At 62.3% G+C, this 230,686-nt stretch carries 205 protein-coding genes and 6 pseudogenes (1 of these 211 only partly in view); 127 read left to right on the forward strand and 84 right to left on the reverse strand.

Features of this window, described 5'->3' with window-relative positions:
• From V1293_RS33680 to V1293_RS33765, 18 genes are all read left to right on the forward strand, one after another.
• On the forward strand, window positions 1–40 hold the 3' end of the coding sequence (locus V1293_RS33680; protein ID WP_334515839.1) for an ABC transporter substrate-binding protein. The gene continues 1,523 nt to the left of window position 1, outside the view; the window shows 40 of its 1,563 coding nt (coding positions 1,524–1,563); its start codon lies off the left edge, out of view; its stop codon occupies window positions 38–40.
• 4 nt (window positions 41–44) lie between these two features.
• A complete protein-coding gene (locus V1293_RS33685; RefSeq protein ID WP_334515840.1) occupies window positions 45–1,628 on the forward strand; it encodes a GMC family oxidoreductase in 1,584 nt (527 codons plus the stop codon).
• A 174-nt stretch (window positions 1,629–1,802) separates the two neighbouring features.
• The gene (locus V1293_RS33690; RefSeq protein WP_334515841.1) at window positions 1,803–3,887 is read left to right on the forward strand and encodes a hydantoinase/oxoprolinase family protein; all 2,085 of its coding nucleotides are present in this window, start codon (window positions 1,803–1,805) and stop codon (window positions 3,885–3,887) included.
• A 2-nt stretch (window positions 3,888–3,889) separates the two neighbouring features.
• Window positions 3,890–5,548, forward strand: a complete 1,659-nt coding sequence (locus V1293_RS33695; protein WP_334517025.1) for a hydantoinase B/oxoprolinase family protein — start codon at window positions 3,890–3,892, stop codon at window positions 5,546–5,548.
• 49 nt (window positions 5,549–5,597) lie between these two features.
• A complete protein-coding gene (locus tag V1293_RS33700) occupies window positions 5,598–6,596 on the forward strand; it encodes a TRAP transporter substrate-binding protein (RefSeq protein WP_334515843.1) in 999 nt (332 codons plus the stop codon).
• A gap of 10 nt (window positions 6,597–6,606) precedes the next feature.
• A complete protein-coding gene (locus tag V1293_RS33705; protein ID WP_334515845.1) occupies window positions 6,607–7,200 on the forward strand; it encodes a TRAP transporter small permease subunit in 594 nt (197 codons plus the stop codon).
• A 55-nt stretch (window positions 7,201–7,255) separates the two neighbouring features.
• Complete coding sequence (locus V1293_RS33710; protein ID WP_334515847.1) at window positions 7,256–8,560, forward strand: TRAP transporter large permease; 1,305 nt, start codon at window positions 7,256–7,258, stop codon at window positions 8,558–8,560.
• Window positions 8,561–9,365: 805 nt separating this feature from the next.
• A complete protein-coding gene (locus V1293_RS33715) occupies window positions 9,366–11,678 on the forward strand; it encodes a TonB-dependent receptor (protein WP_334515848.1) in 2,313 nt (770 codons plus the stop codon).
• Window positions 11,679–11,932: 254 nt separating this feature from the next.
• Complete coding sequence (locus V1293_RS33720; protein ID WP_334515850.1) at window positions 11,933–12,364, forward strand: ParB N-terminal domain-containing protein; 432 nt, start codon at window positions 11,933–11,935, stop codon at window positions 12,362–12,364.
• The gene (locus tag V1293_RS33725; protein ID WP_334515852.1) at window positions 12,361–13,725 is read left to right on the forward strand and encodes a Y4yA family PLP-dependent enzyme; all 1,365 of its coding nucleotides are present in this window, start codon (window positions 12,361–12,363) and stop codon (window positions 13,723–13,725) included. Before V1293_RS33720 ends, V1293_RS33725 begins: the two co-directional genes overlap by 4 nt.
• Before the next feature lie 10 nt (window positions 13,726–13,735).
• Window positions 13,736–14,746: a PLP-dependent cysteine synthase family protein gene (locus V1293_RS33730; RefSeq protein ID WP_334517026.1), complete on the forward strand. Its 1,011-nt coding sequence runs from the start codon at window positions 13,736–13,738 to the stop codon at window positions 14,744–14,746.
• Window positions 14,743–15,882, forward strand: a complete 1,140-nt coding sequence (locus V1293_RS33735) for an NAD/NADP octopine/nopaline dehydrogenase family protein (RefSeq protein ID WP_334515854.1) — start codon at window positions 14,743–14,745, stop codon at window positions 15,880–15,882. Before V1293_RS33730 ends, V1293_RS33735 begins: the two co-directional genes overlap by 4 nt.
• Window positions 15,882–17,771, forward strand: coding sequence for an IucA/IucC family protein (locus V1293_RS33740; RefSeq protein WP_334515856.1), 1,890 nt, complete (start codon window positions 15,882–15,884; stop codon window positions 17,769–17,771). The genes V1293_RS33735 and V1293_RS33740 overlap by 1 nt, the downstream gene beginning before the upstream one ends.
• Entirely contained in the window at window positions 17,768–18,994 is a 1,227-nt protein-coding gene (locus tag V1293_RS33745; RefSeq protein WP_334515858.1) for an MFS transporter, read from the forward strand. The genes V1293_RS33740 and V1293_RS33745 overlap by 4 nt, the downstream gene beginning before the upstream one ends.
• Window positions 18,991–20,163: an ABC transporter substrate-binding protein gene (locus V1293_RS33750; protein ID WP_334515860.1), complete on the forward strand. Its 1,173-nt coding sequence runs from the start codon at window positions 18,991–18,993 to the stop codon at window positions 20,161–20,163. Before V1293_RS33745 ends, V1293_RS33750 begins: the two co-directional genes overlap by 4 nt.
• On the forward strand, window positions 20,160–21,227 hold the full coding sequence (locus tag V1293_RS33755) for a FecCD family ABC transporter permease (RefSeq protein ID WP_334515862.1): 1,068 nt from the start codon (window positions 20,160–20,162) through the stop codon (window positions 21,225–21,227). Before V1293_RS33750 ends, V1293_RS33755 begins: the two co-directional genes overlap by 4 nt.
• Window positions 21,221–21,973, forward strand: coding sequence for an ABC transporter ATP-binding protein (locus V1293_RS33760; RefSeq protein WP_334515864.1), 753 nt, complete (start codon window positions 21,221–21,223; stop codon window positions 21,971–21,973). Before V1293_RS33755 ends, V1293_RS33760 begins: the two co-directional genes overlap by 7 nt.
• 41 nt (window positions 21,974–22,014) lie before the next feature.
• Complete coding sequence (locus V1293_RS33765) at window positions 22,015–22,185, forward strand: hypothetical protein (protein ID WP_334515866.1); 171 nt, start codon at window positions 22,015–22,017, stop codon at window positions 22,183–22,185.
• A gap of 53 nt (window positions 22,186–22,238) precedes the next feature.
• Here the strand turns inward: V1293_RS33765 and V1293_RS33770 are convergent, their stop codons facing one another.
• The 10 genes and pseudogenes from V1293_RS33770 to V1293_RS33825 all read right to left on the reverse strand — a co-directional run bounded on the left by V1293_RS33770 (window position 22,239) and on the right by V1293_RS33825 (window position 31,960).
• The gene (locus tag V1293_RS33770) at window positions 22,239–23,210 is read right to left on the reverse strand and encodes a tripartite tricarboxylate transporter substrate-binding protein (RefSeq protein ID WP_334515868.1); all 972 of its coding nucleotides are present in this window, start codon (window positions 23,208–23,210) and stop codon (window positions 22,239–22,241) included.
• 58 nt (window positions 23,211–23,268) lie between these two features.
• Window positions 23,269–23,985 carry a GntR family transcriptional regulator gene (locus tag V1293_RS33775; protein ID WP_334515870.1) on the reverse strand — a complete coding sequence of 239 codons (717 nt, stop codon included), beginning with the start codon at window positions 23,983–23,985 and terminating at the stop codon, window positions 23,269–23,271.
• Between the two features lie 28 nt (window positions 23,986–24,013).
• A pseudogene (locus V1293_RS36295) lies at window positions 24,014–24,752 on the reverse strand (SDR family oxidoreductase).
• Window positions 24,753–24,785: 33 nt separating this feature from the next.
• Complete coding sequence (locus V1293_RS33790; protein WP_334515871.1) at window positions 24,786–25,559, reverse strand: 3-hydroxybutyrate dehydrogenase; 774 nt, start codon at window positions 25,557–25,559, stop codon at window positions 24,786–24,788.
• A 20-nt stretch (window positions 25,560–25,579) separates the two neighbouring features.
• The gene (locus V1293_RS33795) at window positions 25,580–25,960 is read right to left on the reverse strand and encodes a carboxymuconolactone decarboxylase family protein (protein ID WP_212441740.1); all 381 of its coding nucleotides are present in this window, start codon (window positions 25,958–25,960) and stop codon (window positions 25,580–25,582) included.
• Between the two features lie 19 nt (window positions 25,961–25,979).
• Entirely contained in the window at window positions 25,980–27,215 is a 1,236-nt protein-coding gene (locus V1293_RS33800; RefSeq protein ID WP_334515877.1) for an ABC transporter substrate-binding protein, read from the reverse strand.
• A gap of 37 nt (window positions 27,216–27,252) precedes the next feature.
• Window positions 27,253–28,509, reverse strand: coding sequence for an ABC transporter substrate-binding protein (locus V1293_RS33805; RefSeq protein WP_334515879.1), 1,257 nt, complete (start codon window positions 28,507–28,509; stop codon window positions 27,253–27,255).
• Window positions 28,510–28,540: 31 nt separating this feature from the next.
• Entirely contained in the window at window positions 28,541–29,248 is a 708-nt protein-coding gene (locus V1293_RS33810) for an ABC transporter ATP-binding protein (protein WP_334515881.1), read from the reverse strand.
• Window positions 29,235–31,025 (reverse strand): branched-chain amino acid ABC transporter ATP-binding protein/permease, encoded by a 1,791-nt coding sequence (locus V1293_RS33820; protein WP_442894317.1) that lies wholly within the window; start codon window positions 31,023–31,025, stop codon window positions 29,235–29,237. The genes V1293_RS33810 and V1293_RS33820 overlap by 14 nt, the downstream gene beginning before the upstream one ends.
• Window positions 31,022–31,960, reverse strand: a complete 939-nt coding sequence (locus V1293_RS33825; RefSeq protein ID WP_442894390.1) for a branched-chain amino acid ABC transporter permease — start codon at window positions 31,958–31,960, stop codon at window positions 31,022–31,024. Before V1293_RS33825 ends, V1293_RS33820 begins: the two co-directional genes overlap by 4 nt.
• Here V1293_RS33825 and V1293_RS36300 point away from each other — a divergent pair.
• Window positions 31,930–32,145: pseudogene (locus V1293_RS36300) on the forward strand (hypothetical protein); the annotation flags it as partial. The gene V1293_RS33825 and the pseudogene V1293_RS36300 sit on opposite strands and share 31 nt — an antisense overlap.
• Here V1293_RS36300 and V1293_RS33830 read toward each other — a convergent pair.
• On the reverse strand, window positions 32,087–33,385 hold the full coding sequence (locus V1293_RS33830) for an MmgE/PrpD family protein (RefSeq protein WP_334517029.1): 1,299 nt from the start codon (window positions 33,383–33,385) through the stop codon (window positions 32,087–32,089). The pseudogene V1293_RS36300 and the gene V1293_RS33830 sit on opposite strands and share 59 nt — an antisense overlap.
• A 133-nt stretch (window positions 33,386–33,518) precedes the next feature.
• Window positions 33,519–34,412 carry an NAD(P)-dependent oxidoreductase gene (locus V1293_RS33835; protein WP_334515884.1) on the reverse strand — a complete coding sequence of 298 codons (894 nt, stop codon included), beginning with the start codon at window positions 34,410–34,412 and terminating at the stop codon, window positions 33,519–33,521.
• A 184-nt stretch (window positions 34,413–34,596) separates the two neighbouring features.
• Here V1293_RS33835 and V1293_RS33840 point away from each other — a divergent pair, with 184 nt between their 5' ends.
• From V1293_RS33840 to V1293_RS33850, 3 genes are read left to right on the forward strand one after another with little or no spacing between them, the layout of a single operon-like run.
• Window positions 34,597–35,940 (forward strand): MmgE/PrpD family protein, encoded by a 1,344-nt coding sequence (locus V1293_RS33840; protein ID WP_334515886.1) that lies wholly within the window; start codon window positions 34,597–34,599, stop codon window positions 35,938–35,940.
• 48 nt (window positions 35,941–35,988) lie between these two features.
• Entirely contained in the window at window positions 35,989–36,366 is a 378-nt protein-coding gene (locus tag V1293_RS33845) for a carboxymuconolactone decarboxylase family protein (RefSeq protein WP_334515888.1), read from the forward strand.
• A gap of 27 nt (window positions 36,367–36,393) precedes the next feature.
• A complete protein-coding gene (locus V1293_RS33850; protein ID WP_334515890.1) occupies window positions 36,394–37,227 on the forward strand; it encodes an N-acyl homoserine lactonase family protein in 834 nt (277 codons plus the stop codon).
• Window positions 37,228–37,840: 613 nt separating this feature from the next.
• Here the strand turns inward: V1293_RS33850 and V1293_RS33855 are convergent.
• The 4 genes and pseudogenes from V1293_RS33855 to V1293_RS33870 all read right to left on the reverse strand — a co-directional run bounded on the left by V1293_RS33855 (window position 37,841) and on the right by V1293_RS33870 (window position 40,783).
• Window positions 37,841–38,593 carry a cupin domain-containing protein gene (locus tag V1293_RS33855; protein WP_334515892.1) on the reverse strand — a complete coding sequence of 251 codons (753 nt, stop codon included), beginning with the start codon at window positions 38,591–38,593 and terminating at the stop codon, window positions 37,841–37,843.
• An 82-nt stretch (window positions 38,594–38,675) separates the two neighbouring features.
• Window positions 38,676–39,044: a VOC family protein gene (locus V1293_RS33860; RefSeq protein WP_334515893.1), complete on the reverse strand. Its 369-nt coding sequence runs from the start codon at window positions 39,042–39,044 to the stop codon at window positions 38,676–38,678.
• Between the two features lie 839 nt (window positions 39,045–39,883).
• The gene (locus tag V1293_RS33865; RefSeq protein WP_334515895.1) at window positions 39,884–40,111 is read right to left on the reverse strand and encodes a hypothetical protein; all 228 of its coding nucleotides are present in this window, start codon (window positions 40,109–40,111) and stop codon (window positions 39,884–39,886) included.
• A 185-nt stretch (window positions 40,112–40,296) separates the two neighbouring features.
• Window positions 40,297–40,783, reverse strand: a pseudogene (locus tag V1293_RS33870) (adenosine-specific kinase).
• 228 nt (window positions 40,784–41,011) lie between these two features.
• Here V1293_RS33870 and V1293_RS33875 point away from each other — a divergent pair.
• The 14 genes from V1293_RS33875 to V1293_RS33940 all read left to right on the forward strand — a co-directional run bounded on the left by V1293_RS33875 (window position 41,012) and on the right by V1293_RS33940 (window position 57,374).
• Window positions 41,012–41,344 carry a hypothetical protein gene (locus V1293_RS33875; protein WP_334515898.1) on the forward strand — a complete coding sequence of 111 codons (333 nt, stop codon included), beginning with the start codon at window positions 41,012–41,014 and terminating at the stop codon, window positions 41,342–41,344.
• Between the two features lie 80 nt (window positions 41,345–41,424).
• Window positions 41,425–42,153 carry an SAM hydrolase/SAM-dependent halogenase family protein gene (locus tag V1293_RS33880; protein ID WP_334515900.1) on the forward strand — a complete coding sequence of 243 codons (729 nt, stop codon included), beginning with the start codon at window positions 41,425–41,427 and terminating at the stop codon, window positions 42,151–42,153.
• Between the two features lie 670 nt (window positions 42,154–42,823).
• The gene (locus tag V1293_RS33885; protein ID WP_334515902.1) at window positions 42,824–44,479 is read left to right on the forward strand and encodes an amidase; all 1,656 of its coding nucleotides are present in this window, start codon (window positions 42,824–42,826) and stop codon (window positions 44,477–44,479) included.
• Window positions 44,480–44,643: 164 nt separating this feature from the next.
• Window positions 44,644–45,000 (forward strand): Mth938-like domain-containing protein, encoded by a 357-nt coding sequence (locus tag V1293_RS33890; RefSeq protein ID WP_334515904.1) that lies wholly within the window; start codon window positions 44,644–44,646, stop codon window positions 44,998–45,000.
• 319 nt (window positions 45,001–45,319) lie between these two features.
• Window positions 45,320–47,290, forward strand: coding sequence for an AMP-binding protein (locus V1293_RS33895; RefSeq protein ID WP_334517030.1), 1,971 nt, complete (start codon window positions 45,320–45,322; stop codon window positions 47,288–47,290).
• The gene (locus V1293_RS33900; RefSeq protein ID WP_334515906.1) at window positions 47,287–48,072 is read left to right on the forward strand and encodes an ABC transporter ATP-binding protein; all 786 of its coding nucleotides are present in this window, start codon (window positions 47,287–47,289) and stop codon (window positions 48,070–48,072) included. Before V1293_RS33895 ends, V1293_RS33900 begins: the two co-directional genes overlap by 4 nt.
• A 10-nt stretch (window positions 48,073–48,082) precedes the next feature.
• Window positions 48,083–49,012, forward strand: coding sequence for a branched-chain amino acid ABC transporter permease (locus V1293_RS33905; RefSeq protein ID WP_334515907.1), 930 nt, complete (start codon window positions 48,083–48,085; stop codon window positions 49,010–49,012).
• Window positions 49,013–49,027: 15 nt separating this feature from the next.
• The gene (locus tag V1293_RS33910; RefSeq protein ID WP_334515909.1) at window positions 49,028–50,155 is read left to right on the forward strand and encodes a branched-chain amino acid ABC transporter permease; all 1,128 of its coding nucleotides are present in this window, start codon (window positions 49,028–49,030) and stop codon (window positions 50,153–50,155) included.
• Between the two features lie 131 nt (window positions 50,156–50,286).
• On the forward strand, window positions 50,287–51,606 hold the full coding sequence (locus V1293_RS33915) for an ABC transporter substrate-binding protein (RefSeq protein WP_334515911.1): 1,320 nt from the start codon (window positions 50,287–50,289) through the stop codon (window positions 51,604–51,606).
• A 78-nt stretch (window positions 51,607–51,684) separates the two neighbouring features.
• On the forward strand, window positions 51,685–52,524 hold the full coding sequence (locus tag V1293_RS33920) for an ABC transporter ATP-binding protein (RefSeq protein ID WP_334515913.1): 840 nt from the start codon (window positions 51,685–51,687) through the stop codon (window positions 52,522–52,524).
• Window positions 52,525–53,505: 981 nt separating this feature from the next.
• Window positions 53,506–54,663 carry an epoxide hydrolase family protein gene (locus tag V1293_RS33925; RefSeq protein WP_334515915.1) on the forward strand — a complete coding sequence of 386 codons (1,158 nt, stop codon included), beginning with the start codon at window positions 53,506–53,508 and terminating at the stop codon, window positions 54,661–54,663.
• A 125-nt stretch (window positions 54,664–54,788) separates the two neighbouring features.
• A complete protein-coding gene (locus V1293_RS33930) occupies window positions 54,789–55,748 on the forward strand; it encodes an ABC transporter substrate-binding protein (RefSeq protein ID WP_334515916.1) in 960 nt (319 codons plus the stop codon).
• Window positions 55,749–55,810: 62 nt separating this feature from the next.
• Window positions 55,811–56,602 (forward strand): ABC transporter permease, encoded by a 792-nt coding sequence (locus V1293_RS33935; RefSeq protein WP_334517032.1) that lies wholly within the window; start codon window positions 55,811–55,813, stop codon window positions 56,600–56,602.
• Complete coding sequence (locus V1293_RS33940) at window positions 56,595–57,374, forward strand: ABC transporter ATP-binding protein (protein WP_334515919.1); 780 nt, start codon at window positions 56,595–56,597, stop codon at window positions 57,372–57,374. Before V1293_RS33935 ends, V1293_RS33940 begins: the two co-directional genes overlap by 8 nt.
• Before the next feature lie 17 nt (window positions 57,375–57,391).
• Here V1293_RS33940 and V1293_RS33945 read toward each other — a convergent pair whose 3' ends face one another.
• A complete protein-coding gene (locus tag V1293_RS33945) occupies window positions 57,392–58,333 on the reverse strand; it encodes a GAF domain-containing protein (RefSeq protein WP_334515921.1) in 942 nt (313 codons plus the stop codon).
• 121 nt (window positions 58,334–58,454) lie between these two features.
• On the reverse strand, window positions 58,455–59,249 hold the full coding sequence (locus V1293_RS33950; RefSeq protein WP_334515923.1) for a class II aldolase/adducin family protein: 795 nt from the start codon (window positions 59,247–59,249) through the stop codon (window positions 58,455–58,457).
• Window positions 59,250–59,460: 211 nt separating this feature from the next.
• Here V1293_RS33950 and V1293_RS33955 point away from each other — a divergent pair, with 211 nt between their 5' ends.
• Together V1293_RS33955 and V1293_RS33960 are read left to right on the forward strand one after the other, a co-directional pair.
• Window positions 59,461–60,777, forward strand: coding sequence for an ISNCY family transposase (locus tag V1293_RS33955; RefSeq protein ID WP_334506553.1), 1,317 nt, complete (start codon window positions 59,461–59,463; stop codon window positions 60,775–60,777).
• 183 nt (window positions 60,778–60,960) lie between these two features.
• The gene (locus tag V1293_RS33960; protein ID WP_334515924.1) at window positions 60,961–61,971 is read left to right on the forward strand and encodes a glutathione S-transferase N-terminal domain-containing protein; all 1,011 of its coding nucleotides are present in this window, start codon (window positions 60,961–60,963) and stop codon (window positions 61,969–61,971) included.
• A 19-nt stretch (window positions 61,972–61,990) separates the two neighbouring features.
• Here V1293_RS33960 and V1293_RS33965 read toward each other — a convergent pair whose 3' ends face one another.
• The 6 genes and pseudogenes from V1293_RS33965 to V1293_RS33990 form a co-directional block, all read right to left on the reverse strand.
• Window positions 61,991–62,620, reverse strand: coding sequence for a 2-hydroxychromene-2-carboxylate isomerase (locus tag V1293_RS33965; protein WP_334515925.1), 630 nt, complete (start codon window positions 62,618–62,620; stop codon window positions 61,991–61,993).
• A gap of 518 nt (window positions 62,621–63,138) precedes the next feature.
• A complete protein-coding gene (locus V1293_RS33970; RefSeq protein ID WP_334515927.1) occupies window positions 63,139–65,049 on the reverse strand; it encodes a flavin-containing monooxygenase in 1,911 nt (636 codons plus the stop codon).
• A 14-nt stretch (window positions 65,050–65,063) separates the two neighbouring features.
• Window positions 65,064–65,411 (reverse strand): SDR family oxidoreductase, encoded by a 348-nt coding sequence (locus V1293_RS33975; protein ID WP_334517033.1) that lies wholly within the window; start codon window positions 65,409–65,411, stop codon window positions 65,064–65,066.
• Window positions 65,412–65,481: 70 nt separating this feature from the next.
• Window positions 65,482–65,937, reverse strand: a pseudogene (locus V1293_RS36305) (SDR family NAD(P)-dependent oxidoreductase); the annotation flags it as partial.
• A complete protein-coding gene (locus V1293_RS33985; RefSeq protein WP_334515930.1) occupies window positions 65,828–66,484 on the reverse strand; it encodes a TetR/AcrR family transcriptional regulator in 657 nt (218 codons plus the stop codon). The pseudogene V1293_RS36305 and the gene V1293_RS33985, both read right to left, overlap by 110 nt.
• On the reverse strand, window positions 66,481–67,977 hold the full coding sequence (locus tag V1293_RS33990) for an AMP-binding protein (protein WP_334515932.1): 1,497 nt from the start codon (window positions 67,975–67,977) through the stop codon (window positions 66,481–66,483). Before V1293_RS33990 ends, V1293_RS33985 begins: the two co-directional genes overlap by 4 nt.
• A gap of 169 nt (window positions 67,978–68,146) precedes the next feature.
• Here V1293_RS33990 and V1293_RS33995 point away from each other — a divergent pair, with 169 nt between their 5' ends.
• The 11 genes from V1293_RS33995 (at window position 68,147) to V1293_RS34045 (ending at window position 76,753) form a co-directional block, all read left to right on the forward strand.
• The gene (locus V1293_RS33995) at window positions 68,147–69,406 is read left to right on the forward strand and encodes an ABC transporter substrate-binding protein (protein WP_334515934.1); all 1,260 of its coding nucleotides are present in this window, start codon (window positions 68,147–68,149) and stop codon (window positions 69,404–69,406) included.
• Window positions 69,407–69,502: 96 nt separating this feature from the next.
• Window positions 69,503–70,405 (forward strand): branched-chain amino acid ABC transporter permease, encoded by a 903-nt coding sequence (locus V1293_RS34000; protein WP_334515936.1) that lies wholly within the window; start codon window positions 69,503–69,505, stop codon window positions 70,403–70,405.
• Window positions 70,402–71,427 carry a branched-chain amino acid ABC transporter permease gene (locus V1293_RS34005; RefSeq protein ID WP_334515937.1) on the forward strand — a complete coding sequence of 342 codons (1,026 nt, stop codon included), beginning with the start codon at window positions 70,402–70,404 and terminating at the stop codon, window positions 71,425–71,427. Before V1293_RS34000 ends, V1293_RS34005 begins: the two co-directional genes overlap by 4 nt.
• 2 nt (window positions 71,428–71,429) lie before the next feature.
• Complete coding sequence (locus tag V1293_RS34010; RefSeq protein ID WP_334515939.1) at window positions 71,430–72,188, forward strand: ABC transporter ATP-binding protein; 759 nt, start codon at window positions 71,430–71,432, stop codon at window positions 72,186–72,188.
• Complete coding sequence (locus V1293_RS34015; protein WP_334515941.1) at window positions 72,185–72,901, forward strand: ABC transporter ATP-binding protein; 717 nt, start codon at window positions 72,185–72,187, stop codon at window positions 72,899–72,901. The genes V1293_RS34010 and V1293_RS34015 overlap by 4 nt, the downstream gene beginning before the upstream one ends.
• Before the next feature lie 24 nt (window positions 72,902–72,925).
• The gene (locus tag V1293_RS34020; RefSeq protein WP_334515943.1) at window positions 72,926–73,234 is read left to right on the forward strand and encodes a CoA transferase; all 309 of its coding nucleotides are present in this window, start codon (window positions 72,926–72,928) and stop codon (window positions 73,232–73,234) included.
• Window positions 73,213–73,341, forward strand: a complete 129-nt coding sequence (locus V1293_RS34025) for a hypothetical protein (protein ID WP_334515945.1) — start codon at window positions 73,213–73,215, stop codon at window positions 73,339–73,341. The genes V1293_RS34020 and V1293_RS34025 overlap by 22 nt, the downstream gene beginning before the upstream one ends.
• Window positions 73,338–74,114, forward strand: a complete 777-nt coding sequence (locus V1293_RS34030) for an enoyl-CoA hydratase/isomerase family protein (protein ID WP_334515947.1) — start codon at window positions 73,338–73,340, stop codon at window positions 74,112–74,114. The genes V1293_RS34025 and V1293_RS34030 overlap by 4 nt, the downstream gene beginning before the upstream one ends.
• Window positions 74,114–74,569, forward strand: coding sequence for a MaoC family dehydratase (locus V1293_RS34035; RefSeq protein WP_247838158.1), 456 nt, complete (start codon window positions 74,114–74,116; stop codon window positions 74,567–74,569). Before V1293_RS34030 ends, V1293_RS34035 begins: the two co-directional genes overlap by 1 nt.
• Window positions 74,570–74,573: 4 nt before the next feature.
• Window positions 74,574–75,431, forward strand: a complete 858-nt coding sequence (locus tag V1293_RS34040) for an HpcH/HpaI aldolase/citrate lyase family protein (RefSeq protein WP_334515949.1) — start codon at window positions 74,574–74,576, stop codon at window positions 75,429–75,431.
• A gap of 89 nt (window positions 75,432–75,520) precedes the next feature.
• Window positions 75,521–76,753 carry an acetyl-CoA C-acetyltransferase gene (locus V1293_RS34045; protein ID WP_334515951.1) on the forward strand — a complete coding sequence of 411 codons (1,233 nt, stop codon included), beginning with the start codon at window positions 75,521–75,523 and terminating at the stop codon, window positions 76,751–76,753.
• 11 nt (window positions 76,754–76,764) lie between these two features.
• Here V1293_RS34045 and V1293_RS34050 read toward each other — a convergent pair whose 3' ends face one another.
• The 3 genes from V1293_RS34050 to V1293_RS34060 are packed head-to-tail and all read right to left on the reverse strand — an operon-like array spanning window position 76,765 to window position 80,570.
• Window positions 76,765–78,357, reverse strand: a complete 1,593-nt coding sequence (locus V1293_RS34050) for an ATP-binding protein (RefSeq protein ID WP_334515952.1) — start codon at window positions 78,355–78,357, stop codon at window positions 76,765–76,767.
• The gene (locus tag V1293_RS34055; protein ID WP_334515953.1) at window positions 78,354–79,058 is read right to left on the reverse strand and encodes a response regulator transcription factor; all 705 of its coding nucleotides are present in this window, start codon (window positions 79,056–79,058) and stop codon (window positions 78,354–78,356) included. Before V1293_RS34055 ends, V1293_RS34050 begins: the two co-directional genes overlap by 4 nt.
• 21 nt (window positions 79,059–79,079) lie before the next feature.
• Complete coding sequence (locus V1293_RS34060) at window positions 79,080–80,570, reverse strand: DUF4153 domain-containing protein (RefSeq protein ID WP_334515955.1); 1,491 nt, start codon at window positions 80,568–80,570, stop codon at window positions 79,080–79,082.
• Between the two features lie 289 nt (window positions 80,571–80,859).
• On the opposite strand from V1293_RS34060, the gene V1293_RS34065 reads away from it, so the two are divergent.
• A complete protein-coding gene (locus V1293_RS34065; RefSeq protein ID WP_334515957.1) occupies window positions 80,860–82,161 on the forward strand; it encodes a glycoside hydrolase family 3 N-terminal domain-containing protein in 1,302 nt (433 codons plus the stop codon).
• Between the two features lie 37 nt (window positions 82,162–82,198).
• On the opposite strand, the gene V1293_RS34070 is transcribed toward V1293_RS34065, so the two are convergent.
• From V1293_RS34070 to V1293_RS34080, 3 genes are all read right to left on the reverse strand, one after another.
• Window positions 82,199–83,389 (reverse strand): OpgC domain-containing protein, encoded by a 1,191-nt coding sequence (locus V1293_RS34070; RefSeq protein WP_334515959.1) that lies wholly within the window; start codon window positions 83,387–83,389, stop codon window positions 82,199–82,201.
• 171 nt (window positions 83,390–83,560) lie between these two features.
• Window positions 83,561–83,833 carry a hypothetical protein gene (locus V1293_RS34075; RefSeq protein WP_334515961.1) on the reverse strand — a complete coding sequence of 91 codons (273 nt, stop codon included), beginning with the start codon at window positions 83,831–83,833 and terminating at the stop codon, window positions 83,561–83,563.
• Between the two features lie 168 nt (window positions 83,834–84,001).
• On the reverse strand, window positions 84,002–84,640 hold the full coding sequence (locus V1293_RS34080; RefSeq protein ID WP_334515963.1) for a S24 family peptidase: 639 nt from the start codon (window positions 84,638–84,640) through the stop codon (window positions 84,002–84,004).
• 130 nt (window positions 84,641–84,770) lie between these two features.
• On the opposite strand from V1293_RS34080, the gene V1293_RS34085 reads away from it, so the two are divergent.
• Genes V1293_RS34085 through V1293_RS34095 form a run of 3 tightly spaced genes read left to right on the forward strand, consistent with a single transcriptional unit; the run spans window position 84,771 to window position 86,098 of the window.
• Window positions 84,771–85,307: a GcrA family cell cycle regulator gene (locus V1293_RS34085; protein WP_334515965.1), complete on the forward strand. Its 537-nt coding sequence runs from the start codon at window positions 84,771–84,773 to the stop codon at window positions 85,305–85,307.
• Complete coding sequence (locus V1293_RS34090; RefSeq protein WP_334515967.1) at window positions 85,304–85,474, forward strand: hypothetical protein; 171 nt, start codon at window positions 85,304–85,306, stop codon at window positions 85,472–85,474. The genes V1293_RS34085 and V1293_RS34090 overlap by 4 nt, the downstream gene beginning before the upstream one ends.
• A gap of 48 nt (window positions 85,475–85,522) precedes the next feature.
• Window positions 85,523–86,098 (forward strand): DUF6456 domain-containing protein, encoded by a 576-nt coding sequence (locus V1293_RS34095; RefSeq protein ID WP_334515969.1) that lies wholly within the window; start codon window positions 85,523–85,525, stop codon window positions 86,096–86,098.
• Here the strand turns inward: V1293_RS34095 and bamA are convergent.
• Window positions 86,079–88,343, reverse strand: a complete 2,265-nt coding sequence (gene bamA / locus V1293_RS34100; protein ID WP_334515970.1) for an outer membrane protein assembly factor BamA — start codon at window positions 88,341–88,343, stop codon at window positions 86,079–86,081. The genes V1293_RS34095 and bamA overlap by 20 nt on opposite strands.
• 273 nt (window positions 88,344–88,616) lie before the next feature.
• Between bamA and V1293_RS34105 the strand changes: the two genes are divergently transcribed.
• Together V1293_RS34105 and V1293_RS34110 are read left to right on the forward strand one after the other, a co-directional pair.
• Window positions 88,617–89,009 (forward strand): hypothetical protein, encoded by a 393-nt coding sequence (locus V1293_RS34105; protein ID WP_334515972.1) that lies wholly within the window; start codon window positions 88,617–88,619, stop codon window positions 89,007–89,009.
• Window positions 88,972–89,718, forward strand: a complete 747-nt coding sequence (locus tag V1293_RS34110; RefSeq protein ID WP_334515974.1) for a hypothetical protein — start codon at window positions 88,972–88,974, stop codon at window positions 89,716–89,718. Before V1293_RS34105 ends, V1293_RS34110 begins: the two co-directional genes overlap by 38 nt.
• Window positions 89,719–89,739: 21 nt before the next feature.
• Here V1293_RS34110 and V1293_RS34115 read toward each other — a convergent pair whose 3' ends face one another.
• On the reverse strand, window positions 89,740–91,293 hold the full coding sequence (locus tag V1293_RS34115) for a winged helix-turn-helix domain-containing tetratricopeptide repeat protein (RefSeq protein ID WP_334517034.1): 1,554 nt from the start codon (window positions 91,291–91,293) through the stop codon (window positions 89,740–89,742).
• A 143-nt stretch (window positions 91,294–91,436) separates the two neighbouring features.
• Here V1293_RS34115 and mddA point away from each other — a divergent pair, with 143 nt between their 5' ends.
• From mddA to V1293_RS34145, 6 genes are all read left to right on the forward strand, one after another.
• The gene (gene mddA, locus V1293_RS34120) at window positions 91,437–92,222 is read left to right on the forward strand and encodes a methanethiol S-methyltransferase (RefSeq protein ID WP_334517035.1); all 786 of its coding nucleotides are present in this window, start codon (window positions 91,437–91,439) and stop codon (window positions 92,220–92,222) included.
• Between the two features lie 37 nt (window positions 92,223–92,259).
• Window positions 92,260–92,682, forward strand: a complete 423-nt coding sequence (locus V1293_RS34125) for a GFA family protein (RefSeq protein WP_334515976.1) — start codon at window positions 92,260–92,262, stop codon at window positions 92,680–92,682.
• A gap of 320 nt (window positions 92,683–93,002) precedes the next feature.
• Window positions 93,003–94,286, forward strand: a complete 1,284-nt coding sequence (locus V1293_RS34130) for a CaiB/BaiF CoA transferase family protein (RefSeq protein WP_334515978.1) — start codon at window positions 93,003–93,005, stop codon at window positions 94,284–94,286.
• A gap of 115 nt (window positions 94,287–94,401) precedes the next feature.
• Entirely contained in the window at window positions 94,402–95,535 is a 1,134-nt protein-coding gene (locus V1293_RS34135) for an alpha-hydroxy acid oxidase (protein WP_334515979.1), read from the forward strand.
• 161 nt (window positions 95,536–95,696) lie between these two features.
• Window positions 95,697–95,903 (forward strand): hypothetical protein, encoded by a 207-nt coding sequence (locus V1293_RS34140; RefSeq protein ID WP_334515981.1) that lies wholly within the window; start codon window positions 95,697–95,699, stop codon window positions 95,901–95,903.
• A 463-nt stretch (window positions 95,904–96,366) separates the two neighbouring features.
• Window positions 96,367–96,720: a phasin gene (locus tag V1293_RS34145; protein ID WP_334515982.1), complete on the forward strand. Its 354-nt coding sequence runs from the start codon at window positions 96,367–96,369 to the stop codon at window positions 96,718–96,720.
• A 10-nt stretch (window positions 96,721–96,730) separates the two neighbouring features.
• Here V1293_RS34145 and V1293_RS34150 read toward each other — a convergent pair whose 3' ends face one another.
• Complete coding sequence (locus V1293_RS34150) at window positions 96,731–96,952, reverse strand: hypothetical protein (protein WP_334515984.1); 222 nt, start codon at window positions 96,950–96,952, stop codon at window positions 96,731–96,733.
• A gap of 253 nt (window positions 96,953–97,205) precedes the next feature.
• On the opposite strand from V1293_RS34150, the gene V1293_RS34155 reads away from it, so the two are divergent.
• From V1293_RS34155 to V1293_RS34180, 6 genes are all read left to right on the forward strand, one after another.
• Window positions 97,206–97,439: a hypothetical protein gene (locus tag V1293_RS34155; RefSeq protein WP_334515986.1), complete on the forward strand. Its 234-nt coding sequence runs from the start codon at window positions 97,206–97,208 to the stop codon at window positions 97,437–97,439.
• 410 nt (window positions 97,440–97,849) lie between these two features.
• The gene (locus V1293_RS34160; RefSeq protein ID WP_334515988.1) at window positions 97,850–98,506 is read left to right on the forward strand and encodes a hypothetical protein; all 657 of its coding nucleotides are present in this window, start codon (window positions 97,850–97,852) and stop codon (window positions 98,504–98,506) included.
• Between the two features lie 68 nt (window positions 98,507–98,574).
• Window positions 98,575–98,820: a hypothetical protein gene (locus tag V1293_RS34165; protein WP_442894318.1), complete on the forward strand. Its 246-nt coding sequence runs from the start codon at window positions 98,575–98,577 to the stop codon at window positions 98,818–98,820.
• Window positions 98,821–98,971: 151 nt separating this feature from the next.
• Window positions 98,972–99,373 (forward strand): hypothetical protein, encoded by a 402-nt coding sequence (locus tag V1293_RS34170; protein ID WP_334515989.1) that lies wholly within the window; start codon window positions 98,972–98,974, stop codon window positions 99,371–99,373.
• A gap of 323 nt (window positions 99,374–99,696) precedes the next feature.
• Window positions 99,697–100,797, forward strand: a complete 1,101-nt coding sequence (locus V1293_RS34175; RefSeq protein ID WP_334515991.1) for a hypothetical protein — start codon at window positions 99,697–99,699, stop codon at window positions 100,795–100,797.
• An 80-nt stretch (window positions 100,798–100,877) separates the two neighbouring features.
• Complete coding sequence (locus V1293_RS34180; protein ID WP_442894319.1) at window positions 100,878–101,255, forward strand: phage terminase large subunit; 378 nt, start codon at window positions 100,878–100,880, stop codon at window positions 101,253–101,255.
• Here V1293_RS34180 and V1293_RS34185 read toward each other — a convergent pair.
• Window positions 101,186–101,956 (reverse strand): hypothetical protein, encoded by a 771-nt coding sequence (locus V1293_RS34185; RefSeq protein WP_334515993.1) that lies wholly within the window; start codon window positions 101,954–101,956, stop codon window positions 101,186–101,188. The genes V1293_RS34180 and V1293_RS34185 overlap by 70 nt on opposite strands.
• Before the next feature lie 49 nt (window positions 101,957–102,005).
• On the opposite strand from V1293_RS34185, the gene V1293_RS34190 reads away from it, so the two are divergent.
• The 8 genes from V1293_RS34190 (at window position 102,006) to V1293_RS34225 (ending at window position 106,243) form a co-directional block, all read left to right on the forward strand.
• The gene (locus V1293_RS34190; RefSeq protein ID WP_334515995.1) at window positions 102,006–102,710 is read left to right on the forward strand and encodes a hypothetical protein; all 705 of its coding nucleotides are present in this window, start codon (window positions 102,006–102,008) and stop codon (window positions 102,708–102,710) included.
• Entirely contained in the window at window positions 102,707–102,937 is a 231-nt protein-coding gene (locus V1293_RS34195) for a hypothetical protein (protein ID WP_214489978.1), read from the forward strand. Before V1293_RS34190 ends, V1293_RS34195 begins: the two co-directional genes overlap by 4 nt.
• Before the next feature lies 1 nt (window position 102,938).
• Window positions 102,939–103,106: a hypothetical protein gene (locus V1293_RS34200; RefSeq protein ID WP_334515998.1), complete on the forward strand. Its 168-nt coding sequence runs from the start codon at window positions 102,939–102,941 to the stop codon at window positions 103,104–103,106.
• The gene (locus V1293_RS34205) at window positions 103,097–103,480 is read left to right on the forward strand and encodes a hypothetical protein (protein WP_334516000.1); all 384 of its coding nucleotides are present in this window, start codon (window positions 103,097–103,099) and stop codon (window positions 103,478–103,480) included. Before V1293_RS34200 ends, V1293_RS34205 begins: the two co-directional genes overlap by 10 nt.
• Window positions 103,477–103,779, forward strand: coding sequence for a hypothetical protein (locus tag V1293_RS34210; protein WP_442894320.1), 303 nt, complete (start codon window positions 103,477–103,479; stop codon window positions 103,777–103,779). The genes V1293_RS34205 and V1293_RS34210 overlap by 4 nt, the downstream gene beginning before the upstream one ends.
• A gap of 51 nt (window positions 103,780–103,830) precedes the next feature.
• Window positions 103,831–104,259: a GNAT family N-acetyltransferase gene (locus V1293_RS34215; protein WP_334516001.1), complete on the forward strand. Its 429-nt coding sequence runs from the start codon at window positions 103,831–103,833 to the stop codon at window positions 104,257–104,259.
• Window positions 104,260–104,452: 193 nt separating this feature from the next.
• Entirely contained in the window at window positions 104,453–105,679 is a 1,227-nt protein-coding gene (locus V1293_RS34220; RefSeq protein WP_334516003.1) for an acyl-CoA dehydrogenase family protein, read from the forward strand.
• 9 nt (window positions 105,680–105,688) lie between these two features.
• Window positions 105,689–106,243 carry a flavin reductase family protein gene (locus V1293_RS34225; protein ID WP_334516005.1) on the forward strand — a complete coding sequence of 185 codons (555 nt, stop codon included), beginning with the start codon at window positions 105,689–105,691 and terminating at the stop codon, window positions 106,241–106,243.
• A 54-nt stretch (window positions 106,244–106,297) separates the two neighbouring features.
• On the opposite strand, the gene V1293_RS34230 is transcribed toward V1293_RS34225, so the two are convergent.
• Window positions 106,298–107,173: a polysaccharide deacetylase family protein gene (locus tag V1293_RS34230; protein ID WP_334516007.1), complete on the reverse strand. Its 876-nt coding sequence runs from the start codon at window positions 107,171–107,173 to the stop codon at window positions 106,298–106,300.
• Window positions 107,174–107,198: 25 nt separating this feature from the next.
• Entirely contained in the window at window positions 107,199–108,305 is a 1,107-nt protein-coding gene (locus V1293_RS34235; protein ID WP_334516009.1) for an LLM class flavin-dependent oxidoreductase, read from the reverse strand.
• A gap of 176 nt (window positions 108,306–108,481) precedes the next feature.
• Here V1293_RS34235 and V1293_RS34240 point away from each other — a divergent pair, with 176 nt between their 5' ends.
• The 3 genes from V1293_RS34240 to V1293_RS34250 are packed head-to-tail and all read left to right on the forward strand — an operon-like array spanning window position 108,482 to window position 112,253.
• Entirely contained in the window at window positions 108,482–109,363 is an 882-nt protein-coding gene (locus V1293_RS34240) for an FAD binding domain-containing protein (protein ID WP_334516010.1), read from the forward strand.
• Window positions 109,360–109,845, forward strand: a complete 486-nt coding sequence (locus V1293_RS34245; RefSeq protein WP_334516012.1) for a (2Fe-2S)-binding protein — start codon at window positions 109,360–109,362, stop codon at window positions 109,843–109,845. The genes V1293_RS34240 and V1293_RS34245 overlap by 4 nt, the downstream gene beginning before the upstream one ends.
• Window positions 109,842–112,253, forward strand: a complete 2,412-nt coding sequence (locus V1293_RS34250) for a xanthine dehydrogenase family protein molybdopterin-binding subunit (RefSeq protein WP_334516014.1) — start codon at window positions 109,842–109,844, stop codon at window positions 112,251–112,253. The genes V1293_RS34245 and V1293_RS34250 overlap by 4 nt, the downstream gene beginning before the upstream one ends.
• An 11-nt stretch (window positions 112,254–112,264) precedes the next feature.
• Here the strand turns inward: V1293_RS34250 and V1293_RS34255 are convergent, their stop codons facing one another.
• Entirely contained in the window at window positions 112,265–113,419 is a 1,155-nt protein-coding gene (locus V1293_RS34255; RefSeq protein WP_334516016.1) for a zinc-dependent alcohol dehydrogenase, read from the reverse strand.
• Between the two features lie 186 nt (window positions 113,420–113,605).
• Between V1293_RS34255 and V1293_RS34260 the strand changes: the two genes are divergently transcribed.
• From V1293_RS34260 to V1293_RS34285, 6 genes are all read left to right on the forward strand, one after another.
• The gene (locus V1293_RS34260) at window positions 113,606–114,613 is read left to right on the forward strand and encodes an ABC transporter substrate-binding protein (protein WP_334516017.1); all 1,008 of its coding nucleotides are present in this window, start codon (window positions 113,606–113,608) and stop codon (window positions 114,611–114,613) included.
• A gap of 37 nt (window positions 114,614–114,650) precedes the next feature.
• Window positions 114,651–115,466, forward strand: a complete 816-nt coding sequence (locus V1293_RS34265) for an ABC transporter permease (RefSeq protein ID WP_334516018.1) — start codon at window positions 114,651–114,653, stop codon at window positions 115,464–115,466.
• 4 nt (window positions 115,467–115,470) lie between these two features.
• The gene (locus V1293_RS34270) at window positions 115,471–116,256 is read left to right on the forward strand and encodes an ABC transporter permease (RefSeq protein ID WP_334516019.1); all 786 of its coding nucleotides are present in this window, start codon (window positions 115,471–115,473) and stop codon (window positions 116,254–116,256) included.
• The gene (locus V1293_RS34275) at window positions 116,253–117,314 is read left to right on the forward strand and encodes an ABC transporter ATP-binding protein (protein ID WP_334516020.1); all 1,062 of its coding nucleotides are present in this window, start codon (window positions 116,253–116,255) and stop codon (window positions 117,312–117,314) included. Before V1293_RS34270 ends, V1293_RS34275 begins: the two co-directional genes overlap by 4 nt.
• Window positions 117,315–117,322: 8 nt before the next feature.
• Entirely contained in the window at window positions 117,323–118,162 is an 840-nt protein-coding gene (locus V1293_RS34280) for a phosphodiesterase (protein WP_334516021.1), read from the forward strand.
• Between the two features lie 143 nt (window positions 118,163–118,305).
• On the forward strand, window positions 118,306–119,274 hold the full coding sequence (locus V1293_RS34285; RefSeq protein ID WP_334516023.1) for a Bug family tripartite tricarboxylate transporter substrate binding protein: 969 nt from the start codon (window positions 118,306–118,308) through the stop codon (window positions 119,272–119,274).
• 546 nt (window positions 119,275–119,820) lie between these two features.
• Here V1293_RS34285 and V1293_RS34290 read toward each other — a convergent pair.
• Complete coding sequence (locus V1293_RS34290; protein ID WP_334516025.1) at window positions 119,821–121,215, reverse strand: nucleobase:cation symporter-2 family protein; 1,395 nt, start codon at window positions 121,213–121,215, stop codon at window positions 119,821–119,823.
• A 168-nt stretch (window positions 121,216–121,383) separates the two neighbouring features.
• Here V1293_RS34290 and pucL point away from each other — a divergent pair, with 168 nt between their 5' ends.
• The 4 genes from pucL to V1293_RS34310 all read left to right on the forward strand — a co-directional run bounded on the left by pucL (window position 121,384) and on the right by V1293_RS34310 (window position 126,100).
• Window positions 121,384–122,226 (forward strand): factor-independent urate hydroxylase, encoded by an 843-nt coding sequence (pucL, locus tag V1293_RS34295; protein WP_334516027.1) that lies wholly within the window; start codon window positions 121,384–121,386, stop codon window positions 122,224–122,226.
• Window positions 122,227–122,281: 55 nt separating this feature from the next.
• Entirely contained in the window at window positions 122,282–123,559 is a 1,278-nt protein-coding gene (locus V1293_RS34300; RefSeq protein ID WP_334516029.1) for an allantoate amidohydrolase, read from the forward strand.
• Between the two features lie 175 nt (window positions 123,560–123,734).
• Window positions 123,735–124,439 carry a cysteine hydrolase family protein gene (locus V1293_RS34305; protein WP_334516031.1) on the forward strand — a complete coding sequence of 235 codons (705 nt, stop codon included), beginning with the start codon at window positions 123,735–123,737 and terminating at the stop codon, window positions 124,437–124,439.
• Between the two features lie 2 nt (window positions 124,440–124,441).
• Window positions 124,442–126,100 carry a regulator gene (locus V1293_RS34310; protein WP_334516032.1) on the forward strand — a complete coding sequence of 553 codons (1,659 nt, stop codon included), beginning with the start codon at window positions 124,442–124,444 and terminating at the stop codon, window positions 126,098–126,100.
• Between the two features lie 5 nt (window positions 126,101–126,105).
• Here V1293_RS34310 and V1293_RS34315 read toward each other — a convergent pair whose 3' ends face one another.
• Genes V1293_RS34315 through V1293_RS34325 form a run of 3 tightly spaced genes read right to left on the reverse strand, consistent with a single transcriptional unit; the run spans window position 126,106 to window position 129,181 of the window.
• Window positions 126,106–126,930 (reverse strand): carbohydrate ABC transporter permease, encoded by an 825-nt coding sequence (locus tag V1293_RS34315; RefSeq protein WP_334516033.1) that lies wholly within the window; start codon window positions 126,928–126,930, stop codon window positions 126,106–126,108.
• Complete coding sequence (locus V1293_RS34320; RefSeq protein WP_334516034.1) at window positions 126,927–127,859, reverse strand: carbohydrate ABC transporter permease; 933 nt, start codon at window positions 127,857–127,859, stop codon at window positions 126,927–126,929. Before V1293_RS34320 ends, V1293_RS34315 begins: the two co-directional genes overlap by 4 nt.
• Window positions 127,856–129,181, reverse strand: coding sequence for an ABC transporter substrate-binding protein (locus V1293_RS34325; RefSeq protein ID WP_334516035.1), 1,326 nt, complete (start codon window positions 129,179–129,181; stop codon window positions 127,856–127,858). The genes V1293_RS34320 and V1293_RS34325 overlap by 4 nt, the downstream gene beginning before the upstream one ends.
• A gap of 240 nt (window positions 129,182–129,421) precedes the next feature.
• Here V1293_RS34325 and V1293_RS34330 point away from each other — a divergent pair, with 240 nt between their 5' ends.
• A complete protein-coding gene (locus V1293_RS34330) occupies window positions 129,422–130,744 on the forward strand; it encodes an LVIVD repeat-containing protein (RefSeq protein ID WP_334516037.1) in 1,323 nt (440 codons plus the stop codon).
• Between the two features lie 27 nt (window positions 130,745–130,771).
• Here V1293_RS34330 and V1293_RS34335 read toward each other — a convergent pair whose 3' ends face one another.
• Entirely contained in the window at window positions 130,772–131,626 is an 855-nt protein-coding gene (locus V1293_RS34335) for a VOC family protein (RefSeq protein WP_334516039.1), read from the reverse strand.
• 74 nt (window positions 131,627–131,700) lie between these two features.
• On the opposite strand from V1293_RS34335, the gene V1293_RS34340 reads away from it, so the two are divergent.
• A complete protein-coding gene (locus V1293_RS34340) occupies window positions 131,701–133,005 on the forward strand; it encodes an NAD(P)/FAD-dependent oxidoreductase (RefSeq protein WP_334516040.1) in 1,305 nt (434 codons plus the stop codon).
• A 140-nt stretch (window positions 133,006–133,145) separates the two neighbouring features.
• On the opposite strand, the gene V1293_RS34345 is transcribed toward V1293_RS34340, so the two are convergent.
• Genes V1293_RS34345 through V1293_RS34360 form a run of 4 tightly spaced genes read right to left on the reverse strand, consistent with a single transcriptional unit; the run spans window position 133,146 to window position 138,224 of the window.
• Entirely contained in the window at window positions 133,146–134,777 is a 1,632-nt protein-coding gene (locus V1293_RS34345) for an ABC transporter ATP-binding protein (RefSeq protein ID WP_334516042.1), read from the reverse strand.
• Complete coding sequence (locus tag V1293_RS34350; RefSeq protein ID WP_334516044.1) at window positions 134,774–135,604, reverse strand: ABC transporter permease; 831 nt, start codon at window positions 135,602–135,604, stop codon at window positions 134,774–134,776. Before V1293_RS34350 ends, V1293_RS34345 begins: the two co-directional genes overlap by 4 nt.
• A 4-nt stretch (window positions 135,605–135,608) precedes the next feature.
• Window positions 135,609–136,583 (reverse strand): ABC transporter permease, encoded by a 975-nt coding sequence (locus V1293_RS34355; protein WP_334516045.1) that lies wholly within the window; start codon window positions 136,581–136,583, stop codon window positions 135,609–135,611.
• Window positions 136,584–136,607: 24 nt separating this feature from the next.
• A complete protein-coding gene (locus V1293_RS34360) occupies window positions 136,608–138,224 on the reverse strand; it encodes an ABC transporter substrate-binding protein (RefSeq protein ID WP_334516047.1) in 1,617 nt (538 codons plus the stop codon).
• Between the two features lie 427 nt (window positions 138,225–138,651).
• Here V1293_RS34360 and V1293_RS34365 point away from each other — a divergent pair, with 427 nt between their 5' ends.
• Window positions 138,652–138,951, forward strand: coding sequence for an HU family DNA-binding protein (locus tag V1293_RS34365; protein WP_057851696.1), 300 nt, complete (start codon window positions 138,652–138,654; stop codon window positions 138,949–138,951).
• Window positions 138,952–139,140: 189 nt separating this feature from the next.
• Here V1293_RS34365 and V1293_RS34370 read toward each other — a convergent pair whose 3' ends face one another.
• Complete coding sequence (locus tag V1293_RS34370; protein ID WP_334516049.1) at window positions 139,141–139,920, reverse strand: SDR family oxidoreductase; 780 nt, start codon at window positions 139,918–139,920, stop codon at window positions 139,141–139,143.
• 315 nt (window positions 139,921–140,235) lie between these two features.
• Here V1293_RS34370 and V1293_RS34375 point away from each other — a divergent pair, with 315 nt between their 5' ends.
• From V1293_RS34375 to V1293_RS34400, 6 genes are all read left to right on the forward strand, one after another.
• A complete protein-coding gene (locus V1293_RS34375) occupies window positions 140,236–141,081 on the forward strand; it encodes a CmcJ/NvfI family oxidoreductase (RefSeq protein ID WP_334516050.1) in 846 nt (281 codons plus the stop codon).
• Between the two features lie 78 nt (window positions 141,082–141,159).
• A complete protein-coding gene (locus V1293_RS34380; RefSeq protein ID WP_334516052.1) occupies window positions 141,160–142,392 on the forward strand; it encodes an MFS transporter in 1,233 nt (410 codons plus the stop codon).
• A 45-nt stretch (window positions 142,393–142,437) separates the two neighbouring features.
• Complete coding sequence (locus V1293_RS34385) at window positions 142,438–144,105, forward strand: hydantoinase B/oxoprolinase family protein (RefSeq protein ID WP_334516054.1); 1,668 nt, start codon at window positions 142,438–142,440, stop codon at window positions 144,103–144,105.
• Window positions 144,102–146,147 carry a hydantoinase/oxoprolinase family protein gene (locus V1293_RS34390; RefSeq protein WP_334516056.1) on the forward strand — a complete coding sequence of 682 codons (2,046 nt, stop codon included), beginning with the start codon at window positions 144,102–144,104 and terminating at the stop codon, window positions 146,145–146,147. Before V1293_RS34385 ends, V1293_RS34390 begins: the two co-directional genes overlap by 4 nt.
• Window positions 146,148–146,254: 107 nt before the next feature.
• On the forward strand, window positions 146,255–147,475 hold the full coding sequence (locus tag V1293_RS34395) for an ABC transporter substrate-binding protein (protein WP_334516058.1): 1,221 nt from the start codon (window positions 146,255–146,257) through the stop codon (window positions 147,473–147,475).
• 253 nt (window positions 147,476–147,728) lie between these two features.
• On the forward strand, window positions 147,729–148,892 hold the full coding sequence (locus V1293_RS34400; protein ID WP_334516820.1) for an IS4 family transposase: 1,164 nt from the start codon (window positions 147,729–147,731) through the stop codon (window positions 148,890–148,892).
• A 42-nt stretch (window positions 148,893–148,934) separates the two neighbouring features.
• Here the strand turns inward: V1293_RS34400 and V1293_RS34405 are convergent, their stop codons facing one another.
• Window positions 148,935–150,152, reverse strand: a complete 1,218-nt coding sequence (locus V1293_RS34405) for a mandelate racemase/muconate lactonizing enzyme family protein (RefSeq protein WP_334516059.1) — start codon at window positions 150,150–150,152, stop codon at window positions 148,935–148,937.
• A 218-nt stretch (window positions 150,153–150,370) separates the two neighbouring features.
• Between V1293_RS34405 and V1293_RS34410 the strand changes: the two genes are divergently transcribed.
• On the forward strand, window positions 150,371–153,691 hold the full coding sequence (locus V1293_RS34410; protein ID WP_334516061.1) for a carboxyl transferase domain-containing protein: 3,321 nt from the start codon (window positions 150,371–150,373) through the stop codon (window positions 153,689–153,691).
• 713 nt (window positions 153,692–154,404) lie between these two features.
• On the opposite strand, the gene V1293_RS34415 is transcribed toward V1293_RS34410, so the two are convergent.
• Window positions 154,405–156,021, reverse strand: a complete 1,617-nt coding sequence (locus V1293_RS34415; protein WP_334516063.1) for a flavin-containing monooxygenase — start codon at window positions 156,019–156,021, stop codon at window positions 154,405–154,407.
• A gap of 182 nt (window positions 156,022–156,203) precedes the next feature.
• On the opposite strand from V1293_RS34415, the gene V1293_RS34420 reads away from it, so the two are divergent.
• Entirely contained in the window at window positions 156,204–158,255 is a 2,052-nt protein-coding gene (locus tag V1293_RS34420) for a GMC family oxidoreductase (RefSeq protein WP_442894321.1), read from the forward strand.
• An 81-nt stretch (window positions 158,256–158,336) separates the two neighbouring features.
• A complete protein-coding gene (locus V1293_RS34430) occupies window positions 158,337–159,362 on the forward strand; it encodes a S1C family serine protease (RefSeq protein WP_334516067.1) in 1,026 nt (341 codons plus the stop codon).
• 179 nt (window positions 159,363–159,541) lie between these two features.
• Here V1293_RS34430 and V1293_RS34435 read toward each other — a convergent pair whose 3' ends face one another.
• From V1293_RS34435 to V1293_RS34455, 5 genes and pseudogenes are all read right to left on the reverse strand, one after another.
• The gene (locus V1293_RS34435; protein ID WP_334516069.1) at window positions 159,542–160,321 is read right to left on the reverse strand and encodes an alpha/beta fold hydrolase; all 780 of its coding nucleotides are present in this window, start codon (window positions 160,319–160,321) and stop codon (window positions 159,542–159,544) included.
• Between the two features lie 3 nt (window positions 160,322–160,324).
• Window positions 160,325–161,620: an O-acetylhomoserine aminocarboxypropyltransferase gene (locus V1293_RS34440; RefSeq protein WP_334516070.1), complete on the reverse strand. Its 1,296-nt coding sequence runs from the start codon at window positions 161,618–161,620 to the stop codon at window positions 160,325–160,327.
• A 45-nt stretch (window positions 161,621–161,665) separates the two neighbouring features.
• Entirely contained in the window at window positions 161,666–162,970 is a 1,305-nt protein-coding gene (gene pncB / locus V1293_RS34445) for a nicotinate phosphoribosyltransferase (protein ID WP_334516072.1), read from the reverse strand.
• A gap of 69 nt (window positions 162,971–163,039) precedes the next feature.
• Window positions 163,040–166,595 (reverse strand): annotated as a pseudogene (locus tag V1293_RS34450) (molybdopterin cofactor-binding domain-containing protein).
• Window positions 166,595–167,077 (reverse strand): (2Fe-2S)-binding protein, encoded by a 483-nt coding sequence (locus tag V1293_RS34455; RefSeq protein ID WP_334516074.1) that lies wholly within the window; start codon window positions 167,075–167,077, stop codon window positions 166,595–166,597. The pseudogene V1293_RS34450 and the gene V1293_RS34455 overlap by 1 nt, the downstream one beginning before the upstream one ends.
• Window positions 167,078–167,331: 254 nt before the next feature.
• On the opposite strand from V1293_RS34455, the gene V1293_RS34460 reads away from it, so the two are divergent.
• The 8 genes from V1293_RS34460 (at window position 167,332) to V1293_RS34495 (ending at window position 175,626) form a co-directional block, all read left to right on the forward strand.
• On the forward strand, window positions 167,332–168,810 hold the full coding sequence (locus V1293_RS34460; protein WP_334516076.1) for a 6-hydroxynicotinate reductase: 1,479 nt from the start codon (window positions 167,332–167,334) through the stop codon (window positions 168,808–168,810).
• A complete protein-coding gene (locus V1293_RS34465) occupies window positions 168,807–169,715 on the forward strand; it encodes a UPF0280 family protein (protein ID WP_334516078.1) in 909 nt (302 codons plus the stop codon). The genes V1293_RS34460 and V1293_RS34465 overlap by 4 nt, the downstream gene beginning before the upstream one ends.
• A gap of 18 nt (window positions 169,716–169,733) precedes the next feature.
• Complete coding sequence (locus tag V1293_RS34470; protein ID WP_334516080.1) at window positions 169,734–170,318, forward strand: amino acid synthesis family protein; 585 nt, start codon at window positions 169,734–169,736, stop codon at window positions 170,316–170,318.
• A 24-nt stretch (window positions 170,319–170,342) separates the two neighbouring features.
• The gene (locus tag V1293_RS34475; protein ID WP_334516081.1) at window positions 170,343–171,545 is read left to right on the forward strand and encodes an ABC transporter substrate-binding protein; all 1,203 of its coding nucleotides are present in this window, start codon (window positions 170,343–170,345) and stop codon (window positions 171,543–171,545) included.
• 223 nt (window positions 171,546–171,768) lie between these two features.
• Window positions 171,769–173,655, forward strand: a complete 1,887-nt coding sequence (locus tag V1293_RS34480; protein ID WP_334516083.1) for an ABC transporter permease — start codon at window positions 171,769–171,771, stop codon at window positions 173,653–173,655.
• Window positions 173,652–174,443 carry an ABC transporter ATP-binding protein gene (locus V1293_RS34485; RefSeq protein ID WP_334516084.1) on the forward strand — a complete coding sequence of 264 codons (792 nt, stop codon included), beginning with the start codon at window positions 173,652–173,654 and terminating at the stop codon, window positions 174,441–174,443. Before V1293_RS34480 ends, V1293_RS34485 begins: the two co-directional genes overlap by 4 nt.
• On the forward strand, window positions 174,440–175,144 hold the full coding sequence (locus V1293_RS34490; protein WP_334516085.1) for an ABC transporter ATP-binding protein: 705 nt from the start codon (window positions 174,440–174,442) through the stop codon (window positions 175,142–175,144). Before V1293_RS34485 ends, V1293_RS34490 begins: the two co-directional genes overlap by 4 nt.
• Window positions 175,145–175,170: 26 nt before the next feature.
• Entirely contained in the window at window positions 175,171–175,626 is a 456-nt protein-coding gene (locus tag V1293_RS34495) for a MarR family winged helix-turn-helix transcriptional regulator (protein WP_334516087.1), read from the forward strand.
• Between the two features lie 20 nt (window positions 175,627–175,646).
• Here V1293_RS34495 and V1293_RS34500 read toward each other — a convergent pair whose 3' ends face one another.
• The 5 genes from V1293_RS34500 to V1293_RS34520 form a co-directional block, all read right to left on the reverse strand.
• On the reverse strand, window positions 175,647–176,312 hold the full coding sequence (locus V1293_RS34500) for a hypothetical protein (protein ID WP_334516089.1): 666 nt from the start codon (window positions 176,310–176,312) through the stop codon (window positions 175,647–175,649).
• Between the two features lie 2 nt (window positions 176,313–176,314).
• A complete protein-coding gene (locus V1293_RS34505) occupies window positions 176,315–177,715 on the reverse strand; it encodes a selenium-binding protein SBP56-related protein (protein WP_334516090.1) in 1,401 nt (466 codons plus the stop codon).
• A gap of 245 nt (window positions 177,716–177,960) precedes the next feature.
• The gene (locus V1293_RS34510) at window positions 177,961–178,386 is read right to left on the reverse strand and encodes a DUF4399 domain-containing protein (RefSeq protein WP_334516092.1); all 426 of its coding nucleotides are present in this window, start codon (window positions 178,384–178,386) and stop codon (window positions 177,961–177,963) included.
• A 21-nt stretch (window positions 178,387–178,407) separates the two neighbouring features.
• Window positions 178,408–179,973: an SUMF1/EgtB/PvdO family nonheme iron enzyme gene (locus tag V1293_RS34515; protein ID WP_334517040.1), complete on the reverse strand. Its 1,566-nt coding sequence runs from the start codon at window positions 179,971–179,973 to the stop codon at window positions 178,408–178,410.
• A 229-nt stretch (window positions 179,974–180,202) separates the two neighbouring features.
• Complete coding sequence (locus tag V1293_RS34520) at window positions 180,203–181,402, reverse strand: amidohydrolase family protein (protein ID WP_334516093.1); 1,200 nt, start codon at window positions 181,400–181,402, stop codon at window positions 180,203–180,205.
• Window positions 181,403–181,547: 145 nt separating this feature from the next.
• Between V1293_RS34520 and V1293_RS34525 the strand changes: the two genes are divergently transcribed.
• The gene (locus V1293_RS34525; protein WP_334516095.1) at window positions 181,548–182,321 is read left to right on the forward strand and encodes a ferredoxin--NADP reductase; all 774 of its coding nucleotides are present in this window, start codon (window positions 181,548–181,550) and stop codon (window positions 182,319–182,321) included.
• 11 nt (window positions 182,322–182,332) lie between these two features.
• On the opposite strand, the gene soxA is transcribed toward V1293_RS34525, so the two are convergent.
• The 8 genes from soxA to V1293_RS34565 form a co-directional block, all read right to left on the reverse strand.
• Window positions 182,333–183,106 (reverse strand): sulfur oxidation c-type cytochrome SoxA, encoded by a 774-nt coding sequence (soxA, locus tag V1293_RS34530; protein ID WP_334516097.1) that lies wholly within the window; start codon window positions 183,104–183,106, stop codon window positions 182,333–182,335.
• Window positions 183,103–183,423: a thiosulfate oxidation carrier complex protein SoxZ gene (gene soxZ / locus V1293_RS34535; protein WP_334516099.1), complete on the reverse strand. Its 321-nt coding sequence runs from the start codon at window positions 183,421–183,423 to the stop codon at window positions 183,103–183,105. The genes soxA and soxZ overlap by 4 nt, the downstream gene beginning before the upstream one ends.
• Window positions 183,423–183,902, reverse strand: a complete 480-nt coding sequence (locus V1293_RS34540; RefSeq protein ID WP_334516101.1) for a SoxY-related AACIE arm protein — start codon at window positions 183,900–183,902, stop codon at window positions 183,423–183,425. Before V1293_RS34540 ends, soxZ begins: the two co-directional genes overlap by 1 nt.
• Before the next feature lie 9 nt (window positions 183,903–183,911).
• On the reverse strand, window positions 183,912–184,340 hold the full coding sequence (gene soxX, locus V1293_RS34545; RefSeq protein ID WP_334516103.1) for a sulfur oxidation c-type cytochrome SoxX: 429 nt from the start codon (window positions 184,338–184,340) through the stop codon (window positions 183,912–183,914).
• 19 nt (window positions 184,341–184,359) lie between these two features.
• Window positions 184,360–185,634 carry an NAD(P)/FAD-dependent oxidoreductase gene (locus V1293_RS34550; RefSeq protein WP_334516105.1) on the reverse strand — a complete coding sequence of 425 codons (1,275 nt, stop codon included), beginning with the start codon at window positions 185,632–185,634 and terminating at the stop codon, window positions 184,360–184,362.
• Between the two features lie 54 nt (window positions 185,635–185,688).
• Window positions 185,689–187,875 carry a xanthine dehydrogenase family protein molybdopterin-binding subunit gene (locus V1293_RS34555; RefSeq protein ID WP_334516107.1) on the reverse strand — a complete coding sequence of 729 codons (2,187 nt, stop codon included), beginning with the start codon at window positions 187,873–187,875 and terminating at the stop codon, window positions 185,689–185,691.
• Window positions 187,876–187,885: 10 nt separating this feature from the next.
• On the reverse strand, window positions 187,886–188,335 hold the full coding sequence (locus V1293_RS34560) for a (2Fe-2S)-binding protein (RefSeq protein ID WP_334516109.1): 450 nt from the start codon (window positions 188,333–188,335) through the stop codon (window positions 187,886–187,888).
• 155 nt (window positions 188,336–188,490) lie between these two features.
• Window positions 188,491–189,885, reverse strand: a complete 1,395-nt coding sequence (locus V1293_RS34565) for an MFS transporter (protein WP_334516110.1) — start codon at window positions 189,883–189,885, stop codon at window positions 188,491–188,493.
• Between the two features lie 317 nt (window positions 189,886–190,202).
• On the opposite strand from V1293_RS34565, the gene V1293_RS34570 reads away from it, so the two are divergent.
• The 3 genes from V1293_RS34570 to V1293_RS34580 are packed head-to-tail and all read left to right on the forward strand — an operon-like array spanning window position 190,203 to window position 194,096.
• Complete coding sequence (locus tag V1293_RS34570) at window positions 190,203–191,906, forward strand: ABC transporter permease (protein WP_334516112.1); 1,704 nt, start codon at window positions 190,203–190,205, stop codon at window positions 191,904–191,906.
• 23 nt (window positions 191,907–191,929) lie between these two features.
• Window positions 191,930–192,964 (forward strand): ABC transporter substrate-binding protein, encoded by a 1,035-nt coding sequence (locus V1293_RS34575; protein ID WP_334516114.1) that lies wholly within the window; start codon window positions 191,930–191,932, stop codon window positions 192,962–192,964.
• Between the two features lie 28 nt (window positions 192,965–192,992).
• Window positions 192,993–194,096, forward strand: coding sequence for an ABC transporter ATP-binding protein (locus V1293_RS34580; RefSeq protein ID WP_334516115.1), 1,104 nt, complete (start codon window positions 192,993–192,995; stop codon window positions 194,094–194,096).
• Window positions 194,097–194,162: 66 nt separating this feature from the next.
• Here the strand turns inward: V1293_RS34580 and V1293_RS34585 are convergent, their stop codons facing one another.
• Entirely contained in the window at window positions 194,163–194,585 is a 423-nt protein-coding gene (locus V1293_RS34585) for a MarR family winged helix-turn-helix transcriptional regulator (protein ID WP_442894322.1), read from the reverse strand.
• A 106-nt stretch (window positions 194,586–194,691) separates the two neighbouring features.
• On the opposite strand from V1293_RS34585, the gene V1293_RS34590 reads away from it, so the two are divergent.
• Complete coding sequence (locus V1293_RS34590) at window positions 194,692–195,120, forward strand: DUF1772 domain-containing protein (protein WP_334516118.1); 429 nt, start codon at window positions 194,692–194,694, stop codon at window positions 195,118–195,120.
• Here the strand turns inward: V1293_RS34590 and V1293_RS34595 are convergent.
• From V1293_RS34595 to V1293_RS34620, 6 genes are all read right to left on the reverse strand, one after another.
• Window positions 195,117–195,902 (reverse strand): ABC transporter ATP-binding protein, encoded by a 786-nt coding sequence (locus V1293_RS34595; protein ID WP_334516120.1) that lies wholly within the window; start codon window positions 195,900–195,902, stop codon window positions 195,117–195,119. The genes V1293_RS34590 and V1293_RS34595 overlap by 4 nt on opposite strands.
• Complete coding sequence (locus tag V1293_RS34600; RefSeq protein WP_334516121.1) at window positions 195,890–196,945, reverse strand: dihydrodipicolinate synthase family protein; 1,056 nt, start codon at window positions 196,943–196,945, stop codon at window positions 195,890–195,892. The genes V1293_RS34595 and V1293_RS34600 overlap by 13 nt, the downstream gene beginning before the upstream one ends.
• An 11-nt stretch (window positions 196,946–196,956) precedes the next feature.
• The gene (locus V1293_RS34605; protein WP_334516123.1) at window positions 196,957–197,781 is read right to left on the reverse strand and encodes a GNAT family N-acetyltransferase; all 825 of its coding nucleotides are present in this window, start codon (window positions 197,779–197,781) and stop codon (window positions 196,957–196,959) included.
• Window positions 197,768–198,805 carry an NAD-dependent epimerase/dehydratase family protein gene (locus tag V1293_RS34610; protein WP_334516124.1) on the reverse strand — a complete coding sequence of 346 codons (1,038 nt, stop codon included), beginning with the start codon at window positions 198,803–198,805 and terminating at the stop codon, window positions 197,768–197,770. The genes V1293_RS34605 and V1293_RS34610 overlap by 14 nt, the downstream gene beginning before the upstream one ends.
• Before the next feature lie 13 nt (window positions 198,806–198,818).
• Entirely contained in the window at window positions 198,819–199,589 is a 771-nt protein-coding gene (locus V1293_RS34615) for an ABC transporter permease (protein WP_334516126.1), read from the reverse strand.
• Window positions 199,590–199,676: 87 nt separating this feature from the next.
• A complete protein-coding gene (locus V1293_RS34620) occupies window positions 199,677–200,324 on the reverse strand; it encodes a TetR/AcrR family transcriptional regulator (protein ID WP_334516128.1) in 648 nt (215 codons plus the stop codon).
• A 99-nt stretch (window positions 200,325–200,423) separates the two neighbouring features.
• Here V1293_RS34620 and V1293_RS34625 point away from each other — a divergent pair, with 99 nt between their 5' ends.
• Window positions 200,424–201,428, forward strand: a complete 1,005-nt coding sequence (locus V1293_RS34625; RefSeq protein ID WP_334516129.1) for an ABC transporter substrate-binding protein — start codon at window positions 200,424–200,426, stop codon at window positions 201,426–201,428.
• 111 nt (window positions 201,429–201,539) lie between these two features.
• Here the strand turns inward: V1293_RS34625 and V1293_RS34630 are convergent, their stop codons facing one another.
• Together V1293_RS34630 and V1293_RS34635 are read right to left on the reverse strand one after the other, a co-directional pair.
• Complete coding sequence (locus V1293_RS34630) at window positions 201,540–202,520, reverse strand: Bug family tripartite tricarboxylate transporter substrate binding protein (protein ID WP_334516131.1); 981 nt, start codon at window positions 202,518–202,520, stop codon at window positions 201,540–201,542.
• A gap of 64 nt (window positions 202,521–202,584) precedes the next feature.
• The gene (locus V1293_RS34635; RefSeq protein WP_334516133.1) at window positions 202,585–203,397 is read right to left on the reverse strand and encodes an IclR family transcriptional regulator; all 813 of its coding nucleotides are present in this window, start codon (window positions 203,395–203,397) and stop codon (window positions 202,585–202,587) included.
• A 103-nt stretch (window positions 203,398–203,500) separates the two neighbouring features.
• Here V1293_RS34635 and V1293_RS34640 point away from each other — a divergent pair, with 103 nt between their 5' ends.
• Both V1293_RS34640 and V1293_RS34645 read left to right on the forward strand, forming a co-directional pair.
• Window positions 203,501–204,742 carry an acyl-CoA dehydrogenase family protein gene (locus V1293_RS34640; RefSeq protein ID WP_334516135.1) on the forward strand — a complete coding sequence of 414 codons (1,242 nt, stop codon included), beginning with the start codon at window positions 203,501–203,503 and terminating at the stop codon, window positions 204,740–204,742.
• 181 nt (window positions 204,743–204,923) lie between these two features.
• The gene (locus tag V1293_RS34645; protein ID WP_334516136.1) at window positions 204,924–206,870 is read left to right on the forward strand and encodes an alkyl/aryl-sulfatase; all 1,947 of its coding nucleotides are present in this window, start codon (window positions 204,924–204,926) and stop codon (window positions 206,868–206,870) included.
• 114 nt (window positions 206,871–206,984) lie between these two features.
• Here V1293_RS34645 and V1293_RS34650 read toward each other — a convergent pair whose 3' ends face one another.
• On the reverse strand, window positions 206,985–208,055 hold the full coding sequence (locus V1293_RS34650) for a glycosyltransferase family 4 protein (RefSeq protein WP_334517042.1): 1,071 nt from the start codon (window positions 208,053–208,055) through the stop codon (window positions 206,985–206,987).
• Between the two features lie 303 nt (window positions 208,056–208,358).
• On the opposite strand from V1293_RS34650, the gene V1293_RS34655 reads away from it, so the two are divergent.
• The 4 genes from V1293_RS34655 (at window position 208,359) to V1293_RS34670 (ending at window position 214,312) form a co-directional block, all read left to right on the forward strand.
• Complete coding sequence (locus V1293_RS34655; protein ID WP_334516138.1) at window positions 208,359–210,122, forward strand: ABC transporter ATP-binding protein; 1,764 nt, start codon at window positions 208,359–208,361, stop codon at window positions 210,120–210,122.
• A 66-nt stretch (window positions 210,123–210,188) separates the two neighbouring features.
• Complete coding sequence (locus V1293_RS34660) at window positions 210,189–212,387, forward strand: amylo-alpha-1,6-glucosidase (RefSeq protein ID WP_334516139.1); 2,199 nt, start codon at window positions 210,189–210,191, stop codon at window positions 212,385–212,387.
• Window positions 212,388–212,429: 42 nt separating this feature from the next.
• Window positions 212,430–212,915: a PRC-barrel domain-containing protein gene (locus V1293_RS34665; protein ID WP_334516141.1), complete on the forward strand. Its 486-nt coding sequence runs from the start codon at window positions 212,430–212,432 to the stop codon at window positions 212,913–212,915.
• Window positions 212,916–213,085: 170 nt separating this feature from the next.
• Window positions 213,086–214,312, forward strand: a complete 1,227-nt coding sequence (locus V1293_RS34670) for an MFS transporter (protein ID WP_334516143.1) — start codon at window positions 213,086–213,088, stop codon at window positions 214,310–214,312.
• Here V1293_RS34670 and V1293_RS34675 read toward each other — a convergent pair.
• The 4 genes from V1293_RS34675 to V1293_RS34690 all read right to left on the reverse strand — a co-directional run bounded on the left by V1293_RS34675 (window position 214,284) and on the right by V1293_RS34690 (window position 218,214).
• Window positions 214,284–215,510, reverse strand: coding sequence for an MFS transporter (locus tag V1293_RS34675; protein WP_334516145.1), 1,227 nt, complete (start codon window positions 215,508–215,510; stop codon window positions 214,284–214,286). The genes V1293_RS34670 and V1293_RS34675 overlap by 29 nt on opposite strands.
• A gap of 123 nt (window positions 215,511–215,633) precedes the next feature.
• Window positions 215,634–216,125 (reverse strand): cupin domain-containing protein, encoded by a 492-nt coding sequence (locus V1293_RS34680; protein ID WP_334516146.1) that lies wholly within the window; start codon window positions 216,123–216,125, stop codon window positions 215,634–215,636.
• Between the two features lie 144 nt (window positions 216,126–216,269).
• Window positions 216,270–217,631, reverse strand: a complete 1,362-nt coding sequence (locus V1293_RS34685) for a dihydrolipoyl dehydrogenase family protein (protein WP_334516147.1) — start codon at window positions 217,629–217,631, stop codon at window positions 216,270–216,272.
• A gap of 91 nt (window positions 217,632–217,722) precedes the next feature.
• Window positions 217,723–218,214, reverse strand: a complete 492-nt coding sequence (locus V1293_RS34690) for a DUF302 domain-containing protein (RefSeq protein WP_334516149.1) — start codon at window positions 218,212–218,214, stop codon at window positions 217,723–217,725.
• 239 nt (window positions 218,215–218,453) lie between these two features.
• Between V1293_RS34690 and V1293_RS34695 the strand changes: the two genes are divergently transcribed.
• Window positions 218,454–218,738 (forward strand): hypothetical protein, encoded by a 285-nt coding sequence (locus V1293_RS34695; RefSeq protein WP_334516151.1) that lies wholly within the window; start codon window positions 218,454–218,456, stop codon window positions 218,736–218,738.
• Between the two features lie 81 nt (window positions 218,739–218,819).
• On the forward strand, window positions 218,820–219,539 hold the full coding sequence (locus tag V1293_RS34700) for a peroxiredoxin-like family protein (protein ID WP_334516152.1): 720 nt from the start codon (window positions 218,820–218,822) through the stop codon (window positions 219,537–219,539).
• 39 nt (window positions 219,540–219,578) lie between these two features.
• Here V1293_RS34700 and V1293_RS34705 read toward each other — a convergent pair.
• Window positions 219,579–220,369: pseudogene (locus V1293_RS34705) on the reverse strand (DUF899 family protein).
• A gap of 143 nt (window positions 220,370–220,512) precedes the next feature.
• Between V1293_RS34705 and V1293_RS34710 the strand changes: the two are divergent.
• The 3 genes from V1293_RS34710 (at window position 220,513) to V1293_RS34720 (ending at window position 225,819) form a co-directional block, all read left to right on the forward strand.
• Window positions 220,513–221,049: a hypothetical protein gene (locus V1293_RS34710; protein ID WP_334516154.1), complete on the forward strand. Its 537-nt coding sequence runs from the start codon at window positions 220,513–220,515 to the stop codon at window positions 221,047–221,049.
• A 110-nt stretch (window positions 221,050–221,159) separates the two neighbouring features.
• The gene (locus tag V1293_RS34715) at window positions 221,160–222,062 is read left to right on the forward strand and encodes a hypothetical protein (protein ID WP_334516156.1); all 903 of its coding nucleotides are present in this window, start codon (window positions 221,160–221,162) and stop codon (window positions 222,060–222,062) included.
• 376 nt (window positions 222,063–222,438) lie between these two features.
• Window positions 222,439–225,819 carry an adenylate/guanylate cyclase domain-containing protein gene (locus V1293_RS34720; protein WP_334516158.1) on the forward strand — a complete coding sequence of 1,127 codons (3,381 nt, stop codon included), beginning with the start codon at window positions 222,439–222,441 and terminating at the stop codon, window positions 225,817–225,819.
• Window positions 225,820–225,974: 155 nt separating this feature from the next.
• On the opposite strand, the gene V1293_RS34725 is transcribed toward V1293_RS34720, so the two are convergent.
• Window positions 225,975–226,877: a LysR family transcriptional regulator gene (locus V1293_RS34725; protein ID WP_334517043.1), complete on the reverse strand. Its 903-nt coding sequence runs from the start codon at window positions 226,875–226,877 to the stop codon at window positions 225,975–225,977.
• A 186-nt stretch (window positions 226,878–227,063) separates the two neighbouring features.
• On the opposite strand from V1293_RS34725, the gene V1293_RS34730 reads away from it, so the two are divergent.
• Both V1293_RS34730 and V1293_RS34735 read left to right on the forward strand, forming a co-directional pair.
• The gene (locus V1293_RS34730; protein ID WP_334516160.1) at window positions 227,064–227,888 is read left to right on the forward strand and encodes a 3-hydroxybutyrate dehydrogenase; all 825 of its coding nucleotides are present in this window, start codon (window positions 227,064–227,066) and stop codon (window positions 227,886–227,888) included.
• A 27-nt stretch (window positions 227,889–227,915) separates the two neighbouring features.
• Window positions 227,916–229,079, forward strand: a complete 1,164-nt coding sequence (locus tag V1293_RS34735; RefSeq protein WP_334516162.1) for a patatin-like phospholipase family protein — start codon at window positions 227,916–227,918, stop codon at window positions 229,077–229,079.
• Between the two features lie 7 nt (window positions 229,080–229,086).
• Here the strand turns inward: V1293_RS34735 and glgA are convergent, their stop codons facing one another.
• Window positions 229,087–230,514, reverse strand: a complete 1,428-nt coding sequence (gene glgA, locus V1293_RS34740; RefSeq protein ID WP_334516164.1) for a glycogen synthase GlgA — start codon at window positions 230,512–230,514, stop codon at window positions 229,087–229,089.
• Window positions 230,515–230,686: the final 172 nt, after the last annotated feature.

Below are 230,686 nucleotides of genomic sequence, written 5' to 3' on the forward strand. Positions count from 1 at the left end.
ACCGTCTGCGATTCCGATTTTCTGGAACATCGAGAAGTAACGCCATGTATGACGTCATTGTAGTCGGCGGCGGCTCGGCCGGCGCCGCCGTTGCGGCCCGGCTCTCCGAGGACCCCGCCAGACGCGTGCTGCTGCTGGAAGCGGGCCTCGACTGGCGCGCCGATGAGGCGCCCTGGGAAGTCCGGACGCCGAACCCGATTCCGATCATTCACAAGCGCGAATATCAGGAGAAATGGCAGTGGCCGAATCTGCTGACCCGCCGGGTGGCAGGGCAGGAGGCGCGCTTCTACTGGCGCGGCAAGGGCCTCGGCGGCAGTTCGATGATGAACGGGCAGATCGCCATCCGCGGTGTTGCGGATGCGTTCGACGAATGGGCGGCCGGTGGTTGCACCGGATGGTCGGCAAAAGAGGTAATGCCGCTGTTCTCGGTCATCGAGGATGATTTCGAGTTCGGCGACAGCGCAGGCCACGGCCGTGACGGGCCGCTGCCGGTTTATCGCGCGCCGCCGGACAAGTGGGGCCCGATCGATCGTGGGCTCCGCGACGCCGCGCTGGCATCGGGGTATCCGTGGTGTGCCGACCTCAACGGACCGGATGGCGAGGGCGTCGCCTGCTATCCGATCAACAGCCGCGACAGCCGCCGCATCACCACCAATGAAGCCTATCTGGAGCCGGCGCGAGGCCGCGCAAACCTGGAAATCCGGGGGCACGCGCTGGTCGATCGCGTCGTGATGAAGGACGGCCGGGCCACTGGCGTACTGGTTCACATCGAAGGACAGGGCAGTTTGGAAATCAGCGCGCGCGAAATCGTGCTGTGCGCTGGCGCCATCCACAGCCCGGCGATATTGCTGCGTTCGGGCATCGGCCCCGCCGACGAGCTGAAGGCGATGGGCATCGCGGTCGAACGCGACCTGCCGGTCGGCAAGCACTTCTTCGACCATCCGCTGTTCCGCGCCACGATCCAGCTGCGCGAGGAATTTCGGCCGACCGACCCCGATACACGTCATACCAACTGCTGCGTGACGTATTCGTCCGGGCTTGCGAATGGCGGCAAGCGCGACATGATCCTGATTGCCTTCAATCACCGCGGCATCGGCGCCCCCGGCGCCATCGGCGCAGGTCTGTTCAACGCCTACTCGCGCGGTCATTTGAGGCTGGCTTCGACCGACGCTTCGATCGACCCGATCGTCGAAGAAAATATGCTCGCCGATGATCGCGACCTCTTGCGCATGGTCGATGCGGTGAAGCGGCTGGCCGTGCTCACCACCCAGCCGGCACTGGCTGAAATAGCCGAGTGGATTCGCTTGATTGACACCGACCTGACGCTGCCGCAGGCCGCTTCATTGCCGAATGGGGAGCTCGGAGCGCTGCTCCGCCGCGACACCGGCGACATTCAGCATGCCGCCGGTTCTTGCCGCATGGCGGGCTTCAACGACGCCAATGGTGTGGTGAATCCGGATGGCACCGTGAAGGGTATCGCCGCGCTGCGCGTGGCGGACGCTTCGATCATGCCGTTCGATTGCCGCGCCAACACTCATCTTACCACGGTGGTTATTGGCGAGGCGATTGCGCGGATGATGATGCAGAAGATGGACGTGTCGAACAACGCTGCCGCCATGGCACTGTAAGAAAACCCGGAGGTGAGCGTCGTAGTTGCTGGACTAGCGAGCGCGAGTTCGTCAAAGTTGCGCGGCATAGGTGCCCGGCAAATGGCTGGGCACGTGTCCGCGGGCGCAGTCAGTGGCATGGAAATTGCTGAACATCTGGTTACGGTTCGTCGGTCAGCACGCGGAGGTTTTGGAATGCTTGAGGGAGCCGAAGTGCGGCTTGCCGTCGATATCGGAGGCACGTTCACGGATATCGTTCTGGATGTGGGGCAGGATCGCAGAACGCGCAAGGTGCTGACGACGCCCGCGCGACCGGAGCAAGCGGTGCTGGACGGGATGCGCCTCATTCTGGCCGACGCGCGCGCCCACATATGCGATATCGACGTCTTCATTCATGGCACGACACTTGCGACCAACGCCATCATCGAACGCCGCGGCGCGAAGACGGCGCTTGTTGCGACGCAAGGTTTCCGCGACGTACTCGATATCGGTACCGAGAGCCGCTACGATCAATACGACCTTGCAATCGACAAGCCGAAACCGCTGACGCCGCGCGCCCTGCGTTTCACGGTTCCCGAGCGCATCGACGCGCAGGGCGCCGTGCGGTTGCCGCTCGACGAAGCCGCCGTGCGTGCACTCGTGCCCGAGCTGCGTGCGCAGAATGTGGAAAGCGTCGCCTTCGCCTTCCTCCACTCCTATGCCAATCCCGAGCATGAACGGCGCGCCGGCGCGATCCTGAAAGAGGAAATGCCGGGCATCTGGGTAACGCTGTCGTCGGCGGTGTGCCCTGAAATCCGCGAATACGAGCGGACCTCGACTGCGGTGGCCAATGCCTATGTGCAGCCGTTGATCGACGGCTATCTTGCGCGCATGGCCGAGGGGCTGCAGGCCGAGCAGTTTCGCGGCGCCATCTACCTCGTGACCTCGGGCGGCGGCGTCACCTCGATCGAGACGGCGCGGCGCTTTCCGGTGCGCCTGGTCGAATCGGGGCCGGCAGGCGGCGCGATTTTTGCGGCGCAGATCGCGGCGCGTCTCGGTGAGAGCAGAGTTCTGTCCTTCGACATGGGTGGCACCACCGCGAAGATCTGCCTGATCGAAAAGTATCAGCCCGAAACCTCGCGCGTGTTCGAGGTCGATCGCGCCGCTCGCTTTCTGAAAGGGTCGGGCCTGCCGGTGCGCATTCCCGTGATCGAGATGGTTGAGATCGGCGCCGGCGGCGGCTCGATCGCGCGGGTCGATGCCCTGAAGCGCGTCACGGTCGGCCCGGAGAGTGCGTCATCCGAGCCGGGGCCGGCCTGCTACGGCCGCGGCGGTCAACGGCCCGCCGTGACGGATGCGGATGTCGCGCTCGGCAAGATCGATCCCGACGCATTTGCAGGCGGGACCATCAAGCTTAGTTCCGAGCTGTCCAGGCAGGCCTTGTTGCGCGACATTGGCGAACCGCTGGGACTGTCGGCGGAAACTTCGGCCTACGCCGTGCATGAGGTCGTGTGCGAGAACATGGCGAGCGCCGCCCGCGTGCATGCGGTCGAACGCGGCGCCGTCGTCGGCCAGCACACCCTGATCGCCTTCGGCGGCGCCGCGCCGCTGCATGCGGCCCGCGTCGCCGAGAAGATCGGCGTTTCGCGCGTGATCGTACCGTCCAATGCCGGCGTCGGCTCGGCCGTCGGATTTCTTGCGGCGCCCATTGCCTATGAGCTGGTACGCAGCCGTCATGCCAGGCTCGATGCGTTCGATGTCACCGCTGTGTCCGACCTGCTGGATGAGATGGCGACCGAGGCGCGCGCCCTGGTCGAACCCGGCGCCGCTGGTGCGCCGGTGCATGAACGCCGCGCCGCTTTCATGCGGTATGTCGGACAAGGACACGAGATCACGGTCGAACTGCCGAACCGGCGGTTGGCAGCCGCGGATCTCGAAGGCCTGCGCCAGGCATTCGAGACGGATTATGCGGGCTTATTCGAGCGGTCGATTCCGGGTGCTGCGATCGAGGTGCTGAGCTGGTCGGTGCTCGCGACCACCAAGCCGCGCAATCCGTCGCGCGTTGCCGACGTGACGCGCAAGCCGGCCGGAAAAGCCGCGGGCAGCCGCAAGTTTTTCGACGGCCGCGCGGGGAAGGTCGTCGAGATTCCGCTGTATCACCGCGACCAGATGGCGCCGGGGGCGACCATCGCGGGACCCGCTGTGATCGCGGAAGATGAGACATCGACATTCGTCTCGACGAACTTCGACGCCCATATCGACGGTGCCGGCAGCATCGTCATGGAACGGAAGGCGGCATGACCATGATTGAGTCAAGCGGCGCGAGCCTGATCGATCTGCAGATCATGTGGCACCGGCTGATCGCCGTGGTCGAAGAGCAGGCGCAGGTGCTGCTGCGCACGGCCTTCAGCCCGATCGTGCGCGAATGTGGCGACCTCTCGGCCGGTGTGTTCGACCTCAAGGGACGCATGTTGGCGCAGGCGGTGACGGGTACGCCGGGCCACGTCAATTCCATGGCCGAGTCGGTCAAGCATTTCATCGCGCATTTTCCGATCGAGACGATGAAACCAGGCGACGCCTACATCACCAACGATCCCTGGATGGGGACCGGCCATCTCAACGATTTCGTCGTCACCACGCCCTGCTTCAAGGACGGCAAGGCGGTTGCGCTGTTTTCCTGCACCAGCCATTTGATGGATATCGGCGGTATCGGTTTCGGGCCTGATGCCACCGACGTCTTCATGGAGGGGATTTACATCCCGATGCTGAAGCTGATCGATCAGGGCGTCGTCAATGAGACGCTGATGGCGATGATCCGCAGCAACACGCGTCTGCCGATCGACACCGAAGGCGACACCTATTCGCTGGCCGGCTGCAACGATGTCGGCTGCCAGCGACTTGTCGAGATGATGCGCGAATTCGAGATCTCTTCGCTCGATACGCTTGGCGATTTCATCTGTGATCGCTCGCGGGCGGCGGTGCTCGCCGAGATCGCCAGACTGCCGAAAGGCGTCTGGCGCAACAGCATGATCGTCGACGGCTATGATGCACCGGTCACACTCGCGGCGACGCTGACGATTTCGGAAGAGGGCATTCATGTCGACTTCGGCGGTACCTCGAACGCCTCGAAGTTCGGCATCAATGTGCCGCTCTCCTACACCACTGCTTATACCGTGTTCGGCCTCGGCTGCGTGGTCGCCTCGCAGATCCCGAACAATGCGGGGTCGCTCTCGCTGCTGACTGTCGCGGCACCCGCGGGCTCGATCCTTAATGCGCCGAAGCCGGCGCCGGTCGCGTCGCGCCATGTCATCGGCCAGATGCTGCCCGATGTGGTGTTCGGCTGCCTGCGTCAGATCATTCCCGAGCGGGTGCCGGCCGAAGGCACGTCTTGCCTGTGGAATCTCAATGTACGCGGACAGACGCGCAGCGGCGCCGGCGGCAATTACGGGTTCTCGATGGCGGTGACGAGCAACGGCGGCACTGGCGCGCGTTTTGCCAAGGATGGATTGTCGGCCACGGCCTATCCCAGCGGCGTACGCGGCACGCCGGTCGAGATCGCGGAGACGCAGACGCCGTTGATCTTCTGGCGCAAGGAGTTGCGTCCGGATTCGGGCGGCGCCGGCCGCACGCGCGGTGGTCTCGGCCAGATCATCGAGGTCGGCAGTGGCGTCGATGCTCCGTTCGACATTCTGGCGGCCTTCGACCGCATCGATCATCCGCCCCGCGGCCGTGATGGCGGATATGACGGTGAAGCCGGCTATGTCGGACTGAAGTCGGGACAGAGGCTGCGCGGCAAGGGCTTTCAAACCGTGCCGCCAAACGACCGGCTGGTGGTGATGACGCCCGGCGGCGCGGGGATCGGCGATCCCGGGGAGCGCGCGCCGGAAAGCGTGCGCGATGACATCGAAAGCGGCCTGGTGTCGAACGAGAATGCAGTTGCCGTTTACGGTTTCGCGGGCTGACGCGTCCGGCGTTGGCATGCGTTTCGATTTCAACAAAAGGAGAGGGCGTATGATTACGCGACGGACTTTCACAGCGGGAGCGGCGACGATGCTCGCCGCCGGCCATCTCTCGACGCGCGCCATGGCGGCAACGGCGAGCTGGGACTTGTCGACGGTGTGGCCCGACGGTAATTTCCACACCCATAACGCCATGGCTTTCGCCGATGCGGTCAAGAAGCAGACCGAGGGTGCCGTCAACATTACGGTGAAGGCCGGCGGCCAGCTCGGCTTCAAGGGGCCTGAACATCTGCGCGCCGTGCGTGATGGCCTGGTTCCGCTCGCCGACGTGCTCAATATCCAGCAGGTTGGCGACGAGCCCTTCATGGGCGTCGAAAGCATTCCGTTTCTCGCTGTCTCCATGGACGAGCTGAAGATACTGCACAAATATGTGCGGCCCGAATACGACAAGATCGCCGAGCGCAACAACCAGAAGATCCTCTATATCGTGCCCTGGCCGACGCAATATCTTCACCTCAAGGTGAAGGTGGCGGGCGTCGAGGGGCTGAAGAACATCAAGATCCGCGTGCCCGACAAGAACGCCGTCGACATGCTGAACGCGGTCGGCATGGCGCCGGTCATGATTCCCTGGGGCGAGACGATACCGGCACTGGCGTCGGGCGCGGTCGCCGGGGTTTCGACCTCGGCGGTATCAGGCGTCGACGGCAAGTTCTGGGAGTTCATGAAGTACATCTACCCGACCAACCATGTGTGGTCGTCGCAGATGTTGACCGTCAATCTCGATTCCTGGAAGGCTCTGAGCGCGGATCAGCAGAAGCTGGTCGCGGACACCGCCGCGAAGATGGAGCCGGATTTCTGGGCGAATTCGCTCAAGGCCGACGTCGATAGCCTCAACCGCCTCAAGGAGGGAGGCATGGAGGTGGTGCCGGTGACGGATGTGATGATGACGGACATCCGCGCCAAGACTGCGCCGCTGCTTGAGGCCTTCCTCAAGCGCGTCCCGGCGGCGGACAAGCCAGTGCGGGCCTATCTCGCCGAAATCAAGCGCTAGGAGCGTGGCCGTGGCGAGCGTCCTGCCTGCTCCCCCGGAAAGCCTTAACGCGGCGGCGCCGGCGCCGCTGCGTATCCTGCTCGACGCGATCGATCGCCTCGGCCGGCTCGATGGCTGGATTGGCGGCGGCTGCCTGCTGATGCTGACGCTGTTGATGCTTGCCGAGGTCGCGACGCGCTTGCTGTCGAACCTCCTGCCATTCTTTCCTCCGACCATCTCGATCGCCTGGGAGTATTCCTCCTATCTGATGGCGGCTTCCTTCACCTTCGGCGCGGCCATGACGCTGCGTGTCGGCGGCCACATCCGTGTCGTGCTGTTGCTGAAAAACGTGCCAGTGCCGGTCCGGCGTGCGCTTGAGATCCTCTCGGCGTTCGCCGGCTTCGTCTTCATGGCGTTCCTGACCTCGGCGATGGTCAAGTTCGCCTGGGGATCGTTCACGCGCGGGCAGCTGTCGACCGCGAGCGACACGCCGCTGTGGTTTCCGCAAGCCATCGTCACCTTCGGGATGCTGCTGCTGACGCTGCAGTTCCTGGCGCGCGCCATCCAGGCGGCGCTTGGGCTGCCGCTCGAAGATCACCGCATGAAGGCTTCGCCCGTCGAATGACCACGCGCGCAACGAGGGCCGGCGCTGCTGCTGCCGCCGCCGGAAAGCAAGCTCCATGACCATCGAAGTCGTCAGCCTGTTCGCCATTCTGTTCGCGCTGCTGGCGGGGGGCCTCTGGATCGGCTTGACGCTCGCGCTCACCGCAACCTTGCTGCTCGCGATGTTCCGGTCGATCCCGCTCGACAAGCTGCTGCCGCAATACGCCTGGAACATCCTGACCACGCAGGAGCTGCTGGCTCTGCCGCTGTTCATCCTGATGGGCGAGCTGTTGTTCCGCACCCGGTTGTCGCGATCGCTGTTTCAGGGGCTGGCGCCGTGGGCCGGGCTTCTGCCAGGACGTCTGCTGCATGTGAACGTGATCGGCTGCACGATCTTCGCGGCGATCTCGGGTTCGTCGGCGGCAACGACGCAAGTGATTGGCCGCATGTCGCTCAACGAACTGCTGCGCCGGGGTTATTCCAGGGATATCGCGATCGGCTCGCTCGCAGGCGCCGGCACGCTCGGCTTTCTGATTCCGCCGTCGAACATCATGATCATCTATGGCGTGCTCGGCGACGTCTCGATCCTGAAGCTGTTCACCGCCGGAGTCCTGCCGGGCCTGCTGTTGGCGGGGACTTTCATGGCGTGGGTGATGCTGCACACCGCCCTGAACCGGACGCTGGTGCCGGAGGCCGAGGCGAAGCTTGCGCTGGTCCCCTGGCGCGAACGCTTCGCCGCCCTAAAGGACCTTGCACCGGCTTTGTTTCTGATCGCCTGCGTGCTCGGCTCGATGTATGGCGGCCTTGCGACGCCGTCGGAGGCGGCTGCGGTCGGTGTGCTCGGCGCCGCGCTGGTCGCCTGGGGCCAGGGATCGCTGTCGCAGCAGGTGATGCGCGATGTGGTCATCGGGTCGGTGGTCACCTGCTCGATGATCGCACTGATCGTGCTCGGCGCGTCGATCCTCGGGAACGCCGCGGCGTTCCTCGGCATTCCGCAATCCGTGGCCGCTTTTGTAAAAGGCCTTGGCCTGTCGCCCTTCATGCTGATCGTCGTGCTGATCGGCTTCTACCTTGTCCTCGGTTGTTTCCTCGATGGCTTTTCGATGATCGTGATGACGTTGCCGATCGTGCTGCCGATCGTGAAGGCCTCGGGCTTCGATGACATCTGGTTCGGAATCTTCCTCGTGCTTGCCGTCGAGATGGCGCAGATCACGCCGCCGGTCGGCTTCAACCTGTTCGTTATCCAGGGCCTGACGGATGATGGGCTCGGCTATATCGCGCGCGTGACGTTGCCCTACCTGATCATTATGGCCGGCTTCGTGCTGCTGCTGACGCTCTTTCCGAGCATCGTCACGATTCTGCCCAGACTGCTGTACGGATAAACGTGTGAATCGGGCCGACGCGTGCACTGAGAGTGCATTCGCGCGATTTTCGTTTCCAATTTGCTCAGATTGAAGAGACCAATCTGCGGTAGCTTGGTCGCAGTAAATTCCTCAGTCGGTCCAATCAGCTACAGGATCGAGTGGAGACAAAATAGATCGATGAAATGAAGGGTTTATACTGGAAATTCTCCAGCAGCGAAGCGAAGCAGCGGCCGACCGTGATGGCCTTCACTCCTACCAAGTCGGCACATCGAACCACCGCGAGAGCTCATCACGTTCACTTTGATTTGCGTATCTTGCGCTGCGGCAGATGTCGTCGCAATGAGAGCGACGTACAGGAACGAAATGGTGACGCGCAACAGTCAATCATGACGAGGTCTGGAGCGTTCCTGAAAAGGCGAGGCCTATTGCGTTGCCGCGTCCAGGAAAATCATGGCGCTCTGGCGAGAGCGCTCTCGTCTATCTTTCCTGCCGAATTTCAACAGCACTGATTTGTTCCAAAAGCGCTTTTGGAATCTTTCCAAACATGGTGTGAGCTGACTCGAGTCGTCGATGATCGAGACATTCTAAGTTGCAGCGCACGCATTTGCGTTGCGGTCACCATAGCGTCTCTCTAATGAGGCGGTGCAGATCGCCAGCGATCGGAGGTTGCCGATAAGGCGCAGGCAACCAACCCGTAGTGCGAGTCTACGCAGGAGCTGATTAACAGGGTCATAACCGTCGGCCGGACGCGGAGAGCGGATCTTCAATCCATGGTCGTTGCAGGCCGAGCGTAGAACCATTTCACGTTGGGCGACGTATGTTGATGGGAGACTTTCTGGAAATGGGACGTGCAGGTGTGGTTGGGACGGTAGCTCGCTTTGGTGCGGCACTGCTGGGTGGAGTGGCGTTGCTGGCGTGGTTCGAATCGCCCGCTCGATCCCAAACATCGCAAGGCGGCAACTCCCTTCCACCCGTTACTGTCGATGCTCCGACGCAACAGTCGGTCCGCCGCGCGCCAACAAAACGAAATGACGCCCGGATCCGATCGACTTCACGGCGGACCACGGTGCCTGCCGCTCCGCAAACTGAGACCGCCGCGGCGCAATCGCAGCCGTCGCAGCCGGGTGTCGTGCCCGCCTTCGCGGGCGGCCAGGTCGCTCAAGGCGCACGGCTGGGATTGCTCGGAAACACCAACACAATGAAGTCACCGTTCAACGTGACGAGCTACACGGACAAGTTCATCCGGGATCAGCAGGCGACAACCGGTGTGGATGCCTTGATCCTGGATCCTTCCGTGCGCAGTTCCCACCCAACGGGCGGCGTGGTCGATTCCTTCAACATTCGCGGCTTCCCGATCAACGAGGGCAACAATGGTGAGTTCGCCTTCGAGGGCCTTTACGGAATCGCGCCGAGCTACCGCATCTTCACGGATTACGTCGAGCGCATCGAAGTGCTCAAGGGTCCTTCAGCCGCGCTCTCGGGCATCGCACCCAATGGCGGCGTCGGCGGCGTTATCAATGTTGTGCCTAAGCGTGCGGGAGAGGACTTGACCCGCCTCACCGCGAGTTACGGTTCGGCCGCACGATTCGGCGGTCACTGGGACGTCGCGAGGCGCTACGGCGAGGGCAAGGAATGGGGCGTGCGCGCCAGCGGCAGCCTGCGCGGCGGCGATACGCCGATTGACCGCCAGTCCGAAACGACGGGCGTCGGAGCGCTGGCCCTCGACTATCAGGGCGAACGGTACAGGTCCTGGCTCTACCTTATCGCCCAGACCGATCGGTTCGACGCTCCGTCACGTCCGTTCCTCATGGATCCCATGCAGCCCAACCTGCAAGTGCCAAAGGCACCGGACGGCCGGCTGAATGTGACGCAACCCTGGGAATGGTCGCGCATCAACGATCAATCTGTCCTGTGGCGCAATGAATACGATGTGACCGATCAGGTTACACTGTTCGCCGACGTGGGCGGATCGCGGACAAATGTTGAGCGGTTCTTCGGTCTTCCGACGATCACCAACAGCAGCGGCGACACCAGCTCGAAGCCGCAATTCTTTGGACTCAGCATCGACCGACACACCTATGATGGCGGCGTCCGCGCCCGTTTCGATACTGGATTCGTTCGCCATGCCGTCACCTTCCAGGCCTCGGTTTATCATGACGCGCTGTACCGGCGGCTCACCGATGGCAGTACAGTCGCGTCGAACATCTATAATCCGACCGTGGCGCCAACTCAGTTCGCAAACGAGATCCCCGGGCGCCCTCGACTCTCGGACAGTCAACTCACGGGGCTCTCGATTGCCGACACCATGTCCGTGCTCGATGAGCGTGTCCTGTTGACGTTGGGTGTCCGGCGCCAGGGCGTCGAGGGGAACAACTATCTCTCCAATGTCGGTACGCTGGCGAACTCCTACGACAAGAGCGCGACCACTCCTGTGGTCGGTCTTGTCGTCCGGCCGCGGGACAACGTCTCCCTGTACGCGAACTACATCGAAGGTCTGAGCCGGGGCGAGGTAGTGCAGCGGCAGGATGTTTCCAATTTTGGCGAAGTGCTCCCGCCCTACATCGCCAAGCAGTACGAGGCCGGCATCAAGGTGGACTTCGGCCGGGTTGCAACCACCTTCAGCGCCTTCGAAATATCGAAGGCGAGCGGCGAAGTGCTGGCTGGGCGCTTCGGGGCGACCGCCGAAACGCAGGTACGCGGGCTCGAGTTCAATGTCTTCGGCGAACTCATGCCCGATGTTCGTGTCCTTGGAGGCGTTTCGCTGCTGGATGGCACCCTGACGAAGACAGCCATCGCTGCAAACGTGGGCAATACGCCAATTGGCGTTCCGAACGTACAGGCCAATATTGGAGCCGAGTGGGATCTCCCGTGGGTGAGGGGGCTCACTTTGAATGGGGCCGTCATCTACACGGGCAGGCAGTTCGTCGATGCAGCGAACAAGCAGCCGATCCCGGATTGGACGCGGCTCGATCTTGGCGCCCGCTACACGACGGCGATCAACGGCAGGAAGACGACTTTCCGCGCCAACGTTCAGAATGTGACCGGTGAGAATTACTGGTCCAGCGTGGCCTCATTCGGAACGTTCTTCCTGGGAGCACCGCGCACGTATCTGCTGTCGATGACCGTGGACATGTAATCGCTGCTCTTACAGTTCAGTGAGACGCTTCGTGGATGCTTGTGAAGGCTCGGTCATGGGAGAGGAGGTCAGCGCATCTGTTCGTGCGCTCCCCCCGCTGCTGGACGCGCTGATCGAGCAGCTCGTTCGTGAAAAGCCGGCGCGTCCGCAAATCCGCTGTTCTCCTTGTCGCCGCGCATCGACACCAATGAAGCAGCGCGACCCTGAAGGCGCTGCATGAACGGTTCCTGCTCATAAAAATCAGGCTGGCCGATATGAAAGTTTGCCTCCTTTCGCCAACATGCTTGATCCCGACCGAAGAGGTCGATCCCGACAGGGTAGCGGAGCTGCAGGCGCAAATCCTCCGGGCGGGCTGCTGGACTGTTCCGATCACGGCGGAGAAGGACGCCCTCTGCGTGATGGACGGTCATCACCGGCTGACAGTTGCGCACCGCCTGCAACTGCCGATCGTGCCGGTGATTCTCCTGGACTACAACGCAGTGCGGGTGGAGAGCTGGCGCCCGGGCCAGACGATTACGCCAGCGTGCATCCTCGCGATGGCGCGCAGTGGCCGAAAATTTCCCTGCAAGACGACGCGGCATATTTTTGATCAAGGCCTGCCCAATTGCAACCTGCCGTTGGAGAGCTTGCGCCACCTTGCTCCGACAGAGCGCGCCGTAGCCTATGCCGAAAGGGCGAGGTCATGACCTTGCATTGCCACAAGCCCGGCGCGGGCCTTTCACCGATTCTGCGGCCAGGCACGGTGGAGCTCTTGGCTGACAATGGCCCGCTGCTGATCGATTGGGTCGCCCGACATGGGTCCCCGGTCAATCTGATCTGGCCCGATGAGCTGCAGAGGAACCTCGCGGTACTCACAGGCGTCTTGCAGGAGAGCGGTATCGCGCACGCGCTTTATTACGGAGCGAAAGTCAACAAATCGCCGGGGCTGTTGGCCGCAGCTCTGCGCGCTGGAGCCGGCATTGACGTCTCAAGCCTCTATGAGTTGCGAGATGCCAGACGGCTCGGTGCCGACGGCGCACAACTTGTGGCGACAGGCCCGGCGAAGACGGCGGCATTCCACAACGAGCTTATCAACTGCAACGCTCTAATATCGGTGGATTCACCGGAAGAGCTCGAGGATCTGATCCGCTGTCTTCCGGCAGGCGGCGGCCCGGTTCAGGCCGTGCTGCTGCGGTTGCGCCCCACCAACCAGGAGCGCAGCCGCTTCGGCATGCCAGCGGCGGCGATCCGGCATTGTCTGTCGCGCATTGCCGGCGAAAGCCGGTTGCGCTTTGACGGGCTGCACTTCCACCTGAGTGGCTATAGTTGGGAATCGCGGGCACAAGCGATTGGAGAAGCCGCCGGCTTGATCAGCGAATCCCGCGCACAAGGTTTTGCGCCACGCATGATCGACATTGGGGGCGGGCTGCCGATCCAATATGTCGATCAGCGCGCCTATCAGGCGCATCTCGGGGCCCAGATGCCCGAGGACTACCGCACCGGGGCGGTGCCGGCCTCCTTCTATCCCTACGGGGGAGGGCTTTCCGCGGCCGAGTGGCTGCGCTGCCTGCTGCGCGCGCCGATGGCCGATGGCCGCAGCTTCGCGAACTATCTTGTCCATGAGGGGCTGGCGCTGGTGATGGAGCCCGGGCGTGCACTGGCCGATCAGGCTGCGATTTCCGTCTTCCGGGTGTTGCGCGTGAAAACCGTTGGCCCAGATGCCCACGTCATCTTCGTCGAAGGCAGCAGCTTCAGCGCTTGCGAAACCTGGTTTGGCTCCGAATTCCTGGTTGATCCTATCCTGGTTCCGGCCATGTCGCCGCCGGTGGCCGCAAAACCTATCCGAGCTTATCTGGCGGGCCATAGCTGCCTGGACGAGGACGTCCTTTGCAATCGGTGGCTCACCTTTCCCATCGCTCCGCGAGCGGGAGACCTTCTGGTTTACGCCAACACCGGCGGTTACCAGATGGACCTCCTTGAAAACGAATTCCATCGCCACCCGATGCCGAGCCGCCTTTGCGTGGTTCAGGATGCAAAAGGGCAGCCAACGCTCGTTCCCGACACATAGGAGAGGCACAATGCTCTGCACGACCGTAAGCCAGTTGATCGGCCAAACTCCGGTGATGCCGATTGCCGTACCCAACAGCGACGCCACGCTGGTGCTGAAGCTTGAAAAGAACAATCCGGGTGGCTCCATGAAGGACCGCATGGCGCGCAGCATGGTGCTTGCCGCGCTTGAGGACGGGCGGCTCCCGCGGGGCGGCACGATCGTCGAATCCTCGTCCGGAAATACCGGGATCGGACTGGCGCTGGTCGCATTGGAATTGGGCCTACGCTTCATTGCCGTTGTTGATCATCACGCCGCGCCGGACAAGATCCGCATGATGCGCGCGCTGGGCGCGGAAATTCGGTATGTCGAAGGCGATTATCGGGAGGACGAGGTTGCGGTGGTGGAGCGCCAACGGCTGGCCGCCCAACTCGGTGCCCAGCTTCCTGATGCGTTGTTCATGAACCAGTCCGACAATCCGGCAAACCCGGAAGGCTATGCCGGTTTGGTCGACGAACTCCTGGCACAGCTTCCAGATGGCGTCGACGCCTTTGTCGGCTGTGTCGGCACCGGCGGGTCAATGACCGGTATCGCCCAGCGCCTGAAGCGGGTTAACCCTGCTGTCCGCACGATCGCCGTGGAGCCGGCCGGCTCGATCGTCTTCGGCAAACCCGGCCATCCCTACTACCAGTCGGGCACGGGAACGCCCGCCGGCGATGAAATCGGCAAGGTGCTCGACTATGGATGCATCGATGAAGGGGTACAGGTCACCGACACCCAGGCCTTCGAAACAGCACGTTTTATCGCGCGGCGCCACGGGCTCCTGGTCGGGGGCTCGACCGGGGGCACCATCTACAAGGCGCTGGAATTCATTGCGGCCGGCAAGCTGTCCGGCACGGTGGTCACGCCCGTTGCCGACGGTGGCGAAAAATATCTCGGTTCGGTCTTCGACGATGAATGGATGGCCAAGCGCGATTTGTTGGATCCGACAATCGCCGCACGCCTCGACGCCTGGCTAACCGGAAGGGCGCGCGCAGCATGAAGGTGACGATCTGCGGTGCAGGGCGCACGGGGCATTTGAATGCCGTGCTCTTCAAGCAGCGTCCGGGTATCACTGTTTCCGTGCTGACGGGAGCGGCTGCCGTCGCTGATCGGTGGGCAAGCGGAGATGGTGTCTGGTCGGCCCAGACGCCGGACGGTCACGTCTCGAGCGGGCGGCCCGACTATGTCGGCACCGATCCGAGCGAGGCACTCATAAGCACGGACATGGTGATCGTGACGCAGCCGGCCCAAGCGCGGCCTGCGCTTCTACACGAAATCGCACGGCATCTCCCCCGGGACAGATGCGTCTATGTCGGCGCGATTCCTGGCTTTTGCGGCTTCAACTGGCTCGCAGCCAAAACCCTCTCGGGCACCGACAATGTGGTGATCTGGGGCATGAAGGACGTGCCCCACACGGCCTTTGACCTGGTCCCGGGCGAGCGGGTGCGCATGGGGGGCGCCAAGGCTCAGCTGTTCGCGGCGCTTCATCGCCGCGAGACCGCAGCGAGCCGCGCCGAGCTCCAGGCGATGCTGAAGCGCCTTTATGAAGCTCCCGTCACCGTGCTGCAGGACTATCTGGAAATCACGCTGACGCCGGGCAACGCAATGATGCATCCCGCCGTGCTCTATGCCTTGATCGGCCCTGGCGCACCCTGGGAAAACAAGCCCTTTGACCGTCCCCTTTGCTGGTGGAGCGATTGCCCGCGCGCCGGCGCCGAATTGCTGGAGGCCTGCGATGCGGAAAACCAGGCAATCCGCCATGCGGTCGAGTCACGCCTGGGAATTGATCTGAGTTCGGTGAAGCCGCTCCGACAGGAATTGATCGAGGCTTATGGCAGCCAGATCGAGGACAACCGGACCATGTATACGCTGTTGCGAACAAACCGTGCTTACGCGGACATTCGCGCCCCACTTGTCCCCAATCCGGACGGGCCCGGCCTTGTCATCAATCGCGCAAGCCGCGCTTTCCACGAAGACATAGCCTTCGGGCAGGCGCTGCTGGTGGAATTGGCCGCGCGGCTTGGAGTGGCAACTCCCGCTATCACGAAAACCTACAACTGGGCGCTCAACTACCACGGCGGGCTCACCGAAGGCGCGCCGGGCTGCTTGCCCGCCAACTGGCCGGAGGAAGCGTAATGGACGAGAGGATGTCTTCCTCTGCAGATGCCGAAGCTCAGGCGCGTGCCGCACAGCTTTGGTTGGGCGCATCGCGCAATGCGCTCAACCGGTTGGTCCGCTGCCTATTCGCCGAGCGTCTTCTTGAACCGGATGCATTATTGTGGGCGCGCGACGGCAGCCAAGCATGGCTTCCCCTTTGGCAGTCACGCCGGGTCCTGCATTTCACCAACCTGCGCCGTGCGCCTGCCGGAACATTGCAAAATCGTGGTGCTATCGAAGTACTGGACGAGAGCGGCGCTCGGCACCGGATCCATGATCCCGCCGACCTCATCAGGCAGGTCGCGCCCGCCCTGGCGATCTCGCCTGCATCGGACGGCGTGCAGCATCTAATGCGCGACGTCGAGAACAGCATGCGCAACGATGTCCTGGCGCGTCGTCACCGGGAGCACTGGAGCGCCGAACTGCGAGGGAAAGTAGCCGAAGCAGGCGCGCAGGGATTCCTCGCATACCTGGAAAAGAGCCTGCCGCCGCATCTGGCGGCCATGACTCTCGATCAGTGGGGCGCGCTGGAAGGTCACCCCTTCTATCCGACATGGAAGACCAAACCCGACCTGTCGCCCAAGGACGTCACTGCTTTGTCGCCTGAGTTCGGCGCTCGCGTGCGCGTCCGAATAGCAGCGCTGCGCAAAGAATGGTCCTATGTGGAGAAGATGCCGCATGTCGGCAGCTATTCGGAATGGTTCGCACAAAACTTCCCCGAGCTCTGGCGCGACTGGGGCGAAGGATTGAATGAACGTGGAAAGTCCCCTGAGGACTGGCTGCCTCTGCCGGTCCATAGCTGGCACCTTGACAATTTCCTGCGCCGTGAATTCGCGTCCGAGATTACTTCCGGAGTTTTTGACCCGGATGGCCCGGAGGTCGTGACGCTGCCGTCAATGTCGTTCCGCACAATGCTGCCGGACACACAGCAACCGAGGCCCTTTATCAAACTGCCGGTGGCGATCTGGATGACCAGCGAACAGCGCACTCTGCAGGCCAAGTCGATTCACATGGGGCCGCGTCTCAGCACCCTGATTTCCGATATTCTGTCAAAAGAGAGGGATCTTTGCGACAGGCTGGAGATCTTCACCGAAGAGCTGGGCGCAATCCTGCATCACCCCGTAACGGGCGACGAGCATCGGGGCCGCTTTCTTTCGGTTGTCTACCGCAACTCCGACGCTCTGGCGCGAAATGATGGACTGTTGTCGGTCACCGTCGCGGCACTCTTAACGGCAAGCCCGATCGACGGCCGCCCGCTCATTTGCGAATTGATCGCGAGAAACGGCGATGGAAGCGAAGCAGCCGTATCTGCGTTCTTCCGTGCCTATGTAGGGACCGTCATCCACCCAACGCTCGCCATGTATCTGCTTTACGGAATTGCCTTTGAGGCGCATCAGCAAAACAGCACGATCCTGTTCGATGAAACCGGCTGCCCGCGAAAACTGCTGATCCGTGATTTCGGCGACGGCCGCAGTTTTGCACCCCTGTTCAGGGAACGCGGGCACCACCTCAAGCCCTTCACTCGCACGGGGATCTTACCCACCACATTTGATGACGATATCAGTCTGGTGCGCTCATTCGTCATCGATGCCTGCTTCGTCTGCCACCTTCATGAGGTCGCACTGTGCCTCGACGAACATTATACACTGTCGGGCACAACCCTTTGGCGCATCCTGCGGGAAGAGGTCGAGGCAGTTTTCGACGCGCTCAGGCCGCGCATGTTGTCGGACGCGTTCTGGCTGGAAGAACGCAAGGCCTTTCTTGAGAAACCTTGGCCGAGCCGCTCGGTGCTACGGATGCATCTGGAGCGTTATCGCGATTACCGGGTTGAGCACGAACTGCCAAATCCAGTGGCGGGAACGGAATGACAAATGCTTCCGCCGCGCTTCGCGGTTTCGGACCTGCTTTTGTTTTGCTGTTCGGGCTGCAATTCATTTCCATGGGTGCCATGGAAATGAGTGGTCCATTCTGGCCGATCCAAATCAAAGCGTTGAGCCCTTCGGACGGCGTCTTTGGAATCGCAGGTGTTGGTGTCTACGTTGGCCCGATGCTTGGCATGTCGCTGACCAGCGCCGTTTGGGGGCGAATCGGCGATCGCTACGGCAATCGACTGATGATGGTTCGGGCGCTCGGCGGACTAGCGGTCACGCAACTGCTTGTTGCTGTTGCGCAGGATGTCTGGACGATCATGGCGCTGCGTTTCTTGCAGGGCGCCTGCGCCGGCTACATCGCCCCAGCGCAGGCCTATGGCGTGCAGATTACCGGCGGGAAGGATCGCGCGAGCCTCTTCGCCTGGCTTCAGGTTGCCACCAATGTGGGCTCGCTGGGCGGTGCTTTCCTGGGCGGGCTCATTCTCGATTGCTTCCCTTTTGCCGCAATAAATCTGACTGCCGGGGCAGTTTGTGGGCTGTGCGCTGCCGTTGCCTGGTTGAGTCTGCCCGTACCGACGCCAGGAGCTGTTGCCGCCAATCCGGGAAATGCGGGTACCGCAAAGCCTACGGCGTCGACAGGTGCTCCGATCGCAGCTCTTCTTGCCTTGATGGGGATGCTGATTGCCAGCCGCATGGTCCTGCAGGTTCCTTTCTCACTGTACATGACCCAGGTATTTGGCGCCCGGCACTGGGTCGCCGGCCTCACTTACGGACTGCTGGCATGCGGCTTTGTCGTGGCCGCGCCGCTATGGGCGCGGCTCTTCGAGAATCGAACGCCATCCTATGTGCTGGGCGGGAGCGTGCTAATTTCGGCCGCGTGCGTTTTGGTTACGCATCTGGCGGGCAGCACGGGCTCCGTTGCCGTATTCGCGTTCCTGTATTTCATCTGGGGCACGCTTCTTGGGGGAACGACGCCGGTCCTTCTCGCGCTCATTTCGGTAGCCGTGGCTAATGATCGGCAAGGTTCGGTTCTCGGCCTCGCGCAAGCTTGCCAGCAGGGCGCCTCCGCGAGCGGCATCATTGCCGGCGTCGGGGTCACCCAGCTTTTTGGTCTCGAAGCCGCGTTCCCGCTCGTCGCCACGCTTTACGCCTTGTCATTTTTGTCGGCTCTCGGCATTTGGCTCAAACTGCGCATCCCACTCAAAGGAAGCCGATCATGACGGAACACCGATCGCTGCTGCATGCCGCGGTGACGGCTCTTGTCCTGATCGCTTTGCTGCGAACAGCAGCATTTGCCGGCGAACCTGGACTGACACAGGCACAAGCGCCGCTTACCCTCACTGATATCGCGGGCCGCCAGGTGACGCTTAACGCGCCCGTCAAGCGCATGCTTCTGGGCGAAGGCCGGCAGCTCTATCTCATCGCATCGCTGGAACCCGAAGATCCCCTGGCCCATGTGGTTACCTGGCGCACCGACCTGATCGCGGCCGACCCGGCCACTTACGCCCAGTATCTCGAAGTTTTTCCCAAATTGGCGAAGCTCCCTGCGTTTAAGGGCCAGGAGGACAGCCTGATCGACATCGAATCGGCGATCATCCAGAAGCCTGATGTGGTGCTGCTCAATCTTGAAGCCATGCAGGCCAACAAGGACGCCAACTACATCGAGAAGCTCGCAGCACTGAACATACCGGTTCTATATATCGATTTTCGCCACCGCCCTCTGGAAAACACCGAGCCGACCATTCGGCTGCTGGGCAGGATCATGGGACGCGAGGCGCGTGCGGAGGAGATCATCGGGTTCCGCCGCCAGGCCATGGCCGCGGTTGCAAACGTCCTTGCCGCCAAACAACCGAAACGCCCCAATGTGTTCGTCGAGCGGATCGGTGGTTACTCGCAGGATTGCTGCCTGTCTTTCGGCGCAGAGAATTTCGGCAAATATGTCGAACTCGCCGGCGGCCATAATATCGGCAGCGATATCATTCCTTCGACCTTCGGGCAGATCAGCCCCGAACAGGTCATCGTCGCCGATCCCGTGCACGTGGTGGTTACCAGTGCCGACTGGCAAGCCTATGTGCCCGGCGGCCACTGGATTCCGCTCGGACCAGGGGCGGATCCTCGGGTGACGCGCAAGAAGCTCGAATGGTTCGCTACCCGCGACGCCTATACCGGTATCGCGGCAAAGAAGACGCGGAATTTTCACGGCATTTGGCACCAGTTCTACAATAGCCCATACGAATTTGTTGCCGTCCAACAATTGGCGAAGTGGTTTCATCCCGACCTGTTTGCCGATCTGGATCCCAATGCAACCTTTGCCGAATACCATCGTCGCTTCCTGCCGATAGACTACCGGCCCGGCTATAGCATCAGCCTTTCCGACGGCCAGCGATGACAGATATCCATACCGAAGCGCTGACCTTGGCCGGACGCGACGCCTATCAGGCGCTCAGCGTCAGGCGGTGGATCGTTCTCCTTGTGCTGGTGGTCGGGGTTTGCGTCGCATTGGTCGGGGACCTTTCGACTGGACCGGCCAGCTACGGGCTTGGAGAGGTTGTGCGCACGCTCGTTCTGCCGGCAGATGCGGATGCGCAGATGCGCGTCATTGTCTGGTCGATCCGCATGCCGTCGGCCCTTATGGGCGTCGTGGTCGGTGTGGCGCTTGCCATCGGCGGCGCCCAGATGCAGACCATCTTGAACAATCCGCTGGCGAGCCCGTTCACGCTGGGCATCTCCGCCGGCGCAAGCTTCGGCGCGGCCCTGGCGCTCGCCTTCGGTGTCGCGCTGGTTCCCATGGCAGGCGACTACATCGTCGCGGCCAATGCTTTCGTCGTGGCCATGGCAACCGCCTTCCTGATCCACTTGGCCAGCCTGCGGCGCGGAGCCTCGGTCCAGATGATCGTGCTTCTGGGCATAGCGCTGGTTTTCAGTTTCAATACGGCGCTCGCTATCACCCAATATTTCGCCGCCGAGCAGGCGGTCGCGGCCATCGTCTTCTGGACCATGGGCAGCCTCACCAAGGCAACATGGCCCAAGCTCGCCATCACCGCGCTCGTCGTGGGTCTAACCTTGCCGGTCTTTCTGCGCCGCCGGTGGCAGTTGACGGCATTACGTCTTGGCGAGGCGCGCGCGGCGAGCTTCGGCATTCCCGTGCGGCGCCTGCGGCTCGAAACCCTGATCCTTGTCTCCCTTTTGTCGGCGATCCCCGTCGCGTTTGTCGGCACGATCGGCTTTATCGGTCTCGTAGGTCCGCACATCGCCCGCATGATGGTCGGCGAGGACCAGCGCTTCCTGCTGCCGGCTAGCGCGCTGACCGGCGCCCTGATCATGTCGTTGAGCTCGATCCTGACCAAAATCGCGGTACCCGGCGCCGTCCTGCCGATCGGCATCGTCACCTCAGCGATCGGATTGCCGGTCTTCCTCTATTTGATCCTGAGAAGCGGAAGAGAGATATGGTAGTGTTGAGCACGCATCGCCTCGGCGCCCGCTTCGGATCACGCCAGGTACTGCGTGATGTGACGCTTCCGCCCTGTTATGGCGGCGAGGTGGTGGCCGTCATTGGACCGAATGCTGCGGGCAAGTCGACGCTGTTCCGGCGCATGGCAGCCATTCTTCCGGGGTCCGGCGAGTGCCGGCTGGAAGGTGTGCGCGATGCAGATCGCGCCGTCGCCTATATGCCTCAGGACCAAACGGCAAGCGCAGTGCTGACTGTATTCGAATCCGTCCTTCTTGCGCGCAAGCAGGTCAGCGGCTGGCGTCTGGAGATATCTGATCTGGTGGCGGTGGACCGGGCGCTGGCAGCACTCGATATGAGCGATCTTGCCAATGAAATCCTCTCCGAGCTGAGCGGCGGACAGCGCCAGCTCGTCGGGCTTGCCCAGTGTCTCGTGCGCGAACCGCAGGTGCTGCTCCTGGACGAGCCGACCAGCGCGCTGGACATGCACCGCCAGCTGGAAGCGATGCGGCAGGTGCGCAGCCTTGCGCATGACGACGGTATGCTCGTGCTGATCGCGCTGCACCATCTCGACCTGGCACTGAAGTTCGCCGACAAGGTCGCTCTACTCTGTGATGGAACGTTGCACGATTTCGGCACGGCGGCTGGCGTCCTGACGCCGGAAAATCTTGCCGCGACGTTTCGCATCAGGGCACGTGTCGAATCCTGCTCGCAGGGCAAGCCACATTTGATCGTCGACGACGCGATCTGACGCTCCACGCGCCAGGGGCTGGCCGGCCCCAGAAGTCCGTCATGAAGGACAGCTTCACCGTTCAGCGGCGCACCGTGCGCCACGGTGCCAAAGCTCGCGACACCGGGCCCAGTAGCAGGCTGATACTTCAAAGGAGGGCCACTTCGGAAACAAGGAAAGCGGATCTTTGCGACGAACTCATTTCGCGGGATGATCTGCTTGAAATGAAGTGAAGGGAGAGCCGCGTGGACCATCGGGAAAACGCGGTGCCGCGAGCGAGTCCGCTTTACTGCGGAGTAATGCCGGCGTCCCTGATTATCCGGCCCCATCGGTCGATTTCACTCTTGAGGAAGGCTTCGAGCGCCGCCGGCGTCGCGCGCTCCTGCTCGACAGGAGCCATGCTGAGTTCGGCGAAGCGGTTGACCAAGGGCGGGTCCTTCAGCGCTTTCTGCAGGGCGTCGACGAGCGCGTCCATGATCGGCTTCGGCGTATTGCGTGGTGCATACAGCCCGTACCAGGTCGTGACGTCAAACTTCGGCACGCCTGCTTCCGCCGAAGTCGGCACGTTCGGCAGGGTCGGGACGCGCTTTTTGCTGGTGATGGCGTAGCCTGGGATGGTGCCGGCCTGAATATAGGGCGTTGGCCCGGTGGCCGGATCGCAATAGACGTCGATGTGGCCGGCAATGATATCGTTCAGCGCGGGGCCGCCGCCCTTGTAGTAGATCGGCGTGAGCTTGGCCTCGATGGCGCTCATGAACATCAGCCCGCACAGATGTGACGCGGAGCCCAAGCCGACATTGCCATAAGTGACCTTGTCGCCCTGGGCGCGGACATGGGCGACCAGTTCCTTCAGGTCCCTGGCTGGAAAGTTCGTGCGCGCCACCAGGATCATGGGCACGTCGGTAACGAGGCCGATCGGTGCGAAGTCGCCAACGGGGTCGAACGGCAGCTTGGCGTAAAGCGCGGGCGCGGTTGCCTGGCCGACATGCATCAGCAGCAGGGTGTAACCGTCAGGCGTGGCCTTGGCGACGCGATTGGTGCCGAGGGTACCGCCGGCGCCGACGACGTTTTCGATCACCACTGCCTGCTTCAGCGTTGCGCTCATCGACGTCCCGAGCAGGCGTGCAATCACGTCGCCAGGCCCGCCGGCCGAGAAGGGAACAACCAGTGTAATTGGTCGGCTCGGGTATTCCTCGGCGAATGCCGGCAGTACGGGTGACAGCAACAGCATCAGCAAAACGCGTTTTACAAACTTCATGGCGACTTCCTATCGGCCTCGTGGCCCCAAGAAACAACTTGATTGGAATAAAGATCGGTCACTCATCCGCGATCGCCTTCTCGTTCGCCGCGGATGATTGCTCGATCATGCTGAGCGCGGCCACAGCCGCCGCCTTGATATGATCGACGCAGCATTGCTCGGCGAGATCAGGATCGCCGCTCTGGATTGCGCGCCAGATCGCGGTGACCTCGCGCAGGCTCTTGTTGATGCGCTTCGGCTGCGACATCGAGGTAATTCGCAGCAGCGTGATCCGGTCATGCAGCGGCCTGAGCATTCGTTCGATGAAGGCGTTCTGACAACCGCCGATCAGCGCGGCGTAGAATTCCGTCTTGGCCTCGAGCGCCGTCATCAGGTCGCCATCGGCGAATGCAGCTTTCAGTTTGGTGAGCGCGTCGCCGATCCGGCGAACGACGGCCGGATCGTGCAGGCGTGCGCATTCACGTCCGGCAAATCCTTCGAGAACGGCGCGAGCCGCGTAGAGCTGTTTTGCCTCCTCGAGACTAATGGTGCTGACGACGGGACCGCGATGGGGAACCGTGTTGACCAGGCCGTCGGCCTCCAGCAGCCGAAGCGCCTCGCGAATGGACGGGCGGCTCACGCCGGTCATCTCGCAAAGCTCACGTTCGATCAAGCGCTGGCCCGGCTTCAGCTTTCCGGACATGATCGCCTCGCGCAGCTTTTGAGCGACCATCGATCGGACGGTCGGAACGTCCTCGATCCGAAGCGTCGATTGCAATTCGCCGCGTTTGTCCATTATCTACCGCCTTGGTGCCGGCATTGGTTCAATAGCGATTTACGGGCAGAATCATCATCTCCGCAATCTGAACATGCGGCGGCTGGTCCAGCGCAAAGACGATCGACCGGGCAATATCGGCCGGATCGAGCGCCATCTTGAACTGGTCGAAATAGTCCTTTTCCTTCTCCCGGTCGCCGCGATAGCGGGTGAGGATGATGTTGGTCCTGGTCAGGCCGGGCTGCATCTCGGTCACCCGGATCGCCGTTTCCGCAAGCTCTCCCCGGAGCGTTTCGGTAAACATGTGCACGCCAGCCTTGCTGGCGCTGTAGGCGGCCATGTCGGGAACGATGCGTACGGCGTTGATCGAACTGACGTTGACGATGTGGCCCGCGTTGCGTCTGACCATGTCAGGCAGGAGGCTGCGAGTCACCCGCATCAGGCCGATCAAATTGGTCTGGATGATCCCGGACCAATCGTCCGCCGCGCCGGCATCGAAGCGCGTCCGGCCGCCGATGTCGTGGCCGGCATTTGACGAGGATGTCGATCGGCTTGAAGGTGTCCGGGATGAGGTCGGGCAGGCGGTCCACGGCCTTGGCGTCGGTAATATCGAGCTCGATCGGAAATGTTTTGTCGCCCATTTCGGCGGCGAACTCACGAAGGGAGGCCGGATCGCGGTCGGCGAGCACGACCCGTCGCCCGCTTTCGACCAGCGCTTTCGCGATCGCACGACCCATGCCACCGGCGGCGCCGGTCACCACGGCATTTCGGTTCGATGCTTCAGCCATTGTAGATCTCCTGCGTGGGACGGCCGATGATGCTCATGCGACGGACCAGCCCCCATCGATCGGCAGCGTTGCCCCCGTGATATCCTGTGCGGCCGGGCTGCACAGGAAGGCCGCCATCGCGCCGACGCCTTCCATGGCGACAAACCGCCCGGTCGGCTGCCGGCTCGCAAGGTAGTCGCTGGTCGTCTCGTCGATACTGCGGCCTTGGCTGGTCGCGATCTCTACAATTTTTCCCTGAATGGCCGGCGTCGGCAGCGTGCCCGGGCAAAGTGCGTTGCAGGTAATCCCGCTCCTTGTCGTCTCGATCGCGACGGCGCGGGTCATGCCGACAATGCCTGTTTTGGTGGTCACGTAGTCGATGCGGTCCGCGACGGCGCGAGTCGAATAGATCGAGGCCATGTTGATGATGCGGCCCCAGCGTCGCTCTTTCATTCCGGGCAATGCGAGACGGATCAGGTGGAACGGGGCCGACAGATTGACGGCGAGCGCTTCGTCCCATCGTTCCGGCGGGAAGTTTTCGACCGGTGAAAAATGCCGCACCACCGCATTGTTCACCAGGATATCGACCGCGCTGGTGCGGCCGAGCAAGTCGGTCATCATCGCTTCTATGGCGGCGCGCTGCGACAGGTCGGCTGCGATGCTGACCACCTCGACGCCAAACTGCGTGCGAAGACGATCTCTCGTCTGCGCCGGTTCGATCAGATCGTGCAGGACAATGTTGGCTCCCGCGCCGGCAAGGCTTTCGGCCAAGGCCAGGCCCAAGCCCGCCGTTGCCCCGGTCACGAGAGCCCATTTTCCCTTCAACATCGTCTCAGGCCCCGGTTACTTCACTTCTTGTCCAACTCGGCAAACACTTCCTTGGCATTACGGAACGCGTCCACGCCGGCCGGCACGCCGCAATAGATCGCGACCTGCATGAACACCTCGCGTATTTCCTCCCGCGTCGCGCCGTTGGTCAGTGCTCCCCGCACGTGGGTCTTGAGTTCCTGTGGCCGGTTCAGCGCGCACAGCATCGCAAGGTTGAGAAAACTCCGGGTCTTGTGCGAAAGGCCGTCGCGGCCCCAGACGTAGCCCCAGCAATACTCCGTCGTAAGGTCCTGCATCGGCCGGTTGAAGTCGTCGGCCGATGCGATCGCCTTGTCGACGAATTCGTTGCCCAGGACGCTCTTGCGGATCTGGAGGCCTCTATCGTATGTCGCCTTGTCCATATCGGTATCCAATCTTCAGCTAGTTTTTCGGCCAGAACGGCTGGGACAGCGCCAGTTGCGGCGGGAACACCGTGACCGGTACACCGGATTGCCACTGCACAATGGTCATGCCGGCGCCGACGCGGCGGCCCTTTTCGTCGAACTTGATTTCGCCGAGCGGGTAATATTTAGAGGGACCTGCATCCATCGAGCGCAGCGCGGCGGCCACCGCAACGCGGTCAGCCTTGCCAGCCTTCTCGAGCGCGTCCTTGATCACCCACATATCGCCATAGGTGGAAATCGCGTTCTGCGTCATCCATGGTTCCTTGTAGCGGGTCTTGAGTTCGGCGATCAGGGCCTCATGACCCTTGGCGCCCCAACTCGCGACGCAGGTGAGCAAGCCCTGCAGCAACTCCGGGCTTACGGTTTGCAGCATGTCGGGTTCGGCGATGGCGATGCCGAACGAGATGGTCGGAATCTTGCCTTGTCCGAGCCCGAACTCGTTCATCTTCTCGAGCAGCAGCTTGGCGTCGGAAATCACGGTCGGCAGGAAGAAGAGCAGGTCTGGCTTCGCCGACCGGATTTTTTGAACCAGCGGGGTGGCGTCGGCGAGCGGCGGAGTAAAGGTTTCATCCACGATCAGTTGCAGCCCGTTTTCGGCGAGCAGACCGTCCCGCATCGCTTTTGCCGAGGAAACCGATGCCGCGGTGTTGTCGGTGACGATCGCTACCGTCTTGGGCTTTTTGCCTGAAGCCGTTTCCGCGAGTTTCACGATCTGCGGCAGGGCCTGTCTTGCCTGCGACCCCGCCGTTGCCGAGGTCTGAAACACATATTTGAAGCCGCGATCGGTAATCAGGTCAGAGTAGGAGAGGGTCAGGACCGGAAGATTGGCCCGCTCCGTCACCTCGGTGACCGCCAGCGTGAATGAACTCAGATAGGAACCGCTGGCCGCCACCAGGTCGGGTTCCTGGGCGACCATGCGTTGCGCGGCGTTCTTGGCTTTCTCGGTCGTGTCGCCGGAATCGAGCACGACCAGTTTGAGCTTGGCGCCGCCGAGCGACTTGATGCCGCCTTGCGCATTGATGTGTTCCACTCCCATCTCGGCACCATGGCGCATCACCGCTCCTGGGCGCGCATAGAGGCCCGAGATCGGCACCAGCAACCCGACCTTCACTTCGGACGGTTGCTGCGCCCACACGCCGGACGAGATCAGGCCGGCAGACGCGCCGGCGAGCAGGCTGCGCCGCGTCAATGCGGCCCGGGTAATTTTTGTCATGACTATTCCTCCCTGAAATTGTTGAGACGCGTTACGGTCAGGACTTCTTCGGCCAGAATGGAGCGGCTAGTGCTAGGTCGGACGGGAATACAGTGATGGGCAGGCCGGATTGCCACTGAACGATCACGACGCCGGCGCCGACACGGCGGCCCTTTTCGTCGAATTTGAGTTGGCCGCCTGGGTAGTGTTTCGACGGCCCGCCATCCATGGCGCGGAACGCCTGCGCAACGGCAAGGCGGTCGGCCTTGCCGGCTTGTTCGAGAGCTGCCTTCATCAACCACATGTCGCCATAGGTCGAGATGACGTTCTGCGTCATCCAGGGCTCTTTGTACTTCGCCTTCAACTCAGCGATCAGGGCTTCGTGGCCCTTCGAGCCCCAGTTGGCGACCACCGTCATGATGCCTTGCACGGCATCAGTGCTGACGCTTTGCAGCATGTCGGGTTCGGCGATCGTGATCGAGAACGAGACGGTTGGAATCTTGCCCTGGCCAAGCCCGAACTCGTTGATCTTTTCAAGACCAAGTTTCGCGTCCGAGATCGCGTTGGGCATGAACAACAGCAGGTCCGGACGGGCCGACCTGACTTTCTGGATCAGCGGCGTGGCGTCGGAAAGCGGTGGCGTCCAGACTTCCTCGACGACCAGTTGCAGGCCTTCCTGCGCAAAAATCTTTTCCTTGAGCGCCTTGGCGGTCGCAACCGAGGTCGCCGTATTGTCCATCAGCATCGCCACCGTCTTCGGGCGTTTGCCGGACGCGGCTTCGGCAAGCTTCATCAGTTCGGGTACACCAAGCTCCGACTGCCGGCTGGCAGGTGCCGCGGTCTGGAAGATGTATTTGAAGCCGCGCTCGGTCAGTAAGTCCGAGTAGGACAGTGTGAGCATTGGCAATTCGGCGCGTTCAGTAACCTCGGTCACCGCCAGTGTGAAAGAGCTGAGATATGAGCCGGTGGCTGCAACCAGATCGGTCTCCTGGGCCACCATGCGCTGCGCCGCATTCTTGGCCTTCTCCGTGGTGTCGCCGCAATCGATCACGACAAGCTTCATCTTGGCGCCGCCGAGCGATTTGATGCCGCCTTGCGCGTTGATGTGCTCGATGCCCATCTCGGCGCCCATGCGCATCACCTGGCCCGGACGGGTATAGATACCCGACAGCGGGACAATCAGTCCGACCTTGACCTCGGCTGGTTGCTGCGCGCGCGCCACCGTCGACAGGCCGATGGCGGCAGCACCCGAGAGCACGGTTCGCCGCGTCAGCGACGTTTTCGAGATATTGTCGGATGCGTTGTCCTGGCCCATTTTCGTCCTCCCAATGGTGCTGTTTCGTTGGTTACATGCCGAGATAAGCCCTGCGGATGCGGTCGTCCGCCCGCAAGGTCTGGTTGTTGCCTTCGAGCGCGACACGGCCCGCTTCGAGAACGTAGCCGTGGTCGGCCGATTCGAGCGCCTCCGCCACGCGTTGTTCGACCAGCAAGATCGTCAAGTTCGATTGCCGGCGGATTTCGATCAGCCGTTCGAAAATGAAATCCGCGATCGTTGGCGCAAGGCCCATCGAGGGTTCATCCAGCATCAGGAGCTTGGGTGAGGAAGCTAACCCGCGGCCGATCGCCAGCATTTGCTGCTGTCCGCCCGACAGCGTGCCTGCGAACTGGCCGCGACGCTCGGCAAGGATGGGCAGCCATTCGAAGATGCGCTCAATGTTGTGTTTCCAGTCGCGCCGGCCAGCCTCGGTCACCGCCCCCATTTCGAGATTCTCCATCACGGTGAGCGATGGAAAAACCTGGCGTCCTTCCGGGACGTGGGCGATGCCGAGGTGGGCGCGTTGCGCTGGCCGAACGGACAGGAGGTCGGTGCCCTCGAATACGATCGCGCCAGAGCTCGGACGAACAATTCCGGAAATTGTCTTGAAGAGCGTGGTCTTTCCAGCGCCGTTCGGTCCAACGATGGCAACGAATTGACCCTCCTCGACCTTGATCGAGACGTCGTTCAAGACAGGAATTGCCGAATAGCCGGCGGTCAACCCTTCAATGCGGAGCATGGGCCATCCACTTCTTGCCGAGATAGGCTTCGATGACGCGGCTGTCGCGGGTGACCGCTTCCGGTTCGCCCTCGACGATCACGGCGCCGTGGTCGAGCACCAGGAAACTATCGACCAGGCGGACCATCGCCTGCATCGTGTGTTCTATGATGGCAATCGTCATGCCATCGCGCGCGAGCCGTTGAATCACCGCGACGACTTCGTTCGCTTCGTCATGTCCCAAGCCCGCAAGGGTCTCGTCCAGCAGCAGGATGCGCGGTTGTCCAGCCACCGCGCGAGCAAGCTCCATTAGCCGCAATTCCTTGGTCGTGAGTTCGCCGGCGATGCGGTCGGCGATCTCGGACAGGCCGACGCGGGCAATCGCGTCAGTCGCCAATTGCCTTGCCTCGGCATCGGTCTTGGCGCGGACATAGGCGCCCACCACGACATTGTCCGAGATCGACATGCGCAGGAACGGGCGCATGATCTGGAAGGTCCGGCCGATGCCGGCCTCGCAGAGCTCGTGCGGCTTGCGGCCGGACATCTCGCGTCCGTCGAGTAGAATTTCGCCGGTGCCGGGCCGAAGGAAACCATTCAGCAGGTTGAACAGCGTGGTCTTGCCGGCGCCGTTGGGACCGATGATCCCGAGGATCTCGTTTCGCCGCAGCTTGAAGCTGACATTCTGGACGGCTTTCAATCCGCCGAAGGAACGGGACAGGTTACGTACTTCGAGAACGACGTCACCTGTCCCCGGGGATCGTTCCGAACGCGATGGCACCGGCGCAGAGGGAGCGGCGGCGGCGACCAGGATATCCGGGCCGCTCGGTGTTGTCGCGGCCGGCGGTGCCGACCGCCTGCGCAGGAAATCACGCACCTTCCAGAACAAGCCCTCCGGCGCGAGAAGGATGACGGATATGATAGCGAGGCCGTAAATCACCCCCTGAATGCCGGGAAAGCGCGAGCCCGCTTCGGCATTGAGCGTTTCGGCCAATGGGATCAGGATCACCGATCCGATCACCGGACCCCAGACCGTTCCGACGCCGCCGAACATGGCGACCGTCAGCGCCTGTGCCGACACCAGCATGCCGAATACGGATTGTGGGGTCACCACCAGCAGCACGACTGCGTAAAATCCGCCAACCGCTCCGGCGATCGCTCCGCTGAGGGTGATGGCGCGCAGCTTCCAGACCAGCGTATTGATCCCCGCAGCTTCTGCGGCGGCTTCGTTTTGCTTGATTGCAAGTAGCGCCATGCCAAAGCGCGACCGTTCGATCGCCCGTGTCAGCAGGATCGTGGCGAGCATCAGCGCCAGCGCTAGCAGCGTATAGAGACGGTGATCGCTAAATTGCATATAGGCGATCGCACTGTCGCGCTTGATTGGCAGCGTAACTTCCTGAAGGCCGAGCCATTCGAATACGTAGAGAATAGCGAGCGGGTAGGCTAGCATTGCCAGCGCGAAGTAGTGGCCCTGCAGGCGGAAGGTCGGAAATCCGATCAGTAGTCCGGCAACCCCGCCGAGCACGGCCGCAATCGGGATCATGATCCACGGCGACAGATCGAAATGGATCTGGCCGAGCACGACGGCATAGGCGCCGACGCCGAAGAAGGCGGCGTGACCGAACGAGATCAGACCGGTGTATCCACTAAGCAGGTTCCATGACAGGCCGAAGATCGCCCACACCGGAACTAGCGTCATCACCAGCTGGTAATAGGAATTGGTCACGCTCAACGACACCGCCGCGTAGAGCGTGGTGAAGACGATGATTGGTAACAGCGATCGCCATCCGCGCATCGTCATGTCCTCTCGACCATGCGCCCGAAGAAACCTTGCGGGCGGAAAAAGATGATCAGGAGAAACACGACGAAGATCGCGGCATTCTGCAGTTGCGTCGGCAGGATTAGCGTCGACATCTGCTGCACCAGGCCGATGGTCATTCCGCCCCAGAAGGCGCCGATAGTGCTGCCCATGCCGCCGAGCACGACGCCCGCATACATGACGATGACGTATTCGACGCCGACGAAGGGATGAAACGGATAATTGGTGGCGAGCAGGCCGCCGGCAATCGCGGTAATTCCGGTTCCGAGCGCGAAGGCAATGCGGTGCGCACGGTCGACGTCGATACCCATGTAGGTTGCCGCGGTGGGATTGTCGGCGGCAGCTCGCAGCGATTTTCCGATCCTCGATCGCGTGATCAACAGCGTCAGCAGCAGCATCATTATCAGCGAAACAACGGCGTCGATCCCGCGCGCCTTGTTGACAAAGACGCTGATGTCATTGAACAGCGGTCCGAGCTCCCAGGCCGAACTCGACAGCGGCGTCCGGATCGAGGCCAATACCGAACCGAATACGAGCAGGCCTCCATTCTGCAGGATCAACGCAATCCCGAGCGTCAGAATGAGCTGGGCATAATGGCCCTCTCCCTCGAGTGAGGAGGTGCGTGTTCCCGATACACGCGAGATAAGGGCAAGGTGGATCGCGTAGCCGAAGACGGCGAGCACGGGGCCGGCCAACAGGATGGCAACGAACGGCCCGACGGTGTTTCCAAACGCGGCTTGAACGCCGAGCGCCGTGAAGAAATAGAATGCCGCATACATGCCGAGCATCATGAAATCGCCCTGGGCGAAGTTGATCACCCGCATGACGCCGAAGATCAGCCCGAGTCCGACGCACATCAGGCCATAAACCGCGCCGATCAGAAGTCCGGCGGACAGTGCTTGCAGGAAGCCTTCCAACGCCTGGGTCACCGGCGACCTCGCGTGGGGAGGAAGTTTCCGAGCTTCGTGCCGGCTGTCGGTGTCGCTGTCTCGGTCATCTCCGGTTTGAACATTGTGCTCCCCATTTTCTGTTGTCGTTGTCGGTCATGACGCTGGCCGCAGCTGTTGTTCGGTCGGCTCAAGCCGGCACCGGGCGGCGATGATGCGGCTGTCTGGAAGCGACGTGCAATCGTCGACGAGTTCTTCCAGATGCCGTGCGCGCTTGTCTCCGATGACGTCGGAAGCAGCCTGCAGAAAGCGGGCGCGGATTTCCTCTGGCGTCGCGGCAATGACATTGTCGAGGCGCTGATGGATGGTCTTTCCGTCGCGCAGGCCAACAAGGACCTCGGCACCCTGGTTGGTCGGGAACGCGGCGGTGAGGTCAGGCGCGCTCTGCAGATCGGTCTGTTCGACGAGGCGGAGAATCCCGGGATCGTCGACTCGCGCGTAGTTGTCTTCTTCAAGCGCGCCGCGCGCCAGCACGGCAGCAACGCTGAAAGGGATGCTCATCTTGGCTTGCAGCGCGTTGTGAAACGGCCCCCTGGAGTTACAGCCGGGGTAGCGAGCCGCCGCTTCGGGGACGCGGATCGAAACGGTCGCAATGCCTTCCGATGTCCCGAGTTCGCGCGCGACGCGCAGGGCGGTCTGTGCCGCGGTCTGCGCAAAATTGCAGGCAGGAGCGGGCTTGTTGTAGACGGCCATGATCTCGGGCTCGGCGCCGGCGAACAAACGAATATCTGAGGCGGCAGGCTGGCGGCGGAAGGCGGCGAACAATCCGGCCTCGCCCTCCAGGATTGTTTCCGAAGCGCGGGCGCCGGCCTCCGCCAGTTCGATCGCCGCAATTGCGTTGCGGGCCGCAAAGCCCGGATGGAAGTACATTTCGGAGCCGCCGGCGCGCGGCCATTCGTTCAGGCCCGACGACGTGTTGGCGGCAATGGCAACCGCGCTTGTTGCGGCATCCTCGGTGAGACCAAGCGCATAGCTTCCCGCGAGCGCGGCGCCTAAGGGCGCGACGAGCCCGGTCGGCCGGTAGAGACGGGTGAGATCGGCGGTAAAGATTGCGCGGCCGATCTGTGCGCCGACCTCATAGCCGATGATCGCGGCGGTAAGGAATGTTGCGCCGGATAGCGGCGTTCGTTCCGACAAAGCGAGCAGCGTCGGCCAGATCACCACGCCATGGTGGCAGATGCTGGCGGCGTGCATGTCTTCGCGCACCAGGCCGTGGCCCATGGTCGCGTTGGCGAAGGCTGCATCGCCCGGCGAGGCGAGGGTACGGGTGCCGATGACGGTTGCGCCGTCCCCAACGTTGCGCGCGATGCCGACCGCTTGGCGGCTCCACGGGTGACTACGTGCCTCGAAGGCGCAGGACAGAAAATCCAGCAGGCAGATTTTCGCCTTGGCGATGACTTCGGCGTCGAAACGGCCGGGATCGACGCGCTAGCGCTGTGCGAGCCAGCGCTCGCGCCAACGAAATCTCGCCTGCTCCGGTCGATCCGATCGTCATGGCAATCGCCCCTCGCGCGCCGGTAGCTTCGGTCTAGCCGCGCATTTCGACGCCGGCCCATTCCTCCAGCACTCTTGCGATCGAGGTGAAGTCGGATGACGCGCCATATTTGGCGTTGGTGATGGCGAGCATCTGCCGGACCACGGAACCGCAGACCATCGGAACACCCATCGCCTCGGCTTCATCGACGCAGAGCCGCACGTCCTTGTAGGAGAGGCCGGTGGCAAATCCGAAATCGAAGGTGCCGGGGAGCACCGCACGGGGGAATTTGTCTTCGGAGGCGCTGTTGCGCCCACTGCTGGCGTTGATGATGTCGATCAGCACCTTGGCGTTGACGCCGCCCTTGACGCCCATCGCCACCGCTTCGGAGGTGATCACCAGCGCCGCGGCTGCCATCAGATTGTTCGCTAGTTTCGCGGTCTGTGCCGTGCCCGGCTTGTCGCCGGTGTAAAACAGTTTTCCGAAGTGCTTCAGGATCGGCTCCACCCTGTCATAGGTAGCCTTCGGGCAGGACACCATCACCGCAAGCGTACCGCTTACCGCGCCCTTGATGCCGCCGCTGACCGGCGCATCGACCAGCGTCAGGTTTCGCGCTTCGAAGCCCTTCGCAATCAATTTGGCGGCGCCGGGCCCGGTCGTGGACAAATCGATCAGCACTGTGGCGCGGTTTCCGGCAACAATTCCATCGGGCCCCAGCGCAACCGCCTTGACGATGTCGGGAGTCGGCAAGCTTGCCAGCACGATATCGGCGCTGGATGCGACTTCGGCGGGCGATTTCGCAAGCCGTGCGCCACGCGCAACCAGCGCCTTGGTTGCCTCGACCTGCGAATCATAAATGCACAGCGAATAGCCGGCATCGAGCAGGCGGCCGGCCATCGGTCCGCCCATGCGGCCCGTTCCGACAAAGCCGATTGTTTCTGCAGCCATGGTTCGCTCCCCTTCTTGCACCGCAAGCACCGGCGCTTTCTTGTTCTTGCCGCGCGAGGGTTCCCCGGTCGCGTTTCGCTAAACTTCAGGATTGTCAGTCAATCTGTCAAGCATAAGATTCCTGTCGACAGGCCACGTCGCGCCGGAATACGGTCGGAAAAACAAGGTCCGAGGAATTCGCTCAGTGCGGCAAGATGAAGCGCAAGGTGCCGGCACAATTTTCGCCGATTTCATTGCCGGCACGGTGTGGACGGATGTCGCCGCGCAAAGTCACGAAGCGAAACGCTCGATGCTGAACTTCTTCGCGACCGCGCTGGGTTCGGCGAATGACCCTGCCGTCACCGCGGCGTTGCGCACGTTATTGCCGTTCAGCGGTGCTGCGACGTCGACGATCATCGGTCGTTCGGAACGGCTCGACGCCATGTGCGCGTCGTTCCTCAACGCGATTTCGGCCAATCTGCTCGATTTCGACGATACCCATCTGGACACCATCATTCATCCAGCGGCGCCGGTCGCAGCCCCGGTGCTGGCATTGGCGCAGGCGCGGGGATTTTCGGGGCAGGCGGTTCTCACGGCATTCATTCTCGGCGTGGAGGTCGAATGTCGCATCGGCAACGCAGTGTCTCCCGGACATTATGCGCGTGGCTGGCACATCACCTCGACTTGCGGAGTGTTCGGTGCGGCCGCAGCCTGCGCGAAACTGCTCGGGCTTTCGGCGGACCAGATTTCAAACGCGATCGGAATTGCCGCCAGCCAGTCGGCCGGGATCGTCGAAAATCTCCCGAGCGCCGCCAAGAATGTCAGCGTTGGCAACGCGGCTCGCAACGGCCTGTTTGCGGCATTGCTTGCGGCTGAAGGCTACTCCGCATCGCCGCGGGCTATTGAGGGACCGCTCGGCTGGGCCCGCGCCATGGGTGACGAACCCGATATGAGGCGGTTGACGGGCGGTCTCGGCAAGACCTGGGAGATCGCGAAGAACACCTACAAGCCCTATCCTGCGGGAATCGTGTTTCACGCCGTCATCGACGCCTGCTTCAATTTGCGGGCGAATCTCGACCGGCGCATCGATGATATAGCCTCCGTCACCGTGCAAGGATCGGCGCTGTTGCTGGCGCGCGGCGACCGGCCGGTTCGCAACCAGCGTGACGCGCGGGTCAGCATTCATCACTGCGTCGCCTGTGCGTTGCTGCTGGGTACGGCCGGCATCACCGAGTTCGCGGACGCGACCGTATTTCGGCCGGACATCGTGTCGCTGCGCCAGAAGGTGAGGGCAATGCTTGACACGTCGCTTCCGGATGGTGCCGCGCGCGTCATTGTCCAACTGACGTCGGGAGAGACATTCGAAAATCTTGTGATGGAAGCGAAAGGCAGTCTTGCCGACCCATTATCCGACCGTGATGTCGAAGCGAAAGTGCGCGATTGCGCGCGACTGGGTGGCACCGATTGGGATCTGGATCGCATCATCGATGGTGTCTGGCGTCTCGACACGCTTGCGGACGTCGCGAGCCTGATGAGGGTGCACGGATGAGCCGCGCCGCATTGAAAAACAGTTCTTAAACAACGAAAGGAGCCAACGATGACTGAGTTGTTCGACAGGGGTCTAAAGGTGCGCAAGGAAGTGCTCGGCGAGGACTATGTCAACAAGTCCATTGCCGGCGCGGATGAATTCACCCGGACGATGGCCGAATGGTCGACTGAATTCTGCTGGGGTGCGTTGTGGACCCGGCCGGGGCTCGACCGCCGCACCCGCAGCATCATCAATCTGGCGATGCTCGGCGCGCTCAATCGGCCTCACGAACTGAAGTTGCACGTCAAAGGGGCCTTGAAGAACGGCGTCACCAAGGACGAGATCAAGGAGATCCTGCTTCAGGTCGGGGTCTATTGCGGCATCCCATCGGGAATCGACGCCTTCCGGAACGCACGGGAGGCGTTCAACGAAGTGGAAGCGAAGTGATGAGCCGCCGGTCTATTGGGAGATAGCATGGCCGATCAGGAATACGAGCTCTTCGCTATCCGCTATGCCACCCGCGATGCGCGGCGCAGCGATCATTTCATCGGCGGCGATCCGCACGACGGCCCGATGCCGATGGACTATTTCATGTGGCTTGCAAGAGGAGGAGACCGTACCTTCGTCATCGACACCGGCTTCAACGCGGAAGTCGCGGACAGGCGGAAACGGACGTTCCTGCGCTGTCCGGTGGAGACGCTCGGTGCGTTCGACATCGATGCAGCCGGGGTCGAGGACGTTATCCTCACGCATCTGCATTACGACCATGTGGGAAATTTCGACCGGTTTCCGAACGCGCGATTCCATCTCCAGGAACGTGAAATTGCCTATGCCACGGGACGCTTCATGCGATATCCGCGGCTATCGCATTCGTTCGAGGTCGAGGATGTCTGCGGGATCGTACGGCTCAACTATGCGCGCCGGGTCCTGTTCTACGATGGCGACGCCGAGCTCGCTCCCGGCCTTACCATACATGCGGCAGGCGGCCATTCGGCCGGGCTTCAGTTCGTTCGCGTCAGAACCCGCCGCGGATTCGTCGTGCTGGCCTCCGACGTCAGTCATTTCTATGAGAATATGGCGAGCGAACGCCCATTTACGACCGCTCTTCATATCGGCGAAATGCTGGAGGGGTTCGACCGGTTGCTGAAACTGGCGCCGGACGAGAGCTACATCATTCCCGGCCATGATCCGCTCGTGATGAAGCTATATCCGGCCCCTAGCCCGGAATTAGAGGGCATTGCCGTACGCCTCGACGTGCCGCCATCGGGAGCCGCGCCCGTTCGCGCTGACTATCTGTCGGGCCACTAGCCGATCTCGGTGGAGGCGGGCGCCTTCGAGGCGCGATGCCTTGCTTATTTCTCCGCCGCGGCTTTTAGAATCGGCATTAGCCGTGCGGATTCGCTTTTGACCAGGTCCGCGAGGGCTTTTGGTTCACGGCTTTGCTCCACGCTTCGGCGCCGAGATCGGCCAACCACTCTGCACAGCCTCCTCGTTGAGCCCTTTGCTCAGGGCGTCCGCGTAGCCATGTCAAATAGCGGCACGTCCAACAACGGGTTGAACCGACCCCGTTTGACGTCGCTGATTCACGGTAGTTTAAATTTGCCCATGATGGACTGGACCGAGAGTTTAGTTCGTTCAATCGGTTAGAGGACGGCGTGTGCACGATGTGTGCACCGGGAAATCCAGAAAAATCCAGCAATGGCAAAACTGCGCAGTCGGTCCGAGACGTGATGTGGGCATCGGGGACTCAGCGCGGGTGAATCGAGGAGAGCAGTGCTTTCACTTGCGACCGAGAAGCGGATCTCGTTTGTCGGCATCACGAGGACCTGCCTCCGTGTCGCCGGTAATAGGGGCCGGTAGCAATCATTCGCCATGATGAAGTCTTTCACAGGCAGCGTTGCAGTGAGCCGCCCGCCGTCAACTATTGCTTCGTTGCTGGTGCGCCCGGAAGCACGGCTGCCACGCCTTCCGGATTGATGTTGAAGGCCAAGAATATCAACGGCTCGTTGCCTGGGTTTCCCCATTGGTGCACGAGGGCGTACGGTTCATAGATCAAGGAACCCGGCCCCCTTGCTTCTGTCTTACCGTCGACCGTGTTGGCCCCGGTGCCGGAGATGATAAAGTATAGAGCTGCGCCTGACCGATGGTGCGGCGGGTTCGAGGGCATCTGTGCCGGAAATGTGACTCGCGTGAGATTGAGATCATAACCGCCTGGCTTGAGGTCGGGGATCGGATTTGCTGTGCGATACAATTCTCTCACGACGGCAGGCGCCGTCTCGGCAGGCTGACCCAAGTCCACAGCGGGAGCGAGGAAGAAGTGGAGAAAAGTCGACGGTCCTCCACTGCCCGCTGTTAGCGCCGCAGTCTTTCCGCCAGCGATGAACAGTCCCTCTCCGGCGTTGAGCATTTTGGCCTCGCCATCGAGCGCGACCTCGGTCGATCCTGACATCTGGTAGAGGATGCCGTTGGCCGCCGAGACGCTGCTCCGCTCGTCCGGCTGAAGAGTGATACTCACCGCTTTGAAATGGAGCGGCACGTCTGTAACGGTCGGCAGTTTGGTTGCGGCGATCACCGTTCGTGTAATTGCCGATGGAGCGGGAGTGGTTTGTGCGGTCCCGGAGGCGGGAAAGGCCATCGCCCCGAGCAACAGTAGTCCGGTTGTCCTGAACTGCATGATTGCCTCCCAGGTGCAGCGGATAATCGGAGCACCATACGCTCTCCCAACGCCTCTTGGAATGACAGGCCGCTTCGAGCTGCTATTGGCCGGAAGCCGGGAACAAAGGTCGAGCGAAACTGAGTTCGTGGCCATCGGGGTCAATTAGGTGGAAGAAGCGCTCACCCCATTCGGCATCGCGGGGCACGGTAGCTGGCTGGTATCCCGCCGCGAGTGCACGGTCGTAAAGCGCGTCAACATCGGCAACGTAGAAGATTACCCGCCCCCACCAAGACCAGCGCCGCTCGGTAGGCTGGGTGATGAGGTTGAGATAGCTCGTTCCTGCTCGAAAGCTCGTAAATGACGAATCTTCGCCGCCATGTAGGACCTCAAACCCGAGCGTCTGGTAGAATTGGACAGCTCGTGGCATTTCGTGGGTGCCGAGTGTAACTGCGCTGATCCCCTCGATCATGAACAGAACTCTCCCGTTTCATTTCCCCGCGCCGTTGCCACAGGCCCAGACTGGGAACTTGCGGCGGCCGCTCACCGCATCGGGCGGGAGCTTCCGGTGTCGCAATTTCCGCGGGGCGCATACCTTCCTTCCAAATATCTGCGAATTAACTCGCGTTTGAGGTCCCTCGGGCGAATACTCAGACAATCACCGCTCCGCCTCCTAAGGCACTACCGGTGACAGAGAGTGTTGCGCTCCCGCCTGTTCGAGGGAAGCATCATGTCCCAATCTCAACGCCTCTCGTCCGTCATTCCATTCGCTGCAATTGAGCGCCCCGCTTGTCCGAAGTGCAAGGCCCAGATGATGCTCGTTAGCATCGAGCCAGCACGCGCCCGGGGCGTCGACTTGCAAACGTTTGAATGCGCTGTCTGCAATCAGGTACTTACGAACTTTGCCGCGATTGAAGACCCCATGAAGTCCAAGGGCCTTGGACGCTGGCTTCAAGGCAATTTGCACTTACCGAAGTAAGGCCCGCCGGCGTGAACCGGCGGACGGCGCGGGACTAGCTCGGCGGGCCTAGCTCGCGCCCTCGTTGTCAGATCTCCTCGGTTTCAGCCTCCGGCTTGCTGCAGTAGGCGGCTCGGAGCTACAGGCGATTGAGGGGAGCGTCCGCGCTAAACGCGCGCGAGCCGCCAGGCTTCCCCAGCGGCTCAAGCGTTGCGTAGCGATGTGTTGCGACGCGCAGCGTCGCGTGGCGGAAAGTTACGATGCGCCGAGGCGCGTCGCGTTGCCTACCGTGATGTCGATAAGTCCTACGCGTCTCATCGACGACCCCAACATGGTGCAGTCGCGAGGCGACTTCAAGACAGCGCTGCTGCCATAAAACGTGCGCCATCTGTTTGTGATGCCATCTCTTTATGATCGTGCTTAAGGAGGCCGCAACTGCCGTAACGAGATGTAACAAAACCATGCAATATAATAGACACATAATAGACACGCGTGTCGTTTTTCGATTGCGAGCCTGCCTCGTCCGAGCCGGTCATCCTCATCAGCGCCGACCTTGCATCGCAGTCGATCGGCGTCGTCACGTTCAACGGCGACCAGCAGCACGAGATCGAGAACCAGGCCCGCCGCAGGGCCCCGTCACTGGAGGCCCATTTCGACCTCAACCAGACGAACGAACCCATCCTGGTGACGCGTGCTTCGTCGCGTTCGATGCGTGGCAGCGTCAGCTGCAGGTGGGCACCCTGTCGGCTTCGGCTTCATCCAACCACTACAGCTTGTAGCCGATCTTTCGCAGCAGGTCCTTCCGCCACGCAATGTCGGTGTCGGTTTCGACACCCAGCGGCGAGGCGCCATCCACCACGCCGAGCACGCCGCGGCCCAGCTCCGTTTTGCGCGACGATTACCTGTGTCGGGTTGGCCGTCGCGCAATAGATGCGGCAGACTTCCGGCACCGCGCGCACCGCAGCGAGCACGTTGACGGGAAAGAACCCGTCGCCCAGGAAGATCAGGAAAGTGTGGCCGGCGCCGATGGCCAACGCGTTGTTGCGTGCGAGGGTAAGGGAGGCTTCGTCATTACCCGACCAGCGCACCAGCCGTTTACCGGAAGCCTCGCAGAAGGCCAGCCCGAAGCGGATGCGCGGAACCGCGCCCACCAGCGCCTCGTGGAGGTCTTCCACGGTCTTGATGAAATGCGATTGGCCGAAAATGAAGTTGGCGTCGTCCGGCTTGACGATGGGCACCACGGTGAGTTCCATGGCTGCGCTCCTGCAGGGTGAGCTACGCATTCCATGGTAGGCCGCCGGAAGGTGATTGCAAGCCGCCACCGGCGGGCGAAGCGCCACGCGCCTCAACGAGGCGGGGTTCCGTCCTTCCGCGGGGAGCCGCCATGGTCGCGGCAGCAAGTCTGCGAGCTTTCATTACCGGGAACGATGAGCGATAATCACCCGCGGGATGGAAGCGGTGCACGGAGATGGTGAGGGCCGATGCCTGAGCGGACATACAGTCGAGAGAGCGAGATCGATGCCACAAGAGCAAGCGCCCGTTTGCCCGGCCTCGACATCGACATCATTCACCGGCAATCGCCGAATGGTGATTGGGAGCAGATGTCAATCAATCTGCGGGCAACACCGTCCTTCGAAGCGCTCGGGTCCTTGTTCGAGGCAGCTAACCCTTTCACGTTTTGGGTGCAGGCCACACGATTTATGTGGATGCCATGGCTGCTCACGGCGCAGACGATGCTGCTGCCGGCAGGCCAGCCGCGAACACTCCTGAGCGCCGTCCACCCTGAGCAAGAGGCGCCGACGGCTCGCGGATAGCGAGCCAAAGGATCAGGGAAGGGATAACGCTAACCAACTGCGACGTTGCAAGGCGCCGGCGCAGTGGGCGAGCTGACGCCATGATTGCGCTGTTCACGGATTTTGGGTTGCACGGCCCGTATACGGGTCAGATGAAGGCGGTGCTGCACCAGATGGCGCCGGGCATACCCATTATCGACCTATTCGCCGATGCGCCAGTCGGCAATCCTAAGGCATCGGCGTATCTGTTGGCGGCCTATGCTGCATGGTTTCCGGTGCGAACCGTCTTTCTCTGCGTTGTCGATCCCGGCGTCGGCGGGACGCGGCCATCCATTTTTCTCGAAGCCGATGGCCGCTGGTATATCGGCCCCGGCAACGGCTTGTTTGAGCTGGTCCAGCGCAGAGCGCAAGAGACGCGCAGCTGGGACATCGACTGGAAGCCGGAGCATCTCTCGGCCAGCTTTCACGGGCGCGACCTGTTCGCTCCGGTGGCAGGCATGCTGGCGCGCGGTGATCCGCCCCCCGGCCGGCCACGTCACGATGGCGGAGATCGCCGGGCAGACTGGCCGGATGACCTCTGCGAGATCGTCTACGTCGATCACTACGGCAATGCCATGACCGGGCTGAGGGCGGCTATGCTGCCGCCCGGCGCAAGGCTGACCGCGGCAGGTCGGGTTCTGGACCGCGCGAGGACCTTCAGTGATCTGCCGCCAGGCGCGGCTTTCTGGTATGAGAACTCCAACGGGCTTGCCGAACTTGCCGTCAATCAGGGGCGGGCGGACCGCGATCTCGGTCTTGCCATCGGCAGTCCGGTCGAGTTCGTCGCATGAACCATGAACAAGGGCTGCCGCTTTGACCCGAAGGCAACATTCGACCAAACAGCGCCCTCATCCGCATCGGCCGAAACCGCCCGAGCGCCGCGACCAGCCGCAAGCTGACGCTAACAGGCGCCTTGCGGAGCAGACCCGCAAGATCCTGCGCAAACACTACATGAGCAAATACCGGGTGCAGTGAAATCGCGAAGTCTGAACTTTGAAGCAAGTCTCCGGCAGTTCTCAAGCCCACCAAGAAGAGACATCGCGCGCGTGGCTTGACTGCGCGTGTGTCGCGAAGGTGGAAGTGCTCCGCGACGTGGCTGCCGAGCGCGGACCGTGAAAGATGCAAGCTCTTGAAATCGCCGGTGGCTGCGCGATAATCTGCTGCAGGACGGCGCGTCGCTCCGCAGTCCGCGCGAGGATGCCGGAGGCATCCGGTAGAGACCTTAATTGCCGTCACGATCCGCTCGGCCAGGCCTCACGTCCCAACCTCATGCGGCTGCTGCGCCTCAGCCTTGTCCGGATGCAAGGACTCATTGTGATGTTGCAGCTTGGCACGCCGGCCGCAGCGTCGGCGGCCTCCGCTTGGTGACCGTCGCGGCCACCGACCACCAGACGGTCCCCGACCCTTTAGGGCGAGCGGTGGATTTGAGAAGTCAACCCATTGGTCGAGGGAGGATGTGCTATGAGAGCCTCGCCAGACTATTCGCGTCGTCGCTTCCTTCATGCCGGCGCGGCCGGCGCAGCAGCAACCGTTGTCGCCGCGGCGACAACGCCCGTTCGTGCGGCCGCCGAGGCGGGCGTGCAACCGCCACCCCCGACGGCGACGGCGCCGCGGATTCTGCGCAAGCCACCGCTGCCTGAATTGGAGCGCATCGCCAAATCCTACAACTTGGCTCTCAGCCGCGACGATCTGACGTCGTTCCGCAACCTCATGGACGGTGTGCTCGCGTCTTACCGTCGCCTGGACCAGTTCGCGGAGCCGACATTGGTGGTGAAGTACCCGCGGGACGCGGGGTTCCGACCAGGTGCCTCGGACAATCGGCTCAACGCTTGGTACTGGAGGTGCTCAATCAAAGGCGTAACTTCGGGGCCTCTCGCGGGCAAGAAAATCGCCATCAAGGACAACGTGTGCGTTGCCGGCATCCCGATGATGAACGGCTCCAACGTGCTGGAGGGCTACGTCCCCGACGTGGACGCGACCATTGTGACGCGCATCCTCGATGCCGGTGGGGAGATCGTCGGCAAGTCCGTGTGTGAGCATCTTTGCTTCTCGGGCGGCAGCCATACTTCCGATACCGGGCCAGTGCTCAATCCGCATGATCCGAAGCGATCTGCCGGAGGCTCCTCCAGCGGCAGCGCCGCGCTCGTCGTCGCCGGCGAATGCGACATGGCCATCGGGGGCGACCAGGGAGGGTCGATCCGAATTCCCAGCTCTTTCTGCGGAGCGGTTGGCCACAAGCCCACGCACGGGCTTGTGCCATACACAGGTGTCTTCCCGATTGAATTAACACTTGATCATACCGGACCCATTGCCCGTACCGCCGGCGATGCCGCCCGGCTTCTCGAGGTGCTCGCCGGAGCCGATGGCCTCGACCCGCGCCAACCGGCGGGACTGCGTACGGAAGCGTATACCAAGCAGCTCACCGGAGACGCCCGTGGCCTGCGGATCGGGATCGTCAAGGAAGGGTTTGGCTGGCCCAATTCCGAGCCCGATGTCGACGCCATGGTGCGCGAGGCGGCACAGCGGTTGACGCGAGCGGGAGGGACTGTAAGCGAGGTATCGATCCCCCTCCACCGCGACGGCATCCATATCTGGAACGCTATCGCCGTCGAGGGCGCCACGGCGCTGATGGTCGCCGGCAACAGCATGGGCACCAACTGGAAAGGGCACTACACGACTTCGCTGCTGGACTTCTACGGCCGGAGCCGGCGGGTGCGCGCCAACGACCTTTCGGAGACCGTCAAGCTCGTCGTCCTGCTCGGTCAGTACATGCAGGACAATTACCAAGGTCGCTACTACGCCAAGGCCCAAAACCTCGCGCGCGTGCTACGCGCCGCCTACGATGAGCAACTCAAAGGCGTCGATCTCCTGCTCATGCCGACGTTACCTTTGAAGGCCACGCTACTCCCACCGCCGGACGCGAGCCGCGAGGACTACGTTGCGCGGGCACTCGAGATGATTTCTAACACTTGCCCGTTCGACGTCACTGGCCATCCTGCCGCCACGGTTCCGGCAGGCATGTCGGCGGGGCTCCCTGTGGGCATGATGCTGGTCGGACGCCACTGGGAGGACGGCACCGTGTTGCGCGCGGCTGACGCGTTCCAGATCGTCGGGTAGACAGCAGCAGCGAATTGCCGGCTAACGGCACCGCCGGGACCCAAAGGTTCGGAAACAGGAGGCCCGCGAGACGGCGAGCGACGCGGGCTGCCCTGACATCGATGCCAGGCTCGTCTGCCGACGCCGAGTCGGGGCCTCGTGCCGGATCATGAGGAGGTCAGGCCATGGAGATCGAACGCACTACATTCGGCACCATCACGATTGACGGAAAGACCTATGAACACGACGTGATCATTCGTCTGTCCGGCGAAGTGACAAGGCGGAAGAAGAAGCTGTCGAAGAAGTACTACGGCACCTCGCATGTCCTTTCGAAGGATGAAGCGAAGTTCGTCTTTGAGAAGGGATGTGAGCAGCTAGTTCTTGGCTCGGGCCAGATGGGTAATGTGCACCTATCGCCGGAAGCTGAGGCGTACTTTGCGAAAAAGGGTTGCACGGTCCTGTTGCAGCCGACCCCTGAGGCGATCCATACGTTCAACAAGTCGCGTGCGAAGAAGATCGGCCTTTTTCACGTTACCTGCTGAATCGGGCCTGCCGAGACCCGAGTCATGCGGCGCACCTGCGGTCAGCAGCCGCGGGCCGCAGCTGAATTACAGTCTGCATCCTCGAAGACCTGCTACTGCAAGTAGCGCGAAGCGGCGCCACCGTCGTTCGCCGGCGTTCTCATTTATACCAACTGATACCCACCAACGGGTTCGGGTCGGTCAAGCCGGGGCTTGTAGGACTTTCGATCCGTTGTAATGTAGGGGACGCATGCGGAATCCGCATGGCTGCTTCCCGAAGGAGCAGCGTCACAATAAGCAGGCGCGAACCAACGTGCCGGTTTTTGGGATCGAGACCGACATGGCCGTTGGCGGATCGTTTGACACGTTCCCCAAGCTGCTGGCGCGAAATGCCGCGCAGTTTAGCAGCCGTCCTGCGTTTCGGCATAAGGATCTCGGCATCTGGCAGACGTGGACCTGGGCTCAGGTTGCAGAGATCGTGCGCGCGTACGCTGCGGGCTTGCATCGCCTTGGATTGCAGCCAGGAGACACGATCGCCATCGTTGGTTCCAACCGGCCGAAGCTCTATTGGACGGTAATGGCAGCGCAAGCGCTGCGCGCGATTCCGGTTCCGGTCTATTCGGATGCAGTGGCTGACGAGCTTGCTTACGTCCTCGCTCACGCCGATGCGAAGTTTGTTGCAGCGCAAGATCAGGAGCAGGTCGACAAGGTCTTTTCTGTATCCGACCGGGTGCCACATCTCCACAAGGTGGTCTATGACGAGCCGCGTGGCCTCGATGACTACGACCACGACCGATTGATCGCAATCCGCGATGTCATCGAAGACGGCCGCGCTGCGCTTGCGGCCAGCGCGGCGCTCGGCAGGCAGATCGATGAGTTCATCCGGCAGGGTGAAGGTTCAGACATCTCGATCATCCTCTACACCTCGGGAACCACCGGCGCGTCGAAGGGCGTCATGCTGTCGGCGCGAGGCTGCATCGACGCTGCGACTGATACCGTCAGGTTCGACAGCCTGACCGATAAGGACGTGGCGCTCGCCTACCTGCCACTCGCCTGGGTTGGTGATCATTACCTCAACTATGCACAGGGCATTGTCGCTGGCTTCTGCATGGCGTGTCCCGAGAGCGGTGAGACGATCGAGCAGGATCGGCGCGAGATCGGACCAACCTTCTATTTCGCCCCGCCGCGTGGTTTCGAGGCCATGCTGACGCGGGTGATGATCCGCATGGAGGACGCTGCAGCCATCAAGCGGCGCATGTTCAACTACTTCCTTGGCATTGCGCGGCGCTATGGCGAGTCGATTTTGACCGGAAAGTCGGTGCCGCTGTCTGGCCGGCTGCTCTATGCGGTCGGGCGTTTGATGGTCTACGAGCCCCTCAAGAACGTTCTTGGCCTGTCTCGCGTGCGCGTCGCCTATACTGCAGGTGAGGCCATCGGTCCGGATCTGTTCGCGTTCTACCGCTCGATCGGATTAAACCTGAAGCAACTGTACGGTCAGACCGAAGCGTTCCTTTACGTTACCTGCCAGCCTGACGGTGAGATCTACTCCGATACGGTCGGCCCGGCTGCACCGAACGTCGACATCCGCATTGCGGAAACAGGCGAGGTGCAGTTCCGCTCACCGGGCATGTTCGTCGGATACTTCAAGGATCAGGCGAAGACCGCGGAGGCCATGACGTCCGACGGCTACGTCAGGACCGGCGACGCCGGTTTCTTCGACGAGAAGACTGGGCACCTGAAGATCATCGATCGCGCGAAGGATGTTGGTCGGCTGGCTGACGGCACGATGTTTGCGCCGAAGTATCTTGAGAACAAGTTGAAGTTCTTTCCCAACATCAAGGAGGCGGTCGTTTACGGCGACTCCAGGGATTTCGTTTGCGCCTTTCTTAATATCGACCCGGTCGCTGTGGCGAACTGGGCCGAACGCAACAACCTCGCGTACGGTTCCTATCAGGAGCTGGCGGGGCATCCGCTGGTCTACGACATGCTGGCGAAAGATGTTGCCGAGGTGAACCGGTCTCTCGCGGAGGGAAAGGTGCTGGCGGGCGCGCAGATTCGCCGCTTTCTCATTCTGCATAAGGAACTCGACGCAGACGATGGCGAATTGACCCGCACCCAGAAAGTGCGCCGCGGGTTCATCGCCGAGCGCTATGCGCCACTGGTCACGGCGCTCTACGACGGTTCGCATGAAGCGGACATTTCCACCGAGGTCACTTTTGAGGATGGCCGCAAGGGTGTGATCGCGGCTCGGGTCAAGATCCGCGACCTGCAAACAATTGGTGCGACAGAACCTTTGGGGAAAGCCGCATGAGGATGCCGGATACGAGCGAAATCCTGCTTCTGGTCCAGGGGGTATCGCTGGCGTTTGGCGGCGTGAAAGCGTTGAGGGACGTCTCGTTTGACATCAGGAAAGGCGAAATTCGCGCCATCATCGGACCGAACGGCGCCGGAAAAACCTCGATGCTCAATGTCATCAACGGCTTCTATCATCCGAACCATGGCGCCATCACTTTCAAGGGTCGCACCCGCGCCCAGATGCAGCCGTACGAGGCATCCCGTGGCGGCATCGCGCGCACCTTTCAAAACGTCGCACTGTTCAAGGGAATGAGCGCACTCGACAATATCATGGCTGGCCGCACATTGAGGATGCGCCGGGGTCTTCTGTGGCAGATGCTGCGTTACGGCCCTGCGCTGGCAGAGGAAATCGAGCATCGGCACCGGGTCGAGGAGATCATCGATTTTCTGGAGATTGAGGCGATCCGCAAGGTGCCGGTTGCGCGTTTGCCATATGGCCTGCAGAAACGCGTCGAACTCGGCCGCGCCCTTGCGATGGAGCCGGATCTTCTTCTCCTCGACGAGCCGATGGCAGGCATGAACCTCGAGGAGAAGGAGGACATGTCGCGCTTCATCATCGACGTCAATAATCACTACGGCACGACCATTGCGCTGATCGAGCACGACATGGCTGTGGTGATGGATCTCTCCCATCGCGTGGCGGTGCTCGATCATGGCGTTAAGATCGCCGACGGCACGCCGGATGAGGTCAAGGAGAATCAGGGCGTCATCGACGCCTATCTCGGCGTCGCGCACTAGGGAGCATTGCGTGATCGGGTTGGGTCAATTTCTCGAAGTTCTGATCGGCGGATTGATGTCCGGCGTGCTGTATTCGCTGGTCGCGCTCGGTTTCGTGTTGATCTTCAAGGCATCCGGCGTCTTTAACTTTGCGCAAGGCGCAATGGTGTTGCTCGCCGGGCTTGCGCTGGTTCGCTCGCTCGACCTGCTGGTGACTTGGGGTTTCCCGCTTTGGGCTGCGATCATCCTCGGCATTGGCTTCGCTGCCGTAATCATGGCGATAACCGCCTGGCTGATCGAGCGGTTCGTGATCGGACCTCTTGTCAACCAGGACGCCCTTACGCTGTTCATGTCCACCATCGGCGTGACATTCATCCTCGAGGGTGCGGCGCAGATGATCTTCGGTTCCGATGCTTACCCGTTGCGGCTGTTTCCGACGGATGCCTGGTTCCTGTTTGAAAATCTCTTTCCCGGTGGAATTCTGCTCAACAAGCTGGATGTCTGGGGCGGTTTTATCGCCGGCATTCTGGTCGCCAGCCTCGCGATCTTCTTCGAGCGTACCAAGACCGGTCGCGCTCTCAGGGCAGTTGCCGACGACCACCTGGCCGCGCAATCGGTCGGGATTCCAATCAGCTGGATCTGGTTCGTGGTCTGGCTTGCCGCCGGTCTCGTTGCGCTGGTTGCGGCGACCGTGTGGGGTACCAAGCTGGGCGTACAGTTCTCCATCACGTTTCTCGCGCTGAAGGCCTTGCCGGTTCTGATCATTGGGGGCCTTACCTCAATTCCAGGGGCCATCGTCGGCGGGTTCATTGTGGGGGCGGGCGAGAAGATCGCCGAGGTGTTCCTGGGGTCGCATATAGGTGGCGGCATCGAATATTGGTTCGCCTATGTGCTGGCGTTGGCAGTGCTGCTCGTGCGGCCGCAAGGGCTGTTCGGCGAGCGGATCATCGAACGTATCTGAGACGAGGAGCCAGTTGTGCTTTATCGCGAGGCGGGCCAATTCAAAGCGACCTACGCGGAGGATATGGCGATCTTCCCGATCCGCCAGGATCGTATTGCGCTCGGTATCCTGCTCGGGATCGCCTTCATCGGGGTGCCGTTGCTGGTGACTTTCCACATTTGGCCGTTCGCCAGCGAATATCTGCTGTGGGCCATTCTGCTGCCCTTCCTGATCCTCGCGCTCGCCGCAATCGGCGCAAACATTCTCGTCGGTTATTGCGGCCAGATCTCGCTCGGCAGCGGCGCGTTCATGGCCATCGGCGCCTATTCTGCCTACAAGCTGGGAACCGGCGTTCATATTCCGCTTGTCTGGCTTGGCTTCGCGATTTCGATCCCGCCGCTGCCCGTGCTGTCATCCATTTTGCTGGGCGGGCTCACGGCGGCGGTTGTCGGAATCCTCTTCGGTATTCCCAGTCTACGGATCAAGGGCCTTTATCTGGCGGTCGCAACGCTCGCAGCGCAGTTCTTCTTCGACTGGGTGTTCCTGCGGGTGCCATGGTTCACCAATTACGCGCCCTCAGGTTCGGTCAATGCACCGGAACTGAATTTCTTCGGTCTGATCGTGCGCACGCCGATCGAGCGCTATCTGCTGTGCCTGATCTTCGTAACGGTGTTCGCGGTTCTGGCGAAGAACCTCGTTCGCGGCAATCTCGGCAGACAATGGATGGCGATCCGCGACATGGACATCGCCGCCGAGCTGATCGGTATCCGGCCGCTCTATGCAAAGCTCACGGCTTTCGCGGTTTCTTCATTTATCATCGGCGTGGCGGGCGCACTCTGGGCGTTCGTCTATCTGGGCTCGTGGGAGCCGCTCGCGTTCTCGATCGACCGTTCGCTGCAGCTTCTGTTCATGGTGATCATCGGCGGGTTGGGATCGATCATGGGTTCGTTCGTCGGTGCGGCCTTTATCCTTATTCTGCCGATCATGCTGAACCTGATTCCGTCTGAGCTCGGCGTGCCGCTGTCGACAGAGACGATTACTCATCTGGAATTCATCATCTTTGGATCGTTGATCTGCTATCTTCTCATCAAGGAACCACATGGGTTTGCCCGGCTCATATCGATTGGCAAGGAGAAGCTCAGACTTTGGCCGTTTCCCTACTGAAGGGACGGTCAGTGTGACGGAAGCCGAAGATCGCAACGCGGAGCGGCGGTCGTTGGCAAACGGAGGAAGGATGCCCGCGAAAACAAGACCCGGTACGGCAAAAAAACGGGCTGAATGAGGAGGACACCAATATGGTACGCAACAAACTGATGTTGGCGGCAGCCATACTTTCAGGCGGGGCGTTTGCCTCTCCTGCTGCCGCGCAGAACGAGCAGTTCATCCCGATACTATCCTACCGGACGGGCGCGTACGCCGTGAATGGCGTGCCGTACGCAAACGGCGTGGCCGACTATTACAACCTTATCAACGAGCGCGACGGCGGCATCAACGGCGTCAAGCTCTTGGTCGAGGAATGCGAAACCGGATACGCCACCGACAAGGGCGTTGAGTGTTACGAGCGTCTCAAGGGCAAGGGCCCAACCGGCGCGGCCTTCATCAATCCGCTGTCGACCGGCATTACATTCGCCCTCACCGAAAAGACCGCGACTGACAAGATTCCGATTATCACGATGGGCTATGGCCGCGCCGATTCCAAGAACGGAGCCGTCTTTTCCTACAACTTCCCGCTGCTCGGCACGTACTGGTCCGCAGCCGATATCGCGATCCAACACATCGCCAAGGAGGTCGGCGGCTTCGACAAGCTGAAAGGCAAGAAGATTTCGCTGCTCTATCACGACAGCCCGTACGGCAAGGAGCCGATTCCGATGCTGCAGGTGCTGGCAAAGAAGCACGGCTTTGAGTTCACGCCGATCCCGGTCACGCACCCCGGTGTCGAACAGAAGTCGCAATGGCTGGCGATCCGCCAGAACCGGCCTGACTATGTCTTGGTCTGGGGCTGGGGCGTCATGAACGGCACGGCAGTCAAGGAAGCGGCGGCCGTTGCCTATCCGCGCGAAAAGATGATCGGTGTCTGGTGGTCAGGCGCAGAGCCGGATGTGACGCCGGCAGGCGATCAGGCAGTCGGCTACAAGTCGCTGATGCTCCAGCATGGTGCAGGCAAGTTCCCCGTGCATGCCGACCTGGAGAAGTACGTCTATGCAAAGGGCAAGGGGGCGTCGGAACCTGGCAAGGTCGGCGAGGTTCTCTATAACCGCGGCATGGTGAATGCCATGCTCGGCGTGGAGGCGATCCGCAAGGCGCAGGAAAAGTTCGGCAAGAAGCCGCTGACGGGTGAGCAGGTCCGTTGGGGTCTTGAGAACCTCAACCTCTCTGAAGCACGCATTAAGGAAATGGGCTTCGAGGGCATGTTGAAGCCGATTAAGATTTCCTGCTCCGACCACGAGGGCGCGCGGGACGGGCGCGTACAGCAGTGGGACGGCAAGGGCTGGAAAATCATCTCCGACTGGTATACTGCCAACCAATCCGAGACCGAACCGCTCGTTGACGATGTTTCCGCGAAGTATGCCGCGGAGAAGAAGATTCAGCCGCGCGACTGCTCGAAAGAAAGCTGAACACATCTCGGCGATCCGGGAAGAGCGTTTGCCTCCTCCCGGATATCCCGAGAGCCGCAACCGTCTGGAGGGAGCAGCGTGTCAAACCCTAAGGCCCCCACGGCGACAGACGCGGCAGCGCTGTTTTTGTCGGTCAACAATATCGAGGTTGTCTACGATCACGTCATCCTCGTGTTGAAGGGTGTATCGCTGGATGTGCCGCGGGGCGGGATTGTCGCGCTTCTCGGCGCCAATGGTGCGGGCAAGACAACGACGCTGAAGGCGGTCTCCAATCTACTGCATGCGGAGCGCGGCGAGGTCACCAAGGGCTCGATCCTGTTCGACGGCGTCGAAGTGCAGTCCCTGTCGCCAAACGATGTGGTGCGGCGCGGCTGCATTCAGGTGATGGAGGGGCGGCGTTGCTTCGCTCACCTCACGGTCGAAGAGAATCTCCTGACCGGCGCCTTCACGCGCAGGGACGGCAAGGCCGCGATCGCGCAGGATCTGGAGCGAGTCTATGCCTATTTCCCCCGTCTCGGGGAGCGGCGTAGTTCGACCGCCGGCTATACGTCGGGCGGCGAACAGCAGATGTGCGTGATCGGCCGTGCGCTGATGTCGCGCCCGAAGATGATCCTGCTCGACGAGCCTTCGATGGGCCTCGCGCCGCAGATCGTCGAAGAGATCTTCGAGATCGTGAAGGATCTGAACGTCAAGGAAGGTGTCTCGTTTCTTCTCGCCGAGCAGAACACCAATATGGCACTCAAATACGCCAACTATGGATATATCCTGGAAAATGGCCGCGTGGTGATGGATGGCGAGGCGAGGGCACTCGCCGCAAATGAGGATGTCAAGGAGTTCTATCTTGGCGTCGCCGGGGACAAGCGCAAATCATTCCGCGATGGGAAGCACTACAAGCGGCGCAAACGCTGGCTCGCTTAGGTGATGACGCTGAGTGATCGGCCCCCGTTGAGTGGCCCGCCGCGTGATCCGCGGCGCAAGGCCAGACCGTGGTTTGTCTCACACTGGCATCCGATCAGTGCGACATCAACGTGGGTTTGGTCATCGAAGCAAGCATACCACGTGTCGTTCCGCCAAGAATAAATTCCCGCAGCCGGGGGCTCTCGTTTGGCAAGCCGAAGAACTTGCGCCGTCAATTGCCGAAGGTTCATTTCGCGGAATGAGCGGTTACCGAACGTTACGCGTTCCCAGGCAATCGGGCTAACACATATCGGGCTAACGAAGAATTTTAGAACAAGCATTGCAACGCGCGCGGCTTGAAGAGACGGCGTGCAAACGGGCAGGGGATTATTGGACCGGATTCCTTTCATGAGTCGGAATTCGGACAGAGGCTGTTTAAAACGACCCCAACGAGGTCGCCTTTTTTCCCTGATAATTCGAATAGGAAAATGCTTGCGGCTGCGACCAGGCGATTTGCGACTCTGCAATTGTCTCTGTCAGCCCAAAGCTGCAGTTTTCCCTGTAAAACTCCCTGTTAGCTGGGAATTTGGCCGGAGACGGATGCGAACAGCACTGCGTCGCCAGGATGGGAGTCTAGTTCGAACTGCGACATTCCCATTGGTGTTGCTCACATTGTTCGTTGGACGTCGCTGGCTGGATCTAGCTCAAACTTCCCCCTGATGGACTGGACCGACCGCCCATTCTGCAAATTTGAAATGGGCGCTTATCCTGCAACCCTTTGGAGCGTGGTCGGTCGGTGCGGCACCTCCTTGTCGCTCTGAACCATCACGCGTTTGGGGGATCACGCTGAAGCGCCGCGAGGGTCATGAGGCACGCTTTTCCCAAACTTCTCGGTAACAAGTTGAAATCGTTCGCTTCACTGTCCCTCCCTTGATATCGGCCTCGGGTGCGACGATGATTTCCGTCCCGGCAGCTCCGGCTGAGCTTTGAGAGGGATCCCTCATGAGCGCTGAAATCAAACCCTATCGCATTTCGATCGGCGACGACGTGCTTCACGATCTCAAATCGCGGCTGCGCAACACGCGCTGGCCGGAAGCCGAACTGGTCGAGGACTGGAGCCAGGGCGCGCCGCTGAAATGGATCAAGGACATCTGCCGCTATTGGGCGGAAGAGTACGATTGGCGTGCGCGCGAGGCGCGGCTCAATCGCTTTGCGCAGTTCACCACCGAAATCGACGGGCTCGACATTCATTTCCTGCACGTCCGTTCGCCGCACCCGGAGGCGATGCCGCTGGTCATCACGCATGGCTGGCCGGGCTCGGTGGTCGAGTTTCACAAGGTGATCGAGCCTTTGACCGATCCGACCGCGCACGGCGGCAGTGCCGCCGACGCGTTTCACGTCATTTGTCCCTCGCTGCCGGGCTTCGGCTTTTCGGCCAAGCCGACGGCCACCGGCTGGGGCATCGATCGTATTGCATCGAGCTGGGCGGTGCTGATGGACCGCCTTGGCTATGCGCGATACGGCGCGCAAGGCGGCGATTGGGGATCGGCGATCACCACCGCAATCGGTGCACAGGACCCCGCGCATTGCGTTGGCATTCACATCACGCTTGCGATGTCGGCGCGGCCCAATGTCCAGGGACAGCCGACGCCGGAGGAAGCGCGGGCGCTGAAGGGAATTGAACATTACGCCGACTGGGATTCCGGCTATTCCAAGCAGCAGTCCACCCGGCCGCAAACGCTTGGTTATGCCTTGACGGATTCGCCGAGCGGGCAGGCGGCGTGGATCCTGGAAAAGTTCTGGGCCTGGACTGACTGCGACGGACACCCCGAGAACATCCTCGGCCGCGACGAGTTGCTCGACAATGTCATGCTCTATTGGGTGAGCGCCACCGCCGCCTCATCCGGGCGCCTGTACTGGGAAAGCTTTGGGCCGAAGCGCCGGACGCCTCACAAGGTGACGGTGCCGACCGGTGTTGCCGTTTTCCCCAAGGAGATTGTCACGCCGGTGCGAAAGTGGATGGAAGCGAGCTACACGAATATCCAGCACTGGAGCGAAATGCCGAAGGGCGGCCACTTCGCGGCATTTGAACAGCCGGACCTGTTCGTGAGGGAGGTGCGGGATTTCTTCAGGACAGTGCGTAAACCGCCTGTTTCGTAGTCAGTTCGGCCCCGTCAGGCCCATTTTCGACGCATCCCGGCAACCGGCGGCGGGCGAGTAAGCGGCAAAAGCGGGTCATTCGGCATGTTTGTTGCATTTCCCTTGGTCAAAAAAGGGAGTGCACGATGACATACGGGATCCGCCGACGTGAATTCATGGCCGGCATTGGTGCCGGTCTTATAGCCAGCCCGGCTCTTGTACGCGCTGAAGGTCAACCCGTCGTAATTCGGGCTGGTGCTCTAAAACTGATCCATTCCATCGCGCCCTATTTCTACGATCAGTTCGTGCCGGCGGGTTACAAGATCGAGGTGCTGCCGTTCGAAACGCCGACCGAATGCAAGAACGCCGTCGTAACCAAGTCGGTCGATTTCGGCGCGTTCGGCATTGCCGCTGCGCTGCTTGGCGCCGCCGCCGGCGAGCCGGTCGTGGTGATTGCCTCGACGTGCAACCGCGGCATGGCCATTATTGCGAAAAAGGACGCGGGGATTGCTGCGATCAAGGATCTGAAGGGCAAGCGCGTCGCCGTGTTTCCCGGCACCACCCAGGAAGTGTTCTTCCTGGAACGGCTGCGGATGGAAGGCATGACGATCAAGGACGTCGAGCCGGTCCGCGTCTCCTTCAGCGAAATGCATATCGCTTTGTCGCGTGGCGACATCGACGCGTATGTTGGCGCAGAGCCGGGCCCGGGCGTATCGCTGTCCAGCGGGATCGGAACGCTGGTGGAATATCCGTACTCGACGGCGATGGGGTCGTTGAACATGGTGTTCGGTACCCATCGCGACGTGATCGCCGAAAAGCCCGACCTCGTCCGTGCGATGCTTGGCATTCATCAGAGAGCAACCGATTTTGCCTCGAAGAACAGGGACGCGATGGTCGCGATGGCGTCCAGCAAGCTCGGCCAGAAAAAGGAGGCGATCGAAGCTTCCGTCCCCAATGTCGAACTGACATGGCGGCTCGAAGCAAAGCAGATCGAGCAGTCGAAAATCTATGCCGATCACATGCTGGCGCTGAAGCAGATCAAGCGGCTGCCGGATTTCTCAACCTTCATCGACACCAGCTTCGTCGATGCGATGAAGCCGACCTGACCGTGACCACGCTCGCGTCCGATAGCGGGGATGGCGCGGTCGCGGAGCGCAAGGCGCCACGGATGGCGACCTGGTGGCCGCGCTTGCGGCCGATCCTGCTGGCGATGGCTTTTCCCGCGGCGATGCTGGCGATCTGGCATTTTGCCACAATCGGGCGGCCGGGCAGCCTGATCCCGCCGCCTCACGAGGTCTGGCTCGAACTCCGGGATCTCGCCTTCGGTGGAATCAATGACGATGCCTACAGCAAGACCCTGCATATTCATCTGCTGGCCTCGGTCAGCCGCGTCTATGGCGGCTTTGCGCTGGCGCTCATCGTTGCGCTGCCCCTTGGCATGCTGATCGGGCGCGTGCCGCTTGTCCGGCATTTACTCGATCCGTCCATCCAGATCCTGCGGCCGGTTCCGGTCACGGCGTGGTTGCCGCTCGCGATGATCATCTTCGGGCTCGGGCCGCGCTCCGCCTTCTTTCTCGTTTTCCTCGGCGCGTTCTATCCGATCCTCGTGAACACCATTTTTGGCGTGCGTTCGGTCGAGCCGCGGTTGTTCGAGGCGGCCTCGATGCTCGGCTGCAGCGGCTCGGCGCAGTTCTTCCGTGTGGTGCTGCCTGCAGCGCTACCGTCGATCTTCACCGGCATGCGGCTTGGATTAGGCTTTGCCTGGGTCGTGATCGTGGTTGGCGAGATGACCGGCGTCCAGACGGGGCTGGGCGCCATCATCATGGAAGCCCGCCAGCTCTCGCGCACCGAGATCGTGATTTCCGGGATGATTGTCATCGGCGCCTTCGGCTTTCTGTCCGATCAACTGGTCATGCTGATTGGACGGCGTCTCCTGGCCTGGAGCCCATCGCATGGCTGAAGCTGCGATCCCCATTCTCGAAATGAAGAACGCGGGCAAGACCTATTCGCAAAACGGCCGTGCCATCGAGGCGTTGCGCGGCGCCAGTCTGCGCGTCGAAAAAGGAGAGTTCGTCTGCCTGATCGGCGCGTCGGGTTGCGGAAAATCGACCTTGCTGCGCATGGCCGCCGGGTTCGAGGCTGCCACACACGGCGATGTCCTGATGTGGGGCATGCCGATATCCGGGCCCGGGCCCAGCCGCGGCATGGTCTTTCAGGACTATGGCTTATTTCCCTGGCTCAACGTCCGCGACAATATCGGCTTCGGCCCGAAGTCGAGGGGCCGGCCAAAGGCCGAAATTCGTAAGACGACGGATCGTTTCACCGAACTCATCGGTCTGCAGAACTTCGCTGACGTCTATCCGCACCAGCTTTCGGGTGGCATGAAGCAGCGCGTTGCTATTGCCCGCGTGCTCGCCAACGACGCCGAAATCGTGCTGATGGACGAACCCTTTGGCGCGCTCGACGCGATGACCCGCGAACGGCTGCAGGACGAACTGGTCGAGATCTGGTCGCGGACCGGCCTGACCGTCATTTTCGTTACGCACTCGATCGAGGAAGCGATCTTTTTGGCCGATCGAGTCGTGGTCATGTCGCCAGGACCGGGCCGCATCGACGATGAATACTTTATCGATCTTCCAAGGCCGCGCGATATTGCAAGTCCGGAGTTCAACGAGTGGCGGCGCCTTCTGTCCTCGCAACTGCATAGTCATCACGGCCGCAAGGCGGGCTGATATGCCGCGCCCGTCGCTCAGAGATACCAGGCGAGCACCGCGTTGAGCAGCGCGTTTTCGATCACTGGAAGAACGACGATCTGATTCATGCCGGCCGCGCGGGCGAGCTGCGCCGCGATCGATTCATCGACCTTCAGATGTTCGTTGATGGCGGGCATGCCCGTCGCCCAGGCACCGCCGATGCTGCCTTCGCCCTTGCGGATTGTCTTTGACGCATAAAGCGAGGTCAGATCGGCATTCTTGCTACAATCGCCGGAGTGAAACACCAGCTCCGTTCGCGCCAGGTTCGGCACCCAGATCTCAAAGCGTCTCGCGATCGGTGTTGCCTGCGCGGACAGGAAGGTCATGACCCAGGTCTGATCCGGAGGCGTGGTGTAGGGAATGCCGACGCCGCAATTGATTCCGATTTCGCTCGCTTCCTCCCAGCGCAGAAAACTCCTGGCGTTGTGAAGATCCTTGATGATGAGCGGCATGCCGGCTTTCCAGGCGCGGCCGGGCAGGCCGAACCCGCGCGGGAACTTGGTGTGCCGGGAATTGAATTCGAACATGTCGGCGGTGCCGTAATAGCCGTCGACCAGGCCCATCTCGTGGGACTTCTCGGGGTCGTTGCGCCAGAGTTCGATGGCGCCGACGTGCTTTTCGTCGTCGCCGCAAAACAGCACCATCACGGCCATCAGGAATTCCCCGGCGAAGACCGGCAAAGCCACGCCGCAGGTCAACCCGGCTTCAATCGCCTCGTCCGTGCGCTTGAAATAGGAGTTTGCGAACTCCGTGAGGATGACGGGGTGCGCCGCGGCCCAGGCCTTGCCGGGCAGGCCTTCGTCATAGGCGAACAGCGCGTTTTCGCTGACGGCCTTGAACTCCGCGTACTCTTCGCTGCAAAGACAGCCGCCGAACTCCAGGCGCGTGCGGGTTCGGTCGGGCACCCATAGTTCAACCACGCGAATGAATGTCTTCATGGGACGCACCTGTCGCTACGCCTGACATCAGCATCGGCGATTTAGCGATGATATGTGCGATCAAATTACAGGCAGCCTGCGCCCAAAGTTCGTGCGGAGCTCCGGCGCATCCAGCAACGGCTCAGTCTCGATAAGACGGATCGGTGCGGTCGAGCTTGCGCAGCAGGGCCGGCCAGGCAAGGTTGCCATTACGGGTGCTGCGGCCGGGCTTCGGCTGCATCCGCTCATAGGTGTCTTCGAGGACGTTCTGCGGGGGATAGATCAGCTTGGTGTTGCAGGACAGCGCCATGATCTGGACCTGGCAGGCGCGCTCGAGGCGGAACAGCACGTTGAAGGCTGCCGGCACGGTCCGGCCGACCACCAGCAGGCCGTGATTGCGCAGGATCATGGCTTCATGGTCGCCGAGGTCTCTCACCAGCCGCTCGCGCTCGTCGACATTGTCGGCGATGCCTTCGAAATCGTGATAGGCGATGTGGAGAAACCGCATTGAGGTCTGCGCCAGCGGCAGCAATCCGCATTCCATGGCCGAGACGGCCATGCCGGCCGGTGTGTGCGTATGCGCCACGCAATCCATGTCGTGCTTGGCCATGTGGATGGCGCTGTGAATCACGAAGCCGGCGACGTTGACATCATAGTCGGAGGCGTTGAACAGCGTGTTGCCGTCGACATCGATCTTGATCAGGCTGGAAGCATCGATCTCCTCGTAGAGCATCCCGTAAGGGTTGATCAGGAACTGGTCCGTTGTCCCCGGCACGCGGCAGGAGATGTGGTTGGCCACCATCTCGGTCATGCCGTACATCGCGGTGAGACGATAGCAGGCAGCGAGATCGACCCGCGCCTGCCATTCCTCCGGGCTCACCTGTTCGCGGACGGATTTTACGACCTTGACGGCGGGGGAGCTGACGGGAGGGTTCATGGCGCTTCTCCGAATTATCCGGCCCGCTAGGGCCGATCATTTGTCGGCAGGATAGCTGCAAATTTTGCTGCGCCGCAAGGCGGGCACCGCAGGCGTGTCAGTAGCGCGTGATCTGTCGTGTGTTTGTAGCTCGTGAAGTGTCGTGTTTTTGGTGCCCTGGAACAAAGGGGGCACGATGGGCACGGCATCCATTCACGAGGGTGTACGACGGATGCGGTTTTCGGATTTGCTGGATCGGACGGAGGCGAAGGAACTGACGCAGGTGGCCGCGGCTGAGCTTCTCGGGATCAACGTGCGGACGTTTCAACGTTGGGCGGAACGCTATGAGGCGGAGGGCGATGACGGGCTTGTCGACCTCCGTATGGGGCGGCGATCGCCGCGGCGCGCGCCGGAGGAAGAGCTTGAGCGGATGCTGGGGCTGTTCCGGGACAGGTACGCGGACTTCACGGTGAAGCACTTCCACGAGCAGCTGCAAAAGCGGCATGGCTATGTGCTTGGCTACACGGTGACGAAGCTGGCCTTGCACGCGGCGGGCTTGGTGCGGAAGGCGCCGAAGCGTTCGGCGCACCGCAAGAAGCGTCCGCGCCGGCCGCTTCCGGGCATGCTGCTGCATCAGGACGGGTCGCGCCACGCCTGGATCGAAGGTCTGCCGGCGATGGACCTGATCGTCACGCTGGACGATGCGACGAGCGAGATCTACTCGATGTTTCTGGTCGAGGAAGAAGGCACGGCGTCGACGTTCCAGGCCTTGGGCGAAGTGATTGGCGGGCGCGGCCTGTTCTGCGCGCTCTACACCGATCGCGGCAGCCATTATTTCTACACCCCGAAGGCTGGCGAGAAGGTCTCGAAGACGCAACAAACCCAGGTGGGACGGGCTTTATCGCATCTTGGGATCGAGCATATCGCAGCCTATTCGCCGGAGGCGCGCGGGCGCTCCGAGCGGATGTTCGGCACGCTGCAGGGCCGGCTGCCGAAGGACCTGCGGCTCGCCGGGATCAGGACGGTCGAAGCCGCCAATGCGTGGCTGAGGGCGCATTACATGGCCGAGCATAACGCGGCGTTTGCGATCAAGGCCGAACAGCCGGGCACGGCGTTCGTCGCCGATCGCCACGAGGCTTGGCGCGAAGCGCTGTGCGTGATCGAAGACCGAACCGTCGCCAACGACAATACGATCGCATGGAACGGTCGGCGGCTGCAGCTGCCGGAGAGCCGGCTCAGGCCCCACTTCGTCAAAGCCCTGGTGCGGGTCCATGAGTATCCCGATGGCACCGCGAGCGTGTTCCTTGGCCCGCACCGATTGGCGACGTTTGCCGCCGACGGACACCAGATCAGCCCCGACGCGCCTCAGCCTGGCAGCGTGCTCGGAGCCGTCAAGGACAAGCCCTTGCGGGCGCGCAAGCGCGCGTCCTTGACCGCCCCTGCGCGCGCCGCCGTCGAGATAGCGCGGGTCGGGGCGGAGAAACGGGCTTCAAGTCGAACAAAGAAACCGACCAGGAGGGCTAACCCGGCAGCAATATCCGTGGCATGACCAACCCGGAGGAAACCGTCCACGCCTTCCGGCTCCTCCGAAACTCAACAACGAAGGCGACAGATCACGAGCTACAAAAATACGACAACTTCACCCGCTACGGACAGGCGGGCACCGCAGGCGTTATTGCAGGTCTGGCGGGTGAAATTCGAATGCGCTATGTCAGCAGGCGAGGTGAATGCCATGACCGAGCGACGCTACCGGCTGATCGGCTCGACGGCATCGCCTTATGCCATCAAGCTTCGGGCCTTGCTGCGATACCGAAGAATCCCGTTCGACTGGGTCATCATGACCAAGGCGCTGCGCAAGGCGACCGAACATTTGCGGCCCAATCTGATTCCGGTGCTGCAGTATCCTGACGGGACTTACCGCGGCGAGACCACGACGCTGGCTTACGATCTGGAGATCCGTCACAAGGAGCGCTCCGTCATTCCCGACGACAAGGCGGTCGCGTTTATCTGCGATCTCCTGGAGGATCTCGCTGACGAATGGGCCGTGAAGCCGCTCTTTCTCTATCGCTGGTGGGATCCGGAAGATCAGGCCTATGTCGCGCGCTGGGCGGGGGAGGAGTGGTCGGTCTCGGAGGCCGCGACCGGGAGTGCGGAGGAAATCGAGCAGTTCCGGCAGCGGCAGATTTCGCGCATGGTCATTCTCGGCGCGACGGTGGAAAACAAGCCGCTACTTGAAGAGAGTTACTTGCGAATGCTTGCGGCGTTCGAGCCGCATGTCGGGATGACCAATTATCTGTTCGGCAGCAGGCCCTCACTCGCCGATTTCGCCTGGTTCGGCCAGCTCAGCGAGATGGCGACCGACCCGACGCCGATGCGGATCATGCGCGCGAAGGCGCCGTTCACCGATCACTGGGTGCGGCGGCTGGACGATGCCTCCGGCGTGGAGGGAGAATGGTATCCGCGCGAACGGGCGCTCGGCGGCATGGCAGAGCCGTTATTGAAAATCGCCGGCGAGCTCTATCTGCCGTTCCTGGTCGCCAACGCTGAAGCGTTTGCCAAAGGCCTTGACCGGCTGGAGATGAATGTCTGGGGCCTGCCTTATGCGCTGGCGCCGTTCAAATATCAGGTGAAGTGCCTGCAGCAGCTTCGCGGCAAGTTTTCAGCGCTCGATGCGGACAGCCGAATTGCTTTGCGGCCGGTGCTGGAGCGTACTGGGTGCTGGCGGTATTTGGCCAGCGGCTAGCTAAAAGCACGATACGATCTCATTTCCGGTGGCGGCTGCCCAGCGCCGCCGCGACTGATTCCGGGTTTTTGATGCGTTCGATCAACATGTCGATGCGATCGCCGCCCCAGAACAATTCGCCGTTGAAGACCATGGTCGGCACGCCGAACACACCGAGCGCTTCCGCTTCGTCGATGATGCGGTCGTGCTCGGCCCGCGCAGGGCCGTGGACGTAGGCCTCGAACGCTTCGGCCGAGCCGCCGATCGAGGTGATCACGCCTGAGATTGCCGGCAGCTCGTCGATTTCGAGATCATGACTCCAGAAGCGGCGGAATACCGTGTCGTGATAGGGGCGGAATAATCCGTGGCGCTGTGCGAACAGCATGCCCGCACTGGCATAAAAGGCGTCGTAGATGCGCCGCGGCCCTTTCATGGTGAGGCCTTGCGCATTGGCGTAGCGGCGCGCGTCCATATAGGCGTAGCGCACCTTGCGCCAGAAATGCGGCGTGCGCTCCTCCACCGTTCCCATGAATTCAGGAATGCGCAGCGTGTAAGGCAGCCATTCCAATTCGACGCCATAGGTTTCTTCGAGCTCGAACAGCCGCTTGTTGGCGACGAAGGCGTAGGGGCTCTTGTAATCGGTGTAAATTCGTACGCGCGGTTTTTCCATGGCGTGTCCTTGCTCGATCGGATTCCTGATCGGAACAGAGCATGGAACCATGCGACGCGGGTTGCCATTGCAAAAACGAATGGGCCCCGGTGCATCAAAGCATCGCGGGGCCCGACATCTTCGTTTTAGGCGAAGGATTTCTGGTAGACACCAGTTGGTCTCAGGATCCGACAGCGCGTGGCCTTTGCGCTCCAGTCCCGCGGATATGTTCGAATTGTTGAAGGCGCAACGAGGCTGGCAGCTGCTTATGACCTCGACCGCACCTCGACCTTGCGATGAGCAAGGTCACCAGTCTGATCCGGTGGCGTCATGCTCCTCCTCAAGAGTTGGCCGACGGACTTGCGTCCGCTTTCGCTGCGTGTCGTCTCGATCATCTCACCGGGGCGCCAATGCCTGCGAAGTGGGGAGCCACCCGCTCCGTGACTCCAACAGGTGCAGCACTGAAATGCTGCGGCAGATGCCGGACGGTGTCAAGTCGTCCCAACAGCAAGTTGTGCGACCGGTTCCCGGGAACAATGTCAGAGCTTGGTCTGGCGGTAGTCCCGTAGGTCGGGGTCGTGGGTCATCGCCCAGTAATCCACGAACCGCCACGGCATCGCCGAAAACACCCGGCCCTGACTGTTGCGGTAATAGGTGGTCATGCCTGGGTGAGTCCAGATCAACTGCTCATGCTCGGCATCAACTTGTCTGACGTATTGATCGTGCGCCTCGGGGCGAACATCGATCGCAGCGATGTCTTGCTCGATCATTTCGACCAGGCAGGCGGAGATGTACCTGCTCTGGCATTCCGACTGGAAGATCACGCTGCCGCCGTGCGCGGGGCCTGAATTCGGACCGAGCATCACGAAGAGATTCGGAAAGTCCGGCACGGTGAGTCCGAGATAGGCGGTCGGGTTGTCGTTGGTCCAGGCCGTCCTGAGACTCTTGCCGCCGCGTCCGGTGATATTGAGGCGCGCCGCCATCTCCGTGACCTTGAATCCGGTCGAGATGACGATGACGTCAGCCGGCCGCAACTTGTCGTCGGAGGCGACGATGCCGTCGCGGGCGAAATGATCGATCTTGTCGGTGACCAGTTCGACATTCGGCTTCGTCAGCGTCCTGAACCAGTTGTTATCGAGCAGGATGCGCTTGCCGTAGGGCGGATAGGTGGGCACGCATTTCTCGATCAGGTCGGGGCGGTCCTTCAATTCGGACAGGATGAAATCGGTCAGCTCCTCGCGATGCCGGTCATTGCCCTTGTTGACGGCGCGCTCGGGATGCGGCCATTCCGGGTCCTTGCGCAGGAACGGCAAAAGACCGTCGCCGTAGCGCCAGAACATGTTGAAGCGGTACCACTGAACGTAAAACGGCAGATGCGCGAGCAGCCACCGTGCGCCTTCGGTGATGGGATCGGAATAGCCTGCCACGGGGCGCGCCCATTGCGCGGTGCGTTGGTAGACGGTAACCGACGCGGCGCGGTCGGCGATCGAGGGCACCAGCTGCATCGCGGTTGCACCGGTGCCGATGACGGCGACATGTTTGCCGTCGAGTTTGACGTCGTCGGACCACAAGGCTGAGTGCAGCACCTCACCCCTAAAATCCTCCTCGCCCGTGAAGTGCGCGGGCGCGGGATCGTTGAGCTGGCCGATGGCGCTGACCAGCGTGGTCGATTCAAATATCTCCTCGCCATCGGCGGTCTTTAACGTGGAGATCCAGCGCCGCTTGTTCTCGTCCCAGCGCGACGATGTCAGTTCGGTGTTGAGCCGAAGATGTTTGCGGATGTCGTATTCGAGCGCGACCTTCTTGAGGTAGTCGAGCAATTCCTGACGCTGGGCGAAATAGCGCGTCCACGGGTTTCGCGCGCCGAACGAGAACGAATAGGAATGGTTCGGCGTATCGACGCCGCAGCCCGGATAGCGATTGACGTACCAGGTGCCGCCGAGTTCGTCGTTTTTTTCGACAATGGTGTAGGGGATGCCGAGCCGGCCAAGTGCAACGCCCAGCGCGATGGCGCAGACGCCGGCGCCGACGATCAGGACATGTTGCTGCGCCAGCTTCTCACCGGAAGGAGGTTTGGTCCAGCGTGCCTCTCGGGGAATGAAACCCATTTCCTCGCGCATCAATGGCGCATATTCCGGCGTGACGTTCTCGCCGAGTGTCGCGCGCATCATCTTCAGCATCAATGCGTCGCCGGGATCGGTAATGACAGGGGTCGGCTCGCCGTCTTCGAACAACTTCAGCACGGCGGCGCGGATTTCGGCCTGGATTTCCTTGGGCATGCCGGCTTGCGGATCGGGAATCAGCCGCACGTCGCGCTTCGGCTTGTAGGGAGGTTCCAGCCAGCGCTCATCTCCGGTCATGTGCACCAGAACCATCAGCAGCACGCGGATGTCACCCTCCGCGATGGCCGACGACAGATCGAGCTTCTTGCGCGATACTTCGATGTTCATGCTGATGTCCTCAACTACGCGCTCGGCGCTTCGCGCAGGCCGCCATAGGCGGCCCAGGTGGTGCCTGCGATATATCCGGCGTCTACGGGTAGATTGATTCCGGTGACGCCGCTGCTCATCGGCGAAAGCAGCCACGCGATGGCGTGTGCGACCTCGATCGGCTCGACCAGCCGGTTCATCGCGGTCGGCCTTTCCAGCCATTTCCTGTTCAGCGCGCCGGAGGCGATACCGGCTTCCAGCATGGCGGTGCGCGTAAAGCCCGGCGAGACCGCATTGACGCGCACGCCGCTGCGGCCCCATTCGGCGGCGAGCGTCTGCGTGATCTGAATGACGCCGGCTTTCGCGGCCGTGTAGGCATGGATCGGACCTGGACGTCATGCCGGCAACGGAGGCGACATTGACGATCGCGCCATGCCGGCGCGCGGCCATCTTCACGCCGACGCTGCGGGTGACCAGAAACGTGCCGCGCAGATCGATATTGACCTCGCGGTCCCATTGATCCATCCGCACACGCTCGATTGGGTGCATCTTGCCGAAGACGCCGGCGGCGTTGACCAGCCCTGCAATTGGTCCGTGCGCGGCCTCGATGTCGGCGATGCCGCTGACGACGGCGCTTTCGCTGGCGACGTCGAATGGTGCCGGCCACAGGACGGCTTGCGTTCCAGTCAATGGTTCCGGTGCGATGTCTGATATCACCACGCGCCGGCACTGTTCGGCCAGCAGCGTCGCAGTGGCGGCGCCGATGCCGCGGCTGCCGCCGGTGACGAGGACGATACCCTCAGCGGTCATGGTTGTTGCCTTTGCTCGAGGTAAACAGCCCGCGCGTGACCAGCTTTCGGTAGGCGGAGATGACATGCTCAGGCGCCGCTGTAACGTTGCCGCCAACATAGGAGTAGCGACGGCTCAGATAACCGCGCGCGCCCATCAGTATATGGACGATGGCTTCGAACTCCTCATCGCTGAAATCCACGATTGCGCCGGCGTGGCGGGCGCGCCGGAGGATGCGGACATAGGCGGTGGCGATGTTGTCGAGGTGTTTTTGATAGCCGATCGGCGCGAAATATTCGGCTTCGTTGAGGATGCGCAGGAATTCCGGCACCTCACGGATGAAATCGAAGAAGGCGCTGAAGCGTTCGATTTCCTGCTTTGCCGCATGTGCGCTTCCGGTGCGCTCGCGGATGAAGTAAACCATGTCGGTGCCGACCTTCGGCAGCAATTGATCGAGCAACTCCTGGCGATTTTCGAAGTGATTGTAGAACGTTCCCTGCGCGACACCGGCCTCCTCGGTAATGCGGGCAACCGAAGCCTCGGCGTAACCCACTTTGCCGACGACCTTGGTGGCGGCGTCGAAGATTTTGCGCTTGGTCCAGACGTTGCGCTCAGCCCGGCTGAGTTTTGTCACCTTGCCCGGTGCGGCTTGCGATGATTGCGTCATGCGTGGGATTCCAGTTCAGCGCGCAGCACGCGCTTAAGGACTTTTCCTGAAGGGTTGCGCGGCAGGCTGTCGCGGATGATGAGTTGCTTCGGCACCTTGAAACCTGCGAGGCGCGCGCGGCAGTGATTGGCGAGATCCGGCAATTCCAGCGTGGCGCCGTCGTCCAGCACCACGACTGCCACCGGCTTTTCGCCCCAGCGCTCGTCGAATAGGCCTACGACGGCAACTTCGCGTACCTGCGGCAGTTCGTAGATGACACGCTCCACCTCGGAGGAGGCGATGTTCTCGCCGCCGGAAATGATCATGTCCTTCTTGCGGTCGGTCAGGTAAAGAAAGCCGTCCTCATCGAGATAGCCGACGTCTCCGGTACGAAACCAGTCGCCGAAGAACGCCGCCGCGGTTTTCTCGGGATCCTTCCAGTAGCCCTGCGTGACCTTCGGCCCGCGCAGGCAGATTTCGCCGTTCTCGCCGGGCCGAAGTCGATTGCCGGCATCGTCACGGATTTCGATTTCGACATGGGCGATGGCGCGGCCGGTCGAGCCGATCTTTTCGATCTCGCGGCCGGCTTCCATGAAGGTGTCGCCGCCGCAGGTTTCGGTCAGTCCATAGGCGTCGATATAGCGGGCGTTCTTGAAATAGTCGGAAAAGGCGCGGATGCGCACTTCCGGCGTCTTTTCGCCGCCGCCGATCGTCCATCGGAGGCTCGACACATCGTAGCGGTCGCGGGTCGGGCAAGTGAGGATCGCAGTCGTCATCACGGGTGCGAACCAGGCGGCGTTGAGTTTCTCCGTCTCGATGGCGGCGAGCGCCTGCTCGGGCTCGAAGTTCCGCTGGATGGAGAGCAGGCCGCCGTGCCACAGCACCGCGATGCCCGGCAGATCGAGCGCGCCGACATGGTAGAGCGGGCCGACCACCAGCAGGCGCGTGTCGGCGTTCAACCCGAGCACGAGCGTCTGGTCGGCCGACTTCCAGTACAGGTTTTCGTAAGTGAGCATCACGCCCTTGGGGCGGTCCGTCGTGCCTGATGTGTACATCAGCCGCATCAGGTCGCGCGGTTGGCGGACGTGCATCAGAGCAGGGGCGATGTCGGTCGCAAGGCGCGTCGCGTCGGACTGCGCGGCTTCGTCCAGCAGCACTACTGGCGCGCCACCGGCTGCGACACCGGAAAATTCTTGATCCGCAATCAGGACGCGCGCGCCTGAATTGCCGACGATGTAGCCGACTTCGTCGGCGGACAGACGGTAGTTGATAGGCAGAAACACCGCGCCGATATGGCTGGTCGCAAACACGAACTCGAGAAACGCCGTGCTGTTCTTCATCAGCACCGCGACGACGTCGCCGGGGCCGACGCCGCGTGCGGCGAGCCATCCGCCAATCCGGCGTATGCGGGCGTCGAAATCGGCATAGGAGACATCCTCGCCGCGGTATTTCAGCGCACAGCGATCCGGCGTCCGCCGGGCGTGAAACGCGATGAAGCTGGATAGATTGATCATTATCCGCCCAAAAAGCCGGTTTCCGGCCCTGTCTCTCCCAAGATGAATTATGACTCGTAATTCATCTTTGGCTTGACGTCACCCCCCTTGCTCTGAAATCCTTGTGAGTACGGAGGCGACACGATCTCCGGCAGGGATTTGGGAACGCCAACCCCACAGGGAGGAAGCAATGACGAGAACCCGCAAACCGGGCGTGAGCCGCCGCGCGACGTTGGCGATGATGGGTGCCGGGGCCGTAACATTTGCGACGCCCCGGGTGGCGCGCGCGCAGGCCAAGACCATCAAGGTCGGCATGCCGACCATTCTTTCCGGGCGCGTGGCGCAGCTCGGAACCTCGTCGCGCAATGGGGTGATGCTGGAAATCGAAAAGGTCAATGCTGCCGGCGGCCTGGCCGGACGTCAGATCGAAATGGTGATCCGCGATTCCAAGGGACAGCCGCAGGAAGCCGCCCGCGTCGCCCGCGAACTCGTCAACACCGACGGATGCGAAATCCTGATCGATGCGGAAGCATCATCGGGTGCATTCGCAGTACATGAAGTGGCGCGCGATCTCGGCGTGCTCTGCCTTCACACCAATTCGGAAACTTCGGCGCTGACCGCCGATCCCAAGCAGCACATTCCCAACGCATTCCGCACCGCGCGCCAGGGTGTGCACGACTCCATCGTCGGCGGCAGCTACGCGGCGGCGATTGCGAAAGCCAAGGGTCTGAAGAAATGGGCGACCTGTTCGCCCGACTATGCCTATGGCCGCGACACCACCGGCGAATACGTGACATACCTGAAGCGCTTTGCGCCCGACATCGAGATCATCAGCGAGTCCTGGCCAAAGTTGTTCCAGCCCGACTACACCGAAGTGGTGACGAAAATCCTGCAGGCCAAGCCGCAGGCGCTGTATACCTGCCTCTGGGGCGGCGATCTCACGTCCTATATCGATCAGGCCAACATCTATGCGCTGTTCAGCCAGATGGAGGTGTTCGCGGTCAACATGGCCGACTACACCGCGCTGACGGTGGTGAAGAACCTGCCGAAGGGCATTCACTCCGGCAACCGCTACATCAAGACCTATCCCGCGACCCCGGAAAACGCGGCGTGGGGCGATGCCTACAAGGCGAAATACAACGAGTACCCCACCAACTGGTCGTGGGAGAATGCGACCGCGATCATGCTGCTTGCGGAAGCGTCCAAGAAGGCGAATTCGGCCGATGGCAAGAAGATCGCGGAAGCCTTGCGCGGCCTGAAGATCAAGTCGCCGTTCGGTGCCGACGGCACCGTCACGATGCGCGCCGACGACCAGACGCTGGTCGGCTATGCGATCGGCTGGGGCACCACGATCCCGCAGGAGCCCTACGTGCCGCAGGTTCAGGCGGGCGACTGGAAGACGATCTTCGAGCTCGAAGCCGAGTGGAAGAAGAGCAAGGGCTACACCTGATCGACTGTGAGGCGGAGGCGGCGTAGGCTGCCTCCGCTCGCCGCCGAATGTTTCTCGCGCGCCGCGCATGCTGGCACGCTGCAATGGATGATTCCCTTGGATCTCGACGCGCTTACCGGCTGTCTCGCCAGTTCTGCCTGCCTGGTGACGCAAACCACCAGCGGCTTCATCATCGGCATGTTGCTGTTTCTCGTCGCCGTCGGACTGACGCTGATCTTCGGCGTGCTCAAGGTGGTGAATTTCAGCCACGGCGCTTTCTATATGTTCGGCGCCTATTTCGCGATGACGGCCTATCAGCTTTCGGGCAGTTTTGCGCTCGCGATGCTGTGTGGCGCGGCGGGGACGGCCTTGCTTGGCCTGATCTTCGAGCGCGTATTCATGAGCCGCGTCTATGGCGCCGATGTGCTGATGCAGTTGCTTGTCTGCTACGCCTTCGTGCTGATCTTCGATGACGTCGTGAGGATGATCTGGGGCCCGGAATTCAAGTCGATGGGCATGCCGGCGGCGTTCCAGGTGGCGCCGCTGTTCATCGCCGGCGGCGTGGTGCCGCCGTATTATTTGCTCCTGGTCGGCGTCGCGCTGGTGGCTGCCGTAGTTCTCGGGCTCGGCCTGGCCCGCACCAGGATCGGCAAGGTGATCCGGGCGGCCGCGCATAATCCGGGCATGGTGTCTGCGCTCGGCATCAACACTGGACTGATCTATGGCGGGGTATTTGCGTTGGGCGGCATGCTGGCAGGCCTTGCCGGCGCGCTCGCCGCACCCGTGCGTTCGCTGACGCCGGGCATGGGATTCTCGGTCCTGATCGAATCCTTCATCGTCACCGTGATTGGCGGCATGGGCTCGATCCTGGGTGCGCTGATCGGCGCACTGCTGATCGGCCTGATCCGCTCGTTCGGATCGCTCGGCTTTCCCTTGTTCACGGAAGGCCTGATGTACCTGTTCATGGTGATCGTGCTGGTGTCGCGGCCCACCGGCCTGTTCGGCAAGGAGGTCGCATGACCGAGCTGCAGGCCGAACAGGGCGCGCCGGCACTCGATGTCTCCCGCACCGAGGCAAAGCCGCGCCGCAATCGGGATGTCCTGATTGCGCTTGCGGTCTTTGTCGTGCTTGCGCTGTTGCCGATGGTCTTCAGCAGTAAATTGCTGCTCGACTTCGTGATCCGCTGCGCGGCCTATGGGCTGTTCGCGACGTCGCTCAACCTTCTGGTCGGTTACACCGGTCTGACATCGTTCGGCCATGGCATGTTCTTTGGCCTTGGCGCCTACGGTTTCGGCTTGATGATGCAGAAGACCGGTGTTCACATCCCTGTGGCTTTCGTCGCAACGTTGGTGATCACGCTTGTCGTTGCCCTCGTCATTGGCGCCATCTGCGTGCGGCTGAAGGAAATCTATTTCGCCTTCGTTACGCTGGCGTTCCAGATGCTGATCCACTCGACCATCCTGTCCTGGGTATCGCTGACCGGCGGCGATCAGGGATTGCGCGGTGGCATTCCGCGTCCGGCCTTTTTCGGTATCGATTTGTCGAACCATGTGCATTTGTACATCACAAGCTGCGCGCTGCTGGTGATCGGGCTTCTACTGATGCGTCAGATCGCGCAATCGCCGTTCGGCTATACTTTGCGGATGATCCGCGATAACGCCAGCCGCGCCAGCTTTGTCGGCATCGATGTCTGGCGCGCAAAACTCACGATCTTCGTGCTGGCGGCACTGTTTGCCTCGACCGGCGGCATCATCATGGCGCTGTTCGTCTCCGGAGCCTATCCGGAATTCGCCTATTGGACCATTTCGGGCGAGGGCATCTTCATCAACATGCTCGGCGGCGTGACTACATTCCTGGGACCGATGGTCGGCACCGTGCTGCTCCTGATCCTCAACGATACCGTTACCCGTTGGACCGACTATCACGGCATCGTGCTCGGCATCGTGATCCTGTTCTTCGCTATCGGCCTGCGCAAAGGCCTGATGGATTTTGTAGTCGAATGGTACGCGCGACGCCGCGACACCACTGGGGAGCGCGGCTAGCCATGCTGGAGATACGCTCCCTTTCCAAAGCGTTCGGCGGCGTCAAGGCGACGGACAATGTCACGCTCGACTTCGCCGACGGCTCGCTCACCGCCGTGATCGGCCCCAACGGTGCCGGCAAGAGCACGTTCTTCAACCTGATCACCGGCGCGCTGCGGCCCGACTCCGGTCAGATCCTGCTCAATGGCGTCGACATGGCCGGGCGGTCGCCGCCCGAGATCGTGCGCTATGGAATCGGTCGGGCGTTTCAGGTGGCGAGTATTTTTCCGTCGCTGACGGTGCAGGAGACCATGCTTGCCGCCGTCTGCGCTGATCAACGCCGCGCCAGCGTGCTTCACCGCCGTTTCCCGTTGGCCGAAACCCGCGACCGTGCCGAGCATGCGATGGAATTATTGGGGCTGGCCGGCAAGCGCAATCGAACCGCGGCGACGCTGTCGCATGGCGATCAGAAGCTGCTCGATATCGCACTCGCACTGGTGCTCGATCCGAAGGTGCTATTGCTCGACGAGCCGACCGCCGGCATGGGGACTGAAGAGCGCTGGCGGATGATCGACAAGGTGAGGGAACTCTGGGAGACGCAGAAGATCACGGTGGTGTTCATCGAGCACGACATGGATATTGTGTTCAAGATCGCGCCCGAGATCGTGGTGCTGTGCTATGGGCGGATTCTTGCAATCGGCACGCCGGATGCGATCCGCCGGAACGAAGCCGTGATCGAGGCCTATCTCGGCACCGAACATCACGCCGGAGCTGCGGTATGAGCGTGCAGCCGGTCGTTCAGGTCGAGGATCTCGACGTCTATTACGGCACCAGCCAGATCCTGTTCGGCGTCGCCCTCGCGGTCCGGCAGGGCGAGACCATGGCATTGCTCGGCCGCAACGGCGCCGGCAAGTCGACCACCATGAAGGCGATCATGGGCCTGGCTCCCGCACGCCGCGGCAAGGTCACTTTGCGCGGCAAAGTAGTGTCCGGGCTGAAGCCACACCACATCGCGCGCGCCGGTCTCGGCTTCGTGCCGGAGGATCGCCAGATATTTCCGGAGCACTCGGTGGAGGACAACCTGGTCATCGGCGCCAAGAAGGGCCCCAATGGCGAGGACGAGTGGTCGATCCGGCGCGTTTACGACGTGTTTCCGCTGCTGGAGCCGCTGCGGCACCGGATCGCAGGACGGCTGTCGGGTGGCGAACAGCAGATGCTGGCAATTGCCCGCACGTTGATGGGCAATCCCGCGCTGCTGCTGCTGGACGAGCCGAGTGAGGGGCTGGCGCCGATCATCGTGCAACGGATCGGAGAATTGCTGCGGCAGCTCCGCGGCACCGGCGCCACGGTGCTGATCGCCGAGCAGAACATGCATTTTTGCCTTGGCCTTGCGAGCCACGCGACGGTTATCGACAAGGGCCAGATCGTCTACACATCCGGGATCGAAGAGCTGAAAGCCAACGATAACATTCGTCAGCGCTACCTCGCGCTGTAGCTTTCGGCCCGCCCGGGGGACGGAATGACCAAGGAACGCAAGCTATCGCCGACGCATGAGCCGCCGTATCGCGGCCTGCGTGATGCGCTGATCCCGCAGTTGCGCGAGGTGTTTCTGACACGGCCGACGGATGCCTGGCTTGCCCGCCTGCATGCCGCTGACCTCATCGCCGAACGGATCCTCAATCCCGGCGAATGGCTGCGCAACGTCCATGTCGAGGCGACAAGGGCCGCTGTATGCCAGCAGACGCCGGGCGTGGGGCCGGTGTATTCGCCGCGGACGCCGGGCATTGCGGCTTCTCGGAGGACAACTTGCGCCCTGCGCCTGATATAGGCCAGGACAGTTATGAGGTGCTGCTGGAAGCGGGTTTCGAGCGAGGCGCCATCGACGATCTGGTCAGGGCCGGCGCGGTGCGTCAGGCCAAGGGAGGCACGGCATGAGTACCGATCTCGTTCGTTATTCCGTCTCAGGCAATATTGCCGAGATCATGCTGGATCGCCCGCCGGTCAATGCGCTCAGCATGGACCTGATCGATGCGCTGCTGGCGGCGCTTTCGAAGGCGAGGGACGACGAAGCGGTGCGCGCCGTCATCATCGGCAGCGCACACAAGGTGTTTTGCGCCGGGCTTGATCTGGACATCATCCGGGGCAAGCCTGGGATCGAAACCAGGAAATTCCTCGAACGGCTGTATTTCGCGCTCAACGATACCCAGTATCGCATGGGCAAGCCGACCATCGCTGCCGTCGATGGCGCGGTGCGGGCCGGCGGCATGACGATTGCGATCTCCTGCGACATGATCATCGCGGGTGACGCCTGTACCTTCGGCTATCCTGAAATCGACGTCGGGCTGATCCCGGCGATCCACTTCGTGCAACTGCCGCGGCTGGTCGGCAAGCACCAGGCTTTTGGTCCGCTGTTTCTGGGCGAGCCCTTCGATGCCGCGACAGCCTTTCGCATGGGGCTGCTGAGCGAAGTGGTGCCGAAGGGGACCGCGCTGGACCGGGCGCGGGAGATCGCGCGCAAGTTCGCAGCCAAATCCCCCATCGTCATGAAGATCGGGCGCGATGCCTTTATGCGGGCGGTCGACGCCGATTTCCGCCGCTCGGTCGAGAACGCGGCCGAGAGCTTTGCGCTTGTTGCAACGACGGAAGATTGTCAGGAAGGGCTGAATGCGTTCGTCGAGAAGCGGACGCCGAACTACAGGGGGCGCTGATGGCTGGATTGTATTTCGAGGAGTTCGAGGTCGGCCGGGAATTTCATCATGAATTCTCGAGGACCGTGACCGAGATGGACAATACGATGTTCAGCCTGCTGACCATGAACCCGCAGCCGCTGCATATCGATGCGCATTTCTCAGAGAATACAGAATTTGGCCAGCGGCTGTTCAACAGCCTTTATACGCTCGGTATCATGATCGGAATGAGCGTCTACGATACGACACTGGGCACCACGATCGGCAACCTTGGCATGACCGACGTCAAGTTTCCAAAACCGGTGTTTCACGGCGATACGCTCAAGGCGCACACCAGGATCATCTCCAAGCGCGAGAGCAAGTCGCGGCCGAACCAGGGCATCGTCGAGTTCGAGCACACCATGACCAATCAGCGCGGCGAGGTGGTGGCAAGTTGTCGCCGGACCGGGCTGATGCACTGCAAACCGAAGGCTTGAGCCGATGCGATCATTCCTGTTTGTTCCTGGCGACAGCCTGCGCAAGTTTGAAAGCGCCAAGAAGACTGCGGCCGATGCGCTGATCCTCGACCTTGAGGATTCGATCGCGCCGGAGGAGAAAGTCGGCGCGCGGCGCACGGTGCGCGAGATGCTCGATGCGCGGAACCCAGGCCAGAAGGTCTATATCCGCGTCAACGCGCTCGATACCGGCATGACGCTTGGCGACCTCGCGGCCGTCATGCCGGGCCGGCCCGACGGCATCGTGCTGCCGAAATGCGCTGGTGCTGCCGACGTCAACCGCCTGTCGCTGTATCTCGATGCCTTCGAGGCGGCCGCCGGGATCGAGCATGGCTCTACGAGAATAGTGACGGTGGCGACGGAGACGGCGAGGGCCGTCCTCAAGCTGCTCGACTTCGAGAACATGAGCCCGCGGTTGTGGGGCATGATGTGGGGCGCCGAGGACCTCGCGGCTTCGCTCGGCGCGTCGCGGAACCGGACAGCAGGACGCTTCCACGGGCCTTTCCTGCTGGCGCGCGATCTCTGCCTGATCAGCGCGGCGGCGGCCGGCGTCGTCGCCATCGATACCATCGCGACCGACATCAACGACCTCGACGCACTCAGGGAAGAGTCCATCGCCGCGCGTCAGGATGGTTTCCTTGCCAAGGCCGTCATCCATCCGAAGCATGTTGACGTCGTCAACGCCGCCTTCATGCCGACGGACGAGGAAATCGCCTGGTCGGAGAAGATCGTGAAGGCCTTCAACGACAATCCGACTTCAGGTGTGGTGAAGATCGACGGCAAGATGATCGACAAGCCGCATCTGCGCGCGGCGGAGAAGATTCTGGCGCTGCGAGGACGGTAGCGAAACGGGCTACGAAATCGTTGACCAGATTGACTTTACAACTTGATCGGCGGCAAATGCAGCCGATCATCAGACCTGAGGAAAACACCATGGTTGACGCGCTGATCATCGACGCATGCAGGACGCCGCGGGGCATCGGCAAGGCCGGCAAGGGCGCCTTGTCTGGCATTCATCCGCAGCAGCTCGGCGCCACGGTTTTGCGCGCGCTGGCCGATCGCACCGGCATCAATACCGCCGATGTCGACGACATCATCTGGGGCACCAGCTCGCAACGCGGTCAGCAGAGCGGCGATCTCGGACGGATGTCGGCGCTCGATGCCGGCTATGACGTGCGCGCCAGCGCGGTGACGCTGGACCGCTTCTGCGGTTCCGGCATTACCAGCGTCAACATGGCGGCCAGTTCGATCATGTCGGGATCCGAGGATCTCGTGATCGCCGGGGGCACCGAGATGATGTCGATGGAAGGGCGTCGCGGTGAGGGGCCGTTCATGATGGACAATGGCAATCTTCGCCTGCGCGCCCGGCATCCGCAATCGCATCAGGGCGTCTGCGCCGACGCGGTGGCGACGCTTGAAGGCATCACGCGGCAGGACGTCGATGAACTCGGCCTCGAAAGCCAGAAGCGGGCAGCGGCCGCCATCAAGGGCGGACATTTCGACAAGAGCCTCGTGCCGGTCTACCGCGAAGACGGCAGTCTCGCACTCGATCGCGAAGAATATCCGCGACCGCAAACCACGCTCGAAGGGCTGGCCGGATTGAAACCCGCTTTCCCTGCGGTGGCGGATTATCCGCTCGACGACAAGGGCACGACCTACCGCAAACTTATCCTCGACAAATATCCGGACCTCGACATCAACTTTATGCATCACGCCGGTAATTCCTCCGGCGTCGTTGACGGCTCGGCGGCCATCCTGCTGGCGTCACCGAGTTACGCAAAAGCCCATGGCCTGAAGCCGCGGGCCCGTGTCGTCGCGATGGCTAATATGGGGGACTCGCCAACCCTGATGCTGAACGCACCGGTGCCGGCTGCCCGCAAGGTGCTGGCCAAGGCGGGCCTGACGCTAGACGATATCGATCTGTTCGAGATCAACGAGGCGTTTGCGGTCGTCGCCGAAAAGTTCATCCGCGACCTCAAGCTCGACCGCGAGAAGGTCAACGTCAACGGCGGCTCGATCGCGCTCGGCCATCCCATCGGTGCAACCGGCTCGATCCTGATGGGTACGGTGCTCGACGAACTGGAGCGGCGCGATCTCAAGCGCGCGCTGGTAACGATGTGCGCCGCCGGCGGCATGGCGCCGGCCGTCATCATCGAGCGCGTGTGACGGTTCAGGCTTCAGGCAACCGGAAACTGCAACTCGAATGTCACGATTCCGTTGGACGGTAATAGCCGGATCGATCCGCTATGGCTCGTCATCACGGCCTGAACGATTGCGAGGCCCATTCCCGTGCCGCCAGTGTCGCGGCGCGTCGTGAAGAAGGCGTCGAAGATCTTTTCCCGATTTGCCTCGGAAATTGGATCTCCGTCGTTGCTGACCGTCAACCTGATGGCGGCATCTTCCTCGACCGCTTCGAGCCGCACGGTCTTTGCGTTGTGACGGATGGCGTTGTCGGTCAGGTGTGACAACACGATCAGGGCTTTCTCGCTGGACATGCCGATCGAACGCTCCAGGCATCCGGTTGCCTCGATCGCGCGTGTCGGAAACCGGCTCTTCAATCCGCCGATCACCTGCGTCAGTTCGGTGTGTTCGTTCTGCGGCACGGTTTCGGCGCGCGCCAGTTCGCGCAACCGCTGGGTCATGGCTTCCAGGCGTCCGGTATCGCCCAGGATGTTCGATATGAAATTCTTCTGCTCCATCCGGGTAAGATTGTCGGATTTGCTTTGCAGCGAATCCAGCAGCAATTCAGCGGCGCCCTTGATCGATGTTAGCGGTGACTTCAGTTCATGGGTGAGGTGCGCCGAAAACGTCGCGATGTAGTCCGACCGCCGCGCCAATTGCTCGGCCATGTCGAGGAAGCTGTGTGACAACTGGGCAAACTCGCGCGTGCCGTAATGGGCGAGAGGCTGGAATGCGTCGCGATCGCCGCGGCTGATGCGCGCGGCGCGATCGACCAGCTCGCGCATCGGGCGGGTGATAGTGCGGGAGAAAACCAGGCCGATGATAACGGTCGCCAGAATGACCGTAAGTCCCGCCAGAATGAACTTGCGGCGCTCCTGATAGAGATGGTCGAAGATGTTGCTCGGCGTTCTCGAGGTGTAGATGACGCCGGCCACGCGGTTGCTGACGACCACCGGCATCGCCGAGAACACGTGGACGCCGACGCCGCGGCTGATCGAGTAGATCGGCGGCGGGGGCTTGTCGGGCTTGCGAATTCGCAAGACCGCCCGATATTGTCCCCGCAGCGCCGTGGCCACCTCCTCGATATGGGAGAGCGACTGGCCGACCTCGTCGCGTCCGGCGATCACGACGCCGTGGGGATCGAGGATGCGGAATCCGGCCAGCGTGACCTTCTGCGTTTCCAGGATGATCGGCATCAGCCTGGTACCGATCTCGACATAGGCAGGCGAGGCAGGCGCGTTCGCGGGAACGGCGTTCGGCCGCCGCCGGAGCAGATCGCCGCCGGCGGCAAGATCGAGCGCGGGCCGGATCGGCGTCAGCTGGTCTTCGCGATCGGGGCGCGCCTCGGGTGGAATTTCGGCGCCGAGGGTAATTCCGCCTCCGAGGCGGGCTTCCACGTCCCGCGCGTAAACTGCGGCCAGCACCCGGCTCTGTGCGATCAGCTCCGCCTGGGTCTGGTGAATGAGCTGGTTGTCGTAGAGGCGAAAGAAGAACAGTCCGACCAGTGGCAGTGTCGCCGCAGCGGCAAGCGCGGTGAAAATGACCAGCCCCACGGATGGCCGCCATTTTTCGCCCGGGCGTCGTATCATGCCAGCGGCTCGCATCGGCCGAGCTTGAAGCCGACGCCGTGAATGGTTTCAATGACATTGTCGCAGTTCACGGCAGATAGTTTGGCGCGGATATTGCGGATGTGGCTGTCGATGGTGCGGTCCGACACCTGGATGTTGAGTTGATAGGCGGCGCTCATGATCTGCTCGCGGCTGAAGACGAGCGTCGGCCGTGTCAGAAATGCCCTGAGGATTCCGAACTCGATGGCCGTGAGCCGAAGCGGGGCTCCCGCAAACTCGGCGAGATGCTGTTCGGGGTCGACGGAAAGCCTGCCTTGCGACAGCGCAGCCATGGCCGCCTTCGCATCCTGCCCGCGCGAAGCCATGCGACGCAGGATGACGTTCACCCTTGCCACGAGTTCGCGCGGGCTGAAGGGTTTTGTGACATAGTCGTCGCCGCCGATCTCCAGGCCCAGTACACGATCGATCTCGTCGTCACGGGCGGAGAGAAACAGGATCGGAATGTCCGAGGACTTTCTGATTTCGCGGCACACATCCAGGCCGTCGAATTCCGGCATGCCGATATCCAGAATGATCAGATCCGGCCTGTCGGCGGCGAAGCGGGTCAACGCTTCCTTGCCGTCGCGCGCCTCGAAGACAGTCATTCCGGCCTTCTTGAGTGCAACACGGATGACCTCGCGGATGTGCAGGTCGTCGTCAACGATGAGAATGCGGTGCGTCAAAGGTCTCTCCGGGAAGTCGTACTAACCTGTAGTCGAATTCTTTGGTAGGGCGTCCAGGCTGCGCTGGAGCCGCCAGCTCCGGAAGCCCCAGCTGCGCCAGGACGCAATCTCTCCCCGTTGCTGTTCTACAAGGCAACCACGGCGGGAAACAAGAGCGGGATCGAACCCGCGAAGGGCAATGGCCCGGTCGATGGCCGGCAATGCCTGTGGCCCGAGGGAAAACAGATAGTTCATGTCGATCCATACGCCCGTGCCGGCGGCTTCGCGGCTATGGCTGACATTGTAGTCGGCGACGATGGCGGCGAAATTGACCAGCGAGCAGACGTAGAGCGTTGCCGTCAGGGTGATGAGGTTGGCGCGGATCAGCCAGTCGTTCGAGCGGTTGAGAGCGATGCGGGCGACGATGAGCACGAGTCCAAACGCGACCAGCACCATCCAGATGAAAGCCGCGACGCGCCACCAGGTCAGCAGATAGATTTGAACATAGAGATCGAGGCGGAGGATCGATGACAGCACCAGCAGGACATTTTGCGCCACCCATAAAAAGACCAGCGGCCGGATCACCCTTGATTGCTCGGCTGGCCCACCGGGCCTCATGGCGGCCAGAACGAAGCCCGCCGCCAATAGCGCCGTGACAATGAGGGAATAGGCGCCGCGATGCGCATACGAAGCGTAACTGATATCGGCGGGCAGGGTCGCATTGCCCCAGAGATAGGCCACGTCGAGAACGGATTGAACGGCGAACAGCAAATTGAACAGGATCAGCGAACGCAGGATCGTCGCAACACCGAAGAAGTCGTTTCGGCCCGATGGCATTCCCTGCGCCAGTGCCGCCGCTTCGGTTAAACCTGCTGGCATTTCCCGCTTGCCGCTCCACCGGACGTGGATGAAGGGCCATACGATCGACAGCGCCACGGTCCAAAACAGTACGCGTCCGAGGCTCACGTAGGAAGCGGTGTTGCCCGGGTTCAGCAGACTGATCCACATTTCGAGCAATGGATTGGCCGATACCAGCAGAAACACGAAGATGCCGCTGAGAACGATGGGAATGAACCACACGGCAAACCCGGTCCTCAGTGCCGGCAGATTGCATGCAGCGACGGCTTCGCGGAAAAATCTGAACGGGCCGACCAGATAAAGATCGCATAACGCCGCGGCTCGCTCGCCGAGACGAGGCCGATCGCGATTGGTTGTCAGCAGCAGGCCTGCGCCGGGCGCCAGCACCATGAAGGTCAGCGACGCGACGTTGAATTCCTCGATTGCGGGGACGAGTGCTCCCAGCAGGAGAGCGCCCGCCGGCAGCACCTGCTTTCGGTTCAAGGTTGCGAGGTTGGCGAGCAGCGAGCCGCAGGCTATGGCGACCGCAAAGATGGCGGCCGATATTCCGATGACGTGTCCGTAGAACAACCCGTCGGCCAGCGCCGCCAGCGCGAGAACAATTGCTGCTTTGACGGGAAAGGTGCCTTGCTGAACGGAGCCGGCATTGAACGCCGGCGCAGTGAAATCGGCCATTCTTGCGCTACCTGTCTGAAGAGGAAAACTGCAAACCAGCTTCGTGGTGGGAGGCTGGCATAGCCACCAACCGTCGTTAGCTAGTCGTGTGGGAACAGGCATTCGATGATCGCCCCTGATTTGCAGGCCGAACTATCCGACGCCGTCGTGCAGTTGCTTGGAGCACCCTCAGCAAGAGTTCAGGATTCTTATGCAGTTTCCGTGCAGACGCGCTTATGCGCTCGCGCATGCCGGGCAAGTTTGATACGGGCAATCGTCTCGTCCCGTCTCCGCAAGCCCCATCTGCTCCATGCAACTCCTCAAGCGTATCGGCATCATCCTCGTCTGGCTCGCCGGACCAGTCTTCATTTTCGCAGCCGTCAACAAGAACGACCCCTATCTGATTTCGCTGCGGGGGCCGGGAAACATTGTTCTAGCGGCAGCGAGCGTCATCACCGTCGTCCTCCTCATCCACCGCGGCTATTGGAGGCGGGGCATCGCCGGACGGTTGCTCATTCTGTTGTGGTGCCTGCCATCGCCGGCGATGCTTGGGGCGCATGCTTCGTTTGAATGGCGCAAGCGGAACGTCTTGCAAACCGATGCCGCACAGGCGCGAAGCCTTGGGCGACACTTCATCGTGGGGTACTCGTCATTCCCGGAGGTCGCCGTTCTGGCGGAGAAGGGCCTGATCTCCGGCGTCTATATCACCAGGCACAACGTCGTGGGATCGTCGGCGGCGCGTCTGAAGGAAGAGATCTCGGCGCTGCAGGAAAAGCGGCGAGCGGCCGGCCTGCCGCCCCTGATCGTCGCCGCCGACCAGGAAGGCGGCATCGTATCGCATCTGGCGCCGCCCTTGACCAAGTTGCCGGCGCTATCGACCCTTGCAGGCCTTGCTCCGGACGTCCGCGCCGAGAAGGCGGAGGCGTTCGGGCGTACGCACGGGCAAGAGCTGGCGGCGCTTGGCGTCAACCTGAACCTTGCGCCGGTGCTGGACTTGCGCCCCGAGATGAAGCGCAACCGGCTCGATTTCAATACGCTGATCCGCTACCGCGCGATTTCCGATGATCCGGCTGTCGTCGCCGATATCGCGCGGGCCTACGTCAACGGGCTGGAAGCGTCAGGCGTCGGCGCGACGGTTAAGCATTTTCCAGGGCTCGGACGCGTGCGAACCGATACCCATCATTTCAGCGCCGAGCTGGATACGCCACTGGACGAACTCGAAGCGTCGGACTGGATTCCCTTCAGGAAGGTGCTCGCGAATTCGAAAGCCCAACTGATGATCGGGCATGTGACGCTGGCCTCAGTTGATCCGGACCGTGCGGCGTCGCATTCCAAACGGGTCGTCGACGGCATCGTTCGCAAGAAATGGAATTATCAAGGCGTCGTCATGACCGACGACCTCGTGATGGGGGCGATCTATCAACGCAATGTCTGTACGGCGGTGGTCGAGGCGCTCAATGCCGGTGTCGATCTGCTGCTGGTTGCCTTCGACGGGGCGCAGTTCTATCGCATCTTTAGCTGCGCCGTGGTTGCGTCGGCCGAGGGAAAGCTCGACGCCGCGATGTTGGGCGACAGTGAGATGCGGCTGAAAGGGGCTTTCCCCCTGGATTGAGGGGGCGATACGGGGCGCGGGGAAAAACCGGCGCGAATTATTTGGCGAACCGGCCTTCCTCCGGTAGCCCTGTCATTGCCTGGGTCCGGAATGCGGGCTTGTGATCTTGCCGTTTGGACCACGACACATAGTAGGCCACGCCCGTCATGATCAAAATCCCGGCAAAGCTGACCAGTACATGCATGGCGAGCGAATCCGGGCCCGTGATCAGGACAAGGTGTCCGGCAAACGAAAGAAACACCCCGGCGCAAAACACCGCCAGCCACTCCTGGCCGCATTTGATGGCCGGCTGCAACATCTGCCAGCGAAATCCGGACCAGTCGCGCGGCACCATGTAGGCAAACAGAAAAGCCAGGGCGAGAAAGTGAACCACCCTGTGAGGGGCAAGGTTTCCCTTGTCGTTGGGAAGAAAGGCGTCACGCAGGAGATCCGGGACGATGCCGCCGGCCTGGGGAAACTTCCCTGCCACCGTCACTGCCAGCGCGAAGAGCAGGTACAGCCATGCTGCGACGCGCAGGACCAGAAGCTCCTGAAGCGTACGCAGGGTGCGCATTTGATTCATACCGCTCAATGCCAGCCAGCCGCCGAGCACAAACAGGAGTTGCCAGCAGAACGGGTTGAGATGCCACCGTCCATCCGGAAACGAAGACAGGTTCCAGTCGAACTGACGGGCAGCGAAATAGAGACCGACCGACCCCGCCATGGTGACATTCGGCCGGCGCACCATGCCGAACAAAACGAACGGGAAGATCGCCATCAGCACGATGAATAGTTGCAGCACTTCGAGGTTGAGCGGCTTGGCTTGCAGCAACAGCCCGTGAATCAGCGTCCGGATCGTATGGTCGACGATCCCCGTGACGTTGAAGTCGCCAATGAGCTCGGATGCACGCGACCTGCGCGCGACATATCCGATCAGATCGATATAGATCACGAATAGGACGATATAGGCCGCGTAAAGCTGCCACAGCCGCTTGAAGATGCGGGTTGCCGTCACGACGAAGCCCCGCTCCAGCATCATCCTTCCATAGAGGATCGCGGCGGTATAGCCGCCGACGAACACGAACAGGTCGGTGGCGCCGCTGAATCCGAAATTGCGCATGGTCAGCAGGCTGACCGCGTTGTGCGGGACGTGATCCAGAAAGAGAAACCAGGCCGCGATGCCGAGCAGGAGACAGAGTCGGAGATCGCCGTCGCGCGCAGCGAGCTCAGCCTTCATTGACGGATACATTGTGGGTTAAGAACTTTGCACGTCGGAGGAATCGAATCGCGAGTCTAGCGCGACTGTCCGCTCAGCCGGAATAGACTTTACGTGAAGAATAATTAAGCAAGTTGTCGGCGATTCAAGTCTGCCCAACAATCACAATGTTTTGAGGGAATAGCGCGGCGCGGTCGAACATGGTCACGCCCGCTCGTGTTTGCGCAAGTCGCGGATGTGATCGAACTGGCTGGCTTGCAGGTCGGCGCCCGCCGCGCCGATCTCGGGCAGGGCCTCGTTGAGAATCTCGGCGGTAATATCCTCGACCGAGCAATCTGCGATCTCATGGATGAAGCTGATATTGCTGTATTCACCCGACGCGATGCGGGAGATGACCTCGCGCCTTGTGATTTCCGGGTCGACGATGGCCTCGCGACCGCGGCGGCCGTAGTCGATCATCACGACGAAATACTGCATGCTGGCGATCTGACCTCATCCCGTGCGCCGGAATCGACGATAGGCAGTATTTCTGAAAATCGGAAAATAGTCAAGTAAAATTCGGAAAAACAGAAATCGTACCGCGGCGGATAGTGCAATCGCGGGCATCGACAGAATCGGTTGATTCGAGAAAAGCGACGGCGATTGCTATTTATCCGGCGTGCGGCCGCCCGTACCCCTCGTCGCCTTGCGTGTCCGGGCCGCCGCCTTGTTACGCAATCGCTCAATCTGGCCCCTGGGCAGGGTGACGCAGATCTCGCCGATCCATTCCAGCTTTACGCCGGTGATCGGCTTGGCATTGAAGCTCGTGAGATTGACCGAGGTCGAAGATTTTCCTCGCTCGATCGTCTTCAGATAACGCTCGCCGGTCTTCAGGCGAACGGCGGCTTCCTCGCCGTAGAAACTCGACAGCGGATGGCGTTGCTCACGGTAGACGACAATAATATCGCCATTTTCGTACTTGGGCAGCATGGAATCGCCGGAGACCTCGAAGGCGATGGTCTCTTCGGCGATCGGGAAGGGCAGTTCGACCTCGCCAAGGCCTTCCGGCGGCACCTGCTCGTGCTCCGGCTCGATCGAGGCGCCGGCGCCGACGCGGCCCATGATCGGCACCGAGTTCAGTTCGAGATACTCCATGATCGGCGCGATTTCGGACGCCTTGATCAGGCGTATCCCGGACAGGATCTCGGAAACCGCGCCAGGGCGGACGCCCATCGCGGTGGCCAATCCACCCTTGGTCTTGCCCGGCTTCTCCAGGCCCCGTTCGATCAACCTGATGTCCAGCATGGTCAGACCTTTTCGAATTTCAGAAACGATAGCAGTTCCGATTATCCGAAATCAAGCTTGACTTTTATTTCGGAATATCAGAAATTGATGGTCCGGCGTCGGGCGGCGTTGACAAGTGCAAGGACAACAAATGGAACTGTCGAACTGGGCGCCCGAGCACTCGGACGCGCTGCGGGACTTTATTGCCAAAGGCATGTCCTATTCGGAGGCCGCGCAAGCGATCAATTCTCGGTTCAACACGTCTTACTCCCGCAGTGCCGCGCTCGGGCGCGCCCGGCGCCTGGGGCTGACGGCGGACGAGCGCCCCAAACCGTCGATGCCCGCCAAGCCTGCAGATTTGCGCGACATCGGAGTGCCGCGTGCCAGCGATTTCAAGGCGTCTGCGCTTCCCTGGCCGACGGCACCGGTGTTCAAGGAGATCAAGCCGGTCAAGCTGCGCTGTGTGGCGATCGAACCGCTGCATCTCTCCCTGATCGAGCTGGAGCGCGGCGACTGCCGCTATCCCTACGGCGGCGATGAGGAGGGCGAGACCATCACTTTCTGCGGTCATCCGCGCCGCCCGGGTTCGAGCTATTGCACGCCACATTTTCATTTGTGTCGCGATCCGGTAGTGCCGGCTGAGCGCTCGGCGAGCACGGTTTCACTGCGCGTGGTGGAGGCAGCATGAAGAACACTGCTGTCACATGGGTGGCCGACAGGCTGAAACGGCTGCCGCGCCGCCATCGGATCGCTCATCTGCAAGCGCTGATCGGGCTTCAGCCGGTGGGCTGCGGCCGCCGGGACGAATTGTCCGAACTGCTGCACGAAGAGATAGCGGACGCATCAATCGAATAGATTTTCCGGTCGAAACCGAATTCCCCTGTTTTCATGGAGTCCATTCAGATGCCGAAAGCCAAACGCCGAAAGCCGTACAATCCCGCCAAGGCACATGACCGAAGGTCCCGCGATTTGTTACGCAATGCCGAAGTCGCTACCGTCGAGGTCGATAATCCCCTGGCGGTGGAGCCGGGCGAGAAGATCATTGCCCTGCGTTCGATCCGCAATGATCCGCTCGCTCGCCTGCATTCCCACCGCCAGATCGACGAGGCGCAGTATCAGGCCGGGCGTGCGTTCCAGAGCGACTGGGAGAAGGCCGAGCGCGGGCCGCGCGCGGTCGATCCGACCCGGGAATATGTCGATGGCGGGCAGAGCCGCGAACCGATCACCGAGGGCCAGCGCAAGGCTGTGCTGCGGTTGAACCGGGCCGAACGCGAGCTGGGCGCGGACGGCTCGGCGCTGGTGCATGACGTCCTGGTCCAGGGTCTGACCATGGAGCAGATCGGCCAGCGGAGGGGCCTGTGTACCAAACGCTGGAGCGACTATTTTTCAAGACGATTCCGCGAATGCCTCGATCGGCTTGCGCTGTTGTATGGATTCGCGACGGAGCATCCTGTCCCCGTCAAAACCCACCCGCGCTGAATCGCAGCGGCTGCACTACGTCGTAGGCAGCCTTGCTTAGCGGTATGGCGTAGTCGACGGTCAATGCGCCGAACGGCGAGGCCCAGGTCAGGCCTGCGCCGACCGACGAGCGAACGATGTTCTTGTTGGCCACCTGAAGAGATGCGGTCGATCCGCTGTAGCGAAATACGCTGCCGGTGTCGACGAAGGCCGTGGCCCTGAGGCCGTATTCATTGGGCACGCCGGGGATCGCGCTCTGCAGTTCGGCGGTCGTTGCCCAATATGCGCTGCCGCCGACATTATCCATCGTGGTGCCCGCCGTCAGGTCGCGTGGGCCGAATCCGTTGGGGGCAAATCCACGCACCATGGTCGGGCCGCCAAAGAAATTGTTCATCAGCGGCACCTGCTGGCCGCCCCAACCGGTCACATAGCCGCCCTGGGCGCGAACCATGCCAACCAGGTCGCTGTTGATCGATTTGTAGTAGCGCACGTCTTCCGTCGTCTTCAGGAATTTCACGTCGCCGCCAAGTCCCGCCAGATCCTGGCTGAGCTGCGACTTGATTCCGCTGGTCGGGCTCTTTGCGTTGTCCAGCGTGCTGTAGGTCGTCGTACTGCCCGGGGCGGAGACCCAGGTCGGACCGGCGGCGGCTGCCTGCCGAACGGCCAGCGAAGGCGTCAGGCCCGAAGCGTTCGGCGAAAGCGTGACGTTCTGGTTGTAGATCGAGTAGCGCCACTGCACGCCGAGTTGCTCGTTGATCGGCGTCCCCAGCTGCAGTCTCGCGCCGTAGGTGGTGGTGCCGTAGGATTGGTAGCTGTTGGCGTCGCTTTGGCGGCCGAAGAGTTCGATGCCTGCCGCGACCTTGGTGCCGAGAAAATAGGGTTCGGACGCAGCCAGATCGATCCCGCGCGCATATTGGCCGTAGGTGAAGGCCGCCTGGACGTTCTTGCCCGTGCCATAGAAATTGCGATCGCCGACCTTGACCTCGACGAGCGCGCCATCGGTGGTCGAGTAACCGCCGGCGACGTTGAAATCGCCGGTCGCCTGGTCAACCGCCTCGACATCGAGGATGACATGATCCGATGCCGAGCCCGGCCTGTTCGATATTTTCACCGATTTAAAGTAGTTCAAATTCTTCAAGCGTCGTTCGGCCCGGTCTATCAGCGTCTTGTTGTAAGCGTCGCCTTCCGCGATGTCGAATTCGCGCCGGATCACGTATTCGCGGGTGCGCGTGTTGCCATGGATTTCGATCCGTTCGACATAGGTGCGAGGCCCCTGTTCGATCACGAAGGCGACGTCGATACGTTGCGCGGTGGCATCGTGCGTGAGGTGAGGGGTCGCCTGGGCAAAGGGATAGCCGAGCTTTGCCATTTCGATCGCCAGCAACTCGGTGCTCTTGTCCAGAGCGTTGCCGTCGAACACCGCGCCTGGGTGGGCAGTGGGGAGGGCGCGAAGCTTGTCGCAATCCATGCCCGGGACGTTGCATCCGACGCTGACCTCCCGGAAGCGATAGAGCGGGCCTTCGTCGATTGCGAAGCGCAGCGTAAAACCCTTTGCCGTCGGATCATATTCCGCCTTTGCCGAGGAGATGCTGACATCGGCATAACCCTTGCTGCGGTAATAGAGCCGCAGCTGTTCCTGGTCTTGCGCGACGCGGTCGGGATCGTAGACGTTACCGCCAGTCAGAAAGCTCAGCATATGGGTGGCGGAGGTCTTGATCACGGCGCTGAGCTGGCGTTTGCCGAAGGCCTTGTTGCCCGTGAAGTCGATCTGTCGCACCGGAGTTTTTGCTCCCTCCGCTATGGCGTAGACGAGATCGACCCGGCCATTGCCGCGGTCAATGATTTGCGGATCGACGCGGACCTCGGCACGGCCGGCACGCCGGTAGGCCTCGATGATGCGGCCGACGTCGGCTTGCACAGTGGCGCGTTGCAGCGAGCCGCGCGGCTTCGATTCGATCGCCGCGACAAGGTCGGTATCCTTGACCTTCTTGTTGCCTTCGAATGCGACGCGGTCGAGCACAGGCGCTTCGGACAGGTGCACCACAAGCCGATCGCCGGCGCGCTCGATGGAAACCTTGTCGAACAGGCCGGTTGCGATCAGCGCTTTCAAGGCCGCGTCACGTGCGGCGTCGTCGAAAAGCCCGTCGGGCGTTCCGTGAAAGTACGAGCGTACTGTCTCGGCATCGACGCGGCGGTTACCTTCGACGATGATCGATGGTTGCGATGGCGGGGCGGTTTCGGCTGCGACCGATGTTGCGAAAATCAATCCGAAGGTGCCGGCAAGCCGACCAATGGCTAGCCCCGATCGGGACGATCGGTCGTGTCGCGTGATGCGTCTGATCTCCACGTCCCGCCGGACTCCTGTTGACCGGCTGCGATCGAATTGCCTGCGCGGGGCAAAAAAATGTCTTGGATAAGGTGAGTTGCGGGCCAAGTTATCGCCATTCGCCACAATTTTAACATCTTTTCTTAATGGGCGCTTTCTCAGAATTGTCGCAATGCCCGCTTCATGCTTCGCCATCGACGGAGCCCAAGACGCTTGCGCCAGAACCGCCGCATGCGTCTACGCTCGCAGGAGCATCACATGCGTTATGCAGCTTTCGTTGCCGCCGCGCTCATGCTGATTCAGCCCGCGCATGCAGAGAAGACGCCGGAGGTCGATCCGCGTGCTTCGCTCGGCGTGGTCCAGCAATGGATCTATAATTACCGGGCGAAGCCGGACTATGCCCATGTCCCGGCAGCCGTGCGCGTGCTGTTTCATTCGCAGACGTTCAAGGAACCGGAGAATGCCGGCATCTATCTCGGCTTTATCGCAGGTGCGATCGGCTCAAACCCTGCCAAGGGCCGAGCAGCTCATTGCAAGTTTCTTTCCAGTCCGACCGGAAGACGAATGGGTGATCGTTCGCGCCATCGCCTATTCGGGGTTGCCTGACTGGAGAAACGTTCTGCGCCGGGTAGCGCCACGAATGCCGGGCCGGCGGGTCATGGTCGATAGCTATCTCGCGGGCAAGCTGCCGACCTTGACTGACATCCCGCTGGAAGAGGTAAAACCCGGCATGATGGACAAGGTGCGCGGCGCCTTTACCAAAAATCCGTTCGCCAAGGACGAGCGGAAGCTGAACACGACACTGACATTCGCGAGCAACCAGGATTTGCTGGATACGCTTTGGGGCTACTATTTTGCGACCGGCTCGCATGCCCCGATCCAGCGCATCATCCAGATGCTGCCGTGGAGCAAGAGCCGCGACACGATCGACAAGCTGACGGTCGGAAGCATGGCGCGCTACACACTGGCGAGTTATGCGATCCGCGATGCCAGCTTGCGCGACTATCTCCGCGGCGAACTTGCCAGACAGCCGGCGGCGGTCAAGGCGCCGCTGGCCGAAGTGGTCGAGGCGGCGGACACGGTGCAAATCGCAGCCCTGCGCAAGGATGCGCTCGCCGCCGTGGATGAACTCAAGATCAAGGGCTCCGATAGCCGCCGCGACCTCAGCTTCTGGGGTCAGGTCGGGGTCGGCGCGGTCGCGCTCGGTTGCGTCTCTGCGGCGGCGCTGGGGCAGGTCGCGGTCGGCATTCCCTGTGTGATCGGCGGTTCTGCCTCGCAGGGATTGCTGTCGTTCTGGGAAAAGCAGCAGCAGTAATCCAGGACCTGTCGCCGCGGCTCATTCCAGCCCGGCGCGGCGAAAGCCTTCGAGATAGTGCTCGCGATCGGCGTCGTGCTTCCAGGGTAACTGCGTCGCGATCCAGGCGAGCGAAATATTGGGCTGGGTCCGACGCAACTCGTGAAGTGCAGTTCGGGCGAGTTCGATCTGGCCGGTCATGCCGGCTGCGACCGTCAGCACCCGATAGGCGCCGGTGAGGTCGCCGCGCTGACGAGTCGCCTCGCGCGCCAGTGCAATCGCTTCCTGATAGTTCCTGCCGACGAACTGGGCGTAGGCGGCAACGCCGTAATAGATCGCGGAAGAGGGATCGCGCGGGCTCTGGCGGATGGCGCGTTGCGTCGCCGCAAAGGCGTCCTCCCAGCGTCCGCTATAGGACAGGGCCAGGGAATAGTACCCCTGCGCCAGGGAGAAATTCGGGTTGAGCTGCAGCGCCAGTTCGAACTCAGCCAGCGAACGGTCGAGCCGGCGCGTCGAGAAATACACGCTGCCGAGCGCTGTATGCGCCCAAGCATCCTCGCTGTCGGCGGCAATCGCCGCCAATGCCGCTTGCTCGGCGACGGGCGCTGCAGTTGCAAGATCAGTCCAGCCCAGATGCACGCCGAACATATGGTTAGTCGCGAACAGGGCCAATGCCTGGCCGTAGTTCGGATCGACCGCAATCGCGCGTTCCAGCAGCGCCTGCGCGGCGAGGCTGTCGGGACGCGTCACCCGCCAGTGATGCGACAGTGCCCGCATCACCAGGTCCCAGGCGTCCACGCTGTTGGGCGGCTTGCGCCGGCTGCGAAAGTTCTCCGCTGCGTAGATCTGCGGCTCGATCGCCGTGACGATGGCGTCGGTAATCTCGTCCTGCACGGCGAAAACGTCGGTGAGGTCGCGGTCGTAACGCTCCGCCCAGATATGACTGCCCATTGCGGTGTCGTTGAGCTGCGCCGTAATGCGTACGCGGTCGCCGCTCCTTCTCACACTGCCTTCGACCACATAGCGTACCCCGAGCTCGGCGGCGATCTGCTTCATATGGACCGCCTTGCCCTTGTAGGTGAACGACGAGTTGCGCGCGATCACAAAGAACCAGCGCAATTTCGACAGCGCGGTGATGATGTCCTCGCTGATACCGTCGGAGAAATACTCCTGCTCGCGGTCGCCGCTCATATTGTCGAATGGCAGTACGGCTATTGCCGGCCGATCGGGCAGCGTCAGTCCCGAACGCATTTTTGCCTCTGCCTGTGAAGCGGCCTGCGCGTCGCATGGCCCGTTCACGGCGCCGACAAAGCGAACCCCTTTTCGCGGAATGGTGCGAATGAGCCGCTGTTCCTTGCCGTTGTCGCCGATCGCGTTTCGGGCGGCGTTGATCCGGCTGTCCAGCGTCGAGTCCGAGACGATCCGTCCTCCCCATACCAGCGCAATGAGATCATCCCTGCTGACGACGCGGTCGCGGCATTTCAACAGGTGAACCAGCAAGTCGAACACTTGCGGCTGCATCGCAATCATCTCGCCGCCACGGCGCAGCTCTCGAAGATCGGTATCAAGGATGTGGTTGTCGAAGTTGAATTTCACGTGCCCCATCGCATTCTTTCTCAAGAAACAATCAAGTCCGTCTCATGAAGAGATCAAGCGTCCGGCAAAGTCCTGGCGCCATACTCTGTGCATCCTGCCAAGCTGGGAGCTGCAATCCCACTTCCCGTAGCGGAGCCAATTTCATGACGGAAACCCAAGCCATTAGTCCGGCGATGCCGGGCAATCGCATATTAAGATTCACTGCATTTCTGTTCGGCGGTGTGGCCTATCTCACATTTCTGTTCACGATTCTGTACGCCATCGGCTTCGTATCGGGGCTCATCGTGCCGAAGGCGATCGATACCGGCGCGAAATCGGGGATATTCGAGGCAATTATCGTCGATCTCGCGCTGATGTCGTTATTTGCCATTCAACATAGCGTCATGGCGCGTAAATCTTTCAAACACTGGTGTACGCGGTTTATTCCGAGGTCTGTCGAGCGCAGCACCTATGTGCTGTGCGCAAGCCTGGCGCTTGTGCTACTCTTCTGGCAATGGCGTCCAATGCCGGCTGTGATCTGGAATGTCCAGGAGCCCGAAATGGCCATGGTGATTGCCACACTATCGTTCATCGGCTGGGTGATCGTGTTCACGAGTACCTTCATGCTCAATCATTTCGAGCTGTTCGGGTTACATCAGGTCGCCAGCAATCTCGCGGGCCGCAATATGCCGGCGCCGGTCTTCCGGACGCCGTTCCTCTACCGTTTTGTCCGGCATCCGATCTATCTCGGCTTCATCATCGCCTTCTGGGCGGCTCCGACGATGAGTGCCGGGCATCTGCTGTTCGCGGCGGTGACCACGGCCTACATCTTCGTCGGGATCATGCTCGAGGAGCGCGACCTCGTCGGCATGTTCGGTGACGAGTATCGCCGTTATCGGAAGCACGTTTCGATGCTGTTCCCGCTGTTCCCCTGGCGCAAGCTGAACTGACCAAACTCTCAATCGTCTGGAAGGAGACTGAAGAATCATGAAGCATACTGGAAGCTGTTTTTGCGGTGCGGTCGAGGTCCAGGTCACGGGTGCGCCGGAAGGAATGGGTTATTGCCATTGCCGTTCCTGTCGTTCGTGGTCCGGCGGGCCGGTAAACGCGTTCACCCTGTGGAAGCCGGAAGCGGTGCGAATCACGGCCGGGGCGCAACATGTCGCAACGTTCGAGAAGACGCCGATGAGCCAGCGCAAGTACTGCGCGGAGTGCGGCGGTCACCTGATGACCAATCACCCGACGCTCGGGCTGGTCGATGTCTTCGCCGCGACCCTCCCGACACTGCCCTTCACGCCCGGTGTGCACGTCAACTACGCCGAGACGGTGCTGCCGATGCAGGATGGGCTGCCCAAACTGAAAGATTTTCCCGCCGAGCTTGGCGGGTCCGGTGAGGTGATCATCGAGTAGGAAAAAGCAGGCTTGCATCGAAGCAACGGCGCGGCGAACGTTGTTCGCGGCGGCAGCTTATCGATGTGGCGCCGCTCGACTCCCGGCCGCCCGGGGCGGGCGGCGTTTTTTGGGGCCGTCACGGTCGCGTCCAGACCTGCAGCTTGGAGGCGAGGGCAGTGCGGCGACCCCGTGTGCCGTCCTAAGAGCTATGTCAGCGGCATGTCCCGCCCTGCAAAATCGGGGTTTGGCGTTACCCGTCTGGTTCCGGTAAGAAAGCCTTGAAGTCGCGGCGAAAGCCTTCGTTTCGCCAGGCAGAATAACAAGAGGAAATGCCGGAGATGACTGCCAAGCCGCAATTGCCGGAGCGAACGCCGCGTGCAAAGGCCGAACCGACTGCGCTGGACGGTCTGCTGGTCGTGGACTTCACCCGGGTCGTGGCCGGCCCGGCCTGCACGCAAACGCTGGCCGATTTCGGCGCCGAAGTGATCAAGATCGAAAACCCTGATGGGGGTGACGATACCCGCCATTATGAACACGCGGAAATCGGCGGCGAGAGCGCAGCCTTTCTCAGCCTCAATCGCAACAAGCGCGGCATCACGCTCGATTTCAACAATCCGGCGGCACTCGAAGTCGCGCGCGAACTGATCGCTAAGGCGGATGTCGTCGTGGAGAATTTCTCCGGCGGCGTGATGAAGAAATTCGGTCTCGACTATGCCTCCGTCGCGCCGACCAATCCGAAGCTGATCTACTGCTCGATCTCGGCCTATGGCCGCAAGGGCGAGTTTGCCTTGCGTCCGGGGTTTGATCCGATCACGCAGGCCGAAAGCGGCTTCATGTCGCTGAACGGGTTTCCGGATGGGGAGCCGGTGCGGACCGGTCCGCCGATCGTCGACATGGCGACGGGCATGTCGGCATGCAATGCGATCCTGCTGGCGCTGATCGCCCGCGACCGGCTCGGCCGCGGCCAGCAAGTCGAGGTGGCGCTGATCGACACCGCGGTGTCGATGACCGGTTTCTATGGCATGGCCTATCTGATCAGCGGGGCGAACCCGGGCCGCTTCGGAAATTCGCCGAACGGCTCGCCCACCGTCGGTGTCTATCAGGCATCCGATGGGCCTCTTTACATGGCCTGCGCCAACGACCGCCTGTATCGCCGGCTGGTGGTGGACGTGCTCGATCGGCCGGACCTCGTCACCGATCCCGAGTTCGCCCACAGGAAAAACCGGACCGCCAACAAGGAAAAGCTGCGCGCCATCATCGCCGGTATCTTTGCCAGCGACAGCCTTGAGCATTGGATGGCGAAGATGAAGAAGGCCAACATACCGGTTGGCTATCTGCGCACCGTCGAGGAAGGCTTCAACGCGCCGGAAGTGCGCGACCGCCATCGTCTCAGCCGGATTCCGCATCCGACCGCAGGCGCCGTCCCGAATATTGAAACGCCGCTGCACATGAGCTTGACGCCAACCGTCGATCCCGTGGCGGCGCCGCTGCTCGGCGAGCACACCAGGGAAGTGCTCCGAAAGACCCTCGGCTACGATGAGCGACGTATCGCGGCTCTGGCCGAGGCCGGGGCTTTCGGGAAGGGCGGGCAATACGGCCTGAACGGCGCTGATCTGGTTTGAAGTATCTCGCAAACGAATAACATCCCTGCATTTGCACGACGCCTAACCCGTTTCAAAGCGGTAGCTTTTTCCGTTTGTCTGCGGCTAATGTGCCGCCAAACGGGAGAGAAACAGCATGAATGAGGGGACCCCCCTTCGGCCGTCGAGGAATGTCGAACTTGGCGCCAGCGGAGAAGAATTCCAGAACCTCCACGAATTCATCCGAAAAGCCCGCTCCCGGCTCAACCAGAACGCATGGGACTATATTGTCGGCGCCTCGGAGACGGAGACCACCATGCGCCGCAACCGCATGGCGCTCGACGAAATTGCATTCCGGCCCCGGGTGCTGCGGAACGTCGCGCAGGTCGACGCCTCCACCGAGGTATTCGGTCGCCGCTTGCGTTTGCCGGTCACGATTGCGCCGGTCGGCGCGCTCGAGATTTTCGATCCCGATTCAGGCGCCGCCGTCGCGCGGGGAGCCGGTCAGTTCGGCGCCGCCCACATGCTGAGTTCAGTGTCCGAACCGGGACTTGAGGCCACCGCCAAGGCCGCCCCCGATGCGCTGCGCATTTACCAACTCTATGTCCGCGGTGACGACGCCTTCGTCGAAGACGTTGTCAGCCGTACGATTGATAACGGCTATGCCGCGTTCTGCCTGACGGTCGATACGGCGCATTACAGCCGGCGCGAACGCGATATCGCCAAGCGGTATGTGCGGGAAAGCCGTATCCGGGCCACCGGCGGCGACTTCCAGAAGGGGCTGGAATGGCGCACCGTGAAGCTGATCAAGGACAAGTATAAAATTCCGCTGGTGATCAAGGGTATCGCGACGGCGGAAGATGCAGCCATCGCGCTCGATCATGGCGTGGATTGGATCTATGTGTCGAACCATGGCGGCCGCCAGCTCGACCATGGACGCGGCGCGATGCACGTCTTGCCGGAAATCGTCGGCGCCGTTGCCGGCCGTGCCAAGATCATGGTCGACGGTTCGTTCTGCCGCGGCACCGACATCGTGAAGGCGATCGCCTCCGGGGCTGATCTGGTTGGCATCGGCCGCCTGCAATGCTGGGCGCTCGCAGCCGCGGGCGAAGCCGGCATCGGGCGGATGCTGGAGCTGCTGGAAGACGAGGTTATCCGCTGTCTCGGGCTGCTCGGCGTCACTAGTCTTGCCGAACTCGACAAATCCTACCTGCATGCGGCGACTGCGGCGAATCCGCCGAGCGTGTTCAGCGCCTTTCCCCTGCTGGATATCGAACCCTATCGCTATTGAGAAGGGCGGCGCGCCGGGACTTTCGCCTGAACCAGTCCTGTTATTTCCGGAGTTGTTCGCTTGTCCAGGGAACCTGACGGGCATCTCCGCATTATCAGCTGCGCCCAGGGCGGCGCCGCGAAACACGAGTCTGATTTCCATGGCCCAGTAGTCGCAAGCGAATGGCAGAAGATCCTTTCGCTCAATTCAGCCTTGAGAAGGCAATCGATCTTCGCTGGACGTTGCGGGATATTCAGGCTCGCCGGCTGAAAATGTCACCGGTCAGCGAGGAAGATCTGAGGACATTGACAGGCCTCGGCCTGGTCGAAGTGCGTGACGAGGGGCTTGTGCTGACGCCGGCTGGAATCGCCGTGCTGAACGGGGCGTGATCAGCGCGCCTTCAGGAAGCTCTCGCCGGAGTCGCAAGGCGTGCAGCGGTAGGTCAACACGTCGTAATTCTGGTCGCGCGGCTCGATCATCGCCAGCCGCATCTGCGCGCCGCATTTCATGCAAGGCATTTCTATGCTGGTTTGAAACCGCGTGCAGGTTGGTGTCGGCCGAAATGTTTGTAGCATCTTATCCCCTGTCCCAAGAGAGACTCAAAACCAGAGACGCAACGCCACGAACAGTCGATCCCCTAACCCGAATCACTATGCCACACTGTTGCCACCATTGGAATCGGGTGCCGCGCCCGTACGGTTACGGACTGCTGGCAAGGAAATCATTCCTTGCGATTGTGGCCAGTGGGCACGCCGACCGCCCAAAGTCCGTGCCCCCTGGGGCGACCCAATACAACACAGACGCGGCCGGGAATTATGCTAACCTGCCAAAGTCGACATTGGAGAAGCGACCATGACTGAACCGAAACTCGAAGTCCCGGCTGAATTGCGCGATCTGGCCGAGAAAACCATCGATCAGGCGGAAAAGGCGTTCGGCATGTTCTTCGATGCCGCCGGAAAGTCCATGACGTCGATGCCCGGCGCGGGTACGGAAATTTCCAGGCAGGCGCTGTCGTTTACCGAGCAGAATATGAAGGCTGCGTTCGAGCATGCTCGAAAGCTGGTTCACGCGACCGACCTCCAGGAAGCGATGCGGATCCAGTCCGAATTCCTGCGCAGCCAGTTCACCAATGCCGGTGAACATATGCGTCAGATCACTGGCGGCGTCATATCGGCCGCGAAAGACTCGACGAAAGGCAAGCTCTAAGGAAGCGCCGCTAGCGGCGGCGTGCGATCGCGACACCGAACAGAAAGGCGACGAACAGACTGGCCAGCGGCGCCTCGCGGGTAATCGCGCTGATGGTTGCGAGCGGCATTCCCGGACGCCGTGCCGCCGAGATTGCGTCGCTGAGGCGACCGACAGCGGCCTGCAGCGCGGCGGACACTTCCGTCAGCGTGCGCGATACATCGGTTGCCGTGTCGATGGCGCGCTCTGCCATGCCGGGTTGCGATGGGTCTGAGGGTTCGATTTTCACGTTCTGTTACTCACTCAGTCGCTCGGCATTAGCCGGCCAACGGCTGATGTCCTGACAATACGCAGGCAGGACATTTGTTCCCGAAGTCATCGCTGTTGGATCGATGAGGAACCTTCGTCGTCGTGGGGACTTAATTTCGTCAGAGGAAATCACTGCGGATTTTCAAATGGCAAGGCATTTAGCGGAAGATCGTTTGAATCGACATGGTGGTGCGCCGTTGAAGGTTGCAATTGCGGTCGCGGTTCTCGGCGTACTTGGCATGCTGATCGTCGATCATGGGCCTTGGAACAAGCCGAAGGTACAGCCAGCCTTCATGGCGAGTTACAGCTCCACGGGCGAGGCTGCCCGGGCAGCCGGTGCACAGGTAATGCCGACCGAACAGAAGCTGCAGGTGGAGCCTGAGCCACCCGCGCCAAAGCCCGTTCACCCGGTTAACCCGACGCCTCCGTAGAACGCAGCGTTTGACACGTCGGGCAAATCACCGGCATAACGGCATCATCACAGAAATTCGCGGGCTTCGAACGACCGCGTCAGCGCACGCTGACGAATGCGCCCCAGCACGCAGCCAACCCGGCAGCGACCAGCACGAGAAAGCGACCAGCACGAGAAACGGACTGTCGCAAAACGGGCTGCCATATTGGCACATCGTTACACCCAGCGAGCCGATCTCGTGACGGGCCGCCGCATAGAACAAGCCTGACAGAATCGCGAGCACGGCAGCAACGAAAAACATTCGACGGCCTCCTTGCGCTCTGTTGGGCCGCGGGTTGCGCCATCGATGGCCCAACGATTTCGTTTCGATGTCGCAGTGCTCAATCTGAATCTGGTTTGCTCCGGTACTTGACGCGTCGGGCAAATCAGGTGCACATTGACACCATCACCGATATTGTAGAGCCCGCGCCGGAAACGGTGGCGGGCTTTTCATTTCGCAAGACTGTCGGCCAGGGCGGTTTCAATTTATCGAAACCGCTTCGTCGAATTTTCCGCAATTTGTTCACCCCACCGGAAAACGATTTGACATGTCGGGCAAATCACCGGCATAACGCCATCATCGCGAAAATTGCAAAAGCCCGCATGGAGAAATCCGTCGCGGGCTTTTTGTTTGAAATCCCCCAATCGGACGGCGGCCGCACATCGACGCCGCAACTCCCAACGCCCCCCGCCGGGCGTCGCGAGCGTGCCGTCGTCCGAGCCCTTCTTCACACAAATTGGCCGGCATGCGCGAACATGCCGGCCTGCGGCGTGGATCGTCACGCGCCGCACGCGGCCCCCGACGGGATAAGGTTCGCGCCCCAAATGATCTGCGCCTGCACCGCGATCATGCCGCACGTTTGTTTTTTTATCGGAGAGAAGCCGATGACCGCCTATCTGAATCGCTCGCGCTCATCGGCCTCGTTGTCATCGCCGTATCGGAGGAGTTCTCGTGAGCGCCGAAATCATTCAGTTCATCCCGCGCCCCAGACGCGACGACGCACAAACGGATTTTCCGACAATTGCCTTCCGCTCTGCCGTTCATGATCCTGCCGTCGATCCTTTCGATGTCGCGCCAGACAAGCATGCCGGACCGGCCCAGCGAGAAACCTAGCGTGGCCAAGACTCTTGTTGAAATTCGCTCCCTGGCGCGAAGCCATACCAGGACCGCAATCCGCGTTCTCGCCGGCATCATGCGATGCAAGGATGCGACCCCCGCCGCCCGCGTCTCCGCCGCCAACGCCATTCTCGATCGCGGCTGGGGCAAGGCCACGCAACCGCTGGAGAACAGCGGTGACGGTGCGATCGAATTCATCCATCGGATCGAGCGCGTCATTGTTCATCCTAAGGACAGCAGCTAGTTGGTGAGATGGAGTAGTCTGTCGCATCTGCACAAAATATCCTGAAATAATCGGCGATGAATCGGAAGAGAATGCGCGAGAAATCCTCGCGCGATCGATAAGGTTGTTTGTCAACTTCAATAGGTTGTCCGCATCATGACTGGCTTTCAAAATGGCTGATCGCAAGGTGACAAGCTCGCTACTGCGTTCGATCACATTCTCTCTGGTTGCTTCGTTGCTGCTGATGGTCCAAGCATCGACCGTTCGCGCCGCTTCATGCATGGAAAAAGCAAAGTCCTATTTTGCTGAAATCGATCAGTTGCTGTCAAAAGAAAAAAACTGGATCATGCCTTTCGTCGAACTCAATGAGCGATATTCTCCTCTTGAGGGTTGCGACACTGATCTCCTTTTGCAGGAAGCCACAAGATCACGGTTTTGCCAGCCAATAACCTACAATCCGCATGCGAAGGAATATCTGGTTCGCTTCTGGAGCGAGGACGTCAAGGTTGAGTTCGCGTACAGCGCCTTGGAGAAAAAGTCCGACACTCACAGCGCTGGATGGGTGAACAAGTAGCGACGCAGTCGTCTCGACGTTTCTTGGCCTGCAGGATGCTTGCTGCATCCTGGGCGCTTGGCTCATTGCAGTGACTCCGTTGATCTCCATGATCATCGCGTCGAGTGGCGCCGTCGAGTGGTTGGCAACTGACGGTAACGCGTTATCGCAGTAGGCATCGCCAAGGTGACTCCTGATTCAGGATCCGTGGCCGGTCAATAATCGGGATTTAACCTGCACGTCGCCTCCACCCGAGCAATAGGACGCCGGCCCGTCGATCGTTGCTTCGAGTGTGGAAGACTTGGCGCCGTACAGCATTCATCAAACGGATCGCGAGATATTCAATGCGTGAAAGAATTTTTCTCACCTACACTAATGCGACCGCGTTACCTTATCACGGGGCGGTCTTCGCGCATCATGTGGTGTTGAACTACATCGACGCCCATGGCAAACACCATACTCTTGAGGGGGTACCGGAACGGAAGTTCAATCACAACGTCGAAAAGCTGGTCGCGTTTTCTCTTGAGGAAGGTCGACCAGATGGCGGCATAAATAACACAGATTCGCGGTTTCGGCGGTTGAGGGCGAAGGAAGGTAAAGGTGTCGGCCCCGACGCGCTGAACAAGCCGCATACGATGATTGCCAGTGGTGATGATCTCAAGTCACAATGGGATCAAATGAAAAGATTCGGCGATGGCGTTAACGCCACCGGTTACGAGTATCGTCCAACTTCCCAAAACAGCAATTCTTTTGCAGCCGGAGCCTTGAAGCAGGCAGGCTTTCTTGGGCCAGGCACTGTGCTTCCTGAAATCTTTGATCGGCTCATCGTGGTTGACCCGGCAAAGAGCAGATCACATGCCGTCCGTGTTCCAGGTTTTGACCAGCGCCTGACAAATCCACTTAACATGGCCGTGCCTCCTCTTGATGCAGTGCCGTTCGTGCCAACGAATTCGTCTCCAGCCGACGTTCGCCCAGATTCGTTCGACAAACGGTTCGAGAACCCGGATACCTCACCTCAGGAGAAGCGCTCGAAAAACAACGGTCGTCCTGCTTGGCTACCGCCAGCAGGAACTCAGGGGGCCGCGGGCGGTAAGCCGGAGAGATATCTAGCTCGCCGCATTGCCGGCCAACCCGAAATATCGGCATTCGACGTGGGCGCTCCAGCGGTGCCTTTCATTCCGTCCGATGAGAATTCCTCGTCTCCTGATTCTACTGCATTTCCTGACCGCTTCGGAAACTGGACTTCCTCACCTCCGGTCAGTGCGCCGAGAGCGACATATTCGCTTTCGCCTGCACCGGCCGAAACGCCACCCGGTATCGTCACAGGCAAGCCGAAGCCCGATCTGCCCTTCCCCCTGCCGATCCCGAATTTTTCGAAGAGTCCATCGGCGCGCAAAGAAACGATGGACGACTTTCTTTTCGGCTTGCTCCGATTCAAAAGATAAAGGCGTCTGCGGCAATCCGACACCTCTAGCATCGAGGAGAGGGTATCGGTGAGCTGAAATCAGAGAGCAGGAATAGATCATTGGCCATTCTAAAAATCCCAACAGCGAAGGTCTTTGAGCCACTCCTTGCGCCCGCACGCTACAAGGGGGTTTACGGCGGCCGCGGCTCTGGTAAGTCGCATTTCTTCGGCGAGTTGCTGGTCGAGACCTGCCAGGCCGAGCGCGGCACGCTGGCGGTCTGCATTCGCGAGGCGCAGCGGACGCTGGCGCAATCGAGCAAGCGGCTGATCGAAAGCAAGATCGCTTCGCTCGGCGTGGGCAGCGGCTTCAAGCTCTACAGCGACAAGATCGAGACGCCCGGTGACGGCCTGGTCATTTTCCGTGGACTTCAGGTTGACCACGCATATTGCCGCGTTGCCAGTAGATCGGGAATGAAATACGGACCAAAGAGGGCGTGACATATGCCCAACCCAGCAAAAACGGCGCCTGCACTAATGAGCGTGGCACGGAGCGCGTGCGGGCTCCGATTGATGTAGAGCCATAAGAGCGACGCGAGCGGAATTGCAACATTGTTGTGCTTCCAAAAGCCGGAAACCACCATGAGCAACAGCGCAGGCGTCGGTGATGCTTGCCGCTTCCAAAGTTTGATGTAGTAGACGAGAGCCGCACCCATAATAGCTAAGCCGGCCAGCTGCGGATCATTGGTCCCGACGTAGACCGTAGAATTACGAGCCATGATCGCAAGATACCAAAATGCTGCTATAGCCGCCCCAATCCGTCCGTCGGATAAGAGCCGGACCAAGGCGAATACCTCGACAGCTATTGCTCCTAGTGCAATGAACGAGAGCCCGCGGCCGATGAATAGATGATCGACGCCTAACAGCTTCCCGACGATCGCAACAGCGTAGAAGGAAAGCGGCGGATAGTTGTTACCGATGAGGCTCTCCGGCGGAGGGTAAATCGCTAGGCCCGTTGCCGCTGCGTCCTGCAAATAGGCGTTCCAGGCTTCGGTAAACCAGATCTCAACTAGGAACTGCGATCGCCAAATCGGCCAAGCGAGAAAGTATGCTGCCGCGAGAGAGAGCAAAACAACGTGAGCAGTAGCACGCGCCTCGATCCGCAACGGCGGCCGCGCGCCACCGGCAATGCATTTTGACATTCGAATTCCCATCCATTCGGCCCTTACCACAACCACCCCGAGAACATCAATGACCAACCTTAACGCCCTCACGACGGCGAATGCACAACGCTGGGCTGGAGCCAAGCTGGCGCGGAATTTTACGTCCGTTGCCCGCCATCTGACCGCCCCAAACGCCAAAGCCAGATACCAGGCCGTTTCGGCCAAAACCGGTGTGCCGTGGGCGGTGATTGCCGTTATCCATGAGCGGGAATGCTCGCAGGATTGGACCGGGTCGCTGGCGCAAGGAGATCCCTGGAACAGGGTTTCCGTCCATGTGCCTGCCGGCCGGGGGCCGTTCAGGTCCTGGGAAGAGGCCGCGATCGACGCGCTCGTCAACTGTGCCCCATACGCCGCGCGCAACAAGGACTGGAGCATTGGCCGGACGCTGGCCGGGCTCGAGCAATATAACGGGCTTGGTTACGCCGCGCGCGGGAGGCCATCGCCTTACATCTGGTCCGGCACCGATCAGTATCGATCCGGAAAGTATGTCCGCGACGGGGTCTACGATCCGAACGTCGTCGACGGCCAGCCTGGTTGCGCCGGCCTGTTGATGGCGATGATGGCGCTCGACCCCACCATCACATTCACGGGTACGACGATCACACCGCCGATTTCGGTCAAGCCGATTTCGGCCGAAAGGCCGGCCGCGCCATCCATTGTCAATCCGGCGATGGGTTCCATCGGCGCCTTCATTGCAAACATCTTCAACGCCATTTTCAGGAAGAAATCATGATCACCACATGGAACAAGATCAAGGCGTGGTTCAAGGATTCCGTGACAATCCTTTGGGCGCGTATCCAGTACGTCGTCGGCATCGTCGGAGCTGGGCTCATCGGGGCGTTCTCGGGATATGACTTCACGCAGCTATCGAGCATGGACGCCAGGTCGGCGTTCAAGATGCTGGCCTTTGCAGCGCTGGCCGGCGTGATTACCGAAGTCTGCCGCCGCCGGACGCTCTGACATGAAGATCGCGCTTGCCCTGCTGGCATGGGCGGCCGTTCTGGCCGGCGCATGGGTGATCTGGATGGCGAGCCAGCTCTACCAGGTCGGCCCCGGCGTGTTCGGCACCGAAGCGCTGGCGGTTGTGTTCGCGGTGTGGATGACGCTGGAGGCCCGCAAATGTGGATGACCATCATCAGTTTCATCGGCGGCCCTGTCATCAAGGGCCTGATCGACGGTTACAAGGCCAAGCTGGCGGCCGGCAACACGTCGGAAAAGATTGCGAGCGAAACGGCATCTGCCGAGATCGCAGCGCAGGTCTCCGAAGCTAACGCCATCATGCAGTATCGCATCGCCGAGATCGGGCACTGGTATGAGCCGGACAAGCTGATGGGATATTTCGTGGCGATCTATTTCGGCAAGCTGTTGATCTGGGACAAGGTTCTTGGCCTTGGCACGACCGATCCACTCGCGGGTTTTGCGGCGATCACCTCGAATCTCGTGGTGTCGTTCTACTTCGCCAAGCGAGGTTTCGAGAACGTTGCAAGGATCATCAAGCGATGACGGAGGTGCAGGCTGCGGATGTCAGGGCGATCGTCGTCGAGACGCTGGCCGAACAACAGAGGATCCGGCATGACGATATTGATGCAGTTGTTCTCAAAGCCGTCGCGACGACGCTGAACTCGTTCGGAATCGACGAAGAGGATCGAAAAGAGTTGCGCGCGGACTTTCAGCATCTTCGACGCTGGCGCAGAAGTGTCGAGCAGGTGCAGAGCTATACATTCAAGGCAGTCATAACGGTGATTGTAACCGGCTTTGTGGGAGCCGTGTGGCTCGGCATCAAGGCGACGCTCGGCAAATGATCTGCGGACGTGTCGAAATACCAACGATGAGCTCGAATTCAGGTGCGACGGATGTATCGGATTCGCGAGGTTGACGGAAATGACGACGGCATTTCGGACGTGCTTACGGAGCTCCATCAGTTGACATTCCTCGATACCGCTCCCGTTCCGAAATTTGATCAGGGGCACTGGTGGCTTGCCTTTCGTGGAACCGAGCCGGTCGCCTTCGCCGGTATCATTCCCTCCACCTGCGTCGTCAATGCGGGCTATTTTTGCCGCGTTGGCGTGCTGGGGAAGCATTGTGGACACCGGCTTCAGTTGCGCCTGATGCGAGCCATGGAGGCGCGTGCGCGTCTGAATGGATGGTGTTCGGTCATCTCCGACACCACAGATAACATGCACTCGGCCAACAACTTCATTCGCGCGGGCTATCGCCTGTTCAGCCCCAGGAGTCCCTGGGCCTGGCCGAATACGCTTTATTGGCGCAAGGACGTAAAATAGCGGCTCGTCCGTTGCATACCTCAAATTGCTCCGTTCGCCCGGTGGCCTCGTGGCCACCGGGCCTTTTTGCGTTTTGGGTCAGCGTCTTGTGGCGGAGTAGCCATGCTTCCCGTGCGCCTTGATCATTGGCGGTCAGCCGCTAGACTGGCAACGCTCGGGCGGCGCAAAGCAACGGAGCAGGCGAGGAAACAGCATGGCGGGAGGCGGCGGAAAGCCGGATGCAGGTTCGTCCGCGGGACCGGGCGCGGACAGCTATGTCGCCATGGTTGCGCGTGCCAAGGCCCTGATTCCCGAGTTGCGCGATCGTGCTTCGAAGACGGAAGAGCTTCGGCGCCTGCCCCCAGAAACCGAGCGTGATTTGCATGACGCCGGCTTGTTCCGAATCATGCAACCCAAACGCGTTGGAGGCGCCGAGCTTGACTATGTCGCTCTGGTCGATTGCGCCGATGCGCTGGGCCAAGCCGACGCTTCCGTAGCGTGGAATTTCGCCAATCTTGCCAGCCATCACTGGATGCTGGGTATGTTTGACCGGCAGGCGCAGGACGCCGTCTGGAGCAGGAATGCCGATGCATTGATCGCGTCGTCCTTCATCTTTCCAGCCGGCCGCGCGAGAAAGGCGGATGGAGGATATGTCCTACGTGGTCACTGGCCGTTCTCCTCGGGCGTCGAATCTTGCGACTGGAACATGCTTGCCGGCGTGGTGTCATCGGACGATGAGGCTGACGGCATCGAGTACCGTATATTTCTGCTTAACAGGAGTGAGTACAGGATCAATGACACCTGGAATGCGACGGGACTGTGCGGTACCGGATCGAACGACGTATGGGTCGAAGATAGCTTTGTTGCGGAGAAAATGACCGTCGCGGTCAGCGATCTGACCGGCGGACCGACGCCGGGAAGCGTGGTCAACCCAAACGCGCTGTATGCGCTGCCGGTATTCTCTCTCTTTCCGTACGTGTTGTCGGGTGTCGGCCTGGGTAATGCGCAAGCCTGTCTGAATGACTACGTCGAATTCGCGCGGCATCGGGCCTCGACCTACAATCGCGCCAAACTCAGCGACCTGCAGACGACCCAAATCAAGATCGCGGAGGCCTCCGCCAAGATCGACGCAGCCCGCCTCGTCATGCGCACGAACTGCATCGATGCGATGGCTGATGCAAGGCGTGGCCACGTTCCGGATCTTGCGGACAAGACGCGGCTTCGGCGGGATGGCGCTTTTTCGGTCAACCTGTGCACCGAAGCGGTATCGCTATTGTTCGCGGCGAGCGGGGCGCGCAGCCTGTTCACGTCAGGCGCGCTGCAGCGACAGTTTCGCGACGCTCACGCGGTGAATTCGCACCTCGCATTCAATTTCGATGCGGCAGGAACCAATTATGGACGCGTGGCGCTTGGCCTGCCGTCCGAAAATCTGACGCTCTGAGGCCGGCGGATGTCTGACTCACCCAAACATCCGGCCGATCCCGCCAACGAGCTCGCCAGCGACAACTCGGGGATTGACCCGCGCGATTTTCGCAATGCGCTTGGCATGTTCGCCACTGGCGTCACCATCGTCACGGCAATGGCCGCGGACGGGAGGCCGTATGGAGTGACCTGTAACTCCTTTGCCTCGGTATCGCTCAATCCGCCGTTGGTATTGTGGAGTCTCGGGATGTTTTCTCAAGGACTCACAATCTTCCAGAATGCCAGCCATTTCACGGTGAATGTTCTCGGAGCTTCCCAGCAAGCGTTGGCGTCGCAGTTTGCAAAATCGTCGGACGACAAGTTCGCCGGCGTGAGCTGGACGCCGGGGCTTGGCAATGCGCCGGTGTTGACCGACAGCGTCGCCAATTTCCAATGCCGCGCGGCCAATCGGTATTACGGCGGCGACCACATCATCTTTCTGGGCGCCGTTGAAGCTTACACCTATAATCGACAGGAACCTTTGCTGTTCGCGCGCGGCGGCTTCGGCCGTTTTATCGCCGGGGACGGCAACGCGTCCTCGTGAAGGGATCGCCGAAGCTCGCCGGACCTCTCGTGGTCCTGCGGCAGAGCCGCAATTTCAATTCTTTGCCATCTCTGCGCGATACCAGTCGCCAATCTCGCTGGCCGTCATCAGTGCCACCCCGTCGTGACCGAGGACATAGTCGAGCAGCGCCTCCAGATATTTGATGCGATGCGGCACGCCCGTAATGTAGGGGTGAATTGAGATCGCCATGATCCGCGCGTTCGACGCGCCTTCGAGATATAGCCGGTCGAACTGATCGGTGCAGCGCTTCAGGAATTGCTCGGAAGGCAGATGCTGCAGCGCATGGATGACGATGTCGTTGGTTTCGACCGAATAGGGGATCGTGGTGATGGTGCCGTGAGGTGTGACGATGTCCTGCGGCAAATCGTCGATCACCCAGTCAGCGACATACTCGATGCCGTTGAGGCGAAGCAGATCAAGGGTTTCCTCGGTCTCCGTGAGACCGGGGCTTTCCCATGACCGTGGCGGCTTCCCTGCAAATTTCGAAATTGTCTCGACCGAGCGCTTGATGGCATCCGCCTGGTTCTCGACCTTGTGCATCGGCCCCTGCACGAAACCGTGCCCCATGAATTCGAATCCCGCTTCGAGCGCTGCTGACGCGACACGCGGATAGGAATTGCAGACACTGGCATTGATTGCCAGGGTCACCGGCATTTTGCGGTCGGTCAGTGCCTTGAACTGACGCCAGAAGCCGGCGCGCATGCCGTATTCATGCCAGGACCAGTTCGGCACGTCGGGCAAAAGCGGCTGACCCATCGGCGGGCTCAGCACGGTGCGAGGCATAGCGTTCTCGATCCGCCATTCCTCGACATTGAGAATGACCCATACCGCGAGTTTCTTTCCGCCGAGAAGCGTCAGCTTCGGTCGGTCGATCTGTGCTTGATAGGGGATGCGATCGCTCAGCGCCACGGCAAGCTTTCCTGGTCTGGATGGACTATTCGGCGGCCTTGGATCCGCTGGATGCGCTGGCATTGACGCGTGGCATGACCTTTTCGGCCATCAGGATCATTGACCGGCGTCCGAGTTCGCGATCCTTCCAATCCTTGCCGGCATAGAGCAGTGTGCCAAAAGGCCCGGTCTCCTCCTGAAACGCCAGCAGTTGATCTGCTACGCTCTCCGGCGTGCCATGGATGATCAGCTTGTCGCAGATCGACTCCAGCGTCACCTCGTCGTCGGGCTGATCGCGGCGCGTCTTGAACAACTCGAGGCGGCCACCGCGCTTCAGCTTGGTGAACAGCGAGCGGTAGTAATAAACATAGGGCCCGTTTGGATCGGTGGCATAGGCCTTTGCGGTGGCTGCGTCCTTGGCCACAAACACGCTCTTGGCGACGCGCCAATTCGCCGAATCCGCAGAGCGTCCGGCGCGTTCGCAGCCTTCGACATATTTCGGCCAGTGGCTTTTCACCCAGGCCGGCATCAGGAAGTTTGCCGAGATCGGCTCCCAGCCGCGCGCGGCGGCTTCCGTCACACCTTTTGAGAACGGCGCCACCGCGGTGACCACGATCGGTGGGTGCGGTCGTTGCAGGGGGCGCGGAATGAAACCCTGGCCGATGTCTTCGATCAGGGTCTTCTGAGCCGATATGTTCCAGAATTGGCCCTGAATATTATAGGGCGGCTCGCTGGCCCAGATCTGAAGCACCTGATTGATCGCCTCCAGGAACATGGCATTCCTGTCGGCTTCGAGATTGCCGAACACTTCCGCGTCCGACAGCAGGCCACCGGGGCTGATGCCGAAGATCAGGCGTCCGTCGAGCATATGGTCGAGCATCGCGATCGAGGCGGCAATCGCAGCCGGATGCGCGTTCGGCATGTTGACGGTGCCGGTGCCAAGCTTGATCTGTCTGGTCGCCGCCGCGAGCCACGCGATGAAAGCGATGCAGGAAGTAATATTCTCGGCCCTGTCGGTGACGTGTTCGCCGACATAGGCCTCGGTGAAGCCGAGTTCATCGGCTAGCAGGAAAGCCTCGCGATCCTCCTTGAGCGAAAGCCGCCAATCCTTGTTGACAGGATGGATCGGCATCGTAAAGAACCCAAGCTTCATGGTCTGCTCTTCCCCAAGAGGCAGGCTTTTTAATCGGCACAGAACGTGCGTTGTTCATCGCTCGAAAACAAGCTCAAAGTCGAGATATTCACCCGACAACAAACTTGACCTTTGCGGTTCCCAGCCGTCTAATCCCGCAAAAATGCCCATAGTTGGCCGGGGAGGTCACGCAAAAAATGAAAGCCTCGGCTTTCACTTACGCCCGCGCAACCAGCGTCGCAAATGCGCTGGAATTGCTGACCGCGCATGGCGAGAAGGCTAAGGTGTTGTCGGGCGGCCAGAGCCTGCTGCCGGCGATGAATCTGCGCTTGGTCGCGCCCGAGCTCATTGTCGATATCGGCGAATTGGCCGAGTTGCGCGGGATTGTGGTGAAGGGAGGCATCATCACCATCGGTGCGCTGACACGCCACGCTGATCTCTTGAAATCTCCGGAAATAGCGGCCCATGCCCCTTTGCTGACGGATGCGGTCGCCCATGTCGGGCATCCTGCGATCCGCAACCGCGGCACCATCGGAGGAAGCCTTGCGCACGCAGACCCAGCCTCTGAACTGCCGGCCTGTATGCTGACGCTTGGCGCTACCATCATTGCTCGCGGGCCAAGCGGCGAGCGGCGGATTGCGGCAGGCGAGTTTTTCGTCGGGATCTACGAAACTGCGCTCGAGCCGCAGGAACTGCTGGTCGCCGTTGAGTTGCCGGTGAGTCCAAGAAACTCGACGCATTTCTTTCAAGAGTTCACCCGTCGACATGGTGACTATGCGATCGTCGGCCTCGCAGCACAGGCCTTCGTCGAGGATAGGCAGTTTGCTGATCTTCGCCTTGGTTTCTTTGCCGTCGGCGATCGCCCGTTGCTAGCCAGGTCTGCCGGCAAACTGGTCGGTGTCGTCATCACTCCTGCAGCGTTGTACGAGGCGTCTTGTGCATTGGATGATGAGCTCGACCCTCTGGAGGACCAGCAGGCGACACCCGCCATGCGTCGGCTTCTGGCGAGGGTTCTGTTGGCGCGCTGCGTATCCTCGCTGCTTGATCGCCCCGATCTCCGTGCGGGAGCATCGGCGTGACGACTGCGGTTGCAATTTCGTTTGTTGTCAATGGCGAGCCTGTTGAAGCGAACGTGCTGCCGCGCCTGAACTTGGCGGATTTTCTTCGCGAGCATCTCAAGCTGACCGGCACGCATGTCGGTTGCGAGCACGGGGTGTGCGGTGCATGCACGGTCCGCGTCAATGGCGATATCGTCCGTTCCTGCCTGCTGCTTGCGGTGCAGACGCACAACGCGACGGTTGAAACGATCGAGGGGCTCTCCGACAGCGGCGAGATTACCGATTTGCAGTCTGCATTCCGGGAACGTAACGCACTGCAATGCGGCTTCTGTACGCCGGGAATGCTGATGGCGGCGCAGGATCTGCTGAAGCAATCGCCGTCGCCGGATCGAGAACAGATTCGCGAGCATCTTTCCGGCAACTATTGCCGCTGTACCGGCTACCAGGCCATCGTCGACGCCATCGAGACCACAGCGCGGGCGCGCGTCGGACGCTTGCCATGACGTCAGCGCCGGAAAATCCTGAAACGCTTTCCGCGCTGGACCGTCCGAATTCCTATATCGGCAAGACAGTGCCGCGGCCGAACCTCGATAGGCTGATGCAGGGGCGCGCACTCTATGTCAGCGACATTGAGCTGCCGCGCATGGCGCATGTCGTGTTCCTGCGCTCGCCGCACGCGCATGCGAAGATCAATGGCATCGACGCCTCAGTGGCCAAACGGATGCCGGGCGTGATCGCCGTCGTCTCAGGCAACGAACTCTCGACCGTCATAACACCGTGGGTCGGCGTACTCTCGCATTTGAAGGGCCTTAAATCCGCCCCGCAAAGCGCCATCGCGGTTGATCGCGTGTGCTGGCAGGGCGAAGCGGTCGCGGCCGTGGTGGCGAGCAGTCGCGCTCAGGCCGAGGACGCCGCGGAGCTTGTCTCGGTCGATTACGAGGAACTCGAGGCCGTAACGGATATGCGCGCCGCGCTCGATCCGGCGACGCCTGTGATCCACGCCTCGCTCGGCGATAACCTGGCTTTTGAGCGCAATCACGATGCGGGCGCCGTCGATCAGGCTTTTGCCGAATCCGACGAGGTGGTGGAGGCAGAGTTTGTTTTCGGGCGGCACACCGGCGTGACGCTGGAACCACGCGCGGTGGTGGCAGACTGGAATGCCGCGGAAGCGAGGCTGACAATCTATCAAGGCACGCAGGCGCCGCATATGGTGCAGAACATTGCGGCGCTCCATCTCGGCTTGAAGGAGTCGCAGGTTCGCGTGGTCTGCAAGGACGTCGGCGGCTCCTTCGGCATCAAGGTTCACATCTATGCCGACGAGATGGCGACTTACGCGCTGTCCAAGCTGCTGCGGCGTCCGGTCAAATTCGTCGCCGACCGGGTCGAGAGCTTCAACACCGACATTCATGCCCGCGACCATCGCTGCAAGGGAAAGATCGGCGTCAAGCGCGACGGCACCATCACGGCATTCGAGATCGACGATCTTACGGGTATCGGGCCCTATTCAATGTACCCGCGCACCAGCGCAATCGAGGCCAATCAGGTCGTCAATCTCGTCGGCGGTCCCTATGTGACCAGGAACTATCGTGCCCGGGCCCGCGTCGTGTTCCAGAACAAGAACGTGATGTGCCAGTACCGCGCCGTTGGCCATCCGATCGCCTGCTCGGTGACGGAAGGCCTGGTCGATCTCGCGGCCATGAAGATCGGCATGGATCCGATCGAGATCCGCCGCCGCAATCTGATTGCCGACGACGCTTATCCCTGCGCCTCGCCGTCAGGTTTGCGCTTCGAGCAACTGTCGCACCATGCAGCGCTCGCCAAGCTCGTCAAAATGATGGACTACGAGGCGTTGCGCGCCGAGCAGACCGCCCTGCGGGCGAAGAACATCCATCGTGGGATCGGCATCGCCAGCTTCATCGAGGTTACCAACCCCAGTGCGGCGTTTTATGGCGTCGGCGGTGCGAAGATATCCTCGCAGGATGGCGTCGCGGTGCGGCTCGACGCGCAGGGGTCAGTGATCTGCCAAACAAGTATCACCGAGCAGGGACAGGGATCGGAATCGCTTACCGCACAGATCGTCGGAAGCGTGCTTGGCGTCTCGATGGATCGCGTCCGCGTAATCCTGGGCGATACCGACAATACGCCGTATGGCGGAGGCACCTGGGCCTCGCGCGGCGCTGGTATCGGTGGGGAGGCCGCGCTTCAAGCCACCAAGGTACTGCGCAAGAACATCCTCGACGTAGCGGCCGCCGTCCTACAATCGACGCCAGGGGAACTCGACATTGCCAACAATGGCGTTGTGAATGCCGTGGATGGTACGCCGCGGATCGATTTGAGCGAACTCGCACGCATTGTCTATTTTCGTCCCGATACGCTGCCGCCCGGCATTCAGCCGGAGTTTATGGCTACCAGGCACTTTGTCCCGCGCGAATACCCCTTCGCCTTCACCAATGGCGTTCAGGCCTCTTGGCTGGAGGTCGATGTCGATACGGGCTTTGTGAAGCTGCTGAAGCATTGGGTGGTCGAGGATTGCGGCACCATCATCAACCCGCAACTGGTCGATGAGCAGATCAGGGGAGGCGTGGTGCAGGGCCTTGGCGCCGCGCTGTTCGAGAAATGCGTGTATGACGAACGCGGCCAGCTCACCAACGCCAATATGGCCGACTATCTGGTTCCGATGTCCGGTGAAATGCCTGACATCGATGTCGGGCATGTGGTTTCACCGACCTTGGAATCGGAACTGGGGGCAAAAGGCGCAGGGGAGGCCGGCACAGCGGGTGCGGCGGCGGCCGTAACCAATGCGGTCAACGACGCGCTGCGACCGTTTGGGACAATCATCACGGAGATTCCGCTGACGCCTCAGGTTATCCTGACTGCCTTGGGACGAATCCAGGACGAAGAAGGGCGGTGACTGCGTTCGCGCTATTCGGCTGCCGCGTTCGCGATCGTACCCGTCTGCCGGTTGGTCACAACCACCTTGATCGCATCGTCGACGCGCTCGCGGGCATAGCGCAGCGCAGTCGGCAAATCGGCCAGCGGAAATGTGTGGGTGTGGATCTTAGTCGCATCGAAACGTTTTTCCGCCATCAGCGCCATGGCACGGCGGGTGGCGCTGCGGCCTTCGCCACGAATACCGTAGGCATAGATATTGTTCTTCACGAGATGCGCGAGATCCATCGTGACTGGATCGTGCGGAAACGCAGCGAGGCAGATTTTCCCGCCGCGATTGGTCATGTGAATGGCTTGATTGATCGTTGCTTCGGTGCCGGCGCACTCGACCACATAGTCGGCGCCGATACCGCCGGTGAGTTGTCTGACGACCTCAACCGCGTCCTCGTCGTTGATATTGACGACACGATCGGCGCCGAGCTCCCGGCCGATCGCCAGCCTTCCGTTGCGTGTTCCCGTAAGGATGACCGGGCTGGCGCCGAGCGCCTTGGCAACAGCCACCGCGAGCAGTCCGATCGGCCCCGGGCCGATCACCACGACGCTCTCGCCGGCAACCAACCCTCCCAACTCCGTCAACCCATACATCGAGGTACCCGCGGTGACGACCAGCGTCGCCTCGGCGTCGCTCATGGTGTCGGGCACACGCGCCAGCGTGTTGATATGATTGACGGCGTATTCGGCAAAGCCGCCGTCTGTCGTGAAGCCGTTCGCGCGATGGCCCTTCTCCGGCTTCCCGTAGTTCAGACATGACGTATACATGCCCTGGCGGCAGCGCTTGCACTGGCCACAGCCGGCATGGATCTCCACGCTGATCCGCTCTCCGATCTTGAATTCGTCGACGTCGGGCCCGAGCGCGGCGACCGTGCCCATGTACTCGTGGCCCGGCGTGAAATTCTTGTTGAAGGGCAGACCGCCTTCAATGCTGGCCGGCGATCCCGAATGAATGATTTCGAGATCGGTGGCGCAGATCGCAACGGCATCGATCCGGATCAGAACTTCGGCGCGCGAAGGAACGGGCACAGGTTTTTCAAGCAGCACGAGCTGGTCCGGGTCACCCAGCACCCAAGCCTTCATCCGGTCGGGGATCGGAAGTGCGGGCGATGTCTTCACGCCTGGAGGTTGGTACATGAGTCTCTCCTCTAGCGCCGGATGCTACCGGAAATCGCCGGCCAGCGAAATTGCCGGATGCCGCTAGCGTTGTGCAGGTTTGCTGCACAGCAAAAACGCCTTGTCGCAAAAACTTCATACGCGGCCTATACTTGCACACCGGTCGGTGATGAGATCGTCAATTGCCGCCCGAAACCGGAGTGACCCATGAAGATCGTCCGTTTTGTACCTGCCTTGCTCGCGCTTTCGCTGGTCGCGCCCTGGCAATCCGCCAAAGCGGCCGACGTCATCTGCTACAATTGCCCGCCCGAGTGGGCGGACTGGGCCTCGATGCTGAAAGCCATCAAAGCCGATCTCAACTACGACATCCCGCACGACAACAAGAATTCCGGCCAGGCGCTCGCTCAGATCCTCGCCGAGAAAAACAATCCTGTCGGCGATATCGGTTATTTCGGTGTCACCTTCGGCATGAAGGCCAAGGCGCAGGATGCGCTCGAGCCTTACAAGCCGGCGAAATGGGACCAGGTCCCCGCCGGCCTGAAGGATGCCGACGGCTACTGGACCACCATTCATTCCGGCACGCTTGGCCTGTTCGTGAACAAGGACGCGCTCGGTGGCAAGCCGGTGCCGGCCTGCTGGAAGGACCTCCTGAAGCCCGAATACAAGGGTATGGTCGGTTATCTCGATCCGTCGTCGGCCGCGGTCGGGTATGTCGGCGCGGTCGCGATCAACCTGGCGCTCGGCGGCTCCGAGGTGAATTTCGATCCCGCGATCAATTTCTTCAAGGACCTGCGGAAGAATGATCCGATCGTTCCCAAGCAGACGTCCTACGCCCGGGTTGTCTCCGGCGAGATGCCGATCCTGTTCGACTATGATTTCAATGCCTATCGCGCGAAGTATTCGGAAAAGGGCAGTTTTGAATTCGTGATCCCCTGCGAGGGATCGGTGGTGTTTCCCTACGTCGTCGGCCTCGTCAAGAACGCGCCCGACAAGGACAAGGCCAAGAATGTGCTGGATTATCTCTTGTCCGACAAGGGGCAGGCGATCTGGACCAACGCCTATCTCCGCCCGGCGCGGCCGATCGAATTGCCCGAAGCGGTGAAGAAGAAGTTCCTGCCTGACAGCGACTATGCGCGCGCGAAGAACGTCGACTGGGGCCGGATGGAAAACATGCAAAAAGGCTTTGTCGACCGCTATCTCGCCGAGGTCCGCTGAGGCAGTATGGCGCCTCTCGCCGGGGCGCTATCTTCTGATGTCACATAGGTCCTTTGTCTGGTTCTGCCTGCTGCCGCTTGCGGTGGTGACGGTGGCGTTCTTCCTGCTGCCGATGGCGCGGCTGGTCGTGACCGGGGCGGAAGGTCCGCAGGGGCTGGCGGGCTATCTCGCGATCCTGAGTGAGCCGCGCTACCGCGCGACCCTCATCAACACGGTCCTGCTCGCCGCCGCGACCACCGTCGTGACTCTTATCGTAGCGACGGTTGCGGGGATGTTCCTGCAGCGGCATCGTTTCCCGGGTCGCGCCGTTCTGATTGCGATGCTGACCTTTCCGCTGGCGTTTCCTGGCGTGGTGGTCGGCTTCATGATCATTCTTCTTGCCGGGCGCCAGGGCCTGATCGGTGATTTTTCCAACCGCCTGTTTGGCGAGAAGCTGGTCTTCGCCTATTCGATCTACGGCCTCTTTCTCGGCTATCTCTATTTCTCTATTCCGCGCGTCATTCTCACCATCATGGCCGCGGTGCAGAAACTCGATATCGGCCTGGAAGAAGCCGCGCGTTCGCTCGGCGCGGGCCCGTGGGCTGTGCAGCGCGACGTCGTTCTACCGGCGCTGGCGCCGGCCTTCGTTGCTTCCGGCGCGATTGCCTTTGCGACCGCGATGGGGGCGTTCGGTACGGCGTTTACGCTGGCGACGAACATCGATGTATTGCCGATGCTGATCTATACCGAATTCACGCTGGCTGCGAACTTCTCGATCTCGGCCGCGCTGTCGGTCGGGCTTGGCATCATCACCTGGTTCATTCTTGCGCTTGCCCGCTCGTTCAGCGGAAACGCCGTTGCGGCGGCTGGATGAGACCATGCGTGATCGCCTGATCTTCACCGGTCAACTCATTTTCACACTGCTGGTCGCCGCGTTCTTGGTTGTGCCGGCGATCCTGTCGATTTCCGCTGGCGTCACGGTGAACTATTTTCGCGGCATCCAGTCCGGCGTGACCCTGCAATGGGTCGTGCAGGTATGGGAACTCTATGCCGGCACCATCCTGCTGTCATTCGTGGTCGCATTTGCGACGCTTGCGGTAACGCTCGCCGCGGGCGTTCCAGCCGCCTATGCCTTGCACGTGCGGGGAGGGCGCCTGTCGCGGATCGTCGAGGAGATCATCACCCTGCCATTGGCGATTCCTGGCCTGGCCATCGCGCTGGCACTGCTCTTGACCTATGGAGGTTTCGGCGATTTTCGCCGCTCCTGGTTATTCATTCTCGCAGGCCATGTCATCTTCACCATGCCATTCATGGTGCGATCGGTCATGGCCGTGTTCGCGACCGTCGACATCAAGACGCTGGACGAGGGCGCGGCGTCGCTCGGCGCATCGCCGTGGCGGCGTTTCCGCGACGTGATCGTGCCCAACGCCGTGCCGGGGATATTGGCGGGCAGCCTGATGGTGGTGACGTTGTCGCTCGGTGAATTCAACCTGACCTGGATGCTCCACACGCCGTTGACCAAGACGCTGCCGATCGGGCTCGCCGACAGCTATGCTTCGATGCGGCTGGAAGTGGCGTCGGCCTATACGCTGATCTTCTTCGTGATGATCATCCCGCTGCTGGTCGCCATGCAATTGTTTGCCGAGAAGGAACAGAAGAGATGAGTACGCAGGCCGGACACGGCGCCTCGGTGCATATCGAGGCCTGCGGCAAGACGTTTACCGACGGAACGCGCGCGCTCGAAGCTGCAACGCTTGACATCGCCCGTGGTGAAACTCTGGTGCTGCTCGGCCCCTCCGGCTGCGGCAAAACCACCATGCTGCGCATCATCGCCGGGCTCGAAGTGCCCGATGCCGGCGGCAGGGTGCTATTCGACGGCAAGGACATGACGGCGGTGCCGATCGAGCGGCGCAACGTCGGCATGGTGTTCCAATCCTACGCGCTTTTCCCCAACATGACCGTATCGGACAATATCGGTTATGGTCTGAAGATCCGCGGGATACCGGCCAGGGAGCGGGCGGCACGCGTCGCCGAACTGGTGGCGCTGACCAATATCTCCGGACTTGAGAATCGCCGAATCGACCAGCTTTCCGGCGGGCAGCGTCAGCGCGTCGCACTAGCGCGCGCGGTCGCGATCCGGCCGGGCATCCTGTTGCTCGACGAGCCGTTGACGGCGCTCGACGCCGCGTTGCGCGACCGGCTGCGCGGCGAACTAAATCGCCTGCTGCGCGCGCTGGGTATCACCACGATTTATGTGACCCACGATCAGTCCGAGGCTATGGAACTCGGCGATCGCGTCGTCGTCATGCAGAAGGGAGCGATTGCCCAGATCGGCACGCCGCGCGAGATCTACTTCACGCCGCGAAGCCGCTTCGTTGCCGAATTCATTGGCGCTGCGAATATTGTCGACGCGGCGATCGAGGGCGGGCATCTCGTGTTGCCGGGCGGACGGCAGCCGATTCGCTGCGATGGGGACATGCCGGCGGCGGTCGCGATGATCCGCCCCGAAACCATCCGCGTGACATCAGCCGGAAGCGCGTCGCTTTCGGGTGTCATCGACAGCGTTAGCTTCATTGGCGACAGGCAACGGCTGGTCGTCAGTGGCGCGTCCAACAGGTTGCTCACCGTCGACGCGCCGAATACGGTTCAAGTCAGGCCCGGCGAACGGATCGGATTGTCGATTTCGCCGGACGCCGTCCGTCTGTTGCCGCCTGAAAACTGAGAAGGCCGATGTCGCCGAAACCGGTTCATATTGCGCAGATTTCCGACCTGCATATCAAGCCACCGGGATCGCTGGCCTATGGCCGGGTCGATACTGCCAAGGCGCTCGAACGTTGTGTCGCGGCACTGAACGAATTCGATCCGGCGCCCGATTTTGTGGTGATCTCCGGAGATCTGGCGGACACGCCGACGGCGGAGGAGTATCAATATCTCAAGCGGTTGCTGGCGCCGCTTAAGCGTCCGTTCGCCGGCATTCCCGGCAATCACGACTCGCGCGAGTTGATGCGTGCCGCGTTTCCTTCCGCCAACTATGCCTTCGTATCCGGGCCGCTCAACCAGAAGATCGAGGTCGCCGGCCTCGACCTGCTGTTGCTGGATTCAAGCGTGCATCGAAAGCCGCACGGCGAACTCGACGGGCCTACGCTGCAATGGCTTGACGGGATGCTGGCTTCGTCCCCCGATCGGCCGGCGCTGCTGTTTCTGCACCATCCGCCGTTCAAGGCGGGCATTTGGCACATGGATCGCCAGAATCTCCTCAACGCGGCCGATCTCGCACCCATCGTGCGCCATTATCCCCGCGTGCAGTTGATCGCAACCGGGCATGTTCATCGCGCGACACTGACCATGTTTGCAGGCGTGCCGACCACGATCTGCCCGGCCCCGAACCATGCCGTCGATCTCGATCTGGCCGAACTGCGCGAACCCTCCTTCAAGGTCGAGCCGCCGGCTTTCCATCTCCATAGCTGGTTTCCGGGGGAGGGATTCGGCACCGTCGTGACCCATCAAGTCCCCATAGGTACCTTCGACGGGCCGCATCCGTTTTTTGGACCGGACGGCAAGCTCCTTTAGTCACCGCTCGCCCGTCGGTCGGCATGTGCTGGCCGGGAGCAGTCCGCTTTCCGGACCGATTGCAAAGCGGAGAGTTCGAGCGCAATCTTTCCTCAAGAGAGGCGGCTGCGATTGCGCAAGCCTGCCCGATCTGGGGGAAATGAATGCGTCTGGTCCATTTGCTGATTCCGGTGCTCGCGCTGTTCTCAAGCCACCAAGCGATTGCCCAGGGGAGTTATCCCGACCGGCCGATCAAGATGATCGTGCCGCTGGCTGCGGCAAGCGCGGTCGATGTCGCCGCGCGGATCGTGACCCAGAAGATGGCTGACAATATGAGGCAGCAAATCGTGATCCTGAACCAGCCGGGCGCGTCAGGGCTGATCGGGGCGGAGGCCGTCGCCCGCGCCGAACCGGACGGCTACACGATCGGCGGGTTTAACGACAGCATCATGACGATGGTGCCGAACCTCCAGTCGAGGATGCGCTGGGACATCCTGAAGGATTTCGAGCCGGTGTCGCTGGTTGCGACGGTGGAGTGGGGGCTGATTGCCAACAATCAGGCCAGCTTCAAGAGCGCTGCAGACCTGATCGCGGCGGCGAAGGCGGCACCGGGCAAGATCGATTATGGCTCGGGCGGGCCGGGAAGCCCGCAGCATCTGGCGATGGCGATGTTCGCGTCGGCTGCCGGCATATCGCTGACGCACGTGCCCTACAAGGGCGCCACCCAGGCCGCAACCGACATTGCAGCCGGCCAGATTCCGGTCGGTTTCCAGGGCCTGGGCACGGTCGCGACGCTCGTGCGCGGCGGTCAACTCCGGCTGATCGGGGTGACCACCGAGAAGAGATTGTCGCAATTCCCTGACGTGCCGACCGTCTCGGAATCCGGTCTGCCCGGCTTCTTCTTCAACTCATGGTTCGCGATTCTCGCCCCCGCCGGTACTCCGAAGGACATCATTGCCCGCCTGAACGCCGAGGTGCTGAAGGCCGTCGGCGATCCCGACGTGCGTCGCAAGCTTGAAGAGCTGGGTTTCGCGGTGCGCGGCAGCTCGGCCGAGGCGTTGCGCGCCATGACGCGCGATCAACTCGCCAAGTATGAGCGCGTGATCAGGGAAACGGGAATCGGCAAGGAATAGCCGGCGGGCGGATGGCGCCACGGACGCCAGCGGCTGGCAGCCTGTCTCGCAATCAATAGCAGGCATAACGGCGGCTGCCGCGGCCGACATAATAGTCAGCGCCCATCGCACAGGGACTAACCCGCCACGCGTAAGCTCCGCGGATCTGAGGTGGTGCTATGCGGGGCATGGCTAGGCTGTCCGGCATCCCCTAGTTGCATGGCTATCTGTTACGAGAATCGCAGTTGTGTTTGAATCAATTGCCTTCCGATCCTTCCCAGCCTGAAATCCGGCGCCCCCGTACCCGACGCGCGTGGCCGCATCGCCGGCGAGCGCACCGTTCTCTGTTCCGACCTGCAGCGTTCGACCGATCTGATTTCGGAGCTCGGTCCCGGAAGAAGCGATTTCCCGGCTCGAGCCGGCCTTGATCGCCATGCGCACGGCAGTTCGTCGCAGCCGCGGGCACGTCAGCAAAGGAAGGCGGCGACGGATTGATTTCAAGCCGATGCCGCCGATCGATGGTGGGCACGGCGCAAGAGCGCCTTTGCCCACCCTGCGGCTCCCAACCTAATGCGTCGCCGATGCCGCGGCCGCAACGGCGTCCGCCTCCGCCGCTGCCTTGCTGCTTACGCCGTTGAAGAACGCATTCAGCGTCACCGCCACCAGCGCGCTGAGCAGGATGCCGGACTCCATGAGCGGGTGCAGGTCGTGCGGCAAGTTCTTGAAGAAGTTGGGTGAAACCAGCGGGATCATGCCGAAGCCAACTGATATCGCGACCACGAACAGATTGTAGCGGTTGTTCCTGAAATCGACTGAGGTCAGAATCCGCGCGCCGGTGGCCGCCACCATGCCGAACATCACGAGGCCGGCGCCGCCGAGCACCACCAGCGGCACGGCTTCGACCAGCGCCGCTATCTTGGGCGCCAGCCCGAGCAACAGCAAGATGCCGCCGCCGGCAACCGTGACCCAGCGCGAACGCACGCCGGTGACGCCGACAAGGCCGACGTTCTGCGAGAACGACGTGTAGGGAAAGGTATTGAACAGCCCGCCCAGCAAGGTGCCGAGGCCGTCGGCACGAAGGCCGCGGGTCAGCGCATCGCGGCTGACCGTCTTGCCGGTGATGTCGCCAAGCGCCAGGAACATTCCGAGCGATTCGATCATCACGACGATCATGACGATGCACATGGTGATGATCGGCACGAGCTGAAATTTCGGCAGCCCGAAATGCAGTGGCAACACGATCGCGACCCAGGGCGCCGCGGCGACCTTCTCGAAATGCATGACGCCGAGTACGGCCGCGAGGACCGCGCCGGCGACTATGCCGAGCAGAACCGCGACATTGGCGATGAAGCCTGCGCCCCATTTGATCAGGCCGAGGATTACCAGCAGCACGAACAGCGCAATGCCAAGGCCCTGCAACTGGCCGTAGCCCGGATTTGGGAAAGCGCCCGGCACGCCATCGACCATTTTGGTCAGGGTGGGCAGGCCGCCGCCGGCCCAGTTGATGCCGACCCGCATCAGGGAAATGCCGATGACAAGGATGATGGTCCCGGTGACAACGGGTGGAAACAGCGGCAGCAGCCGGCTGACGAAGGGGGCGACCAGGAGCGCGAAGAGCCCGGCGGCTATCACCGAGCCGTAGATGCCGAGCAGGCCGATGTCCGGTGCTGCAGCCATCGACAGCATCGGGCCTACGGAAGCAAACGTGACGCCCATCATCACCGGCAGCCGGATACCGACCCCCGGAAAGCCGATACATTGCACCAGCGTGGCAATACCGCAGGCAAACAGGTCCGCGCTGATCAGAAAGGCGACGTCTTCCGGCGGCAGCTTCAGCGCCCGCCCGATGATCAGCGGGACCGCGACCGCGCCGGCATACATCACAAGCACATGCTGCAGGCCGAGCGCCAGCAATCGCGGCGTCGGCAGGATCTGGTCGACTGGATGGACTTCGCCGCTCATGTTCGGACTCCCCCTGGATGCAGGCCATTGGGCCTGTTGAAACCAATACAAGGCTCGTGCCAGAAGCTCGTCCCCGGAGCCTTGCCCTGTGGCACGAAGGTTGCTCAATATTGAACCATAGCGGGCGGTCGTGATCCCCGCAAATTGCAGGTTGAAGGAGGTCTTCGGATGCCGCTGATCAGGAACAGATATGGGAAGGGCCGCGTCCGGGTCATGCGGATTCACCGGAACGGCGACCAGCACGAAGTCAGCCAGCTCAGCGTCAAGGCGATGATCGAGGGCGACTTTTCACGTGCCTATACGCATGCCGACAATTCCACCTCGGTGGCGACGGATACAATCAAGAACATCGTCAATGTCGTCGCCCGCGAGAACACAGGGCTGTGCACCGAGGAATTCTGCCAGGTGCTGGCGCAGAGATATCTCGACACCTATCCGCAGATCGCCTCGGTTGCGATTACCGCGCACGAGACGAAATGGAGCCGCCTTAGTTTTGGCGGCAAGCCGCATCCGCACAGCTTCGTGCTCGACAGCAACGGCAAGCCGTTCGTCGAAGCCGCCGTCACGCGCGGGGGACCAACGGCACTGACGTCCGGCATCGAAGGCTTTGCCTTCATGAAGTCGACGCAGTCCGGCTGGGAGAATTATCCCAGGGATCGCTATACCACGCTACCGGAGACCGCCGACCGGATGTGCGCCACCAGCATGGTGGCGTCCTGGAAATGGTCGGCGATGCCCTCGAATTATCCGGCGGCCAATGCGAAGATCCTCGACACCCTGCTCGAAGTATTCGGCACGACCTACAGCAAGAGCGTGCAGGACAGCCTGTACCGGATGGGCGAGGCGGCGCTGGCGGCCGTGCCCGAGATTTCGGAAATCAGCATGGCCTGCCCGAACATGCACTTCATCCCGATGAATCTCTCGGCGTTCGGGCTGGATAACAGCAACGATGTCTTTCTGCCGACCGACGAGCCCCACGGCCAGATTGAGTGCACGGTGGGAAGGGGCTAAAAGGCACGCCAAAACCTTAGGAAGCGCTGGTCGAAGCGCGCTTCACTGGAACAGCATGCGCGACACAGAGGTGGCCACCGGCGGGACGACACGGTCAGGGCTCGGCGATGAAATCGTAAGCCGGATCAATCAGCTCGGGACGATTTCCGAGACACCGGAGCATCTGGCGCGGATTTTCCTGTCGCCCGAACACCGCATCGCGGCCGACCTCATCCTGTCCTGGATGAGAGATGCCGGAATGGCCGCGCATCTCGACGCGATCGGCAATGTGTGCGGCCGCTATGAGGGCGAACGTCCGGGGTTGCCGTGCCTGATGCTGGGCTCGCATTACGACACGGTGCGCGACGCCGGCAAATGGGACGGGCCGCTCGGGATCATCACCGCGATTGCCTGCGTCGCCGATCTGAACCGGCGCGGCGTGCGGTTGCCCTTTGCGATCGAGATCGTCGGCTTCGCCGACGAGGAGGGCGTGCGGTTTTCCTCCACGCTGCTCGGCAGCCGGGCGGTCGCCGGCACTTTTGACGAAAGCGTGCTCAATGCGCGAGATGCGAACGGCCTCACCATGCGCGAGGCGATGGTGCAGTTCGGGCTCGATCCCGATCACATCGGCGCGGCGGCGCGGACGCGCCGCGAACTGCATGCCTATGTCGAACTCCACATCGAGCAGGGACCGGTGCTGGAGCAACAGAACCTTCCCGTCGGCGTGGTGACGGCAATATCAGGCGCCACGCGGCTGGCAGCGAACCTCTCCGGCATGGCCGGGCACGCCGGCACGGTACCGATGGCGATGCGGCGCGACGCGCTGGCCGGCGCCGCCGAATGCATCGTGGCGGTCGAGCAATTCTGCAAGGCCGATAGTGCCGGACTGGTAGGCACCGTCGGTGCCATCACTGCGCTTCCGGGTGCGACCAACGTCATTCCGGGACGGGTCTCGTTTACGCTGGATATTCGCGCGCCAACCGACGCCCACCGCAACCTCGCCGTCGCGGAGATTGTGCGGCGGATCGAGGCGATCGCGAAACGGCGTGAACTCTCGCTTCAGATCGACGTCACCCACGAAAACCGTACCGTGCCCTGCGCACCATGGCTGAAAGCGCAGGTCTCCGAAGCCGTTGCAGCCGAAAATTATCCCGCGTTCGAACTGCCGAGCGGGGCAGGGCATGACGGCATGGCCATGATCGATGTGGCCGACGTCGCCATGCTGTTCGTGCGCTGCCGCGGCGGCATCAGCCATAACCCGGCCGAGCATGTCGAACTCGCCGACGCCGACGCCGGCGCGCGCGTGCTGTTGCGATTCATCGAGAATTTTAAGCCACGACTGCCCAGTTCGTGAGCAGTTGCACGTCCGGCCAGCGCCTGAGTGAGAGCGGATTAGCGCAACATCAGCAGTCAACGAATTGAAACAACGATCGATTTCGTTCTCGCCGGCCGCCTGACGCCATTGTACACAATGGCACGACCTTTGCTTTACTTGCTCCGAGAGTTCTCTCGTTCGGGGCGCGTACGTCATGGCGAACTCAGCAAAGCTCAGAGCGGAGCCGGAGCCGATCGCGCTCGATTGGCCAGCGACTGCGCTTCTCATCATCGACATGCAGCGCGATTTCATGGAGCCGGGCGGTTTTGGCGAGACGCTCGGCAATGACGTCAGCCAGCTCGCGCGGGCGGTGAAGCCGATCGCAGCGATGCTGGCTGTGGCGCGCGCGGCCGGCATGCTGGTCGTGCACACCCGCGAAGGCCATCTGCCCGATCTCTCCGACGCGCCGCCGGCCAAGGTCGAACGCGGCGCGCCGTCTTTGCGCATCGGCGATCCCGGGCCGATGGGGCGTATTCTCATTCGCGGCGAGGCTGGCCACGACATCATTCCCGAATTGTATCCGCTCGACAGCGAGATCGTGATCGACAAGCCGGGGAAGGGCGCCTTCTACGCCACCGAGCTCGGCGACGTGCTGCAGCGCTACGGCATCGAGAATTTGCTGGTCTGCGGCGTCACCACCGAGGTCTGCGTCAACACCACGGTGCGCGAAGCCAATGACCGCGGCTATCGCTGCGTGGTGCTGGCTGATGGCTGCGCATCCTATTTTCCCGAATTTCACGAGATGGGCCTGAAGATGATCAAGGCCCAGGGCGGCATTTTTGGCTGGGTCTCCGACTCGGCCGCGGTGCTGGAGGCGCTTTCATTGGAGATTCCAAGAACGGCAGCGGCGGGGGTATAACGATGAGCACGAGCACGACGGGGGCATCAGGCACATCCACTTTCAAGCCGGCCTTGTGGACGCCGGGCGACTGGAACGCGCTGTTCGGCTTCGGCACCAACATCCTCGTCAACATGCTGGTACTGACCGGACTGTTGCGCTTCGTGCTGAAGATGCCTGACTCACTCGTGTTCGGCCGCATCCTGCCGTCGCTCGGCCTGATGATGTGCCTCTCCACCTTCTACTATGCGTATCTCGCTTACAAATTGGCGCAGAAGACCGGCCGCAGCGACGTCTGCGCGCTGCCGTCGGGCGTCAGCGTGCCGCACATGTTCATCGTCACCTTCGTGATCATGCTGCCGATCACGCTTAGGACCGGCGACCCCATCAAGGGCTGGTCGGCCGGCCTCGTCTGGGTATTCTTCCAGAGCTTTATTCTGATGATCGGCGGCTTCATCGCGCCATACATCAGAAAGATCACCCCACGCGCGGCGCTGCTCGGCACGCTCGCCGGTGTCTCCGTCACCTTCATTTCGATGCGCCCGGCGCTGGAAATGTACATGACGCCCCAGATCGGGCTGGTGTGTTTTGCCATCATCCTGGTGAGCTGGTTCGGCGGCGTGAAGTATTGGCGGGGCATGCCTGCCGGCCTCGTCGCCATTGCGGCCGGCATGATCATCGCGTGGGGATCGAACCTGTTCGGCCTCGGGCTGGGCGGCCTGAGCCTGAAGGGCGTCGCCGACGCCTTTGCCAATTTCGGCTTCTCGGTGCCGTTGCCGGCCTTCGGCGACGTTTTCTCCGGCTTTGAATTCCTCGGCATCATTCTCGTGACCGCGATCCCGTTCGGTATCTACGACCTCGTCGAGGCCATGGACAATGTCGAAAGCGCGGAAGCGGCCGGCGACGAATATCCGACCACGCGCGTGCTTACCGCCGACGGCGTCGTCAGCCTGATCGGCTGCCTGATGGGTAATCCCTTCATCAACGCGGTCTATATCGGCCATCCCGGCTGGAAGGCGATGGGCGGGCGGATCGGTTATTCGGCGGCGACCGGCATCATGGTGGTGCTGCTGTCGTGGTTCGGCATCATCTCGGTGTTGCTGGCGCTGGTGCCCGTCGTCGCGATCTCGCCGATCCTGCTTTATATCGGCATGCTGATCGGCGCGCAGGCGTTCCAGGCCACGCCAGTCAAGCACGCGCCCGCGATCGTGTTGGCTCTGACGCCGCATCTCGCGGCTTGGGCAAAATTGCAGATCGACACCATGCTTGCTTCAACAATGTCGGCCGCCCAGACGGTCGGCGGTCTCGCCGCCGACAAGGTCGATGCCGTCAAGACCGCAGCCATCGCCGCGCTGCCGCAGCAGGGCGTGCTCTATCACGGGCTCGAAGTAATGGGCGGCGGCTCGATCCTCGCCGGCCTTGTGCTGGGCGCGATCGGCGTGTTCGTGATCGAGCGCGACTTTCTCAAGGCCTCGGCCTTCGCGCTGGCCGGTGCCGTCATGACCTATTTCGGCTTCATGCACGGCGAAGCCGTCGGCATCGGCGGCGGCCTCGGCGTCACGCCGGGCGTGGCGCTGGCTTACCTGGTGATGGCGGGCGGCCTGTATGCCCTGTCGAGGACGAGTCCAAGCGCGAGCTACAGTTCGCATTCGGATATACCGATTGCGGCACCGGCAGAGTAGGAGGCCTACCCGCCCTTGACCGCACCCGCGGTCAACCCGGCAACGATCTGCCGCTGCGCCAGTACCGTCAGCAGCAGAACCGGAAACGTGACGATGAGGGCGGCCGCCGCCAGCGGCCCCCAGCTCAACTGGTCGAACGAGATCATGTTGTAGACGGCGACGGGAAGCGTACGCGTTTCCCGCCCCGCCAGCACGATGCCAAACACAAAGTTGTTCCAGGAGAAGATCACCGCGAGGATAAAGGCGACCGCCAGCCCAGGACGCGCGATCGGCAGCGCCACATGGCGGAACACCTGCCAGCGCGTGGCGCCGTCGATCAGTGCCGCTTCCTCGAGCTCCAGCGGCGTGGTCTCGAAATAACCGATCATGATCCAGATCACGATCGGCACCGTCACCACGAGATGGATGATGATCTGCGGCCACAGCGTGCCGAGCAATCCGAGCCACTGGAACAGCAGGAACAGCGGGATGAGATAGGACAGGCCCGGCGTGATGCGTGCGATCAGGATCACGATTGCGGATTTATGCGCAGCCATGCGCGCGATGCCGTAGCCGGCAGGCACGCCGACCAGCATCGCCAGAAATGTCGCGGTGCCCGTCACCAGCAGGCTGTTGACGAAGTAGGTCAGGAAGCGGTTGGACGCGAGTACGTCGGCATAATTCTTCCAGGCAATGCGCTCGGGGAAGAAGACCGGCGGGTAAGCCGCGTTGTCGACCTCGTATTTGAGCGACAGCGAGGCCATCCAGAGAAAGAACAGGATGGCCGGCGACACGATGATGAACACCGCAAACCACAGCCCGATCTTGCCGACGATCTGACGCATGCTCATGCGCCGCTCCCGATCTCGGTCCACATCGTGCGCTGGCGCAGATGCAACATGATGGCCGCGAGCGCCACGATGAGCAGGAAGAAGATGACCGCGATCGCCGATCCATAGCCGAGGTCGTAGTAGATGAAGGCGACGCTGTAGAGATAGAGATTAATGGTCTCCGACGCCGAACCAGGGCCGCCTTGAGTGATCGCAAAGATGATGTCAAAACTCTTCACCGCGTCGATCATGCGGATCATCCCGGCTATGAACAGGAATGGCGTGATCAGCGGCAGCGTGATGTAGCGGAACATCTGCCAGACGCCGGCGCCGTCGATTTGCGCGCTCTCATAGGGCTCGGTCGGGATTGCAGCCAGGCCGCCGAGCACGATCAGCATGACAAGCGGCGTCCATTGCCAGGTCTCGACCAGCACCAGCGACGGGATCACGGTGCCCGGGTGAAACACCCAGAGCTGCGGTGGCATGCCGACCAGCGACAGCAGGTAATTCAGCACGCCGAGCTGCGGATGGAACATCATGGTCCACACCAGCGCGATCGCAACAGGAGTTGCCATCATCGGCATGATGAAGACGCCGCGCAGGAAGCCGCGCGCGGGGAATTTGGCGTGAAACACCACGGCCGCGAACGTGCCGAAGATCAGCGGCAGCAGCACGGAGAGCGCGGTGTAAAGGATGGTATGCCACACGGCCTCGACGAAGCGGGGATCGCTCGGCAGCCGCACATAATTGGCGAACCCGACAAAGGTGGTCGGCGAGCCGACCTTCCACTGGTTGAGGCTCATCCAGATCGTGAATACCCAGGGAAACACGATCACGGCCAGCACGACGACCAGCGCCGGCACCACGAATGGCCAGTAGGACGGCGGCCGCCATTCGCGCTCCGGCGCGGCTTCCGCCGCGGCCGGAGTAGTCTGTGTCACAGCACTCACGCTTTTTCGCTGCGCTCCAGGATCGGCCGGAACTGCTCGTGGGCCTTCTTCAATTCAGCGGCCGGGTCGGCGCCGGCCAGCGTCGAGGTGATGGCTGCGCCAACGAGATCGCGGAATTCGGCGACCGGGATGATGACGGGAAGGCCGAGCTTGGAGATCTTGGCGGAATCGATCACCGACTTCAGCCACTCCGGCGGCATCTTCACGCCCTTCTGAATCTCGGGATCGTTGAGGATCGAGTTGCGGAACGGCACGCCGCCGCCGGCCTGCAACAGCCGCGCGCCTTGCGTCTTCGAGACCGCCCACTGGCACAGCAGATAGGCGGCTTCCTTGTTCTTGCTGGCCGCCGCGATGCCGAGGCCGTCGCCATAGGTCGCCGAATATTGTCCCTTCGGCCCCGCGGGTACGACGGTGTAGCCGACCTTGCCGACGATGCGCGAGGCGGCCGGGTCTTCCAGCGGCGGCGCCCAGCCGACGCCGTCGATCCACATCGCCGATCGACCTTGCGTGAACGACGCCATCGACTCCATCCAGTTGAAGCCGGCGACGCCGGGAGGCGCAACCTTGGTCAGCAGTGTCTGATAGAGCTTGGTTGCCTCGATCGCCTCGGGGCCATCGGTCAGGATGCCGCCCTTGCCGTCCAAAAATTCGCCGCCGTAATTGAGGAAGAAGTTGGTCCACAGCGTCATGTTGGCGTTGCGCAAGCCGCGACCGACGAAACCGAACGTACCTTCCTTGGCGTCGGTGAGTTTTTCGGCCGCCGCGACCATCTCGTCAAAGGTTTTGGGAACGGCGACGCCCTTCTTCTGGAACAGTTCCTTGTTGTAGTAGAGGATGAAGTAGTCGACCGACCACGGCAGCGACAGCATCTGCCCTTTGTCGTTCTTGGCGTATTGCAGGCCCGCGGCCGAGAAGTCGCTCTCGACGAGGTCGGGCGCGGTGAGGTTCGGGTCCTTCATGTAACCGGACATGTCGGCGAGCCAGCCGCCCTTTTCGAACTGCCGCTTCTGCACGTGATAGCTCAGATGAATGACGTCGAAGCTCGGCTTGCCCGAAGCGAGTTCGATGACTGCCTTCTGGCGCTGTTGCTGCTCGGGGATCTGCTCGGATTCGACCTGGATGCCCGTGAGTTCGGTGAATCCCTTGATGTACTTCTGCAGATTGTCACCACGCGGACCCTTGGCGAGGATCACCTCGAGCTTGGTGCCGGCATATTTCTTCCATTGTACCTCGGCCCGCGCCGGAAAGCCGGTGAGGCTGAGCGCGCCGGCCGCCGCCGTGCCGGCCAGAAGTGCGCGGCGCGAGATCGAACGGTTCTTCATTGTTGTTACACTCCCTGGAGGTCGGTTTTTTGTTGAGAGAATACTATCGCGTGGGCGGAGGCTGCATAGCCCTATTATACGGTATTTTGGCGAGAGCACTGACGTGAATGACCCGATGCGGAGATGGGATTGACAGTTTACGAACCAGCCTAAACGGGTTTAGCGTCGCCCAACTTTCTAAGGCCTGCATCACCGACTGCGGCTGGGAAAGACAGGCAGCTTACCAGGGGAGCAACGACCATGACCGAACTCTCGCGCCGCCAGCACCTCAGACAGCTCGGTGCGCTGGTTGGGACCGCCATGTCCGGTCTGTCTGCGCCCGCATTCTCTGCCGAAGCCGAAATTCCTCCGCAAGGAATCGGGAAGGGCATCAAGCACATTTCCTACAGCGACATCGGCGGCCGGCCCGATAGCGTACAAGTGATGGTCAACAAAAAACACGTTTACGTCGGGCACATGTTCAGCGACGGCGTCACCATTCTGGACGCGTCGGACCCGCGCAACCTGAAGCCCACAGGCTTCTTCACCGCCGGCCAGTACACGCGCACCCATCACTTGCAGGTTTCGGACGACCTGATGCTGCTCGCCAACGGCGCCAACATCGTGGCGATGCAATCCTACGACAGCATGCGGGGCTACTTCGAGAACAACCTGGCCGACAGCATCACCAACCGCAAGAAATTCCGGTCCGGCCTGTCCATCCACGATATCTCCAAGCCCAACGAAATGCGCGAAATAGCTTTCCTTGAAATGCCCGGCTTCGGGATCAACCGTCTGTGGTGGCCGGGAGGACGCTACGCCTATGTCTCGGCGCATTTCGACGGCTTCACCGACCACATCCTGTGCATTGTCGACCTGCAGAACGTAGCCAAGCCGGAGATCGTCTCCAAATGGTGGCTGCCCGGCATGAATCGCGCCGCAGGCGAGCCCGATTTGCCGAAAGGCAAGCGCGTCGCCCTGCATCACATGATCACGGCGGGCAACCGCGGTTATGCGGCGTGGCGTGACGGCGGATTCACCATCCATGATATCAGCGATCCCGCAAAGCCCACACTGATTTCGCGCATCAACTGGTCGCCGCCATTCCCGGGTGGAACGCATACACCTCTGCCCCTGCCCAAGCGGGGATTGGCGGTAGTGGCCGACGAGGCGAATGCCGAAAAATGTGCCAAGGGCCTGTTCCACACGTTCATTGTCGACGTTCGCGCTCCTGAAAATCCGGTGCCGATATCGACGCTACCGACACCTCGCGAACGCGATTTCTGCGCCATCGGCACGTTCGGGCCGCACAATTTGCACGAAAATCGGCCCGGTTCGTTCCAAAGCGAAGAGACGGTGTTCGCTACCTACAATACGGCAGGGGTGCGGGTGTTCGACATTAAGGATGCCTTCATGCCGAAGGAGGTTGCCTATTGGGTGCCGCCCACGCCCAAGAAGCTGGTAGATCCGAGGCCCAATATTTCGCTGGCCGCAAAGACCTGCGACGCTTACGTCACCCCGGAGGGACTGATGTATGTCAGCGACTGGAATGCCGGCATGCATGTGCTGGAATACGAAGGCTAGGCCAATTCCGCTCTCCGCATCGCCTGCCTACGCCTTGACGAACGCCAGCATCGTGCCGTTGCCTTCAGCCGGCGGCACCACAACGCCGCCTGCGCTGCGAACGCCGACCGCACCCAGCGCCTTCTCCGCCGCCGCGACATCGGCCGCGATGACCAGCCCCGCGCCGCCGCGTTCGGGCAATCCCGCCAGCGATACGCCGGGATAGCGCTTGCCAAGCTGATCTTTCGTGAGAAACACGAAATCCGCACGGTCGCCACCCGAGGGTACCGCGATCGCGCCATCGGGCTCGTTGCGAGTATCACGATCGATCAGCTTGGACATGTGCGCGGCCTCGTTGGCCGGCTCCGGCGCGACGATCAGCACCTGCTTCAAGCGCTTCGCGCCGTTGGCATGCCTCATCAGTTCGGGAATCCAGACCGTCTCGCGCGTCTTGTGCTGGCAGGCAAAGATACGCACGCCGCCCGGCGCTTCCACCGTCGGCCATTGAAAGGTCCGGAACCTGGCTTCGGATTCCGTACCATCAGGCAGCGTCACCGGCCGCTCGAAATCCGTCGGGCCAACGGGGATATAACCACGCGCGAGAATTTCTTCCGCGCCCCGCGCCGAATCCACGGCGGTGAAGGCGATACGCTCGATACCTTCACCGCTCTTTTCAAGGAACGCCCGCGCCGGCTCATTATGTTCCGTCGGCCTGAGCACGCCGAGCAATTCCATATAGTCAGGGTCGAACATGATGGTGTAATTGCCCGATCCCATATGGGCGCTGTGGGTGCCGCGCGGCGATACGGTGAAGCCCAGCCGCTTGTAGTTTTCGGCCGCCTTATCGAGATCCTTCACCATGACCACGGCGTGATCGATTCCGATGACGTTTTTGAGTGCCACTCTGTTATTTCCTCAGGGCTTGTCAGGGAGCTAAACTAAGCAGAACGACAAGGCGCCTGCAAGAAAGGATCACGATGAATACGAGCAACGTCCGCTGGCCCGATTCCCTATGGGCCGCGATGACGCCGTCGGGGCCTGAACTGCCCGAACTGACCGGCACACAGCAGGCGGATGTGATCGTAATCGGCGGCGGCTTTACCGGCCTCTCCACCGCGCTGCATCTGCGCGAGGCCGGCGTCGATGTGGCGATCGTCGAAGCCGCAGAGCCGGGCTGGGGTGCGTCGGGACGCAACAACGGCCAGGTGATCCCGACGCTGTCGCGGCCCGATCCGGAGGATATTGTCGCAAAACACGGCGAAGTGGGAGAACGTTTTGTCGGCATGCTGCGCGACAGTGCTTCCTGTCTGTTTGACGTGACAAGGCGCTACAACATCGACGCCGAGGGAGAACAGGCCGGCTGGGTGCAACCCGTGCATTCGCCTGGCCGCATCAAGATTGCCGAACGTCGCGTGCGGCAATGGTCAAAATTCGGCGCGCCCGTTGAATTGCTGTCGCGCGACCAGACGCGGGACATGCTTGGCTCCGACGCCTGGTTCGGCGGTTTCTGGAACAGGACCGGCGGCCACATCAATCCGCTCGCGCTCGCCCGTGGTCTCGCGCGCACCGTGCTCGGTCTCGGCGCCCGCATCTACGCGCGCTCGCCGGCCGAAAGTTTTGAGCGCCGCAACGACCGCTGGGTGGTCAAGACGGCGAAGGGCGAAATCTCCGGCCGCGCGCTTGTCATGGCGACCAACGCATATAGCGGTGAGTTCTCCAAATCGCTGGTGCCGCAGATTGCGCACGAGGTGATGCCGGTGCTGTCCTGGCAGATGGCGACGCAGCCTTTATCCGACAATGTCCGCAAGACCATCATTCCCGGCCGGCAGGCGATGTCGGACACCCATGGCGAACTCTATTTCGCGCGCTATGACGCGCGGAATCGTCTGGTCACCGGCGGCGCGGTGATCGGTCCCGGCAACAAGGTGGAGCGGATCAAGGCGCGCGTCACCGAGCGGCTGCAGCGGCTGTGGCCGCAGATCGGCGAGGTCTCGTTCGATTACGTCTGGAACGGCTATGTCGGCATGACCACCGATTTCCTGCCGCGCATCCACAAGCTTGGCCCCGATGCCTATGGCTGGACCGGCTGTAACGGCCGTGCGGTGGCATTGACGATTCCGCTCGGCAATGAACTCGCAAAGGCCGTCCGCGGCGTGCCCGAAAACGAGCTCGCGCTGCCGTTCACCGAGCCGGTGCCGATCGTCGCCCACGGCATCCTGCGCAAGCTGGCCCCGCTGATGCTGCTGGTCTATCGCCGCAGAGATGCGCGGGAGATGGCGTAGGGTTCTCCCTCTCCCCGTCCTTCACGGGGAGAGGGTCGGGGTGAGGGGCTCTCTCCGCGAGTTCAAAATCGAGTCGTGTGCGCGGAAGCAGCCCCTCTCCCCAACGCTCTCCCCTGCAAGAGGCGGGGAGAGGGAGCTTACTACACCGCCGCCGTATCGTGCTCGCGCGCAAATTCCCCGCCGGGAATCGAGTCGAGCAGCGCCCGCGTGTAAGCGTGCCGCGGGTTACCGAACACTTCGCCCGCGAGTCCATGCTCCACCACCGCACCATCCTTCATCACAGCAACGAGGTCGCAGATCTGTGCGGCGACGCGCAAATCATGCGTGATGAACACGATGGAAAGCCCCAGCCGCTGCCGCAGTTCCGCGAGCAGTTTCAGCACCTGCGCCTGCACGGAGACATCGAGCGCCGACACCGGCTCGTCCGCGACCAGCACGTCCGGCTTCAGCGCCAGTGCGCGGGCGAGGCCAATGCGTTGGCGCTGGCCGCCGGAGAATTCGTGCGGATAACGGTCGGCGGAGGAAGGGTCGAGCCCGACCAGCGAAAACAGTTCCTTCGCATCCGCAATCGCCTGTGCGCGCGGTGTGCCGTGAACGATGGGCCCTTGAGCCACCAGTTCGGCCGCCTTGCGGCGCGGATTGAGGGAGGCGAACGGGTCCTGAAACACCATCTGGATATGGCGCGTCTCGCGGCGGACTTTTTCGCTCGGCATCCTCGCCCAGTCGCTGCCATCGAGCACGATCGCGCCGGTGTCCGGATCGATCAGCCGCACGATGCAGCGCGCCAGTGTCGATTTGCCGGAGCCGGATTCGCCGACGATGCCGAGCGTCGCGCCACGCGGCAGCTTGAGCGAGACGTTCTTCACGGCCGGGGTTACGCGCGCGCCGCGGCCGAGAAAGCCGCCGGTTCGATAGGTTTTGGAGACATCCGAAATCGTGAGGATGGTGTCGGCCGCGAGCGCGCGGGGCGGCGGCGCCTTCAGCGGCGGCACGGCGGCGATGAGCTGTTTGGTGTAGGCGTGCTGCGGATGGTTGAGCACATCAGCGGCCATGCCGTGTTCGACGATGACGCCATGCTGCATCACCACCACGCGATCCGCGATCTCGGCGACGACGCCGAAATCATGGGTGATGAACATGACCGCCGTCCTGCGGCGCTGCTGCAGGTCGCGGATCAGTTTTAGAATTTGCGCTTGGGTCGTGACATCGAGGGCAGTAGTAGGCTCGTCGGCGATCAGCAGTTTTGGATCGAGCGCCAGTGCCATCGCGATCATGGCGCGCTGGCGCTGCCCGCCGGAGAGTTCGTGCGGATAGGCCTTCGCCGCAACCTTGGGATCGGGAATGCGGACGTCCGCGAGCAGGGCCAGTACCTTCGCGCCGATCTCGGCCTTCGACAATTCGGTATGGATCGAAAACATCTCGGCGATCTGGTCGCCGATGGTGCGGAGCGGGTTGAGCGCCGTCATCGGCTCCTGGAAGATCATGGCAATGCCGGCGCCGCGCACCTCGCGCATCTCGGCAAGAGATGCCGCGCAGAGATCGCGGCCTTCGAACAGTGCCCGACCGCCGTCGATCGTCACTTCATTGGGCAACAGTCGCATGACGGCATTCGCCATCATCGACTTGCCGGAGCCGGATTCGCCGACCACGCAGAGGATCTCGTTCGAAGCGATCTCCAGCGACACATCCCTGAGCGCATGCGTCCGGTCCGCGCCGCGGGGCAGGCGGACGCTCAGGCGATCGAGCGTAAGGATGGTTTCGGTCTCGCTCATCGGCCCTTGAGCCTCGGATTGAGCGCGTCGTTGAGGCCCTGGCCGACCAGCGACACCGCCAGCACGGTGACGAGGATGGCAACGCCGGGGATCGCCGAGACGTACCATTGCACCCGCAGCACGTCGCGGCCGAGGCCGATCAAATTGCCCCATGACGCGACATTGGGATCGGATAGCCGCAGGAAGGCCAGCGCGCTTTCCAGCAGGATCGAGACCGCCATGACGACGCTGGCGTAGACGATGACCGGCGGCAGCGCGTTGGGCAGAATCTCGCCAAAGATGAGCTGGATGTTCTTCATCCCGAGCGTCCGCCCGGCCTGGACGAATTCGCGGTTACGCAATGACAGGAATTCGGCGCGGGTCAGCCGCGCCGGCGCTGGCCATGACACCACGCCGACCGCGATGGTGACGGTGGTGAGCGTCGAGCCGAACACGGCGACCAGCACCAGCAGCAGCACGAAATTCGGCAGCGTCTGGAACGCCTCGGTAACCCGCATCAAGACATTGTCGACCCAGCCGCCGTAATAGCCGGCGAAGGCGCCGACGAGGATGCCGATCAGGATCGCGATTGCGGTCGCGACGCCGCCGATCAGCAGCGATATCCGCGCGCCGTAGAAAATCTGGGCTGCGATATCGCGCCCGGAATTGTCGGTGCCGAGCAGGAAGCGTGGATTGGAGAACGGCCAGATCAGGGGGCGGCCGGCGAGCGCCAGCGGATCGCGCGGATAGAACCAGCCGGCCGAGATCGCCATGGCGATCACGACCAGCAGCAGGATCAGGCCAGCGACCGCCGCGGGGCTTCTGAAATAGCGCTTGACCGCATCCATCGCTTCAACCCGCCGTGATGCGCGGATCGAGCCGCGCATAGATGAGATCGACGACGAAGTTAACGGTGATGACGAGCAGCGCAGAGACGAATACGATGCCGAGCAGCGTATTGAGGTCGCGCTGCACCACCGATTCATAGGCGAGGCGCCCGAGGCCCGGCAGCGAGAACACGCTTTCGACCACGACCGATCCGCCCAGCATGGTGCCGGCTTGCAGCCCGATCAGCGTCACCATTGGCAGCAGCGCGTTGCGCAAAACATGCCGCGTTACCACGCGCGTCTCGTCGAGGCCTTTGGCGCGCGCGGTCCGGACATAATCGAGATTGAGCACTTCCAGCATCGAGGCGCGCATGATGCGCAGGTAAATCGCCAGAAAGATCAGCCCCAGCGTCAGCGTCGGCAGCACCAGATGGCCGGCGATGTCCAACACGCGCCAGATGCCGGTTCGCACCGTGCCGATGTCCTCGAAGCCGCCGGGCGGCAGCCATTGCAGATAGACCGAGAACACGACAATGGCCATCAATCCGAACCAGAACGAGGGCGTCGCATAGAAGATCAGGCCCAGGGTGGAGATCAGCGTATCCGGCCAGCGGTTGACACCGCGGGCGGCGATCACGCCGAACACGAGCCCAAAGAAGAATGCAAAGGACAGCGACGCGGTCATCAGCAGGATGGTCGGCGGCAGCCGTTCCAGGATGACCGACGCCACCGGCTTGCCGTAGATCGAGGAAAAACCGAGATCGAGCCGCACCAGCCGCCAGAGGTAGTTGCCGAGTTGCGCGGGAATCGAGAGGTCGAGCCCGTAGAATTTGCGCAGCTCCCTGGCGGTCGCGGCATCGCCGCCGCCCATCTGCGCCATCATGGCGTCGACGGTATCGCCCGGCGCGAACTGCAGCAGCAGGAACACGCCGATCAGGATCAGGATAAGGGTCGGGATCGAAGCGGCAAGCCGCCGCCCCGCAAGGCCAAGGATGCGCATAGACCTATCTTGGCGGATATCGGTTTAAGCCGAAAGCCAAAGATCGTGCCAGCTCGTCGAGCCCCAGCGCGGGGTGTTGGAGTGGTTGCGCGCTTTCGCCGTGATCGTGGTGACGAAAATCTGCTCGATCGGCATCCAGACCGGCAGCTCCGTATTCACCTCCTTGACGAACTGGGCGTAGAGCGCCTTGCGCTTGGCCGGGTCGACCTCGGTGGCGGCATCATCGATGGTCTTGTCGACGTTCTTGTCCTCCCAGCCCCACTGGTTGGTCCAGGGCGCGCCCTTGGGCTGGCCCGAGCGATACCAGACCGTGGTCGAGACGGCGGGATCGTTGCGGTACTGGTGCCAGCCGGTGGCGAGATCGAAGGCGTGGTCGTCATAGACCTGCTTGAGGAAGCCGCCGCCGTCGTTGCGCACGATATCGACGGGGATGCCGATTTCGCCCAGTGACTGCTGGATGAAGGTCGACCACAGCGAGATGTCCTCGCCCCACGGCGCGGGCAGCAGTTTCAGTGAGAAGCGCGTGCCGCCACGGGCTGCCTTGAAGCCGGCCTCGTCGAGCAGCGCTGCGGCCTTGGCCTTGTCGTAAGGGTATTGCGGCGTGTTCGGTCCGGGATAGAAATCCGTCGAGGTCGACGGGATCGGGCCGGTGCCGAGCTTGGCGAAATCGCCGAGGAAATTGTCGATGAAGAACGGCACATTGATCGCATGCGCGATCGCGCGGCGAACCCTGATGTCGGACAATTCCTTGCGGCGGAAGTTGAACTCGAGCGTGTTGGTGCGGGCATTGCCTTCGTTGCCCTTGGTCGAAACGATGAAGCGCTTGTCCTTGCCGAGCCGCGCCAGGTCCGAGATCGTCAGCCCGGAGAACGGCGAGTAATGCAGCTCGCCGGCCTCCATCTGTGCCGCAGCTGCAGCGCGGTCGGTGATCACGCGCCAGACGATGCGATCGAGATAGGGCGCGTTGGGGCGCCAATAGTCCGGGTTACGGTCGGCGATGACATATTGTCCGCGCTCATATTTGACAAACTTGAACGGGCCGGTGCCGACGGGGGCGAGGTTGGTCGGGTTCTGCCGGATATCGCCGCTCTCATAAAGGTGCTTGGCCGAGACATAGCCGAGGTCGGGCAGGGCGCGGAGCAACAGGTTCAGCGGCATCGGGCGCTCGTACTTGAAGATCGCGGTCTCGGCGTCCGGCGTCTCGACCGCGGTGAGGAAGAGCTGCAGCGTCGATCCGTAGTTGAGGATCTTCTTCCACATGTTCATGGCGGTGAATTCGACGTCGGCCGAGGTGAACGGCTTGCCGTCGTGCCAGCTGATACCCTTGCGCAGCTTGAATGTTACGGTCTTGCCGTCGGGCGAGGCTTCCCAGCTTTCGGCGAGCACGCCGACCGGCTGGCCGTTGGCGTCGAGATCGACGAGATTTTCCTGGATCTTGCCGCCGATGATGTAGACTCCGGTGGAGGCCTGAATGCTCGGATTGAGCTGGCGCTGCTCGGCGCCGTAATGGACGTTGAACACGCCGCCCTTGCGCGGCGTCTCCTGCGCAAAGGCCCGCATCGGATTGATCACGTTGGCCGCAATCGCCGCTGACGTCAGCAGCGCGGTGCGGCGATTGATCTCAAGGCGCGTCAAATCCATGCGAAGTCTCCGGAGCTGATATTGATGGCGAACCGTTCAGGCGCCCGCCTTGAGGATGGGTTTTACGATGGAACGGGAACGCGAGTCATTTTCTAATCGTCGCGGGAGTCGGAAAATCCTTCCTGAAAACAACGTGCTCAGCGCGTCATCGGCCTGCTTGTTTTTTCGCTGGGGAGCGAAATCAAGGCTCGCGTGAATAGAGGCACGGGCCGCCCCGCAGTCTGAGATTGCCCGGGAAGAGGCCCTCCGGAGCGGCGGATTCCCCCTAAAAATAGGCTCCGCACAGCTTCGGAGGCCTAAAAACCAGCCAAAATTGGACGAATCAGTTCAACTCGACTAGCGAGATAGTTGTGCAGAATGTCGGAAACCCTGTTTTTTAGGCGGTTTCCGCCATATCGTCGCCTGTGCCAGAATCAATGGAGCAACCATGGCCACCCAAATGTCTAAGTCGCAGTTGATCGAAAAGATCGCGACCACCACCGAAGTCTCGAAGAAGGAAGTCAAGAACGTGATGGACACGCTCGTTGACGTTGGCCACAAGGAGCTGAAGAAGAACGGGGTGTTCCTCGTCCCCGGCTTCGCGAAGTTCGTCGTGGTCAAGAAGCCCGCGACCAAGGCTCGTAAGGGCACCAACCCCTTCACGGGCGAGGAAATGATGTTCAAGGCCAAGCCGGCCCGCAAGATCGTCCGGGCCCGCCCGGTCAAGGCTGCCAAGGACGCGGTCTAAGAATCTCTCTCTCTCCCCGTTCTTCACGGGGAGAGGGTTGGGGTGAGGGGCTGCCTCCGCAACCTCGCTAAGAGAGGTACTCGCGGAGAGTCCCCCCTCACCCGAAATTCGCTAGCGCGAATTTCGACCTCTCCCCGCAGGCGGGGCGAGGTGATCTGAACACGCCGCGCCTTCAGCGCCAATGCCTCCTTACACCACCGGCGAACGGCCGCCATCGACATTGATGGCCGTGCCGGTGATGAACGATCCCTGCTCGGAGGCGAGGAAGCAGGCCAGATTGGCGAATTCCTCCGCCGTGCCGATGCGCCCCAGGGGCGTGCCCTTGGCGAGGTTTTTCGCAAACATTTCGAAATCCATGTCCGGCGCCTGCGCGGCGTGCCGCTTCACCCATTGATCGCTCATGATCAGGCCGACCAGCATGGCATTGACCAGGATGTTGTGCTCGCCGCCTTCGCTCGCCATCACCTTGGTCAGCGCCATGCCGGCCGCCCGCGATACCGAAGTGGGGGCCGAGGATGCCGCCGGCGCCTTGGCGTAGGTGTTGAGCACGTTGATGATGCGGCCCCATTTGCGCGCCTTCATGCCCGGCCAGACCAGCCGGGAGAAGCGGATCGCGGCAAACAGTTTGAGGTCGAGGTCTTCCTGCCAGGCTTCATCACTGATGTTCTCGAACGCCATCGTCCGCGCCGTGCCGGCATTGTTGACGAGGATGTCGACCGGGCCGAGATCGGCTGTGATCTTGTCGTGCGCCTTGGCAATGTCCGATGCCTTCGAGACGTCGCAGACATAGTCGCGAATCTCGAGGCCGTCCTTGGCCAGCAGCTCCCGCGCGGCCTTGAGGTCGGCCGCGCTGCGCGCGAGGATCGCGACCTTGGCGCCGGAGGCTGCGAACTGCCTTGCAACGGCGAGCCCAATCCCCTTGCTGCCGCCAGTGACGGCGGCGACGCGATCTTTCATTGTGACTTGCATGGTGTTCTCCCGGTCGCGGTCTTCCGTGCCGCTGGATGGGCCGACGCCTATGATCGGCCGATTATGCCATCATGGTTCCGCGGGCCGGCATGATCAAGCCGCCTGCAGATGAGGGCAGGTAACGCGCCGCTCGCGGGCGATGACGAGCCCGTGAATGCTGGAAATGCCGTGCGGTTCGGCAGGCGTCCCGGAAAAGGATTTTTCCCGTTTGCCGCCGCCGGGAATGGCATCGTTGCTATTTTCACCACGGGCTTGTGGCGATCGGTGGCCGGACCAAGATCAAACAGAACAAACAATGGAGTCCAGGAGACCACCATGGGCCTGCAGCAAGCAAAACTCGAATCGCTCCCCTTCGTCACCGCCGAGCTGAACTATCTCGCGCCGACTCCGGGAAAGCCCCGCACCTACGCCTTCGATCCGCCGCCGGGTGAACCCAAATCCACCGCGCTGCCTGAACCGCACAACGTTCCGATCTTCGACGCGCGCCTGATCGCCGGCAACCTCTCTCTGGACCGCGAGGGTTTTGCGCTGGTCCGCCATCCCACCATCGTCAAGGATTTCTACGACGACAAGGAAGTGAAAGGCGTCTACTACCCCGCCGTGGAGGCCTTCCTCAAGGCAACGTTGAAAGCCGACCGCGTCTTCATCTTCGACCACACCGTGCGCAAGCGCGTCGACGGCGCCGCAGATATCCGGGGCGCCGGCCCGCGCCAGCCGGCCACGCGCGTCCATGTCGACCAGACCGACATCTCCGGGGCCAATCGCGTGCACGAGCATCTTCCGGATCAAGCCGATGAACTCCTGAAGGGACGCGTGCAGGTGATCAATGTGTGGCGGCCGATCCGCGGACCCTTGCGCGATGCGCCGCTTGCAATGTGCGACGGCCAGACCGTCGAGGCGAGCGATCTCGTGGCCTCCGACCTGATCTATCCGAACCGCAGCGGCGAAACCTATTCCGTCAAATACAACCCGAACCATCGCTGGTACTACATCCCGGAAATGCGGACCGACGAGGCGTTGCTCCTGAAGTGCTACGATTCCGCAACCGACGGCCGCACGCGGTTCGGGCCGCATACCGCCTTCATCGATCCGACCACGCCGGCCGACGCAGCCCCGCGCGAGAGCATCGAACTGCGGACACTGGTGTTCCAGCGGAACTGATCGTCGCTATCAGCCGGATTCGCGTTCCCACCTTATTGGTGATACCTCGCCCCAAACAGTTTTGGGGCGAGACGGCTCATGGACGGCAAGGCCGATGGCGCGGATACCAACATCCGCGCACTGATTTTTGCGCTTCTGGCGCTGGCCTGCGGCCACATGCTGTCGACGCTGCTGCGGACCATTCCGGCGATTAGCCTCGACGTGATGGCGGCCGACTTCCGCACCGCCCCGCAGACGCTGGCGAGCCTGACCTCGGTCTATCATTTCGCCTTCGCCGCCTCGCAAATTCCGGTCGGCGCCGCGATGGATCGCTTCGGCGTGCGCCCGGTTTCGCTGAGCCTGCTCGCGGGAACGATTGTCGGCGCGCTGGCGTCGGGCCTAGCCACCGGGCCGGAAGGGTTTCTGTTCGGGCAATTCCTGCTCGGCGTCGCCACGTCGGGCATGCTGATGTGCCCGATGACGCTGGCCGCCAAGCAGATGTCGGCGGCGCGGTTCGGCCTGTGGTCCGGGATCATCCTGTCGATCGGCAATATCGGCATGCTGCTGTCGGCGAGCCCGCTCGCCTTTGTCGTCGAACACTGGGGATGGCGCGCGGGATTCTGGATCTCCGCTGGATTCGGCGCCGTGGTGGCGGCTGCGGTGTTCGCGCTGGTTCCGAAACAGCCGGCTGCGCATGCCGATGATTCCTCGCCGTTGTCGCAAATGGCCGATGTGCTTCGCATCGGGCTGTCACGACCGCTTCGCGGCTTGATCGCGCTGTCGCTGGTCTCGCTGGCGGCCTCGCTGGTGTTGCGCGGATTGTGGGGCGGGCCCTGGCTGATGGAGATCAAGGGGCTCAGCCGCATCGAAGCCGGCAACGAGCTCGGCCTGTTCACGCTCGCCTTGATCGTTGGTCCCCTGTTGATCGGGATCCTCGACCGCAACATCGGCCATCGCCGCGAGGTGCTGGCATCAGCCCATTCCTTCGCGGCCCTGCTGCTCGCGCTGATGGCAGCGGGCGCGCCGCATTATCCGTTGTCGGAACTGTTCGGGGCTACGGTGATGCCGCCGCGATTTGACGGCGTGATGCTGGTGCTGATCGGCATCGTCATATCGGCGCAGCCCTTGCTTTACGGCATGACGCGGCAACTGGTGGACGCGCAAAACGCCGGCAAGGCGCTGTCGGCGATCAACCTCGCGTTTTTCCTGGGTGCGGCGTTGATGCAATCGTCAACCGGTGTGGTTGCGGCGGTCTTGGGATTGCCAGCGGTGCTCCTGTTCATGGCGGCGGCCTTGATCGTGGGGACGATCGTGTTTTTGATGTATACGTAAACCCTCGGCCTCGCTCCGATAGCGCCAAAACAAGAACGGGTAACAATGTCCGCCAAGATCGACCCTATCACGCGATCCGTCGTCCAGCACCGCCTCAGTTCGATCGTGAAGGAGATGGGCGAGGCAATGCTTCGCACCTCCTATTCGCAGATCCTCAATTCCAGCCGCGATTTTTCGCTGGCGATCTGCGACACCAGCGCCCGCCTGATCGCGCAGGCCGATCACCTTCCGGTTCATGTCGGCGCGCTGCCCTGGGCGACGCTCGCGGTCGAGGAGCGGTTCAAGGACGTGCAGCAAGGCGACGTCATCCTGCTCAACGATCCCTATCATGGCGGCAGCCATCTGCCCGACTTGACCGCCTTCGTCCCGGTCTTCGCCGGCGACAAGCGCCTGCTCTGGACCATCGTGCGCGCACATCAGAGCGATATCGGCGGCGCCACCCATGGCGCCTATAATCCCGCCGCCACCGAGATCTATCAGGAAGGCCTGCGCGTCCCGCCGATCAAGCTCTATGAGGCCGGCAAGCTGCGCGACGATCTGCTCGATCTGTTGGCGCTGAACATCCGCAACCCCCGAGAATTCCGCGGCGACCTCGCAGCCATGCTCGGCGCGGCCCATCTCGGCGAGCGGCGGCTGTCGCGGCTGTTTGCCGAATTCGGCGCACCGGTGGTGGAAGCCGCCATGGAAGCCATCCTCGATGCGACGGAGCAGCAGACCCGCGCCGTGGTTTCGACCTGGAAGGACGGCGTGTTTTACGGCGAGGCGTTTCTCGACGATGACGGCCACGGCCGCACCGACATCCGCATCGCCGCGAAGGTGACCAAGAAGGGCAGCGACGTCGAGATCGACCTCTCGAAGTCCGACCCGCAATCGACCAGCTTTGTGAATTCCTCGCACGCCAACATGCAGGCGGCGGTGGCGATGGCGTTTGCCTACCTGATCGACGCGGAAATCCCGAAGAACACGGGCGCGCTGCGCCCGCTGAAGGTCGTTGCAAAACAAGGCACAGTGGTGTGGGCCGATCCGGGCCGGCCGGTGACGCTGTGCACCAGTCATCCCTCGAATGAAATCGTGGAAGCCATCGTGAAGGCGCTGTCGGCGTCTTGTCCGGAGCGCGCGATGGCGGGCTGGAGCCGCCGGTTCCGGATCGCGATCCAGGGCGAAGACCCGCGTACGGGAAAGAATTTCATCTGGCATCTGTTCCAGGCGCGCCCGGGCGGCGGTGCATCGTCCCGCGGCGACGGCTGGTCTTCGATCGGCGAATGGCACTCGGTCGGTGGGCTGAAATTCGGCAGCCTCGAAGTCGCCGAGGTGCGCTTTCCCCTGCATTTCCGCACGCATGAATTCCGCCCCGGCTCCGGCGGCGACGGCCAGCATCGCGGCGGCCTTGGCGTGTCGCTCGATCTGGTGCTGGAGACGGAGAAGGTCGCAAAAGGCAACACCGCGGGCGACGGCGCGCGCCACGGTCCCTGCGGCATGCTCGGCGGCGAGGACGGCAAGCCGCATCATTATCGCTTGCTGTCCGAGGGCCGCGAGCCGCGGGTGCTCCGCACCAAGGAAGTCGGCATCGAACTGCGCCCCGGCGATTGCCTCGAAATCCGTTCCTCCGGCGGTGGCGGCTGGGGGCCGCCTGAAAAGCGATCGGCGGAGGCGCGCCGGCACGATCGCGAGCAGGGCCTGACGGACGTCGCGGCAGAGCAGGCGTCCTCATGATGTTCAGGATTGGCGTTGACGTCGGCGGGACCTACACCGATCTCGTGGCCACCGACGAGAGCGGGCGCACCGTCTTTGCGAAATCGCCCTCCACGCCGGCGGATCAGTCGCTCGGTGTGATGGCGGGGCTGGAAGAATTGGCGCGTCGTCTCAACGTGACGCGCGCGGAAATGCTCACCGCGACCGACCGGCTGGTTCACGGCACCACGGTTGCGACCAATGCGCTGCTGGAGCGCAAGGGCGCAAAAGTCGCACTGCTCACCACGGAAGGCCACCGCGACGTCATCGAGATGCGCGAGGGCCTCAAGCCTGATCGTTACGACCTGCGCTCGCCACCGCCGGAACCGCTGGTGCCGCGCGAACGGCGTTTTGGTGTCAGAGAGCGGCTCAAGGCGAACGGCGACGTGCTGATTCCGCTCGATGCAAAATCGCTCGACGACGCCATTTCCGGCATCGGGCAATCAGGCGCGACTTCGGTCGCCGTGTGCTTCCTGCATTCCTATCTCAATCCCCTCCACGAACTTGCCGCCGTCGAACGGTTGAAGCAGGCGCTGCCCGGCGTCAGCATCTCGCGCTCGAGCGACGTGCTGCCGCAGATCAAGGAATATGAGCGCGTCTCGACCACGATCGTGAACGCCTATGTCGAGCCGGTCGTGCGGCGCTATCTGACCAATCTCGAAACGCGGCTTGCCGAGGCGGGCTTCAAAGGCAGTCTCTTCGTCGTGCTGTCGCATGGCGGCATGGCGCCCGTCGAAGAGGCCTCAAGGCTTGCGGCCGGTACCGTGCTCTCGGGACCTGCGGGTGGCATGTCCGGCGGGCGGCGCTGTTCTGATCTGGTCGGCATTCCCGATCTGGTGCCGTTCGACATGGGCGGCACCTCGACCGACATCTCGCTGATCTCAGGCGGGCAGGCGTCGCTGTCCGCTGACGGCATGCTCGCGGGCCAGCGCATCGCGCTGCGCAGCCTCGATATCGCGAGCATTGCGGCGGGCGGCGGCTCGATCGCCAGCGTCGACGCCAGCCGCACGCTGCGGGTGGGGCCGGAAAGCGCAGGCTCGGTGCCGGGCCCGGCCTGCTACGGCAATGGCGGGCAGGCCGCGACCGTCACCGACGCCAATGTTGTGCTCGGCTATCTCGATGCGGCCGCCTTCATGGGCGGAAAACGCCCGCTTGATCGCGCCGCCTCGGAAGCCGCCGTCGACCGCATCGCCAAGGCGATGGAGCTACAGCGCGTCGAGGCCGCCGCCGGCATCTACCGCATGATCAACCTGAACATGGCCGACGGCATTCGCCTGATGACGCTGCGCCGCGGCGTCGATCCGCGAAAATTCGCGCTCTTGAGTTTCGGCGGCGCGGCGGGCCTGCACGCGGCGGAAGTGGCCCGCGAACTCGAGATCAAGCGCATCATCGTGCCGACAGTGGCCTCGGTGCTGTCGGCCTGGGGCATGCTGACCAGCGATCTCCGCTACGAGGTCAGCCGCACCCATTACGGCGCCGGCACGCGCATCACCGCCGACGAAGTGCGCGAGCTCTTTGCCGGGCTGGAGCAGCAGGCCGCCGGCCGGCTGCTTTCCTGGTTCAACGGGAAGATTGCAATCGAGCGCTCCGCCGAGATGCGCTATGGCGAGCAGATCTTCGAGATCGACGTATCGCTCGACGGCCTCGACTGGAACGCCGCCGACCTCGTCGAGCGGATCGAAGACCGCTTTCACGTCAGGCACGAGGAATTGTATACCTACGCCTCGCGCGGCCAGGAAGTGGTGTTCGTCAACGCCCGCGTCGCCGCGGTCGGCGAGGTGGCGCGGCTTGATTCAGATGCAAAGCCCGCGTCGTCGTCGGGCGGCTGCACGCCGCGCAGCCAGCGGCAAGCCTTCCTCGGAGGTTGGCGCGCCGTACCGGTCTACGCGCTCGACGAACTCCGGCCGGGTCACACCCTTGCTGGTCCTGCCATCATCGAGGCCGAGACCACGACAGTGCTGGTAGATACCGGCGATCGCGTGACGGTCAATGCGTTGGGTTGGCTGGATATTTCGCTGCGATGATCGCGGGTGCCAACATTTGATTTCAACAGCCCGTTTTCGGCGCTATTATCGCGATCGCTGGGTAGGCGTCACAAGCTCCCGCGAGCTTGGCGTTCGAGGCCGCGTCGATGAAAACAATAATAAGTTCGCTGCTACCAGCTCTCTTCGCCGCATTATTGTTGGCCACCCTGCAGCCGATCCAGGCCGCCGGCGTGACCGACACCGAAATCCGCATCGGCAACATCATGCCCTATACCGGGCCGCTGGCCGCGTTTGCTTCGATCGGAAGGGCGGAGGCCGCCTATTTCGACATGATCAACGAGCGCGGCGGCATCAATGGGCGCCAGATCAAATTCATCTCGCGCGACGACAGCTCAAATCCACGAACAGCGGTCGAGCACACAAGTGAATTGGTCGAGCAGGAGCGCGTGCATCTGATGTTCGGATCGTTCGGCACGCCGAGCAATCTGGCGACGCGGGCCTATCTCAACGAGAGGAATATCCCCCAGCTCTTTGTCGCTTCCGGCGACGAGGAGTGGGCGCATCCGAAGCGATATCCGTGGACGATGGGCTGGCAGCCGACATTTCACGCCGAGGGCCGCATCTACGCTAATTACATCCAGGCCGCCTATCCCAGCCGGAAGATCGCGGTGCTCTGGCAGAACGATCAGTTCGGCCGCGATCTGTTCCGGGGATTGCAGGAGGGGCTCGGCCTCACCGCCAGCATGATCGTGGCCGACATCGCTATCGAGGCTGATATGTCGATCGATACCCAGGTCGAAATCCTGAAGAACTCCGGCGCCGAGGTGCTCGTGCTCAATTGCACGCCGCCGATCTCGGCGCGCGCCATCCGCAGAGCGGCCGAACTGGGCTGGCATCCACAATTGTTGCTGGTCAACGCGGCGGCTTCGATCGCGAACGCGCTGAGGCCGGCGGGGCTTCAGAACGCCGTCGGTGTGATCTCCACCTCGTTCCTGAAGGACGCCAGCGACACCGCGTGGAAGGAAGATCCTGCCATCAAGGAATGGCTCGCGTTCATGGACAGGTATTATCCCGATGGCGACAAGGAAGATGGCAACGCCATCTTCGGCTACGCGGCGGCGGCAACGCTGGTTCAGGTCTTGACCCAGTGCGGCGACGACCTGTCGCGCGAGAATATCATGCGGCAGGCGGCGTCGCTCAGGAATTACCAGAGCCCCATCGCGCTGCCAGGAATTGCAATCAACACCGGCCCGGCCGACTTCCATCCGATCAAGCAGATGCGGCTGGTGCAGTTCGACGGCAGCTCCTGGCAGCCGATCGGCGACGTGATCGAAAGCGCGTTCGCGGGAGCGCCGAATGATAATTGAACTCGGCACTTCTCCCTCGCCCCGCTCTTGCGGGGAGAGGGCAGGGGTGAGGGGCTGTCTCCTCAAACACGGTGGCAGTTGAGTTCGTGGAGAGTCCCCCCTCACCCGGAATTCAAGCTGCGCTTGAATTCCGACCTCTCCCCGCGCGCGCAGCGCTGTCCGGGGAATGATTCACTATGCCGCAGCGCATGCCCGGCAAATCCAGCGTGAGCCGGATACTTTCTGGTTGTCGAGACTCAGAAAGGGGCCGGGCATGCGCTGCGTAAATAGCATCTTTGGGGAGCTTCTCAAACCGATCGATCGGCGGCAATTTCGCGGGATTGTGGAGAAGCATGACGGCGACGCCTACGACAAGTCATTCAAAAGCTGGGATCATTTGGTGACGCTCGTCGGAGCCCAGCTAGGCCAGGTGATGAGTCTGCGCGCGGTCGAAGGCGCTTTCAATGCCAACAGCCATCAGCATTATCATCTTGGTGTGGGCCGGGTTGCTCGTTCGACGCTTTCGGATGCGAATGCGCGGCGCCCGGTTGGCGTTTTTGCGGAGACCTTCGCCATGCTGGCGGAGAAGGCTGATCGACATACGCGGGTGGAGGGAGCCGAGATGGTTCGGCTGATCGACTCGAGCCCGGTTCCGTTGGGCAAGGTGTGCAAATGGGCTGAATGGAATGGTCGCATCCGCGGCATGAAGATGCATACGGTCTACGAACCGGACGGCAAGTGCCCCCGCTGCGTCGAGATTACGCCGGCGACCGTCAACGACGTCGAGATCGGCCGCCAAACCGAACTCGAAGCCGGCGTGACTTACGTGTTCGACAAAGGCTATTACCACTTCGGCTGGTGGAAGAAGATCAATGATACCGGGGCTTTCTTCGTCACACGCACCAAGGTGAGCACGCGCTTGCGCAAGTCGAAGTCCCGGTATGTCCGCAAGACCATCGGCGACGGTTTCAAAATCATCAACGATGCCGATGTCGCGCTTGCGAGCAAAGGCGATTCCAGTCTTCCGATTCCGTTGCGCCGCATCAAAGTCAGGCGCGACAAAGGTGGAGTGATCACGCTCATCACCAACGATCTCGAACGCACAGCCGTCGAGATTGCGGCACTCTATAAGAGCCGTTGGCAGATCGAGCTTTTGTTCCGTTGGATCAAGCAGCATCTCAATCTTCGCAAGTTCATGGCCAAAAACGACAACGCAATCCGTCTGCAGATCCTCGCCGCGATGATCGCATATCTGCTTCTGCGCCTCGCCCGGCGATTGAATTCCTTGAAAATGCTGGACTTGCGCTTCGCCGAGTTGGTCTGCCAACGCCTGTTCATGCGAAGTCACATCGCAAAAATTGACAAACCTCCGCCGGTCAACCCGAGCAAGCCGAAGCCCAGGTTTTCTGCCGATCAACTGGGATTCTGCTATGAGTGATTTTTCCCCGGACAGCCCTGCCGCGCGCGGGGCGAGGTAACCTCACGACTTCTTCTGCCCGTAATTCAACAGCCCGCCCTTGCTCTTCGGCGGATGGGCGCGCAGGCCTTCCTCGTTGGGCTCGGTGCCCCAGCCGGGGCGATCCGGCATCACCAGGTGGCCGTCGACGATCTCGGGCACGTGGGTGAACAGTTCATGGTCCCACGCCAGCCGGTCGACATCCGTTTCCATGATCCGCAAATTCGGCACGGCCGCCGAGAAATGTGCATTCATCATGGTGCAGAGGTGGCCGTAGAAATTATGCGGGGCGACGTTGACCTCGAAATGCTCGGCGGCGGCGGCGATCTTCATGGATTGCCAGACACCGTTCCAGGGCGTGTCGACGATCGCAACATCCATTGCCTGTTCGTTGAAATAGGGCAGGAATTCGCGCAGGCCCAGCAGCGTCTCACAGGAGGAGACCGGGTGCGGGCTCTGGCGGCGGATATAGCCCAGCGCCTGCGGATTAAAAGTGTCGATCTCCACCCAGAACAAATCCATATCCTTGATGGCGCGCAGGATCTTCAGATACCCTTCCGTCTTGGCGTTGAAGTTGAGGTCGAGCAGCAAATCGACATCGGGGCCGGCGCCGTCGCGGATCGCTTCCAGATGCATGCAGAGGTTTCGCAGCACCTTGCGGTCGACGTTGATCTCCGGCTCGAACGGCGAGCCGAAGCCGGGCCGCCAGCCCTGCGGCTTGCCATCGGTGTAGACGAAGATGTTGGTCTTCATCGCCGTAAAGCCTTTTTCGCGCACCTCGCGGCCGATTGCTTTCACGCCGTCGAGGTCGGTAATCGCCGGCTTGAACCAGTCGGGATGGTTGATGCGCCAGGTCGCGCAGTGCGACCAGTAGACCCGGATGCGGTCGCGGATTTTGCCGCCGAGCAGTTCGTAACAGGGCACGCCCAGCGCCTTGGCCTTGACGTCGAGCAGCGCGTTCTCGATGGCGCCGAGCGCCAGCGCCACCACGCCGCCCGCGGCCGGCCGCGTCGCGGCAAACAGTTCGGCGTAGATCCGCTCATGCTGGAAGGCGTTCTTGCCGACCACGCGCGCCCCAAGCCGCTCGATCGCCGTGGTGACGCCCGGCGCGCCAAAACCCTCGTCGTACTCGCTCCAGCCGACGATGCCGTCCTCGGTCATGATCTTGACGAAGTGGTAGTTCCGCCAGCCGGCGTCGCAGGCGAGCGTTTCGACGCTTCTTATGGTTGTGGCCTTTTTCATGATTTCCTGCCCGGTCTTGTTGTTGTCGTTGGCCGATAACAACAACGGTTTGGCTGAAGCGTCAATGACGGGGAATCGCCTGTGATTTCCGTTGCGCGGAACAAAATTCCGCTTGCATCGGAATTCCCGCAAGGCTTCATGTTCGGCAACAAGAATCTGAATCGACAGCGATTTTGCTGGAAAAGTCAGGCGCGAACGCGGGGGTCAACGGAACGTCCATGTCCTTCCATAAATTGCTGATCGCCAACCGCGGCGAGATCGCCATCCGCATCGCGCGCGCCGCGGGTGACGCCGGCCTTGCCACCGTCGCGATCCATTCCGCCGACGATGCGCAATCGCTGCATGTCCGCGCCGCCGACGCAGCTTGCGAAATCCCGGGCCGCGGCGCGCGGGCCTATCTCGATATCGAGGCCGTGATAGCGGCCGCCAAGGCGACCGGATGCGAGGCGGTGCACCCGGGCTATGGCTTCCTCAGCGAGAACGCCACGCTCGCCCGGCGCTGCATCGAGGAAAGCATCGTCTTTGTCGGACCGTCGCCGGAAGCGCTCGACCTGTTCGGCGACAAGGCGCGAGCCAAGGCGCTGGCAAAACAATGCGGCGTGCCCATCATCGAGGGCACCAGCGGGCCGACCAGCCTGGAAGAGGCAAGGGCCTTCCTTGAGTCCCTGGACGCCGGCGGCGCCATCATGATCAAGGCGATCGCCGGCGGCGGCGGCCGCGGCATGCGCATCGTCGACGACGCGGGCAGACTGGAGGAGGCCTATGCGCGCTGCCAGTCCGAGGCGATGGCGGCCTTCGGCGGCGACGGCGTCTATGTCGAGCGCCTGATCCGCAACGCCCGCCACATCGAGGTGCAGATCATCTGCGACCACTATGGCGCGATCAGCCATTTGTGGGAGCGCGAATGCACCATCCAGCGCCGTAACCAAAAACTCATCGAGGTCGCGCCGAGCCCGTCGCTGAACGACGCCTTGCGCGGGCGCATCATCGACGCCGCCAAGGAACTCGCCGCCGCCGCCAACTACGATAACCTCGGCACCTTCGAATTCCTTGTCGATAGCGACGCCAAAACCAGCGACCAGGCGTTTGCCTTCATCGAGGCCAATCCGCGGCTCCAGGTCGAGCATACCGTCACCGAGCAGGTGCTCGGCCTCGATCTGGTGCAGTCGCAGCTCGCGGTCGCGGCCGGCGCCACGCTGGGTTCGCTCGGTCTGGCGCAGGCCTATATCCCAAAGCCGCGCGGCTTTGCGATGCAGCTCCGCGTCAACATGGAGGTGATGGACGAGGCCGGCGGAACAAAGCCGACCGGCGGGACGCTGGCGATGTTCGACCTGCCGTCCGGCCCCGGCGTTCGCGTCGATACGTTTGGCTATTCCGGGTACCGGACCAGCACCGCCTTCGACTCGCTGCTCGCCAAGGTCATCGTGCATTCGCCGGGCGGCAACTGGACCGACGTCGTGCATAAGGCGACGCGGACGCTGCGCGAGTTCCGGATCGGCGGCGTCGCCACCAACATCCCCTTCCTGGCGGCGATTTTGGCGCATCCGGATTTTGTCGAGAACCGCGTCAGCACCGGCTTCATCGAGGCTCATGTCGCTGATCTCGTCGGTGACGCCAAAGCGACCGCCGAGACGGCGCTGATCGAATCCGGCGTCGCGGCCGATGACGGCGCAGCCATGACGGAAGCCGCGGTTAGCGGACCGGGGCCAGCAGGCTCGGAGCCCGTTCCCGCGCCGCTGCAGGGCACGATCGTGGCTATCGACGTCAGGGAAGGGGACCTCGTCCGTCCCGGCCAGCAGATCGCCGTGCTCGAATCCATGAAGATGGAGCATCTGGTGACCGCACCGCATGGCGGCAGGGTGACGAAGGTCGCGGCCGAGGCCGGCGTGACGCTGATGCAGGACGAGGCGATCCTCTATCTGGAGCCTGCCGAGATCGACGCCCATGATGTGACTGCAGAGGAGGACGTCGATCTCGATCACATCCGTCCCGATCTCGCCGAACTGATCGAGCGCCACGCCATTACGTTGGATGAAAACCGCCCGGCGTCGGTCGAGCGGCGGCGCAAGACCAACCAGCGCACGGCGCGCGAGAACATTGCGCAACTCGTCGATGAAGGTTCGTTCGTCGAATACGGCTCGCTCGCCATCGCCGCGCAGCGCCGGCGGCGCGCGGTCGACGACCTCATCCGCAACACGCCGGCCGACGGGCTGATCTCCGGCGTCGCCACCGTGAACGCGGAAAAATTCGGCGCGGATGCCGCCCGCTGCATGGTGATTGCCTACGACTACACCGTGCTGGCCGGCACCCAGGGCCATATGAACCACAAGAAGATCGACCGCATGCTGGGCCTTGCCGAGCAATGGCGGATGCCGCTGGTGTTTTACGCCGAAGGCGGCGGCGGCCGGCCCGGCGATACCGACCGGCTCGGCATGACCGGCCTCGACGGGCCGTCTTTCGTGCAATTCGCAAAGCTCTCAGGATTGGTGCCCGTCATCGGCGTGGTGTCCGGCTATTGCTTCGCCGGCAACGCCGCGATGCTCGGCTGTTGCGATGTCATCATCGCGACGATGAACGCGTCGATCGGCATGGGCGGCCCCGCGATGATCGAAGGCGGCGGCCTCGGTGTCTATCATCCGGCCGAAGTGGGGCCGGTGTCGTTCCAGTCGCCGAACGGCGTCATCGACATCCTGGTCGAGGACGAGGCCGAAGCGACGGCGGCTGCGCAAAAATATCTGTCGTACTTCCAGGGCGCCGTTGCCGACTGGAAGGCGCCGGACCAGCGCCTGTTGCGGCGGGCGATCCCGGAAAACCGCCTGCGGGTCTATGATATCAGGACCGTCATCGATCTTCTCGCCGACGAAGGTTCGGTGCTGGAAATCCGCAGGGATTTCGGCGTCGGCATGATCACCGCCTTCATCCGCATCGAGGGAAAACCGTTCGGCCTGATCGCCAACAATCCAAAGCATCTCGGCGGCGCGATCGATGCGCCGGCCGGCGACAAGGCCGCGCGCTTCATGCAACTCTGCGACGCCTTCGATATTCCGCTGCTGTCGCTGTGCGACACGCCGGGCTTCATGGTCGGTCCCGAAGCGGAGAAGACCGCGATCGTGCGCCACGTCGCGCGGATGTTCGTCACCGGCGCGAGCCTCACCGTGCCGCTGTTCGGCATCGTCTTGCGCAAGGGCTACGGCCTGGGGGCGCAATCCATGATCGGCGGCGGCTTCCACGCCTCCTTCTTCACGGTGGCCTGGCCGACCGGCGAATTCGGCGGCATGGGGCTGGAAGGTTATGTCCGGCTCGGCTTCCGCAAGGAGATGGAAGCAATCGAAGATCCGGACGAGCGCGAGGACTACTACCAGGCCAAGGTCGCCGAGCTCTACGCCAACGGCAAGGCGGTCTCGATCGCCTCCGTGCTGGAGATCGACGAAGTGATCGATCCCGCCGACACGCGGCAGTGGATCATGTCAGGGCTGCGCTCGGTGCCGAAGCCCGAGCCGCGTACGACAAGAAAGCGGCCGTGTATTGATGCGTGGTGAGGACTTTTTCGTTCGGGTTACGGGCTCTGTGATCTCGTATGTGACTGCCCGACGGGCAAATCACTAAAACCCGTCCAGCCCTCGGCGCAAAAATATTCCGCTTCCGTTCTCACCCAAATCAGTTGCATAACTCCGCCCGTCTCACGGCAGATGAGGGGCGTTGGCCATCGTCACGAACGCGCTGTGAGATGCGATGGACGCAGATGGCGCGATAGACGTTGCGCGCCTGACGCGTACGGCGAAGTCGTGTGGTTCGGGCGCCGCGGTGCTGGCGTTAAGTCCAAGAGAAGCGAAGCTTCTCGGGGGCGACGGAGGCAAAAAAGCCGTTCTCCGGGAAGAGCACGAAGTAAACCGTAAAGCCATTGCGCAGGGAAGGCCGGAATGCTCCCGCTGCCCTGTATGCTCGTGTGCAGTTTTGTTTGCGCAAATCGCACGCGAGACCGCGGGTGCAGCAAGCACCCGGTCTTCCCTGCGCCCTCTGATTTCGAGGAGGGCAAACGAAGATGCAAACCTCGGGCGATCAGCGCCGCGAGAAGGCAAAGGTGCGTCAGCTCTTTGAAGATTGAATCCGAAAGCTCTTCCGTCGTCCCTGCGAACGCAGGGACCCATAACCACCGGCCGCAATTGCCTTGTGAGGTCGTCGTTATCTTGTCTTTTTCAATAACAAAAGCCGCGGAGTATGGGTCCCTGCGTTCGCAGGGACGTCGATGACACTACCCCAGCTTCAACTCATCATAACCCTTCGCCGCCACCTCGTCGCACCTGGCGCGATACGCCGGCGCGCTGCCGCTGTAGCGGGCGACGATGCGCCTCTGCTTGCCCTCGACGTTGGAGTTGATGCCGGTCATCCAGGAATTGACCTCGTTGGACAGCAGCCCCTCGCCGAGCGCCTTGACGTGATCGGTCCAGGATTTCACGCCCTCGGGCGTCGCCTCCAGCCGTGTCAGCTTGTTGGCCATGGCAAACCCAAGAAGCCCGGTCACCCAGTCGACGCTGTATTCGATGCTGCGCGGGATGTTGCCGAGCGCGGTGTGCGGCCCCATCAGCATCAGCATGTTGGGAAACCCGTGAACCATGATGCCGAGATAGGTCTCCGGGCCTTGTCGCCACTTCTCCTTCAGCCGCGCGCCGCCGGCGCCGCGAAAATCGATCTTGTCGAAACTACCGGTGATGGCGTCGAAGCCGGTCGCATAGATGATGATGTCGAACTCGTATTCCCTCTCGCTGGTCTTGATGCCCGCGAGTGTAATGCGCTCGATCGGCGTTTCCGTGATGTCGACCAGCTCGACATTGTCCTGATTATAGACCTCGTAATAGAAGGTCTCGAGCGGCAGCCGCCGTGTGCCAAAGCCGTGATTTTTCGGGATCAGCTTCTCCGCCACGGCCTGATTCTTCACCCGCTGCCGGATCTTGCGCGCCACGAAATCGGAGATCGTGGCATTGGCCTTGCGGTCGATCAGGATGTCGCGGAAATTGCCCTGCCAGATGCCGAAGCCGCGCTCGCCATAGAGCTTTTCATAAAACGCCTCGCGCTCCTCGTCCGACACCTCGAACGTGCCACGCGGGTCCGGCGTATGCAGGAAACAGGCGAAGGTCTCCTGGCAGCGGGCGAACATCTCGGGGTATCCCGCCTTGATCTTCACTTGCGTCTCGGCGTCGATCTTGCCGTTGTGCAGCGGTGCGCACCAGTTCGGCGTGCGCTGGAATACGGTGAGACGGCCGACCTGGCTCGCGATGGTCTGGATGGTCTGCACGCCGGTGGCGCCGGTGCCGATCACGGCGACGCGCTTGCCGGCGAAATCGACGGGCTCCTTCGGCCATCGCGCGGTATGGAAGGAGGCGCCCCTGAAATCATCGCGTCCCTCGATCCGCGGCAATGTAGGCGTCGACAGCGGACCTATCGCCGTGATCACGAACCGCGTGTCGAAGCGGTTGCCGTCCTCGAGGGTGATGCTCCAGCTTCGCGAGCCCTCATCGTAAACCGCCCCCGTCACGCGGCTGCGAAACTGGATATCGCGGCGGAGGTCGAACTTGTCGGCGACGTAGTTGAGATAGCGCAGCGTCTCCGGCTGGCCGGCGAAATGCTCCGACCATTCCCATTCCTGCAGCAACTCCCTGGAGAACGAATAGCCGTAGGAATAGCTCTCCGAATCGAAGCGCGCGCCGGGATAGCGGTTCCAGTACCAGGTGCCGCCGATATTGGTCCCGGCCTCGAACGCGCGCACGCGAAAACCCTGTTCGCGCAGCCGGTAGAGCTGGTACGGGCCCGACATGCCCGCGCCGATGATGATGGCGTCGTAGTCCGGAATCGGTGTCGCTCCCGTGCTCATGGTTTGCTGCAAAGCTATCCCGGCTTGCGGCAGTGGACAAACCGGTATCAAGGCGTGGCAGGGTTGCAGCTTTGCACCGCCATGCCGGCTTCACTCGGCTTTACGGCAGGCTGCATCTGCCCTTATCGTCGGAGTTCAGATCGCCGCAAGGCGACGATAATTCGGGGAGCGAAGCGACCGCAGTGAACGATCCCGTTGACGTCCTGATCATCGGCGCCGGCGCATCCGGCGCGGCAGTGGCGTGGAGCCTGGCCGATACCAAAATGCACATTCTCTGCCTCGACCAGGGCGGCTGGATGAACCCGTCGGAATATCCGAGCACGGGGCGCGATTGGGAAGCAAAATTCTACGGCGACTGGTCGAGCAGCCCGAACATCCGCGGCCGGCCCGAGGACTATCCTGTTAACGACGACAATTCGCCGATAAAGGTCGTCAACTTCAACGGCGTCGGGGGCTCGACGGTGATGTACACCGCGCATTGGCCGCGGCTGCACCCCTCCGATTTCAAGGTGAAGACGCTCGACGGCGTCGCCGATGACTGGCCGATCGATTACGACGCGCTCACGCCGTTCTTCGAGGAGAACGACCGGATGATGGGCGTCTCGGGCCTGTCGGGCGATCCGCTTTCACCGCTGACGCACCCGCCGATGCCGCCGCAGCCGCTCGGGCTTTCCGGCCCCTTGATCGGCAAGGCCATGAACAAGCTCGGCTGGCACTGGTGGCCGTCGGACACCACGGTCGCTACGATGGATTACGAGGGCCGGGCGCGCTGCATCAATCTTGGCCATTGCACGCCGGCCTGCGCGCAGGGCGCCAAAGCCTCGACCGACATCACCTATTGGCCGCACGCGATCCGCGCCGGCGTCGAGCTCAAGACCCATTGCCGCGTGCGCGAGATCCTGACCAACGAGCACGGCATGGCCTCGGGCGTCGTCTACTACGACAAGGATGGCGTCGAGCAGTTCCAGCCGGCCGAAGTCGTCATCATCGCCTGCAACGGCGTCGGCACGCCGCGGCTGCTCTTGAACTCGGTCTCCGGCCGTTTCCCGAATGGGCTCGCCAATTCATCCGGCCTGGTCGGCAAGAACCTGATGTTCCATCCCTATGCGCAGATCTACGGCTACGTGAAGGAGCCGACCGACAGTAACCGCGCGCCGCCGACCTGCCTCTGGGGCAAGGAATTTTACGACACCGACCTGTCGCGCGGCTTCGTCCGCGGCTACGGCATCCAGTTCGTCCGTGGCGCGGGACCGGTGTTCGAGGCCGTCGTGAGCGAGCAGAAGGGCATCCTGCCGTGGGGCGCCGATCATCACCGCGTGTTCCGCAAGCTCAACGGCCATCGGCTGGGCGTCTCCGCGATCTGCGAGGATCTCCCGGAAGAGCACAACCGCGTCACGCTCGATCCCGTCTTGAAGGACAGTCACGGGATCCCTGCGCCGAGGATCGACTACACGATCAGCGAGAACAGCCGGAAGATGATGGAGCATGGACTGGCGCGCGGCCGGGAGATTCTCGAGGTCGCCGGCGCCACCGACATCTGCACCAATAGTCCGATCCCCTGGGGCGGCTGGCATCTGCTTGGCACCGCGCGGATGGGCGCCGATCCGGCCCGCTCCGTGGTCAACGAATGGGGCCGCTCGCATGATGTGAAGAACCTCTTCATCGTCGACGGCAGCGTTTTCGTCACCTCAGGCGGCGTGAACCCGACCTCGACCATCCAGGCGATCGCGCTCTACGTCGCCGACCAGATGAAGCAACTGCCAACCTCTTCGACTGAGACCGCCATGTCCGCAGCAAATGAACTGACCACAGCCCAGCGCGACGACCTCCGCACCGTCGCGGCGATGATCGTTCCCGCCAGCGACGAGTATGAGGTGCCCGGCGCGGACGATCCCGCGATCCAGGCCGACATGCTGGCGACGCTTGGCCGCGACACCGCGCTGGTCACGCAGGCGCTCGACTATCTCGCGCGTCTCGCAGGCCAACCGCTGGCCGAACTCGATACGGCCAAGCGCGAGGCGATCGCAAACGAGTTCCGCGCCACGGGCGGCGCCGCGGCGGCGACGCTCGTCCGCGTCGTCCTGCAATGCTACTACCGCGACGACCGCGTGCTGCGGTCGCTAGGGCTCGAGCTGCGCGCACCGTTCCCGAAAGGCTATGCGCTGGAGCAAGGCGACTGGTCGCTGCTTGATCCCGTCAAGGCGCGGCCGGCGACGCTCAGGCGGGCGCCCTAGCAGGCCATCCCCGCGCCGGATGCGGGCATCTTGCGAATCCGGTTCCCGGCCACCATCTGATGAGGCCGAAGGAATCTCGTCATGTTGGATTTTACCTCAGATATCGCCGATGACGGACCGTCATCGCGAACGGCCGAGCCTGCCCGGAACGATGATCGGGTCTTGCTCGACGCCTATTCCAATGCCGTGATCGACGTAACCGAGCGCGTCGGGCCTGCCGTCGTGCGCGTCGAAACCGGGCCTAAAGTGCGCTCCGCGCGCGAGCGCGGCGGGCTTGGTTCCGGCATCGTGATCTCGCCCGACGGTCTCGTGCTGACCAACAGCCATGTGGTCGGATCGTCGAAAGAGATCAGGCTGCGCGACATCGAAGGCTTCGTCACTGACGCCCACGTGCTCGGCGTCGATCCCGACACCGATCTCGCGCTGCTGCGGGCCGATGGCGCGCGCGATTTGCGCTATGCGTCGCTGGGCAATTCCAAGAGCCTGCGCCGCGGCCAGCTCGTGGTCGCGATCGGCAACCCGCTCGGCTTTGAATCGACGGTGACAGCCGGCGTGGTGTCCGCGCTTGGCCGCTCGATCCGCTCGGTGAGCGGACGGACCATCGAGGACGTGATCCAGACCGACGCTGCATTGAATCCCGGCAATTCGGGTGGGCCGCTGGTGTCGTCGGCGGCCGAGGTGATCGGCATCAACACCGCGATCATCAATGGTGCGCAGGGCATCTGCTTTGCGGTCGCCAGCAACACCGCGCAGTTCGTGCTGTCGGAGATCATCCGCCACGGCTATGTCCGCCGCGCTTATATCGGCGTCGCCGGCCAGACCGCGCCGGTCCCGCGGCGGCATGCCGTGGTCGCCGGCATCGACAACAAGATGGGCGCGCTGCTGGCGCAGATCGAGCCGGACAGCCCGGCCGCGAAGGCGGGACTGCTGCCCGGCGACGTCGTGATCAAACTCGACGGCGTCGAGATCAACGGCGTCGACGACCTGATCCGCGTGCTCGATCGCGACCGCATCGGCCGCACGCTTGCGATGGATGTGCTGCGGATGGGAAGGTTGCGCGCGATCGACATTCATCCGGTGGAGCGCAAGCCTGCGGCAAGGCAGTAACGATTGTCGCAAGGCGCGCTGCTCTCCCTCTCCCCTTGTGGGAGAGGGTGGATCGAATGAGCGAAGCTCATTCGAGACGGGGGTCTGTCTCCGCGGAGAGAACCCCTCATCCGGCGCGGATTGCATCCGCGCCACCTTCTCCCACAAGGGGAGAAGGAAGAAACGGAGTTCGATTGCTACTACCGCAGCGCCGCCAGCAACTCGTCGGGCGCCTCGGCCATGATCATGTGGCCGGCGCCCGGAACCACAACGGTGCGCGAGTTCGGCGTCGCCGCCGCCAATGTCTTGCCGGCCTTCGCAGGCGTCATCATGTCGCGCTCGCCGAGGATGAAGGTCGCCGGCACCTTGACCTGCGCGGCGGCCGCGAGCGCATTCTGATAGGCGTTGCAGGCGTTGAGGTCGTTGTAGAGCACGCCCGGCCGCGTCTGCTGCAACACGCGCTGCGCGCCCTGATGCATCCACAGTCCCGGCGCGAGGCTGCCACCGAGTTCGGCCTTGAAGCCGAGACCCCAGATCGAGACCATGTCGATGGCATCGGGATTGTTGAACTCAGCGGCCTTGAGCAGATCGGGCCCCACCGTCATTGCGGCGGCAGTGCCGATCAGGCTGAGGCCGGAAACCTTGTCGGGATGCCGCGCGGAGGTCTCCAGCGCAATCAGCGATCCCATCGAGTGCCCGACCAGCTTCGCCTTGGGTGCGCCGGCGGCATCGAGCAGATCAGCGGTCCAGTCGGCCATGTCGGCGATGGTCGGAAGCGGCGCGCCGGACGAGCGGCCGTGCGCCGGCAAGTCCGGCGCCAGCACGGAATAGCCGTGATGCGCGAACCAGCGGCTGTGCAGCGCCCAGGTCGAATGATCAAAGCCCGCGCCGTGCAGCATCACCACCGCGGGCAGCGACGGATCGAACGGGCGGCCGCCGGTGGCAACAAAGACATCAGCACCGTTCACGGAAAGCTGCATGGTTCAAACCTTCTGCGATGCGCGAAGCGCCTGGCCGAGATCATCGATGATGTCGGAGGCGGTTTCGATCCCGACCGACAGCCGCACCAGCTCCTCGCCGACGCCTGCGGCTTTGAGCTGGGCGGCGTCCATCTGCTGATGCGTGGTGCTGGCGGGGTGAATGACCAGCGTCTTGGCGTCGCCGACATTGGCGAGGTGGCTGATCATCCGCAACGATTCGATGAATTTTTTGCCCGCCGCACGGCCGCCCTTGATGCCGAAAGAGACGATCGATCCGGCGCCGCGCGGCAGCAGCCGCTTCGCGAGTTGATGATCGGGATGATTTTCCAGCACCGGATGCAGCACCCAGTCGACCGCCTTGTTGGCGGTCAACGCCTCGAGCACCGCGAGCGTGTTGCTCATATGGCGCTCCATGCGGACGCCCAGCGTCTCGACGCCCTGCAGCAGCTGGAACGCGTTGGTCGGCGACAGGCACGCGCCAAAATCGCGCAAACCTTCGGTGCGGGCGCGCATGATGAAGGCGGCCTGGCCGAACTGCTCATCGAAGACGATGCCGTGATAGCCGGCATAGGGTTCGGTGAGTTGGGGAAACTTGCCGGAGGCGTGCCAGTCGAAGTGACCACCATCGACGATGACGCCGCCGATCGCAATGCCGTGGCCGCCGATCCATTTGGTCGCCGAGTTCATCACGATATCGGCACCGAGTTCGATCGGGCGGCTGAGAAAGGGCGTCGCAAAGGTGTTGTCGATCAGCAGCGGAATCTCCGCGTCATGGGCGACCTGGGCGACATCAGGGATATCCAGCACCTCGAGCCCGGGATTGCCGATGGTCTCGCCGATCACCAGCCGCGTATTCGGCTTGATAGCCGCACGGAATTCATCGAGCGCGCGCGGCTTGACGAAGGTAGTGGTGATGCCGAAGCGTGGTAGCGTATGCGCCAGCAGGTTGATGGTGCCGCCATAGAGCGAGGAGGAGGCGACGATGTGATCGCCGGCGTTAAGGATCGTCGCAATCGCCAGATGCATCGCGGCCATGCCGCTGGCCGTGCAGATCGCGCCGACGCCGGCTTCGAGCGCGGCGAGGCGCTCTTCGAGCACCGCGATCGTCGGATTGGAAATCCGCGTGTAGATGTGTCCGGCGCGTTCCAGATTGAACAGCGCCGCGGCGTGGTCGGAATCCTGAAACACGTAGGACGTGGTCTGATAGATCGGAACCGCACGCGCGCCGGTGACGGGGTCCGGGCGCTGGCCGGCGTGCAGGCTCAGGGTTTCGAAAGCAGGCGGCTTGGGTGCGGGCATGCGGGACTCGTCAAATCGGTTGATCTGGTACGGGTACTTGGAGGTTCAGACGTGCACGGCAGTGCGGACGCGCCCGGCATTGCCGAACACGCGCAAATAACGCTCGACCTCGGACGGGGAGCCGGTGGCTTTCTCGGGATTATCAGACAGCTTGACCGCGGGCCGTCCATCGACCGACGTTACCTTGCAGACCAGCGAGATCGGGTCGAGATCGGCGGAACCATCCGGCGCGCAGCCGACGAAATCGTTGGTGAGGTTGGTGCCCCAGCCGAACGAGATGCGCACCCGGCCGGCAAAGTGGCGGTAGGTCTCCTCGATCGAGTCGACATCCATGCCGTCGGAGAACACCAGCAGCTTCTCCCGGGGATCGCGGCCCTTCTGCTTCCACCACTTGATAATTTCCTCGCCAGCCATGATCGGCGGCGCGCTGTCCGGGCGAAAGCCGGTCCAGTCGGCGACCCAATCCGGCGCGTCGCGCAAAAACACCTTGGTACCGAAGGCGTCGGGCAGCGCAATCAAAAGATTGCCGCCATAGGTGTGGCGCCATTGATCGAGGATGCGATAGGGCGCCCAGCGCAACTCCTCGTCCGAGTTGGCGAGCGCGGCTGCGACCATCGGCAATTCATGCGCGTTGGTGCCGATCGCTTCGAGATCGTTGTCCATCGCCAGCAGCACGTTGGAGGTGCCGGTGAACGAAGGCCCAAGGCCCTCCTTGACCGCCTCGACGCACCAGCGCTGCCACAGATGGCCGTGGCGACGGCGCGTGCCGAAGTCCGACAGCCGCAAGCCTTCGAGCTTGCGCAATCGCTCGACCTTGGACCACAGCTTGGCCTTGGCGCGGGCATAGAGCACGTCGAGCACGAAGCGGCCCTGTCCCTTGGTCGCCTGTCGCGAGCGCAGCTCGTTCATGATCGCAAGCGCCGGGATTTCCCACATCGTGGTGTGAGTCCAGGGGCCGTGGAAGTGCAGTTCGTACTGGCCGTCGACCTTGTTCAATTCGTATTCGGGCAAGCGGAAGTTGGAGAGCCAGTTGATGAACTCCGGCGAGAACATCTGGGTCTTGCCGTAGAACGTGTTACCCGCGAGCCAGATCAGCTCTTTCTTGGTGAAGCGGATGGTGCGCGCATGATCGAGCTGCGCGCGCAACTCGCCCTCGTCGATGATCTCGGCAAGGCGGACGTGCTTGGTGCGGTTGATGACCGAAAAGGTGACGCGCTGATCCGGATAGAATTCGCGGATCATCTGCAGCATCAAAAGCTTGTAAAAATCGGTGTCGAGCAGGCTGCGCACGATCGGATCGAGCCGCCAGCCGTGATTATAGGTTCGCGATGCAATATCGGTAACTGCCATGGCGGAACTCTACCGTGCCAAAGGCCGCCCAACCAGTGGGTTCTGGCCGGAACATGGCAGCTCAGCGCGCTATTCCTGCCGGATTCGGCCGACCGCCGCCTGGATACCGGTCCAGGCAGGCTTGTCCGGGGCGAATTGCCGCCGCAGATAAGTAGCCAGTTCCGCGACCTGGCTGTCGGTCAGGCTGTCCTTGAAGGCCGGCATATAGCCGAGATCGGTTGCGGCCGGCTTGGCGATGCCGTGCAGGATGAGCTGGATCAGATTGTCAGGCACGGCGCTGTGCAGATTACTGTTGAGCGCCAGCGACGGCCGGCTGCCGAACAGCGGCGCGCCGCCGACCTCGTGGCACACCGCGCAGGCGCCCTGGTAGATCCGGGCGCCGATGCTGGAGGCGGCCGATGCGCGCGTGCCGGTCGAGGATTCCAGCCGTGCGGCGAGCGCTTGCTGCGCCGCGCGATCCATGGAGGTCTCGTTGAACGAAGCGAGATAGACCGCCATGGCGCGGATATCGGAATCCGGAAGTGCTGCGAGCTCCTTCACCACCGGCGCCATCGGCCCGGCGGCGACGCCGTGAAGGCGCGACTCGCCGGTTCGCAAGTATGCGTAAAGCTCGTCCTCGCTCCACGGGATCGGCGCCTGCGACAGCGATGTCAGCGCCGGTGCTTCCCAGCCTTCCGCAAACCCGCCCGCGAGATAGCCGTTCGCTTTCTCCGCGCCGAGCGCATTGCGCGGCGAATGGCAGGCGCTGCAATGGCCGAGACCTTCCACCAGATAGGCGCCGCGATTCCATATCTCCGATTTCGCCGGGTCTGGCTGGAACGTGCCGTGCTTGTAGAACAGCGCATTCCAACCCGCCATCAGCGGACGAACGTTGAACGGAAACGCCAGCGCATTCTGCGGGGTCTCCGCGCGCACCGCCGGTTGCGCCATCAGATAGGCGTAGAGCGCCTGCATGTCGGCGTCGGTGGTCCTGGCGAAATGCGTGTAGGGAAATGCCGGATAGAGATGCCTTCCGTCGCGATGGATGCCCTCGCGCATCGCGCGTTCGAAGGCGGGATAGGACCATGCGCCGATGCCGGTCTCGACATCGGGCGTGATATTGGTCGAGTAGATCGTGCCAAATGGCGTCGGCAACGGCTTGCCGCCGGCATTGAGGACGCCGTTAGCCGAGGTATGGCAGACCGCGCAGTCGCCGAGCGCGGCGAGTTGCTGGCCGCGGGCAATAGTGGCAGCCGAATAGACCGAGGCATCGGGCCGTGCGACCGGCGCGATCGCACGCCACGGCAGTACGGCGGCGCCGATGCCGATCGCAGCCGCGCACAGGGCTGCAGCGGTGGCGAACACGCCGCGGCGCCCGGCGAAAGGATTCCGCCATCTGCTCAAGTCGGGCTGCGGCGCGGATGTTGGCGACGGCAACGCTTCCGGTGCAGGCTGTTCCTCGCCGCGCAGCCCCCGCAGGATGCGTTCCGGCGTGAACGGCAATTCGCGAAAGCGCACACCGGTCGCATCAAAGATGGCGTTGGCGATGGCAGCCGCACTCGGGACGGAAGCGGACTCGCCGACGCCGAGTGGCGGCTGGTCCTGCCGCGGCAGCATCAACACGTCGATCTCGGGCACTTCGGGGAATTTGATAATGGGGTAGGCGCCCCATTCGCGGGCGGTCACGGAGGTGCGGTCGAACGACACTTCCTCCATCAGCGCGCGGCTGGTCGACTGGATGACGTTGCCGTGGATCTGGTGGCGCACGCCGTCCGGATTGATCATCAGGCCGGAATCCTGCCCGGCGACCACGCGCGTCACACTGACATCGCCGGTTGCCTTGTTGACGGCGACGTCGGCGATCCATGCCGACCACGCCGCGCCATAGCCGGGGAACTTGCTGTGGACATAGAGCGCATAGGCAAAGCCGCGCCCGCGCACGATGTCGCCCTCGGCTTCCATTTCCTCGCCGTACCGGCCGCGGCTTCCAGCCGGCGCGCTCGGCCACCGCATGGACGAGATCGATCGCGCGCTGGTCCTTCATATAGCGCAGGCGGTACTCGATCGGGTCGACGCCAGCTTCATCAGCGCATTCGTCGATCCAGGATTCATGCGCAAACGTGTTCGGCAGCGCCGAGACGCCGCGCAGCCAAGAGGCGCGCACGATCGGCGGCATGTCGTTCGCGACCACGCGCAGATTGTCATAGTCGTAGGGTGGGATCGCGGTGCGGTCGCCCATCTCGAAGATGGCGGGCGTGTGCGGGATGGTGCCGGTCAGCAGCAGCGCCAGCGTCGGCGCGCCGTTCGATGGATAGCGCGTGGCGAAATCGTAGCCGGCGACGCTGCCATCGGCGTTCAATCCGCCGTTGACGTCCATCACTTGCGCGGTGCCCTTCGGCTCCCACGCGTGCTCCTGCTCGCGCGTCAACTGCACGCGAACGGGCCGGCCGACGGCGCGCGACAGCAGGACGGCGTCGGCGGAGACGTCGTCGGCGCAGTTGCGGCCGTAGCAGCCGGCGGCCTCCATCCGGATCACCTCGATCTCGGCTTCGCGGCGACGGATCAGCCGTGCCAGCTCGGTGCGCAGATGGTGCGGGTTCTGCGAGCCGGACCAGACCCTGGTCTGATCCTCCTGATAGTCGGCGACCGCGCAGGATGGGCCGATCGAGGCGTGCATCTGGTACGGCCAGATGTAGGTTCGCGGCATCGGCTTCGCCGCGCCGGCAATCGCCGCATCGACATTACCCTTGTCGATCAGCGTTCGCGGCGTCGACGGATTGGCGCGCAGCGCGGTCTCGATGTCCTTGAGGTCGGGCAGCGTCGGCACCGGCTTCCAGCTCACCTTGAGCTGCGCCGCAGCTCTGATCGCGTTTTCCTCGCGCTCGGCGACGACGCCGACGAAGTCGCCGATCCTGACGATGGCGACCAGCCCGGGGATGTTGCTGACTGATGTCTCGTCGACCGCGATCAGGCTGTTGCCGATGAAGTCGCCAACATCGACGCCGGCATAGGGCGGACGGACGACGCGGCCATGCAGCATGCCGGGGACGCGCATATCGTGTACGTACACAAGTTCGCCGGTCGCCTTCGCCGGCAGATCGACACGCGGCACGGACTGCCCAACGATGGTGTAGGCATCAGCAGACTTCACGGGAACATCATCAGCCAGTTCAAGCTGGATGGACTCGCCGGATATCAGTTCGCCATAGCTGATGCTGCGATTGTCCTTGCCGCGTATCAAACCATCTTCAACAACAAGATCTTCGATCGGAAGCTCCAACCGCTCTGCGGCACGCGCGATCAGAAATTGCCGCGCCTGCGCGGCGGCCTTGCGCAGCGGCACGGCAGTGATCTGGATCGTTTCGCTCGCGATCGTCGCACCCTGATTGGGGACGAGCGATGTATCGCCGAGCACGACGACGACACGGGCAAAGGATACGTCGAGTTCCTCCGCGACGATCTGGCCGAGCGCGGTGCGGATGCCGGTGCCGAGATCGACATGACCGTTATACGCGGTGACCGATCCGTCGGCGGTAATTCTGATGAAGGTCTCGAACTTGACGGCCTCGACGGGGGAGGCCGGACGAACGACGGACAGCGTTCCCTGCATCCGTTCGCGATCCTCGGTCGTGTCGGGAGCCGTCATCACGTCTGTGCCTCAACGACGTGGCCGGCAGCCCGCATCGCCGCGCGCATGATCTCGATATGCGCGCCGCAGCGGCACAGATAGTGGCGCAGCGCTTCCAGCACTTCGGCCTCGGTCGGGTGAGGGGAGCGCAGCAGCAGCGCCTTGGTCGCGATGATCATGCCGTTGAGGCAGTAGCCGCATTGCGCGGCCTGTTCGCGGATGAACGCCTGCTGCACGGGATCGGGATGCTCGCGCGTGCCCAGACCTTCGAGCGTCACGATGTCGCGCCCGGTGCAGCCCTCGATCGGGATCACGCAGGAACGCGCCGCGACGCCGTCGATCAGCACGGCGCAGGCGCCGCATTCGCCAAGACCGCAGCCGAATTTCGGTCCGTTCAAGGCGAGGTCGTTGCGCAGGACATAAAGTAATGCGGTGTCGGGCGCGGCGTCGACATCGCTGGTCTTGCCGTTGACGGTCAGGCGCATCGTGCTCTGCGTCATGCTCCCCTAAGCCTTCGTTGCGCTGCAAAACTCTGTGCGGAACGCCCGGGAAAGATACCGTTTGTGTACAAACGTGCAAGCCGCGCGATCCCGCGCTGCAGCGCGCTGCTCGCTTTATGAACAGAGCGGTGAGGCAAATGAGGTATTATGCGGCAAGTCGGGCCTTTCGCGGCAAGGGCCGCTTGACAGCGTTTCCGTCCGCGCGCAACATCATTCGTATACGAACAAAATGATCAACCCGCCAGGAAGCGGGTATGATCGGCGCCTTCTCGACCGCAGGCTTGTTCATGACCGATGCGACCGTCGCCGGTGGCGACAAGATCCGCTGCGATGCCTGTCCGGTGATGTGTTACATCAAGCCGGGCGCAGCCGGCGCGTGCGATCGTTACGCCAACCACGACGGCGAACTGGTGCGCGTCGATCCGCATATCGTGCTGGAGCAGACGGTATCGCATGGCGGGCGGCTGGTGCCGTTTCAGGCCGGCGGCGACTGGGACGGCAAGATCGTCCACGAGCCGAACGTGTTCGTCACGGCGATCGGTGCCGGCACCACCTATCCCGATTACAAGCCGGCACCCTTCATTGTGTCGTCGGAAGTCGATGGCGTCGACATGGTCACGGTCGTGACCGAGGGCATTTTCAGCTATTGCGGCGTCAAGGTGAAGATCGACACCGACCGCTATCTTGGCCCGGAGACGGCGACGGTGCGCGCGGAAGGCGAGGCGATCGGCCATGTGACCACCAGCGAATACGGCTCGCAGATGCTCTCCCTCGGCGGCGTGCATCATCTGACCGGCGGTTCCAAGAAGGAAGGCCGCGTCACCTGCGACGCGCTAATGGACCTGTCCAACTGCAAGCCGGTGGAACTGACCATCGACGGCGGCGCCACGGTCGTGGTGCAGGCGGGCCATCCCCCCATCGTCAATGGCGTTGCCGAAGAGCGCATGCGAGTGGGGTGCGGTTCGGCCACCATCGGCATGTTCGCCAAGCAATGGCATGGCAAGGTCGACGAGGTCGTGGTTGTCGACGACCACATTACCGGCGTTCTCTCGGAGCATCAGGCCGGCAAGCTCCTGGATATTCCCGATACCGGGATCAAGATGAAGGGGCGGCGCTCGACGCCGGGCCGTTACTTCCAGGTGGCCGATCCCGGGACGGGGTGGGGCGGCACCAATATTTCCGATCCGCTGTCGGTGCTGGGGCCGTTCAATCCGAAGGAGGCGCGGCCCGGCCTGACCATGCTGATGGTTTCGACCACCGGCGAGCATGCCGCCTATTACGAACTCGACGAGGCGTTGCGGCCGATCGAAAAGCAGATGCCGCCCGATCTAAAATTCTCGGTCGAGCGCATCCAGGAAAACTGCGAACCGGCGCTATGCACGGTGTTGTTCATGGGCGGCGCTGGTGGTTCGCTGCGTGCCGGGGTCACCGACAATCCGGTTCGGCTGACGCGCTCAGTCAAGGACGCGCTGACGCGGGTCACCAGCGGCGGCGCGCCGGTCTATGTCTGGCCCGGCGGCGGCATCACCTTCATGGTCGATGTCACGCAGATGCCGGCCGGCGCATTCGGCTATGTGCCGACGCCCGCGCTGGTGGCGCCGATCGAGTTCACACTGCGGCTTTCCGACTATGCCGCGCTCGGCGGTCATATGGATCATGTCCGTCCGCTGGCGTCCCTGCGGGACAACACCGAAACCCGCCCGATGCCCTACATGCCGGGACGGCGCGCATGAAGCGGCTCCCGCAAATCGCGCTTCTTCCTGACGGCAAGCGGCTGCATTTGCAGGACGGTCCGATCGATCTGGTCATCGAGGCGAAGGGCAGGGACGGCGAAGTGCGCGCTGCGTATGACGCGGCGGCGGGGCGCTTCACGGGCCTGCTGGATGAGCTGTGCGCGGAGCTGGTCGAGCTGCGCCGGCCAGCCGATCCGGTCAGATGCACGCTGAAGGGTGTCGTCGCGCGTCGCATGCATGCGGCTGTCGCGCCGTTTGCCGCTGAACACTTCATTACGCCGATGGCGGCGGTGGCCGGCAGCGTCGCGGAAGAAATTCTCGGCTCGATGCTTGCCGCTGCACGGCTCGACCGCGCTTACGTCAATAATGGCGGTGACATCGCGCTGCACCTCGTCGGTGGCGAGCATTTTACCGTCGGCCTGTTGGACCGGCCCGACCGGCATGGCCTGATGCGAACGATTGATATTGACGCCGACGACCCAGTTCGAGGTATCGCGACCAGCGGGCGGCACGGCCGCAGTTTTTCGCTGGGGATCGCCGATGCCGTCACCGTGCTGGCGATAACTGCGTCGCAAGCGGATGCGGCGGCCACCATCATCGCCAATGCTGTCGATCTGCCTGGCCATCCTGCCATTGTCCGTTGTCCGGCCAACGCGTTGCAGCCCGACAGCGACCTCGGCGCGCGCCTTGTCACCCGCGACGTCGGCGCACTCGGAGAAGGCGAGATCGACGACGCGTTGAGGGCAGGGATCAGCCGGGCACAGCAATTGCTTGCGGCGGGATTGATCGAAGGTGCGGCCTTGCGTCTACTAGGCGAGACGGCCGTGGTGGGTGCAACAGGGATCAAGGCAGGCGCGTTGCCGGCGTTTCATGAAGGCGCACTGGAAAGACTGGCGCATGTGTGATCGGAAGCGAGGCTGATAATGGGCGCGATCATTCGCAAGATCGTCACGGTGGTCGAGGAAACCCATCTGGAGATGGGACAACAGGTTGCGCCGCCGACGCGGCGCGCAGCGGCAATCGCGGTGATCGAGAACCCCTTTGCAGGCCGGTACGTCGAGGATCTCTCACCCCTGATCGAAATCGGCGAGGAGCTTGGCGATCTGCTTTCGAAGAAGGCGGTGGCTGCGCTCGGCATCGACGGCGCCAAGGCGCACAGCTACGGCAAGGCCGCAGCCGTCGGCGAAAACGGTGAATTGGAACACGCGGCAGCGATCCTGCATCCCAAGATGGGCGCGCCGGTGCGGAAAGTCCTGGGCAAGGGCGCGGCGCTGATCCCGTCGTCGAAGAAGCGCAGCGGCCCGGGAACGACGCTGGATATTCCGCTCGGCCACAAGGACGCGGCCTTCGTGCGCAGCCATTTCGACGGCATGGAAGTGCAGATCAACGATGCGCCGCGCGCCAACGAGATCATGGTGGCGGTTGCGGTTACCGACAGCGGCAGGCCATTGCCGCGGGTCGGCGGATTGACGGTTTCGGAAGTCAAAGGCGAAGACGGTTTAAGATAATTCACAGGGATATTGGAGGTAGGGATGCGACGTAGACACGTATTGGGAGCAGGCTTGGCGATCGCGGTTGCCGGCATGGCGGGCAGCGCCATGGCGCAAAGCGAGATCAAGATCGGCGAGATCAACAGCTATTCGCTGTTGCCCGCCTTCACCGAGCCCTATCGCAAGGGCTGGCAGCTCGCGGTCGAGGAAGTCAACGCGGCGGGCGGCATCAACGGCAAGAAGCTCGTCGTCATCTCCAAGGATGACGGCGGCAAGCCGGCGGATGCGCAGACCGCGGCCAACGAACTGGTGTCGAGCGAGAACGTGGCGATGCTGACCGGCACGTTCCTGTCCAACATCGGTCTCGCCGTCTCCGACTTCGCCAACCAGAAGAAGGTGTTCTTCCTGGCGGCGGAGCCGCTGACCGACGCCATCACCTGGTCCAAGGGCAATCGATACACGTTCCGCCTGCGTCCTTCCAACTACATGCAGGCGGCGATGCTGGTGGAAGAGGCCGCAAAACTGCCGGCCAAGCGCTGGGCGACGATTGCGCCGAACTATGAATACGGCCAGTCGGCGGTCGCGGTGTTCAAGAAGCTGATGTCGGAGAAGCGTCCGGACATCCAGTGGGTCGATGAGCAGTGGCCGCCTCAGGGCAAGATCGACGCCGGCCCGGTGGTGCAGGCGGTGGCCGCCGCCAATCCCGAAGCGATCCTCAACGTCACCTTCGGCGCCGATCTGGTGAAGCTCGTACGCGAAGGCAATACGCGAGGCCTGTTCAAGGGGCGCTCGGTGGTGTCCTTCCTCACCGGCGAGCCGGAATATCTCGATCCGCTGAAGGAAGAAACGCCGGAGGGATGGATCGTCACGGGTTACCCCTGGTACGACATCAAGACGCCGGACCACGACAAGTTCCTGAAGGCGTATCAGGCCAAGTACAGCGATTATCCGCGGTTGGGCTCGATCGTCGGCTACCAGACCATCAAGGCGGCTGCGGCAATCCTTGCGAAAGCCAATTCGACCGACCCGGAGAAGCTGATTGCAGCCACCGAAGGCCTGTCGATGCCGTCGCCGTTCGGCGAGATCACCTTCCGCAAGATCGATCACCAGTCGACGCTTGGCGCTTATGTCGGCAAGACCGCGCTGAAGGACGGCAAGGGCGTGATGGTGAACTCCGTCTATCGCAAGGGCGCGGACTATCTGCCTGGTGATGCGGAAGTTGCCAAGCTGCGTCCGAAGGATTGAAGCTCTCCGCTCTCTCTTCTCCCTCTCCCCGTTCTTACGGGGAGAGGGTCGGGGTGAGGGGCTGTCTCCGCGAATTCCACTGATAGTAAGCTTGCGGATAAAGCCCCTCACCCGGAATTCAAGCTGACGCTTGAATTCCGGCCTCTCCCCGCGCGCGGGGAGAGGCTAAGTCGAGCCCCGACGCGCCGATCTAATCTGAAGCGACCACCAACCCGGACCGCCCATGGCCTTCTACTTCGTTCAGTTCCTGACCGGTCTCGCCAGCGCGGCGTCGCTGTTTCTGGTCGCGTCGGGGCTGTCGATCATCTTCGGCGTGACGCGGATCGTGAATTTCGCTCATGGTGCGTTCTACATGCTCGGCGCCTATCTCGCGTTCACGCTGACCGAGCGCTTCTCCGGCGCGCTTGGCTTCTGGGGCGGCATCGTCGTTGCGGCGCTGGTGGTGGCCATTGTCGGCGTGCTGGTCGAGATGGTGCTGCTGCGGCGGATCTATCATGCGCCGGAATTGTTCCAGCTGCTCGCGACCTTCGGCCTCACTCTGATGGTCCAGGATATCGTGGTGCTGATCTGGGGACCGGACGATCTGCTCGGCCGCCGCGCGCCCGGCTTCAGGGGCGCGGTCGATTTCTTCGGCCAGAATATCCCAAGCTACGATCTGTTCCTGATTGCGCTTAGTCCAGTCGTGCTCGGCGTGCTCTGGCTGTTGTTCCAGCGCACGCGCTGGGGCGTGCTGGTGCGCGCCGCGACGCAGGACCGCGACATGGTGGCGGCGCTTGGCGTCAATCAGAAATGGCTGTTCACCAGCGTGTTCGCGCTCGGCGTCTTTCTCGCCGCGCTCGGCGGCGCGCTGCAGATTCCGCGCGATGCGGTGCATCACGCGCTCGACCTGCGCATCATCGTCGACGTGTTCGTGGTGGTGGTGATCGGCGGCCTCGGCAGCATCATCGGCGCTTTCGTGGCCGCTGTGCTGGTGTCAGAGCTCAACGCCTTCGGCATTCTTATTTTCCCAAAAATCTCCATCATCCTGGTGTTCCTGGTGATGGCGGTGGTGCTGATCGTGCGTCCCTGGGGCCTGTTCGGCAAGCCTGAAGCCGCCGCGCGCCGCACGCCCGGGCTGACAGTCAATCCGTGGCGGCCGCTGACCTCGGGCGAGCGGTTGATGTCGATCGGCGCGCTAGCTCTTGCGGCGATGCTGCCGTTCTTCGCCGGCAACTATGCGCTCACCGTCGGCTCCGAGATCGCGATCTTCGTGATCTTTGCCGCCAGCCTGCATTTCCTGATGTCGGTCGGCGGGCTCGCCTCGTTCGGCCACGCCGCCTATTTCGGGCTCGGCGCCTATGGCGTCGCGTTCCTCGCCAAGGCGGCGGGGCTGCCGATGATCGTCTCGCTGCTGCTGGGTCCGCTGCTGGGGCTATTCGGGGCTGCGGTATTCGGCTTCTTCGCCGTGCAACTATCGGGCGTCTATTTCGCGATGCTGACATTGGCCTTTGCGCAGATCGTCTGGTCGATCGCGTTCCAGTGGGTCACCGTGACCGGCGGCGACAACGGCATTTTGGGCGTCTGGCCGGATAAATGGGCCGCGGGCCCGCCCAGTTTTTACTGGCTGTCGCTTGCGATCGCCGCGCTTGCGGTCACGGTGTTGCGGGTGATCGTGTTCTCGCCGTTCGGCTTCGCGCTGCGCGCGACGCGGGACTCGCCGCTGCGCAGCGAAGCGATCGGCATCAACGGCAAGCGCGTGCAGTGGACGGCCTTCGTCATATCAGGGACGGTCGCAGGCATCGGCGGCGCGCTGTTCGCCTATCTTAAGGGAAGCGTCTTCCCCGACAGCCTTGGCATCTCGCTGTCCGTCGATGCGCTGGTGATGGTGCTGCTCGGCGGCGTCGAGACGGTTTCCGGTGCTGTTATCGGCGCCATCGTCTTCAAGGCGGCCAACATCTGGCTGGTCAGCCAAACCGATCTCTCAAAACTGGTGCTGGGCGGCTTCATCGTGCTGATGGTGGTGGCCTTCCCCAAGGGCATCGTCGGCACGCTGGAGACGATCAGGAATCGCCGGCGACCCTCCGAACCGAAATCCGCGCTTGCTACCTCCCGCGTCGAGGTTGCCGAATGAGCATGGTCCCCACATTGCTGTCGGTCGAGAATCTGAGCAAGTCCTATGGCGGCGTCCATGCCGTGCGCAGCGTGTCGTTCGAACTGCGCGCCGGCGAAATCCTGGCGCTGATCGGTCCCAACGGCGCCGGCAAGAGCACATGCTTCGACATGCTCAACGGCCAGAACATCCCGGACAGTGGCCGCGTCACTTTGCTCGGCGAGGATACCGTCGGCCGGAAGCCGCGCGCGATCTGGCGGCTCGGCGTCGGGCGCACGTTCCAGATCACCGCGACGTTCCCGACCATGACGGTGCGCGAGAACGTGCAGGTCGCGCTGGTGTCGTCTGGCAGGCAGTTGTTCAACCTCTGGGGCTCGACCGCAGGTTACGCGCGCGAGGAGGCGGGGCGGCTGCTCGATCTCGTCGGCATGGGCGCCTATGCCGGGCGTCCGTGCGGCGAGTTGGCTTACGGCGATCTCAAGCGGCTCGAGCTTGCGATCGCGCTCGCCAACCAACCAAAACTTCTCCTGATGGACGAGCCAACCGCGGGCATGGCGCCGCGCGAGCGGATCGAGCTGATGCGGCTCACCGCGCGCATCGCCCGCGAGCAGTCGATCGGCGTGCTCTTCACCGAGCACGACATGGACGTGGTGTTCGAACATGCCGACCGCATTCTTGTGCTCAATCGCGGCAGCCTGATCGCGGAAGGCTCGCCCGAGGAAGTTCGCGGCAATCCGCAGGTGCGCGCGATCTATCTCGGCGAAGGCCTTGTCTACGACGCACGTCACCGCGAGGGAGCCGGCGCATGAAGCTGCAGGTCGCCGATCTCAACAGTTTTTATGGCCCGGCGCATATCCTGTTCGATATCGCGCTCGAAGTCGGCGAGGGCGAGGTGGTCGCGCTGCTCGGCCGCAACGGTGCCGGCAAATCGACCACCTTCCGTTCGATCGTGGGTCTCGTCGAGAACCGTTCGGGGCGGATCGTCTTCGAAGGCAAGGACGTCTCGCGCGAGCCAACGCATGCGATCGTGCGCAGCGGGCTCGGTTATGTGCCGGAGGAGCGTCGCATCTTCACGGACCTGACGGTTGAGGAAAATCTCGAGGTCGGCCGCCAGCCGAAACGGCCCAACGCGCCGCAGTGGACGCGCGAAAAACTGTTCACGCTGTTTCCCAATCTCGGCGAAATGCGCAACCGCCCGGGCGGGCGCATGAGCGGCGGCGAGCAGCAAATGCTGACGATTGCGCGGACGCTGATGGGCAATCCGTCGCTGGTGCTGCTCGATGAACCCTCCGAAGGGCTGTCGCCAAAGATCGTCGAGCAGATGGTCGAAGCCATTCTCGCGATGAAGAGGGAAGGCGTCAGCATCGTGGTATCCGAGCAGAATCTGCATTTCGCGCGGTTGATCTCCGACCGCGCCTACATCATCGAGCGTGGCAAGATCTGCTTCGGCGGCACGATGGCGGAACTCGATGCGCGGCCGGACATCCGGGACGCGCATCTGTCGCTGTAGCCGGTGGCAAGGGAAGGGGCGGAAAAATGGGGAGGAGTGTTTCGCCGAAACGAGCGGTCAAGCCAGCGCGGCCGTCCTACATTCTCGACGAACAGATCGGCTTCATCCTGCGCCAGGTCTGGCAGCGCCACGCCACCATCTTCGCCCGCGAAATCGGAATCAATTTGACACCGACGCAATGGGCGGCGCTTGCAAAGCTGACCGAGACCGGGCCGTGCTCGCAGAACCTGCTGGGGCGGCTGACGGCGATGGACGTCGCCACCATCAAGGGCGTGATCGACCGCTTGACCGCACGCGGGCTGACCGAGACCAGCCCGGACCCTGAGGACGGCCGCCGCTTGCTGGTGAGCCTGACGCGCGCCGGCCAGCAACTGGCGGAGAAGGCCGCGCCGAACGCGCTCGCGATCAGCCGCGAGACGCTGGCGCCACTCGATGCGAACGAGCGCGAGACACTGATCGCGTTGCTCGACAAGCTGCGCTGAATGGCACGCGGCCGCGCTAGCTAGGTCAGGTTGAGCACCAATGCAACCGCGCCCACCAGAATGAGGCTGACGGCCCAGGTCGTATCCAGATTGAACCAGCTCTGCGATATGAATTTGAGGCCGAGATAGCGGTAGGCGAGCCACGCACAACATCCTCCGGCGGCGATCATCGCGGCGGCATGGACAATGGCGACCAGCACGGCCATGCCGAGATTGGCATTGATGAGCGTGCCGGCGGCCTCGTGGCCGCTGTCGAGTTCGGCTTCCCGGCAGAGCCCGAGATAGATCGGCACCAGCATCAGCGCCGCGCCATGGGCGAGCGCCACGGCGAACGACCAAAGTCCCAATTGCGCAGGCGATATCCGCGCCAAAACCCTTGGATGACGCCGGTTGGCAAGTCGGAACAGACCGAAGGCGATGACGAGGAGGCTTGCGCCGATCTGTATCGTGCGCTGCCATTCGACGACGGCAACCAATAGCGCGAAGGGCAGGATCACCAGCAGCATCGCGAGCAGATGGCCGGCCGTGAGCGGCCCAAGCGCGGCCACCAGCGCCCGCGGGCTCCTCTCCATCAATCCAGCGGAAACGGCGAGCGGCCACCCCATGCCCGGGTTGACGCCGTGGTAGAGGCCGCTCGCGATGACAGCCAGCCAGAGCCAGGCTGGCGTCCAGTCGGCTGCGCTCACATTCAAACCGACGGATAGCAGAACGAATCCGTCGAACAGTCACCGCCGTCGAGCCGGACTTGATGCGCCCGATATCCATCGGGGAAATTGACCCAGTAGTCTCTTGCCAGCTCGAGGCCGCCGTCCGGCTTCGCATTGGCCATCACCATGGCCCCGGGTACACCATCGGGATAGAACTGGTCGTCCCACGTCGAATACAGCGAGTTGGTCCAGTACACCCGCTTGCCGTCGCGGCTGATCTCGACCATCTGCGGTCCGCCCGCAAACGCCTTGCCGTTCGGGTGCGGCGTGCGGCGTGCGATGCCGCCGATGTGTACCGAGCCGGCAAGCTTCGGCTTTCTCGGCTCTCTGACATCGTACTGACGCATCTCGCCCGTGGCCCAGCAGGCGACGTACAGAAATTTGTCATCCAAGGACAAGTCGATGTCCGTTACCAGCGGCGGCACGGCGCCAAAGCCTTGCAGAAGCGGCGGCAGTTGCTCCTTCGGCGCGGGCTCGGGCGGGATCGTCGCCGTCTTCTCGATGTGAAACTTGCCGTCCTCGCGCCACCAAGTCCAGATCGAGCCTTCGAGGTTGGTGGTGTCGACCACGACGCCCAGGAAGCCGTATTCGCGAACGGGATCGTGCGCGGGACGTACTTCCAGCGCCATCTGGTGGTTGGCGCCGAGATCGATGGTCTGGACATTGCGCCGGGCGCGCAGATCCCAGAAGTGGATCCGATGGCCGTATTTGTTGGAGAGCAGATCTTCCGGCACGATGCCGTTCTCGAACTGCGGCGGCAATGCCCACTCGCTCGTCACCATGTAGTCGCGCGGCAGGTTCCACCAGAAATCATAGTGCAGCGTCTGCGGACCGCGATCGAGCTCCCACCGTCCGAGCACCTCGAACGTCTCGCAATCCATGATGAAGACGCCGGGCGGTCCATCGGTGCCGTTCTTGCCACCGCCGCCGAGCGTAGAGACGTAGATGCCTTCCGGCCCGCAATGAACCGTGTGGGGCCGCGAGTATCCGGTCTTCTTGAAGATTTCCTCCGGCTCGATGATCTTGTGTATGGCCGCCTTGGTGGGATCCGGCTTGGTATCGACGATGTAGATGCGGGATGACCGCATGCCGGGGATGATGAGATAGCGGCGCTCGAGGAAGGCGTGTCCGGTGAGCGGCGATAGCGACGATGAGCAGGCGTTCCAGCCAAAATGGTGAAACTCGTCGCCCTTGTTGGGCATCGTCACGGTGTGAACGACCTGACTGTAGCTCTGGGAATCCGGATTGACGTCGATGACCGCGAGTGCATCCGGTTTTGAAGAGTCCGGGCTGAGCAGCACGGTGTAGGCGAAGCGCTCCGGAGGAGCTTCCATGGCCAGCTTTGGCGAAGCGTGAAACGTGGGGTCGGGCCGAATGTTCATCGTACTGCCTCCCTGTTTGCCTCGATGTTCAGCAACACGGCTCGGCGGCATGCATCAGCAAGAAATACCCGGCGCGTTGAGTTCCTCTCGCGAGTGCCGCCGGCCAAGCTTTGTGCAATCGACAATACACCGCAATATCGCAGGCGAAAACAACGATGGTGCGACCGATCCGGTTGCCTGGACCACCAATCAGCCGATCACACAAAACAGGTAGTTCGAAGCGCTAATCGGCGAAGAGTTCCGCCCTATCTGACCGTGATGGTAATTTTCTGCGAGACCACGGGAGGATTGTGCGGGTAGTGTTCGGCATCCCCCAGCACGAGCTGGAGCGTATGCTTGCCGGGCGGAAGTTCGATCCGCGCTTCGGTCTGGCCCGCCCCAAAATGAAGATGTGACTTGTCCTGCGGGATCGGTTCGTTCGGATTGAGCGGCTCATTCACGTCGACCAGAAGATGATGATGGCCGCTGTTCGGGTAGGTGTCGCCAGCGTGCGTAACGCCCATGTTGCGCAGACCGAAGCGGCACCAAAATCCGCCTTTGATGGAGGCGCCGTTCTGCGGCCACACGAAATAGAGAAGGGCATCCTTGTGTGCGGGCTTTCCTTGAGCGCACGCGGCGAACGGCAGGCAAGTGAGCGCTGCTGACAGAGCGATCCACTGCATGAATTTCATGACTGCCTCTTCAACGCTCCCTTAGGGAGAAAGTGCGACGCGGAACCCATGGGTGGGATATCGAACGTTGGTGTCATAGCTTCCGCGGTTTGATGTCCGGGCATAGGTCGAGTCTTTCCTCCAGGAACCGGAACGGATGACGTGCGAGGGGCATTCGTTCTCGACCCACGCTGATCCGTCCGCGGGAGCGCCTTGATAGTTTCTGTGCCAGCAATCTTCGACCCATTGATCGACGGCGCCGCCCATATCGAAGAGTCCAAAAGGATTTGGCTTCAGGCTGCCGACCTTGACCGGCTGATCGATGGCTGGAATGTCGCTGCAGTTCTTGCAATTGACCATGCCGGGCTGAAACTGATCGCCCCACCAGTATCTGGTCTGCGTGCCGCCGCGCGCTGCATATTCCCATTCAGCTTCGCTCGGTAGTCGATACGGCTTGCGGGTGGTTTCGGCGAGCCAGGCGACGTACTGCTTTGCGTCGCTCCAGCTTACGTTTCCAACAGGCGCATCGTCCTTTCCGCTCGCCGTAAACCCGCATGCCTTTGCGGCGGCGCATGCATTCCATTCCCGCACGGAGACCGGAAATTTCCCCATCGCAAATGGCTTAACCGTTACCTGGCGGACCGGCTTTTCCGAAACGTCTTCGTTGCTGCCCATCGCGAAGCTGCCACCCCGAAGCGAAATCATCTCGGGTTCTCGAACCGGTGCAGCGGCTTGCGACGTCGGCGGAGTCTCGGGTGCGGCGGAAGACGCCGGCGGCGGTAGCGGCGCCGCCTGTTGTTGCGTTGGTGCTACGGAAGGAGAAGGTTGGGGCGCCGGCGCTCGTTGTTTCGCGGCAGGCGCAGGCGCCTTCGGCGCTTCCACCGGAGATGAAACGGGAGCCGACGCCTGATTTATCGCCTTGCGAGGCTGTGCGAACATGTACCAGAGAGTGCCGATCGCAATGGTCAGCATCGCAATGCCGAGCAAGAGCATCAGGACGCGTTCGCGCCGGTTCCGATATGCGTTAAGGGCGGAGGGGTCGGGAAGCACCCGGTAGACCCGAACGGGATCGGTGATGTTCTTGACCTTTCGATCACCGAGCGACTCGTATCCGCAAACCAGCTTATGCTTTATCTGCTCATAGATGCCGCCGGAGATATAGACTTCGCCGGGATGGGCTATGCCCTCAAGCCGCGTGGCAATATTGACGCCGTCGCCATAGACGTCGTCGGTTTCGATAATCACGTCCCCAAGATTGACGCCAATCCGATATTCGATCCAATGATGCTTGGGCAGCGATGCATTGCGGCCAACCAGATTTTGCTGGATCACGATGCTGGATCGGACGGCTTCGACCGGGCTGTCGAAAATGGCGATGAAGCCGTCGCCCGTGGTTTTAACAAGCCTGCCGTGGTGTTCTCTGATGCTGGGTTCGATGAGGTCGCGCTCGATCCGCTTGACGCGATTGTGCGTCCCTTCCTCGTCGATCTGCATCAGACGGCTGTAACCGGAGATGTCGCCTGCCACGATGGCCGCAAGGCGGCGTGGCATTGGCTCGGGCGATGGCTCACCCGTTCGGCCTGACTTGATGTCACGAATTTGGGCCATGGCTTGGATTGGCTCCCAACTGCGAATACGAATACAGTGTGAGGCAAGCAATCTTTCCAGCGCCTACACCGTACCATGGTGGCTATTCGCCGCAAGCAGCCGTGCGCGGGTTCCACGCGGTTCGTAAGGGCTAAGTGTGAGTGAGCTCACAAAAAATGAGGCCTGACCGGCAATTCGGTCGTCGCGTTTGAGGGTATAGTCGCCCGGCGCACTCGCAGGGCCAGCGGCATCAATGCCCGATGAGGATCTCCGGCACTTTCCCCGCCGGCGGCGTGTTGCGGCTGCGCTGGGTGCGGACGATGCCGTCGATGATGGTCATGCCGATGCCCGGGAGATCGCCGAGCTGCACGCTTTCCAAAATGTTCTTGCCGGGCGAGTGCTGCGCCTTGTCCATCAGGACGAAGTCTGCCGAGCGGCCGACCTCGATGATGCCGCAGTCGAGCTCGCGCATGCGGGCGGTGTTGCCGGTGGCAAGGCAGAAGGCGAGTTCGGCGGGCAGGTCGCCGAGCGACGACAGCATCGAGACCATGCGCAAAATGCCGAGCGGCTGCACGCCGGAGCCGGCCGGCGCATCGGTGCCAAGGATAACGCGGTGAAGGTCGCCCATCTCGCGCGCGGTGCGCAGCGTGAACAGCGCCGAGCGTTCGTTACCGTTGTGAACGAGCTCCAGCCCGCGCTTGCAACCCTCGCAGATGCAACGAATTTGGTCGTCGGGCAGGGCGGTGTGGCCGCCGTTGATGTGGCCGACCACGTCGGTGTCGGCTTCCAGCACCACGTCCTTGTCGATCAGGCCGGAGCCGGGGATCGACGGACCGCCGGTGTGGATCGTGCTCTGGATGCCATACTTGCGCGCCCAGCCGACCATTTTGCGCGCGGTCGGGCCGTCCTTGACGCCGCCCAGGCCGACTTCGCCGAGCAGCTTGACGCCGGCCGCCGCCAATTCCCTAAAATCGTCCTCGACCATTTCGCATTCGATCACCGGCGCGCCGGCGTGAACTTTCACGCCGCCGGGACGCAGCGTCCAGAATGCGCGCTGCGCAAAAATCGCCATCGCCTTCAACCCGACGACGTCGCGGGGGCGGCCGGGCATGTGGACTTCGCCGGCCGAGATCATGGTGGTGACGCCGCCATGGAGGTAGCTGTCGATCCAGTTGCTCTGGTTCTGCCGCGGCGTCCAGTCGCCGGCGACGGGATGGACGTGGCTGTCGATCAGGCCCGGCGCGACGGTGGTACCGTTGGCATCGACCACGGTGGTGGCGCCCTCGGTGTTGACGTCCTTGAAGCGGCCGATGGCCGTGATCTTGCCGTTCTCGGCCACGATCGTATCGCCGTCCAGGATCGGCTTTTCCAGCGCCCCCGATAGCAGCAGCCCGATATTGCGGATCACCAGCTTGCTCGGGCCGGTCGCCTGGGGTGCATCGTGGGCCATGGTTTTTCCTTTTGGTTCAATGCCTTCGCCGGACATTCTGCCCGGCTTGACGATCGGATCAAGCTGGATTATTCATTTGTATACGAACGATCGTATACGAATGATTGAGCCGGTCAATCCGGCGTGCAGGTCAGGGAACGGTGCGATGAGCAATTTCAACCAGGAAAGCGTGCTGAGCGTCCATCACTGGACCGATACGCTGTTCAGCTTCACCACCACGCGCGATCCTTCGTTCCGCTTCCGCAACGGCGAGTTCACCATGATCGGGCTGAAGGTCGGCGAAAAGCCGCTGCTCCGCGCCTACTCGGTCGCCAGCGCCAATTACGAGGACCGGCTCGAATTCTTCTCAATCAAGGTGCCGGACGGGCCGCTGACCTCGCGCCTCCAGCATCTGAAGCAGGGCGACGAGATCATCGTCAGCCGCAAGGCCACCGGTACACTGGTCATCGACAACCTCGAGGACGGCCGCAACCTCTATTTGATCGGCACGGGCACGGGCCTGGCCCCGTTTCTTTCCGTGATCAAGGATCCCGAGACCTATGAGCGGTTCGAGAAGGTGGTGCTGTTGCACGGCTGCCGCCGCGTGAAGGAACTCGCCTATGGCGAGATGATCACCGAAAAGCTGCCGAACGACGAACTGATCGGCGAATATATCCGCAATCAGCTGGTCTATTATCCGACCGTGACCCGCGATCCCTTCCGCAACCGCGGCCGCATCACCGACCTGATCAATTCAGGCAAGCTATTCGCCGATATCGGGCTGGCCTCGCTCGATCCCGCCCATGACCGCGTCATGATCTGCGGCAGCCCGGCGCTGGTGGCTGACACGCGCACGCTGCTCAACGGCAGGGGATTTGTCGAAGGCAATCACGGCGAGCCCGCGCAGTTCGTGGTCGAGAAGGCATTCGCGGAGCGTTGATCGCCGACTGCCTAAGGCCGCACCCCCGGCGCTTCCATCGCCATCCCGCGCGCCCGTGACATCAGATACAATTCCAGTTCGACCAGTTCCGGCGCGCCGTAATCGTAGGCCTGGGCCCTTATGCCTGACATACAGGCGCGCAGGCGCCGCTGCAGCGATCCGAGCGACTGCCACTCCAGCCGGTAGAGCGGGTAGCCGGTCGGGTGCGCTTGCGTGATCGCCGATCCCGCCAGCCGCTTGTCCCAGTTATCATTATGGCAGTTGGCGCAGCCGAGATTGAGCTGGCCCTGTCGCTGCATGTAGAGCTCGCGCCCTTTGGCGATAAACGGCGCAAGCTGCGGGTCGGCGCCGGTTTCGATTCGTACGCCCTGCGATTGCCGCGCGACAAAGGCGGTGAGCGCCAGCAGTTCGCGGCTCTCGAAGGGTAGCGGCGTCGCCTGCTGGTGGTTGCTGCGGCACGAATTGATGCGCTGCTCCAGATCGACGGGACGGCCGGTGGCCTTGTCGAAGGCAGGGTAGCGGGCGGCTACGCCCTTCATGCTGGTGCGCGCATCGTCGTGGCAATCGGCGCAGGCCTTGTTGGCGGCGCCTAGCTTGCGCTTCCATAAGCTTTCGCCGTCAAGCACCCAGAGCATGCCGGGATTGGCGGTATCCTCGTCCTGCATCGCTTTGGTGTCCGGCTTCATGAACTCGTAGCCGGAGCGGCGGTCGGGTGGCGGGATCTCGGCGGCGAAGGCAGAGCCAACGATCAGCAGCGCAACGGCCATGGTGCCGGCAAATCTCATTCGACGGATATCGAGGCGGACGCGGTTTCCGAAAACCCCTGATCGCCGATCCATTCGAACTCGAACTTGCCGCTCTCGGTTGCGGTGGTGAAGAAAGTAATGAAGGGGTTGGCGGCAACAGCCGGAAATAGGTCGGCGCGGAAAATCTCATTGCCGTTGAAGCGGCACGTAAGGCTCGTGATGATGTCGCGCGGAACGACTTCGCCTGAGGCTTTATGGCGATAGCCGGGTTCCATGATGTGCGACATCAGCGTCTTGATCTCGATGATGTCGCCACGCTTAGCTTTCGCTGGAACGTTGATCATTGCCGAGGCCATCAGATCACCTCCTCGGTGCAGGCCGCCAGCGTCACCACGACGTCGACGCTGGCGGACCAGAACGACCCGTCCGAGAGCTTTGCGATCGCGACGATCTTCTGGCTGTCGGCGAGACGGATGCGGGCCGAAACCTGCGCCCGGCCGTTATGCGGACCGAGATGAAAATTCGCGATGTTGGGCTGCGGATTCTTTTCGTTGAAGACGTGGATGCTGCGGACGTGATCCTCCGCCGCCATCGGATGGTTGACGCTGACCGTCATCGGTACGGTGTTGCCGTTCTCGACCAGCGGCGGGATGTCGAGCTTGACCTTGCCGGTGCGCACCGCCGCGCCGCCGGTGACGCTCTGGATCGCGGAGGCAAGCATCGCCGGCGTAGCCTCCGCGGGGCGAACAGTGACGACCGGAAGCGCGCCGAGCACGGCTGCGCCACCGGCGAGGCCGAGGAACTGGCGGCGTGATGAATTTGGCGGTTGCTGCATCGTACCTTCCTATTCACGCAGCGTCAGGAGATACGCCACGATATCCTCGATCTGTTCGGCCGACAGGATCGGCTTGCCGCGCCACGGCGTCCCGACGCGATCAAGGCCGTCCACGCGGTAATAGGACGGCATGATGGTCGCGGCATTGAGGCGGGACGCGTCCACCAGCCGGAGCCGAAGCTGGCCCTCGGACGCGCGGCTGCCGGAACCGGAAACGTCAGGCGCCAGGTCGCCCTGGAACTTCTGCTCGGGAAATGGGCCGCTGTGGCAGAGGATGCAAGTGCTGGAACGTTCGACGACGAGCGCCCGCCCGCGGGCTGCATCGCCTCGCGCATTCGTGAGCGGCTCCGGAATGGCATCGCCGACGACGGTATAAGGCTGCAGGGCCTGCGCGCCGGCCGGGCACGGCACGGCAAGCAGCAAGCCTGCAAGCAACATCCCGACATAAGCCCTCGATCTAGCCAAACGTTTCCACCGTGATCGTCTTGAACCAGTTTTCCGCACCTTCCGCCTCGCGTTGGCGCACCTCGCGCGGGGCGTTGACCGGGCTCGTCGCGCTCTCGACCTCGGCGAACTGGCCGTCCTTCGGCTGATAGACGCCTGACAGCGAGAAGGCATAGCCCGGCGCGACGGTGTTGTAGCAGGCGCCGCTCAGCCGGGGCGTCTCGGGCCCCTTGCCCGATAGCATGGCCACGATGCCAGCCGCGCAAGCATTGCCCTGCGCACGCGCGGCCGACGCCGCTTTCGGAATCTGCCCGGCGATGCAGGCGTCGCCGATAACGTGAATGTTGGGCACGAGTTTCGAGGCAAAGCTCGTGGGATCGATCGGGCACCAGCCGGTATTGTCGGCCGCCCCCGCGATCTCGGCGATGAGTCCGGCCTTTTGCGGCGGGATCACGCTCGCGACATCGGCGACATAATTGCCGAAGTCGGTGATGATGGTGTTGGTCGCGGGATCGACCGAGGTCACCCGTCCGCCTTGCGAGAGCGCGATCCGCTCGATCATGCCGGGATAGAGCTCCTTCCACGCGGCCTCGAACAGCTTTTGCTGCGAAAAACCGTCCTTGGCATCGAGGATCAGGACCTTCGAACGCGGTTTTCGCGTTTTCAGATAGTGCGCGATGAGGCTGGCGCGCTCGTAGGGCGCAGGTGGACAGCGCAGCGGCGCCGCAGGGACTGCGATCACGATCGTGCCGCCATCCTGCATGGCTTCGATCTGCGTGCGCAGCAGCGTCGTCTGTTCGCCGGCCTTCCAGGCATGGGGCATTTTGGCGGAGGCAGCTTCGTCATAGCCGGGCAGGGCATCAAACCGCAGGTCGATGCCGGGCGACAGCACGAGGCGGTCATAGGTAAGCGAATGGCCATCGGCCAGCGCGATGGTGCGCGCCTGCGGATCGACCTTCGCGGCGGCCTGCGGAATGACGGTCACGCCGCCTGCGGCGATCCTGTCATAGCTGAATTGCTGGGCCGGCAAATCCCGCATGCCCGCGATCACCTCGTTACTGAACGGGCAGGCGGTAAAGGTTTGATTTGGCTCGATCAAGCTCACTTGAAGGTTTGGATCGAGCTGTCGCAGCGCTCGCGCGCAGCTCGCACCGCCGAACCCGCCGCCGATCACGACGATATGCGCCGTCGCTTGCGCGAACGATGGGCATGGCAATGCCGCAGCCGCGACGGACGCGGCGACACCGCGTGCGACATCTCTGCGCGTCAGCGGGCGCGTGGCATCCATGGGAACAATCCGGGAGTGGGAGCGGCGGCTGGTTTCAGCCGCCGCCCGCTATTGTCAGGCAAACGTGATGTTCTGGTCCTTCAGCGGCACCGAACGAATCCGCTTGCCGGTTGCCGCAAAGTAGGCGTTGAGCACCGCAGGTGCGGCGACGCCGATGGTCGGCTCGCCGACGCCGCCCCAGAAGCCGCCGCTCGGCACCATGACGCATTCCACCTTCGGCATCGCGGCAATCCGCATGGAATCGTAGGTATCGAAGTTGGTCTGCTCGATCTTGCCGTCCTTCACCGTACAGCCGCCATAGAACAGGGCGGACAGGCCGTAGACAAAAGAGCCCGCGATCTGCCGCTCGACCTGCGCCGGATTGACGACGTAGCCGGGATCGGTCGAGGCGACGATGCGGTGCACCTTGATCTTGCTGCCCTCGGTGACGGAGATTTCCGCCGCACCCGCGACATAGCTGCCATATCCCATCACCTGCGCAATCCCGCGATAGACGCCCTGCGGCGCGGGCTTGCCCCAGCCGATCTTGTCGGCCACGGCATTGAGCACGGCGAGATGCTTCGGATGCTTGCTCATCAGCTTGCGGCGGAATTCCACCGGATCCTGGCCCACCGAATGCGCCAGTTCGTCCATGAAGCATTCGAGATAGATCGCGTTGTGATTGACGTTGACGCCGCGCCAGAAGCCGGGCGGGACATGCGGGTTGCGCATGGCATGCTCGACCAGGAGATTCGGCACCGAATAGCCGATCGCCGCTTCGCCAGTAGCGTTGAGCCCCTGGAACGCCGCCGGGTCTTTGCCGTTTTCTAGCGCCGCCGGGCGCACCGAGAACAGGATCGACTGTCCCGACAATCTCACATGCAGCGCGGTGAGATTGTTGTCGGCATCCAAGGCGCCGGTCAGCTTGCACTGCGTGACCGGATGGTATTTCCCGTGCAGCATGTCCTCTTCGCGCGACCACAATAGCTTGACCGGCGTGCCCGGCATCTGCTTGGCGATCAGCACCGCCTGCCGGACGTAATCGGTCATGCCGCGGCGGCCGAAGCCACCGCCGAGCATCAGCTTGTGCACCTCGCATTTTTCGGCCGGCAATCCCGACGCTTCGAGCGTGGCGGCAAATGCCGCTTCGCCGTTCTGCGTGCCGCACCAGACCTCGCATTTGTCCGCGGTGTAGAGCGCGGTCGCGTTGAGCGGCTCCATCGTGACGTGGTTCTGGTAGGGATAGTTGTAGACCGCCTCGATCTTCTTGGCGGCGCTCGCAATCGCGGCCTTGGCGTCACCATTCTGGTTGCCGATGTAAGCCGGCTGCGCATTGTCGAGGCCTTCGGCCAGCCACTTTGCGATCGACTCGCTGGAGACTTTGGCGTTCTCGCCTTCGTCCCAGACGATCGGCAGCGCATCGAGCGCGGTCTTGGCGTGCCACCAGGTGTCGGCGACGACAGCGACTGCCATATCGCCGACCTTCACCACCTTCTTCACGCCTTTCATGCTGGCGATCTTGGCTTCGTCAAAACTCTTCAGCTTGCCGCCGAAGACGGGACAATCCTTGATCGCGGCGTTGAGCATGCCGGGCAGCTTGACGTCGGCGCCATAGATCATCGCACCCGTTGTCTTGTCGACGGTGTCGAGCCGCTTGACGCCCTTGCCGGCGATCTTCCAGTCCTTGGGATCTTTCAGCTTGACGTCTGCCGGCGGCTCGAGCTTCGCCGCGGCTTCCACCACCTTGCCGTAGGTCGTGGTCTTGCCCGACGGCGTATGGGTGATGACGCTGTTGGAAGCGGTGCATTCCGAGGCCGGCACCTTCCATTCGTTCGCGGCGGCCTGCACCAGCATGACGCGCGCCGTAGCGCCGCCTTTGCGGACATAATCCTGGCTGGAACGGATGCCGCGGCTGCCGCCGGTCGAGAAATCGCCCCAGGCGCGCTTGCGTGCGACACTTTGACCCGGTGTCGGATATTCGGTGACGACCTTCGACCAGTCGCATTCCAGCTCTTCGGCGACGAGCTGGGCGAGGCCGGTGAGGGAGCCCTGTCCCATCTCCGAGCGGGCGATACGGATCACGACGGTATCGTCGGGGCGGATCACCACCCAGGCATTGACCTCGGGCGAGCCGTCGGCGGCGCGCACCACGGTCGGTCCGCCGAAAGGAAGATCGAGGCCGATAGCGAGGCCGGCGCCGGCGGCAGCCGTGCCGATCACGAAGGCGCGGCGATTGAGTTTGGGCATAACGTGCTGGTTCATGGCGTTCCCCTCAAGCGCTCGCGGCAGCGTGGATCGCCTCGCGGACCTGCTGGAAGGTCCCGCAACGGCAGATATTGGTGATGGCCTCGTCGATGTCCTGGTCGGTCGGTTTCGGCTTCTCCTTCAGAAGCGCCGCGACCGCCATGATCATGCCGCTCTGGCAATAGCCGCATTGCGGCACGTCGTTGGCCACCCAGGCCTGCTGCACCTTGTGCAGTGCGCCGTTGCTGGCGAGTCCTTCGATCGTGGTGATCTGTTTGCCAACCGCTTCGCTGACCGTGACGCCGCAGGAGCGCATCGCGACTCCGTCGACATGCACGGTGCAGGCGCCGCATTGTGCAATGCCGCATCCGTATTTGGTGCCCGTCAGTCCGACATTCTCCCGGATTGCCCAAAGAAGCGGCGTGTCTTCTTCCACGTCCACGCTGATTGATTTGCCGTTGATTGTGAGATTTGCCATCGCGTATCCCCTGTTCGCTCAATCCACCGAGTGAGCTTCGGGCGCGATATTTGGCCGGCAACCTGGAATAGTTCAAATCAAGAAAAAGCGTGTTGGCACGCAGGAAGAAATTTGATCCGCCGGTGTTGCGGGGCATTGCGGTGACCGCATGGCAGTCATGTCCGGTCCGCCCCCACCGTCAGGCGCAGGAAACTCATCAGGCTCCCAAGCGCGGCAAATCCGGCGCCGAGCATCAGCGCCACCGTGGCGCCGTTGTGACCGGCGAGGGCAAAGCACAGGGCTGCCAACGCGGCGCCGAGGGTTTGTCCGGTCAGGCGAGCGGTCGCGACGATGCCGCTGGCGCTGCCACTGCGATGCGGTGGCGCGCTTGACATCAGCGCCCGCAAATTGGGCGTTTGAAAGAAGCCGAATCCGATGCCGCAGATCACGCTGCGCCAAACGATGTTGGCGATTCCGGGATCCGGTGGCAGCGTTGCCAGCAGCGCCATGCCGATGCCGAGCAACACCAGCCCGAGGCCGCCAAGGATGCCGACGGGATAGCGGTCGGAAAGCCGGCCTCCGATCGGCGCCATGATCGCCACGACCAGCGGCCAGGGCGTCATGAAGAAGCCGGTCTCCACCTGGGACCGGTGCAGCACGTCCTCGAAGTAGAAGGGCAGCGAGACGAACGCCAGTCCCTGCACGGCGAATGAACAGACCGACGTGGCCGCCGACAGCGCGAACATCGGCCGCCGAAACAGATCGATCGGCAACATCGGGGCGGGATGGTCCGCATCCCTGCGGGTCATGATCCAGCCGAGCAGCAATGCTGCACCAAGCGCCAGTCCGACCAGGATGGGAGGGGCCTGATGCGCCGCACTCCCTATTCCGACAATGAAGAGCCCGAGGCAGCTTGCGGTCAGCGCCGCGCTCGCAAAGTCGAATGCATGCTTTGCCCGCGGTGTTTTCGGCAAGGTCTTCAGGCCGATCCAGATTGCGATCACCCCGAAGGGGATGTTGATCGCGAACAGCCACGGCCATGTTCCGATCGCTAGGATCGCGGAGGCAATCGTCGGCCCGAACGTGAACGCCGTTCCGACCACCAGCGCGTTGTGGCCGAAGCCGCGGCCCAGCATGTGGGTCGGGTAGACGAAACGGACCAGCGCCGCGTTCACGCTCATGATGCCGCTGGCGCCCAATCCCTGCAGCGCCCGCGCCGCCGTCAGGCTGGGGAGCGACCATGCGAAGGCGCAACCGAGCGATGCCAGCGTGAACAGCAACAGGCCGCCGAGATAGATTCGCTGATGACCGACAATCTCGCCGAGCGCGCCGAGCGGCAGCAGCGTCGCAACCAGCGCGATCTGATAGATGTTGACCACCCAGACCACGTCGGCCGGGCTGACATGGAGGTCGGCGGCGATGGCGGGAAGGGCCACGTTGGCGATCGCCGTATCCAGCGAAGCCATCGCCAGCGCGGTAAAGATCGCCGCGACCGCCCAGCGCCGGAGTTCCGGGGGCAGACCGTCGATGGGCGCGGGGGCGGGCGGCTTTGCGATTGTATCCAGTGACATCAGATCGGGCTCTCCACGCCGGGGGCGGTCGCGCCCGCTGCGGCGTGTACTACGGACGCGGCGCAAGCCACAGGCACACCGCTGCATGATGCGTATGCGAAGGGACTGCGGCGCATCGGAAAAGCGCTCTCCGCGCCATATCCGCGCGCCGACTTTCGGATACCTTCCCGCCCGCCAAGCGATCGACTAGGCTTGAGGTGGACAGCGACCGCAATTCCATAAAAAGACGGTCACCGGCGAGAGGAAACGCTTTGAACGGACTGGCGAGCCGGTACAGCGAAGTCATGCGTAGCGCGGGTGAGGGCAGGCGTGGGCACGTGTGGCCCGGCTTGTGGGTCACGCTCCTGCTGGCGATCCTCGGCTTTCTGGTGATCTATCCGATCCTGATGCTGTTGCTCGGCGCGCTCACTGATACCAATCCGGTGGTCGAGGGCATCTCGCTCAGTCACCTCTCGGTCACGAACTTCCTCACCGTGCTGGCGAACCCGAATGTCGCCGAGGCGCTCGCGAACACGCTGATCGCCTGCGGCGGCGGCACCCTGATCGCGGTCGCGGTCGGGCTGCTGTTTTCCTGGATCGTCGTTCGCACCAATACGCCGTTCAAGGGCTTTATCGCTGCCGCCAGCATCCTGCCGCTATTCGCGCCGCCGCTGGTTGCGGGTGTGGCATGGGCCATCCTGGGTTCGCCGAAGACCGGCCTGATCAACACCATGTTCAAATGGATCGGGCTGGACTGGCGCGTCGATTTCTACTCGATGTGGGGATTGGTGTTCGTGTTCGGCATCTACTACGCGCCCTATGTCTACATGTTCACATCTTCGGCGCTGCGCAACATGGACCCGAGCCTGGAAGAGGCCGCGGAGATTTCTGGCGCCAGCGCGTTCGCGACACTGTTCACGGTGACGTTTCCGCTGATCATGCCGGCGATCGTCTCGGGCATGCTGCTGTCGTTCATCGTCATGCTCGGCATCTACGGCATTCCGGCGGTGCTGGGTGCGCCCACCAACCTTGCCGTGCTGACTACCTACATTTTCAAACTCACCAACTGGTCGCCGCCGCTTTACAACACGGCCGCCGCGGTTGCGATCATTCTGATGGTCGTCACGGGCCTTCTCGTGTTCCTGCAGCACAAGGTGCTGGGCGGCCGCAGCTATACTACCGTCGCCGGCAAGGCATTCCGCCCACGCAGCCTCGATCTCGGGCGCTGGCGCTGGTTCACCTTCGGCCTTGGCATCGTCTATCTCCTGGTCGTGGTGGTGCTGCCGTCGCTCGCGCTGATCGTCGCGGCATTTCGAAAATTCATGTTCATCCGCGACGTCAGCAGTCTGTTCGACGCCAGGCAGTATTCCCTGATGCATTTTCACAGCATCTTCGACAATCCGCTGACCATGCGCTCGATCTATAACTCGGTCGAGGTCGGCATCATCACCGCCATGGTCGGCGGCGCGCTCGCCTTCGCCACCGGCTACACCATTCACCGCACCCAGGTGACGGGCCGGCGCTGGATCGACGTGATCTCGACCCTGCCGGTCGCGATCCCCGGCCTCGTGGTCGGCGTCGCCTATCTCTGGGCATGGATCGGTATTCCAGGCGGGCTCTACGGCACGATCTGGATCCTGGCGCTGGCGTTCATCGCGCGCTTCATGCCGGATACGGTCAAGTCGCTGTCGACCTCGTTCCTGCAAATTCATCGCGAGCTCGAGGAAGCGGCCTGGGTCTGCGGCAAGGGCGTGCTCGGCACCATCAGGACGATCGTGCTGCCGCTGGCGCGGCCGGGCGTGATCGCCTCGATGACGCTGTTGTTCGTGCTCGCGATCCGCGAGCTCGGCTCCTCGCTGTTTCTCTATACCAGCAACACCATGGTGATGTCGGTGCTGCTGCTCGACTATTACGAAGGCGGAAACCTCGGAAAGACCGCAGCCTTCAGCCTGGTGCAGACCGTTCTGCTCGGCGTTCTCATTGGCGGCGCCAACTGGCTGTCGCGCGGCGCGGCGCAGGGCAGTGTCGCCCGAACCGGATAACAAGACGAAGGGGAGGATTGGCTATGACTGGAAGGACCTTCGGCAGTATTGCTGCAATCGCCGGCATCGCCGGTCTTGCGCTGACATGGAACGCAGCGGCGCAGGCGCAAGAATTCGGCTCGCCCGAATTGATTGCGGCGGCGAAGGCCGAGGGCAAGCTGGTCTACTACACCGCGAACTTTGCCGAGGTCGAGCAGCAGGTCATCAAGGCGTTCAACAAGCGGTTCCCTGAAATCAAAGTCGAGATGGTGCGCGCGCCGGGCGGCCAGCTCATCACCCGCGTAAAGACCGAGGCGGCGGCCGGGAAACTGATCGCCGATGTGGTCGATCATTCCGACCGCGCACTGATGCAGCCGCTGGCCGACATGTTCCAGGACTACGCGCCGCCGAACGCCGCCGACTACAATCCCGAGGCGCAGGTCGCGCCCCAGCTCTGGCCGCGTGCCACACTGGTATGGTCGATCGCCTACAACACTGAGCTCGTAAAGAATCCGCCGAAAACCTGGAAGGATCTCACCAATCCCAAATATGACAAGCTGATCGGGCAGGTGATCGGCCCGTCGGGCGGCACCACATGGACCCGGATCATGTTCGAGCGCCAGGTGCTCGGCGAGGATTACTGGGCCAAGCAGGCGGCGACCCATCCGGTCCTCTATCCTTCTGGCGCGCCAATGTCGGATTCGCTGGTGCGCGGCGAAATCGCGATGGGGCCTTTGCTCTACAACGCGATCTATCCGAAGCAGAAGGACGGCGCACCGATCCAGATTTTCTTTCCGCCGGAAGGCGCGCCGGTCAATCCCTATGCCTCCGGCATTCCGAAGACCGCCGCGCATCCCAATGCTGCAAAATTGTTTCTGAACTGGTGCCTGTCGAAAGAGGGACAGGCTTTCATGATCAAGGAACTCGGCAATCTGACGTCACTGAAGGTGCCGCCGGCCTATCCGGAAGGCTTTGATCCCAAGGTGGTCAAGGTCTGGTTCCCCAAGTTCGACGAGTATGTGAAGCTCCACGCGGCCTGGGTGGCCGAGTGGAACAAGACCTACGGCTACGGGCAATGATCATCAGATCAAGGAAACGATCGAACCGATGACGGCAACCCTCGAAGTCACCGATCTGCGCAAGCAGTTTGCGATCGGCCGTCCGGCGATCGATGGCGTCAGCTTTGCCGTGCCGGCCGGCGAGATCGTGGTCTTGCTCGGCCCTTCCGGCTGCGGCAAGACCACGACGCTGCGCTGCGTCGCCGGGCTGGAGCACCCGACATCGGGCGAGATCAGCATCGCCGGCAGGGTCGTATCGTCGCCCGACCGCGGGATCCTGGTGCCGCCGCGCCTGCGCGATCTCGGCATGGTGTTCCAGTCCTATGCGGTGTGGCCGCATATGACTGTGCGGCAGAACGTGGTCTATCCGCTCAAGCATCGAAAACTTTCGCGCAACGACGCTCGCATTAAGGTCGACGAGACGCTCGAACTGGTCGGCCTGTCGGAATATGCCGACCGGCCGGTGGTTGCCTTATCCGGCGGCCAGATGCAGCGCGTGGCGCTGGCGCGCAGCATCGTCTACCGCCCGCAATTGCTGCTGCTCGACGAGCCCCTTTCGAATCTCGACGCCAAGCTGCGCCTGCGGCTGCGCGACGATCTTCGCGTGATCCTCAAGCAGACCGGAATGACCGCGCTCTATGTCACCCATGACCAGGCCGAAGCGGTGGTGCTCGGCGACCGCATCGGCGTGATGCGCGACGGCAAGCTGCTGCAGATGGATACGCCTGACGCGATCTATAACCGTCCGGCGGATCTGTTCGTCGCCAATTTCACCGGCGCGACCAACGAGCTCCCCGGCACGCTGGTGTCACGCAACGGCGTGTTCGGCACGGTCGATTTTGGCGAGGGGCGGCGGGGCGAGGTGGCCTTGCTGCATTCGCTCGCTCCGGATGATAAGGTGCGTATTGCGCTGAGGCCAGAGAACATCTCGATCGGCCAACATGGCGGCGCCAACGTCTTCTCCGCCCGCGTCCTCGACCGCCGCTATCAGGGAACGCAGACGGCCTACGGCATCGAACTGTTCGGCCGGCGGCTGGAGGTGGTCGAACTCGGCACTGCGGCCCGGCATCAGGTGGGAGTCGAGACCCACGTCTCGCTGCCGAAGGAGAGTTGCTGGGCCTATCGCGATACCGGGCCCGTGGCGTATGAATAGCGACCGATAAGGTATTTTCGAGCGAGGAATGCCGGCGCGGCCTTGTAGCAGCAAAGCAGATGACAGCTAGATCGACTTTTCCAGTCGTTCACCCAGCGCCTTGATGATCCGGCTTGCAGCCGCGAGTTCTTCACCGTCGAGACCCTTTGCCAGGGTGTTCGCCCAGGGCGTCTGCAGCCGGCTGGCCGCCGCGTAAGCGCTTTCTCCGTGTTTGGTCAGCGCAACGAGATGGGCGCGCCGATGGTGCGGGTTGGGGCGCAGCTCGACAAGATCATCCTCCCGCATTTCGTTGACGATGCGCTGAACACCCTGGCGATTGAGTCCCATGCTTCGCGCGAGCCACGCCACCGGCTGCGGGCTTGGCGCATTGGCGATGGCGCCCAGCACCTGCCAGCGCGCGCTGGTAAGGCCGAGGTCCGAAACGAGCTGGTCGCCGGCCGCGAGCAGGCGCCCGTTGAGCCGGAACACCGCCAGAACCAGATCGGTCAAGGCCTCGCCGCGGGGCGTATGTCGTTTGGCTTGCATTTGACTATTGGTACCCAATGTGACAATATATTGTCAATCGGAAAATGTATTGTCAATCGAGGAGTGCGTTATGTTTGCAGGACAGCTTGCGACGATCGTCGCCGCGGCCTTTGCCGGGGCCGCGTTCTTCATCAGCTTCGCCGAGCAGCCGGCGCGTCTCGGCCTCGATGACAGGAGCCTTTTGAAGCAATGGAAACCGAGCTACGCGCGCGGCTTCACGATGCAGGCGAGTTGCGCGGTCATTTCAGGCGTGCTCGGTCTGTTGGCCGCATGGCTGACCCATGACTGGCGCTGGATCGTCGGCGCGGTGCTCATTCTGGCCAACTGGCCGTATACGCTGTGGGGCATCATGCCCACTAACCATTTGCTCAATGCAATCGATGAAAATGATGCCGGCCCGGACTCACGCGCGCTGATCGTGAAGTGGGGAGGGTTGCACGCGGTCCGGACCGGTCTCGGGATCGCGGCGACGCTGGCCTATCTCTGGGCGCTGAACTAGCCCGCGCTCAATCCAAGGCTCGCATAAATTCGCCGCGCATAGGCGCCGAATTCATCCGTGGTCTTGATCGGTAAGTCCCGCGGGAACGGCAGCTCGATCGGGAAATATTCGGCCATCCGCGCCGGGCCTGCGGTCAGCACGGCGCAATGCGAGGCAAGAAACACCGCTTCCTGGATGCTATGCGTTACGAACAGAATCGTCTTGCCGCTCTCGCGCCAGATTCGCAGCATTTCAAGGTTCATCTGTTCGCGGGTCAGCGCATCAAGCGCGCCAAACGGCTCGTCCATCAGGATCAGTTTTGGGTCATGAATGAAGGCGCGCGCGATCGCCGTGCGCTGCTGCATGCCGCCGGACAATTGCTGCGGATATTTGTCTTCGTAGCCGGCGAGGCCGACCAGATTGAGCAGATCGCGGGCGCGGGTCCGCGCGGCCTTCATCGGCAGGCCGACGATCTCGGCCGGCAGCAATACGTTGTCGAGGATGGTTCGCCATTTCAGCAACAGCGCCTGCTGGAACACCATGCCGATGTCGCGCGCCGGATCGAACGGTGTTTTTGAATTGCCGATTTTGATGGTGCCGCCGTCAGCCTCGTGCAGCCCGGCCAGGATCTTCAGCACGGTGGTCTTGCCGCAGCCGGAGGGGCCGACCAGCGAGACCAACTCGCCTTCCTGCACGTCCATGGTGACGTCGGAGACGGCGAGGAATTCCGTGCCCCTGGAACGATAGACCTTGCGGACGTTCTGCAGGCTGATGAAGGGTTCGTCGGCGCTCATGCCAGCCATTTCTGCAAATTGGCTCTCACGAAGGCGTCGTCGGAGAGATCGCCATGCTCGCGGCAGACGCGGTCGATCTCGCCCATCTGCCCGGGGCTGAGCCCTTCGGCGGGATCAAGACACCACAGCCCCTGCATCAACCCCTGCCGCCGCAGGATTTCATGGCAGCCGGCGATGCAGCCGTGAAAATTGTTGGCGACATCGAAGAACGCGCTGTTGCAATCGGTGACGCGAGCGTCGAGCGCCAGGAGATCGGCCGGCACGCTGTCCTTGCCGCGCGCGGCCTTGCACATCTCGAACTGTTTGATCGCGCTCGCGGTCCAGACCGACCAGTGCCCGAGCAGGCCGCCCTTGAAGTAGGCGCGGGTGGTGACGCCCTTGTCGCGCAGATCGAAGGGGAGCATCAGATCGAGCAGGATGTGATCGTCATTGCCGGTATAGAGCGCGACGCGGTCGAGCGCGCCGGCAGCCGCCACGCCGCGCAGCACGTCGAGCGTTCGGTAGCGGTTGAACGGCGCGATCTTGATGGCGATGACGTTGTCGATGGAAGCAAAGCAGCGCCAGAAATCGGCGCTGAGGATGACGCCGCCGACAGCCGGCTGCAGGTAGAAGCCGACCAGTGGAATTTCCTGCGCCACCGCCTCGCAATGCGCGATGATCTCATCCTCGGACGCCGATTTCATCGCCGCAAGGCTGAGCAGCCCCGCGTGGTAGCCGATGCCACGTGCGGTTTGCGCTTCCGCAACGGCTTGCCCGGTCGGACCGGCGAGCCCCGCGACCATCGCGACCGGCCGCCGGGTCCATGAAGCCGCGGTCTCTGCCGCCAGTTCCAGCACCGGGCGGTACAGGCCGACGTCGCGGATCGCGAATTGCGTGGTGTGCACGCCGACGGCCAGCCCTCCAGCGCCGGCGTCGAGATAATAGCGCGTTAGCGCCCGCTGATGCCTGACGTCGAGCGCACGGTTGGCGTCGAGCGCGAGCGGATGCGCCGGGAGTACCGTGCCGTCGGCGATCAGCTTGCGAATTTCGGCCTTGATCTCGCTATGATGCATGACGGCGCTTCCTATCCAAATTCCGGTCCGGCGACGGCAAACGGCAGTTGCGTGGGCGGGGCAGTCGCGGGGCCAAAGCGCATGCGCTGAAACGGCCGCTCGATGTTCCAGCCTGACTGAACAAGCCCGTTCAGAAACTCTTCCTGAGAATGGACGGCGTCGATCAGCCAGGGCCCGGTCTCGGAGCGGACGATGGCATTCACCAGCGCCAGCGCCTGATCGGCGCGATCGGCCAGCAGCGGACCGATATGACGCGCGGTGCGTCCATTGCGGACGAGGGCGGTGGCTCGATCATCAGAGACGATGCGAGAACCCGGGCGTGCGGAAAAATCCGACAGCAATGTGCTGCGGTCGAATCCCATCGCGTTACCATCGCGCGCGGCCAACGCCTCGAGGTTGCCGGCCGATAGCGGCCGTGTGGCCGTGGTGCCTTGCGGCTTCTGCAACCGCAGCCGCCGCAATTGCAGCGTCGGGATGAAGCCGAGCGGACCGTAGACGGAGGCGCCAGCCGGCGTAGCGTCCAGCCATGTCGTCAAGCCGCGCCGTGTCGCCACATCGAGGCAGGCGTCGACGAGCCTGGTCGCAATGCCGCGGCGGCGAAAGTCCGCGGTTACCAGCACCATGCTGATCCAGGCATTGCCCGCCGAGTAGGGCAGCAGCGCGGCTGATGCCACCAATCTGGCGCCGTCCCGCATGCCGAACACGATTCCCTTGCTCAGGAAGAAGCACCAGTCGGCCTCGTTCTGATTCCAGCCCGCCTCGGTCGACAGCGCCAGCCCAGCCTGCGCATCGCCAACGCCGAGCTCGACGATGTCGACAGGTTCAATAGCGGCCATCGCGCACCTCGTATTTGGTGGGCTTGCCGAGGCTCGGCATCGATCGCGACACCCAGTCGGCGGTCCAACTGATGAGCTGTTCGGCATCGACGATCGGCAGGCCGAACAGTTTCACAGCCTGCGAGGTGTCGGTGAGCCAGGCCGTCGGCTCTTCCTTGCCGACAAGCACGGGCGCGCGGCCAAAGCGTTGGCCGAATTCCGCGGCGAGATCGCGCACGGCCAGGATTTCGTGGCCGCTGACATTGATCGGCGAGGTCGGCGTATCGCAATGCGCCAGACAGCGCAGCGCCTGCGCGGACGCATCGCCCTGCCAGATGAAATTGACATGGCCGAGGCTGATGTCGATCGGCTTGCCCTGCAGCACCTTGCTGGCGATGTCGTGCAGCACGCCGTAACGCATGTCGATCGCATAGTTGAGCCGGAACAGCCGTCCGGGCGTCGAGTGCTTCTTCGAGAAATATTCGAACATGCGCTCGCGCCCGACGCAGGATTGCGCGTACTCGCCAGGCGGATTGGGCGCCATGTCTTCATCCGCGCCCTTGCTGTTGACCGGCACGAACGGATAGACGCAGCCGGTCGAGAACGCGACGATGCGCGAACCCGCGAAGGCCTGCGCGACCAAAGCAGGGACGTGCGAATTCATCGCCCAGGTCAGCGAGAGGTCGCCCTCGGCGCCGAACTTGCGGCCGGCCATGAACACGATATTTGGAGCCTTCGGCAGCGCCTTGATGGCGGCTTCGTCGAGCAGGTCGCAATTCAGCGTTTCGACGCCGCGCCCCTGCAGCCAGTCTTTCACGGCGGGATCGCTGAAGCGGGCGACGCCGATGACCCGACGATCCGGCGCAGCGGCTTTCGCGAGACCCGCCAGCGTGGGCCCCATCTTTCCGGCGACACCCAAAATCATGATGTCGCCGTCGACCTTGCGGAGGTCGTCGATCAGCGCCTGGCTCGGACGGCACAGCAGGCCGTCGAGGGCCGCGATATCGGCAATCGTTGCGGGCAGGGAGTCGCGGGTCAGCAGCATGTTTCTTCCTTTGTTACTGCAACCGGATGTCGCGAACGACAAACATCCGCTCCAGGCCAAGCACGAGCCCATACAGCGCCACGCCCAGCAGCGTCAGGAGCACCACGGCCATCACCATCGCCGGCGTATCGAGCGAGGACTGCACCTGGATCATGAGGTAACCGAGCCCGCGCTCGGAGGCGATGAACTCGCCCACGATAGCGCCGGCGACCGCCAGGATCGCGCCGACCTTCATCCCGGAAAACACGTAAGGCAGCGCGCCCGGCAACTGGATTTTCCGGAACAGCGTCCACCGCGAGCCGCGCAGCGATTTCACGAGATCGAGCAGATCGGGCTCGACCTCGCTCAACCCGCGAGCGGTCGTCAGCAGGATCGGAAAGAAGCAGATCGAAAACGCGATCAGGATGTTCGGGAAGATGCCGTAGGAGAACCAGACGATGAACAGGGGCCCAAGCGCCACCTTCGGAATCATGTTCAGCGTCACGAACAGCGGCAGCAGCAACAGGCTGATCAGCGGCGACCAGGTGAACATGACAGCCAGCATGATGCCGACCAGCGCGCCGAGGCAGAACCCGCCGAGGATTTCGGCGGCCGTCACCGCGAGATTGGAGAGCCAGGCATAGCCGGGCGTGCCCAGCGTCGCGACGGTCGCGAGCGGCGAGGGCAGGATGAACTTCGGCACCTGGAAAGCGTCGACCAATACCTGCCACAGCACGATCACGGCCAGATGCACGATCAGGATGACCGCGAAAGACCGTGCCGATCCGCCGTCACCGCTGAACACCAATACACTCCCTTCAAAGCGAGGCAGGTTCCCGCCGCGCGGCCGCAATCTATCGCGGCCCAATCCAACAATCAACCATATGGTTGATTAGGGTCGCAGCGAATGCATCACCAGATCGACGACGTGCTTGCGGCGGGCCTGCCGCGCGGCCCGGCTCGACAGGTCCTTGCCGAAGATTGCCGACAGGGTCGGCGTGTTCGAGAAATAGAAGTAGCTGAGCCCCGCGATCGAAATATAGAGGTGCACCGGGTTGATCCCTTTGCGGAATATGCCGGCCCTCACGCCCTCGCCGAGGATGGTCGAAACCAGGCTGACCAGCGGCGAATGCATCGCCTCCAGCTTGCGCGAGCCGCGCACATGGCGGGCGCCGCCGCGGTTCTCGTCGTTCAGCAGCACGATGAAGTCCGGATGCGCGGCGAGGTGGTCGAAGGAACTTTCGATCAGCTTCTTGATCGCCTGTTCGGGCGGCAATCCCTCGAGGTTGAGCTTGCGCTCCTGGGCGCGGATTTCCTCGTAGACCCATTCCAGCACCGCCAGATACAGCGCGTCCTTGTCGCCGAAGTAGTGATAGACGAGCTGCTTGTTGACGCCCGCGCGTGCGGCGATCTCGTCGACCCGGGCCCCGGCGAGGCCGCTATCGGCGAATTCGCGCCGTGCCGCCGTCAGCAGTTTCCTGCGGGTTGCGGCCGGATCGCGCCGCTGCGGCCTGGTGTCGTCAGATCGTTTTTTGGGCATTTCCAACCAAATAGTTGACAAGTCGTCTGGTCCCTTGTTGCATTGGTAGCGTCACGGGAACGCGGCGACAAGATCGGGTTGCAGAATGAGGAGGGTGCAATGAAGGCTTTGCGAATTGCGGGACTGGCGCTTGCGCTGGCCCTACCGGCTGTGCCCTGCGCCGCCGCCGAATCCGTCAACCTGATCCTGAACTGGACGCCGACGGCGGATCATTCGCCGTTCTATTACGCCAAGGCGCAAGGCTGGTACGAGAAGGCCGGCATCGACCTGACGATCGAGGTCGGCAAGGGCTCCGGCGTCTCTTCGCTGAAGGTCGGCTCCGGCGGCTCGCCGTTCGGCATCGCCGATCTCGCGACCATGCTGGTGGCCAGGAGCAAGGGCGCCGACGCGGTGGCGCTGATGAGCATCTACGCCAATACCGGGCAGACCTTCTACTGGCTGAAGAGCTACGGCGTGAACGGTCCGAAGGACTTTCCGAACCACAAGATCGGCAATCCGCCGGGCGACGCGTCGCGGGTGATGTGGCCGGCCTTTGCCAAGGCCGCCGGCATCGCGCCGGATTCAGTGAGCTTCGTCAATGTCGGCCCGACCGCCAAGATCGCGGCGCTGAAGAGCCACACCGTCGATATCATCAGCGATTTCTACAATGAGCACGATCTCAAGGTGATCGAGTTCGGGGCCGATCTCGGCTACGTCAACTGGAAGGACATCGGACTCAATCCTTACGGCAACTCGCTGATCGTCAACGGCGCCTATCTGGCGAAGAATCCGAAGCTGGTCGAGGAGTTCGTCAAGATCAGCCAGAAGGCCTACGCCGCCTGCGTCGCCGACGTTGCACCCTGCCTCAAGGCGCTGCTCGACCAGGCTTCCGGCCTCGACAAGGAAAACCAGCAGCGCCAGTGGGAACGCATCAAGTTCCTGATGACGGATGATTTCACCACGACCAAGGCGCTGGGCTGGATCGACGCCGAGCGCATGAAGAAGGACTACGAGCTGGTGCAGACCTATCTCGGCATGGAAAAGCCGTTCGAAGTGAACACGGCGTTTTCGGTCAAGATGCTGGATCCGTCGATCAAGATGGACGCCAGCAAGGTGAAGAAGTGACGCGGGGTCTCGCCTCCCGTCATGCCCGGGCTTGACCCGGGCATCCACGCCCTTGGTTCTGACTTGGAAGAACGTGGATGGCCGGGACAAGCCCGGCCATGACGGAATCAATCACTGCAGCGCCATGCCCGAGGTCGCGATCACCTTCGTCAGCTTCTCGTGATCCGCCTTCATCAGCGCGGCGAGATCCGTGAGCGGCATCGGCTTGCCCGGGATATTGGCGACCGCGAGCTGGCGCTGCACTTCCGGATTTTGCAGCGCCTTGTTGATGCCCTCATTGATCCTGCCAACGATGGCATCAGGCGTTCCCGCCTGAACATAGATGCCGTACCAGGGCACGTAGGTGGCTTCCGGAAATCCCGCTTCCGCAATCGTCGGCACGTCGGGCAGGTCGGCGACACGCTTGTCGGTCATCACGGCCAGCGGCTTCACGCTGCCGGCCTTGATGTGCGGCAATGCCAGTTCGAGCGACACGATCTCAAGATGCATCAGGTTGGTCATCAGGTCGATCAAGGCCTGCGGCTGGCCTTTGTAGCCGACATTGGTGAGCTTGATGCCGGCGGCCTGAAAAAGCTTTTGCGCGCTCAGGTCGATGGAAGAGCCGGTGCCGGGATTGCCGAAATTGAGTTCGCCCGGTCTCTTGCGCGCGATCTCGACGAATTCCTTGATGGTGCTGGCCGGCATCGATGGATGGACCAGCGCCACGCTTTGATTCCAGACGGCGAGGCCGACGCATTTGAGATCCTTCAGCGCATCCCAGCCGGCGTCCTTGTAGAGCGTCGGGTTGACCAGCGCTGCCGGGCCGGTGACCAGCCAGGTGTAACCGTCGGGTTCGCTGCGCGCCACCGCGGCAGTGCCGATATTGCTGTTGCCGCCCGGCCTTGCCTCGACAATCACCGTCTGTTTCCAGTCACGGCCGACCTGTTCAGTCACGGCGCGGGCGACGATGTCGACAATGCCGCCGGCGGGGTAGGGCACGATGATGCGGATCGGGCGGTTCGGGTAATTGCCCTGCGCCTGTGCGGCATCGGTGAGCAGCATGGCCACGCCAAAACCCACGGCGAAGCCCAGCACGGTTTTGATCCGGCTCATTCTTCCCTCCCCATATGTTGCGCATCGTTCGAGTGATGCGCTTTTACCCCTCTCTCGGGGGTATTCAGTCGTTGGCCACCAGCGAGCGGATGCTGCGCGCCAGGCCCAGCATGCGCGGCCCGCATTCACGCTCGATCTGTTCGGCGTTGAAACGAAACGAGGGAATGCCACAGTTGACCGAAAGGCAGTCGCCCGACGGCGTGCGGTACAGCGGCGCGGCGACGCCAAAAATCTCGCGCCGCCATTCGCCGAGCGAAATCGCAAAGCCGCGCTCCTTGCAAAGCTCGACGTCGGGCAGCGTCCGTGCCTGTACATAGTCGGCTTCTTCCGGACGCTCGGCCTTCACGCTCGCCACATAGGCGTCGAGCTCTTCCTTAGTGAACAGCGACAGCAGCGCGCGGCCGACGGCGGTCGGCGCCAATGAACTCGCAAAGCCGACATCCGGCAGATGCGTTACGGCGTCGGTGGTGCGCAGCGTCTCGACATAGATGAAGTCGAGCCCGAACGGCATCGCGATGGAAACCGTGCCGCCGGTGTAGGCGGCAAAATCGCGCATCAGGGGACGCGCGAGTTGCCGGACTTTTAGCGCCGACAGCACCGGATAGGCGGCGGCCAGAATGCCGAGCCCGAGCTGGAATCGTCCCTTGGCGTCGCGCTTGAGATAGCCGAGTTGCGCCAGCGTGTAGGTCAGCCGCGACACCGTCGGCCGCGACAGGCCGGTATGCAGCGCGAGCTCGGCATTCGACAGCGAGCCGCTGCGGTTGCGGAAAGCCACAAGCACGTCGAGCCCATGCGCCAGCGTCGTGGCGAAGGACGGATCGGCCTGCTCCTCCGCCGCTCGGGACTTAGGGGGATCGATGCTGGAAATCGCTGCCATGAACCGAAATTGGTCACGGTTCCCAAATGCTGTCAATATATCGAAATGAATTTGCAAAACGTATCGATATACGGTTAAGTTCCCGAAAATGCGGGGAGGCGACATGGATTTCGATCTTTCCGGACGGTCGGAAGCGTGGCGGGAGAAACTTCAGGCCTTCTTCGACGCCGAAGTGTTGCCGCGCCATCGCGCCTGGCTCGATCACGCGGCCAAGGGCGAGGCCGCCCCCTTCATGGGGGACCTTCAACGCAAGGCGCGCGCCGCTGGCCTGTGGAATCTCGGCCTTCCCGAACTGACCGACGACGAACCCGGCACCCGGCTTTCCAACCTCGAATATGCTCCGCTGGCCGAAATCATGGGCCGGCTGTTCTGGGCGCCCGAGGTCTTCAACTGCCACGCGCCCGACGTGCCCAACATGATCGCGCTGCAGAATTGCGCCACTTCTGAACAGAAGGCGCGCTGGCTGCGGCCGCTGCTGGAAGCCAACACCCGTTCGGCCTTCGGCATGACCGAACCCGATGTGGCTTCATCCGATGCCACCAATATCGCCACGCGCATGGTCCGCGACGGCGGCGACTACGTCATCAACGGCCGCAAATGGTTCATCACCGGCGCGGCGCATCCGAAATGCAGCTTCCTGATCGTGATGGGCGTGACCGATTCCTGTGCCGACCGCACTGGCCGCCATTCCTGCATCATCGTGCCGATGGAGACGCCGGGCGTTCGTCTGGTGCAGCGGCTGCGCTGGATGGGATGTGAGGATCATGTCGCGCCGATCGGCGAGCTTACCTTCGATAACGTTCGCGTGCCTCGCGCGAACCTGCTCGGCGCCGAGGGCGAAGGTTTTAAAGTGGCGCAGATTCGCTTGGGCCCCGCGCGCATCCATCATTGCATGCGCTCGATCGGGCTGTGCGAGCTTCTGATCGAACTGATGATGGTGCGTTCATCGGAGCGCTCCGCCTTCGGGCGTGCCGTGATCCAGTACGACACCGTGCAGCGCTGGATCGCCGAATCCCGCGTCGAGCTCGAACAGGCGCGCCTGTTGGCCTATCGCTGTGCGTGGCGGCTCGATCAGGCCGGCCACCAGGACGCCTGGCGCGACGTCTCGCTGATCAAGGTTGCGGTGCCCGCGATGCTGCAGCGGATCGCCGATCGCGCCATGCAGGTGTTCGGGGCGATGGGCGGTTCCGATGATACGCCGATCCATCAGGCGCTGGCCTGGGGCCGCCTGCTGCGGATCGGCGACGGCCCGGATGAAGTGCATCTGCGGCAGATCTTTCGCATGGAGCCGATACCGTCCTGGTCGATTGCAAACTCGCCCTATCTGTCCGCGCATCCGTCCTGAGCGGTGGTGGTGACAAGATACGCACCCTGAATTCTTTGAAGGCGCCTTTGCCGGCCATTCCCAAGGGCCCGATGACCTACTTCAAACATATCGACGGGTGGCGCAACAGCGGCCAGTTCGAGGGCCTGAAGTTTCGCTGACGTCGTTTCGAGTTTTTGTTTGCGCAAGGGAGTACACAGCAATGAGCCAACCAGCCACGACGGAAACGCCCAAGGAATCCCCGAAGGAGGCTTCCGCCTCCGTCATCGCACAGCACGCGGCGACGCTGAAGGCGCTGCCGTTCGCAGACGTCAGAGATTTCGACGACGCCGCGCGCGGCTTCCTCGGCACAGTGGAGAACGCCAGGATCACGTCGCCACAGGGCAGGGTGGTCTGGAGCCTGGAGCCCTACGGATTCCTGTCGGCGGAGGAAGCCCCGCCGACGGTCGATCCCAGCCTGTGGCGGCAGTCGCGCCTCAACATGCATCACGGCCTGTTCGAGGTCGTGCCGGGCGTTTACCAGGTGCGCGGCCTCGACATCGCCAACATGACGCTGATCGAGGGCGACAGCGGCGTCATCGTGGTGGATACGCTGACCTCGATCGAGGGCGCGCGGGCTGCGATGGAGCTGTATTTCCAGCACCGCGGCAAGCGGCCGGTCGCCGCCGTCATCTTCACCCACACCCATACCGACCATTGGGGCGGCGCGCGCGGCGTGCTCGACGACGCAACGCTGGCCGGCGGCAAGGTGCCGATCATCGCGCCCAATCTGTTCATGGAGCACGCGGTCTCCGAAAACATCATCGCGGGACCGGCGATGCTGCGCCGCGCGATGTATCAGTTCGGGCCGTTGCTGGCGAAGGGCGTACGCGGGCATGTCGATTGCGGGCTCGGCAAGACCATGGCGGCGGGTGCGGTCGCGCTGCTGCGTCCGACTGACCTGATCATCGCGACCGGTGACAAGCGAACCATCGACGGCGTGGAATTCGAATTCCAGATGGCGCCGAACAGCGAAGCGCCGGCGGAAATGCATTTCTTCATCCCGCGCTACAAGCTTTTGAATCTCGCGGAAAACTGCACGCACAATTTCCATAACCTGCTGCCGTTCCGCGGCGCCGATGTGCGCGACGCGCTGGCGTGGTCAAAGTATCTCGGCGAAGCGCTGCAGATGTGGGGCGGCAAGGCGGATGCGATGTGCGGCCAGCATCATTGGCCGGTGTGGGGGCAGGAACGGATCGACACCATGATCCGCCAGCAGCGCGATCTCTATAAATTTGCGCATGACCAGACGATCCGGCTAATGAATCACGGCCTCACCGCGACCGAAATCGCGGAAGCCATCCGCTTGCCGGCCAGCCTCGAGGGCGCCTGGCACGGTCGCGGCTATTACGGGCATATCCGGCACAATGTGAAGGCGATCTACCAAAAGTATCTCGGCTGGTACGACGCCAATCCGGTCAACCTCGATCCGCTGCCGCCAGTGGAATCAGGCAAGAAGTATGTCGAGTATATGGGCGGCGCGGACGCGATCCTCGCGCGCGCACAGAAGGACTTTGCCAACGGCGAATTCCGCTTCGTCGCGCAGGCGGTCTGCCATCTGGTGTTTGCCGAACCGGATAACCAGGCCGCGCGCGCGATGCTCGCCGATACGTTCGAGCAGCTCGGCTATGCCTCGGAGAGCTCGACCTGGCGCAACGCCTATCTGTTCGGCGCCCAGGAATTGCGGCAGGGCATGCCCAAGGTGCCGCCACGCTCGACGATGCCGCGCGAAACGCTGGCCGCGCTGCGCACTGAACAATTGTGGGACGTGCTCGGCGTTCGCCTCAACGGCCCCAAGGCCGAAGGCAAGCGCATCGTGCTGAACTGGAAGTTCACCGACACCAACGAGACCTTCATCCTCAATCTGGAAAATTGCGCGCTGACCTATGCCGCCGGCGCGCAAGCGTCCGATGCCGACGCCGGCTTCACGCTGGCGCGCGGCGTGCTCGACGAAGTGATCGCCAAGCTGACGACGTTCCCGGAAGCGGTCAGCTCTGGCGCGATCAAGGTCGTCGGCGATCCGATGCGGCTCGCCGAGTTGATGACGCTGATGGACGAATTCCCGCGGATGTTCGAAATCGTCGAACCGAAGCGAACGGCGGTGAGCTGACGAACGTGTGGGTGGGCAAGCGAAGCGTGCCCACCATGCATCGGCTATTGCCTGGAAATGGTGGGCACGCTGTCACTTTGCCCACCCTACGATTCATCGCAATGTCGCGGACTGCTACTCCGCGCTGCTGACCAGCTTGATCCGCGGCTCCGCTTCCTCCATCAGGCCGCGATAGGCGGCGAGATAATCCAGTGCCATGCGGCGGGCGGTGAAGCGGTTTTCGAACTGCTTGCGGATGGCGGCACGGTCCAGCCCGACAAGACGGTCAACCACGGCAACGGCGCTGGTTTCATCTTCGACGACGAAGCCGGTGAGGCCGGGGTCGATGATCTCCGGGACCGACCCCCGGTTATAGGCGAGCACCGGCGTGCCGCAGGCCATGGCTTCGATCATCACGAGGCCGAACGGCTCCGGCCAGTCGATCGGGACCAGAAGCCCAATCGCGCCGCTGAGGAAATCGGATTTCTCGCGGTCACTGATCTCACCGATATATTCGACCAGCGGATTGGCCTTGATGAGCGGGGAGATCAACTCGTCGTAATACTCCTGGTCGGCGCGGTCCACCTTGGCCGCGATCTTGAGCGGAATGCCGCATCTTGTGGCAATGCGGATGGCGCGATCCACTCCCTTCTCCGGCGCGATCCGCCCCAGCACGGCGAGATAGGACGGCTGCACCGGTTGCGGCGTCAGCAAATTTTCCGGCAACCCGTGATGAATGGTGCGCACCCAGTTCGCCTGTGGCACCGGACGGCGCTGCGCATTGGAGATCGAAATCACCGGAATCTTGGAGAAAGTGTTGAACACCGGCTGATGCTCCGGCAGGTCGAGCCTGCCGTGCAGCGTTGTCAGGAACGGCGTCGGCTGCCGGTCGAACAGCGAGAATGGATAGTAATCGAGATGAAAGTGCAGAAAATCGAACTCTTCATCGTCGCATTTCTGCCGCACACGTTCCAGCATCACCATATGCAGTGCGTTGGGATCCCGGACCGAACCGTCGAGACGCAATGCTTTTGGCCACGCCGCATCGAGTTTCGCCGAGGTGCGGGAATCGCCGCTGGCAAACAGGGTGACATCGTGCCCCAACACCACAAGTTCCTCGGTTAGCCAGTGCACCACCCGCTCGGTGCCGCCGTACAGTTTGGGGGGGACAGCCTCCGTCAGCGGGGCGACCTGCGCGATGCGCATATTTGCGTCTCCTGTCTTGAGTGGTGGTTGAACGAAGCCCTCAGCCCACGATCGACACCGGCGTGCCAATAGCGGGAACGTTCCCGTATCTGCGAAGTTCCCTTGGTCAGCACATCTTGCTTCTTCCACACGGCTGTCTTGCTGATGCCATCTGACACAAACAGGGTTACGGCTGTCTCGATGCTGCAGAATTGTTGCGCTGTGATGGCCACGCGCGCGGAAACCCGAAGCGGCATTCTTCACGTCATCGTGTGCGAAACGCGTTAGGGATTCTCGTTCACTCTCAACAGGTTTGCGGAACTCATGGACAATCTTTCAGGATATGTGCGACGGCCGTTTCCATTCGTTCTGCGCTATCTGCGCCGGCGTCGCGCGGCTCATGTGATCATCGTGTCTGCCGTCGTTGCAGCGGTTGCCTGCTCGGTGGGAACGCAATACGGCGTGAAGAATCTGGTCGACAGCCTGACGGCCGGTTCATCGCAAGCTGGCAGCGTATGGCTGGCATTCGGTTTTCTCATGTCGCTAATTGCGGCAGATAATCTCTTGTGGCGGGTCGCAAGCTGGACGGCGAGTTTCACCTTCGTCGGCGTCACCGGCGATCTCCGCCGCGACATGTTCCGCCATTTGACCGGTCACGCCCCCAGCTATTTCTCCGACCGGCTGCCGGGCATGCTGACCAGCCGCATCACCGCGACATCGAACGCGGTGTTCACCGTTGAAAACATGTTTGTCTGGAACGTGTTGCCGCCGTGCATTGCGACCGTTTCGGCAATTCTCCTGATCGGAACCGTCAGCCTGGCGATGTCAGCGGGATTGATCGTCATCGCGGGTATCATGTTGATGGCGATGTTCCGCCTCGCTGCGGCGGGCAAGCCGCTGCATGACGATTTTGCCGACAAGGCGGCTGCGGTGGACGGTGAGATGGTCGACGTCATCAGCAATCTGCCACTGGTCCGCGCGTTTTGCGGCCTGAGCTACGAACACGACCGCTTCGACGCCACTGTCGGGCGGGAACTCGACGCCCGTGGGCGGAGCCTTCGCTACCTCGAGAAGCTGCGGCTGCTTCACGCCGGCGTGACGATCGTATTGACGATCGCGCTGCTGGCGTGGGTCATCACGCTCTGGCAACAGGGCGCCGCGACCACCGGCGACGTCGTGCTGGTCTGCACGCTCGGGCTTTCGATCCTGAGCGCGACGCGCGACCTTGCGGTGGCGCTGGTCGACGTGACCCAGCACGTCGCCCGCCTGACCGAAGCGATTGCGACCCTGTTGCTGCCGCACGAACTGAAGGATCATCCCGAGGCCGAGCCGCTGATCCGCAGCGGCGCCGCCGTCGCCTTCAACAACGTCGCGTTCCACTATCCCGGCGGCGCGCAGGTGTTCGAAAAGTTCGCCTTGCGCATTCAGCCCGGACAACGGGTCGGCCTGGTCGGTCATTCCGGCGGCGGAAAATCCAGCCTGTTCGCGCTATTGCAGCGGTTCTACGACATCCAGCGCGGCAGCATCACGATCGACGGCCAGGACATTTCGCGGGTGACGCAGCAAAGCCTGCGCGAGGCGATCTCGGTGGTGCCGCAGGACATTTCGCTGTTCCACCGCTCGATCATGGAAAACATCCGCTACGGACGCCCGAACGCGACCGACGATGAGGTGCTGCGCGCGGCGATCGCGGCGCGTTGCGACTTTATAGAGAATCTCCCCGAGGGCATGTCGACCATGGTCGGCGATCGCGGTATCAAGGTCTCCGGCGGGCAGCGGCAGCGGATCGCCATCGCGCGCGCCTTCCTGAAGGATGCGCCGATCCTGTTGCTGGATGAAGCGACCGCCTCGCTGGACAGCGAATCCGAAGAGGCGATCCGCGAGGCGCTGTCGCGGCTGATGCGCGGACGTACCGTGATTGCCATCGCCCATCGTCTCGCCACCTTGCGCAATTTCGACCGCGTGGTGGTGCTGCAGGGCGGACGGATCATCGAGGACGGACCGCCGGATATTCTCGTGCAGGGAAGGGGTCCTTACCGCGAACTGGTTGCGCGCGAACTGGGCCGCCTCGCCAGCCATGCGGCCTGAACTGCGGCAGTAGCGTTTGCGTCCCGATGCGTCCTTCGTAACGCAAGAAAATCGCTTGAGGTCCAAATGACGGCCGAAGTCACTCAACTCATCACCATTGAGGCTGCCGAACGCGTCGCGGAATCGCCGTTCTACATCCCGATGACGGGACCGGCGACGCGGCCGCGTTGCTCGCTCAAGCACGACGACACCTTCATCGTACTGGACAGCCACGGCGATATCGGCGCTTCCGCCGGCGGGCCCGATGGTCTGTTCAACGCCGATACGCGCTATCTCGCCCGGCTGGAAATGGTGCTCGACGAAGTCCAGCCGCTGCTGCTCGGCTCCAACATGCGCGACGACAATTCGGCGCTGACCGTCGACCTGACCAATTCCGACGTCTACCGCAACGGCAGGCTGGCGTTGCAGAAGGACACGCTGCACATCGTGCGCTCGATTTTCCTGTGGCGCGGCACGGCCTACCAGCGCATCGCCCTGCAAAATCACGGCGACCGGCCGGCGAGCTTCGATCTCACGTTATTGTTCGACAATGATTTCGCCGATTTGTTCGAGGTGCGCGGCGAGCGCCGGGCGCGCCGGGGAATAGGTTCCAGCCGGCTGCTCGGCCCCGCCGATGTCGTGCTGGAATATAGCGGGCTCGACGGTCAGGCTCGCATTACCGCCCTGCATTTCGAGCCGCGGCCGACGCGGCTTGCCGTCAATGCGGCCACCTATCATTTGGAGCTGGCGCCGAAGGAAGCGGTCGCATTGTTCGTAGCGGTATCCTGCAACAAGCCGATCATGCAGAAGCCGGTGCCGTTCTTCCGCGGCCTGCTGGCGCATCGTCGCGAGATGCGGCGCTCGACATCAGGCGCGGCCAGCATTGAAACATCGAATCAAATCTTCAACGAGGTGCTGTGCCAGGCAATGGCCGACCTCAACATGCTGATGACCGAAACGCCGCAGGGGCGCTACCCCTATGCGGGCATTCCCTGGTATTCGACCACGTTCGGCCGCGACGGACTGATCGCCGCGCTGCAAATGCTGTGGGTCGATCCGCGCATTGCGCGGGGCGTGCTGCGGCGGCTTGCTTTCTTCCAGGCCAAGACCACAGATCCGCTCGCCGACGCGGAGCCCGGCAAGATCCTGCACGAGATGCGCGGCGGCGAGATGGCCGCGCTGCGCGAGGTGCCGTTCGCGCAATATTACGGCAGCGTCGATTCGACGTCGCTGTTCGTTCTGCTGGCCGGTCTTTATGTCGAACGCACCGGCGACGAGGCGACGCTGGCCGAGCTGTGGCCGGCGATCGAAGCGGCGCTGCAATGGATCGACGGCCCCGGCGATCCCGACAAGGACGGCTTCGTCGAGTACCAGCGCGCCACCGAGCAGGGGCTTGCCAACCAGGGCTGGAAGGATTCCTTCGACGCCATCTTCCATGCCGACGGGCAACTCGCCGAAGGCTATATCGCGCTGGCGGAGGTGCAGGGATATGTCTTTGCCGGCAAGCGGCTGGCGGCGCGCTGCGCCCGGCGCCTGGGATTGATCGATCAGGCGGCGCAACTCGAATCCGCGGCGCTGCTGCTTGCCGAACGCTTCGAGGAGGCATTCTGGTGCGAGGAACTCGGCACCTACGCGCTGGCGCTCGACGGCGCCAAGCGGCCGTGCAAGGTGCGAACGTCGAATGCCGGGCAGCTTCTGTTCACCGGCATCGTCCGCACCGATCGCGCCCGGAAGGTTGCCGCCGACCTGATGAGTCAAAAGTTCTTTTCGGGATGGGGCATCCGCACCGTGGCGCGCGGCGAAGCCCGTTACAATCCGATGTCCTATCACGACGGATCGATCTGGCCGCACGACAATGCGCTGATCGCGCTCGGCTTCGCGCGCTACGGCCTGAAGCATTCGGTGGCGCATCTGTTCAAGGGCCTGTTCGACGCCGCGAGCTACATGGATCTGCGGCGGCTGCCGGAATTGTTCTGCGGTTTCCAGCGCGAGAGGCGGCGCGGGCCGGTGCTCTACCCCGTCGCCTGCGCGCCGCAGGCATGGGCCAGCGCGACGCCGTTCAGCCTGCTGGAGGCGGCGCTCGGCCTCGAATTCGATGCGGCGCGCGGCGAGATCCGTCTGCGTGATCCACGGCTGCCGGAATTCCTCAACGAAGTGCTGTTGCGCGATCTGCAGCTCGGGCCTTCCAGCGTCGATTTGAGGGTTCGCCGCCACGGTGATGAAGTATCGCTCGAGGTCGTGCGAACCCGCGGTCATATTCAGGTGTCGATCGTATTGACGCATTAGGAGCCATGCGCGGCTCATGCATCTAAGAGTCAGGAGGGCCACATGCGCATCGGTATTCTCATTCTGTTTCTGGTCGCTGGATTAGCCGGCAGCCCGGCGGCTTTTGCGGCAGAGGACACCGGCACGACGCAAGGTAGCCGCTCCGCGCCGGCGGACGCGGCAAAGGAGCCTGCGCCTCCGCCGTCGGTCACGGTGATCGGCGCCAAGGATGCCCACGGCATCCTCGGCCGCGAAGTTCGCAGCGCCGCGAACGAGGATATGGGGCGCGTCGTCGATGTGATCGTGGACCGTGAGGGCAACGTGCGCGCCGCGGTGATCGATTTCGGCGGCTTTCTCGGCGTCGGCAGCCGGAAGATCGTCGTCGACTGGGGCGCGCTGCGTTTCGTGGGCGTTGCCAACAAGCGTGACAGCATCACGCTCGAGCTGAACAAGGCCCAGGTGGCGGCGGCGCCCGAATACAAGGAAGACGCGCCGGTCGTCGTTCTCGGTGCGGCCGGCCGTCTGCAACCGTGGGATTTCGATCACTAGCGCATGATCCTGAAAAAGTAGGTGCCGGTTTCCTCGGGACAAACGCGAAGCGTTTACCCGGAGATCATGCTCAGATATGGAGGAGCAGCAGCTTGGTCGCGCGTCCGTCCCAATCGGTCGATCGGATTGACGACGATCGCCACGGGCGATCCGGCGGGGGAGGTCACGTTGTGCCGCTGCCGCCGCCGGGCAACAAGCCAAAGCCGTCGCGCGAAAGCCAGCGCGGCCTCGACTGGTTCATCTTCTTTCTCGCCGACGTTCAGACCGGTTTCGGTCCGTTCATTGCCGTGTACCTGACCACGCAGAAATGGACGCAGGTCGAGATCGGCTTTGTGCTGTCGATCGGCGGCATCATCGGCCTGCTCGGCCAGATGCCGGGCGGCGCCATCGTCGACGCTGCGCGTTCCGAGCGGCTGGTGGCGGGCCTGGCGGTCGCCACCATCGGCAGCGCCGCACTGGCCTATGCGTTATGGCCGATCTTTCCGGTGGTAACGGCGGCGGCGATTCTGCATGCGCTGGCGAGCTGCGTATTGGGTCCGGCGATTGCGGCGATCAGCCTCGGCCTGGTCGGGCCGTTCGCGATCGGGGAGCGGCTTGGGCGCAATGCCCGCTTCGCGTCGCTCGGCAACGGCTCGGCGGCGGCGCTGATGGGCGCGACCGGGTACCTGCTATCGAGCCGGTCGGTGTTTCTCGTGACCTTCATGCTCGCGATCCCGACATTGCTGGCGCTTTCCCGTATTCGCGGGCAGGAGATCGACGTGGCGCAAAGCCACGGCGCCGTGGTGGGGGAGGTTCCCGATAAAGAAGCCACCAGCGTGTTCCATCTGCTGCGCCAGCGTCCGCTACTGATCTTTGCGGGCGGCGTGCTGCTGTTTCAGCTCGCGAACGCCGCCATGCTGCCGCTGATGGCCGGCGTCGTTACCATGCGGTCAAGCCAATGGGCGCCGGTGCTGATTGCGGCCTGCATCATCGTGCCGCAGGCCATCGTCGCGCTGACCTCGCCCTCGGTCGGCCGCAAGGCGCAGGCGTGGGGCAGGCGGCCGCTGCTGCTGTTGGCTTTCGGCGCGCTGGCGGTCCGCGGCCTGCTGTTTGCGGTCGTGAGAGATCCCTATCTCCTGGTCGCGGTGCAGGTGTTCGACGGCATCACTGCGGCGGTGCTCAGCGTGATGGTGCCGCTGATCGTGGCCGATGTCGCCTTCGGAAGCGGCCACTTCAATCTGGCGCAAGGCATCGTCGGCACCGCAACCGGCATCGGCGCGTCGCTCAGCACGGTATTGGCGGGCTATATCAGCGACACCTTTGGCAGCAGCACAGCCTTCATCGGGCTGGCCGGAATCGCAGCCCTTGGCCTGACAGTGATCTGGCTGTTCATGCCGGAGACCCGGCGGACCGAGTGAGCGCGAGACGCGTGGTCAATAGCGCCGCTATGGCCAGCGACGTCCCGACGCCGGCGACGCAGGCGGTCCATCCGAAGCGGTCGAACAACTGGCCGAGCACGGCGCTGCCGACGAGGCCGCCGAGGAAATAGCAGGCAAGGTAAGTTCCACTGGCAATGCCACGGTTGTCGCTGGCGGCCTGCCCGACAAAGCCGGTGGCGCAGGCCTGGGCGAAGAACGTGCCGACGCCGACCAGCACCATGCCGGTCAGAACCTGCGGCAGATGCGAGGACAGCATCAGGGGCAGACCCACAGCGGCGACCACAAGCGCGCCCCAGATCGTCGGCCGCGTGCCGTAACGCGCCACCGCTCTGCCGGCGAGCAGCGTGGTGACGACGGATGGGGCGAACACGAAATAGACAAAGCCGAGATCCATCCGCTCCAGCGACAGCGGCGCGCGCACCAGCACGAAATTCACGAAGGTGAAGGTGCCGATAAAGGCGAACAGGATGCAGAAGCCGATGGCAAAGGCCGAGCGGAGTGCCGGGTTGCGCCAATGCCCGATCGTGGCGACGAACGGCGATTGCGCCGTCGGCGCCGCGTGCATCGGCTTGACGCGCTGAATGGTGAAGTGAACCAGCACCGCGCCGGCAAGATTGAGCAGCGCGAAGAAGTAGAAGTTCGAGGCCAGCCCGAGCGTATCGACGACGGCGGCCGACACCAGCCGCCCGATCAGGTTGCTGGCGACGTTGCCGGTGATATAGGCCGCGAACGCGCCGCCCGCATCCATCGAACTACATTGCTCGCCAAGATAGGCCAGCGTCAGCGCAAAGGCCGAGGCCATGCAGAGGCCCTGCGCAATGCGCAGGACCGTGAATACGGTTAGGTCGGGCGCGCTCGCCAGCAGCGCGGTAGGGATCGCGAGCAGGACAAGGCTTGCGAGAATGCCGAGCCGGCGGTCGATGTGCGGGCTTAAGAAACCGACCACGAGTCCCGCGACGGCCATGCCCATGGTGCTCGCGTTGACCGCAAAGCCCATCGCGGCGGGGGTCACGTTGTAATGCCGGGTCAGCGAGGGAAGGATCGCCTGCGTGGCAAACAGATCGACCACGGTCAGGAATGCCGTGAGGCCGATGACGAGGGACCGCAGCACCACGCCGGGTGAATGGCCCTGCATTTCCATCGCGTCTGATTTAATCTGCGCGGAGATGTCGGTCATGGCAATTCTCGATGTCACTCGTGAGAAAGAAGGATGTGACGCCTGGGCGTGTGGGGCGACACGTGGGATCCCACGGCGTCACATCCGGCAACGAGACGTCGGGCGGGCGCTCGTTACAGCTCCTTACATGTTGTGGTCGTGCGGATCCTTGCGGACGTCGCTGACATAGAGAATGACGGTCTCCTTGCCGAGGTTCTTCCACCAGTGCGAGGTGCCGGCGACTTCCGGCCTGATCTCGCCGGCCTTGTGCACGATCGGATCGGCACAGTTGCTGGCGTATTCGGCGATCTCGCCCTGCTGGACGTAGATCAGCGCGGGACGGTCGTCATGGCTGTGCCAGGGCACGATGCCGCCGGGCTCGATCGTCAGCTTGCGGAAGCGCAGCTCGCGATCCCTGATATTGGCCGGCTGCTTCTCGAGGTTGATCGCGCCGAGCGTGACGTCGGTGACGCCGACGGGCTTGGTGTCGACCATCGGGCGGACGTTGGGCTGCATCTTGCCGGCCGGGCATTCGCCGGCGATGGCGGTCGAGGTGGTTGCGACCGAACCCGCGATTAGTCCGGCGAGTGCGAGGCCTTGCCAGATTGTGCGTGACGCGACGTTGGATGTGGACATGTTGTGCTCCTCTGCTTTCTGTCTTTGCCTTGAGAGTCGCCTTGGCCCCGAATGATCTGGCCGGCTACGTCACCACCATCGAGGAAACCGCTCACGAGAGGAAATGCCGGTTGGCTTTTGAATCCATAGCGCCGCGCTATGCGGCTAACCGTGGCCGAGCATGTGCTTGATGTCGGAGGAGAACGTCGGATAGGCGTAGATATTTTCCCGGATCTGGCTCGCAGTAATGCCGAAGCGCATCGCCAATCCAAAAATGTTCACGAGCTCCTGGCCGGCATGTCCGACGAAATGAGCGCCGAGGATGCGGTCGGTCGATTGATCGACGATCACCTTCGACCATGCCACGGTTTCGGCATAGGTTTTTGCGGAGAACCAGTCGAGCATGTCGTTGGTGTGAACGTCGAAGGCAAGGCCCTTCTGCCTGGCGGCGGCCTCCGTCAGGCCGACGGAGGCCAGCGGCGGCACGGTGTAGACGGATGTCGCCATGCTGGCATAGTCGGGGCTGTATTTCGGCCCCTCAACGATGTTGCGGCCGACGATGTCGCCCTCATAGGTCGCGATCGGCGACAGTTGCGGCGAGGTCGGCACCGCGTCGCCGCAGACGTAGACGTTGGAATTGGAGGTCGAGCGCAGATGCCGGTCGATCGCGACACGGCCATTGGCGTGCTCGACCTGACCCGCGGCGAGATCCAGCGTATCGACGTTGGCGACGCGTCCCGCGCCGTTGACGATGCGTTCGGCCTCGGCCGTATGCTCGGTGCCCTCGTGGGTGAAGTGAACGCGCAGGCGGCCGTTCGCCTTCTCAATTCGCTTGACGCTGACGGAGGTCCTGACCCGGATTCCAATCCGCTCGCTCTCGGCCTGCAGGCGCGCGACGGCGTCGGCGTCCACGATCGGCAGTAGTTGCGGCAACGCTTCGAGAATCGTCACCTCCGAGCCGGCGCGCGCATAGACGTGGCCGAATTCCAGCGCGATCACACCGCCACCGACAAAGATCACGGAGGCGGGGAGTTCACGCTCGCTGAGCATCTCGTCGGACGTAATCATGAGCTCCGCGCCCGGAATCGGCAGCGGCCGCGGCCTCGATCCGGTTGCGATCACGATATGCCTGGCCTCGAGTTCGCGATTGCCGACGCGAATGGTGTTGGGGCCGGTGAACGCGCCGTGGCCCTTGATGACCTCGACATTGCGCTTGGCCATCGAGCGGCCGAGGTTGGTCGGGATGTCCTTGATCATGTCCTTCTCGCGGTCGATCAGCGCCGCCCAGTCGAGCTTCGGCTTGCCGACGGCGATGTGATGGATGGAGGCACGTTCGATTTCGTGCAGCGCGTGGCCGGCGGCGACCAGCACCTTCTTCGGCGTGCAACCGCGGTTCGGGCAGGTGCCGCCGAGCAGGTCGGCCTCGATCATCGCGACCGACATTCCGGCGCGCCAGACCGGTCCGGTTACGCCGATGCCCGCATTGCCCCCACCCAGAATGACCACGTCGAATTTTTCCGGTGTCATCGAATTTACCCTCTGTTGGCAGCACTTGATGCGATCAGGCCGCGCCGGATGGCGCAGCCTGATGATGTTTACGGGAGGCGGGCCGGCGCTGTTACCTGGTCGTGATGGTCGAGGTGATCGAGCCCACCACCTTGGTTGCCATCTCGAACTGCGCGACGCGATCCCGGATGTTATGGCGCTTCGCGATCCAGCCGAAATCAGTCCACACCGCCCACACGTCGCCATTGTCGTCCTGCGTGAGCAGCAGCCGGACCGGCCAGTCGAGCCCAGCGTTCGGGTTCGAGGTGATGAATTGCGTCCCGAGCGGCGGATTGCCGAACACCAATAGCGTCGAGGGGCGCAGCCTGATGCCGGCATCGGCCGCAAGCTTCGATTGGTCGATCTCCATGAAGAACTTGATGCCCTTGCCGGCGATGTCGGCCTTGATGCGGGCGATCGCTTCCGCCATCGGCACCGCGCTCTTGACGCGGACGATGCCGTCATCGCTGTCGGCGCGTGCGACGGAGACGGCGGAAAGGACGAGGAATATCAGGAGCAGCGAGGTGCAGAAATTCGCGACGCGGTTGGTCAAACGACGGGTCATGGAAATGTCTCCTGTTTGCGCATGCCCTCCGCATGCTGTCCAGAACAGGATGAGCGCCGGCGCCGGCAATAGGAAATGCGCATCCGCTCTCAAGTCGATAGCGCTCGGCTATTGGTGCCGCTCAATACGCGGCGGCTATCGAACCGATTGTGCAACGGTATTTCAAATCCGGGCCAGGCCGGCCTCTGATGGGTCAGCGCCCGATCGGCGGGCGTCACCATCCATTTAGAGGAATCCCCATGAAAACCCTTTCCAAGACCCTGATCGCCGCCGCGGCGTTTACCGCCATTGCCACCACGGCCTTCTCGCAAGTTCCCTGGGAATTCAATCCGGGCATGGCCTACACGTATGCCGGCCCCGGCAAGATGTCGGCGATGGCCATGGCGGCGACGCCCAAAAACCACGATGCGATGATGAAAAACGCGAAAAAGGTGCCGAGCAACACGGTATTCTTCATGGACAAGGGCCAGCTCTATTCGACCTCGGGCATGCTCGACCCGACCGGCAATTTCTATCTGCCCTGAGCCTTTTGGTGCTGAAACGTTTGGGCCGCCCTTGCGGGGCGGCCCGGACCGGAAAATAATGCTGAACTGCCGGAGCCCACCATGACGACGACGCTTTCATCAGCCAATGCCGAACGCCTCAAGCAGGCGTTCCAGCAATGCCGTGACATGGAAGGCACCTTGCGCGAGCAGCTCGAGGCCTATGCCGCGGCCGGGCGGGAGATCTTTCCGGCCTATGGCGAGGCGGTCGACCGGCTGGTCGTGCGCGTAAATGAAAATGGCGGCGGCGAAAACGCGCCACGGCCGGGCGAAGTGATGCCGCCGTTCCTGCTTCCGGACGAAACCGGCCGGCTGGTCAGCCTGAAATCACTGACCGACCGCGGCCCGGTTGCGGTGATGTTCTATCGCGGTCATTGGTGCCCTTATTGCCGGCTGAATGTGCGGGCGGTGATCCAGGCCCAGGACCGGATCAAGGCGTTGGGCGCGCTGACGGTTGCGATCATGCCGGAGACGCAAGCCTATGCCGAGAAGTTCAAGTCCGAGGCGGAAGCGCCGTTTCCGGTGCTGACCGACCTCGATAATGGCTACGCACTGTCGCTCAATCTTGCGATCTGGCTCGGCAGCGAGATCCAGCGGCTGTTGTCATACCAGGATATGGCAAGCTTCCAGGGCAATGACGGCTGGGTGTTGCCGATTCCGGCGACCTTCGTGGTCGGCCGCGACGGATTGGTGAAGGCCCGCTTTGTCGATCCCGATTTCCGCAAGCGCATGGAAATCGACGACCTGATCGCCGCGCTGAAGAGCGCGAGCGAAGAACGGTAGCGCGGCGACGTGGCTCTGTGGTGCGCCGTCGCAAGTGGTTCAATCGTAGTTGACCTTTGGGAAGAAATCGCCCCGGCCTTCAGGTGTCATGTCGAGAAGACCCCAGAGCGGGTCGGCGAGATCACCAGCGCGATGGTGCTGGTTGGGAGCGGGTGGGGCAAAGCTCATCTCTGAGCCCCAGAAGTGCCTGATCGCCCCGTCCTTCTTTCTGAAGACGTTGAAGATTGTTTCGTCCCAGTCGTCGCCGTCAGGAACTCGATGTTGCCTGCGCATTCCCTTGGAAAATTTTGACGTGTCACCAAAGTAGTCCGCATCATAGCTGTTGCCTGCGGTCGAAAACAGCGAGAGGTGTTCCCAGCCTCTTTCGTGTGCCCAGGCGGCGAGACGCGCGATTGGTGATTTGGCGACGATATGGAGCGCAGCGCGTTCGCCTATATGTCTGCGGCGCCATCTATCCCATCGAGCAAATGGGTGCAGCCTGGACACGGCAATTCGCGTTTGGGGCCGTACATGAAGCTATACAGAATGAGCGTGTCGTGCGGACCGAACAGCTCGGACATCTTCACTTTCTCCGGCATGCTGGTCTTGCCGATCCGCTCGAAGACGTAGTCTTCGGGTATCTCACCGCCGAGCGGCAGCGCGCGACGCTTCGCTGCAACGGCCTTAATCTGTGCCCGAAGCGCAATCTCGTCATCCAGAAGCGCGTTTCGGGCGGCGCGGTATTCGGTGCTTTCATTGGGGTATTGGATATGCTCCATGGCTGTCCTCTCAGACGCTTTAGGAACGTGTTCGAGATTAAACTCGCTCCGGAAACCGGGGCGCGTACTCATACATTCTTCGCGCCCATGTAATCCGCGGTCTGTGGGTCTATTTAGGCAGTGGTGCAGCAGGCTTGTCAGGACGAAATCCTACAACTAAAGTACTGGGCACGGTCGTAAGATGCCGAACTGGTTTCAACAGGGAGGGATTGATCATGGCCTCGCATACCAAGACGCAACCGAATTCCGCCTTCAATCGGCGTTGGTTCCTTGCAGGAGCCGCCGGCGGCGCAATGCTTCCGGTAGTAGCGCACGCAGCCGGGTCAAAGAAAAAGCAAAAGCGCGGTATTTACGCGGACGAGGCAGGCAAGGCGAAAGAAGACTTAGAAGATAAGGTCGCTGATTTCTCGTATCAAAATGATGTCCTCGCACAATGGATCGTCGATATATGGACAGGTCCCGCCAACAATCCCCTGATCACACCTAGTACAGGGTCCCCTTCCTTGTCGGAGTACCTAGCGCGCTCGACTGCGGCAAAAGCAGCTCTCGCGGCTCGGGGCATCTATTTGGAGAAACCCATCGTAATCACGGAAGACGAGTACGATGCAGGTTTCAGTTTGGAAGACGCAGGCATAGACGCAAAAATCGGAGTCGTCTTTGTGCTGCCGAGACCCACACGTCCAACTCTTGCTGGGCCGCCTCTGCTTGAGACGGCCAAGATGCTGATGGCCATCACACCGAACGGAATCTAGCGGTATTGCAATCCGTCTCGGATACGGCAGCGTGTCTCTAGCGGGGCGCGAGTTTTGGGCGCATCCAGCGAGAAACGACACGGGCGTTCACTCGGAAGTGGAGGTTTCGAATGGCACGGCTGCTCACGGAGTGGGTCAACGTCACGGGCGATATTTCGATCATCGCTCGCGAGTCGGGAGAGGTTTGGTTTTATGCCCCGGGAGGCACGGAAGAAAACGGAGATCCCTTCGCGACACCGATGACAGGTGTGGGCTCGGCGGGCAGCACGGTCGGGCTGCTCGACGGCGCGATAAATCTCGGATTTGCCGGAATCGAAAAGCGCTTCGCGCGCCCTGACCCGACGCTCGTCGGCTATATCGTAGCCTTAGTGGGCGCCTATCACACGTCTGTCGACACGCCTCGAAATCTCCGGCGCGCCGCCAGCCGCTTCAACGAACTGGGGAGGCCCGAGGTCGCGGCCTACTTGGAAGAGCGTGCGCGCGAGGAGACCGGTCACGACCGGCTCGCGCTCAAGGATCTGCGTGCACTGGGTGTGCCCGGCGAGCGACTCGTCGCTAGCTTTATCCCGGAGGGCATCAAGCCGCTCTGCAAGCGCTTCGATGATCTCTGCGTCCAGGACTATCCAATCGGCTGCATCGGCTATTCGTACTGCCTGGAGCGCATCGCCGCGCTCAAGCAGGAGACCGATATCGAGAAGGTGCAGGCGATCTGTCCGGATGACGTTGATGCGACTCGCTTTCTCAGAAGTCACAGTTCCCTCGGAAGCGAGGCGACTCACGTCGAAGAAACGATCACGTTCGTCGCCTCCCTTCCCGCGAATGATCGTATCAGAGTCGTTCAGGAGACGTATGAATCGGCATTGATCCTGGCGGAGGGATATAATCACGAGCTTCTCAAATCCGAAGCGGAGATGCTTGAAGAGCTTGAGCAGGCGCTCGGAGAGGCGCTCCCGTATCGTCACCGCTCATATCCTTTGGACGGTGAAGAGCGCGGCGCTCGGCCCGCAGCGTGAGCGGAATAGCGCGATAGTTATCGCAGTTTGGCATGGCGTGAGGCACGAGAAAGGAGGCCCGGTTCTCCCTTAGGGTAATAGTAATAGTACGGTTGCGATTTAAAACGATGAGGGCCGCGCGACTGCTCGCGATCGGCCGTCATGGTTAGCTGGGTAGGGCACCGGCGCTGGCGTCCTCGCGCCAAGCTGCAGTTGTGCCTCGACGCCGGGTAAAGCAAAAAATTTCGGCGGTCAAAAACGCTCATATCATATCGTGTGCGGGAAATGATATCGTGCGCGGAAGGTTTCCTGGTTTTAAGTGACAAAGGCCCCACATGGTGGGTCTGAAGCCCAACTCCTGCTTAATGAACTACGGCAGTAGGCAAGGACCTCTGCAATGACGAAGACAACAACCACCGACTTGGCCGAGTGGCTGGGTGGACACGGTCTAGGTCAGTACGCCAAAACCTTCGTAGAAAACAATATCGACTACTCCGTTCTTCAGGATTTGACGGAAAATGATCTCGAGAAACTCGGAATATCTTCTCTAGGTCACCGCAAGAAGCTGCTTCGGGCCATTAAAACATTGACGGCCGCGCGCCAGTCCACCGGCACAACAACAGCAGTTTCAAGCGCCACGGTGGTGCCACCCTCTCCTGTGCAACATCGCGAAGCTGAATTCCGCCAGATCACAGTCATGTTCTGTGACCTGGTGGGGTCTACGCAGCTATCGGAGAAGTTAGATCCTGAGGATCTCCAAAAGCTCATTGACGCGTATCGGGTAGAGTGCAGCACGGCGATTGGGCACTATGGAGGCGAGGTCGCCCGCTATTTCGGCGATGGAGTGATGGCATTTTTCGGTTGGCCCCGTGCACACGAGGATGACGCCGTTCGTGCTGTTCACGCCGGCCTGGAGATTGTGTCCGGAGTTACGAAGATTTCAGGGCCAGTTACCCTGAATTGTCGAGTAGGTGTTTGCTCGGGTCCGGTTGTTGTCGGTGAGATTGGAGATAGTGGTACGTGGTCGATGGACGCGGTGGGAGAGACGCCGAATATCGCCGCACGTCTACAGACCCTTGCCGCTGCCAATACGGTACTCATCTCGGAATCGACGAGGCGTCTCGTATGGGCAGCTTTTGAGTTTCAGGACGTCGGGCTCCAAGAACTCAAAGGTGTAACTGAACCTCTTCACGTGTATCGCGTGCTCTCGGCAAAAAATACCGCTAGCCGCTTCGAGGCTGCGCATACGGGCTCTCTTACCCCGCTCGTTGGACGCTCAACCGAACTAAGCTTGCTGCTCGATAGGTGGCAGAAAGTCAAAGAAGGTGATGGCCAAGTCATATTGCTCTCGGGTATTCCCGGAGTAGGAAAATCGAGGCTCCTCCACGAATTGAAATCGCAAATTCAGCAGGAACCACACCTCTTGCTGCACCATCAGTGCTCGCCCTATCACAGTCAGAGCGCATTCTTTCCGGTGATCGGGCAGATCGAACAAGCGGCGCAACTAACAGTACGCGAGGCCGAGGTAGATAAGATTGCCAAGCTTACAACTTACCTTCCGCGCTCAACTGATAATTCCAAAGAGCCGGTCCTGCTCATTGCCAAACTGTTATCAGTCCCTTTGGAAAATAACCTCGAATTAGCTGGTCTTACGCCGCAGCAAATAAAAAACAGGACGATAAGCACGCTTGTCGATATGATCTTGGCGTTTTCTGTCCAGCGCCCCACGCTCTGCATCTTCGAGGATGCACACTGGTTAGATCCATCGACGCTTGAGCTGCTTGAATCGATTATCAGTCGGATCGACCACGCCCGCGTGCTGCTTATTGTGTCGTGTCGGCCCGAGTTCCGCCCCACATGGATGACCCACGCGAGCACCACCGTGCACTCCCTCACTCGATTGTCGCTCACCGAAGTGAGGGCGATGATCCGAGATATCTTGAGGGGAGGGAGCATGCCCCAACCGGTGCTCGACCGGATTATCGAAAAGGCCGATGGCGTCCCGCTATTCATAGAGGAACTGACAAGCAGTATGTTGAGTGCGCCTTTACGAACCCGAGGCACTCTCGAGCGCGCAGCACAGCCAGCAACACTCAGGGTTCCGGACACGCTGAGTGACGCATTGATGGAGCGGCTCGATCGTGTTGCGCCGAGTCGCAGACTTGCACAGATTGCGGCTGTGATTGGGCGCGAGTTCTCCTATGATCTCTTGTCGGCTGCATCGAGAATTGATGATGACGATATATTGTCGGCCCTCTCGTTACTCGAACAGGCTGACATCATCTATCGAGTCGGAATTTCGCCTTTCCTTCGTTTCGCCTTCAAACATGCGTTGTTGTGTGACGCAATCTACGACTCCTTGCTTAAGAGCAAGAGGCAGCAGATACACGCGGACATCGCGGCAATCTTAGAGCATGACATTTCGGGGCTCGCCGAAAATCAACCCCAGGTGCTGGCCTATCACTATCAAGAAGCGGGCGATCATCAACAGGCCATTCGTTGCTGGTTCCGGTCTGGGCAGGGCGCGCTAGCGCATTCCGCCAACGTCGAAGCGATTGCCAGCTTTCGAAAGGCCCTTCAGCTTCTGGACGCTTTGCCGGAAACGCCTGAACGGATCAAACAAGAGATCGATATTCAATTGGCGTTGGGAATACCGCTTATCGCCGTTCAAGGGTATGCCTCCGCGGAAACCCGCGAAGCGTTTTCGCGGGCTCGTGCCTTATGCCTGCAACTCGGCGACATCCCTGAGTATTTCCAAGCCCTGTTTGGGTTATGGGGGCACTCCTGGATGGGTGGAAAGAATGATGATGCGCTCCGCTTAGCTGATGAATTCCTGTCACGGTCACGAGCGTTGTCCCAACCGGTGCCGCTAATGGTGGCTCATAGAGTGATGGGCAGCACGTTATTGACGATTGGAGACTTCCAATCGTCAGCGAACCATTTCGCGGAGTCAATCAAACTCTCGATTGGCAAAGGAAAACAGCCCCTATCCAACCTTTACATGGTGGAGCCCCAAGCGGCTTCACTTCTGCTCCTATCTTGGGACTTGTGGTTTCTAGGCTATCCGGATCAATCCCTTTCCCGCGTTTCGGAAGCGCTTGCCTTGGGTCAAAACCTTGGCCACCCATACACCGTGGCGTTCGCTCATTACATGACTTCCGTTGTGCACCTTCTTCGCGGGGATGCCGCTCGCGCCTACGAAAGTGCCGACAGGAGCTTCGAAATGTCGCAAGAACAGCGGTTTTCGCTGTACGTAATTTTGTCAAGAATTTCACGAGGCCGAGCAGCCGGCGAACTAGGCCGACTTGGAGAGGCCCAGGAGGAAATGGCACTTGGAATCGCCGAAGCGCGACGTAATGGCGTCGGCTTCATGCTTCCAATGATGGATAGCTGGCTGGCGGACTTGTACGCCAAAGCTGGCGAAAATGAATGCGCGCTATCGATCGTCGAGGGGATCCTGGCCAATATTGGTGACGTGACAGGCAGATCATGGGAAGCGGAATTGCATCGACAAAGAGCGCAAATTCTTTTTGCACTCAACCCATCGAAGATGAGCGAAGCTGAGTCTTATCTGAAGCGGTCTATTGAAGTGGCGCGCAGTCAAAGCGCCAAGTCCCTGGAATTACGCGCCGCCATAAGCCTTGCGGAACTCTGGCGGACGCAAGGAAGACCTGATGAGGCGCGCGCACTGCTAGAACCAATCTGCCGTTGGTTCGACGAAGGAGCCGAAACGGCTGACCTCAGACGGGCGCGCTCCGCTCAAAGCACCGTGGGCTGATCCTTCACCTTTTAGGATCAGTGTAGTTCAAACGCGGCTTTCTAGAGTTCCCTCCGCATCGAGCGGCCTGCGTGAGCGTGCTGTGGCCGATGTCAGCTTTGGCGCAAAGCGGATATTTCAGCCTATGGCAACGTCAGCTAGCGGGTTAACAACCCTCAGGCGCCTGCGGTCTTGCCGATGAATTGCTGCCAGTCGGCGCCGCGCAGCATTCGCATCACGGCGGATGCCACGGCGGTCCGTTCGCGTCCGGCAACGCCATACAGGTTCACGGTCCGCCGCGCATCCAGTCCCTCGACGGTGGCACGCTTCAGCGTCGGCGGGATCGAGGCGGTATCCGGCACCACGGCGACGCCGATATCGGCTTCCAGCAATTCGATCAAATCGCGTTCAGAGGCGATCTCATGGCTGCGATCGACGTCGAGCCCATGCTCGCGAAGCGAGCTGTTTACCCGCGCGCCATGCTCACAGTAATTCCGCGACAGCAATTGTTCGGCGCGAAGATCGTTGAAGTCGATTTTGTCGCGCGTTGCCAGCGGATGATTCCTGTTGACGACGAGCTGAAAGTTTTCCGTGAACAGCGGCCGGGTGTCGAGCCGCTCCCACTCCTCGCTGATCTCGGCGGCAATGCCGAGCTCGGCTTCGCCCCGCTTGAGAAACTCGGCGACCTCGCGGGCGTTGCCGCGCAGAAAGCGGAACTCCAGACGATTGAACATCCGCTTGATCTGGTCGAGATGCGGAATCAGCAGCGACAGGTCGACGGAATGGGTCAGCGCAATCCTGAGCGCGCCGACTTCGCCGCTCTTGAAGGACGAGGCAAGTTCGCGCGCGCCTGTCGCCGCCTCGTAGCATTGCTTGAGCAGCGGATGCATACGCTGGCCGAGTTCGGTCAATTGCGCGGCAGGGCGCTCGCGGCGAAACAGGTCACCGCCGAGTTCGGCCTCCAGCTGCTTGATGGCTCGCGTCAGTGACGGCTGCGTGACGTTGCATTCGTCGGCAGCGCGCGTGAAGTTGAGTACGCGCGCGACCGCGAGGAAGTAGCGTACCTGATGCATCTCCATGGTCGTGCCTCGGTCTGTCTTGATCGCACCGTAACCGATCGCGCCCGGCGATGACACCGTAACCGCCATAGCGCCGGCCTATGGTTTTGGAAGCCAAACGGCATTTCCTCAATTGACGTCCAGCGTCCAGAGTGAGGCGGAAATGGTCAGCGTAAGGCGCTGAATCCCCACACGAAAAGGACGGCCATGAATATCCAGCTCAAAGCCCAGGACGCTTCGGCCTTGCGGCCGCTGACCGGCAAGGTCTCGCTGATCACAGGGTCGACCAGCGGCATCGGGCTCGGGATTGCCCGCGCGCTGGCGCAGGCCGGCTCGGCGGTGGTGCTGAACGGTTTTGGCCTCGCGGCCGAGATCGCCAAAACCCGGGATCAGATCGCCGCCGATTTCGGCGTCGAGGTCAGTTATTCCGCGGCCGATATGACCAGCAGTGACGCGATCGCCGAGATGATCGCGGCTACCATCGCCAGTCACGGGCGGCTCGATATTCTGGTCAACAATGCCGGCATCCAGCATGTCGCGCCGCTCGAGCAGTTTCCGGTCGAGAAATGGGACGCGATCCTGTCGATCAACCTGTCGTCGGCGTTTCACACCACGCGGTTGGCGTTGCCGGCGATGCGTCAGAACAAGTTCGGACGGATCATCAACATCGCCTCCGCGCACGGATTGGTCGGCTCGCCCTTCAAGGCGGCCTATGTCGCGGCCAAGCACGGCATCGTCGGCCTGACCAAGGTGACCGCGCTGGAGACCGCCGAGGACGGCATCACCTGCAATGCGATCTGCCCGGGTTACGTCTATACGCCGCTGGTCGAGGCGCAGATCGACAGCCAGGCCAGGGCGCACGGCATTTCCCGCGAAAAGGTCATCCACGACGTGTTGCTGGCGCAGCAGCCCAACAAGCATTTTGCGAGCGTTGAGGAATTGGGCGCGCTGACGGTTTTTCTCGCCAGCGACGCGGCGGCATCAATCACCGGCACAGCATTGCCGGTCGACGGCGGCTGGACCGCACACTAGCGCCACGAATATCCGAAGGAGCGTGACATGAACGACGTTCAGGACACCGGCGCTTCGCCGAACTTGAAATCGCTGGCGATATCCGAGCCGGGGCAGGTCGTGCTGGTGCTGCAGGGCGGCGGCGCGCTCGGCTCCTATCAGGCCGGCGTCTACCAGGCGCTGCATGAAGCCGGCATCGAGCCGGACTGGATCATCGGCACCTCGATCGGCGCCATCAATGCCAGCCTGATCGCCGGCAACGCGCCGCAGAACCGTTTGCCGAGGTTGCGTGAATTCTGGAAGAAGATGGAGCAGAATCCGATCTGGAGTTTTCGCGACATCTTTCCAGGCTTCAACGAAAAGCTCTCCTACTGGTCGACCGTGACCAACGGCATTCCCGGCTTCTTCCGGCCCAATCCGCTCGCCCATGCCGGCGACAGCTATCCGCTCGGCGCCGACAATGCCGGCTATTACTCGACCTCGCCGCTGGAACGGACGCTGACGGAGCTGGTGGATTTCAATCTGGTCAATCAGTGCACGCCGCGCCTGACGGTCGGCGCCGCCCATGTCCGCACCAGCCAGATGCGCTATTTCGACAGCCGCGATGGCGAACTCGGCGTCAGGCACGTCATGGCGTCGGGCGCGCTGCCGCCGGCATTTCCGGCGGTGCGCATCGACGGCGAACTTTATTGGGACGGCGGCATATTATCGAACACGCCGACGGAAGCCGTGTTCGACGACAATCCGCGCAAGAACTCGCTGATCTTCGCCGTGCATCTGTGGAATCCGTCCGGGCCTGAGCCGACCACGATGGCGGAGGTGCTCAACCGCCACAAGGACGTGCAGTATTCGAGCCGTATCGCGAGCCACATTGCGCGGCAGCAGCAGGCGCATCGGCTGCGCCATGTCATCAACCAACTCGCCGCGCGGCTGCCCGAGGCCGAGCGCAACAGTGAGGCGGTGAGGGAGCTCACTGGCTATGGCTGTCCGACCCGGATGCATGTGGTGCGGTTGCTCGCCCCGCAGCTCAGCCGCGAGGATCATACCAAGGATATTGATTTCAGCCCGTCCGGTATCATGCAGCGGTGGGATGCCGGATACCACCACACCAAATCGGTGCTCGAAAAGAAGCCCTGGGTCGGCGAGTTCGATCCGCTGTCCGGCGTCATCCTCCACGAGCAGATGGAAGTCATGCCGGAGGCGGCGGAATAGTCGCAAGTCACGCGAGGATGGAGGGCGCGATCGTCTTGCGATAAAGCGCGCTGTAGCAGGCGGCCGAAAGATCCCAGCTAAACGATCGCGCCATCGCGCTGCGCCGCATCGCGTCGAGGCGATCCTTGGCGCGGAATGCATCGAACGCGCGCCTGACACCGCCGAGGAAGGACTCCGCGGACGGCTTCGGAAACAGGAAACCGGTTTCTCCGTCCTGGATGGTTTCCGCCAGCCCACCGGTCTGGTGGCCGATCGGCAGCGATCCGAACCGCTGCGCATACATCTGGCTCAGCCCGCACGGCTCGAACCGCGACGGCATCAGGGTGAAATCGCTGCCGGCAAAAATTCGCCGCGCCTGGGCGTCGTTGAAGCCGATGACGACGCCGATCGAATCCGGCCTGCGGCGGTGCGCGTTGACCAGCGCCTGTTCGATCTGGGCCTCGCCGCTGCCGGTTACCACGATCTGCCCGCCCGCCTCGATGATTTCGTCGGCCGCGGACAGGACGAGGTCGACGCCTTTCTGGTGAACCAGGCGGGCAACCAGGCCAAACAGCGGGCCGCGCGACAGCGCCAGGCCAAACTGCTTGCGGACGTAGTCGGCATTCGCCTGCTTGCCCTCCCAGTCGCCGGGGGCGAAGGTCTGAGCGAGATGTGCGCAGGCACTGGGATCCCAGCTTTCGTCGATGCCATTCAAGATGCCGGTGAGTTGCGCGGCGTTCGAGCGGCGCTGCAGCAGGCCTTCGAGCCCGCAGCCGAGCTCGCGCGTCGTGATCTCCTTCGCGTAGGTGGCGCTGACGGTAGTCAGGTGCGAGGCGTAGACGAGGCCGCCCTTGAGGAACGAGACGTGGTCGTAGAACTCGAGCCCGTCGATGTGGAAGGAACTTTCGGGCGCGCCGATCCGGCGTAACGAGTCCGGCGGGAACAGCCCCTGATAGGCGAGGTTGTGAATGGTCAGGATCGAGGGGACCTTTGAGCCTCGCCATGCCAGATAGGCCGGCGCCAGCGCGGCCTGCCAGTCGTTGGCATGGATCAGGTCTGCTGCCCAATTCTTGTCCAGGGTGCCCGCGGCAAGTTCGGCGGCGGCAGATGCGAAGCGGCCGAACCTGATGTCGTTGTCCGGCCAGTCGCGCCCCGATTCGTCGCCATAGGGATTGCCCGGCCGGTCGTAAAGCTGCGGGCAGAGCAGGACGTAAACCGGCAGGTCATCCTTGGTCGACGCCCGCCCGAGCGAGCAGGCCGGCATCTGCGCCAGAGCCGGGCATTCCCCAACGATTTCAATGTGGGTGAACTGTTCGATGATGTCCCGGTAACCGGGCAGCATGACCCGGACGTCACTCCAGCGGCGCAGCGCCCGGGGCAGGGCGGCGGATACGGCGGCGAGACCGCCGACCCGGACGAAGTCATCCATTTCAGTAGTGACGAACAAGACCTTCAAGACAAGCGTCCTCGTACCTGCCGCAGTGTTATTGATGCAAGAATAGGTCCAACTTCCTTACCCGTTACAACGCGCGCTGCGGCCCGTCGTTCCTGAGCGAACTACTTTCCTGTCGACGCTGCACAATTTAGGGTCTCGGCCGCCAACCAAAACGAATGGCCGCAAACGGCCG

The organism is Bradyrhizobium sp. AZCC 1693, from assembly GCF_036924745.1.
Taxonomy (GTDB): Bacteria; Pseudomonadota; Alphaproteobacteria; order Rhizobiales; family Xanthobacteraceae; genus Bradyrhizobium.

Coding starts and splice junctions, on each gene's coding strand:
- V1293_RS33995 (WP_334515934.1), top strand. CDS start 68,147: ATGACGAGAACCCGCAAACCGGGCGTGAGCCGCCGCGCGACGTTGGCG.
- V1293_RS34265 (WP_334516018.1), top strand. CDS start 114,651: ATGTCACATAGGTCCTTTGTCTGGTTCTGCCTGCTGCCGCTTGCGGTG.
- V1293_RS33945 (WP_334515921.1), bottom strand. CDS start 58,333: ATGAAGACATTCATTCGCGTGGTTGAACTATGGGTGCCCGACCGAACC.
- V1293_RS34385 (WP_334516054.1), top strand. CDS start 142,438: ATGTCCGCCAAGATCGACCCTATCACGCGATCCGTCGTCCAGCACCGC.
- V1293_RS33790 (WP_334515871.1), bottom strand. CDS start 25,559: ATGTTGAAGGGAAAATGGGCTCTCGTGACCGGGGCAACGGCGGGCTTG.
- V1293_RS34430 (WP_334516067.1), top strand. CDS start 158,337: ATGTTGGATTTTACCTCAGATATCGCCGATGACGGACCGTCATCGCGA.
- V1293_RS34215 (WP_334516001.1), top strand. CDS start 103,831: ATGTATCGGATTCGCGAGGTTGACGGAAATGACGACGGCATTTCGGAC.
- V1293_RS34635 (WP_334516133.1), bottom strand. CDS start 203,397: ATGGCAGCGATTTCCAGCATCGATCCCCCTAAGTCCCGAGCGGCGGAG.
- V1293_RS34350 (WP_334516044.1), bottom strand. CDS start 135,604: ATGGATGCGGTCAAGCGCTATTTCAGAAGCCCCGCGGCGGTCGCTGGC.
- V1293_RS34080 (WP_334515963.1), bottom strand. CDS start 84,640: ATGCTGGACATCAGGTTGATCGAACGGGGCCTGGAGAAGCCGGGCAAG.
- V1293_RS34395 (WP_334516058.1), top strand. CDS start 146,255: ATGAAAACAATAATAAGTTCGCTGCTACCAGCTCTCTTCGCCGCATTA.
- V1293_RS34150 (WP_334515984.1), bottom strand. CDS start 96,952: ATGGCAGAGCGCGCCATCGACACGGCAACCGATGTATCGCGCACGCTG.
- V1293_RS34565 (WP_334516110.1), bottom strand. CDS start 189,885: ATGTCACTGGATACAATCGCAAAGCCGCCCGCCCCCGCGCCCATCGAC.
- V1293_RS34220 (WP_334516003.1), top strand. CDS start 104,453: ATGGCGGGAGGCGGCGGAAAGCCGGATGCAGGTTCGTCCGCGGGACCG.
- V1293_RS34495 (WP_334516087.1), top strand. CDS start 175,171: ATGGGGAGGAGTGTTTCGCCGAAACGAGCGGTCAAGCCAGCGCGGCCG.
- V1293_RS33695 (WP_334517025.1), top strand. CDS start 3,890: ATGATTGAGTCAAGCGGCGCGAGCCTGATCGATCTGCAGATCATGTGG.
- V1293_RS34030 (WP_334515947.1), top strand. CDS start 73,338: ATGAGTACCGATCTCGTTCGTTATTCCGTCTCAGGCAATATTGCCGAG.
- V1293_RS34340 (WP_334516040.1), top strand. CDS start 131,701: ATGAATACGAGCAACGTCCGCTGGCCCGATTCCCTATGGGCCGCGATG.
- V1293_RS34475 (WP_334516081.1), top strand. CDS start 170,343: ATGCGACGTAGACACGTATTGGGAGCAGGCTTGGCGATCGCGGTTGCC.
- V1293_RS34190 (WP_334515995.1), top strand. CDS start 102,006: ATGACCAACCTTAACGCCCTCACGACGGCGAATGCACAACGCTGGGCT.
- V1293_RS34580 (WP_334516115.1), top strand. CDS start 192,993: ATGACGGCAACCCTCGAAGTCACCGATCTGCGCAAGCAGTTTGCGATC.
- V1293_RS34515 (WP_334517040.1), bottom strand. CDS start 179,973: ATGGCCCAAATTCGTGACATCAAGTCAGGCCGAACGGGTGAGCCATCG.
- V1293_RS34560 (WP_334516109.1), bottom strand. CDS start 188,335: ATGGCAAATCTCACAATCAACGGCAAATCAATCAGCGTGGACGTGGAA.
- V1293_RS33690 (WP_334515841.1), top strand. CDS start 1,803: ATGCTTGAGGGAGCCGAAGTGCGGCTTGCCGTCGATATCGGAGGCACG.
- V1293_RS34675 (WP_334516145.1), bottom strand. CDS start 215,510: ATGACCGACATCTCCGCGCAGATTAAATCAGACGCGATGGAAATGCAG.
- V1293_RS34280 (WP_334516021.1), top strand. CDS start 117,323: ATGTCGCCGAAACCGGTTCATATTGCGCAGATTTCCGACCTGCATATC.
- V1293_RS34630 (WP_334516131.1), bottom strand. CDS start 202,520: ATGAGCCGGATCAAAACCGTGCTGGGCTTCGCCGTGGGTTTTGGCGTG.
- V1293_RS34310 (WP_334516032.1), top strand. CDS start 124,442: ATGAGCACGAGCACGACGGGGGCATCAGGCACATCCACTTTCAAGCCG.
- V1293_RS33720 (WP_334515850.1), top strand. CDS start 11,933: ATGAAAGTTTGCCTCCTTTCGCCAACATGCTTGATCCCGACCGAAGAG.
- V1293_RS34355 (WP_334516045.1), bottom strand. CDS start 136,583: ATGCGCATCCTTGGCCTTGCGGGGCGGCGGCTTGCCGCTTCGATCCCG.
- V1293_RS34665 (WP_334516141.1), top strand. CDS start 212,430: ATGCGCATCGGTATTCTCATTCTGTTTCTGGTCGCTGGATTAGCCGGC.
- soxA (WP_334516097.1), bottom strand. CDS start 183,106: ATGAGATTTGCCGGCACCATGGCCGTTGCGCTGCTGATCGTTGGCTCT.
- V1293_RS34365 (WP_057851696.1), top strand. CDS start 138,652: ATGGCCACCCAAATGTCTAAGTCGCAGTTGATCGAAAAGATCGCGACC.
- V1293_RS33685 (WP_334515840.1), top strand. CDS start 45: ATGTATGACGTCATTGTAGTCGGCGGCGGCTCGGCCGGCGCCGCCGTT.
- V1293_RS33860 (WP_334515893.1), bottom strand. CDS start 39,044: ATGATCGAGGGGATCAGCGCAGTTACACTCGGCACCCACGAAATGCCA.
- V1293_RS34015 (WP_334515941.1), top strand. CDS start 72,185: ATGAGCGTGCAGCCGGTCGTTCAGGTCGAGGATCTCGACGTCTATTAC.
- pncB (WP_334516072.1), bottom strand. CDS start 162,970: ATGGCAGTTACCGATATTGCATCGCGAACCTATAATCACGGCTGGCGG.
- V1293_RS34505 (WP_334516090.1), bottom strand. CDS start 177,715: ATGAACATTCGGCCCGACCCCACGTTTCACGCTTCGCCAAAGCTGGCC.
- V1293_RS34440 (WP_334516070.1), bottom strand. CDS start 161,620: ATGCCCGCACCCAAGCCGCCTGCTTTCGAAACCCTGAGCCTGCACGCC.
- V1293_RS34075 (WP_334515961.1), bottom strand. CDS start 83,833: ATGCAGTATTTCGTCGTGATGATCGACTACGGCCGCCGCGGTCGCGAG.
- V1293_RS33715 (WP_334515848.1), top strand. CDS start 9,366: ATGGGAGACTTTCTGGAAATGGGACGTGCAGGTGTGGTTGGGACGGTA.
- V1293_RS34255 (WP_334516016.1), bottom strand. CDS start 113,419: ATGTACCAACCTCCAGGCGTGAAGACATCGCCCGCACTTCCGATCCCC.
- V1293_RS34555 (WP_334516107.1), bottom strand. CDS start 187,875: ATGAACCAGCACGTTATGCCCAAACTCAATCGCCGCGCCTTCGTGATC.
- V1293_RS34550 (WP_334516105.1), bottom strand. CDS start 185,634: ATGGATGCCACGCGCCCGCTGACGCGCAGAGATGTCGCACGCGGTGTC.
- soxX (WP_334516103.1), bottom strand. CDS start 184,340: ATGTTGCTTGCAGGCTTGCTGCTTGCCGTGCCGTGCCCGGCCGGCGCG.
- V1293_RS33735 (WP_334515854.1), top strand. CDS start 14,743: ATGAAGGTGACGATCTGCGGTGCAGGGCGCACGGGGCATTTGAATGCC.
- V1293_RS34345 (WP_334516042.1), bottom strand. CDS start 134,777: ATGAGCGAGACCGAAACCATCCTTACGCTCGATCGCCTGAGCGTCCGC.
- V1293_RS33725 (WP_334515852.1), top strand. CDS start 12,361: ATGACCTTGCATTGCCACAAGCCCGGCGCGGGCCTTTCACCGATTCTG.
- V1293_RS34640 (WP_334516135.1), top strand. CDS start 203,501: ATGGATTTCGATCTTTCCGGACGGTCGGAAGCGTGGCGGGAGAAACTT.
- V1293_RS34205 (WP_334516000.1), top strand. CDS start 103,097: ATGTGGATGACCATCATCAGTTTCATCGGCGGCCCTGTCATCAAGGGC.
- V1293_RS33850 (WP_334515890.1), top strand. CDS start 36,394: ATGGCCGATCAGGAATACGAGCTCTTCGCTATCCGCTATGCCACCCGC.
- V1293_RS34285 (WP_334516023.1), top strand. CDS start 118,306: ATGCGTCTGGTCCATTTGCTGATTCCGGTGCTCGCGCTGTTCTCAAGC.
- V1293_RS34315 (WP_334516033.1), bottom strand. CDS start 126,930: ATGAGCATGCGTCAGATCGTCGGCAAGATCGGGCTGTGGTTTGCGGTG.
- V1293_RS33775 (WP_334515870.1), bottom strand. CDS start 23,985: ATGGACAAACGCGGCGAATTGCAATCGACGCTTCGGATCGAGGACGTT.
- V1293_RS34400 (WP_334516820.1), top strand. CDS start 147,729: ATGCGCTGCGTAAATAGCATCTTTGGGGAGCTTCTCAAACCGATCGAT.
- V1293_RS34130 (WP_334515978.1), top strand. CDS start 93,003: ATGACTGCCAAGCCGCAATTGCCGGAGCGAACGCCGCGTGCAAAGGCC.
- V1293_RS34040 (WP_334515949.1), top strand. CDS start 74,574: ATGCGATCATTCCTGTTTGTTCCTGGCGACAGCCTGCGCAAGTTTGAA.
- V1293_RS33765 (WP_334515866.1), top strand. CDS start 22,015: ATGAAGGACAGCTTCACCGTTCAGCGGCGCACCGTGCGCCACGGTGCC.
- V1293_RS34090 (WP_334515967.1), top strand. CDS start 85,304: ATGAAGAACACTGCTGTCACATGGGTGGCCGACAGGCTGAAACGGCTG.
- V1293_RS33990 (WP_334515932.1), bottom strand. CDS start 67,977: ATGATCAATCTATCCAGCTTCATCGCGTTTCACGCCCGGCGGACGCCG.
- V1293_RS33750 (WP_334515860.1), top strand. CDS start 18,991: ATGACGGAACACCGATCGCTGCTGCATGCCGCGGTGACGGCTCTTGTC.
- V1293_RS33985 (WP_334515930.1), bottom strand. CDS start 66,484: ATGACGCAATCATCGCAAGCCGCACCGGGCAAGGTGACAAAACTCAGC.
- V1293_RS34660 (WP_334516139.1), top strand. CDS start 210,189: ATGACGGCCGAAGTCACTCAACTCATCACCATTGAGGCTGCCGAACGC.
- V1293_RS34730 (WP_334516160.1), top strand. CDS start 227,064: ATGAATATCCAGCTCAAAGCCCAGGACGCTTCGGCCTTGCGGCCGCTG.
- V1293_RS34540 (WP_334516101.1), bottom strand. CDS start 183,902: ATGCAGCAACCGCCAAATTCATCACGCCGCCAGTTCCTCGGCCTCGCC.
- V1293_RS34410 (WP_334516061.1), top strand. CDS start 150,371: ATGTCCTTCCATAAATTGCTGATCGCCAACCGCGGCGAGATCGCCATC.
- V1293_RS33915 (WP_334515911.1), top strand. CDS start 50,287: ATGGTACGCAACAAACTGATGTTGGCGGCAGCCATACTTTCAGGCGGG.
- V1293_RS34290 (WP_334516025.1), bottom strand. CDS start 121,215: ATGAGCGGCGAAGTCCATCCAGTCGACCAGATCCTGCCGACGCCGCGA.
- V1293_RS34610 (WP_334516124.1), bottom strand. CDS start 198,805: ATGCTGCTGACCCGCGACTCCCTGCCCGCAACGATTGCCGATATCGCG.
- V1293_RS34695 (WP_334516151.1), top strand. CDS start 218,454: ATGAAAACCCTTTCCAAGACCCTGATCGCCGCCGCGGCGTTTACCGCC.
- V1293_RS34195 (WP_214489978.1), top strand. CDS start 102,707: ATGATCACCACATGGAACAAGATCAAGGCGTGGTTCAAGGATTCCGTG.
- V1293_RS34005 (WP_334515937.1), top strand. CDS start 70,402: ATGACCGAGCTGCAGGCCGAACAGGGCGCGCCGGCACTCGATGTCTCC.
- V1293_RS34375 (WP_334516050.1), top strand. CDS start 140,236: ATGGGCCTGCAGCAAGCAAAACTCGAATCGCTCCCCTTCGTCACCGCC.
- V1293_RS33810 (WP_334515881.1), bottom strand. CDS start 29,248: ATGCTCCGCATTGAAGGGTTGACCGCCGGCTATTCGGCAATTCCTGTC.
- V1293_RS33855 (WP_334515892.1), bottom strand. CDS start 38,593: ATGCAGTTCAGGACAACCGGACTACTGTTGCTCGGGGCGATGGCCTTT.
- V1293_RS34520 (WP_334516093.1), bottom strand. CDS start 181,402: ATGGCCCACGATGCACCCCAGGCGACCGGCCCGAGCAAGCTGGTGATC.
- V1293_RS34685 (WP_334516147.1), bottom strand. CDS start 217,631: ATGACACCGGAAAAATTCGACGTGGTCATTCTGGGTGGGGGCAATGCG.
- V1293_RS34200 (WP_334515998.1), top strand. CDS start 102,939: ATGAAGATCGCGCTTGCCCTGCTGGCATGGGCGGCCGTTCTGGCCGGC.
- V1293_RS34325 (WP_334516035.1), bottom strand. CDS start 129,181: ATGAAGAACCGTTCGATCTCGCGCCGCGCACTTCTGGCCGGCACGGCG.
- V1293_RS34020 (WP_334515943.1), top strand. CDS start 72,926: ATGACCAAGGAACGCAAGCTATCGCCGACGCATGAGCCGCCGTATCGC.
- V1293_RS33955 (WP_334506553.1), top strand. CDS start 59,461: ATGCGGTTTTCGGATTTGCTGGATCGGACGGAGGCGAAGGAACTGACG.
- V1293_RS34465 (WP_334516078.1), top strand. CDS start 168,807: ATGAAGCGGCTCCCGCAAATCGCGCTTCTTCCTGACGGCAAGCGGCTG.
- V1293_RS34360 (WP_334516047.1), bottom strand. CDS start 138,224: ATGGATTTGACGCGCCTTGAGATCAATCGCCGCACCGCGCTGCTGACG.
- V1293_RS34645 (WP_334516136.1), top strand. CDS start 204,924: ATGAGCCAACCAGCCACGACGGAAACGCCCAAGGAATCCCCGAAGGAG.
- V1293_RS34330 (WP_334516037.1), top strand. CDS start 129,422: ATGACCGAACTCTCGCGCCGCCAGCACCTCAGACAGCTCGGTGCGCTG.
- V1293_RS34135 (WP_334515979.1), top strand. CDS start 94,402: ATGAATGAGGGGACCCCCCTTCGGCCGTCGAGGAATGTCGAACTTGGC.
- V1293_RS34485 (WP_334516084.1), top strand. CDS start 173,652: ATGAGCATGGTCCCCACATTGCTGTCGGTCGAGAATCTGAGCAAGTCC.
- V1293_RS34605 (WP_334516123.1), bottom strand. CDS start 197,781: ATGGCCGCTATTGAACCTGTCGACATCGTCGAGCTCGGCGTTGGCGAT.
- V1293_RS34525 (WP_334516095.1), top strand. CDS start 181,548: ATGAGCAATTTCAACCAGGAAAGCGTGCTGAGCGTCCATCACTGGACC.
- V1293_RS34715 (WP_334516156.1), top strand. CDS start 221,160: ATGGCACGGCTGCTCACGGAGTGGGTCAACGTCACGGGCGATATTTCG.
- V1293_RS34720 (WP_334516158.1), top strand. CDS start 222,439: ATGACGAAGACAACAACCACCGACTTGGCCGAGTGGCTGGGTGGACAC.
- V1293_RS34300 (WP_334516029.1), top strand. CDS start 122,282: ATGCGCGACACAGAGGTGGCCACCGGCGGGACGACACGGTCAGGGCTC.
- V1293_RS34460 (WP_334516076.1), top strand. CDS start 167,332: ATGATCGGCGCCTTCTCGACCGCAGGCTTGTTCATGACCGATGCGACC.
- V1293_RS34060 (WP_334515955.1), bottom strand. CDS start 80,570: ATGGCCGATTTCACTGCGCCGGCGTTCAATGCCGGCTCCGTTCAGCAA.
- V1293_RS33960 (WP_334515924.1), top strand. CDS start 60,961: ATGACCGAGCGACGCTACCGGCTGATCGGCTCGACGGCATCGCCTTAT.
- V1293_RS34405 (WP_334516059.1), bottom strand. CDS start 150,152: ATGAAAAAGGCCACAACCATAAGAAGCGTCGAAACGCTCGCCTGCGAC.
- V1293_RS34210 (WP_442894320.1), top strand. CDS start 103,477: ATGACGGAGGTGCAGGCTGCGGATGTCAGGGCGATCGTCGTCGAGACG.
- V1293_RS33700 (WP_334515843.1), top strand. CDS start 5,598: ATGATTACGCGACGGACTTTCACAGCGGGAGCGGCGACGATGCTCGCC.
- V1293_RS34595 (WP_334516120.1), bottom strand. CDS start 195,902: ATGGCTGGCATGAGCGCCGACGAACCCTTCATCAGCCTGCAGAACGTC.
- V1293_RS33885 (WP_334515902.1), top strand. CDS start 42,824: ATGAGAGCCTCGCCAGACTATTCGCGTCGTCGCTTCCTTCATGCCGGC.
- V1293_RS34370 (WP_334516049.1), bottom strand. CDS start 139,920: ATGCAAGTCACAATGAAAGATCGCGTCGCCGCCGTCACTGGCGGCAGC.
- V1293_RS34050 (WP_334515952.1), bottom strand. CDS start 78,357: ATGATACGACGCCCGGGCGAAAAATGGCGGCCATCCGTGGGGCTGGTC.
- V1293_RS34735 (WP_334516162.1), top strand. CDS start 227,916: ATGAACGACGTTCAGGACACCGGCGCTTCGCCGAACTTGAAATCGCTG.
- V1293_RS34275 (WP_334516020.1), top strand. CDS start 116,253: ATGAGTACGCAGGCCGGACACGGCGCCTCGGTGCATATCGAGGCCTGC.
- V1293_RS33880 (WP_334515900.1), top strand. CDS start 41,425: ATGATTGCGCTGTTCACGGATTTTGGGTTGCACGGCCCGTATACGGGT.
- V1293_RS33835 (WP_334515884.1), bottom strand. CDS start 34,412: ATGGCTGCAGAAACAATCGGCTTTGTCGGAACGGGCCGCATGGGCGGA.
- V1293_RS34045 (WP_334515951.1), top strand. CDS start 75,521: ATGGTTGACGCGCTGATCATCGACGCATGCAGGACGCCGCGGGGCATC.
- V1293_RS33800 (WP_334515877.1), bottom strand. CDS start 27,215: ATGACAAAAATTACCCGGGCCGCATTGACGCGGCGCAGCCTGCTCGCC.
- V1293_RS34650 (WP_334517042.1), bottom strand. CDS start 208,055: ATGCGCATCGCGCAGGTCGCCCCGCTGACGGAGGCTGTCCCCCCCAAA.
- V1293_RS34035 (WP_247838158.1), top strand. CDS start 74,114: ATGGCTGGATTGTATTTCGAGGAGTTCGAGGTCGGCCGGGAATTTCAT.
- V1293_RS34655 (WP_334516138.1), top strand. CDS start 208,359: ATGGACAATCTTTCAGGATATGTGCGACGGCCGTTTCCATTCGTTCTG.
- V1293_RS34510 (WP_334516092.1), bottom strand. CDS start 178,386: ATGAAATTCATGCAGTGGATCGCTCTGTCAGCAGCGCTCACTTGCCTG.
- V1293_RS34070 (WP_334515959.1), bottom strand. CDS start 83,389: ATGTATCCGTCAATGAAGGCTGAGCTCGCTGCGCGCGACGGCGATCTC.
- V1293_RS34145 (WP_334515982.1), top strand. CDS start 96,367: ATGACTGAACCGAAACTCGAAGTCCCGGCTGAATTGCGCGATCTGGCC.
- V1293_RS33760 (WP_334515864.1), top strand. CDS start 21,221: ATGGTAGTGTTGAGCACGCATCGCCTCGGCGCCCGCTTCGGATCACGC.
- V1293_RS34455 (WP_334516074.1), bottom strand. CDS start 167,077: ATGACGCAGAGCACGATGCGCCTGACCGTCAACGGCAAGACCAGCGAT.
- V1293_RS33805 (WP_334515879.1), bottom strand. CDS start 28,509: ATGGGCCAGGACAACGCATCCGACAATATCTCGAAAACGTCGCTGACG.
- V1293_RS33875 (WP_334515898.1), top strand. CDS start 41,012: ATGCCTGAGCGGACATACAGTCGAGAGAGCGAGATCGATGCCACAAGA.
- V1293_RS33745 (WP_334515858.1), top strand. CDS start 17,768: ATGACAAATGCTTCCGCCGCGCTTCGCGGTTTCGGACCTGCTTTTGTT.
- V1293_RS34175 (WP_334515991.1), top strand. CDS start 99,697: ATGCGTGAAAGAATTTTTCTCACCTACACTAATGCGACCGCGTTACCT.
- V1293_RS34600 (WP_334516121.1), bottom strand. CDS start 196,945: ATGCATCATAGCGAGATCAAGGCCGAAATTCGCAAGCTGATCGCCGAC.
- V1293_RS34620 (WP_334516128.1), bottom strand. CDS start 200,324: ATGCCCAAAAAACGATCTGACGACACCAGGCCGCAGCGGCGCGATCCG.
- V1293_RS34085 (WP_334515965.1), top strand. CDS start 84,771: ATGGAACTGTCGAACTGGGCGCCCGAGCACTCGGACGCGCTGCGGGAC.
- V1293_RS34065 (WP_334515957.1), top strand. CDS start 80,860: ATGCAACTCCTCAAGCGTATCGGCATCATCCTCGTCTGGCTCGCCGGA.
- V1293_RS33755 (WP_334515862.1), top strand. CDS start 20,160: ATGACAGATATCCATACCGAAGCGCTGACCTTGGCCGGACGCGACGCC.
- V1293_RS34590 (WP_334516118.1), top strand. CDS start 194,692: ATGTTTGCAGGACAGCTTGCGACGATCGTCGCCGCGGCCTTTGCCGGG.
- V1293_RS34185 (WP_334515993.1), bottom strand. CDS start 101,956: ATGTCAAAATGCATTGCCGGTGGCGCGCGGCCGCCGTTGCGGATCGAG.
- V1293_RS33795 (WP_212441740.1), bottom strand. CDS start 25,960: ATGGACAAGGCGACATACGATAGAGGCCTCCAGATCCGCAAGAGCGTC.
- V1293_RS33730 (WP_334517026.1), top strand. CDS start 13,736: ATGCTCTGCACGACCGTAAGCCAGTTGATCGGCCAAACTCCGGTGATG.
- V1293_RS33900 (WP_334515906.1), top strand. CDS start 47,287: ATGAGGATGCCGGATACGAGCGAAATCCTGCTTCTGGTCCAGGGGGTA.
- V1293_RS34710 (WP_334516154.1), top strand. CDS start 220,513: ATGGCCTCGCATACCAAGACGCAACCGAATTCCGCCTTCAATCGGCGT.
- pucL (WP_334516027.1), top strand. CDS start 121,384: ATGCCGCTGATCAGGAACAGATATGGGAAGGGCCGCGTCCGGGTCATG.
- V1293_RS33820 (WP_442894317.1), bottom strand. CDS start 31,025: ATGACGATGCGCGGATGGCGATCGCTGTTACCAATCATCGTCTTCACC.
- V1293_RS34490 (WP_334516085.1), top strand. CDS start 174,440: ATGAAGCTGCAGGTCGCCGATCTCAACAGTTTTTATGGCCCGGCGCAT.
- V1293_RS34225 (WP_334516005.1), top strand. CDS start 105,689: ATGTCTGACTCACCCAAACATCCGGCCGATCCCGCCAACGAGCTCGCC.
- V1293_RS33940 (WP_334515919.1), top strand. CDS start 56,595: ATGGCTGAAGCTGCGATCCCCATTCTCGAAATGAAGAACGCGGGCAAG.
- V1293_RS34415 (WP_334516063.1), bottom strand. CDS start 156,021: ATGAGCACGGGAGCGACACCGATTCCGGACTACGACGCCATCATCATC.
- V1293_RS34690 (WP_334516149.1), bottom strand. CDS start 218,214: ATGACCCGTCGTTTGACCAACCGCGTCGCGAATTTCTGCACCTCGCTG.
- V1293_RS34625 (WP_334516129.1), top strand. CDS start 200,424: ATGAAGGCTTTGCGAATTGCGGGACTGGCGCTTGCGCTGGCCCTACCG.
- V1293_RS34260 (WP_334516017.1), top strand. CDS start 113,606: ATGAAGATCGTCCGTTTTGTACCTGCCTTGCTCGCGCTTTCGCTGGTC.
- V1293_RS33925 (WP_334515915.1), top strand. CDS start 53,506: ATGAGCGCTGAAATCAAACCCTATCGCATTTCGATCGGCGACGACGTG.
- V1293_RS33770 (WP_334515868.1), bottom strand. CDS start 23,210: ATGAAGTTTGTAAAACGCGTTTTGCTGATGCTGTTGCTGTCACCCGTA.
- V1293_RS34435 (WP_334516069.1), bottom strand. CDS start 160,321: ATGCAGCTTTCCGTGAACGGTGCTGATGTCTTTGTTGCCACCGGCGGC.
- V1293_RS33970 (WP_334515927.1), bottom strand. CDS start 65,049: ATGAACATCGAAGTATCGCGCAAGAAGCTCGATCTGTCGTCGGCCATC.
- mddA (WP_334517035.1), top strand. CDS start 91,437: ATGACGGAAACCCAAGCCATTAGTCCGGCGATGCCGGGCAATCGCATA.
- V1293_RS34390 (WP_334516056.1), top strand. CDS start 144,102: ATGATGTTCAGGATTGGCGTTGACGTCGGCGGGACCTACACCGATCTC.
- V1293_RS33845 (WP_334515888.1), top strand. CDS start 35,989: ATGACTGAGTTGTTCGACAGGGGTCTAAAGGTGCGCAAGGAAGTGCTC.
- V1293_RS34010 (WP_334515939.1), top strand. CDS start 71,430: ATGCTGGAGATACGCTCCCTTTCCAAAGCGTTCGGCGGCGTCAAGGCG.
- V1293_RS34380 (WP_334516052.1), top strand. CDS start 141,160: ATGGACGGCAAGGCCGATGGCGCGGATACCAACATCCGCGCACTGATT.
- V1293_RS33935 (WP_334517032.1), top strand. CDS start 55,811: ATGGCGACCTGGTGGCCGCGCTTGCGGCCGATCCTGCTGGCGATGGCT.
- V1293_RS33950 (WP_334515923.1), bottom strand. CDS start 59,249: ATGAACCCTCCCGTCAGCTCCCCCGCCGTCAAGGTCGTAAAATCCGTC.
- V1293_RS34170 (WP_334515989.1), top strand. CDS start 98,972: ATGGCTGATCGCAAGGTGACAAGCTCGCTACTGCGTTCGATCACATTC.
- V1293_RS33890 (WP_334515904.1), top strand. CDS start 44,644: ATGGAGATCGAACGCACTACATTCGGCACCATCACGATTGACGGAAAG.
- soxZ (WP_334516099.1), bottom strand. CDS start 183,423: ATGGCCTCGGCAATGATCAACGTTCCAGCGAAAGCTAAGCGTGGCGAC.
- V1293_RS34470 (WP_334516080.1), top strand. CDS start 169,734: ATGGGCGCGATCATTCGCAAGATCGTCACGGTGGTCGAGGAAACCCAT.
- V1293_RS33965 (WP_334515925.1), bottom strand. CDS start 62,620: ATGGAAAAACCGCGCGTACGAATTTACACCGATTACAAGAGCCCCTAC.
- V1293_RS33895 (WP_334517030.1), top strand. CDS start 45,320: ATGGCCGTTGGCGGATCGTTTGACACGTTCCCCAAGCTGCTGGCGCGA.
- V1293_RS33710 (WP_334515847.1), top strand. CDS start 7,256: ATGACCATCGAAGTCGTCAGCCTGTTCGCCATTCTGTTCGCGCTGCTG.
- V1293_RS33740 (WP_334515856.1), top strand. CDS start 15,882: ATGGACGAGAGGATGTCTTCCTCTGCAGATGCCGAAGCTCAGGCGCGT.
- V1293_RS34700 (WP_334516152.1), top strand. CDS start 218,820: ATGACGACGACGCTTTCATCAGCCAATGCCGAACGCCTCAAGCAGGCG.
- V1293_RS34725 (WP_334517043.1), bottom strand. CDS start 226,877: ATGGAGATGCATCAGGTACGCTACTTCCTCGCGGTCGCGCGCGTACTC.
- V1293_RS34240 (WP_334516010.1), top strand. CDS start 108,482: ATGAAAGCCTCGGCTTTCACTTACGCCCGCGCAACCAGCGTCGCAAAT.
- V1293_RS34095 (WP_334515969.1), top strand. CDS start 85,523: ATGCCGAAAGCCAAACGCCGAAAGCCGTACAATCCCGCCAAGGCACAT.
- V1293_RS34480 (WP_334516083.1), top strand. CDS start 171,769: ATGGCCTTCTACTTCGTTCAGTTCCTGACCGGTCTCGCCAGCGCGGCG.
- V1293_RS34125 (WP_334515976.1), top strand. CDS start 92,260: ATGAAGCATACTGGAAGCTGTTTTTGCGGTGCGGTCGAGGTCCAGGTC.
- V1293_RS34305 (WP_334516031.1), top strand. CDS start 123,735: ATGGCGAACTCAGCAAAGCTCAGAGCGGAGCCGGAGCCGATCGCGCTC.
- V1293_RS34680 (WP_334516146.1), bottom strand. CDS start 216,125: ATGTCCACATCCAACGTCGCGTCACGCACAATCTGGCAAGGCCTCGCA.
- V1293_RS34575 (WP_334516114.1), top strand. CDS start 191,930: ATGACTGGAAGGACCTTCGGCAGTATTGCTGCAATCGCCGGCATCGCC.
- V1293_RS34250 (WP_334516014.1), top strand. CDS start 109,842: ATGACGTCAGCGCCGGAAAATCCTGAAACGCTTTCCGCGCTGGACCGT.
- V1293_RS34235 (WP_334516009.1), bottom strand. CDS start 108,305: ATGAAGCTTGGGTTCTTTACGATGCCGATCCATCCTGTCAACAAGGAT.
- V1293_RS34270 (WP_334516019.1), top strand. CDS start 115,471: ATGCGTGATCGCCTGATCTTCACCGGTCAACTCATTTTCACACTGCTG.
- V1293_RS33930 (WP_334515916.1), top strand. CDS start 54,789: ATGACATACGGGATCCGCCGACGTGAATTCATGGCCGGCATTGGTGCC.
- V1293_RS34140 (WP_334515981.1), top strand. CDS start 95,697: ATGGCAGAAGATCCTTTCGCTCAATTCAGCCTTGAGAAGGCAATCGAT.